176 protein-coding genes, 1 tRNA gene and 5 pseudogenes are annotated in these 197622 nt (G+C 65.0%); 104 read left to right on the forward strand and 78 right to left on the reverse strand.

The features are described 5' to 3' along the window. Nucleotides 1-384: 384 nt before the first annotated feature. From AB0L58_RS26535 to AB0L58_RS26545, 3 genes are all read right to left on the reverse strand, one after another. Nucleotides 385-2604: an MBL fold metallo-hydrolase gene (locus AB0L58_RS26535; RefSeq protein WP_364390483.1), complete on the reverse strand. Its 2220-nt coding sequence runs from the start codon at nucleotides 2602-2604 to the stop codon at nucleotides 385-387. Continuing rightward, on the reverse strand, nucleotides 2601-8636 hold the full coding sequence (locus AB0L58_RS26540; protein ID WP_364390484.1) for a hypothetical protein: 6036 nt from the start codon (nucleotides 8634-8636) through the stop codon (nucleotides 2601-2603). Before AB0L58_RS26540 ends, AB0L58_RS26535 begins: the two co-directional genes overlap by 4 nt. Before the next feature lie 1091 nt (nucleotides 8637-9727). After that, nucleotides 9728-10324, reverse strand: a complete 597-nt coding sequence (locus AB0L58_RS26545; protein WP_364390486.1) for a hypothetical protein — start codon at nucleotides 10322-10324, stop codon at nucleotides 9728-9730. A gap of 92 nt (nucleotides 10325-10416) precedes the next feature. On the opposite strand from AB0L58_RS26545, the gene AB0L58_RS26550 reads away from it, so the two are divergent. The 5 genes from AB0L58_RS26550 to AB0L58_RS26570 all read left to right on the forward strand — a co-directional run bounded on the left by AB0L58_RS26550 (nucleotide 10417) and on the right by AB0L58_RS26570 (nucleotide 13779). Next, nucleotides 10417-11022, forward strand: a complete 606-nt coding sequence (locus AB0L58_RS26550) for a hypothetical protein (protein WP_364390488.1) — start codon at nucleotides 10417-10419, stop codon at nucleotides 11020-11022. 290 nt (nucleotides 11023-11312) lie between these two features. Then, on the forward strand, nucleotides 11313-11942 hold the full coding sequence (locus tag AB0L58_RS26555; protein ID WP_364390489.1) for a hypothetical protein: 630 nt from the start codon (nucleotides 11313-11315) through the stop codon (nucleotides 11940-11942). A gap of 44 nt (nucleotides 11943-11986) precedes the next feature. Then, complete coding sequence (locus tag AB0L58_RS26560) at nucleotides 11987-12250, forward strand: TauD/TfdA family dioxygenase (RefSeq protein WP_364390491.1); 264 nt, start codon at nucleotides 11987-11989, stop codon at nucleotides 12248-12250. 48 nt (nucleotides 12251-12298) lie between these two features. Beyond that, nucleotides 12299-12547 carry a DUF2332 family protein gene (locus AB0L58_RS26565; RefSeq protein WP_364390492.1) on the forward strand — a complete coding sequence of 83 codons (249 nt, stop codon included), beginning with the start codon at nucleotides 12299-12301 and terminating at the stop codon, nucleotides 12545-12547. A gap of 617 nt (nucleotides 12548-13164) precedes the next feature. Then, nucleotides 13165-13779 carry a hypothetical protein gene (locus AB0L58_RS26570; protein ID WP_364390493.1) on the forward strand — a complete coding sequence of 205 codons (615 nt, stop codon included), beginning with the start codon at nucleotides 13165-13167 and terminating at the stop codon, nucleotides 13777-13779. Here AB0L58_RS26570 and AB0L58_RS26575 read toward each other — a convergent pair. Both AB0L58_RS26575 and AB0L58_RS26580 read right to left on the reverse strand, forming a co-directional pair. Beyond that, nucleotides 13757-14047, reverse strand: coding sequence for a hypothetical protein (locus tag AB0L58_RS26575; RefSeq protein ID WP_364390494.1), 291 nt, complete (start codon nucleotides 14045-14047; stop codon nucleotides 13757-13759). The genes AB0L58_RS26570 and AB0L58_RS26575 overlap by 23 nt on opposite strands. Continuing rightward, nucleotides 14044-14370, reverse strand: coding sequence for a hypothetical protein (locus AB0L58_RS26580; protein WP_364390496.1), 327 nt, complete (start codon nucleotides 14368-14370; stop codon nucleotides 14044-14046). The genes AB0L58_RS26575 and AB0L58_RS26580 overlap by 4 nt, the downstream gene beginning before the upstream one ends. 383 nt (nucleotides 14371-14753) lie before the next feature. Here AB0L58_RS26580 and AB0L58_RS26585 point away from each other — a divergent pair, with 383 nt between their 5' ends. Beyond that, on the forward strand, nucleotides 14754-15731 hold the full coding sequence (locus AB0L58_RS26585; RefSeq protein WP_364390497.1) for a hypothetical protein: 978 nt from the start codon (nucleotides 14754-14756) through the stop codon (nucleotides 15729-15731). A gap of 95 nt (nucleotides 15732-15826) precedes the next feature. Here AB0L58_RS26585 and AB0L58_RS26590 read toward each other — a convergent pair whose 3' ends face one another. Next, nucleotides 15827-16570 (reverse strand): hypothetical protein, encoded by a 744-nt coding sequence (locus AB0L58_RS26590; protein WP_364390498.1) that lies wholly within the window; start codon nucleotides 16568-16570, stop codon nucleotides 15827-15829. Between the two features lie 136 nt (nucleotides 16571-16706). Between AB0L58_RS26590 and AB0L58_RS26595 the strand changes: the two genes are divergently transcribed. The 3 genes from AB0L58_RS26595 to AB0L58_RS26605 are packed head-to-tail and all read left to right on the forward strand — an operon-like array spanning nucleotide 16707 to nucleotide 17918. Then, on the forward strand, nucleotides 16707-17024 hold the full coding sequence (locus AB0L58_RS26595; protein WP_364390500.1) for a TerD family protein: 318 nt from the start codon (nucleotides 16707-16709) through the stop codon (nucleotides 17022-17024). A 16-nt stretch (nucleotides 17025-17040) separates the two neighbouring features. Beyond that, the gene (locus tag AB0L58_RS26600) at nucleotides 17041-17664 is read left to right on the forward strand and encodes a TerD family protein (RefSeq protein WP_364390501.1); all 624 of its coding nucleotides are present in this window, start codon (nucleotides 17041-17043) and stop codon (nucleotides 17662-17664) included. Nucleotides 17665-17723: 59 nt separating this feature from the next. Then, nucleotides 17724-17918, forward strand: coding sequence for a hypothetical protein (locus tag AB0L58_RS26605; RefSeq protein WP_364390502.1), 195 nt, complete (start codon nucleotides 17724-17726; stop codon nucleotides 17916-17918). A gap of 10 nt (nucleotides 17919-17928) precedes the next feature. Here the strand turns inward: AB0L58_RS26605 and AB0L58_RS26610 are convergent, their stop codons facing one another. From AB0L58_RS26610 to AB0L58_RS26625, 4 genes are all read right to left on the reverse strand, one after another. Further along, the gene (locus AB0L58_RS26610) at nucleotides 17929-18177 is read right to left on the reverse strand and encodes a hypothetical protein (protein ID WP_364390504.1); all 249 of its coding nucleotides are present in this window, start codon (nucleotides 18175-18177) and stop codon (nucleotides 17929-17931) included. A 235-nt stretch (nucleotides 18178-18412) separates the two neighbouring features. Continuing rightward, a complete protein-coding gene (locus tag AB0L58_RS26615; RefSeq protein ID WP_364390505.1) occupies nucleotides 18413-18976 on the reverse strand; it encodes a transposase in 564 nt (187 codons plus the stop codon). A 112-nt stretch (nucleotides 18977-19088) separates the two neighbouring features. Next, nucleotides 19089-20648 (reverse strand): AMP-binding protein, encoded by a 1560-nt coding sequence (locus tag AB0L58_RS26620; RefSeq protein WP_364390507.1) that lies wholly within the window; start codon nucleotides 20646-20648, stop codon nucleotides 19089-19091. 53 nt (nucleotides 20649-20701) lie between these two features. Beyond that, entirely contained in the window at nucleotides 20702-21568 is an 867-nt protein-coding gene (locus AB0L58_RS26625) for a PHB depolymerase family esterase (protein WP_364390509.1), read from the reverse strand. Between the two features lie 206 nt (nucleotides 21569-21774). Here AB0L58_RS26625 and AB0L58_RS26630 point away from each other — a divergent pair, with 206 nt between their 5' ends. From AB0L58_RS26630 to AB0L58_RS26680, 11 genes and pseudogenes are all read left to right on the forward strand, one after another. After that, on the forward strand, nucleotides 21775-22830 hold the full coding sequence (locus AB0L58_RS26630) for a GAF domain-containing protein (protein ID WP_364390511.1): 1056 nt from the start codon (nucleotides 21775-21777) through the stop codon (nucleotides 22828-22830). Between the two features lie 1669 nt (nucleotides 22831-24499). Further along, the gene (locus AB0L58_RS26635) at nucleotides 24500-25456 is read left to right on the forward strand and encodes an S-adenosylmethionine decarboxylase (protein WP_364390512.1); all 957 of its coding nucleotides are present in this window, start codon (nucleotides 24500-24502) and stop codon (nucleotides 25454-25456) included. 40 nt (nucleotides 25457-25496) lie between these two features. Next, on the forward strand, nucleotides 25497-26591 hold the full coding sequence (locus AB0L58_RS26640) for a radical SAM protein (RefSeq protein WP_364390513.1): 1095 nt from the start codon (nucleotides 25497-25499) through the stop codon (nucleotides 26589-26591). A gap of 30 nt (nucleotides 26592-26621) precedes the next feature. Beyond that, complete coding sequence (locus AB0L58_RS26645) at nucleotides 26622-27713, forward strand: hypothetical protein (protein WP_364390515.1); 1092 nt, start codon at nucleotides 26622-26624, stop codon at nucleotides 27711-27713. Between the two features lie 28 nt (nucleotides 27714-27741). Continuing rightward, entirely contained in the window at nucleotides 27742-29001 is a 1260-nt protein-coding gene (locus tag AB0L58_RS26650; protein WP_364390517.1) for an ATP-grasp domain-containing protein, read from the forward strand. Further along, nucleotides 28998-30344: an ATP-grasp domain-containing protein gene (locus AB0L58_RS26655; RefSeq protein ID WP_364390519.1), complete on the forward strand. Its 1347-nt coding sequence runs from the start codon at nucleotides 28998-29000 to the stop codon at nucleotides 30342-30344. The genes AB0L58_RS26650 and AB0L58_RS26655 overlap by 4 nt, the downstream gene beginning before the upstream one ends. Next, on the forward strand, nucleotides 30341-31609 hold the full coding sequence (locus AB0L58_RS26660; protein WP_364390521.1) for an MFS transporter: 1269 nt from the start codon (nucleotides 30341-30343) through the stop codon (nucleotides 31607-31609). The genes AB0L58_RS26655 and AB0L58_RS26660 overlap by 4 nt, the downstream gene beginning before the upstream one ends. 36 nt (nucleotides 31610-31645) lie before the next feature. Continuing rightward, nucleotides 31646-32413: a YqcI/YcgG family protein gene (locus tag AB0L58_RS26665; protein ID WP_364390522.1), complete on the forward strand. Its 768-nt coding sequence runs from the start codon at nucleotides 31646-31648 to the stop codon at nucleotides 32411-32413. A 175-nt stretch (nucleotides 32414-32588) separates the two neighbouring features. Continuing rightward, nucleotides 32589-33020: an alpha/beta hydrolase gene (locus AB0L58_RS26670; protein WP_364390523.1), complete on the forward strand. Its 432-nt coding sequence runs from the start codon at nucleotides 32589-32591 to the stop codon at nucleotides 33018-33020. Between the two features lie 379 nt (nucleotides 33021-33399). Beyond that, nucleotides 33400-34605: a glycoside hydrolase family 76 protein gene (locus AB0L58_RS26675; protein WP_364390524.1), complete on the forward strand. Its 1206-nt coding sequence runs from the start codon at nucleotides 33400-33402 to the stop codon at nucleotides 34603-34605. 336 nt (nucleotides 34606-34941) lie between these two features. Continuing rightward, a pseudogene (locus AB0L58_RS26680) lies at nucleotides 34942-35280 on the forward strand (transglycosylase family protein); the annotation flags it as partial. 45 nt (nucleotides 35281-35325) lie between these two features. Here the strand turns inward: AB0L58_RS26680 and AB0L58_RS26685 are convergent. Both AB0L58_RS26685 and AB0L58_RS26690 read right to left on the reverse strand, forming a co-directional pair. Further along, nucleotides 35326-35763 carry a GtrA family protein gene (locus AB0L58_RS26685; RefSeq protein ID WP_364390727.1) on the reverse strand — a complete coding sequence of 146 codons (438 nt, stop codon included), beginning with the start codon at nucleotides 35761-35763 and terminating at the stop codon, nucleotides 35326-35328. A gap of 462 nt (nucleotides 35764-36225) precedes the next feature. Next, on the reverse strand, nucleotides 36226-36501 hold the full coding sequence (locus AB0L58_RS26690) for a hypothetical protein (protein WP_364390526.1): 276 nt from the start codon (nucleotides 36499-36501) through the stop codon (nucleotides 36226-36228). Between the two features lie 566 nt (nucleotides 36502-37067). Between AB0L58_RS26690 and AB0L58_RS26695 the strand changes: the two genes are divergently transcribed. Together AB0L58_RS26695 and AB0L58_RS26700 are read left to right on the forward strand one after the other, a co-directional pair. Further along, on the forward strand, nucleotides 37068-37475 hold the full coding sequence (locus tag AB0L58_RS26695) for a hypothetical protein (RefSeq protein ID WP_364390528.1): 408 nt from the start codon (nucleotides 37068-37070) through the stop codon (nucleotides 37473-37475). Further along, nucleotides 37472-37672, forward strand: a complete 201-nt coding sequence (locus AB0L58_RS26700; RefSeq protein ID WP_364390529.1) for a DUF6186 family protein — start codon at nucleotides 37472-37474, stop codon at nucleotides 37670-37672. The genes AB0L58_RS26695 and AB0L58_RS26700 overlap by 4 nt, the downstream gene beginning before the upstream one ends. Here AB0L58_RS26700 and AB0L58_RS26705 read toward each other — a convergent pair. After that, on the reverse strand, nucleotides 37596-38240 hold the full coding sequence (locus tag AB0L58_RS26705; protein ID WP_364390531.1) for a GNAT family N-acetyltransferase: 645 nt from the start codon (nucleotides 38238-38240) through the stop codon (nucleotides 37596-37598). The genes AB0L58_RS26700 and AB0L58_RS26705 overlap by 77 nt on opposite strands. 86 nt (nucleotides 38241-38326) lie before the next feature. Here AB0L58_RS26705 and AB0L58_RS26710 point away from each other — a divergent pair, with 86 nt between their 5' ends. Both AB0L58_RS26710 and AB0L58_RS26715 read left to right on the forward strand, forming a co-directional pair. Then, nucleotides 38327-38839 carry a GNAT family N-acetyltransferase gene (locus tag AB0L58_RS26710; protein WP_364390532.1) on the forward strand — a complete coding sequence of 171 codons (513 nt, stop codon included), beginning with the start codon at nucleotides 38327-38329 and terminating at the stop codon, nucleotides 38837-38839. A gap of 287 nt (nucleotides 38840-39126) precedes the next feature. Beyond that, nucleotides 39127-39843: an SGNH/GDSL hydrolase family protein gene (locus tag AB0L58_RS26715; RefSeq protein ID WP_364390534.1), complete on the forward strand. Its 717-nt coding sequence runs from the start codon at nucleotides 39127-39129 to the stop codon at nucleotides 39841-39843. Here the strand turns inward: AB0L58_RS26715 and AB0L58_RS26720 are convergent. Then, nucleotides 39829-41214 (reverse strand): FAD-dependent oxidoreductase, encoded by a 1386-nt coding sequence (locus AB0L58_RS26720; protein WP_364390535.1) that lies wholly within the window; start codon nucleotides 41212-41214, stop codon nucleotides 39829-39831. The genes AB0L58_RS26715 and AB0L58_RS26720 overlap by 15 nt on opposite strands. Before the next feature lie 706 nt (nucleotides 41215-41920). Here AB0L58_RS26720 and AB0L58_RS26725 point away from each other — a divergent pair. From AB0L58_RS26725 to AB0L58_RS26740, 4 genes are all read left to right on the forward strand, one after another. Next, the gene (locus AB0L58_RS26725) at nucleotides 41921-42835 is read left to right on the forward strand and encodes a hypothetical protein (RefSeq protein ID WP_364390536.1); all 915 of its coding nucleotides are present in this window, start codon (nucleotides 41921-41923) and stop codon (nucleotides 42833-42835) included. Between the two features lie 54 nt (nucleotides 42836-42889). Continuing rightward, nucleotides 42890-43207, forward strand: a complete 318-nt coding sequence (locus tag AB0L58_RS26730; protein WP_364390537.1) for a hypothetical protein — start codon at nucleotides 42890-42892, stop codon at nucleotides 43205-43207. A 237-nt stretch (nucleotides 43208-43444) separates the two neighbouring features. Continuing rightward, nucleotides 43445-43642, forward strand: coding sequence for a hypothetical protein (locus tag AB0L58_RS26735; protein ID WP_364390538.1), 198 nt, complete (start codon nucleotides 43445-43447; stop codon nucleotides 43640-43642). A 100-nt stretch (nucleotides 43643-43742) separates the two neighbouring features. Further along, nucleotides 43743-45062 carry a deoxyribodipyrimidine photo-lyase gene (locus tag AB0L58_RS26740; RefSeq protein ID WP_364390540.1) on the forward strand — a complete coding sequence of 440 codons (1320 nt, stop codon included), beginning with the start codon at nucleotides 43743-43745 and terminating at the stop codon, nucleotides 45060-45062. 61 nt (nucleotides 45063-45123) lie between these two features. Here AB0L58_RS26740 and AB0L58_RS26745 read toward each other — a convergent pair whose 3' ends face one another. Beyond that, nucleotides 45124-45981 (reverse strand): MerR family transcriptional regulator, encoded by an 858-nt coding sequence (locus AB0L58_RS26745; protein WP_364390541.1) that lies wholly within the window; start codon nucleotides 45979-45981, stop codon nucleotides 45124-45126. Between the two features lie 46 nt (nucleotides 45982-46027). Further along, nucleotides 46028-46222: a hypothetical protein gene (locus AB0L58_RS26750; RefSeq protein ID WP_364390542.1), complete on the reverse strand. Its 195-nt coding sequence runs from the start codon at nucleotides 46220-46222 to the stop codon at nucleotides 46028-46030. A gap of 451 nt (nucleotides 46223-46673) precedes the next feature. Between AB0L58_RS26750 and AB0L58_RS26755 the strand changes: the two genes are divergently transcribed. Together AB0L58_RS26755 and AB0L58_RS26760 are read left to right on the forward strand one after the other, a co-directional pair. Next, nucleotides 46674-47378: a hypothetical protein gene (locus tag AB0L58_RS26755; RefSeq protein WP_364390543.1), complete on the forward strand. Its 705-nt coding sequence runs from the start codon at nucleotides 46674-46676 to the stop codon at nucleotides 47376-47378. Nucleotides 47379-47674: 296 nt separating this feature from the next. Then, the gene (locus AB0L58_RS26760) at nucleotides 47675-49420 is read left to right on the forward strand and encodes an EAL domain-containing protein (protein ID WP_364390545.1); all 1746 of its coding nucleotides are present in this window, start codon (nucleotides 47675-47677) and stop codon (nucleotides 49418-49420) included. A 213-nt stretch (nucleotides 49421-49633) separates the two neighbouring features. Here AB0L58_RS26760 and AB0L58_RS26765 read toward each other — a convergent pair whose 3' ends face one another. The 3 genes from AB0L58_RS26765 to AB0L58_RS26775 all read right to left on the reverse strand — a co-directional run bounded on the left by AB0L58_RS26765 (nucleotide 49634) and on the right by AB0L58_RS26775 (nucleotide 54977). Beyond that, on the reverse strand, nucleotides 49634-51991 hold the full coding sequence (locus AB0L58_RS26765; protein WP_364390547.1) for an arylsulfatase: 2358 nt from the start codon (nucleotides 51989-51991) through the stop codon (nucleotides 49634-49636). 158 nt (nucleotides 51992-52149) lie between these two features. After that, entirely contained in the window at nucleotides 52150-53187 is a 1038-nt protein-coding gene (locus tag AB0L58_RS26770; protein ID WP_364390549.1) for an alpha/beta hydrolase family protein, read from the reverse strand. A 446-nt stretch (nucleotides 53188-53633) separates the two neighbouring features. Further along, nucleotides 53634-54977, reverse strand: a complete 1344-nt coding sequence (locus AB0L58_RS26775) for a family 1 glycosylhydrolase (RefSeq protein ID WP_364390550.1) — start codon at nucleotides 54975-54977, stop codon at nucleotides 53634-53636. Between the two features lie 177 nt (nucleotides 54978-55154). Between AB0L58_RS26775 and AB0L58_RS26780 the strand changes: the two genes are divergently transcribed. Beyond that, nucleotides 55155-55787 (forward strand): glyoxalase, encoded by a 633-nt coding sequence (locus tag AB0L58_RS26780; RefSeq protein WP_364390552.1) that lies wholly within the window; start codon nucleotides 55155-55157, stop codon nucleotides 55785-55787. A 13-nt stretch (nucleotides 55788-55800) separates the two neighbouring features. Here the strand turns inward: AB0L58_RS26780 and AB0L58_RS26785 are convergent, their stop codons facing one another. From AB0L58_RS26785 to AB0L58_RS26810, 6 genes are all read right to left on the reverse strand, one after another. Continuing rightward, nucleotides 55801-57534 (reverse strand): bifunctional 3'-5' exonuclease/DNA polymerase, encoded by a 1734-nt coding sequence (locus AB0L58_RS26785; protein ID WP_364390553.1) that lies wholly within the window; start codon nucleotides 57532-57534, stop codon nucleotides 55801-55803. A gap of 48 nt (nucleotides 57535-57582) precedes the next feature. Beyond that, nucleotides 57583-58362: a glucose 1-dehydrogenase gene (locus AB0L58_RS26790; protein WP_364390554.1), complete on the reverse strand. Its 780-nt coding sequence runs from the start codon at nucleotides 58360-58362 to the stop codon at nucleotides 57583-57585. Between the two features lie 82 nt (nucleotides 58363-58444). Next, nucleotides 58445-59311, reverse strand: a complete 867-nt coding sequence (locus tag AB0L58_RS26795; RefSeq protein WP_364390555.1) for a class II glutamine amidotransferase — start codon at nucleotides 59309-59311, stop codon at nucleotides 58445-58447. Nucleotides 59312-59447: 136 nt separating this feature from the next. After that, complete coding sequence (locus AB0L58_RS26800) at nucleotides 59448-60143, reverse strand: NAD(P)H-binding protein (protein WP_364390556.1); 696 nt, start codon at nucleotides 60141-60143, stop codon at nucleotides 59448-59450. A gap of 2 nt (nucleotides 60144-60145) precedes the next feature. Next, nucleotides 60146-60727 (reverse strand): NAD(P)H-dependent oxidoreductase, encoded by a 582-nt coding sequence (locus AB0L58_RS26805; protein ID WP_364390558.1) that lies wholly within the window; start codon nucleotides 60725-60727, stop codon nucleotides 60146-60148. A 27-nt stretch (nucleotides 60728-60754) separates the two neighbouring features. Then, the gene (locus AB0L58_RS26810) at nucleotides 60755-61834 is read right to left on the reverse strand and encodes an FAD-dependent oxidoreductase (RefSeq protein ID WP_364390559.1); all 1080 of its coding nucleotides are present in this window, start codon (nucleotides 61832-61834) and stop codon (nucleotides 60755-60757) included. Between the two features lie 159 nt (nucleotides 61835-61993). On the opposite strand from AB0L58_RS26810, the gene AB0L58_RS26815 reads away from it, so the two are divergent. Then, nucleotides 61994-62911: an RNA polymerase sigma-70 factor gene (locus AB0L58_RS26815; protein ID WP_364390560.1), complete on the forward strand. Its 918-nt coding sequence runs from the start codon at nucleotides 61994-61996 to the stop codon at nucleotides 62909-62911. 154 nt (nucleotides 62912-63065) lie between these two features. After that, the gene (locus AB0L58_RS26820) at nucleotides 63066-63266 is read left to right on the forward strand and encodes a hypothetical protein (protein WP_364390562.1); all 201 of its coding nucleotides are present in this window, start codon (nucleotides 63066-63068) and stop codon (nucleotides 63264-63266) included. A gap of 75 nt (nucleotides 63267-63341) precedes the next feature. Here the strand turns inward: AB0L58_RS26820 and AB0L58_RS26825 are convergent, their stop codons facing one another. Continuing rightward, the gene (locus tag AB0L58_RS26825) at nucleotides 63342-63581 is read right to left on the reverse strand and encodes a hypothetical protein (protein WP_364390563.1); all 240 of its coding nucleotides are present in this window, start codon (nucleotides 63579-63581) and stop codon (nucleotides 63342-63344) included. 209 nt (nucleotides 63582-63790) lie between these two features. Here AB0L58_RS26825 and AB0L58_RS26830 point away from each other — a divergent pair, with 209 nt between their 5' ends. The 3 genes from AB0L58_RS26830 (at nucleotide 63791) to AB0L58_RS26840 (ending at nucleotide 69144) form a co-directional block, all read left to right on the forward strand. Then, nucleotides 63791-66847: a glycoside hydrolase family 38 C-terminal domain-containing protein gene (locus tag AB0L58_RS26830; protein ID WP_364390728.1), complete on the forward strand. Its 3057-nt coding sequence runs from the start codon at nucleotides 63791-63793 to the stop codon at nucleotides 66845-66847. A gap of 140 nt (nucleotides 66848-66987) precedes the next feature. Then, nucleotides 66988-68229, forward strand: coding sequence for a cytochrome P450 (locus tag AB0L58_RS26835; protein WP_364390565.1), 1242 nt, complete (start codon nucleotides 66988-66990; stop codon nucleotides 68227-68229). Nucleotides 68230-68277: 48 nt separating this feature from the next. Then, on the forward strand, nucleotides 68278-69144 hold the full coding sequence (locus AB0L58_RS26840; protein ID WP_364390567.1) for an LLM class F420-dependent oxidoreductase: 867 nt from the start codon (nucleotides 68278-68280) through the stop codon (nucleotides 69142-69144). Between the two features lie 467 nt (nucleotides 69145-69611). Here the strand turns inward: AB0L58_RS26840 and AB0L58_RS26845 are convergent, their stop codons facing one another. The 4 genes and pseudogenes from AB0L58_RS26845 to AB0L58_RS26860 all read right to left on the reverse strand — a co-directional run bounded on the left by AB0L58_RS26845 (nucleotide 69612) and on the right by AB0L58_RS26860 (nucleotide 75381). Next, on the reverse strand, nucleotides 69612-71861 hold the full coding sequence (locus tag AB0L58_RS26845; RefSeq protein ID WP_364390568.1) for a serine/threonine-protein kinase: 2250 nt from the start codon (nucleotides 71859-71861) through the stop codon (nucleotides 69612-69614). Between the two features lie 221 nt (nucleotides 71862-72082). Continuing rightward, nucleotides 72083-73684 carry an alpha/beta hydrolase gene (locus AB0L58_RS26850; RefSeq protein WP_364390570.1) on the reverse strand — a complete coding sequence of 534 codons (1602 nt, stop codon included), beginning with the start codon at nucleotides 73682-73684 and terminating at the stop codon, nucleotides 72083-72085. 197 nt (nucleotides 73685-73881) lie between these two features. Next, nucleotides 73882-74100, reverse strand: a pseudogene (locus AB0L58_RS26855) (carbohydrate ABC transporter permease); the annotation flags it as partial. Between the two features lie 48 nt (nucleotides 74101-74148). Beyond that, nucleotides 74149-75381, reverse strand: a complete 1233-nt coding sequence (locus AB0L58_RS26860) for an ROK family protein (protein WP_364390572.1) — start codon at nucleotides 75379-75381, stop codon at nucleotides 74149-74151. A 147-nt stretch (nucleotides 75382-75528) separates the two neighbouring features. On the opposite strand from AB0L58_RS26860, the gene AB0L58_RS26865 reads away from it, so the two are divergent. From AB0L58_RS26865 to AB0L58_RS26905, 9 genes are all read left to right on the forward strand, one after another. Further along, nucleotides 75529-76575: a substrate-binding domain-containing protein gene (locus AB0L58_RS26865; protein ID WP_364390573.1), complete on the forward strand. Its 1047-nt coding sequence runs from the start codon at nucleotides 75529-75531 to the stop codon at nucleotides 76573-76575. Then, complete coding sequence (locus tag AB0L58_RS26870) at nucleotides 76566-78086, forward strand: sugar ABC transporter ATP-binding protein (protein WP_364390574.1); 1521 nt, start codon at nucleotides 76566-76568, stop codon at nucleotides 78084-78086. Before AB0L58_RS26865 ends, AB0L58_RS26870 begins: the two co-directional genes overlap by 10 nt. Further along, nucleotides 78083-79141, forward strand: coding sequence for an ABC transporter permease (locus AB0L58_RS26875; protein ID WP_364390576.1), 1059 nt, complete (start codon nucleotides 78083-78085; stop codon nucleotides 79139-79141). Before AB0L58_RS26870 ends, AB0L58_RS26875 begins: the two co-directional genes overlap by 4 nt. A 16-nt stretch (nucleotides 79142-79157) precedes the next feature. Next, entirely contained in the window at nucleotides 79158-80045 is an 888-nt protein-coding gene (locus AB0L58_RS26880; protein ID WP_364390578.1) for an SMP-30/gluconolactonase/LRE family protein, read from the forward strand. Then, nucleotides 80042-80656, forward strand: coding sequence for a bifunctional 4-hydroxy-2-oxoglutarate aldolase/2-dehydro-3-deoxy-phosphogluconate aldolase (locus AB0L58_RS26885; RefSeq protein WP_364390579.1), 615 nt, complete (start codon nucleotides 80042-80044; stop codon nucleotides 80654-80656). Before AB0L58_RS26880 ends, AB0L58_RS26885 begins: the two co-directional genes overlap by 4 nt. Then, nucleotides 80653-81597: a sugar kinase gene (locus AB0L58_RS26890; RefSeq protein WP_364390580.1), complete on the forward strand. Its 945-nt coding sequence runs from the start codon at nucleotides 80653-80655 to the stop codon at nucleotides 81595-81597. The genes AB0L58_RS26885 and AB0L58_RS26890 overlap by 4 nt, the downstream gene beginning before the upstream one ends. 10 nt (nucleotides 81598-81607) lie before the next feature. Beyond that, a complete protein-coding gene (locus tag AB0L58_RS26895) occupies nucleotides 81608-82363 on the forward strand; it encodes an SDR family oxidoreductase (protein ID WP_364390581.1) in 756 nt (251 codons plus the stop codon). Beyond that, complete coding sequence (gene dgoD / locus AB0L58_RS26900; protein ID WP_364390582.1) at nucleotides 82360-83505, forward strand: galactonate dehydratase; 1146 nt, start codon at nucleotides 82360-82362, stop codon at nucleotides 83503-83505. Before AB0L58_RS26895 ends, dgoD begins: the two co-directional genes overlap by 4 nt. Nucleotides 83506-83735: 230 nt before the next feature. Next, nucleotides 83736-85598 (forward strand): amino acid transporter, encoded by a 1863-nt coding sequence (locus AB0L58_RS26905; RefSeq protein WP_364390729.1) that lies wholly within the window; start codon nucleotides 83736-83738, stop codon nucleotides 85596-85598. Between the two features lie 54 nt (nucleotides 85599-85652). Here AB0L58_RS26905 and AB0L58_RS26910 read toward each other — a convergent pair whose 3' ends face one another. Further along, on the reverse strand, nucleotides 85653-86183 hold the full coding sequence (locus AB0L58_RS26910) for a CGNR zinc finger domain-containing protein (protein ID WP_364390583.1): 531 nt from the start codon (nucleotides 86181-86183) through the stop codon (nucleotides 85653-85655). Between the two features lie 38 nt (nucleotides 86184-86221). On the opposite strand from AB0L58_RS26910, the gene AB0L58_RS26915 reads away from it, so the two are divergent. After that, the gene (locus AB0L58_RS26915; protein WP_364390584.1) at nucleotides 86222-87205 is read left to right on the forward strand and encodes a DMT family transporter; all 984 of its coding nucleotides are present in this window, start codon (nucleotides 86222-86224) and stop codon (nucleotides 87203-87205) included. A gap of 197 nt (nucleotides 87206-87402) precedes the next feature. Here AB0L58_RS26915 and AB0L58_RS26920 read toward each other — a convergent pair whose 3' ends face one another. After that, on the reverse strand, nucleotides 87403-88290 hold the full coding sequence (locus tag AB0L58_RS26920; protein ID WP_364390585.1) for a LysR family transcriptional regulator ArgP: 888 nt from the start codon (nucleotides 88288-88290) through the stop codon (nucleotides 87403-87405). 65 nt (nucleotides 88291-88355) lie between these two features. On the opposite strand from AB0L58_RS26920, the gene AB0L58_RS26925 reads away from it, so the two are divergent. The 5 genes from AB0L58_RS26925 (at nucleotide 88356) to AB0L58_RS26945 (ending at nucleotide 93789) form a co-directional block, all read left to right on the forward strand. Next, nucleotides 88356-88985: a LysE/ArgO family amino acid transporter gene (locus tag AB0L58_RS26925; RefSeq protein ID WP_364390586.1), complete on the forward strand. Its 630-nt coding sequence runs from the start codon at nucleotides 88356-88358 to the stop codon at nucleotides 88983-88985. A 104-nt stretch (nucleotides 88986-89089) separates the two neighbouring features. Next, entirely contained in the window at nucleotides 89090-89899 is an 810-nt protein-coding gene (locus AB0L58_RS26930; protein WP_364390587.1) for a hypothetical protein, read from the forward strand. A gap of 50 nt (nucleotides 89900-89949) precedes the next feature. Then, nucleotides 89950-90747: an N-acetylmuramoyl-L-alanine amidase gene (locus AB0L58_RS26935; protein ID WP_364390588.1), complete on the forward strand. Its 798-nt coding sequence runs from the start codon at nucleotides 89950-89952 to the stop codon at nucleotides 90745-90747. 100 nt (nucleotides 90748-90847) lie between these two features. Next, nucleotides 90848-93112, forward strand: a complete 2265-nt coding sequence (locus AB0L58_RS26940; RefSeq protein ID WP_364390589.1) for an MMPL family transporter — start codon at nucleotides 90848-90850, stop codon at nucleotides 93110-93112. Continuing rightward, nucleotides 93109-93789 (forward strand): TetR/AcrR family transcriptional regulator, encoded by a 681-nt coding sequence (locus tag AB0L58_RS26945; RefSeq protein ID WP_364390591.1) that lies wholly within the window; start codon nucleotides 93109-93111, stop codon nucleotides 93787-93789. Before AB0L58_RS26940 ends, AB0L58_RS26945 begins: the two co-directional genes overlap by 4 nt. Nucleotides 93790-93815: 26 nt before the next feature. Here the strand turns inward: AB0L58_RS26945 and AB0L58_RS26950 are convergent. From AB0L58_RS26950 to AB0L58_RS26960, 3 genes and pseudogenes are all read right to left on the reverse strand, one after another. Continuing rightward, nucleotides 93816-94229: pseudogene (locus AB0L58_RS26950) on the reverse strand (DUF1772 domain-containing protein); the annotation flags it as partial. A gap of 9 nt (nucleotides 94230-94238) precedes the next feature. Further along, on the reverse strand, nucleotides 94239-95093 hold the full coding sequence (locus AB0L58_RS26955; protein ID WP_364390592.1) for an NAD(P)H-binding protein: 855 nt from the start codon (nucleotides 95091-95093) through the stop codon (nucleotides 94239-94241). Nucleotides 95094-95312: 219 nt separating this feature from the next. Next, nucleotides 95313-96056, reverse strand: coding sequence for a glucose 1-dehydrogenase (locus AB0L58_RS26960; protein WP_364390594.1), 744 nt, complete (start codon nucleotides 96054-96056; stop codon nucleotides 95313-95315). A 109-nt stretch (nucleotides 96057-96165) separates the two neighbouring features. Between AB0L58_RS26960 and AB0L58_RS26965 the strand changes: the two genes are divergently transcribed. Both AB0L58_RS26965 and AB0L58_RS26970 read left to right on the forward strand, forming a co-directional pair. After that, nucleotides 96166-96405, forward strand: coding sequence for a hypothetical protein (locus AB0L58_RS26965; protein WP_364390595.1), 240 nt, complete (start codon nucleotides 96166-96168; stop codon nucleotides 96403-96405). A gap of 74 nt (nucleotides 96406-96479) precedes the next feature. Then, nucleotides 96480-97379: an alpha/beta hydrolase gene (locus AB0L58_RS26970; protein WP_364390596.1), complete on the forward strand. Its 900-nt coding sequence runs from the start codon at nucleotides 96480-96482 to the stop codon at nucleotides 97377-97379. A gap of 56 nt (nucleotides 97380-97435) precedes the next feature. Here the strand turns inward: AB0L58_RS26970 and AB0L58_RS26975 are convergent, their stop codons facing one another. Beyond that, a complete protein-coding gene (locus AB0L58_RS26975; protein WP_364390597.1) occupies nucleotides 97436-98833 on the reverse strand; it encodes a wax ester/triacylglycerol synthase family O-acyltransferase in 1398 nt (465 codons plus the stop codon). 239 nt (nucleotides 98834-99072) lie between these two features. Here AB0L58_RS26975 and AB0L58_RS26980 point away from each other — a divergent pair, with 239 nt between their 5' ends. From AB0L58_RS26980 to AB0L58_RS26990, 3 genes are read left to right on the forward strand one after another with little or no spacing between them, the layout of a single operon-like run. Beyond that, nucleotides 99073-99975: a metal-dependent hydrolase gene (locus AB0L58_RS26980; RefSeq protein WP_364390598.1), complete on the forward strand. Its 903-nt coding sequence runs from the start codon at nucleotides 99073-99075 to the stop codon at nucleotides 99973-99975. Then, a complete protein-coding gene (locus AB0L58_RS26985; RefSeq protein ID WP_364390599.1) occupies nucleotides 99972-101078 on the forward strand; it encodes a PDR/VanB family oxidoreductase in 1107 nt (368 codons plus the stop codon). The genes AB0L58_RS26980 and AB0L58_RS26985 overlap by 4 nt, the downstream gene beginning before the upstream one ends. Nucleotides 101079-101103: 25 nt before the next feature. Beyond that, nucleotides 101104-102876, forward strand: coding sequence for an SDR family oxidoreductase (locus tag AB0L58_RS26990; protein WP_364390600.1), 1773 nt, complete (start codon nucleotides 101104-101106; stop codon nucleotides 102874-102876). Between the two features lie 6 nt (nucleotides 102877-102882). Here the strand turns inward: AB0L58_RS26990 and AB0L58_RS26995 are convergent, their stop codons facing one another. Next, nucleotides 102883-103389 carry a hypothetical protein gene (locus AB0L58_RS26995; protein WP_364390730.1) on the reverse strand — a complete coding sequence of 169 codons (507 nt, stop codon included), beginning with the start codon at nucleotides 103387-103389 and terminating at the stop codon, nucleotides 102883-102885. A 996-nt stretch (nucleotides 103390-104385) separates the two neighbouring features. Between AB0L58_RS26995 and AB0L58_RS27000 the strand changes: the two genes are divergently transcribed. Together AB0L58_RS27000 and AB0L58_RS27005 are read left to right on the forward strand one after the other, a co-directional pair. Next, a complete protein-coding gene (locus AB0L58_RS27000) occupies nucleotides 104386-105384 on the forward strand; it encodes a zinc-binding dehydrogenase (protein WP_364390601.1) in 999 nt (332 codons plus the stop codon). 66 nt (nucleotides 105385-105450) lie between these two features. Beyond that, nucleotides 105451-105600, forward strand: coding sequence for a hypothetical protein (locus AB0L58_RS27005; protein WP_364390602.1), 150 nt, complete (start codon nucleotides 105451-105453; stop codon nucleotides 105598-105600). Between the two features lies 1 nt (nucleotide 105601). On the opposite strand, the gene AB0L58_RS27010 is transcribed toward AB0L58_RS27005, so the two are convergent. Next, complete coding sequence (locus AB0L58_RS27010) at nucleotides 105602-106033, reverse strand: nitroreductase family deazaflavin-dependent oxidoreductase (RefSeq protein ID WP_364390603.1); 432 nt, start codon at nucleotides 106031-106033, stop codon at nucleotides 105602-105604. Nucleotides 106034-106179: 146 nt separating this feature from the next. Here AB0L58_RS27010 and AB0L58_RS27015 point away from each other — a divergent pair. Next, nucleotides 106180-106253, forward strand: a tRNA-Ile gene (locus AB0L58_RS27015). 201 nt (nucleotides 106254-106454) lie between these two features. Here the strand turns inward: AB0L58_RS27015 and AB0L58_RS27020 are convergent. Both AB0L58_RS27020 and AB0L58_RS27025 read right to left on the reverse strand, forming a co-directional pair. Continuing rightward, the gene (locus AB0L58_RS27020) at nucleotides 106455-107216 is read right to left on the reverse strand and encodes a tyrosine-type recombinase/integrase (RefSeq protein WP_364390604.1); all 762 of its coding nucleotides are present in this window, start codon (nucleotides 107214-107216) and stop codon (nucleotides 106455-106457) included. Between the two features lie 15 nt (nucleotides 107217-107231). Then, nucleotides 107232-107669, reverse strand: coding sequence for a hypothetical protein (locus AB0L58_RS27025; RefSeq protein WP_364390605.1), 438 nt, complete (start codon nucleotides 107667-107669; stop codon nucleotides 107232-107234). 761 nt (nucleotides 107670-108430) lie between these two features. Here AB0L58_RS27025 and AB0L58_RS27030 point away from each other — a divergent pair. The 6 genes from AB0L58_RS27030 (at nucleotide 108431) to AB0L58_RS27055 (ending at nucleotide 115398) form a co-directional block, all read left to right on the forward strand. After that, on the forward strand, nucleotides 108431-108775 hold the full coding sequence (locus tag AB0L58_RS27030) for a WXG100 family type VII secretion target (RefSeq protein ID WP_364390606.1): 345 nt from the start codon (nucleotides 108431-108433) through the stop codon (nucleotides 108773-108775). Beyond that, entirely contained in the window at nucleotides 108775-109080 is a 306-nt protein-coding gene (locus tag AB0L58_RS27035; RefSeq protein ID WP_364390607.1) for a WXG100 family type VII secretion target, read from the forward strand. The genes AB0L58_RS27030 and AB0L58_RS27035 overlap by 1 nt, the downstream gene beginning before the upstream one ends. A gap of 15 nt (nucleotides 109081-109095) precedes the next feature. After that, on the forward strand, nucleotides 109096-110373 hold the full coding sequence (locus AB0L58_RS27040; RefSeq protein ID WP_364390608.1) for a hypothetical protein: 1278 nt from the start codon (nucleotides 109096-109098) through the stop codon (nucleotides 110371-110373). Between the two features lie 420 nt (nucleotides 110374-110793). Continuing rightward, entirely contained in the window at nucleotides 110794-111267 is a 474-nt protein-coding gene (locus AB0L58_RS27045; protein ID WP_364390610.1) for a hypothetical protein, read from the forward strand. Nucleotides 111268-111791: 524 nt separating this feature from the next. After that, the gene (locus AB0L58_RS27050; protein ID WP_364390611.1) at nucleotides 111792-114491 is read left to right on the forward strand and encodes a hypothetical protein; all 2700 of its coding nucleotides are present in this window, start codon (nucleotides 111792-111794) and stop codon (nucleotides 114489-114491) included. A gap of 10 nt (nucleotides 114492-114501) precedes the next feature. Then, nucleotides 114502-115398: an aminoglycoside phosphotransferase family protein gene (locus AB0L58_RS27055; RefSeq protein WP_364390612.1), complete on the forward strand. Its 897-nt coding sequence runs from the start codon at nucleotides 114502-114504 to the stop codon at nucleotides 115396-115398. A 387-nt stretch (nucleotides 115399-115785) separates the two neighbouring features. Here the strand turns inward: AB0L58_RS27055 and AB0L58_RS27060 are convergent, their stop codons facing one another. From AB0L58_RS27060 to AB0L58_RS27075, 4 genes are all read right to left on the reverse strand, one after another. Then, nucleotides 115786-116127, reverse strand: coding sequence for a hypothetical protein (locus AB0L58_RS27060; protein ID WP_364390613.1), 342 nt, complete (start codon nucleotides 116125-116127; stop codon nucleotides 115786-115788). 220 nt (nucleotides 116128-116347) lie between these two features. Further along, the gene (locus tag AB0L58_RS27065) at nucleotides 116348-117565 is read right to left on the reverse strand and encodes a hypothetical protein (protein ID WP_364390614.1); all 1218 of its coding nucleotides are present in this window, start codon (nucleotides 117563-117565) and stop codon (nucleotides 116348-116350) included. Between the two features lie 2 nt (nucleotides 117566-117567). Next, the gene (locus AB0L58_RS27070; RefSeq protein ID WP_364390615.1) at nucleotides 117568-117861 is read right to left on the reverse strand and encodes a type VII secretion target; all 294 of its coding nucleotides are present in this window, start codon (nucleotides 117859-117861) and stop codon (nucleotides 117568-117570) included. After that, nucleotides 117858-118115: a YbaB/EbfC family nucleoid-associated protein gene (locus AB0L58_RS27075; protein ID WP_364390616.1), complete on the reverse strand. Its 258-nt coding sequence runs from the start codon at nucleotides 118113-118115 to the stop codon at nucleotides 117858-117860. The genes AB0L58_RS27070 and AB0L58_RS27075 overlap by 4 nt, the downstream gene beginning before the upstream one ends. 532 nt (nucleotides 118116-118647) lie before the next feature. Between AB0L58_RS27075 and AB0L58_RS27080 the strand changes: the two genes are divergently transcribed. The 6 genes from AB0L58_RS27080 to AB0L58_RS27105 all read left to right on the forward strand — a co-directional run bounded on the left by AB0L58_RS27080 (nucleotide 118648) and on the right by AB0L58_RS27105 (nucleotide 124479). Continuing rightward, nucleotides 118648-120198, forward strand: a complete 1551-nt coding sequence (locus AB0L58_RS27080) for a hypothetical protein (protein WP_364390617.1) — start codon at nucleotides 118648-118650, stop codon at nucleotides 120196-120198. Nucleotides 120199-120239: 41 nt separating this feature from the next. Continuing rightward, on the forward strand, nucleotides 120240-121883 hold the full coding sequence (locus tag AB0L58_RS27085) for a tetratricopeptide repeat protein (RefSeq protein WP_364390731.1): 1644 nt from the start codon (nucleotides 120240-120242) through the stop codon (nucleotides 121881-121883). 629 nt (nucleotides 121884-122512) lie between these two features. After that, nucleotides 122513-122680 carry a hypothetical protein gene (locus AB0L58_RS27090; RefSeq protein WP_364390619.1) on the forward strand — a complete coding sequence of 56 codons (168 nt, stop codon included), beginning with the start codon at nucleotides 122513-122515 and terminating at the stop codon, nucleotides 122678-122680. Nucleotides 122681-123009: 329 nt separating this feature from the next. Next, on the forward strand, nucleotides 123010-123543 hold the full coding sequence (locus tag AB0L58_RS27095; RefSeq protein WP_364390620.1) for an AAA family ATPase: 534 nt from the start codon (nucleotides 123010-123012) through the stop codon (nucleotides 123541-123543). A 454-nt stretch (nucleotides 123544-123997) separates the two neighbouring features. Further along, a complete protein-coding gene (locus AB0L58_RS27100; protein WP_364390621.1) occupies nucleotides 123998-124123 on the forward strand; it encodes a hypothetical protein in 126 nt (41 codons plus the stop codon). A gap of 68 nt (nucleotides 124124-124191) precedes the next feature. After that, complete coding sequence (locus AB0L58_RS27105) at nucleotides 124192-124479, forward strand: hypothetical protein (RefSeq protein WP_364390623.1); 288 nt, start codon at nucleotides 124192-124194, stop codon at nucleotides 124477-124479. Nucleotides 124480-124560: 81 nt separating this feature from the next. Here AB0L58_RS27105 and AB0L58_RS27110 read toward each other — a convergent pair whose 3' ends face one another. Next, complete coding sequence (locus AB0L58_RS27110) at nucleotides 124561-125730, reverse strand: cytochrome P450 (protein WP_364390624.1); 1170 nt, start codon at nucleotides 125728-125730, stop codon at nucleotides 124561-124563. 226 nt (nucleotides 125731-125956) lie between these two features. Beyond that, a complete protein-coding gene (locus AB0L58_RS27115) occupies nucleotides 125957-126550 on the reverse strand; it encodes a GNAT family N-acetyltransferase (RefSeq protein ID WP_364390625.1) in 594 nt (197 codons plus the stop codon). Between the two features lie 69 nt (nucleotides 126551-126619). On the opposite strand from AB0L58_RS27115, the pseudogene AB0L58_RS27120 reads away from it, so the two are divergent. Continuing rightward, nucleotides 126620-127863 (forward strand): annotated as a pseudogene (locus AB0L58_RS27120) (solute carrier family 23 protein). A gap of 206 nt (nucleotides 127864-128069) precedes the next feature. Here the strand turns inward: AB0L58_RS27120 and AB0L58_RS27125 are convergent. Together AB0L58_RS27125 and AB0L58_RS27130 are read right to left on the reverse strand one after the other, a co-directional pair. After that, entirely contained in the window at nucleotides 128070-129269 is a 1200-nt protein-coding gene (locus AB0L58_RS27125) for a cytochrome P450 (RefSeq protein WP_364390626.1), read from the reverse strand. 441 nt (nucleotides 129270-129710) lie between these two features. Further along, on the reverse strand, nucleotides 129711-130604 hold the full coding sequence (locus AB0L58_RS27130) for a hypothetical protein (RefSeq protein WP_364390628.1): 894 nt from the start codon (nucleotides 130602-130604) through the stop codon (nucleotides 129711-129713). Between the two features lie 876 nt (nucleotides 130605-131480). Between AB0L58_RS27130 and AB0L58_RS27135 the strand changes: the two genes are divergently transcribed. Beyond that, the gene (locus AB0L58_RS27135) at nucleotides 131481-132716 is read left to right on the forward strand and encodes a lipase family protein (protein ID WP_364390630.1); all 1236 of its coding nucleotides are present in this window, start codon (nucleotides 131481-131483) and stop codon (nucleotides 132714-132716) included. 113 nt (nucleotides 132717-132829) lie between these two features. Here the strand turns inward: AB0L58_RS27135 and AB0L58_RS27140 are convergent, their stop codons facing one another. From AB0L58_RS27140 to AB0L58_RS27160, 5 genes are all read right to left on the reverse strand, one after another. Continuing rightward, nucleotides 132830-133114, reverse strand: coding sequence for a hypothetical protein (locus tag AB0L58_RS27140; RefSeq protein WP_364390632.1), 285 nt, complete (start codon nucleotides 133112-133114; stop codon nucleotides 132830-132832). A 363-nt stretch (nucleotides 133115-133477) separates the two neighbouring features. Further along, nucleotides 133478-133804: an antibiotic biosynthesis monooxygenase gene (locus tag AB0L58_RS27145; RefSeq protein WP_364390633.1), complete on the reverse strand. Its 327-nt coding sequence runs from the start codon at nucleotides 133802-133804 to the stop codon at nucleotides 133478-133480. A 178-nt stretch (nucleotides 133805-133982) separates the two neighbouring features. Beyond that, nucleotides 133983-135623: an AMP-binding protein gene (locus tag AB0L58_RS27150; protein WP_364390634.1), complete on the reverse strand. Its 1641-nt coding sequence runs from the start codon at nucleotides 135621-135623 to the stop codon at nucleotides 133983-133985. Next, nucleotides 135613-136554: an SDR family NAD(P)-dependent oxidoreductase gene (locus tag AB0L58_RS27155; RefSeq protein ID WP_364390635.1), complete on the reverse strand. Its 942-nt coding sequence runs from the start codon at nucleotides 136552-136554 to the stop codon at nucleotides 135613-135615. Before AB0L58_RS27155 ends, AB0L58_RS27150 begins: the two co-directional genes overlap by 11 nt. Continuing rightward, a complete protein-coding gene (locus AB0L58_RS27160) occupies nucleotides 136551-137852 on the reverse strand; it encodes a TetR family transcriptional regulator (protein ID WP_364390636.1) in 1302 nt (433 codons plus the stop codon). Before AB0L58_RS27160 ends, AB0L58_RS27155 begins: the two co-directional genes overlap by 4 nt. 477 nt (nucleotides 137853-138329) lie before the next feature. Between AB0L58_RS27160 and AB0L58_RS27165 the strand changes: the two genes are divergently transcribed. Together AB0L58_RS27165 and AB0L58_RS27170 are read left to right on the forward strand one after the other, a co-directional pair. Continuing rightward, complete coding sequence (locus tag AB0L58_RS27165) at nucleotides 138330-138773, forward strand: phage tail protein (protein ID WP_364390638.1); 444 nt, start codon at nucleotides 138330-138332, stop codon at nucleotides 138771-138773. A 316-nt stretch (nucleotides 138774-139089) separates the two neighbouring features. After that, a pseudogene (locus tag AB0L58_RS27170) lies at nucleotides 139090-139281 on the forward strand (ferritin-like domain-containing protein); the annotation flags it as partial. Between the two features lie 238 nt (nucleotides 139282-139519). Here AB0L58_RS27170 and AB0L58_RS27175 read toward each other — a convergent pair. Next, nucleotides 139520-140749 (reverse strand): helix-turn-helix transcriptional regulator, encoded by a 1230-nt coding sequence (locus tag AB0L58_RS27175; RefSeq protein ID WP_364390639.1) that lies wholly within the window; start codon nucleotides 140747-140749, stop codon nucleotides 139520-139522. A 118-nt stretch (nucleotides 140750-140867) separates the two neighbouring features. Between AB0L58_RS27175 and AB0L58_RS27180 the strand changes: the two genes are divergently transcribed. Beyond that, on the forward strand, nucleotides 140868-141176 hold the full coding sequence (locus AB0L58_RS27180) for a hypothetical protein (RefSeq protein ID WP_364390640.1): 309 nt from the start codon (nucleotides 140868-140870) through the stop codon (nucleotides 141174-141176). 461 nt (nucleotides 141177-141637) lie between these two features. On the opposite strand, the gene AB0L58_RS27185 is transcribed toward AB0L58_RS27180, so the two are convergent. From AB0L58_RS27185 to AB0L58_RS27195, 3 genes are read right to left on the reverse strand one after another with little or no spacing between them, the layout of a single operon-like run. Continuing rightward, on the reverse strand, nucleotides 141638-142318 hold the full coding sequence (locus AB0L58_RS27185) for a GntR family transcriptional regulator (protein ID WP_364390642.1): 681 nt from the start codon (nucleotides 142316-142318) through the stop codon (nucleotides 141638-141640). Then, the gene (locus AB0L58_RS27190; RefSeq protein WP_364390644.1) at nucleotides 142305-143036 is read right to left on the reverse strand and encodes a maleate cis-trans isomerase; all 732 of its coding nucleotides are present in this window, start codon (nucleotides 143034-143036) and stop codon (nucleotides 142305-142307) included. Before AB0L58_RS27190 ends, AB0L58_RS27185 begins: the two co-directional genes overlap by 14 nt. Nucleotides 143037-143050: 14 nt before the next feature. Beyond that, nucleotides 143051-143791 (reverse strand): Asp/Glu/hydantoin racemase, encoded by a 741-nt coding sequence (locus AB0L58_RS27195; protein ID WP_364390645.1) that lies wholly within the window; start codon nucleotides 143789-143791, stop codon nucleotides 143051-143053. Nucleotides 143792-143876: 85 nt separating this feature from the next. On the opposite strand from AB0L58_RS27195, the gene AB0L58_RS27200 reads away from it, so the two are divergent. Continuing rightward, a complete protein-coding gene (locus AB0L58_RS27200; RefSeq protein WP_364390646.1) occupies nucleotides 143877-144842 on the forward strand; it encodes a D-2-hydroxyacid dehydrogenase in 966 nt (321 codons plus the stop codon). Nucleotides 144843-144854: 12 nt separating this feature from the next. Continuing rightward, the gene (locus tag AB0L58_RS27205; protein ID WP_364390647.1) at nucleotides 144855-146243 is read left to right on the forward strand and encodes an amidase; all 1389 of its coding nucleotides are present in this window, start codon (nucleotides 144855-144857) and stop codon (nucleotides 146241-146243) included. A gap of 164 nt (nucleotides 146244-146407) precedes the next feature. On the opposite strand, the gene AB0L58_RS27210 is transcribed toward AB0L58_RS27205, so the two are convergent. Continuing rightward, nucleotides 146408-146908, reverse strand: coding sequence for a DUF3830 family protein (locus AB0L58_RS27210; RefSeq protein ID WP_364390648.1), 501 nt, complete (start codon nucleotides 146906-146908; stop codon nucleotides 146408-146410). Between the two features lie 16 nt (nucleotides 146909-146924). Further along, entirely contained in the window at nucleotides 146925-148172 is a 1248-nt protein-coding gene (locus AB0L58_RS27215) for an aminotransferase class III-fold pyridoxal phosphate-dependent enzyme (protein ID WP_364390649.1), read from the reverse strand. A gap of 124 nt (nucleotides 148173-148296) precedes the next feature. On the opposite strand from AB0L58_RS27215, the gene AB0L58_RS27220 reads away from it, so the two are divergent. From AB0L58_RS27220 to AB0L58_RS27250, 7 genes are all read left to right on the forward strand, one after another. After that, nucleotides 148297-149769: an NAD-dependent succinate-semialdehyde dehydrogenase gene (locus tag AB0L58_RS27220; protein ID WP_364390650.1), complete on the forward strand. Its 1473-nt coding sequence runs from the start codon at nucleotides 148297-148299 to the stop codon at nucleotides 149767-149769. Further along, nucleotides 149766-150887 (forward strand): tartrate dehydrogenase, encoded by a 1122-nt coding sequence (locus tag AB0L58_RS27225; protein ID WP_364390652.1) that lies wholly within the window; start codon nucleotides 149766-149768, stop codon nucleotides 150885-150887. Before AB0L58_RS27220 ends, AB0L58_RS27225 begins: the two co-directional genes overlap by 4 nt. 97 nt (nucleotides 150888-150984) lie before the next feature. Then, the gene (gene ehuB, locus AB0L58_RS27230) at nucleotides 150985-151872 is read left to right on the forward strand and encodes an ectoine/hydroxyectoine ABC transporter substrate-binding protein EhuB (RefSeq protein ID WP_364390653.1); all 888 of its coding nucleotides are present in this window, start codon (nucleotides 150985-150987) and stop codon (nucleotides 151870-151872) included. Nucleotides 151873-151876: 4 nt separating this feature from the next. Continuing rightward, entirely contained in the window at nucleotides 151877-152602 is a 726-nt protein-coding gene (locus AB0L58_RS27235) for an amino acid ABC transporter permease (protein WP_364390654.1), read from the forward strand. Then, complete coding sequence (gene ehuD / locus AB0L58_RS27240; RefSeq protein ID WP_364390655.1) at nucleotides 152602-153270, forward strand: ectoine/hydroxyectoine ABC transporter permease subunit EhuD; 669 nt, start codon at nucleotides 152602-152604, stop codon at nucleotides 153268-153270. The genes AB0L58_RS27235 and ehuD overlap by 1 nt, the downstream gene beginning before the upstream one ends. 4 nt (nucleotides 153271-153274) lie before the next feature. Next, nucleotides 153275-154039, forward strand: coding sequence for an ectoine/hydroxyectoine ABC transporter ATP-binding protein EhuA (ehuA, locus tag AB0L58_RS27245; protein ID WP_364390732.1), 765 nt, complete (start codon nucleotides 153275-153277; stop codon nucleotides 154037-154039). Nucleotides 154040-154064: 25 nt separating this feature from the next. Next, the gene (locus AB0L58_RS27250; protein WP_364390656.1) at nucleotides 154065-154802 is read left to right on the forward strand and encodes a glutamine amidotransferase; all 738 of its coding nucleotides are present in this window, start codon (nucleotides 154065-154067) and stop codon (nucleotides 154800-154802) included. A 6-nt stretch (nucleotides 154803-154808) separates the two neighbouring features. Here the strand turns inward: AB0L58_RS27250 and AB0L58_RS27255 are convergent, their stop codons facing one another. Together AB0L58_RS27255 and AB0L58_RS27260 are read right to left on the reverse strand one after the other, a co-directional pair. Next, complete coding sequence (locus AB0L58_RS27255; protein ID WP_364390658.1) at nucleotides 154809-155696, reverse strand: MHYT domain-containing protein; 888 nt, start codon at nucleotides 155694-155696, stop codon at nucleotides 154809-154811. A gap of 693 nt (nucleotides 155697-156389) precedes the next feature. Beyond that, nucleotides 156390-157586, reverse strand: a complete 1197-nt coding sequence (locus tag AB0L58_RS27260; RefSeq protein WP_364390659.1) for a glycosyltransferase — start codon at nucleotides 157584-157586, stop codon at nucleotides 156390-156392. 665 nt (nucleotides 157587-158251) lie between these two features. On the opposite strand from AB0L58_RS27260, the gene AB0L58_RS27265 reads away from it, so the two are divergent. Next, nucleotides 158252-159514: a cytochrome P450 gene (locus tag AB0L58_RS27265; RefSeq protein ID WP_364390660.1), complete on the forward strand. Its 1263-nt coding sequence runs from the start codon at nucleotides 158252-158254 to the stop codon at nucleotides 159512-159514. An 11-nt stretch (nucleotides 159515-159525) separates the two neighbouring features. Further along, complete coding sequence (locus tag AB0L58_RS27270) at nucleotides 159526-160749, forward strand: cytochrome P450 (protein WP_364390661.1); 1224 nt, start codon at nucleotides 159526-159528, stop codon at nucleotides 160747-160749. 137 nt (nucleotides 160750-160886) lie between these two features. Here AB0L58_RS27270 and AB0L58_RS27275 read toward each other — a convergent pair whose 3' ends face one another. The 4 genes from AB0L58_RS27275 to glpK (AB0L58_RS27290) form a co-directional block, all read right to left on the reverse strand. Next, nucleotides 160887-161873 (reverse strand): potassium channel protein, encoded by a 987-nt coding sequence (locus AB0L58_RS27275; RefSeq protein WP_364390663.1) that lies wholly within the window; start codon nucleotides 161871-161873, stop codon nucleotides 160887-160889. Between the two features lie 57 nt (nucleotides 161874-161930). Next, nucleotides 161931-162701, reverse strand: coding sequence for a hypothetical protein (locus AB0L58_RS27280; protein ID WP_364390664.1), 771 nt, complete (start codon nucleotides 162699-162701; stop codon nucleotides 161931-161933). 209 nt (nucleotides 162702-162910) lie between these two features. Further along, entirely contained in the window at nucleotides 162911-164590 is a 1680-nt protein-coding gene (glpD, locus tag AB0L58_RS27285) for a glycerol-3-phosphate dehydrogenase (RefSeq protein WP_364390665.1), read from the reverse strand. A gap of 46 nt (nucleotides 164591-164636) precedes the next feature. Continuing rightward, on the reverse strand, nucleotides 164637-166157 hold the full coding sequence (glpK, locus tag AB0L58_RS27290; protein ID WP_364390666.1) for a glycerol kinase GlpK: 1521 nt from the start codon (nucleotides 166155-166157) through the stop codon (nucleotides 164637-164639). A gap of 387 nt (nucleotides 166158-166544) precedes the next feature. Between glpK (AB0L58_RS27290) and AB0L58_RS27295 the strand changes: the two genes are divergently transcribed. Genes AB0L58_RS27295 through AB0L58_RS27315 form a run of 5 tightly spaced genes read left to right on the forward strand, consistent with a single transcriptional unit; the run spans nucleotide 166545 to nucleotide 171835 of the window. Next, a complete protein-coding gene (locus AB0L58_RS27295; RefSeq protein WP_364390668.1) occupies nucleotides 166545-167309 on the forward strand; it encodes an IclR family transcriptional regulator in 765 nt (254 codons plus the stop codon). 57 nt (nucleotides 167310-167366) lie between these two features. Then, nucleotides 167367-168872 (forward strand): glycerol kinase GlpK, encoded by a 1506-nt coding sequence (gene glpK / locus AB0L58_RS27300; protein ID WP_364390669.1) that lies wholly within the window; start codon nucleotides 167367-167369, stop codon nucleotides 168870-168872. Nucleotides 168873-168918: 46 nt separating this feature from the next. After that, entirely contained in the window at nucleotides 168919-169593 is a 675-nt protein-coding gene (locus AB0L58_RS27305; protein WP_364390670.1) for a hypothetical protein, read from the forward strand. Between the two features lie 46 nt (nucleotides 169594-169639). After that, a complete protein-coding gene (locus AB0L58_RS27310) occupies nucleotides 169640-170533 on the forward strand; it encodes a DUF5995 family protein (protein ID WP_364390671.1) in 894 nt (297 codons plus the stop codon). A 45-nt stretch (nucleotides 170534-170578) separates the two neighbouring features. Continuing rightward, nucleotides 170579-171835, forward strand: a complete 1257-nt coding sequence (locus AB0L58_RS27315) for a VWA domain-containing protein (protein WP_364390672.1) — start codon at nucleotides 170579-170581, stop codon at nucleotides 171833-171835. 76 nt (nucleotides 171836-171911) lie between these two features. Here the strand turns inward: AB0L58_RS27315 and AB0L58_RS27320 are convergent, their stop codons facing one another. Beyond that, the gene (locus AB0L58_RS27320) at nucleotides 171912-172190 is read right to left on the reverse strand and encodes a hypothetical protein (RefSeq protein WP_364390673.1); all 279 of its coding nucleotides are present in this window, start codon (nucleotides 172188-172190) and stop codon (nucleotides 171912-171914) included. A gap of 263 nt (nucleotides 172191-172453) precedes the next feature. Here AB0L58_RS27320 and AB0L58_RS27325 point away from each other — a divergent pair, with 263 nt between their 5' ends. Genes AB0L58_RS27325 through AB0L58_RS27335 form a run of 3 tightly spaced genes read left to right on the forward strand, consistent with a single transcriptional unit; the run spans nucleotide 172454 to nucleotide 175985 of the window. Beyond that, a complete protein-coding gene (locus AB0L58_RS27325) occupies nucleotides 172454-173851 on the forward strand; it encodes a DUF1254 domain-containing protein (RefSeq protein ID WP_364390674.1) in 1398 nt (465 codons plus the stop codon). A 9-nt stretch (nucleotides 173852-173860) separates the two neighbouring features. After that, nucleotides 173861-175252 carry a DUF1254 domain-containing protein gene (locus tag AB0L58_RS27330; protein WP_364390675.1) on the forward strand — a complete coding sequence of 464 codons (1392 nt, stop codon included), beginning with the start codon at nucleotides 173861-173863 and terminating at the stop codon, nucleotides 175250-175252. A 13-nt stretch (nucleotides 175253-175265) separates the two neighbouring features. Continuing rightward, on the forward strand, nucleotides 175266-175985 hold the full coding sequence (locus AB0L58_RS27335) for a hypothetical protein (RefSeq protein ID WP_364390676.1): 720 nt from the start codon (nucleotides 175266-175268) through the stop codon (nucleotides 175983-175985). 7 nt (nucleotides 175986-175992) lie between these two features. On the opposite strand, the gene AB0L58_RS27340 is transcribed toward AB0L58_RS27335, so the two are convergent. Beyond that, nucleotides 175993-176436: a group II truncated hemoglobin gene (locus tag AB0L58_RS27340; protein ID WP_364390677.1), complete on the reverse strand. Its 444-nt coding sequence runs from the start codon at nucleotides 176434-176436 to the stop codon at nucleotides 175993-175995. Nucleotides 176437-176741: 305 nt separating this feature from the next. Here AB0L58_RS27340 and AB0L58_RS27345 point away from each other — a divergent pair, with 305 nt between their 5' ends. Both AB0L58_RS27345 and AB0L58_RS27350 read left to right on the forward strand, forming a co-directional pair. Continuing rightward, nucleotides 176742-177971 carry a cytochrome P450 gene (locus tag AB0L58_RS27345; RefSeq protein WP_364390733.1) on the forward strand — a complete coding sequence of 410 codons (1230 nt, stop codon included), beginning with the start codon at nucleotides 176742-176744 and terminating at the stop codon, nucleotides 177969-177971. An 8-nt stretch (nucleotides 177972-177979) separates the two neighbouring features. Further along, nucleotides 177980-178705 (forward strand): TetR/AcrR family transcriptional regulator, encoded by a 726-nt coding sequence (locus tag AB0L58_RS27350; RefSeq protein WP_364390678.1) that lies wholly within the window; start codon nucleotides 177980-177982, stop codon nucleotides 178703-178705. Here the strand turns inward: AB0L58_RS27350 and AB0L58_RS27355 are convergent. Next, entirely contained in the window at nucleotides 178695-179459 is a 765-nt protein-coding gene (locus AB0L58_RS27355) for an NAD(P)H-binding protein (RefSeq protein ID WP_364390679.1), read from the reverse strand. The genes AB0L58_RS27350 and AB0L58_RS27355 overlap by 11 nt on opposite strands. A 137-nt stretch (nucleotides 179460-179596) precedes the next feature. Next, a complete protein-coding gene (locus tag AB0L58_RS27360) occupies nucleotides 179597-181525 on the reverse strand; it encodes a TerD family protein (RefSeq protein ID WP_364390680.1) in 1929 nt (642 codons plus the stop codon). 263 nt (nucleotides 181526-181788) lie between these two features. Between AB0L58_RS27360 and AB0L58_RS27365 the strand changes: the two genes are divergently transcribed. Then, the gene (locus tag AB0L58_RS27365) at nucleotides 181789-182277 is read left to right on the forward strand and encodes a hypothetical protein (protein ID WP_364390681.1); all 489 of its coding nucleotides are present in this window, start codon (nucleotides 181789-181791) and stop codon (nucleotides 182275-182277) included. A 6-nt stretch (nucleotides 182278-182283) separates the two neighbouring features. Here the strand turns inward: AB0L58_RS27365 and pabB are convergent, their stop codons facing one another. After that, nucleotides 182284-184368 (reverse strand): aminodeoxychorismate synthase component I, encoded by a 2085-nt coding sequence (gene pabB / locus AB0L58_RS27370; RefSeq protein ID WP_364390682.1) that lies wholly within the window; start codon nucleotides 184366-184368, stop codon nucleotides 182284-182286. A gap of 309 nt (nucleotides 184369-184677) precedes the next feature. On the opposite strand from pabB, the gene AB0L58_RS27375 reads away from it, so the two are divergent. The 3 genes from AB0L58_RS27375 to AB0L58_RS27385 all read left to right on the forward strand — a co-directional run bounded on the left by AB0L58_RS27375 (nucleotide 184678) and on the right by AB0L58_RS27385 (nucleotide 187626). Then, the gene (locus AB0L58_RS27375) at nucleotides 184678-185667 is read left to right on the forward strand and encodes a phosphotransferase family protein (RefSeq protein ID WP_364390683.1); all 990 of its coding nucleotides are present in this window, start codon (nucleotides 184678-184680) and stop codon (nucleotides 185665-185667) included. Nucleotides 185668-185745: 78 nt separating this feature from the next. After that, nucleotides 185746-186321, forward strand: coding sequence for a DinB family protein (locus AB0L58_RS27380; protein WP_364390685.1), 576 nt, complete (start codon nucleotides 185746-185748; stop codon nucleotides 186319-186321). A gap of 174 nt (nucleotides 186322-186495) precedes the next feature. Next, entirely contained in the window at nucleotides 186496-187626 is a 1131-nt protein-coding gene (locus AB0L58_RS27385; RefSeq protein ID WP_364390686.1) for an NDMA-dependent alcohol dehydrogenase, read from the forward strand. A gap of 9 nt (nucleotides 187627-187635) precedes the next feature. Here AB0L58_RS27385 and AB0L58_RS27390 read toward each other — a convergent pair whose 3' ends face one another. Both AB0L58_RS27390 and AB0L58_RS27395 read right to left on the reverse strand, forming a co-directional pair. After that, nucleotides 187636-187980, reverse strand: a complete 345-nt coding sequence (locus tag AB0L58_RS27390; protein ID WP_364390687.1) for a DUF1801 domain-containing protein — start codon at nucleotides 187978-187980, stop codon at nucleotides 187636-187638. Nucleotides 187981-188142: 162 nt separating this feature from the next. Continuing rightward, nucleotides 188143-189330 (reverse strand): serine hydrolase domain-containing protein, encoded by a 1188-nt coding sequence (locus tag AB0L58_RS27395; RefSeq protein WP_364390688.1) that lies wholly within the window; start codon nucleotides 189328-189330, stop codon nucleotides 188143-188145. 85 nt (nucleotides 189331-189415) lie between these two features. Between AB0L58_RS27395 and AB0L58_RS27400 the strand changes: the two genes are divergently transcribed. Together AB0L58_RS27400 and AB0L58_RS27405 are read left to right on the forward strand one after the other, a co-directional pair. Continuing rightward, entirely contained in the window at nucleotides 189416-190246 is an 831-nt protein-coding gene (locus AB0L58_RS27400; protein ID WP_364390690.1) for a serine hydrolase domain-containing protein, read from the forward strand. Between the two features lie 120 nt (nucleotides 190247-190366). Then, nucleotides 190367-190900: a DUF3145 domain-containing protein gene (locus AB0L58_RS27405; RefSeq protein ID WP_364390691.1), complete on the forward strand. Its 534-nt coding sequence runs from the start codon at nucleotides 190367-190369 to the stop codon at nucleotides 190898-190900. Nucleotides 190901-190991: 91 nt separating this feature from the next. On the opposite strand, the gene xylA is transcribed toward AB0L58_RS27405, so the two are convergent. From xylA to AB0L58_RS27420, 3 genes are read right to left on the reverse strand one after another with little or no spacing between them, the layout of a single operon-like run. Next, nucleotides 190992-192170 (reverse strand): xylose isomerase, encoded by a 1179-nt coding sequence (gene xylA / locus AB0L58_RS27410; protein ID WP_364390692.1) that lies wholly within the window; start codon nucleotides 192168-192170, stop codon nucleotides 190992-190994. A 17-nt stretch (nucleotides 192171-192187) separates the two neighbouring features. Next, nucleotides 192188-193363, reverse strand: coding sequence for a 4-hydroxybenzoate 3-monooxygenase (locus AB0L58_RS27415; RefSeq protein ID WP_364390693.1), 1176 nt, complete (start codon nucleotides 193361-193363; stop codon nucleotides 192188-192190). Next, the gene (locus tag AB0L58_RS27420; protein ID WP_364390694.1) at nucleotides 193360-194619 is read right to left on the reverse strand and encodes an aromatic acid/H+ symport family MFS transporter; all 1260 of its coding nucleotides are present in this window, start codon (nucleotides 194617-194619) and stop codon (nucleotides 193360-193362) included. Before AB0L58_RS27420 ends, AB0L58_RS27415 begins: the two co-directional genes overlap by 4 nt. 91 nt (nucleotides 194620-194710) lie before the next feature. Here AB0L58_RS27420 and AB0L58_RS27425 point away from each other — a divergent pair, with 91 nt between their 5' ends. Then, nucleotides 194711-195631: a LysR family transcriptional regulator gene (locus AB0L58_RS27425; RefSeq protein WP_364390696.1), complete on the forward strand. Its 921-nt coding sequence runs from the start codon at nucleotides 194711-194713 to the stop codon at nucleotides 195629-195631. On the opposite strand, the gene AB0L58_RS27430 is transcribed toward AB0L58_RS27425, so the two are convergent. The 3 genes from AB0L58_RS27430 to pcaD all read right to left on the reverse strand — a co-directional run. Then, the gene (locus AB0L58_RS27430; RefSeq protein ID WP_364390697.1) at nucleotides 195615-196421 is read right to left on the reverse strand and encodes an IclR family transcriptional regulator C-terminal domain-containing protein; all 807 of its coding nucleotides are present in this window, start codon (nucleotides 196419-196421) and stop codon (nucleotides 195615-195617) included. The genes AB0L58_RS27425 and AB0L58_RS27430 overlap by 17 nt on opposite strands. 22 nt (nucleotides 196422-196443) lie before the next feature. Beyond that, nucleotides 196444-196854 (reverse strand): 4-carboxymuconolactone decarboxylase, encoded by a 411-nt coding sequence (gene pcaC / locus AB0L58_RS27435; protein ID WP_364390699.1) that lies wholly within the window; start codon nucleotides 196852-196854, stop codon nucleotides 196444-196446. Beyond that, a partial coding sequence (gene pcaD / locus AB0L58_RS27440) for a 3-oxoadipate enol-lactonase (protein ID WP_364390701.1) occupies nucleotides 196851-197622 on the reverse strand: 772 nt, incomplete at its 5' end. The genes pcaD and pcaC, both read right to left, overlap by 4 nt.

Here is a 197622-nt window from a genome sequence, read left to right on the forward strand (position 1 = left end):
AGCATCGGAGGAGGCCCGCCCTTCACGGCGGAGCCACACGGGACAAATGGGGAATTTCGGTGAGCGTCAGTGGGGAAGTTCAGTGAGCGCCGTCAATGACGACTGAACGCAACCAGCAACTGGTCGACCGGGGATACAGGTACAGGAACCCCGCTGTCGACAAAGGTGCTGAATGCAAGGCCATCCAACCCTGGATCCGTTGTCCCGGGCAACAATACGCTGATCAGGGATGCATCTTCGGTCATCCGGGAGCCTTTCATGCCGAGAAGAAAATCAGTGTTTGTCTGACCTTCGTCGACCGAGATCTCGATAGCGTGACTGGCGGCACGTCGGTATTGATCCCCCCACCTCACCTCCCGTGCAGTACGGATCGGTGGGAACTCCTCAACCGGTGAGCTGCCAGTGCCGGGTGGGGGCAACATGGAATCCACGGCGGGTGAGGTTGTCTGCGAAGTCTCGTTGTTTGGACGCAACCCCATGCACCAACATCACCTCTCGCGCACCGACTTCGGTGATGATGGAGGACAGACCGCGCCGGTCGGCGTGCGCCGACAGACCGAACTTCGCGACTCGCGCGTTCACCGCGAGTTCCTCCCGGTCAAGTACGAACATGGCCCGTCTGTTGGCCTTCGCCAGTTCGAGCAGCTCGAACCCAGGGGATTCCTCATCCTGATAGCCCGCGAGCAGCAGCGCCGCCTCCGGGTCTGGAAGGATCGAGCGTGCCCAAGTGACGGCTGGACCTGCCGTCAACATCCCCGACGTGGTTACAACGACCCCACGCCGGAATGCGCGCAAAAGCTGATCACGCTCGCCCGGCTGCACCGCGGACACCTGTTCGCCGTATATCTTCAGCGGTCGTGCGGTTCCGGCGGTCTGCTCCTCGTAGATCTTCGCTATGTCCTTGGCCATCCCATCGATGAGAACCGGCACATCCGGCAGTCGGTGGCGCAGCGTCAACGCGACCTCCTGTGCCCTCCCGAGTGCGAAGGCGGGAACGAGCACCCGCCCACCATTTGCGGGGTCACCGACGGTCTCGGACACAATCCGGACGAACCTTTCTACTTCGGCCTCGCGGTTGGAACTCTGCGGCCCGCAATACGTCGACTCGATGACCAGGAGATCCGACCCACGTGCCACATCCGGTACGACCAGGCCAGGAACACTGATCTGCGCCAGGTCGGACACGTCCCCGGTAACCGTGACCCGGTTCTGGCCGGCAGACACCACCACACCGGCCGCGCCAAGAATATGACCGGCCGGGAATAGCGCGACCGTGACTCCGGCAGCGATCTCGACAACCCGGCCGCACTGCACCTCCCGGATGCGGCGCTGCGCGGCATAGACCTGCGCATCCCCGTACGGTGGCTCCGCCAGCGATTCGTCACTCCCCACATGACTGCCACGGGTGCGGTCGAAGACCCGCACCGAATCGCTCCACATCGTCGGAAGGATCGCCGCGGTCTCCGGGGTGCAGATCACCGGCACAGTCGGGTAATTCGCTATCAGTGCCGGTACGTACCCGGCGTGGTCGTTATGTGCGTGCGTGATGACGATCGCGGCGATTGGCCCGGCAAGGGCCACGTCGATGTGTTCCGGTCCGGCCTGGTCGATGCGCTTGTTGGCATGCATCCCGGCATCGATGAGAATCCGGACGTCGCCGACGGTCACCAGCATGCAGGAGTCACCGATATCGGTCCCCCCGCCGAGCGGCGTCAACGCTATCTCGCGTGGCTCACCGACCCACACCGATTCCACCGGTGCGGGCGGTTCAAGCAGGGCGTTCAGCACTGACAACAGCACGTCCGGCGATACATCGGCCCGCGTCAGTGCTGCGGCAACTATCGGGTCGGCCACGGGCGCTTCCTCCGATGTCCGAGTATCGACGGCAGCTTCACGCTCACGAGGATCGACGTCGATGTCTTCCACCACCGGAAGCTCCGTCGGGGGCGGGAGGATCGCAGCCTTCAGTACTGCCGCCGCCGCCAGCACGTCCGTTGCCAGTTCCGCCACGTGGGCGCGTTCGGCAGCCAGTTTGGCTCGCAGTCCCTCGATGACTGCCAGCGACTCGTCTCGATCCTCTCTGGCGGTTTCGAGCTCCCGGCGCAATTGGTCCGTCTCGGCACGGGCGTAGTCGCGCTGTACTCTCGCTCGGTCGCGGGCCGTACGGATCTCGGTCAGGCGTCGTTCGTAACGTTCCAGCCGACGCGCCGTCGCCGAGTCGAGTATGGCCGGACTGCGCTCGTCTGCAACCGCCGACTGCTCGCCATTGCTCCCGGCCTTCGCGGAAGGCCGGGACCGCCCACGACGTGACCGGATCGCCCGCGGATCACGTAGCACTGCCGCTGCGGCTGCACTATCCGTGGCACTATCGCTCAGCAGCGCCACCACATGCGGGTGCGTTTCACTCAACTCGTTGCGATAGGTCTGCGCAAGCTGGGCTCGCAACGTGGGCACCCTCGCTACGAGTTCTAGCAGGCTGTCCCGATTGACCTGGGCAAACGCCCGAGGCTCGATCTGCTGCCCGGCATAGACTGGCGACTTCAGGGCGGCATGGGCCGCGTCGAGAACAATCGCTTCGAGCAGCTGCGGTGCGGTCCGGCTCATTCGTGTGCACGCTTGGTCGCGGCCACCATGACGGGTTCGAGCCTGAACCGTCCATCCTCGCCTAGGCCGATGAGGACACCCAGCACACGTAGCACCTCGATGACGTCGGCTGTGCTTCTGTATCCGGCAGTGGCTATCGCGGCCGGGGTGAGCGCATTGGATTCGTCGTCCTCGCCGCGAAGCGCGAGGTATTCCGCGAGCGTATCGAGATCGGTCGGGTCGTCCGCGCAATTCTGCACGAGGAAATCCCATGCCTGGCTCAGCGTGGTGTCGCTGCGTACTCCGGATGCCTCGACCAGCTCCCGGCAACGCACGGAGTCCCGCAAGTGACTCCGGATCTCGCGCAGTGGGTCCGAACGCAGTCCTGCGCCATGCTTGGTCAGATCCTCGGCGATCTTGTTCAGCAGGATCGGCCAGCCGCCCGTCACCGCCAGCAATTCGTCGCGGGCCGCATTGTCCTGGAATGGCAAGGGCGTTTCGGTCAGCCACAGCCGCAGGTCGGTTCGGTCGTACCGGCGCAGCTCGGTCAACCCTGAGGAGATATCCGCCTCCCGAGCTGCGACCGGCCACATCGGTGCCTGCGCCGGTCCGGACACCAGCACGATCCCGAGGGTGCCACCGGAGTGGGTAGCGATCAGTTCTCGCGCCTGCTTCCACGTCGACGATGCGACATCCAAGGAAGCGGTCCTCAAGTTTACGAGCACAATCACATGTCGCCCGGCGGCCCTGAACATTCCCTGCTGACATGTCTTGGCCATGGTCGCCGGGTTCGCTTCCCGCATGTGGCTCTCGCGATGGCCTGAAACCGCGCGATTGTTCTCGTCCTGTAGCGCCCTCAGACAGCGTTCGACGGTCAGAGCCGACGAACCGATGATGTAGCGGACCTGGTTTCGGGTCGCGAGCAGATCAGCGATCTGTTGTGAGGTCAACGGCCCTCGGGTCGGGCCGCCGCTGAACTCCGGCCGCATCATGCTGCCGTCGAAGCTTTCGGGAAGTTCGATCGACTCGGCCTGATCGAGGACCGCTTCGACCTCCTCCCTGGCGCCTAGCAGATCGAGTACGTTCGGGGTCCGCAGCCGGTATCCATTGGTCGCGTAGGACAGCACACCGAGATCGACACATTCATCCAGCAGCGCCCGAAATTCACCGGCGCGAACGTCTTCGGCGGAAAACCCGGTCGGCCACCAAGTCTCGCATTCGTTGCGCAGCTCACTCGGTGTCATTGTCGCGTCGATGCCGCTGGCGTGAGCGTGGAGTGCAACGCTGTAGGCGATGATCTTGTAACGCGGATCGAGGTCGAGCGTCCAATCGAACCTCTTGCGGAACGATCTACGCAGACCTGCGTCGGCCCACACCTGTTCGATATCGTCGGTGTAGACGGTTTGCGGCGGCGCGTCGTCGGGCATCACCGCAGCCTGCAGACTACGCAGCAAGTGCGCGGCGAATAGCTGGATAAGGGCGGGCTGGTTGTTCGCGAGCGAGAGAACCCGCGCGGCGTGGTCGGTGTCATCGAAGTGATAGCCCAGCGCACGCAAAGGAGTGGTGAGCAGGTCGTAGGCAGCTTGCGGGGCGAGGGGGCCGACGCAGACGGGTTCCCCGAAGTGCGCTAGCGGATGATTCGCGAGGCGATCGAATCGGGCCGTTTGGTGTAGACCGGCGAATACCACCTTCACTGCGCGCCCGGTCCGCTCCATCAATTCCTTGAAGTGGGTCACATGTGTGAACCGTCCGTTCACCGCTTCCGCATCGCCGTCCAGGAATTTGTCGGACTCGTCCAGCAGCAGGAGTAGCTGCCGTCCCGGACGAGCCGAGATCCACTCCGTAATGTGCTTGGTGAGTGCACTGGCAACATCACCCGCCGGAATATCCGGTGGCACGATATCCCGCCTGGCCAGCAGCGGCCACAGTGTTGTCCACACCGCCTCGACCGACACCGCTCGGCCGATCTTGAAGATCGATTCGTAGATCGCGATCCGGTCGTACTCGTCATCGAACTGGCGAGCTGCCTGCAACAGCAACGCCGACTTACCGAGCTGCCGACCGCCGTACACGATGCAGGGGCCCATCATGTCGATGATCTTGGCGCGTTCCTCATTTCGGCCGTAGAACATCTCCTGTCGAATACTCGCACCGGGGATGTCGGGGGCGAACGGCGAGGATACGGTGAATGGCAATAGGACCGACATGGTGATCTCACGACTCGGTTCCGGCTGGCACGAGAGGTACGCGAACGCGGCGTCATCGATCACGATCGTCGTTGGCAGCCGCCGGTCGCTACGGAACAGACCAGCCAGCTCGCGACGTGCGCCGGAATCGAGCGTGCCGAAGTAGAACACCACGACGGAATGATCATTCGGTTCGTCGCGCAGCATCTCCACGAGTTCACCGGGTGTCGGACCGCGCCAGATCCCCAGCAGACGCAACGAGTCGCCTGACGGACTCATCGCAGACCCGAATGCTGGCAGCAGGGCTTTGCCAGATGTGGGCCGCACACTATGTAAGTCGAGCCACCGGCCACGGCGGCCGGAGTGCCCACGCCGCGTAGGCGGGGTGGTCGCCTTGTCGAATTCGAACCCGACCTGCCCGAGGATCGACTTCACGTTACCGATCCGCGCCTCGAACGACCGGGCCTGCGCAAGTTGTAACCACTGGTCGATCCGGACTGCGGCGGTCGTTCCGCGACCGACCTGACCCAGCTCGATCTCGGCACAGGTCAGCATTTCGGCTAGCTCACCGGCAGGCAGGTCGCCGGTCGATATGCCCGCGCTTAGTGCACTGCTCAGTTGTGTGAGTATTGGGTGGCCGCCAGCCTCGTTCCTGGGGCGGGTGGCGGCGAATCTGTCCGGGAACGCCCCGAGGAAAAGGGACAGGTGGTCAGTGGCGTCGTGTTGGGTGGGCAGCTGACCGCCGGAGCGGATCGTGACCTCATACTCTGCCGCAGTGGTCAAGTCACCTTTGTCTATACACTGCTGGATTCGGTCGGCCGTATCGATGGGCATCCCGGCGGTATCCAGCGCATTGCGGGCCGCGGCGATCGCGGACTTCACGGCCTCGGCTCGATCGATCTCGATCTTGCCGAGGCTGTCGAGCACGACATTGAAGTCGCTGCGAGTGCCGCGGTGCGGCGCCTGACAGGCGTGTGCACGGGTTGTTAGGTCGGTCCACGTGTCTGCGCTCAACCGCCCGAACAACCGGTCGGAGTCGATACGAGCCGCGAGCGCGGCGGCGTTCTGGTCGACCTCGGCGATGGAAGCGTCGATTGCCTCCTCGCGCGCCGCCGACAAACTCTGTGCAAGCCGCGGATTGTGCGGCCGCAGCGTTTCGATGAGCAGCTGGGTACCCAGTTGGTCGTGTCGTTCGGCGCGCGCGTTGAATGCCGCGATCCAGCCGTTGTCTCCGGCATGCAGAGCGTCGAACGCCGTCTGTATGTCTGTCACCTCGGGCGGACGGCGCGGCGCGATCGATGGGAGGAGTTCGACAGCCGGGGCCAGAGTCAGCAGCCCGCTAAGGGTCCGAGCGGATGAGGTCTCGGGACCGTGGACCACCTCGGTGCCCATGAGTAGATCCAGGGCATTGTTCAGCAGTTTCAGCCCGGCGTCGGTCGCAGCATCACGGGCGACGTCCCCACTGTCGCGCAGCTCTGCTAGTTCGGCCAGCGCTGGTTCCCGGACCGCGGCCACCTTGGCCTTCAATTCCGCTATCGGATCAGTCATCCACGCCCCACTGCCGGATGCCAGCATGCTCTCTGTTGCGGTAACCCATCGGGCCAGTAGTTCAGTGACGTCACTCGCCCAGTCGAGCAGCTTGGTCCGTGCGTGGGCTTCGATCCTTTTCGCGTTCCGCTTGCGGCCTCGAGTATGCGCGGCCGCCCAGTCCAGAGCTTGCTCGAGACTGCGAGGTGTGCGTAGCTCGGCAACCCGAGTTCGGACGAATTGCAGGTCCTCCGGCGACGGCGCTTGGGAAGCAACAATATTGAGAGGTTTGCCCAGGTAGCCGTCTTCCGGTGCCATCCAGGTTTGCCACAGTTCTGTTGCCGGGCCGTACTTGATAGTGCGATTCGGCGCATTCCTGAGCTTGGCGGCTGCCTCCTGGGCGAAGGCGTCGTACTCCGACGCGGCTTCGGACGCTTCGATCACTGCGTTGGCGTTACGAGGAGTCAGATACACCCCGGCGTAGATGGCGGCTTGCAGCAGTTCTGTCAGCTTGCCGACGGCGTCGCCGGAACGCACGACGCTTGTGGCGGACTCACGCAGCGGATCGGATGCACCCGCGATAGGGGAGAGCAAGCCCGCGCGTACCGACGCCCCATACACGAGCATCTGCAAACCGGGATTGTCTCTGAGGTCGCTTGGTTGGAGGTCCGCGATTGTCGAGGCGAATTCGGCAGCATTGGATCCGGCGGAAGTATTCATTGCGGCGGCGAGCGCGGCGAGCCGGTGCGCGGCTCGGATCGAGGTATCGGCATTTTCCGCGACCGTGAGCCAATACGCCAGCGCCAGTTCACCTGACCGAAGCAGCGCGCAGTACAGCGAGATCGAGTTCGGTGTCTCCGGGCCGACTGTGGCAAGGTCCGGGGGCGGAACCGTTCGGGCCCGCGGCGCGCGCTGGGGCGAACTCGATACCGGGACAACGAGGTTCAGCTCAGCGAGAATATCCTCGAGCGGCGGCTCAGCCTGCTGTCCATAGTCGGCCCCAGCGGTGTCGTCTGCTGCGGTGCTGTCGTCACTGGCAGCCTCGTTGTCGGCCCCAGCGGTGTCGTTACCCGCGGCATTGTCGTCGTGCGGGGCCGCATTGGTGTCGGATCGTAGCGTGTACGCATCGGGCGACTCGGCGGAAGCCCTGGGCGCCGTCGTATCACCCAGGACGAACGCGTCGGGGACATTCACGAACGAAAGCAATGGAATCGCGGCAGGTAGCGCGGCTCGGACCACACGGTCGAGTTCGTGGGCACGCTCGAGGTCTCGGCCGGCTAGTTCGATGAGCTCCAACAACGCCAGGAGAGCGCGGATTGTCTCCGCATCGCTGTCGATGGTCAATTCACCAGCCAGAGCCCGAATCTGCGCGATGTCATCGGCAAGAAACTCTTGCCCGGCCAATGCCATAAGACGCCGAACCTGTACGACCCGAGCCGCGGCAGCGTCCGCCTCGGCTACAGCGTGCTGCGCATGCTGCAGGGCCGCCTGCGCCGTGCCCAGGTCTGCGACCGGTTCGTCGGCAACAGCTGTGGCGGCGGTCAGCACCACGCGCAGATTCCCGGAAAACTCTGCGATTCTGGCTATGTCCTTCGTGTCGGCCGGGACCCCGTCCGCGATCGCACTAGCCAGGGCGGGCAGGACAACAGAGGCGATCGCCTGCCACTCATGCTCCAATCGGTCACCTGCAGCAATGCACTCTGCCAGCAGTGTCGGGTTCTTCCCGGCACGAAGTTCTCGGGCCGTTTCGGTCGACAGACGTTTGGTCAGCTCGGCCACCGTGGACTCGTAGGTACCTGCCGTAGCTCCACTGAGTATCCCGCCTGTCTCCGGTACACCTGTTTCTTCGTCGCTTATGTCGAGAGTCTTCGGATCATCCGTATCGTCGAAATCGCCAATCTCGGAGAGGATCTCGACAAGCGTCTCCAGGCGGGTGGGCACTTCCGGCAATAATGGATACCGCTCCCGAACCGTTTGCCATACCTGCTGGACTGCATCGGTTTGCGCAGAGCCCCAGAACGGAGGCGGGTCTGCGAGTAGCCAGGCGAGGGCGGCTGTATCGCCGACGTGCCCGATCACCACCATCGACGACCACGCCGCCGCCCGCACCGCCGGTGTGGATCCGAAGTCCTCGATATCGAACATGTCGGCGTTGCGCCAATTCTGGTTCAGCGAGCCGAATGCCTCTGTCAGCTCGTCGGGGTCGGCCCTGAGGATGGTGGCGAGCTGATGTTCGGTCAGTGCGCTGATCGTGGCGGTTGCCTTGACCGATCCGTGGAAGCAGTCGTGCAGGATATGCGCCGCCAGCTCGTCGTCAGCACGAGCAAGTCTGGTCTGCACGGCCACGGCCATCGCGGCCGGCGGCGCGCCGGTGCGAAGCTTAAGAGTCCTATGCAGGAAGCCGGCGTAGGGATGATCAAGCTTCGGGAATTCTGCAATGAGATCGGCTCGGCCGAGGGCGCCGGCTGCCGATTTCGCGATCCTTGCTCGCCGTAGAATCTGGCACTCGTCCGCGGTAAGCCTTATGCGATCGGTGGAATGATACTTGTCGGTGTGGGATTCGGTGTACTGGCTCAAGATGCCCCCTCGTTCGCAATATGACCCACAACCCCTGCCCTCGGGCGCGTGTCGTGCTGGCTCCGTCGAGCCGGACGACGTGATTCCAATGGCCTAATCTCTATCATGTCGCAGGGAGACTCTCCGGTGTTGCGAGTCGAAAGAAATCTGAGGGTAACTGCAGGTAGAACCATGTGACCGCACTGTCGCTGAGCCAGACGGCACCTTGGGGTAAGCGCCGCTGACCGATGCGGATCAGCACCTGAATCGTCGACAGCGCCAGAGCGCGGCCTGCTGCGGATCCTGAGCTGTGTCCCCGTCGACGATTACTGGTGACATCCCGAAGACTGGCTCGCTTTCGGTAACGCTCCGCCGGTCTCCCCTCTCGTCGACCTAGGCGTACACCCGTTTGTCATCCATGCCAGGAATTTAGCAAATCGAAACGGGCACTGTCGATTTCGTGCGTTTCGAAGCAAATGGTCGGTTCGCAGCCCGCGTCGGTCACTGGATGCTGGCCCATCCCGCCATCCACATTCCAGTCCGGCCTACGCGGCACCGATATGCCCTCGCCAGGCGTCGATCATGTCGGCGATTCGTTCTCCGTCAGAGCTTGCGCCCCGCAATGCATCCGATACCTCCTCGACCGTCAACGGATACGACTGAGCTGCGGCAACCTTCTGGCGGTCATACGCGTCTCCGAAATATTCGCGGTCGCTCGTAGCGTTAATACCTATACTGCCCAGGGGAATTCATAGTTTGGGTCGTGGACTGTTCGTCGTAGGCCGAGCCAGCAGAATCTGGCTGCGGTCAGGTCGTAGGTCGTCCAGCGGCCGTGCTGGTACCAGAGCGCCTGGTTGGAATACCCAGAGGGATCGTCAGGGCAGTAGCCCAAACCGCCGTCTCATGAGTTGGCGTTCGACCATGAAGGTCGGATGCACTCCGGTGCCATGCAGTGAGCTGTTGCCGGTGCGGCACGCCCGCGCGATTCGCTCGCCTTCCGCTCCCGCCGGAAACCGTCTTTTCGCCAACGGCGCGAGCAGCGGGTCGGTGAGGGCGTCCAACGCCCGTAGCCCGGTCATGGCCCGCGCGATACGCAGGGCGGTGCTTTCCGAATCCGATCGTGCCATACCGGGAATGCGCGAAAGAGCCCGCAGACGCTCGGTGGGTGATTTCGCACGATCGTACCAGTTCGGCCTGGCCACGTTGTGGTGGGCGGCCGTGGTCACCACGTTCTTGCCGGACTCCAACAGGGCGATGACATCGTCATCGAGGCCCTCGAAGAGCACCTGCGGTGACGGGGCCACGATGACGCAGTCGGCGTCCATGGCAAGGATCTCGTCCTTCGGCAGGGTCGCGCGGACGCCGATCGGTCCGATACCGACCAGCTCGCCGGCATCGCGGCCGTTCTTGTGCGGGCTGAAGACCTTGACACCGACGATCTCGAAATCCTCGCTGGCGTGCGCGGCGCGCAACGTCGCACCAGGCGGCAACGATCAACGCGGTCGCGGCCGATTGCGGTGTCAGCCGCACGGTTATCTATCAGCAGTTCGGTGGATTGCTCGAGATGCACATTGCCATGCTCGACCGCGAACTTGCCCGCGCCACAAAGGGATTCGCTGATGCAGTCGAATCGCCCGACGCGTCGTCCATCCGGTCGCGGGTGGAGAGAGTGTTCGCCGTAGTCGACAACGACCCCGCAACGTGGCGGATGTTCATGATGCCGTCCGAGGGTGGACCGCCGGAACTGTACGAACGCCTGAGCTGGGCACGCACCATGGCCCTCGACTGCCTCGTCGGTCTCGTCCGCGCCAACACCGCCCCCTCCGACCGGGCCGATACCGAACTCACCGCGCGCACCCTGCACGCCGCTTACGACGAGTTCGTGCGGTTGCGACTGCGTGACCCCGACACCTACTCCATCGAAAGGCTCGCGGCGCATGCCGAACGGATCACCGAAGCGATTCTCGGTGTCGGACCCGTTGGTGCAACAACGAAACGCGAGCGCGAATCCCGCACTATCGCTACGGTTTCCACGCCGGGCGTGGAGCTGACGTTGCCACAGTGTGCCACCATCCGATCTGGGGGAGGGCGAGGCGGACAGAAAGTAGCAAGAGTGGCGATAGCTGCAAAGTTACTAACCACGAAAACGGGTCGGCATGTTGCAGTCTGACACGCCGTCGGCGGCAGCTCGAAGAGTCTAGCAGGGTTCCGGTAAAGTCCGCGCATGGGCGCTGATCTGCGGTTATGTGTTCGAATTGTCCGACACGCCAGGAAAGAAACGAGGGGCACGGCAGCACTCGAGAAGATCGCCTCTTCCACAAGTGCGTCACATCCGGAGTTCTGCCGAGGTACTCGAAAATGGCTCGCAGTGAACGCGTTCGGAAACCCTCGGAGGCATGGACCTATATTTCGTGCCGAAAGCGTCGAGCGGAGGCCCCGCCGATACTGACCGAATTAGCATTGTCGGCCGGCGATCGTACGGCGCTGGCAGAGCAGGCGGCGACCTTCGGGTTCGACGCGCTGTTGGAGCCGATCGAATTCGCACGGCAGGCGCACCTCCTGTCGAGACAGCTGCCCCCGGTAATCACCACCGCGGCACATGATTTCGACGTCGCGGGCGGGGGCCTACTGCTGATTTCGGGAGCTGCACTCGGACCATTACCGAACACCCCGGACAATCCGCTGACCCTGATCACCCACAAGACGCTGATCGCTCGTCAAGCTGCCATCGTAGCGGCTGGAATCGGGCACCTCGTCGGTTTCCGCTGTGAATCTGCCGGCCGACTCTGCCAGACTATCGTGCCGGTCTGCACACACCGCAAATTACAGCTGTCCGCCGGTTCGGTGAGCCTGGAAAGTCACACCGAGCAGTGCTTCAACCTCACCGCACGGCCCGACTTCATCGCGCTCGCCTGCTTGCGCGGTGATCCCGCCGCCGCTACCTATGCGCTGTCCGCGCGTCAGATCGAAAGTGAGCTGTCGGTGAAAAGCGTTGAGCTACTGCGCGAACGACAGTTCTACACGCGAGTCGATCCGAGCTTCGTCGCGGGGGCCTCGACGACCAGCTTCGTGGACCGCTGGCTGTCCTGACCGATCCGCCCGACGACCCGGTCGTGTGTTACGACGAGGACCTGATGATCGGCCGCACCATCGAACACACCGCCGCGCTCGGGGCGGTGCGTGATCTGTGGCGGCAGGCGCGAACCTCGGTCGTCCTGCATCCGGGCGACATACTGTTGATGGACAACTCTCGTATCGTGCATGGCCGGTCCGAATTCTATCCGCAATATGACGGTGGTGATCGTTGGCTGGCTCGCTGGCAGATCGCAAAATCATTGGCGCACACCCGGTTCGCCCGGGACGGCGAGTCGGCGGTGATCGAGATCGCTGGCTGCTGATACGCCCCGAGGCAGGGAATCGGGATCCGGAAGTAGGTGTGGGTCATCGTGATCGAGCTCGAATGTGCCAAGCAACGCCTGCGGCACTTCGCCGAGACCGTGCTGACCAGATCGCCCTTGTGCGCCGTGCTTTCGGCGCGGGCGGCAGATGACGACGAGGTCGCCGGACTGCTCACCGTCGGCCGCGACGAGGACGCCGATGCGCCGCTACTGTTTGCCGCCGCGAACTACCTGCTGGCCACGATGCCGCAGCATCGTCTCGCTCGGTACTACCCAAACCTCCACTCTCACTCGTAGAAAAGCCGCAGGTCAGAGACCTGCGGCTTTTCGTCCTTCTACCCAGTGTGGCGGACTGTGGGATTGGCCTGGGCGGATGGTTGTGGATTGAGTTCGAGTCGCGTCTGGTGTGTTGGTATCCGGATGAACATGGCGACTGGTCGGTTTTCAAGCAAGGTGAGGATCTCGCCATCATCGATCTGGGCATGAGTAGCTGAGGTAGGCAGGGCCAGTGTGCGAACCGAGGCCGAATTACGGCTGTCGCTGTTCTGCTTCGGGCGACGGTTGCCTGCCCTTGCTTGGGGAAACCCGACACTTCTCTGAAAGTCGGGTGGCGCCACCGGACGTGACTCTCTGCGACATCGAATCCTCTTCTCGTCGAGTGGAATACATCGCGATCCGGCACTCTAGCGTTTTCACTCCCGTTCCCCCTCCTTTGCCCAGCAGGGGCGCTGCGGTACGTGTGCTGGTTCCGCAGCTGGTCGCCGGCTATCGGTTTGCTCGCCCTCCCCCGATCACGCGGACACCGGAACCAGCAAGCTGGACGACCTCACGAAGTCGGAGGGCGAAAAGCGCTCGGTTCTTGAGGCGCGGCGGCTTACCGTGGGGACATGCCAGCCGACGATATGGGCGGACCGATGGGCGAATTGGTCCTCTGTGATGCATCGCCGAGCGTACTGCTCGCTGAGATGCGTGAGGCTGTCACTCGCTACGGGCCCGTCGTGAAGCAATCCACCCTGTCGACGACCGGGCATCTCGCCAACGATCTGCTGGGCGTAGACAAACGACATCGAGCACTGTTTCCCACTGAAATGCGCGCGTGGCTGCTGCGGGTCAAGGCTGCAGCTGAACAGCACAATTCCCTTGTTCATGTGATCGGGCGTGATCGCTGTTTCGAATGTGGCGCCAGCTCGATCTTCGAACACAAGAACAACCCGGTCGACAGATCCGCGCCCCGAATCCGGGCTCTGATCAGCGAGATCGGGGATCTGATCCACGAGGGTGTGGAGCTGGCAATGCAACTGTCCACCACGCTGAACAAGATGCTGGTGGAGCAGGCCCGCCACCGTGCGGCGGCAACAGGACAAGCGCAGTGCCCTGACCAGATCCGGATCGCTGCAGCGTGGCATCGGTGCGCGCAGTGCAATGACTGCGGGAGTCCCGAAACTGCTATCAGCACACCCGCTGCGGTGATGGTGCTACCGCCTGGCACCGATATCAGTGAGTTGTTCACGGGATCAACTGGTACTTAACGCTGATCTGACGCCCTCTTTTGATCTCGTAGACCAGCGCTTCGAACTGTAGGCGGGCTTGCCCGGGATATGTTGTGTCCCAGGCGGATCGCAGTACTTCAGATCGATCCTCGGCCAACGCCGGAAGGGGGAAGCCGTCGACAGCGGCGGTGAGCTCGACGCCCGACCGGGTCAAAACCACCCACGCCGAACAGGACGTGCCGGGCCACCACGAGGCTGTTGCTTCGCCGATCAGCGTGTGGTCCGATTTGCGCTTGGCCAATGTCACGCCTGCTGCTCGGTCGAGGGCGAAAACAGCGGCACGGTCGGGTCGATCGTGTTGGCCGGCACCAACATGTCTGCGTCGTCGGGCAGGTGCAACTTGACGTGCGCGCCGGGGTGCCCTTCGGCGTCGATCAGGACGATCCCGCTCGACTCGACCGCGCAGCCAACCTGCGCAAGCACAGGCGCGAACCGGCCGCAGTCCACCGCGCCCAGAACTCCCACACGCGTAGTACCGATCGTCACTTCGACGTCGCCGTCGGCCAGCCACACGAGAACATCGTCGACGCGCAGCGATTTCGGTCCGGTGCGACCACGCGCCGCGATCACTGTGTCTAGCCCAAGCCGGTCCGGTCCGGTGGTGCACACCTCGATCCAGTAGCTTCCGAAGCTCGTCCCCGGAACGACCCTTGTCGGAGTATTCCCTCGCATGACTGTAGATCGCCGGACCGCGGATCGCTGATACGTGTTCGTCGACTGTCTTGCCCTGAGAGTGCTCCAAATGCTTTGTGCTGCAACCGAAATAATAAATTTCCGTCAGTGTAGCGACTCTGGTCCTGGCCACCGAGGAATCTGTATTCGATCGAGGGCGTCGTGAGGACTGGGCCGTTGTCTGGAGCCATGTTAGCGTTGAGGTACCCGCTATGGGGTCGCCGGACGAACCGCGACTACCAGTGAGGCCCCCGGAAATTGTCCGTGATCGGACGCTGTCGTTGACGCTGCGAGGCGTCTATTCGGCGTGCCATATCGACGGTCAACTCTGGCCACCACACGACATGGAGTTGAAAGGCGACATTGCCATGAGTCATGACCAGCCCTACCTGCTGTTCCTTCCCCAGTCCACGCCTGCGAAGCATCGAGTGTTCGCTGTTGTGGACGAACCGGGTTGGGACGAATTACGTGCCGTCGCTACGTTCAACCACCGCTGGGAAGCGGTACGACTGGCCGACGCTTTGAACGAACTCCTCGCTGGAGGTGGACTTGCTTCGGAGTTCGTTGCCGAAGCGGTAACGGGTGCTCCAGGGCCGGTTCGGGCAGAGGTTGAACGGATCGTGGCCACCATCACCGCGGACACCGCCGATAAGACTGGCGGTAGCAAGCGCGGGCGGTCTTGGTCACGGTACGGGGACGCACTGATCCGTCCGTCCATTTGCGGTGTGATGCGCTTTCCTCTCGGCCCAACCGATTCCGGCGAGGATGAATACGAGCCCTGGGGCGACATCACCCCCCGAACGGCGGGCGCGCTTCAGTGGGCAGGGGAGTGTCTGGCCGATGAAGTGTCCGAGATGGGGGACGAGGCTCTTCCTCCTCGTCTGCAAGGGCAGGGCAGCGTCTTCCGGCGAAAGTTCGCCAAATCCGTTGAAACGCTGGTAGATGACCTGAGCCGAGGCGAACGTCCGGAGCCGCGCTGCACGGCTGAGGAGATCGCTTTGTGGTTGATGATCGGTGACGCTGAGGCGCTGGTGGAGGATATGCGCCCGGCAGCGCTCGAAGACCTGCCGCCAACAGAATTCGATTACGCCTTCGATGATCTCCGGGAGTCGCTTTACCAGGATCTCGATTTCCACGACTACTTCGAGCCTGTCGGGAAGGAGACTATCTTCGCGGAGAGTCTCGATCGACTGTTCGAACCCTTCAACTACCCTCGGCCGCGTCCACGTCGTCGTCCGTCCGCATCCGGCCTGCGTTGAACCGGAGGAAGTACCTCCGAGCTGGCAAGCCGCGGGCTCGGAGGTCTTCGAGTGTGCTTGGCCAGTGCGGTGGCCTCGACTTCGTCGCAAAGTCCTCAGGTGGGTTGTCGCGGTGGCTGGTACTCGTTGTTTGGCCTGGCTGGTTCGTTTCGGGCGGCCGTGGGTATCTCGGCGAGGGATACCGCGGCGTCGAAGGGCAGCACGGATTGTTTCGGCCACAACGCCGAGGTGGCGATCCGAGCCAATGATTCGCCGCCTTGGTAGCGGGTGACGGCATGGTCGGCTTCGCTGTCGGTGAGGCGGCGCGGTTGGCGGATCTTGACACCGCCGGCGCGGAGGATTCGCAGGATGCTGCCTTTGGCGAGCCGATATCGGATGGTGAGTTGGTTTGTGGAGGAACCGTTTTGATAGGCCGTACAGATCGCAGTGCGTTGGTTATCGGTGAGGCGCAGGAGTGGGGCGCGGTTTGGTGGCGGTGTGGGGTTGGCTGGGTCGGTGGGGTTTTCGGCGAGTCGTTTACGGAGCCGGTCGAGCGTCGCGATGAGATGGGCCTCGGTGGAGTGGCCGCGCATGAGTTCGATGGCCGCCGCTGTTCTCTGTTGTGCGGAGCATGCGGGTATGCCGTAGATGTCTGCGAGAGAGGAATATCCGGTGGCTGGAGTTGTGCGACCGCCGTCGGACGGGTCGGATCCGCGCTGGTCGAGGTTCGAGTTGTCGTGTCGCGCATGGAGTTCGGCGGCACGGTGGATGTCGTCGAAGAGCGGGGTGAGAGTGTGAGTGACCTCGATGCCGGTGCGAAAGTCGAGATAAATTGCACAACAAAGGGTGTGGTTGATCATGCAACGGGTCCCTTCGGTCGAGGTCTGGTAGAGGGTGTGGGGATCGGTGAGCAGCTCGACTGCGTTGCGCAGGCAGTCGGCACCGGTCGCGAGTTCGGTGCCGGCGGACGGACGTCACCGACGATAGAACCTTCCGTTGCCGGAAGACGTCGTCGATATCGACGTCGTGATCGGTTGGGGGAGAGCGGAAATCGAGGTCGATGCCTCCGCGTTGCTCCTAGGCGCTGATGGAAAGGACGGTGCCGATAGCGATTTCGTCTTCTACAACCAGCCCGAGTCGCCGAACGGTTCGGTGCGGTTCGTGGGTGTCCAGGCGGCCGATGGCTGTGCTCAGGCGCGGATCGCTATCGACTTGTCTGCGCTTCCGGTCACTGTGGAGACTGTGGCGTTGGTCGGTAGCGTTGGGACCGGAAGTTTTGGGGGAGCTTGGCGAACTCACGCTTTCGATCGTTGACCGAGCTGGGCAGTCGTTGGCCGAGTACGCCACCAGCGATGCCACAACGGAATCGGCGTTTCTGTTCGGCGAGGTCTATCGACGCGGCGGCAAGTGGATTCGCGCGGTTGGGCAAGGGTGGGCATCCGGCCTTGCTAGTCTGGCAACGGATTTCGGTGTTGATGTCGTAGATGAAGCGGAACTCGAGCGGGTCGATGGGGAATCCGAGGTGGAGCCGTCGAGCGAGTGTAGAGCGACCAGCATTACTGCTGGTGCAGGTGACTCTACTGATCACAAAGTTGGCTGGTCGTATCGGTTGTGGAGCCAGGCACGGAAGTGGTGCGACTATGAGGTCACTGTCGAAAATGAGCACCTGCCAGCGATTCGAAGCCTGTGGTCACAAGACTTTCTGGACGGGAGCGCCGCCGTGACACAGGATGTCGAGTTGGTTCCAGAACCGGGCGGAACGCGAGGTCCTTGGGCGATATCGGTTCGGGTGCAAGGTCGAACGATCCGCTACATCGGTGCATCGGAGGAACAGAAGTGGGCGGGAGTCGTCAGGCGCATCGTCGCGTCGGGATTCGTCCCCACGATAGCCGAATTTGGGCTCGATAATACGACGGCTGGGACGGCGTCGAATTCAGCACATACGTGCATATAGCACTCGGTGAACCCCGCGACGCGCTTCCTCTGAACGAGCCGCCCACGGTTCCGTACACAATGCTGCCGCGGTCAGGGATTGTGCAGGTCACCAAGGAAGACGAACACTTCGATGCCCTGCTCAGCTTTGTGCCCGAAGGTGGATATGGTCTGTTGTTCGTCACCCTGCACGAGAAGTCTCCCGACACTGGGCGAGGAAAGCCTCACGTCGAGGTGCGTATCGACGGTCAGCGGGTAGGCCAGCTCACCCTGTAGACGATCTTCGTCAGCGGCACACCGACAGGCCTGCCGTCCGCACGACGACCGAGATTCTTTGTTCTGTTTGCTGGCGTATTGCTGAACTGCTGAGGCCTCCGGCGTGTCGTTTGGCGACATGCCGGAGACCTGCTTTTCGAAGAACGACGAGGGCGCTCGGCTTCCAGGTGAGTTCGACGATACGAGCTTCGAGTTCTTGCAGCTCAATGGCTTTGATGGTGACGATCTGGATGGGCTCGGCCAACTCGACCAACGACACGCAAACGTCACGCTTTCAGTGGGAATTGACCGGATTCAACGGGATTCGTTGGGATCTTGATTTTCGGTATCCATGCAGCTCACGGGCACTATTGGGAACTGTCGAGAACTCAGAAACATCGCCGACTCAGAAACGGCAGGTTTCTGGTTCGAGTCCAGATGGGGGAGCTTTGACCAGGGCGAACGTATCAGTTCGACCCTGGTTTTGTCCGTTTCAGGGGTCGGACGACACGCTTTCAGCCCGCGAGGCGTCCCAAGGCTGCGGTGAAGTCGGGCGCTTCGCTGGGATGGCCGATGTAATGGCGTTTGGGAACCGAGTCGTTAGCATGGTCGAGGTGCTGGGCTGTGTACTGATCGGCGACCAGGGAGGCCACAGCTTGCGGAAGGTCTTCCGAGTGACCCACGCGAACTTCTGGCCCCGAGCTTGGCGCCACAGCCGGCTGAAGTTGTGTGGATCCCAGATGTCGCCGTCGCGATTGCGCCACCGGCAGCCGCCGATACGTGGCACGGTGCAGCCCAACCACCTTGCAGGCGAACCGCTCCGACAAGCCCTGCACCTGTTTGAGCATGTCCACGGCCCGCCGCTTCGTGGCTGGGCTCAGAATTTCTCTTCGCGATCTCCCGCAGCGCGTCCTTCTCAGCTCGGCATCGGCCAGCAACCACGTCAACCGAGCATTCTGGTCCCGCAGCTCCCTGAGCTCCTTGGCCGCATCAGTGTCCATGCCGCCGTACTGGCGGCGCCAGTTGTACTGCGTGGCCACCGAGACTTCGAGCTCGGCGGCGGTCTCCTCTCCTTCCACGAAATCGTGACCCAGAAGTCAACCGAACCGACTCCGCGAAACCCGGGCAACATCAGGTCGCGACGGGCGGTGAGGGCGCTGAGTGGCCCAAAGCGCCTGTCATCGGGCTTGGTCATCTCTGGTATTGGGCTTGCAGTTGCCGTTTGTAGATCTTGCCCGAGTCGTCACGCGGCAGAATGCTGACGATGCGGATAGCGGCCGGAATTTTGTAGTTGGCGATCTGTCCTGCCAGGCTGGCCCGGATGTGTTCTTCGGTCAGCTGGGTGCCAGGTTGTGGGACGATATGGGCGGCAACGGATTCGCCGAGGTCTCCGTGGTGGGGGATGGCGAAGACAGCGACGTCCTCGACACCGTTGACCGCGGCGATGGCTGCTTCGATTTCGGCGGGGTAGATGTTGACGCCACCGGAGATGATGATCTCGCTCGAGCGGCCGGTGAGATACAGGTAGCCGTCGTGGTCGAGGTATCCGGTGTCGCCGACGGTGATGAATCCGGGGACCGAGCCCGCGGGTGCGGTGTCCTGGTTGAGGTAGGTGAAACTCGGCCAGTAGTCGGCTCCTCGGACGAATACTTGCCCGATTTCTCCTGGGGGACAGGGGGTTCGGTCGTCATTGACGACCACGGCGGTTGAGCCGTCGGCGCCGCGGCCGACACTGCCGGGGTGTGCGAGCCATTCGGAGGCGGTGATCCAGGTGATGGTGCCCGCTTCGGTGCAGCCGTAGAACTCGATGAGTGCATCGCCGAACCATTCGATCGCGGCGCGTTTGACCGTCGGCGGGCAGGGGGCGGCGGAGTGGATCACATGCGTGAGGCTGGAAACGTCATAGCGGCCACGGATTTCGGGAGGAAGCGACAGGAGCCTGGAGAGCATCGTTGGGACGACTTTGGCCTGGGTGATGCGGCGTTCGTCGACGAGTTGGAGAAATCGCTCGCTGTCCCAACGCGGCATGATTGTGATGTTGGTGCCCATCCGCAGCGCGAGTACCGCGACCGCGTTCGGGCTGGTGTGATACAGGGGACCGGCGACGAGCATCTGCCCGCCGGGTGTGAGTCCCATGCGGTTGGCGGTGCCGCCCGCGATGGATAGCAGTTGATGCGGTGTCATGCGTTCGCGGAGAACGCCTTTGGGTGTGCCGGTGGTTCCGGAGGTGTAGATCAGTCCCATGGAATCCGCGATGGCTCCCTCGAGGTAGCCCAGAGGTTCGAGGTGATCGCTGATCCGCTCCTCGAGGGTGCAGTGGCGGTGCGTCGGCTGCGCGAGCGCCCGGTCGAGGCCGGCCTCGTCAAGGAGTTCGACCGGCATGGCGACTTCGATGATGTGTGCGTCGACGCCGGATCGGGCGATTGCTCGTTCGATCGTGTCGATGAATTCGGTGTGGGCGATGATGACTCGCGCGCGGCTATCGGTAAGGACGTGGGCGACCTCTGGTCCCTGCCACCGGGTGTTGATCGGGACGGGATTTGCTCCGCATGCGGCGATCGCGAGAGAAGTCTCCAGGAACTCGATGTCGTTGCGCAGCATGACCGCGACGCGGTCGCCGCGGTTGGTACCTTCGGCGACGAGGGCGGCGGCGAGTCGGCCGGCTCGATTGTGGGCGTCGTGCTGATTGCGGGTCCGGGTTCCGCAGGCGATGGTGGGGTTCGTCGGGTCGTTGGGCGAGACGTCATCCATGAGCCGCAGTGTGCCACTACCGGCGGCAAGTTGCGGCTTGCACTGCTGCCGACTCAGCCGGGAGTGAGGTCGAAGAAGTCAGCGATCGCGCCGGTAGCGTCGAAGCCCGAGACAGGATTGCCGCAAACCCATCGCATCCCGGTCGAGGCACCAGGAATCTGATGTCCGCCACCGACGACGGTGTAGAGGGTGACTGGTGCGAGACCGGATTCTCGATAGTCGGTCCGACACACCTGCCCCTCGCCCGCGGTCGTGCCGTCGGCGTTCACCCAGTGAAATGACGGCGGCACGGTGATCCCGTTACGGTGGGCGAAGTACGCTGCCGATAAGTGTGGCCCCTTGGGAAACCATCCCCGGAAGTTGACGTAGCCACCGCTGTAGGGCGCGAGAGGGTCGTCGGTGCCATGGATAAGGACCACTCGCACTGCCATCGGTGGTCGAGATGATGTCGTGAGATTTTCCGCAGCAGGCTGGTTACTTGCGATAAGTGCCGCTCCCGCGAGCAGTTCGGGCGCGTCGTGCAGCAGCCGAATCGTCATCTGCCCGCCGAGTGAGAATCCGACTGCGTACACCCGGTGCCGATCGATCGACCAGGCCGACGAGACCTTGTCGACCAGAGCGCCGAGGAAACCGACGTCATCGATGTTCTTCACATTGCGGGCGAGCATGGTTGCTTTGCGCGCCCCGTTCCATTCCCGCTGAACAGCGTCGGGGTAGGCCACGATTGCGCCACCCGACTCCACTAGAGAGTCGAAGGCTCCGGAAGCAAACTCGCGGATGGAATGACCGGTTTGGAGGGTGCCGTGCAGAACCATCACCAGTGCGGCGTCGGCACGTAGGTGCCGGGATCGAACGAGGGTATAGGTACGCCGTCGTTGCGAATGGGTCAGCGTGTGGTGGCTAACGATAACGCCTGGCATGTTCTGCGTTCGAGTCCCCACAACTGATGAGTGTGACCCACAGCGCGACCCAATGACCAGCCAACACCGTAGCGCTGAGCGGACCAACGCGGTTCAACCGGAAACAAAATTGCTGGTAGTAGACTCCGAATTCGACTTCCGCGGACAACGAGCCGGATAGTTGCGAGGTGTGGCCACAGCAGGCGACGAAGGACCGCCACAGTCGAATGAACGGGGAAGAGCGAAGCGTGTGGTATCTGATCGATGCCGCGGCACCGGGGATGGTCATTCGTCACGTGCCCGAGGAAGGCATGCCCCGCGAGCGGACCCTGCATCGCGCGATCCGTCCCAACTCCTTGGCTGGTGTTGCCTCTTCGGCCATCACGGACGCCATCGCATCGAACCAGATGTGCGCCCGCGAAATCCGGATCCGCGGCGAGGGATACAAGGTCTTCGCGCTACCGGTTCCGGGACCCGACGGAGGGCCTCTGGCGGTTCAGATGTGGGTCGGTCCACAGGCCGATACCCCTGCGGACCCTCCCGCGATCGATGTCCTGGTGTGGGACGGCAAACAATGGACCGTGCGCAACAATGGGCGGGGTGGGGCGGTGCTGCCCGAGGGGTTTCCACTGCTGCACGGGGCGTGGTTTCTGTCGCGGATCATCGAGTGCGAAGAACGCGACCGGCTGATCACCGCAGCGCTCGACGCGCAACCAGGAACGCACTGGCAGGGACCGATGCGGGTCCTGACCGCCAATGACGAGAAGACAACTCGTGTCTACGGACTCTTCCGCTACCACTCACCGCATTCATTGCGCGGGCTGCTGCTCCAAGTGGAGCAGGATCGCCAACCCGGCATCGTGCTACCGACCTATCACGGCGACGCGGCCGTCGGGCTGCTCGGCGGAACCATCGCATTGATCGACACCGAAACCCTCCAGATTGTCGAGTGGCTGACGCCGCCGCTGACCAGCATCGCCTGGCGGCATCACCCAGCATCCCGTGGCACCGACCCGTCGGCGGATCGCAAAGAATTCAACTTGACCACAACGCATCTCATCCACCCCGACGATCTTGGTTACTACCTCACACCGCTCTTGGACCTAGTGAAAGACCGCATCAAATCGGCCCGATCGGTCGTTCGGCTGCTCACCCTTGAACATGATTGGCAACTCGTTGAGCTTTACTGCATACGACTACCCCACGGGCTACCCAGGTTCCTGACATGCCTGATCCGACCAGTGGGAGACGACATGCGGCCAGGGCTCGTTTCCGAAAACTGACCCCACCGAGACGCCGCCGAGATCGACCTCCTGGTCGCGACGCAGGCCGCCAATGAATGAGTGCAGGCGCAGTCATCAGCCGCGTGCAACCCACTCAGCACATACCCGGACACCAGGTAACAGGTGCGCTCAGCTTTCAACAACGCTCAGCGTATCCCAGGCCGGTCGACCTGCGGCCGTTCCGAGTTCCGGGCCATCGGCGCTACATGAGGTGCAAAAGTACGGTGAGATTCACCCGCCACCGACATCAGGGCCGTCGCGACCGGTGCGTGGCGAGAAGCGGTGGCTCATTTGTGGTCTGGCATCGGCGAATCCTGAAAGAGTTCGCCCACCGCAAGGGCCCTCACACCAGTGGCTATCCAAGCAGCAGCTCCGGCGGGTTCTTGCAGGGTGTTGGCGCGCAGGGCGCTGTCCTCGGAGGCAGCCATGAGCTCGAGGGCCGAATCGTGCGCGTCGGCGCGGCCGAGTGTGTGGAACTGCTCGCCGGCCCATGCGATCGGGATGCCTGGCAACTCGGCCGCTGAGACGATTTCGGCCTTGCCGCGTTTGTGGAGTTCTGAAGACAGAGTGCCTATGGGGCAGCCTGGGTGCTTACGATCTGTTCGAGAGAGAGTATCGGCCGCAGTCGAGGCCGACTGTCCGTTCGTGGTCAGCGAATCATGTTGCCGGCGCCATTCACATCCGCGCCAGTAGTCCCGGTCGCATGCCCCACAACAGCTTTCCGGTGGCCGTATGCGATCAGCTCGGAACCCGTGATTCCCGGGACAACGACCACCGCCTTGTCGATGACTCGATCGGCAGCAGACGAAGTCGCCGCGACGGGCAGCTCTCGGACCGGCGACCGCCCCGAATTGGAAGCAGCCGTGGGAAACTCGAAAGCTGGCGACACGGCCCGTATTCCTCCCACTGCGGCCCCGAAATACACCCGGCAGCCCGATTCGACCGCCCACCGTGGTGGCTTACGCACCATACAGCGCTGTGTAAACGCCGACAACCAGATTCGGGCTGTCCGGGCCTAGCGTTGGAGGACACCCTCACCGCGATCCTGGCCCGACACGGGATCGCCCCTGCCGCACCAAGGTTACTCGGATCATCGACCATGACCAGACATCATGCGGCGCAACCAGTTACGCAAAGGTCGAGCGAATTGCGACGACCTGAGACACGGTCTACTGCGAGCCGTGTTCGCTGGCGGGGACTCAGCGAAAGTCCTTCTGCCGCGATCATTGTTGTCACAGAGCAGTAGCCGCACCCCGCATCTGGATCACCATCTCCCGACCGGTGATCGCGGTACCGGATAGTCGCCGGTAGCGACTGTGGACCCGCCGCGACGACGACCCGCACCTCGGACCGCCGCTGGCTCATCTCGGGTGCTGGCACCGATGCGCACCAAAGTGCCTGTCGCACTCAGGGTATCGATCAGTTGCGACATCGGGTGTGGGAGCAGGACGGCGGACGGTCCAAGATCAGAACATCATCGACATGGTGAACTTTCAAGCGCCCATTAGCATTTCGAGAGGGGATCACGCAATCGGCGCCGGATCCAGGATCGGCGTGCCGTCGACACTGCTGTCCTTTTCGCCTTCCCGCCAATGGGAGCACGTCGAATCCGCCGTGCGCCTACCGTGTATACGGTTATTAAAGACAAAGGCGCACTGTGAGATTCGACATGATCGCAGCAGGATGTTCTCCACTCCACATCGGTGATGCCGGACGGATCGCGTCGGCCTTCGACTTCGATCTCACCTCGCGGGGAGAAGCCGGCTTTCGCGACCTCGCCCAGCTCGCTCCAGCTCCGTTGTCCCTGTCGCACTGCACTCGATCGCGGGCCGAGGTCGTGATGAACGGCCCCCCGGATGCCTATGCCGCGTGGTGGCGTCTTCCCCCGAACTCCGGGATGAATATCGTTGCTGCCCTGGACTTCTGCTCGGGAACCGTTTTCGCAGTCGATATGGCCGCGCGCATCGGCTGGCACCACGGCCGGGCGCCGGCGCACCGGCGCCGACTTCACCATCGCGCCATGCGGGCGCGGCGTGACTATTGCTCGACCCATGGCGCGGTATCGGCACGGGGCTCTGCCCGGCTGTCGGTGACCAGGCTGCCCGCAAGGACTTTCAGAACAAGGATATTCGCCGAAAGGAGCCACTGTGCCAAGCGATCGCCAGCTGCGAAGTCGGTCGAAGACGGGGCTATGACCTCCATCGACGCGCAGGCGCGCAGTTACGGGCAGCATCTGATGCTCAGGCTGTGCGACATAGAACGGGTGGATGCGCTCGATGACGCGACTCGTCTCTCCGATTTCCTGGTCGCCCTGGTAAACGCGATCGAGATGCGGATCCTGGAAGGCCCGCACGCCGCAGCGGAAAGCGGAGACGACGATCACTACGGTTATTCGGCGGTGGTAATCCTCTACGAGTCGCACGCGGCCGTACACACCTATCCGAATCGCCGCGAACTCTTCCTCGACATTTTCTCTTGCCGGGCTTTCGAAGCCCAGCAGGTATACAACACCTGCACGCGCTTTTTCGGCGGGTTCACCGTCAGCGAGTACGCGGTGCTCGATCGCGGCTTGCACTGGACGGCGCCGGCAGCGGAGCGCCTATCCGACTGGATGGAAAGCCGCTGACACGCGGCTTCGGACGAACTCGTTCGGGAGGTATCACACGATGCAAAACCAAGTCACCGACTATCGATTCACATCCCATGGCCCCGACGCCTCGACCACCCCGGTGAAGACCGGCCGTGTTCGAACGTACAAGGGGGCCTACATCTCCATCACCTCACTATGCAACACCGACGTCTGCACGTACTGCTACGCGCGTGACCAGAAGACCGAGTCGCACACCATGCCCATCGAGTTGTTCCGCGAGATCCTCGACCGGCTCCAGGAGGTATCGGACTTCCCCGAGGTGTACCTGGTCGGCGGGGAGCCGACCGTGATTTCGCAGCTCGACCAGTACCTGGCCGAGATCGAGCGCCGGAACTGGACCACCACGATCTACACCAACGGCGGTTTCAACGCCAAGCGCCGCGACATGATGCTGGCCAGCCCCGCTGTGCGGAGAATCGTCTTCCATTACGACGAGTTGCTCTTCGACAAGTTCAAGTGGCTGCGCTCGCGCTGGGAGGACAACCTGCGGACGATGGGCACCAAGTGCGAGACCTCCATCAATGGGGTGATCGACGGGCCCGACTTCCCGCTCATCGAACTCGTCGATCTGGCGGCCGACCACGGCGCGGCACTGACCTGGATCTTCGCCACCCCGACCTCGGGAGGCACCCCGTTCCTCGGACTGGGGCAGATGCGGGAGTTGGGCCCGGTCGTGCAGCGGATGCTGCTGCACGCCGTGGAACGCGGTGTCAAGACTTCGCCCGACCTGCCGATCCCACTGTGCATCTTCGAACCGGACTTCTTGAAGGAATACGGCGAGCGGTTCGCGTTGATCCGCCGCTGCCAGCCGTTCGCCTATTTCCACGTGGACGGCCGGGTCAGCTACTGCACCGCGATGCCGGTCTACACCGCGCCGCGGCCGGCCGACGCCGAGCAACTGGCGCAGACCATCGAGCGGCATCGCGAACACGACCGACAGCTCAAACAGCAGCCGTCCTTCCCCGAATGTGTCACATGTGAGGCGCACATCAAGCAGGTCTGCCAGGGCGGCTGCATGACCTACAAGGTCTACGGGAAGACGCCGGCCCCCAAAGACAATCGCGTGTTCATCGACCTGTCCGTGCCGCCCTCGCCGAATCGGGATGCTTAGGAGCACGAGGTGAACACTCCGCGAAACACGATGACTTCGTTCGCGTTCGGCGACGTGATCCGGTGCTCGCTGGCGGCCGCGCCGGCGCCCAGTAATTACACCGAAGACTGCTTCGTGACCTCTGAGCTCGGTTACAGCGACGTCATCGCCAAGTGCATGCCGGCTCAGGCCGAGACGACGAGCGGCGCGTTCATCGGTGTGGGGCCGTGCCAGAACCTGACCTACGTCGGCGCGCTCCGGCCCCGGCTGTCGCTCATCTGCGACAGCCGCCCGGACAACCTGCTGGAACACCTGATCTTCAAGATGCTCATCGAACGAGCGGCGGATCCCCTCGGCTATCTGCTGCTGCTGTTCTCCCGCACTTGCCCGGACCGGCCCCCCGCCGAGGAACTGCGCACGCCGCAGGACCTGGTCGACGCGTTCGAGAAGGGAGTGGTCTCCCCGGCGCTCTACGAAGAGAACCTGGCCCTGCTGCGGTCGACGGCGGCCCGCCGCTGGGGGCTCGATCCGGCGCACATCGATCGGTTCGACCATCTGTACGGCGAGTTCTTCAGGCGGCAGCTCGACATCTTCGTATTCAATGAGAAGAGCGATATCGCCGACGAGTGCCCGAGGATGCGCGACATCCTGGTCGCGACGACCTCCACCGGATGGAACTTCCATTTTCTGACGGATCGGTCCAGGTTCGATTACGTACGGCAGATGCACCTGCGCGACCGCATCATCCCGGTGCTGGGGAACCTGTGCGAGCCGGACAGCATTGCGTTGCTCAACGACCTGCTCGAGCACTTCGGTGAGACGGCGGACACGGTCTACCTGTCCAACATCGAGGACCACATCCTGAGCCGGTACTTGCTGTGGCCCGACGGCTCGGTCACCGACCCCAACCCCGATGCGCTCATCACGGACGAGTACCGCCCCGACTATGCACGTCTGGTGGACGCGCTCGCGGCGCTCCGCGTGAATCCGGAGGCGATGCTCATCCGGTTCTTTCATCCGGGACGGTCCAGGGGCCGGCACATCGGGGTGCTGCCGTACCTGGACTCGACCGTCTGCCGCTTGACGACTTTCTTCGCCGCTTGGCGGGCGGGGCCCGCCTCGCTGTTCGACACCTACCTGTAGTGGCATTAGCAGAACGGAGAAGTTCGTCTTGAGGGCGCACGTCCTTGTCATCGAGCCGCTGAGCGCCGGCGCCCGGCTACCGATGGCTGCGCACGCGCTGGGCGCCGAGGTGACCGCCATGGCGCTCGACCGGGGCGCGGTCCGGCTCGGCGAAGCGTGCCGCTCCCATATCGACCGGCTGATCCACATCAACGTCAGCGACGAGGCGGCGGTGCTGGGCGAGGTCGAACGCCTGCATGCGGCCCGGCCCATCACCGCCGTCATCCCCGGGTTCGAGTTGTTCGTCCCGCTGGCGCATCGCCTCGCCGCCCGGCTCGGCCTGCCGACCAACGAGCCGTCCCTCGTGGACGCCACTCGCCTCAAGGACCTGATGATGGCCCGTGCCCTGGCCCGCGGCCTGCGGGTGCCCCGCACCCACCTGGTCCGTGATCGGAGGCAGGCCATGGAGGCCGCCGCCGAGGTCGGCTACCCGGCGGTCGTGAAGGCACCGGACAGCACGGCCAGCACTGACGTCTACAAGGTGCACGATGAGGCGGCGCTGCTGGATCGGTGCGCGAGAATCTGGCGGCGCCCGCCGGACGAGGATTGGGATTTCCCGCTCGAGCCCTCGGCCCTGGTGCAGGAGTTCGTGGCCGGGCCGGAGCTGAGCGTGGAGACAGTGAGCTTCGGCCGGGGACCCGCCCTGGTCAACGTCACCGACAAGCTGGTGACCGATGGTCCGCACTTCGTCGAACTCGGGCACTGCGTGCCGAGTTCGCTGCCTGAGTCGGCACTGGAGGCCGTCGGCGCGGTCGCGGCTGCCGTGCACGAGGCGTTCGGGATCAGGGTGGGCGCCGCCCACCTGGAACTGCGGCTGCGCTCGAACGGCGAACCCGTGCTGATCGAAGTAGCCGCCCGGCTCGCGGGAGACCGCATCATCGATCTCGTCGAGGAGGCCACCGGAGTCGACATGTGCCGGGAAACGGTACGCGCCTTCCTGGGCGCCGCGGGGCCGGAGCGGCCGCTGCGCTATGGCGGGGCCGCGTGTGTGCGGTTCGTCACCGCGCCGGGGGCGGGGTCGTTCCAGGTCGACGCCGCTCAGGCCCGGTCCCTGCCCGGCGTGTACGACCTGCAGGTGCCCGATGCCATCAACGCATCCGGGGCGATGCGCGACTACCGGGACCGGCACGGGAACCTGGTCGTACGCGCCGGGACGGCAGCCGAGGCACGCCGCCGGGCGGACCGGGCCCTGCGCCTGATCTCCTTCACACCTGTGACCACCGACGCCATCGCCCAGGAAGCGCCATGATCGAAGCGAAGAAGCCAGCGATCGTCATCTTCGGGCTCAACCTCTCCGATGGACTGCGGACGTTCGTACAGGCCGGTCACGACCTCGGCGTCGAGGTGGTCTTGATCCATGAGCCGTTCAGTGGCGACCTCACGTCGGCCGGCGGGCTGGCCGAGTTGTACCGGCGGCGGCAGGCGATGGTGGACGCGGCCGTCGAGGTCGCCTCGCTCGATGTGATCCGCGCCCTGGCCACGGTGCAGACTCTCGCGCAGCGCTATGAGATCCGGGGCGTCTACGCGGGCGGAGAGAGATACGTCGAGGTGACGGCCGGTGTGGCGGCGGTGTACGACCTGCCGGGTCCCGGACTGCGGGCCGCCTCGATCTCGCGCAACAAGCTGATGCAGCGGGTGCTCTGCGAGCGGGGCGGGCTGCCGGTTCCCGCGTTCGCCGTGATCAACTCCGCCGAGCAGGGGCACACATTCATGGCCGGCCGGGGGCCGGTCGTCGCCAAGCCGTGTACGCGCTGGGGCAGCGCCGGGGTCCGGCGGCTGGACAGCCCGGCTGATCTGGACCGCTACCTCGCCGACCACGCGACTGAGCAGCACGGCTGCACGCTGCTGCTGGAGGAGTATCTGCCCGGGATCGAGGTCAGTGTGGAATGCCTGGTGCTCGACGGCACGGCGATGGTCACCAGCATCACCCACAAGGGCAAGGGCACCGAACCGTACTTCGTCGAGACCCTACAGGTCGTACCGGCCGAGCTCGCCGACCACCAGCGCGCCGCCTACCAGGAACTGGCCTGGCGCGTCATCGAGTTGACCGGGATGAAGACCGGGATCCTTCATCTGGAGGCGATCGAAGAGTCGCAGACCTCTCGCGTGTACCCGGTCGAATGGGCGGTCCGGGAACCCGGGCACGCCATCATGGACCTCGTCGACTGGCGGTTCAACGGGCGCGCGACACCTTATCTGGTCGCAACGCATCTCGGCCGCACCGCACCACAGCCGCCGGTGGAGAACCCGGATCGGATCGCCGTCACGGCGTTCATCGAACTCCCACCCGGCGTGATCGTGGAGGTACGGCAGGACCGTGACCCGGAGGCGATTCCCGGCGTGGTCGAGTTCGACTTCTTCGCGGCGGCGGGCGACCGCATCACCGTCGCCCGCGACAACTGGAGCACCTCGGGCGGCTACAGCGTGTTCGCCGACGACCTGGCCGACCTGCGCCGGATTCTGGACGACCTCGACGAGGCCTTCGCCGTGCTGATCCGCGGAGAGGGCGGCGGACAGGAGTGGATACGGGTATCGCGCCAGGTGCGCGCCGAAGTGCTCGATGAGCGCAGCCGGACGGTCGAGCGGACATGACCGCGAGGCTGGAATCGCTGCGCGGACTGCCTCGATCGGTGTGGGTGCTGCTCGCGGTAACGGCTCTGACGGTAACGGCCGACTTCATGGTCATCCCCTACTATTCGGTCCACTTCACCCACACCCTGCACCTGGGCGTGACCTTCGGGGCCGCCGTCATGACCGCGTTCGTGCTCACCTCCAGGGGCGCGCAATTCGTCGGCGGATTTCTCACCGACCGGTTCCAGCCGGAGCGGATCATCACCGCCGGATTCTTCGGCATGGTGGCCGGGTTCCTGATCCTGTCGGTGGCGGGATCTGCCGCGCCGGTGACAGTCGCGATGCTGCTGTTGGGCCTCGGGGACGGCTGCCTGGTGATCGCCATGCGGTACAAGCTGATCGCCAACACCGATCCCGGCCTGCGCCCGCGGCTGTTCGCCCTCACCTCGGTCTGCTTCAACGCGGGAACCGTCGCCGGTCCGCTGATCGGGGCGCTGCTCCTGGGCCTGTCGTATCGGCTTGCCTTCGCTACCGTCGCGGCCGTCTTCATCGCCACTTACGCGGCGCAACGGCTGCTGACCGCTCGATCGGCGCCGGGGACCGCTCATCCGAACGATCTGCGCACCGATCTGCGCGGGCTGGTCCGGCACCGCGAACTGCGCCAGGCCGTCACCCTCATCACCGGCTTCTGGGTGTTGTTCTCTCAGTTCCAGTTCTCCATGCCCGTCGTCGTCGCGACCCTGTACCCGGCCGGCTGGCAGGCGGTGATCGGCACGCTCTACACCCTCAACGGAGTGCTGATCGTCCTGTTCAACCTGCCGATCACCCGCGCCCTGGAGAAGCGACCGCCCCGACGCGTCATGGTGGCCGGCTTTGTCGTCGTTCAATTGAGCTTTCTCGCGCTGGCCGTTGTGCAGCAATCCCGATTCCCGCTGTTCCTCACCTACGCGGCGGTCGCGGCCTTCACCCTGGGCGAGATCATTTTCAACACGTTCGCCAACACTCACATGGCCGCGATCGCGCCCGACGGTCGGCTGGCCACCTACATCGGCATCCTCGGCCTCGCCACCGGGGTCGGCGCCGCCATCGGCAACGTCCTGTCCGGATTCCTGATCGAGCCGCTGCTGGCCACCCAGCGCGTGCATTTGGTGTGGGCGATCTTCGTTGTGGTGTCCGTGCCGTTCCTGGCTGTCGCGGCCGGGTGGTGTCGGCCGCTCTTCCGGCCTTCGGGCGAGACGCCGCATCGGAACGAGCAAGCGCTGTCGCAATCAGCGACCGAAAAGTAGACGCCTGAGTTTGGGAGATCGAGACGGATGGTTGGTATGTGGGGGTCGACGAATATTGCGCCGGACGCTCCCGAGTGGCTCCGCGAAGCCCAGCAGGCTTTCGGGGAGGTGCTGCTGGACGGTGATGCCGACTACCCCTGCCACTTCGGCGTCCGCGGCCAGCAGGACGGCGAGAATTGGTTCACCGCAGTAGAATCCGACTCGGAGGGGCCGTATAGCGTAGGCGGCTTGGCCGAGACCCTGGTCGCCTTCCAGCAGCAGGCGTGGACGGGCCCCAAACGGCAGACGCTGATCGCGTTCGTCGGTCCTCCTGATCCGGCACCACGACTCGCCACACACGCCGAACAGTTCTGGTGGTTGCTGGGTCGGCTCACCGCCGCCGACTCTCGACCTTGGCCGGAGAACCGCACGCAGGAAGTAACGGATCCAGCCTGGCAGTGGTGTTTCGCCGGCGAGCCCTGGTTCGTCTTCGGCGCGAGCCCGGCCTACCACGCTCGTCGCAGCCGCAATGTGGGCCCATGCCTGGCACTGATCTTCCAGGTCCTGCGCGTCTTCGAGGGGCTGGACGCGATGTCGGTCGCCGGCGACCGGGCCAAGCACAAGGTCCGCGAACGGCTGCGTGCCTACGATGACGTCGGTCCGCACCCGCATCTGGGCGACACGCTGCACATCCCGGATTTCAAATGGCGCCAGTACATGCTGCCCGACGACCAGCAGCTGCTCGAGCCGAAGAGCTGCCCATTCCAGGTGCCCGCGCCGGCATCGTCACCGACCGGACACCACCTGCCGAATTCGCCCGCCTGACTCCAGAACATAGGTGCGGCCCGGCTCTTTCGGCAGCCTAGCTCGGTCGCACGCCACGAGAATGTGTCGCGATGAACGTCCGATCAGCGGCGCATTGCACAGCTGCGTGTGTTTCGGCTACCGCGGCCGGAAGGGGGTTGACCTTGACCCTGCGTCAGGGTTGGAGCTTTGTCGCATGACGAACAACAGCACTTCCTCGGCCCGGCTCGCTGCGCCGGTCGGAGGGTTCCAGGAGATCGACGGCCGCCGCGTTTTCGTGCACAGGTCGGGCAGCGGCGGACCGGCCGTCGTGTTCCTGCCGGGCGCAAGCGCGGTCGGCTTGGACTATTTCGTTGTCCAGCAACGGGTTTCGCGGTTCACCACCGCTGTGGTGTACGACCGCGGGGGCACAGGCTTCAGCGACCCCCTCCCGCTGCCGCGCACCGCCACCGCGGTCGCCACGGAGCTGCGTGAGGTGCTGCGCGCCCAGAACATCGCCGCCCCTTATGTTCTCGAGATCAATCCGTCGATTGCGACCCCAACGATCCCCGCCTGGACCAGCTCATCGACGACCTGGACGCCTGGGAGATCGCCCACGAACGAGACAGCAGCGAACCAGGCAACCTGAAGCTGATCTCCGCCCGGATCTCCGAAGCGTCACCGGCCTGGCAACGCATCCTCGACGCCCTCGCCCACCGCGCCAAGCAGCGCCGAACCGCTGGGCACGACAGCTGAAGCCAGCCCTGCCGATTTCATCGTCAAGTCGCTGTCCGTGCGGAATCGGTTCGGAGATCAGAGATTTCAGGGTCGCCGATAACGACGGCCTCGACGGGGCCACCGGCGAAACGTATTCCTCGATTCGGAGCGGCAGGAGCCACGCTCGGCGGTTGACTCCGGCGCCGCGGGCGGTCGGTCGGCGCCGCGCCGTGGCGGTCGCTGCGAGATAGGATGTAGCCGCACGGTTCCCGGCTCCGGTGATCGTTCTTCAGTAAAGGGAGTCCGAGCGAATGGATCGCCGGAACAAGGGGATCAGCCGGCGCAGTGTGCTTTTGGCGGCCGGAGCCTCGATCGCGCTCACCGCAACGGTGCAGCCGCCGCGGGCAGGGATTATCACGCAGCAGGTGTCAGCCGACCCCGACGAGCCCAGGAAGCGGGCTGACCTGGCGGAACAAGCGATCGTGCAGCGACACGTGCGCACACTCTGGGGCCAGCCGGGGATACGGCTCGGCACGCTCGTCTGGCCGGCATCCTTGCTGGACCAGTCGTTCATGCGATGGTGCTACTGGTGGCAAGCCCACCTTCTGGACTGTGCGGTGGACGCCGCGCACCGCGCCCGCACCCCCGAACGCATCGACCGGGTCGTGGCCCTCGCACGCGGTATCCGGACCCGCAATCTCACCGGCTGGACCAACCGGTACTACGACGATATGTCGTGGCTGGTGCTGGCGCTCGAACGGACCGACCGGCTGCTCGGTGTCCGGGTCAGCGACGCTATCGGGGACCTGCGGGGCGCCTTGATCGATGGCTGGAATCCGGTCGTCGGTGCGGTGCGCTGGCGGTCCGGCGACGATTTCTACAACACCCCTGCGATCGGTCCGACCGGTATCGCCATGGCGCGTTTGGGCGAATTGTCCCGCGCCCGACAGCTTGCCGATTTCTTGCACACCCGATTACGCGACACCGACACCGGCCTGATCCTCGACGGTGTCCATGAACCCGGTGGACGAGTAGACCGGACTGTCCACACTTACAGCCAAGGCGTGACCATCGGGCTGGAAACCGAGTTGGCAGTGCGCACAGGCGAATCGAGCCATCACAGCCGCGTCGCAGCGCTCGTTGCCGCAACCGAGGACCGGCTCACGGACGCGGGGGTGATCGCCGCGGCCTCGGGGAACGACTCCGGGCTGTTCATGGGTATCCTCGCCAGGTATCTCGCCGAAGCCGCACTGGCCTTGGACGACACCACCGCCGCGAATATCGTGCATGCTTCCGCGCGTGCGGCCTGGGAACACCGCGCCGAGGTGGATGGGCTGCCCCTGTTCGGTCCGGACTGGACCCGCGCGGCCACGCTGCCGGAGCACCCGGGAATCTTTCCCCCGCTCACGCACTCGTCCGCGGCTTCGTCGGCGAACCTGAGCCGCGATCTGTCGGTACAGCTGAGCGGGTGGATGCTGCTCGAGGCGGATTACCAGCTCACTGCCGCGGGACGCTGAGCCAACGGCGCGAACTCACGAGATGGCTTGCCTCCCGACAGGAATGGGTGGCTGGGCCTGCCGGCCGCGAATTTCGCATCCTGCGCGCGGAAATCGGCATTACTGCGTGTGCACACCGCCATTTATCCGGTCGGTCGCCGCAGCTTTTCGAACGACCTACGGCTGCTAATAGGTTCGTGCACGACATGGGTCTGTATTTCGATGTGGACACGATATCGAGGACTGTCACTTCAGCTCACCGCGCCCAGCACACACTCGAACGGGCTCGAAGATCCAGTGATCACCTTTCATGCTTGTACACCTTTACAGGTTTGCTGACTCGAAAGGAACTGCGATATGAGCGCTCTGGGCACCCCACTCAAGAAGATCGTCGCCACCAGCGCGATAATTGGCGGGGCCGGCATGGCATACGTTGGCCAAGCGTCCGCCGCTACCGATCAGGAATGGGACAGCCTCGCCGCGTGTGAGTCGGGTGGTAATTGGAGTATCAACACCGGCAATGGGTATCAGGGTGGCCTGCAATTCTCGCCGGGCACATGGGCTGCCTATGGCGGTGCCGCGTATGCGCAGACTGCCGACAAAGCCACCCGTGAACAGCAGATCGCCGTCGCCGAACGGGTACTCGCCGTTCAGGGCTGGGGCCCTTGGGCTGGTTGTTCGGCAGCGCTCGGCCTTTATCGGTGAGACCGCAGAGCTGTCCGCCCACCCTTTGGAGATCTTTCAGAAGACGAAGCCGCGCAGTACCAGGAAGCGCATACCGCCGACCGCCGCCATGATGGCGATCATGGCACTCGCCTGTGTGATCTCGCCGAGGCCGGGTGCGCAGAACTCGAGACCGGCCAGCGCCGCTGTGCTGATCAGCAAGCCGATCAGCGCCAGCCCGCCGCCTTCCCATTGTGCGGTGAACCAGCCGACCCGCTCGACCGCGTGGAAGGTGAGCTGCCGGTGCAGTTCGTTTGCGATCCCCGTGCTGACGATCGAGCCGGCGATATTGGCGACCAGCGGGCCGGTCTCGTTCATGGCCATGAACGCCAGGACGTAGGCGACGTTGCTGAAGCCGCCGACCAGGGCAAAGCGGATCAGCTGGGCGAAGGCGTGATCACCGCCCAGATACCGCAGCGCGCGGGCGAGTCGGTCGGGCCATTCCGTGCGCAGCATCGGGTAGGGCCCAGCACCGATAGTCGGATCGATGCGATCGAGGATCGGCTTGTCCCCGTAGGGCTTGCGCAGCCCGGCGGCGGCAATTGCTGTGCTGTTCACACGAGTACTGTCGCCGGCCCGGCTGACACCGACCTTACGCCGACCTGACGCCGACCTGACACGCCGACGGAGGTGAGCACTCGGCCTGGTCACGCCGGATAAAGGGTGACTGACAGGCGCCGACCTGTGTGTTACACGGGATCATCGGCAACGATGCGGGCCCCGACAGGACGCCCGACGCCAGCGAGGTCCCGCATCGCATGGAGACCAACTGTTTTCGAGCGCGTTCAACGCACGATGCCGCTTGGCGCGGTCGGCGAACGTCCGCGTCCAGCCGATGTGCGGGCGGTGTCCGGGTGGACGAAATCGGCTGTGTTGCAGAGGACTCGGCGCGCCGATGCCCACACGAGTGGCGGTCGGCTACCCGCAGTGCACTCCGAATTCCTGCCAGAGGTCGTCCTTGATGCGGCCGCCCCAGTCGATGCACTTGCCTTCCGCCTCGACCTTCGCATAAGCGAACTCGGTGAAGACGCGGTCATCGTTTATGACGACCTGGGAGTGGTCTTTCGACTGCCGCACGGCGGCGCCCATCGAGATCGGTTCGCCCGGCTTGTCCCGAACGGTGACCACGCAGTTGGTTCTACCGTTGTAGGTGAGAAAGACCGTGCCGCCCTTCAGGTCGTGCGAGTCGATCACCTTGAAGCCTTCACCGCACTGGCCGGCATATGTTGCCGCGGATGCGGTGGTCGGGAGGAATACGGCTATCCCGGCAGTTATTCCGATTGCGGCCGCGCACACGGCGATTGGCTTCCTGGCGTTGATCAATGTAGAACCTTCTCCTCTTTCGTGTGACGTCCAGCGTTCGGATTCGTACCCCGCATGCTCGGCACCCGAACTCGGGCCCATTGCCGCTGCCGCGTCGAACCTATGGCATCGGATGACGATCGCGTCATTTGCGACCTCCCATATCAGGGAACCTCGCAGCGCATCAGGAGCCGATAGTGCTGGGGCTCAGCCTGAATTCGCCGATGTGGTTTCGGGCCAACGCGTTCGGGCCCGAGCCTCTCACCAACTCGCTGCACCAGCTGGTCGAGCTTGCCGCACTGACGTCCCAGGCCTGGACGCCCCAGCGGATAGGCATGTGTACTCGAACGGCGATGTGGGCATCGGTCAGGGATCGATAGGTGGCCGCGCCTGACCAGCGGCGGGCTGGGAAGCTGCGGTTCCATCGAATCGCTGCAGGCGGTCGTACGCTGCGTACTGTGACCGAGGAGTCCGCACACTCGCATATCCGGCCGCATCCCGTATGGATTGTGGTCTATATCGCGGTGGCCATCGCTGGGGCAGCTACACGTTCTCTCAGCTGGCAGGCGATGATCATGGTGCTGGTGCCGGTCGCCGTCGCGCTGATCCTGGCGATTCGTCGGGCGCCGACGCAAGCGCGGGCCGGCGCCGCGGTGCGGCGGGGAGTCATCGTATGGTCGGCGCTGTTGGCCGCGGTGTCGGCATGGGAGATATACGCGTTCGTGCGGCAGCCGGAGTGGGCTCACCCGAGCTATCGGCATCCGACGCTGTCCACGTTGCTGGATCCGGCGCTCGAGCATTGGCCGCTGCGCGTGGTGGGCTGGCTGGTGTGGCTAGGCGTCGGGTGGTGGCTGGTGGCGCGATGAGCGATCGGGCGATCGTCATTCTCGGGTTCACTCTGCTGCTGGCGGCGGCGGGTGGCGCGCTGCTTGTTGCGTGCCTGCGCCCGAATCTGTTTGCCGCGCTGGGGGACACGATCACCCACCTCACTCGGACCCGGGTGGGAAGGGTTGTCGCCGTACTCGTCTGGGCGTGGCTGGGCTGGCATTTTCTCGCGAGGTAGATACCAAAGCAGGCGTCCGTGTTTCAACTCGGCTTGGTCGCAACGCCTTCGTCATCATGCGTTGCGGCCGCCCAGCGACTCGGGGCCCACCTGACCATCTGGCATCGTCGAATCCGTTGCGCCGGTACAACGCAACAGCGTGTTCGTTGTCGGACGCGACCGTGAGCAGCAGGACGCTGGCACGCAACTGGACCGCCCAGTGCGCAACCGTCTGGACTAGGAGATCCCCAACCCCCTGACCACGCACTGCCCGACTGACCCACAGCGTTCCCAACTCGACGACGCCGTCTCGCGGGCCCGGGAAGCCGCTGACCATTCCGACAGCTCGCCTATCCAGCGCGGCTATCACATTGCATGATCCCGGGATGCTCAGGCGAGCGCGCCAGCGCTCCGCTCGGTCACCGTCCCCTTGCCAATCCTCGAGCCGGGACGCGAACGCATATGGGGCATCCGCTAGCGCTTCGAGCCGAAGCTTTCGCCAGACCTGCCAATCGCCCGAACCCGCCAACCGCACATCGATCACGATGCGAGAGTGCCTGCGGCAAAGCCGAAACCGCAATCTGGGCACGCAACCTGCAGACTCGAGTCCGAGTCCATCATCGAGGCACTGGAAATAGTGTCGGCTACGGCAGACGAATGCGAGAGCATGTCGGGGTGAACGATGGATGGCCCGACCGCTTGGTAGTACGCCGTTTCACCATCAGCGACGCCCGTCAGGTAGCTGGTTGGCGGTACGCCGGTCCGTGGCGGATCTACAACCTGACTGCTGCCGATGAGCTGCCGAGTGCGGCCGATGGATACATGGCGGTGGCGGATGCTGCCGACACGGACCGCATCGTTGGGTTCTTCTGCACCGGATCTGCGGCGCGGGTGCCAGACCTCGATGAAGACCCCGATGTGATCGATCTCGGTGTCGGTATGGATCCGCGATGGGTCGGTGGCGGTCACGGTATGCACTTCGGCAATGCTGTGCTCACTCAGCTGCGCCGGGACTACCCGGCGACTCCGGTTCGCGTGGTCGTGCAGGCGTGGAACACCAGGAGCAGGCGGTTGGTCCGTAGGCTCGGATTCGTCGAGTGCACCGAGCATCGGTGCGTCCAGCACGGTCGATCGGTCGCCTATACCGTGGCGGTGTTGTCCGCCGCCTTCGGTATCGACGCCGACTGAGAGCGCAAATCACAGCCGCATTCCGCTGCGAGTCACCGAGTTCTCCCTGGTCGCCGCACGCCGCGAGTATCTGAAACGTGTCGAAAACCATTGGTGCCCAACAATTCTTGTCCGGACCAAGGGGCTCGTGTGCCCGGTGCGGGATCGCCCACTGACGCACCGTCTCGAATGCTGTGCGGCACAACTGGATATCGCCGACCCCGGTGGCGGCCATCTTGTCGACGCAGAGCCTGCCGCCGAAAGATCATCGGTTGAGAAAGCATACGTACGACCGTATGCTATTTGCGATGGAACAACCCACGTTCACCGAGACGACCGACCCGTTTTGCCTGGACCAGGCGGATGCCGCGGCATTGCTGACCGAGGCCCCGTGGGGCAGGTATGCCGTTATCGGAGACAGTCTTTCGGCGGGGACCGGTGATTGCTCCCCGGGCTACCGGGATCAGGGCTGGTCGGACCGGGTCGCTGGGGTCTTGCGGTCTGTCCGGCCGGATCTGGATTACCTCAATCTCTCCGAGATCGGGGCAACAACCGCCCAGACACTCGAGAACCAGGCGGCCCGCGTGGTCGAGTTCTCCCCGGACCTACTCCACGTGCCATGCGGGGCCAACGACATCGTGCGGCGCCAGCCGGACTTCGGTGAGATAGCGCGAACGCTTCGGCGGATGTACACCCTGGCGAAGGGGACCGGCGCCTTGCCGACCACTTTCACGCTCGGCAAGGCGTATGTCGTCCCGGTCTTCCCCGACTGGCCGGAGCGGATTGCCACGGTCAACGCGATCGTGCGCGGGCTGGCGTCCGAATACGACGCCATCGTGGTGGGGCGGGCACTGTCGTCTTCCTGCTGCCGAAGCAGACAGCGGGCCAGGCCTGAGTGTGCGGATCACCGATCCATGGCCAGGCCCGGGATGAACCGGGCCCAGCCGTGGCGACGTCCGGACATGTCGTCGCACGGGAGCAGTGGCCGAATAGTGCCGTCGCACAGGGCTTCAATGATCAGTTGACCTTCCTCCGGCGACGGTCACGGTTTCGTGTTCGATTGCTTCGCTCGCCGCTCGCTCACCCGAGCGAATGGCTCCATCGACCCAGCCGCACATGACAGCAGAGCTCTCGGTTCCCGCCCAGTGGACGCGGCCGCAAGGTTTGCGTAGGGCACGGCCGAACTGTGTCAGCACACCGGTCGGTGCGTGACTGAGCATCCCGCCACCGGAGTAGCGCTCGACGCTCCAGTTCTGCTCGATGTAGTCGACGGGGGAGCCGGCCCTGTCGCCGAACCGCTCGACCAGTGCACGGAGCATCGCCGTCCTCCGCTCGGTCGCATCGAGTTGTCCGATCCGCCGCGCGATGGGCCCCTCGGTGATGACACACATGATCCCGGGCCGCCCGGTGTCGGTGCAGGCATCGATGGTGATGGTTGCCGGCGACCCCGGGGCGGCCGACTGTCCCGACAAACCGTCACTACGCCAGAACGGTTCGTCGTACACGACAGCAATCTTGATGATCGAGCCGCTCGGCATCCGCTGATGCAGGAACGATCGATCGACCGGCAACATCGGCTCATAGAGAATCTGACTTGCGATCGCCAGGGGAACCGCCACGATCACCCGGCGTGCCCGCACGGTCAATTCATCGGAGCGGACCGTCACTCCGTCGGCGTCCTGTTGGATGCGCCGGACCGGCTGCGACAGGTGGATCGAATCGGCGATCTCGGCCGCCATCGGACGGGAGATCGCACCCATGCCCCCGACCGGTCGAGCATCCTGGGCGCTGTCCTTGACTCCCAAGACGAAGCCGGGCCCGCCGCCGGACGCCATCTGGTACAGCACAAAGAGCAACGACACCTCCGAGGCGTCGGAGGTGTAGCAGCCGGCTATCGCGGTCTCGAGGAGCTCATGGGCCGGCTTGGACACGGTGTTGTTGTCCAGCCAATGCGCCAGGCTGATCCGATCCCACTTCTCGGCGTTCTTCGCTGTCCACGGAGCGTCGAGGGGAATCGATGTGCACATATGCCCCAGCTCGAGCAGCACCGCACCGAGGTTCATCGCCGCCCAGGGGCTCATCGTCCACGGGATCGTGCCGGTGTAGCGGTGTTGCTTGCCGTCGACCATCATCATGGCCTCGCCGTCGGTGTACTGCTGGTAGCTCGATACCCCGAACTCGTTCATCAATGCGTAGATCCGGTCCTGCCCCGGCCCTATCCAAGCGCCACCACGATCGATCCAGGACCCGTCCGCGCGCATTTCGGTGAACGTGCGCCCGCCGAGCCGGTCCCGAGCTTCCAGCAGCGCCACCGATCGACCCGCCTGTTTCAGCCGCAGTGCGGCCGTCAATCCGGCGAATCCCCCACCAACTACGCAATAGTCGACGTCTGTCATGGAACGCCGCCCTCGTGTTGAAGTTCCGCGCAAGGCCGCCGTGCGGCCACACGCACTGCTTACCGCACCCTCGACACAACGGGTGCAAACCAATCAGGTCTAACGTCGAATTATTCAGCAATTCTATAGCAATTCGGGAGCCGAGTCTGTCCGGCGCCGTTTCGCCGGATTCGCGGTCACCACCGGGCCCGCGGCATCTGGCGTCACGCCGATCAGCTCACCGCCGGATCCGGTTGGCCGATGACCCTGGCGTCGACATCGTGGCCGGGCCCCGCGGCGCGACCCGAGTGAACCGGCCCCGATCCTGCTCATCAGCGAATTCAGTTCGGCCACAGCATGATCCGACGCCGTCGGACCGGCCCACCAGCACTGGACCATGCGGGTGAAGTCGCAGTGCTCGGCGCGTGCTTCGAGGGTGTACCGGCGCGACCATTCCTCCCAGCCCCACGGCACCGGGAGGTCGAACTGCTCCGGGTGGATCGGATCGGGCTCGACCAGCCAGGGTGTCGGGGGAATTTTTGTTTCGAGGATCCGAAGTTGCAGTGCGGGGCAGAGAGCCCTGGTTCCGGCGTTCCGGTGAGATTCCGCAATTTACGCTGAGTATTCCTGTGTTCCGCAGCTTCCCGTCCGAAATGTTTCCGCCGCCGAGGTCGGCGAACTTGAATTCCCTGGTGCGATCCGAGGTCGAGATCGGAGTGATCCTGCATTGGCAAATGAATTGAACCGCATAATTTCTGGAATACTTCATCGGCTGAACCGTGGGATAGACGATGCAAGTGGCATTCTTCGCCGTGATCTGGAGGAATTGGCCGCGGGTGCTCGCGGCACTACAAGAGCGCTCACGCATACCGACGCGGTGAACTCGCGCGCACTCGAGGAGGTTCGGTTCGGCAATGAGAAGAGCGCGTCAGACAACGGAAAGTTCGACAGAACCGAATATCGGTGGCCGGATCCGCCGGAGCGGGTATCAACGCCGGAGAATGCTCCGCAGCTGATCGCGGATGAATTTGAAAGAATGTGGCGAGAGGGTGGGTTAGCGAGGTGGGCGAACTATGATCCCGGGGCATATCAGCATGACCTGAGAACGTTCGAAAGATGGCTGAAAACCGAGGGGCCGCTTGCCCCGCTTGGCCGGCACTACGGTCTGAACTGTTGGGAGATGACCTGCTACGCCGCAGCCCGGAAGGGGGTGCTGGATAAAGCTACGCTCCGTGAGTTGCTCGATCCGCCGAGAGATCCCAATGGGAAATTCGGGAGGGGTGTGCTGGATTCTTGGCTGAAGCGGATGGGGGATCGGCTCATTCCAGGGGAGCGCAATACCTACACCGGAGAGCCGGGAGGACCCCAGCCGCAACGTGGTGATCTCGTCATGTGGGGCCAGGACGCCCAGCACGTCGCTATGGCGACGGGACGCAGGGGCATCGATGGGTCTCCCGAGGTGTATTCGTTTTGGCCTCCACCGAAGGATGAAGTGGTGCTGGACCCGGCCACCAATACATATTCCAGGGTGACGGATACGGTTCAGGTGACGACCGTCGACGAGTTGTCGCGGGCTACCTACTACTCCGAACTCATCATTCCGCCCGGAACCGAGGTCATATTCGGCAGGGGGCCCTGGTAGCCGCTCGGTCGGTGCCACACAACATGCGGTTGGCGTCAGTGATAGCGGACGGGGATGGCCGTGGAGCCCGCCGTCTCCGGCCAGCCGGGTGCCGTCATCCGATGTGCGGAGGCCTGGTTCGCGGAAGGCGATGAGCTCGTTGTCGAAAGCGAATGCCCGCCGTCGTACCGGGCGGTGCTGGTTTCCGCGATCGGGACGTTGTCACTGCGCTGGCGGTCGGGAGAACGACAGCAGTGGGCACAGACTCCGCTGCGTGCTGACCGTGCTCGGCTCGACGGGCTACGCGTTACCACGATCTGCTGGATCTCGCCGAACTCGGCGACCGGTCCCTTGACGATGACGGACCGCAGGGGCAATCCGGTCGATGATTGATGATTACGGGTGCCGGGTTCTCACTTACCAATCCTTAAGGTTCCGGCAAGGCGCGCTGGGCAGGATTGTGCCCAAACCGGCGATCTGTCAAAGGATTTCATACGATCTCCTCGCCGACGCGCGCACCGCTCAGGCAGACCGTCGCCGAGATCACCGACGAGGACCGGCCTGCACGTAATCACCGAAATCGGAGAAACCCCAATGCATAACACCCGATTTCGCGCCACCCTGATCACCGTGGCAATCGCAGTCGCGGCCGGACTCGGCCTCACCGCGTGCGGCAAGACGGAACGCTGGTGCGAACGAGATCAAGGCGATGTCGTAGTCGAAAACTGGCACTGCGAGCAGAATCTGGCGGGCTATGAGTGGGAGCCCGACCATGACAAGCCGAAGACGAAGAAGAAGCCGATCAAGTCGAAGAAGCAGAGCAGATGACCGACCATGACGCTGATCGCCGAAGGGCGTGCGGTGTCGCACGCCGACCCCGGACCACCAATGCATCGTTTATGCATCAATTTGGATCTACAGTGAGGGCATGGCCGCCTCCGTCGTGTTGTTCACCCGGGATCTGCGTGTTCACGACAACCCGGCGCTGACCGCCGCGTGCCGAGCAGGCGCGCCGGTGGTGCCGCTGTTCGTAGTGGATGCCGACATCCTGGCCAGAGTACGAAACGCGCCCAATCGGCTGCGGTTTCTGGCGGCCGCGCTGCGTGAGCTCGACGAGCAACTCCGGGCCCGAGGCGCCGCGCTGATCATCCGTCGTGGCCGAGTAGTCGACGAGGTCGAGCGGGTCGCGATCGATGTCGGTTCGAAGCGCCTGCACCTTGCCACAGACGTCACCCGCTACAGCCGTGTCCGGGAGCACGCGCTGCGGGAGCGGCTTTCGCGCATCGGTTGCGGCTTGCACAGCCACGCGGCTTCGATCACCGCCGTGGATCCGGGTGCGATTCGGCCCGATACCGGGCGCGGCCATTACGCGGTGTTCACGCCGTATTTCCGCCGGTGGCTCGATACGCCGATCCGGCGACCGCTCCCGGCGCCCGACATGGTCACTATGGCGCGGATATCCAGTGAGCCGATACCGGACCCCGCCGACATCGGTGCCGGTTCACCTGAACTAGTGGTGGGCGGCGAGACGACCGGCCGGAAAATGTTGGAGCAATGGCTGTCCGGGCCGGTGCATCGCTACGCCGAGGACAAGGATGTGCCCGCCGCCGATGGAACCTCGGGACTGTCGCCCTTCTTGCATTTCGGCTGTTTGTCCGCGGCCGAGGTGGTGACGTGCACCGATACCGCTGATCCGGGCGGATATGCCTTCGTACGGCAACTGGCCTGGCGCGACTTCTATCACCAGGTGCTTGCCGACCGGCGCGATGTGGGCGTGTCCGACTACAAGCCGGCGCTCGAACCATGGCGTTCGGATTCCCGGGCCGAGGCGGCCTGGCGGGCCGGACGCACCGGATATCCGATGGTCGACGCCGGGATGCGACAGCTGCTCACCCAGGGGTGGATGCCGGGACGTGCCCGGTTGATTGCCGCGAGTTTCCTGGTCAAGACGCTGCGTGTGGATTGGCGGGCGGGGGCCGAACACTTCGAACGGTGGCTGGTCGACGCCGATATCGCGAACAACAGGCTGAATTGGCAGTGGATGGCGGGTACGGGCACCGATACCCGGTCCAGTCGCGTGCTCAACCCACTGCGCCAGGCCGAGCGGTTCGATCCCGAAGGCGATTATGTGCGGCGCTGGCTGCCGGAACTGGCGATGTTGCCCGGCGCGCAGATCCATCGACCGTGGCGGGCCGGCGTCCTTGCCGCCGACTACCCGCCACCGATCGTCGAATTCAACGGAATGTGAATATGATTCAGCGCCTTGCGCGGCATTGCCGAGGGCGCTCGGACCAGTGGTGCGTACCCGGCTACACCGGAGTCCGGCCGAGCCGTTCGACCGCCTCGGCCAGGCTGCCGATCCGAATGGCCGCATCGGGCAGGATCGCATGGTCCCAGCCAGGTCCTCCGAGATAGACCTGGGCGCCGACATCGATGCAAGCGAGTACGGCCGGAGTCAGAGCCGTAGCCTCTCGCTGGGACCAGAGCATGACGGCCGCGGGGGCGGCGACCCTGGTGAGCGTGTCGTGCAGCGCGGTGGTGGGTACGTCAGGGCCGAGCATCCGCGCACCCGAGCCGCGCTCTGCCAGCGCGGCGCGCGTTACCTCGAGCGGCAGGGCATGGGACTCACCGCTGGTGCACGCGAGGATCGTCCGCGCCGGATCATGGGTGCGGGTCGGCGGTATGGTCCGGTGCAAAGCCGCGATGATGCACCAGGACAGCAGATGCTCGACATCCACGCAGCCCTCGCCGCCGAGCTGGCGGGCGACGATATCGGCGAAAGCCGGGCGGCACAGGCGATCCCACGTGTCGACGACCCCGTAGGTGCGCACATGCTTGTCCACCAATTCGCACACCATCGGTGTATCGAGGCCGAATGCGGCGGATAGCAAGGCTTGTCGGTCGCCGAAGGCCAGTGCGGGTCCGCGCGCCGTGGCGGCCGCACCGGCCGGTGTCGCTCCGGCACGAATGAGTTCGAGCATCCGGGTCAGCACTCCGATATCGGCTTCGGTATACAGCCGGTGCCGCCCAGGGCGCTCCGGCTGCGGGCCGATGCCATAGCGGCGGTTCCAGCTACGCAGCGTGGCGGTCGGGATGCCGAGCCGCTCGGCAGCCGTGCGGACCGAATAACCGGCCTGGTCCGTGGCAGGCATCGAACGGTGCGGCATGACCTGATTGTGCCTGTGACCGTTGTGCCGCGCCGCCAGGACTTTGTCATTGCCGGTTTCCGGTCGTGTGTCCGCGCCAGGTCCGGTAGCAGAGCGCGGTGGTTGCGCCGGCGGCAGCGAGGGCGGAGGTGGTGTCGTTGCTCAGGACCACGAGCACGACGACAGCTAACAGGATCAATGCCAGTGCCGCCAGGTCGAACGCGACGTCGCGATTGGGACGGGGTGTGGGGGAGGTCGGCATCAACGAGTCCTTCCGGTTTGTGCTCTCACCCCGATCTAGTAGTGCTGTGGGTTGTGAAATCCCCCCGAGAACGGTGTTTTCACAGAATTTTTCGAGTTTCGGGGGGATTGAGCCCATAGGCCCCTACAACTCTTGTGTCGGTGCGCGACCGCGTGCCGTGACGAACACCTGTCGGCGGCCGTTGCAGGGGATGGCGCGTGCGCGGAGGAGGAAACGCATGGGGACATCAGATGTGGAGGCCGTACCCCCGGACCGAAATGATCCGGACGGCCATCTCGGAGGCCAGCGAGGTGCCTATGCCAAGGACCGCGCCGAGTGGGCTCGCGAGGTTGTGAAACATGCAGGTAAGCATGGAAAGACGTCGTCGGAGCAGACCGCGTCACCGTGCTCGATCTGTCCAGTGTGCACGGCTCCTCCGCCCCCGGCTCCTGTTGAGCAGCAGGCTCGCGAAGTGCTGGATCAAGCAGTTGCCGAACGTGGGTTGTTCGAACGGTTGCGCGCCGAGAACGTCCAGGGCCTCGCGTGGGACATGGTGGCCACCACATTGATCGAGTACGGCACCCAGGTTCTGGACGCGTGGATCGGCACTGGCGAGATCTACCGAAGGCTCGCCGAGAAGAGGATCGGTCTCGAGGCCGGTGCCGCCGAGCGCAGAGCATTGTTCGTAGATCGGGACCACCGAATCGAGATCATCGATCGGACCGTGGTCGATGCGCTGACGAAGTTCCAAAGTGATATCCGTGCCGGAAAGGGCTGGGATCCGTGTCGGGGGGCGATGGTGCGGACGTTCTTCCTCGGGGCCTGCCTTTACCAGTTCCGACGCGTCTTCGAGGAAGACCTCCGGTGGCGGCGCACCAATCAACCTGTCTCCTATGGGGTCAATGGCTTCGAAGCGTTGATGGATGCCCGCGGCTGCTCGGGATCTCAGTCCGGCACCGATCCGATGTCGGTGGTGACCAAACGGATGGCGATCTTGGAGTTCTTTGCGACGCTGTCGCCGACCGACAAGATCATCGTGTGGAAAGTCGCGCATGGCTACACCCAGCGCGAAATCGCAGATCTGTTCCCGGATGCGAATCTGACTACCAGGGTGATCGAACACCGACTACGGAAGATTCGCGAGCACGCTCGACTCAACCTGAGGACCCACGAATGAAAGAACACGACCTCACCACTGCGGCGGGACTGGCCGCCCACACTCGGGACCTCATCGAGCGGTCGTCACTCGGGGAAGAAGGTCCTCGTCGGCTGCGGAACCGGGCATCTCGTAACCAAGTCAATCGAATCCGCGCGCAGCTCGGTCTGGGCTACGACACCTCTGAGCACGCCGTACCGGAGCGGTACAACAGGCAGATATCATCCGCTGGCCGCAACGACCGCCCTTCCTCAGGGCTACTGGAATCATTGGTCACACAAATCGCTTCCGAACTCACGACCGTCGATGAGGTCACCATGCCAGCGACGATCGAGCGTGTGCTCGCGGATTTGATCGCACACTTCGATGTCGACTTCGGTTACCTGCGGCGCATCGACCGCGAGCGCAAAGCGACCATTTTGGTGGCCGAGTGGCCGCGCAGGTCGGCACCGGATCCGGACCCGCTCAACGTCGTGTACTTCGATCAGGCGTACTCCCCCTTCCACGCGGTGGAGAAGGTGACCGAGCCGATGATCACCCACGCAGAGTCCTACTTCGACCAGCACGTGACCTCTGCCGTGGTCCCGCTGGTGCTGCATGGTGCCTCGATCGGGCTGCTGGGTTTCGTCAAGCACGGCGACTGGGCATGGAGTCGCCAGGAGTTGGCGGTCCTGACAGTGATCGCCGCACTGCTGGCTCAATTGCAGGCACGAGTCGATACGGAGACCAGGCTTCGGCATCTCTCGACGCATGACGAACTGACCGAATTGCCCAACCATCACTCGCTATTCGGCTACCTCGGTCAACGGCTTCGCCCCGGCCGCCCCGGACCGGTAGCGGCGCTGTGTGTCGGTCTGAACGGATTGAAGCTTGTCAACAGCTACCTCGGGCGCACCGCTGGCGATGATGTCCTGCGCGACGTCGCCTTGCGACTGCGCGAGCAACTGGAACTCAACGACATGATCGCCCGGTTCGGCGGCGACGAGTTCGTGGTCGTCCCGAACAGGCCGATGGACAACTACTCCGCCGAACTCCTCGCTTCCCGGATCAAACACGGACTGGGAAGCGGCGTCACCATCGACGGCGAAACCGTCAGCTGCCGTGTCGACATCGGCGTTGCGGTAGGCATCCCCGGCGATGCCGCGGCCGATGTATTGCGTCGGGCAGATCTGGCGCTGCGCGCGGCGAAAACGCAAGACAGCAACGGGGTTGCCGTGTTCACCGACACGCTCTACGAGCAATTCGAGCTCGAAGACCACATCACACTCAACCTACGCCGCGCGGTCTCCGACAACTCTCTGGTGCTGCACTATCAACCCGAGATCGACCTGCGCAGCGGTCGCGTACTCGCGGTGGAGGCACTGGTCAGGTGGCAGCACCCCACCAGAGGCCTACTGCTACCGGACACCTTTGTCGGCGTAGCCGAGACCACCAAACTCGCCGACGAACTCGGCGACTGGGTTATGCGCAATGCATGCGCACAATTCGCCGACTGGCGCCGCCGCGGGTTCGCCTCGGACGTCGTACTTCGGGTCAACGCATCCCCCAAGCAGTTGACCAACCCCAATTTCGTGGAGCGCGTTGAGCGGGCTCTGCGCGAACACGGACTCGACGGGAATTCGGTGTGCTTGGAGATCACCGAAAACGTATCCGTAGAGGACTTGAGCCGTGCCCATATGACCCTGCACGCCCTCAAACGCCTGAATGTGCAGATCGCCATCGATGACTTCGGTACCGGCTATAACACCCTGTCGCACCTGAAGGCGCTTCCCGTCGACACTGTCAAGATCGACCGCAGCTTCGTCAAGCGCCTCGACAACAGCCCGGAGGACCGCGCCATCGTCGAATCCATCATCGGACTGGCCCACGAATTCGGTCTCGAAATCATCGGGGAAGGAGTCGAAACCGCTGAAGCCGCACGGACCTTGCTCGATCTGGGCTGTCACCGTGCCCAAGGATTCCTGATCACGCGACCCCTGCCCGCTGAGGATATCGAAGTTCACCTGAACAGCATGCAAATCCCGTTCAGCCTCGAACACCGTAACAGTGGTCGATCCGAATGACGGTCGATGGCGGCACCGTGCACGTCGAGCGCCTGCACTGGTGAATGTCGTTGTAGTACACGGCATCACGATGTCTCGACGGAACCGGCCTACCGGGTGGATGCCAGAATTATGGGTCCGGTGATGCCGGTCCTGGAAGTTTCCCGCACCCGTGAGACGTTGCGGGTGCCTCCCGCCACCTGGCGTGGGAACCGGGTGGCGGGGGCGGTTGGGCTATTCGCGGGAAAGCATCGCGGCGGCTTCGCGTTCGAGGTCGACGTATGGTTCACCGCTGACGTCGACGGCGACCCGGTACAGGGTGGCGCCGGTGAATGTCCACGGCGCGGTGCCGAGGTAGTCGTCGGTGACGGGTTCTCCGGTGTCGCGACCGGCGCTGAGACCCTCGCCCGCGAGGGTGAATTTGCCGGGCTGAGTTCGGATCCGGCCCTCGCCGACCTTTCGGTCCCCGTAGAACAGGCTCAAGGTGCCGTGGGCGGTGCCGGGCGGGTCCTCACCGTCCTTGTCGAAAGAGGCGGCGAGGATGACGTTCTCGCCGGTCGGCAGGTCCTCGGTGGCGGCGATGCGCTGTTCCTCGCTGCCGAGGAAGTTGTACGCGTAGTGCAGCCGATTGTCCTTGACGTACAGCGCATGTCCGCCGAACCGACCGCCGTGCGCGAACAGCACACCGGTCGCATCCGGTCCGGGAATGTCGACGAGCGCCCCGATCGAATAGGAGCGGTTGCGGATGTTGACCGCCACCGACTCGGGAACCTCGGCCCCACCCGGCCGGTAGACGTACCGGTTGCGCGGCGGCGCGAGCTGTGGGCGCGGGGTGGTCAGCACCTCGACGGCGGACCGGTCGTCGAGCGGGAACGCCTGGTTGGCGCCGGCCTCGTGGAACCACAGCCCGACCAGTTCCGCGAGCCTTCCTGGCTCCTCGGCGGCGAGGTCGCGCAACTCCGACCGGTCGACCTGGGCGTGGTAGAGCTCCCAGGTGTCTTCTGAAAAGTGGCTCCAGCCGCTGACGGCGGGGTGCGTGGTGACGGCCTTCCAGCCGTCGTGCCAGATGCCGCGGGTGCCGAGCATCGAGTAGAACTGGGTGTGCTTGGCCGTCGGGATGGTCGCCGCGTCGAAGCTGTATCGCATGCTCACGCCCTGCAGCGGGAGCTGGGTGTACCCCTTGACCGTGGCCGGGAGTTCGATTCCGAGGCAGTCGAGCACAGTCGGGACCAGATCCACCGCATGGTGGTACTGGTCGCGGGTCTCGCCGCGGGCGGCGATCCCGGCAGGCCACGAGATGATGCACGGATCGCAGGTGCCGCCGTTGAACGAATACCGTTTCCACATCTTGAACGGGGTGTTGAACGCCATCGCCCACCCGTTCGGATAGTGGTTGTAGGTCTTGGTGCTGCCCAGATCGTCGAGCATCCGCAGGTTCTCGGCCATATCGTCGGCGATGCCATTGAAGAACTTGTTCTCGTTGACCGAGCCGTCGGGGCCGCCTTCGCCGCTGGCACCGTTGTCGGAGACCAGCATGACGATCGTGTTGTCGAGTTGTCCGATGTCGTCGAGGTAGTCCAGTAATCGGCCGATCTGGTCGTCGCAGTGCGACAGGAACCCCGCGTACACCTCCGCCATGCGGGCGAAGAGCCGCTTCTCGTCGGCGGAGAGGGTGTCCCAGGGGCGGGTGTAGTCCAGCGGTGGGAAGGGCTGGCCGTCGGGTCCGCTGCGCGTTTCGGGGGTGCCGATCGGATTCAGTGGCGGCAGTTCGGTGTCCTGAGGGACGAGTCCGAGCTTCTGCTGCCGCGCCAGGGTCTGCACACGCATGGCCTCGTAGCCGTCGTCGAACCGGCCTCGATACCGGTCGGCCCATTCCCGAGGCACCTGGTGTGGCGCGTGCGCGCAGCCCGGTGCGTAGTAGAGGAAGACCGGCCGGTCGGGAGCGATCGCTTTGACGTCGTCGATGTACTGGATGGCTTTGTCGGTGATGTCGACGCTGAAGTGGTAGCCCTGCTCCGGAGTGGTTGTTTGCTGTGTGGGGTGATTGTCGTGGACGAGATCGGGATACCACTGGTTGGTCTCGGCGCCCAGGAAGCCGTAGAAGCGTTCGAAGCCGCGGCCGACGGGCCAATTGCGCTTGGTCGAGGCGAGATTCATCTCGTCCTCCGGGCACAGGTGCCACTTGCCGACCATCGCCGTGCTGAAACCGTGTTCGACCAGAACCTCGGCGAGGGTGGCGCACTCGGGCGGGATGTGCCCGTTCGCACCCGGGAACCCGACGGCCGCTTCGCTGATGCAGGCCATCCCGTTGGTGGTGTGGTTGCGTCCGGTCATCAGGCAGGACCGGGTCGGCGAGCACAGGGCGGTGGTGTGCCACTGGCCGTAGCGCAGACCGTTCGCGGCGATCCTGTCGATGTTCGGCGTATCGATCGGCCCGCCGTAACAGCCGAGGGCGCCGAATCCGACGTCGTCGAGGACGATGTACAGCACATTCGGTGCGCCGGGCGGTGCTTTCGGTTGCGCGTACGGACCCCAGTCCGGGACGGAGTCGCGGATGTCGAGGTTGACTACACCCCTGAACGGTTTGGCCATGGCACGTCTCCTCTGTGATGCGTCCCCTTTCTCAGCCAAGCACTGGTCGTCAGTGATTGCCAGGGGGTTGCACGGGAGATCCGAACAGCGGGGTGTTGTCCGGCCCCGGCCTGGGTGCGGGCCAGGTCGGGGTGCGGATTACGGCTGCGCGAGGTTGGTCAGTAGAGGTCTTTGGACAGGACCGGCCAGGAGTTCTTGAGGTCGTCCTGCCAGTAGCCCCAGGTGTGGGTGCCGGTGGGTGGCAAGTCGAATGTCGCTGGAATTCCCAACTCGTTCAACCGGTTCTGGAGATTGTGCGAGCAGGCGCTCATCGCGGCCTCGATGATGCCGCCGACGACGACGTGGTTGGCCACGCTGATCGGGTTGTTCTTGTCGTCGCCCATGATGAACGGGTTGCCGGGGGCGTCATGTTCGCCGGGCAGACCGCCGCCTGCCGCGACCCAGAGGTTCGTGCCGCGCAGTTTGTCTGCGTGCAGGACCGGATCATTCGTTTGCCAGAGCGGGTTGTCGGCGGGTCCCCACATATTGTCCGGGTTACCGCCGCCCCACGTTTCCACCGTGGTCTGCACGAACTTCTGTCCGACCGGATCGCTGGTCTGCGCGCAGCCGCTGTAGGCGCCGACATTCTGGAACAGGCCGGGCTTGGTGATCGCCAGCATCAGGACCGATGTCCCGGCCATCGAGTAGCCGGCGATCGAATTCTTGCCGTTGGTGCCCAGTGCCGCATTGATGATCGGTGGCAGCTCCTCGGTGTAGAAGGTCTGCCATTTGTTGACGCCGAGTACCGGATCGGGTGCGCGCCAGTCGGCGAAGTAGCTCCACCGGCCACCGATCAGCTCGACGACGTTGATGTTCTTGTCGCCGAGGAATTCCTTGGCGTCGGTCTTCTCGTCCCATGAGGCATTGCCGTCGACCCCACCGCCGCCGCCGTTGACCAGATACAGCGTCGGGCGCGGGACCGAGTTGTCCGCGGGCAGATCCACCAGGAGCGGGAACGTCCGGTCCATGGCCTTCGAGTAGACCTCCAGCTGCAGCTTGCGGTCGCCACGGGTCTGCACGCTCTTGATGTAGGACCCGTCCGGTGCCTTGGCCGCGCTGTTGATCGGTGCGGCCGAGGCCACAGGCGCCCCCAGGCCCATTCCCGTGCCGACGACCGTCACAGCGGCGGCCGCCGCAACGAGATTTCTGAATCGCATACCGCGTCTCTCCTGAATATCGCACTCGCGCAATGCTTAAACCCGCTTGCTTATCCACCAAGCGGGCAAAACGTTACTCAGGGTAGATCGAATCGGACGCCGGATGCCCTCGGAAGCCCCCAGTCCCGGGGGGTTGCAGAATGGAGTGGTCGCCACCCCGGGCGACTGATGTTTTTCGGACACCCTCCCAGGGGCGGATCTGCATTCGCCGGAATTGTCTGGATTCGACGTGATTCGTCGGGATAATTCGCCGCCGAGTCATATCGCGTCCCGGCGCGAGGTGATCTTGGTTATCTCGATGACAGTCGTCGCGCAGCGTGCAGGCATTGCCGGGCCGCGCACCGTTTGTGCCGAACTTCACCCTCGGGCCGGCAATGTATCGACGATCGACCTCAACGGTGCCAGACAACGATCAGCTATCGCGTTTCGGCCGACCATCGGCCTGCCTAGGGGTTTGCGACCGGACTCAGGCAGCTGGCCGGTGGGTCGACGAACACACAGAACGCCGGGCCGCGGGTGGGCCGGTAATCGGCGGGCAGACCGCCTTCGGCGACGATCCGGGTGTAGGTGCCGACGGCGTCGGTCGGGCGGCGGGTGAGGGTCGGGTCGGTCCGCACGTCGACGGTGTAGAGACCGAATCGTGGCGTGTAGCTGCCCCATTCGTAGTTGTCGGTGAGGCTCCAGTAGTTGTAGCCGATGACGTTCATGCCGTCGGCCTTGGCGCGCTGTATCCAGTAGACGGTGTCGCGAAGGTGATCGCTGCGGGTGTAACCGTCGGCGCGGGGTATGCCGTTTTCGGTGGGCAGGCCGTTCTCCACGATGTAGAGCGGTTTGTTCGGAAGGCGGCGCGAATAGTATTGCAGCGCATAGTAAATGCCCTCGGTGCGTACCGGCAGCTCCCAGATGTGCTGGCCGGGCAGCTCCGGCATCGCCGATCCGATGGCCCTGGTGATGGAACTCAGCAGCGACCGCAGCGGATCGTAGGCGAAGTAGTAATCGACGCCGACGTAGTCGAGCCGGTCCGCGACGCGATCGACGAACGCGCCGTTGACCTGTGCCTCCGACCCGGCCACGTAGCCGACGTTGCTGGTCACCTGGGCGCCGGGCTGGACCTGGTGGATGTAGTCGTAGATGGCATTGTGGGCCTGCGCGACCCGGTCGAGCATCTCCGGCGCGCTCGCGGCACCCCGGCTGGTTTCGTGCACGATATAGGCGACCGGCTCGTTCACGGTGACCCACAGCGGATTTCGGGATGCGTAGCGGTCGACGACCGTGCGCATATTGGCCAGCCAATCCCCGACCATGCCCGGGTTGCGCCAGCCGCCGCGGTCGGCGGCCCAGCCGGGATAGACCCAGTGGTCCAGGGTGATCATCGGTCGCATTCCGGCCTGCGCGATCTTGGCGATCACCGCGTCGTAGAAACCGAACGCGGCGGCATCCCAGGTGCCCGGCGCGGGCTGCACACGGGCCCATTCGATCCCGATCCGGAACACCTTCACACCCAGCGCGGCCGCCAGATCGATATCGGAGGCGTATCGGTCGTAGAAGTCGACCGAATCGCGCAATTCCTCGGCTCCGGAGTTCGCGATGTAGCGCGTCCAGTTGCTGTCGGGCGCATGGCCCTCGGACTGGAATCCGGAAGACGCGACACCCCAGAGGAAATCCGAGTCCAGCGCCGGTAGGGCGGTCGCCCGGATCGGCGGGACAGCCGAGGAGTGTGCGCACAGCAGCAACGTCGACACCGCGGCGGCGAGCGCGGCCAGGATGCACCGATGGACCCGAGATCGCATCACCTCAGGGTAACTCGATCGCCGTCGGCGATGGACGGATCAGGAATGTTGGGGGGCAATCTGTTTCGCGTTCGGTCCGGCTCGGTTCACCGCGCCGTGGTGCGATGCCGAGCGGGGACCGAAAGCGATCAGGAATCGAGAAGCGCTGGTCACCGGATAGAAAATAGCGTTATCGCCATGAACATCACCGTTAACCAAGCCGCCATCGAATCCGTCATCCTCGAGGTGCCCGACACCGCGGCCGCAGCGGCCTTCTACGCCGCCGCGTTCGGTCTCGGCGACACGCTGCGCGTGCGGGCCTCGGACGCGCCGACGACCGGCTTCCGTGGCTACATCCTGTCGCTCGTGGTGTCGCAACCGAGTACCGTCGACAGCCTCATCGGCACCGCTGTCGCAGCGGGCGCGACGACACTGAAGCCCGCCAAGAAGAGCTTCTGGGGTTACGGCGGCGTGGTCCAGGCTCCGGACGGGGCGATCTGGAAGATCGCGACGTCGGCGAAGAAGGACACCGGTCCGGCGACCCGCGAGATCGATGATCTCGTGGTCCTGCTCGGGGTCGACAACGTGAAGGCGACCAAACAGTTCTACGTCGATCGCGGCTTGACCGTGGCGAAGAGTTTCGGCAGCAAATACGTCGAGTTCGATGCCGCGCCGTCCTCGGTCAAGCTGGCGCTCTACGGGCGCCGGGCCGCCGCCAAGGATGCGGGCGTGCCCGCGGAGGGCACCGGGTCGCACCGGATCGTCATCGGCGGCGGTATCGGGACGTGCACCGATCCGGACGGGTTCGCGTGGGAGGTTGCCTCGGCCTGAGTCGAGCGCCTGCCTACTTGGCGTCCCAGTAGCACTCCACCACCGCAGTCGTGAATGCGAATCGCACCGGTGTCGGACCGAAGGTGATCCGACCCGCGTTCTCCGCCGCGGTCGCGATCATTTCGGCGACCGTCGCGGCTTCCTCGGCGGGGCAGTGCACGATCACCTCGTCGTGCTGGAAGAAGACGAGTTCGGCGCGGAGCCCGGCGTGCGTCATCGCATGACGCACGCCCGCCAGTAGCAGCAGGGCCCAGTCGGCGGCGCTGCCCTGCACTACGAAGTTCCGGGTGAAGCGGCCGCGAGCGCGCGTCGCGGAGGTATTGGCATACCCGCCGGCAGGCTCCTCCTCGGCGGATAGGTCGGGCGAGGCGACGGAGGCCGGTGGACAGGTGCGCCCCAGCCAAGTGCGCACCAAGCGGCCCTCCTCGCCGGCGTGCGCCGCATCGTCGACGTAGGCCACCGCGGCCGGATAGCGTCGGCGGAGTTCGGCCATATGGGTCAGGGCATCGCCGGAGGTCTGGCCGTAAATGGCGCCGAGCAGGGCGATTTTGGCCTGGGCGCGGTCGCCGCCGAAGACACTTTCCGCCAGCGCCGCGTACAGGTCTTCGCCGCGACCGGCCGCTTCCATCAATCCCGGGTCGCGGGAGACCGCGGCAAGTACGCGCGGCTCCATCTGGTCGGCGTCGGCGACGACCAGACGCCATCCCGGATCCGCGCGTATCGCTTGACGGATCACCTTGGGGATCTGCAGGGCACCACCGCCGTTGGTGGTCCAGCGGCCGGAAACCGTGCCGCCGGGCAGGTATTCGGGACGAAAGCGGCCACCGTGTACCCACTGCTCGAGCCAGGACCAGCCGTGGGCGGTGTACAAGCGGTACAGCGATTTGTAGGCCAGCAGTGGTGCCACCGCGGGGTGGTCGATGCGTTGGAGTTCCCATTTTCGGGTGGAGGACAACGAGATTCCGACGCGGGCGAAGGCTCTGATGATGTCGTTGGGCAGGTCCGGCCGGACCCGCACACCTGCGCCGAAGGCCCGCGACACTTCGTCGGCCAACTCCGCCATCCGGCGCGGTTCCAGCCCGCCGGGAAAGCGTTCACCGAGCAGGTTGTCCAGCAATTCGCGGTGGACATCGGCGCGCCAAGGGATGCCGGTTCGCGACATTTCGGTGGCGACCAGCATGCCCGCCGATTCGGCGGCGAGGAGCAGTCGCATTCGCTCCGGATGTTCGGTCTTCGCCGTGCGGGCCAGCTGGCCCGCGTAGACCTCCAGTAGGGCGCTGAACTCGTCGGTACCGGGTGGCAGCGGTACCGGACCCGATTCGAACAGCGACGGCTGGGTCTCGGCGGCGCGTGCCGGCGCGTCCGGCGGGACGGGCAGGTTGTGCAGTCGCGCCCAGGCCGCCGCCAGCGAGCGGGCCTGGCCCGACTGGCCCTGTTCGTGACCGATCAGCAGCGCCTCCGCGGCCTGCACGTCGTAACAGCGCTCGACCCGCACGCCGGCCGCCAGCAACGGTCGGTAGATCTCGGCCGTGGATCGCCAGACCCACCGCTCGACCTCGGGACGCGTGCGCACGGCCTCGGCGAGCGATGGCTCGTGCAGCACCGGTCCGGCGGGCCGACCGTCCTGATCGAGCGGACACAGGCGTGCACCTCCGTCGTCTGTTTCCGCCACGGCCCATCGCACGTACCCGAGTCTCGCACCGGCATCCGACATCCCCTCGACCAACTGGAGTGTCCGTTCGGTCACCGTGGACCGACCGGCGCGAACATCGACCGAGGGATCAGTCGGCCACGGTCAGGCGCATCCGGTGATTCCGCCGTCGAGCGGGATGACGGTGCCGGTGAGGAAGCTGCCCGCGCGCGAGGCGAGGAAGGTGACCAGTCCGGCGATATCGTCGGGCCTGCCGATGCGACCCAAGGGGACCGTCTGCGCGATGTGCGCGCGGGCGGCGTCGGTATCGAGCAGGAAGGCGGTCATCTTGCTCTCGAACGGGCCGGGCGCGATGGCATTGACGGTAATCGCCTCGGCGGCAAGGCGTTTGGCGAGGTGGCGGGTAAGCATGTGGACTGCGGCCTTGCTCGCGCTGTAGCTGTAATTCTCCAGCTCGGGGGTGCGGATGCCGTCCACCGAGCCGATGTTGACGACACGGGCCGGGTCGTCCGTTTCGGCGGCGGCGCGCAGCAGTGGCAGCAGTGCGACGGTCAGGTGGAAGACGCCTTCGACATTGGTGTGGATCACCCGATCCCATGCGGCGGGCGGGAATTCGTCCAGCGGTGCGCCCCAGGTCGCGCCCGCGTTATTGACCAGGATGTCCAGCCGGTCGAACCGGGTGGCGACCGCCTCGGCCAGAGCGTGCGCTCCCGACGGGGCGGACAGGTCGGCGGTGAGCGCCACACAGTCGCCGTGCGTGGCCAATTCGCTTGCCGCCGCGGTGATATCGGCGCTCTTGCGGGAGGCGATGATCACCCGTGCGCCCCCGGTGAGCAGGCCGTGCGCGATCATGAATCCGATGCCGCGGGACCCGCCTGTCACCAGTGCGGTCTTGCCCTCGATGTCGAACAGTCCTGTGGTCATTCGAGTCCACCTCTCTCAACTCGCCGTGGCGACCTGACTATCGACACAGCGTCGTCGAGTTGTGTCAACTCCGGATCGAGGGTCAGCGCCCCGACTGCGCCGCCGCCGCACGGCTGTCGAGCTGTGCCAGCGATAGCGGATGGCGCGGTGCGGAATCCAGCAGGGTGCTGGATCGGACGTACAGCTGGTCGTCGACGTGTATCAGTTCACCGGGTGCGATTGCGCGCCAGCGTGGGTCCTCATCGGTGCGCTCGCTGGCCACGACGACCGCGGGGAATTTGCTGAGGTGTCCGCTGCGGGTTCGGATGCCGGCCCGTCCGGCCTGGTCCAGATGCCGATCGCCCTGCGGGCCGCCTGCCGCGCGTTCGAGGACGAACAGGCTGTGCGTATCCGGATATCGAAGTGCCCACAGGTCCGTCGACGTGGTGAGCACCAGGTTGAGTGCGTAGACCGGCAGCCGGTCCGCGATCCACCGGACCGCGTCGATGATGCCCGCGGCAACGTCGCCGCCGTGCCGGTCGGTGCGCTGGGTGATCAGGGCGAAGAATCGTTCGGAATCGGTGTCGCCGTGCACCAGATCGAGGTAGTCGCCGAGTTCGGAATCCAGTTCGTCGAGGCCCTGCAGCACGCCGTTGTGGGCGAACAGGCGGCCACGCTGTTCGAACGGGTGGGTGTTGCGGGGCTGCAGGGCGCCGGTGGTGGCGTAGCGGATGTGCGCGACGAATGTCATCGATTCTCGTTCGCGCGCCTCCCGGGCGAATTGGACGTCCTCGTATGCGGCGATCGGCTGCTTCTCCACCAGTGGTGCTCCGTCGGCGGCGAAGGTGCCGAGGCCGACGCCGTCGGGTTCGCGTCTGCTCTGTATCGACAGACTGTCCGGCGCATCCAGTAACCAGAACGTGGCCCGCACTCGCCGCGGTGCGGCTGACAATCCGAACAAACGACACATGGGGACTCCTGCCTGAGCGTTGTCCGCGTGTGATGCGTGTCCTGCGATCGTAGTCCCCCGGGTCGTTCGGTCGGGTTCGGCGTCGCAGTGGGCGGTTTCGACGCCGAACCCGAGCGGTTGCGCGACCTTCGTCGGCTCAGTTCCTGGCGAGTGCTTCGCCACGGATCCACTGGAGCAACGTGGGGTTGTCGACGGTGGTGATGACGCCGATGGTGGTGCGGCGGTAGCGGTCGTCGTCCACTAGGGCGAGCAGGCTCGCGGCCAGGTCGGCTCGGGCGGTGAATCTGCCGTCGGCGTGGCCCTCGACGACGGTGTAGTCGGTGGCCGACGGCAGATGGTAGAGCCCGCTCGGGCGCACGATCGTCCACTCCAGATCGGTGGCGCGGATCAGCGTTTCCATCCGTCGCATGTCGTCGTAGAGCGTTTTGCCCGCCACCCGTGTCACGTATGGCAGTAGTACGCGGTTGAACAGGAATCCGCCGTCGGAGTACGGGTGCGGGTCGACTCCGCTCGAGCTGACGACGGCGAGCCGACGCACCCCGTGCCGTTCCATCGCGGCGACGATATTGGCCACACCGCGCGAATAGGTACTGATGGGTTCCTTTCCGGCGGGCACTCCGAGTGTCGACAGCACCGCATCCCGATCCGCGACGGCGGCGTCGACGGCGGCCGGATCGAGCACGTCGGCACCGACCACCTCGAGCCGATCATGGTGCAGCGGAAAGGAATCCGGTTGTCGGGTGACCGCGGTGAGGTGATGTCCGGCGGCGAGTGCCTGTCCGGTGAGCAGGCGGCCGGTGGGGCCATTTGCGCCGAAGACGGTGATCCGCATGGCTAGGACACCTGCTGGTAGACCGACCGCAGCGGGGCGAGCGCCGCTGCCCAGGCCAGGAGCTCGTCGACCAGCCCGTATGTCGCCGCAATGTGCAGCTCACGCGGCTGGAAGTCGGTGAAGTTCACGAAGTCATCGCTCAGTGTGAGCGCCAGCTGCGGCCCGATATCGGCCATGCGCAGCACACCCGCCTGCGCGCGCAGCTTCTGCACCGCCATGACCGCGCCGTAGATGCCGTAACCGACGTAGGCGACCGGCTTACCGCCCCACTCCCGGTGGAGGTAGTCGACGGCGTTGGTCAGGGAGGCGGGCGGGGCGGTGTTGTACTCGGGCGTCACGAAGATGAAGGCGTCGTAGGAGTCGATCCGCTCGGACCATCGCCGGGTGTGCGGCTGTTGGCCCCCCGGCGCCCGGAGCGCGGGGATGGGCTCGTCGAGCAGCGGCAGCCGGTATTCCTGCACGTCCACGAGCTCGAAGTCCACGGTGTCGCCCGCATGTTCGGCGGCCCGGTCCCGTACCCATCGGGCCACGCGCTCGCCATTGCGGCCGGGCCGGGTGCTGCCGATGATGATGCCGATCTTCATAGTCCATTCTCCTGTGGTGGGTGTTGATCAGAAGCTGGAAACGCCTGCGCGGGCCGAGGCGAACGCGCTGTGGGTGGCCATTTCCTTGAGTGCGACGGCGGTGCGTCCGGCGAAGTAGGCGCGCCGGACCGTGTCGTCGGTGTGGGTGAACTGGGCTACCGCGTCCTTCCTGCCCAGCGACAGGCCGCGGCTGAAGTACGGGAAGGAGTGCGGTTTGGGCTTGCGGCCCGCGAGCAGGCGCGCGAAGTTGTCGGCCGCGTGAATGGCCTGTGGCAGTGCGGTGTAGCAGGCGAAACGTGCTCCCGGCACAGCGGCGCAGTCACCGACGGCGAAGATCCGCTCATCGCTGACGCTGCGCAGGAACTCGTCGACGACCGCCCGTCCGCGCGCGTCGACTTCGAGACCGCTGCGCGCCGCGAGGTCGGGAACGCTCGAGACGATCGCCCACAGGGTCAGCTCCGATGCCATATCGCGACCGGAGCGCAGCCGCACGACGCCGTCGAATTGTCCTGTGCCCGAACCGACTTCGGCCACCTCGTCGTCGACGATCTCGACGGTCAGCCGCTCCAGACCGGCGCGGACCCGCCGGTAGGCCCCATCGGAAAGGCCCCCGGCCACCGCGGAACCGACCACCCGTACTCGCAGATCCGGTCTGGCCTCGGCGATTTCGGCCGCGGTCTCGATGCCGGTCGGACCACCTCCGACGACGGTGACCTGGTCACCCGAGGTGAGCGCCGCCAGCGCCGCGCGAGCCCGCTGCGCGCCTTCCCAGATGCCGACGGGCACGGTTCCCGGCAGCGGCGCCACCGTGCTGCCAACGGCAAGAAAGGCGTAATCGAAATCGATCCGCTCGCCGTCGGTGCGGGTGACGGTGCCGTCGCCGATCTTGTCGACGGTGCCGACCTGCGCCGTGATCCCATCCCGCAGTACCTCCGCGAGAGGTGTTGCCGCCGAGTATGTTCCCGCGATCTGCTGGTGCAGCCGGACCCGCTCCACGAAGTCCGGGCGCGGGTTGATCACCGTGACCTGGGCATCCTTGACCTTTCGTGCCACCCGGTTCGCCACGAGCGTGCCCGAGTAGCCGCTGCCGACTACGACGACTTGCATGTCAGCCTCCTGCTTTGGTGAGTGGACGAACACAAGACGCTCGCGGTCGCGGCCTTGTGACGGCCGCGGTGATGTGATGTGCGTCACTGGCCGTGGATGTCACAAAGTGGGCGGGATCGGCGTCTCGTGGGTATGGCACAGTCGACAGCGAGGTCCGCAATGAGCGAACGAACGACCGACGCGGGCGAACCCGGCCGCCCGGACCCCGCCACCGAGGCCTTCCTCGCCCACCGCAAGCTGCTGTTCACCGTCGCCTACGAGATGCTCGGCTCGGCCGCCGACGCCGAAGACGTCCTGCAGGAAACCTGGCTGCGCTGGGCGGATGTCGACCGGGCCACCGTGCAGGACCAGCGTGCCTACCTGGTCCGGATCACCACCCGCAAAGCACTCGACCGATTGCGCGCCCTCGACCGGCGCAAGGAGTCCTATGTCGGCCCCTGGTTGCCCGAGCCGCTGCTCACCGCCCCCGATGTGGCCGACGATGTCGAGTTGGCCGACAGCGTCTCGATGGCCATGCTGCTCGTGCTCGAGACGCTCACTCCGACCGAGCGCGCGGTGTTCGTACTGCGCGAGGTCTTCGATCTGGCCTACGACGAAATCGCCGAAGCCGTCGACAAAAGCCCGGCCGCGGTCCGCCAGATCGCCCACCGCGCACGGGCGCACGTCGCCGCGCGTCGACCGCGCGGCGTCGTTTCCTCGGCCCAGACCCGTGACGCGCTTGTGGCCTTTCAACACGCGGTCGAAACCGGCGATATCCAGAGCCTGCTCGAAATACTCGCGCCCGACGTGGTCGCCCTCAACGACGGTGGCGGAATCAAACGCGCCCTCTTATACCCGGTCGTCGGGGCCGACCGAGTCGCTCGGCGGTTCGCCGCCTACTGGAATACGATCGGCGCCGCCGCGACACTGCAACCGACCCAGGTCAACGGCTACCCGGCGCTGATCATCCGGCTCAACGGGGAACTCGACAGCGTAATGGCGGTACGCATCGACGACGGCCGCATCAGCGGCATCTACACCGTGCGCAACCCGCACAAGCTGTCACATATGCAACACGAAACCCCGCTGCACCGCTGAAAGATCAACTGGTGGAGACGATCTCGGCCCGCCGATCGCGCGCCGCGCAGTCCGGGCTCCGATCGATAATCTGAGCCTGCGGGGGGCGCGCGGCTACGACTGGCTCATCGCACGTCTACTGATCGATGGCGGTGTCACCCTCCGTCGCGCGATTGTGGGTGAGCTGGGTCCCGACGCACTGACCGCGCCGGCGCGTCTGCTGTCCGCGCTGGCAGATAGTGGCGATATCGCGGGTGCCGTCGCAGGAGGTGGACAGTTGTTGCGTGACATGTACCAGGTCTGTGGACGCGATCGTCCGATGACGAAACAGCTCCGCGATGATCTGGCCCGGTGGGGCAGGCAGATGAGTGGCTGACGTGCATCCCACCAGCCCCTTATCAAGGGGGCGGTGGTGCCCGCTGGCGGGCTCGTCCAGCACCCGTATGGCTGATTACCCGAAATCGCGCGCCAGCACGGCACGGGCGCGCGCACCGGCCAAGAGCAGTCCGGCTTCCCGACGGAGCTTGCCGAGTTGACGACGCTGCTCGGCGTCGGGGGCCGTCGTCGCGAGTTCTCGGTCCAAGGAACCGAGGGCCGATTGCAGCCCACCTACCGTCTCGACAGTTGCCCCGCTTTCTAGATTTCTCGTTTCCTTGATGAGCTGGGTCAGTCGACCTTCCAGACTGAGCATTTCGCCTCCTGAGCGCGCACAGCTGCATGTCCGTCGGCGCCGCCGAAGTTGGTCCGCCGATTCGACAAACCACATCTATTGAGCCGTTAAATAACGGTACATCAAATGATGGAATGGTGGAAGAGGTTGGTACCGCTCCGAATTCATCGCGCTATCGGACAATGGGGGCGGTTGGTGATCACTCCTCCGGTCCGATGGGAGCCAGCGCCGTGCACGATGATCGTCGGTTGATCGAAGACCGTCTCGGGCGGGTTCTCACGGAGCGGATCGTTCCGGCGATCTATCCGGAGTCGGTGCCCTTGCGGGCATCGATCTGGGTCGCGCCGGATGAACCGGTGCCGGTCGCCGAGGGCTTGGCCGCGCCTCGGACACCCATCGCATCCGGTGCCAGGTGGGGCGCACCGTGGGGGACCAGTTGGCTCACGGTCGAGGGCGCGGTGCCTGCCGAGTGGGCGGGTAGCACCGTCGAGGCGATCATCGATCTCGGATTCGACCGGAACATGACAGGTTTCCAGTGCGAGGGTCTGGTCTATCGGGCGGACGGAGCGCCGGTGAAGGGGCTGCACCCGCGGAACCAGTGGGTGCGGGTGGCGTCCCCGGCGATCGGTGGCGAGCAGGTGCTGTTGCACGTCGAGGCGGCTTCGAACCCGATCATTCCCTTCTTTCCGCCGACCGCTCTCGGTGCCGAGTCCACCGCCGGTAACGAGCCGCAATACCGGCTCGGCCGACTGGATCTCGCGATTTTCGACGACGAAGTCTGGCAGCTGGTACAGGATTTGGAGGTACTCGGCGAGCTGATGCACGAGATGCCCGAGGAACCCGCCCGCCGCTACGACATCGTGCGTGCGATCGAGCGTGCGCTCGACGCCGTCGATCTGCAGAACGTGAACGCCACCGCCGCGGCGGCACGCGCCTGTCTGGTCGACGTGCTCGCCAAGCCCGCGGCGCCTTCCGCGCACACCATTTCCGCTGTGGGGCATGCGCATATCGACACGGCGTGGCTGTGGCCGCTGCGCGAGACGGTGCGCAAGGTCGCGCGCACGACCTCGAATATGACCGCGTTGCTGGCCGACGAGCCCGAGTTCGTCTATGCGATGTCCCAGGCCGCGCAGTACGACTTCATCAAGCGGCACCGTCCCGAGGTTTACGAGCGGGTCAAACAGGCCGTATCGGCGGGACGGTTCGTGCCGACCGGCGGTATGTGGGTCGAGTCGGATACGAATATGCCCGGCTCGGAGGCGATGGCGCGGCAGTTCGTGCACGGTAAGCGGTTCTTTCTCGCGGAGTTCGGTGTCGAGAACGAAGAGGCATGGCTGCCCGACACGTTCGGATTCGCTGCCGGACTGCCGCAGATCATCAAGGCTTCCGGCTCGAAATGGCTACTGACACAGAAAATTTCGTGGAGCCAGCGCAACAAGTTTCCGCACCATACCTTCCTGTGGGAGGGGATCGACGGAACCCGGATCTTCACCCACTTTCCGCCGGTCGACACCTACAACTGCTCGATGCACGGACGTGAGATCGCCCATGCCGCAAGGAATTTCAAGGACAAGGGTCGTGCGTCGATCTCGCTCGCGCCGACCGGCTGGGGTGACGGTGGCGGCGGCACGACACGGGAGATGATCGCGAAGGCCGCCAGGATGGCCGACCTGGAGGGCTCGCCGAAGGTGTTGTGGGACTCCCCATCCGGCTTCTTCACCAAGGCCGAAGCCGAGTACGAGAACCCGCCGGTGTGGGTCGGGGAGCTGTATCTGGAGTTGCACCGTGGCACATTGACGAGCCAGGCGAAGACCAAGCAGGGCAACCGGCGCAGTGAGCATCTGCTGCGGGAGGCCGAGTTGTGGGCTGCCACCGCGGCGGTGCGGAAGCGGCTCGAGTACCCGTACGCGGCATTGGACCGGATCTGGAAGACGGTGCTGCTGAACCAGTTTCACGACATTCTGCCCGGCTCGTCGATCGCATGGGTGCACCGGGAGGCGGAGCAGACGTACGCGGCGGTGGCCGAGGAGTTGACGGCCATCGTCGAAAGGGCGCAATGGGTGCTCGGCGGTGAGGGGGTGGGACCGAATGTGTTCAACCCGACGCCGCACACCTGGCGATCGGTTCCGGCCGGCGCGGCGGCCGCGGTGGCTTCGGGCGGTCCGTGCTCGGTGGGCGAGCGCGCGAGTGGTGGGTTCGTCCTCGACAATGGTCTGGTGCGGGTCGAAGTGGACGCGCGCGGTCTCGTCGTATCGGTGTTCGACCTGGCGCATCGGCGCGAGACGCTGCCACCGGGTTCGGCGGCGAATCTGTTGCAGTTGCACCCGGATCTCCCGAACGCTTGGGACGCGTGGGATGTCGACCTGTTCTATCGAAACCGGGTGACCGAGCTGACCGAAGCGGAATTCGTTGTGGCAGAAATGGATTCGCAGAACTCGGCAGTGGTGCGGGTCGGCCGCTCGTTCGGGTCTTCCACGGTCGAGCAGGCCCTGACATTGCGGGCGGGCGCCCACGGTCTGGATATCGACACGACCGTCGACTGGCATGAGACCGAGAAATTCCTCAAGCTCGCCTTCCCCCTCGACATCCACGCCGACCGCTACGCATCCGAGACGCAGTTCGGGCACGTCTTCCGGCCTACCCACACCAACACCAGCTGGGAGTACGCGAAGTTCGAGGCCTGCAATCACCGGTTCGTCCATTTCGCCGAGCCCGGCTGGGGTGTGGCGCTCGTCAACGACTCGACCTATGGCCACGACGTCACCCGCACCGTTCGAGCCGATGGCGCAACGACGACGACACTACGGTTCTCGCTCTTGCGGGCACCACGGTTTCCCGATCCGGACACCGATCACGGCACACACCACTTCCGGCACGCACTGATCCCCGGCGCTTCGATCGGGGATGCGGTATGTGCCGGCTATCGCATCAACCTCACAACCTCGCGCCCCGGTGTCGCCGAACCCGTTGAGCCACTGTTCATTATCGACAACGAGGCCGTAGTGACCAGCGCGGTAAAACTCGCAGACGACGGCAGCGGCGATGTCGTACTCCGCGTGTACGAGGCCCACGGTGGCCGAGCCTCGGCCCTGGTAACCCCAGGCTTCGATACCGCCGGATTCCAGTTCTGCGATCTGCTGGAACGACCGCTGCAAGCCGACCCCTCCGCTGTCCCCGAGGGCACGGGAGTTCGCTTACGGCTACGACCTTTCCAACTCGTCACCCTCCGCTTCGCCACCGAGTCGACGGCACCCGGCAGGAAGCCCGAACCGACTGGCCTCGGATAGATCTGGACAGATGAGCTGGCTGCGGTGCGCACGTGCTCATCTGACCAGGCTGTGGGCCTGTTATTCGGATTCGGGGTGCGGTGGGGCGGGGTGGGTGCTTAGGCTCACTGAGCTTATTTATTCGAATGCTGGAGTTTTCGATGACGATGCCGTCTTCGGCGCACGGCGGTGCACCGTTCACTTCGCCGATTGATACGGATGGGCCGCGGGTGGCGTTGTACACGTCGGAGTTCGCGGCGGATCCGCATCGTGCGTATCGGGATATGCGGGAGCGGTACGGGGCGTTGGTGCCAGTGGATCTGGCGCCGGGCGTGCCCGCCACCTTGGTGGTCGGCTATTACACGGCATTGCGGATCTTCAATGATCCGGATCATTTTCCGGCCGATCCGCGCACATGGCAGCGCGGTGTCGCCGCCGACTGCCCGGTGCTGCCGATGATGCAGTGGCGGCCGAATGCCCTGCGCAATGCCGGTGAAGCGCATGCCAGGTATCGGCAGACCAATGTCGCGGGTCTGGAGAAGGTCGATCAATACGACCTACACGATACGGTGGCGAAACTCGCACTTCCGCTGATCAATTCGTTCTGCGCCGACGGGACGGCGGATCTGGTGCGCCAATACGCGTTTCCACTCGCCTTCGCGGTGTTGAACGCGATGCTCGGATGTCCGGCCGATATCGCGCAGCAGGCCGCCACCGGTATGGCCGCGATCTTCGAGGGTGTGGACGCCGAGCACGGCAACCAGTTGCTCGTGGGGGCGATGCTGCAATTGACCCAGCTCAAGCGCGCCGAGCCCGGCGATGACGTCACCACCCGGATGCTGCGGCATCCGGCGGCGCTGAGCGATACCGAGATGGTGCACCAGCTGGGCACGCTGTACGGCGCGGGCATCGAACCGCAGCAAAATCTGATCGTCAATACCCTGCTGCTGATCCTCACCGACGAGCGGTTCGGCGGCAGCGTGCTCGGCGGGAGCCTCTCGACCAGGGACGCACTCGACGAAGTGCTGTTCAACAATCCGCCGATGGCTAACTTCTGCATCACATTTCCGCGCCAGCCGATCCTGATCGACGATGTCTGGCTACCCGCTCATCAGCCGGTCGTCGTCAGCATTGCCGCCTGCAATACCGATCCCGCGATTATCGCGGATAAATACGCGGGCAATCGCTCCCATCTGGCCTGGGGCGCCGGACCGCACGTATGCCCCGCGAATTCGATGGCCTACCTGATCGCACAGGACGCCATCGACCAACTACTCGACGCGCTGCCCGAGATCCGCCTGGCCGTGCCGCCCGATGAGCTGACGTGGCGGCCGGGACCGTTCCACCGGGCACTCACCGCACTTCCGGTCGCCTTCCCGAAATCCCCGCCACTGCGCTCCTAGGACCGTTGGTGCCTTCCCGGCGCGCGCTGGTCGTGCCAGGCTCGGCATATGCGATTGAGTATTTGCCTTGCCGATTTCACCTGGCCGGACTCGCCGGATGGGATCGGGCCGCGGGTCGACCGTATCGTGCGCGCCGCCGATCAGTCCGGGGTCGACTCGGTATTCGTCATGGATCATCTGTTCCAGATCGGTTCGAACGGTCCGGCGGAGCACGACATGCTCGAGGCGTACGCCGCCCTGGGATATATCGCGGCGCGGACCGAGCGCGTTCGGTTCGGCGCCTTGGTCACCGCCGTCAGCTACCGGGATCCGGGTCTGCTGGTCAAGAGCGTCACGACCCTCGATGTGCTCTCCGGTGGCCGCGCTTGGCTCGGCATCGGTGCGGCCTGGAATGGCGATGAAGCCGCGGGGCTCGGGCTGTTCTTCCCGCCGACCTCCGAGCGGTACGAGCGACTGGAGGAGACCCTGCGGATCGCGAAGCAGATGTGGACGGGCTCGGAAAAGCCGTTCCACGGCCGGCATTACACGCTCGAACGTCCGCTCAACGTCCCCAACGCGCTGTCCCGCCCGCATCCGCCCATCATGATCGGCGGCCAAGGCGAACGGAAGACCTTGCGCCTGGTCGCGCAATACGCCGACGCCTGCAACCTCTTCGGTGAATCCGTCGATACCGTCACGGCCAAACTCGAGGTCCTGCGAGGACACTGCGAAGCCGTCGGCCGTCCGTACCAGGACATCGAAAAGACCATGGTGGGGTACTGGTATCCGGAGAAATCGGTTGCGGAGCAAGCGGATTCATTCGCCAGCTTCGCCGAGGCGGGCATCCAGCACATCGTACTCGGCCGCCGGGGTCCTTTCGTGGACGAGGACTTCGAGCAGATTCCCGAACTGGTGCGCGCGGTCGCCGACCTCTGATTTCGATCAGCCGATCGAAGCTGGGAATGGTAGAGCTCGCGGTTGTGGATGAAGGTGGCCCGGTCCACGGTGTCGTCCACCGGGAAATGCCGGTGGTAGACATCGAAGTAGCCGGGCAGATGGTCCTCGACGAGGGTGATGAACTGCACCGCCGAGCGCTGGCCCTCGGTGAGCCGGTCCGCATCGGCGAGCGACCAGTCGAAGGCGGTCTCCACATCCCAGGCCCGCGTGGCCGGGGATGCGGCGAGGAAGCCGCCGACCGCGGCCGCCACTCATCGACCGGAATCAGAGCCGATTCCACATTCATCTGCGTCTCCTCCCGGGCATTGCGACAGGTCAGCGCGTAATGCTTGGTCGTGTAACCCCATCCGGCATTGGCGATCTCCAGGTAGGCAATCACCACGGTCGCGGTGTATTCCGAGTCCGACGCCGACGGCACCGATATCACCGAGTGCGACCGGCGGATATCAGGAGTGCGGATGGGGATCCACGATGTGATCGAGGGCCTCCAGATCCCGTTGCAGGGCGTAGAAGGTGGCCAGGGCGACAATGAAGGCGAAAAACCCACCGACGCACAGGGCTACGATCGAGCCGATCACCGTGTGCTGCTGCTGCGGAGTCAGGAACATCAGCCCTACCGGCACGCCGATCAGCGGAACCGAGGCCGCCACACCGAGATACAGGCGGCTGCGCCGGATCAGCCGGTGTAGCCGGGCCGAGTCGTCGGGGGAGGCGTGTCCGGCCGCGACCAAACCCGGGTAGTACCAGCGCAAGACGAAGAATGTGGCAGGAAAGTACGTATATACGACCGCCGCCGCGGCCGCGATCAGGCTCGAGGCGATGAGATTCGCCAGCAATCCGGCCGGTACCGGCCCGAGCGTCAGCAGCTTCACCAGGAAGATGCCCATGGCCAGGATCCATCCGATGAATGCGACGGCGGCGATCCGGTCACCGCAGGCGAGGGTGTCGGCGCGCGCCTTGGCGAGGGTGGCCTCGTCGAAGCGTCTGCCCCGGCGCAGGCCGTCGGGCACCAGGAAGACATTGCGGCACCAGTACAGCAGCCCGGCGATCGCGACCGGGAAGGCGATCGCGATCACCGCGTACCCCAGGTGGGTCATCCGCCCGGCGGCCTCGGATCCCAGTTGGAGTTGGATCAGCCGGACATTGTGTGCCGACAGGTACAGTCCCGCCACGACCTGGCCGAACACGCCCGCCGGAATCACCACCGGTATCGGCCGCATGCGCAGCCGTGCCCGCAGGCTGTGTGCCGGCGGGACGACCAGGTCGCGTGCGGCCCGATCCAGACTCAATTCCAGCCGCAGGGCCAGTTCGGCACCGCTGGAGTAGCGGTCGGCGGGATCGGACGCGAGGCAGGTGAGCAGTGCATCGCGCAACACCGCGGGGCACTCGGCGGGTAGCTCGGCCTCCAGGCGTGCGTCCATTGGCCTGTGGCGTCGATCGATCATCGCCTGCAGCGATTGCTCCGATTCACCGGCGCCGGGTCCGTCGTCGAACGGTCGCCGTCCGGTGAGCAGTTCCCACAGGACCACCGCCAGCGCGTAGAGGTCGCTGCGGGTATCCAGGTCCGCGGCGGTGACGGCGAGGCCGGGGTCGCAGGCCTCGAGCTGTTCGGGCGACATGTAGGACAGCGAGCCACCGAAATAGGCAACCGGATTCGCACCGGGCAGATGTCGGCTGAAGCTGATGTTGAAGTCGGCCAGTTTGGGCTGACCGTCGGCGGTGAGCAGCACATTCGCCGGTTTGACGTCGCGGTGCAGCACACCGTGGCGGTTGGCGTAATCCAGGGCGGTCGCGAGGCGACTGCCGAGCCAGGCGACGGTCTCCGGCCAGGTGAGCCGTTCGAGTTCCGCACGCGCGGCCGAGGGCTGCGGCTCCATCACGCCGCCGCTCCTGGTGGCGGCGTCGATGGCCGCCAGCAGGAGCTTGCCGTTGCGTTCGGCCGGCGGGGTGCTGTGCAGCATTCGCAGTACGCCCAGCAGCGTGCCGCCCGGAACGTACTGCATGTACATGAGTTTCAGATGCTGTTCGGCGATCTGGCGCTGATCGAAGACACGGACGATGTGGTCGTGGTCGAGCTGGGCCAGAGTTTGTGGTTCGGCGCCGCGGTCGTGGGAGATCTTCACCGCGACCAACCGGCCCATCGATCGCTGCCGAGCCAGGAATACGCACGCGAAGGCGCCGCGGCCCAGGGGCAGCAGCAGGTCGAAGTCGTCGACGGTGGCGCCAACGGCAATGGTCTCGATGGCGTCGAGCGCGGTGGGGTCGGCAAGCAGCGTGGTACGCGCGCCGCTGAGGTCGACACCCTCGGTGATGTGTGCCATCTGGGTCGGATAGTCGTGCTGGTATTCGGTCAGGTCGACATCGTCGCAGCGGCTGCGGGCACTGATCTCCTCGTAGATGAGATCCGGCGGCAGCGGTGCGGTGCCCAGTTCCGGGAACTGTTCGCGATAGTCGGCGAGGCGCAGCGGGTGGTCGGTGCGCTGCCAGCGTTCGTGCATATCCACCTTGATCAGCTCGATCAGCACGGTGCGCCGCAGCGCGGGTTCGATCGGCAGGTGAACCGACAGATTGGGGGGTTCGCTCGATGAGTGCCAGCGTTCGGCGAACTGGGCAACCAGGGTCGTCAACGCGGTCTGCGTTGCCGTCGCGCGGACGCCACCGAGGTTGGAGGTGCTCGCGCCGAGATTCTCACCCATCGTCGCTCGCCTCGAAGTCGATCCCGGCTCTCGTCGTTCAGACCAGGTGGTCGGCACTTCATCAACAGCATTACGCCCTTGCCATGCTCTTGTCCATCCCCGTCCTCGGCCGGATATCAGGGACCGCCCAGGAGGCCGATGCACCGTCCACTGTTCGATCTGGCCGCAACGCCCCGGTTCCGGCGATCGCGGTTCGATACCTGCCCGCAAATGGCGACGACTCAGCTCGGCGGGGCGGACGCCGGTGCGGATTCGTCGGAGACGGGCTCGGTGAATGGTGGGGTGTCCTGCTGACAAACGGTATGAGGTGGAGGTAGCACGCCTCGCACGACGTAGTCGCTTTCGTGGGCATTCGCACAACTGCTCGGGTTGTTCAGGGTGGTGTGCCCGTATCCGGCGACGGTGAGCAGTCGAGCGTTGCCGAGTTGGGCGGTCGTGGCGAGGGCGGCTCGATACGGGGTAGCGGGATCGAAGACGGTGTTGACCGTGAGGATCGGTGTCTTGGACCGGTTCCATGGGCCGGTGTAGCGGTGGGCCGCCTTTCCCGGCCAGGTGGAACACGCCTCGGTCACCCATGACCAGAAGGGTCCGACCGTCCCGGCGCGCAAGGTGGCGAATTTCGCCAGCGGGCCGTACGAGTGTGGATCGCGTGGGTTGGGACTCTCGCTGCACACCAGCGCGTAGACCTGCTCGATGCCCGAATAGCTCTGCTGCTGGACGGAGGCAGCCGCAGCGGATGGCAGGTCCCCACTCGGCATCGTCGGGACCGAGGCCGTCGAAGCGGTGCTCTGCGGCGTCTGGCCCAGCCAGAGGTCCTGCAGCAACTCGGCCAGCGACGACCAGTTCGGGGCAGCGTCCACGGGATGGACCAGTTGCAGGGCTGTGCGAACGGTGGAGGCGGTGACAGCGTAGGTGAATATGCCCTGCGGGTGGATGAGCAAGCGGTGCAGCAGTAGCTCGTACTTGACTCGGGTCGCCCAGGGGTTGTCGGCCGCGAAGGGGCAGGCGCTGCGGCCGGCTCGGCTGCACAGATCGAGGAACTGCTTCAGCGTCTCGGCCGTCCCCAGGTCGGACCCTTCGCGCAGGAAGGTCGGCAGCGCCGGGTTGTCGTGGTACCAGGCGGTGGGATCGACATTGCCGTCGAGCACCATCGCCCGCACCCGGTCGGGGAATAGGTTGGCGTAAGTGGCGCCGAGCAGCGTTCCGTAGGAGGCCCCGAGGTAGGTCAACCGCTCGTCGCCCAGGACCGCGCGTAGCAAATCCAAGTCGTGTGCCGAGTCTGTGGTCGAGACGAACCGCAGCAAGACCGGGTCACGTTGTTCGCAACGCCGACCCAGTTCGGCGTTGAGGTCGATCCACCGCCGCTGTTCCTCGTGGCCGACGGGAAACCCTGCCGGCAACTGCGCGGACCAGGCCGCGTACTCCGCGGCAGTGGCGAAACATTGGACGGCGGTCGAGCGACCGAACCCGCGCGGGTCCCAACTGACTATGTCGAACCGTTCCCGCATCTCTTGGGGAAAGAACGGATACTCCCTGATGAACAGGTCGATAGCCGGTGCCGGCCCACCGGGGTTGAACAGCAGGCTGCCGATCCGATGCGCCGGATCGGTTGCCAGGTGCCGGATGACCGCCAGCTCGATCGTGCGCACTTCCGGATGCTGATAGTCCAACGGTGCGGTCACGGTGGCGCATTCGAAACCGGCGGCGTCCGGGCACGGGGTCCAGACCGGAGGGGGCGGCACCGCGGGTGTCGGGGCCGGCGGCTCGGCCGCGCTGGGCGTACCGCCGCAGGCCACGACCGCGGCCACCATTATGGATGTCACCAAACGACGGGGGAGATGAGGGCGGTGCGACACGGATCCTCGCTATCGTCACGGGAAAGTGCGTGGCTTGTGCTGCAAGGAAACTTCGCCCACCGTAGTCGACCATCGAGCAAATGCCGGGTTGCGCCGATCGCATCGGCGTGGTGGTTCCTCGGCAGGCGGCAGGACATCACTGCTGCGGGTCACATGCCTTCGTATTACTTCAACCCCGACCGCACCAACGCATTGACGATGTGCCGCTGTAGCACCAGATACATCAGCAGCACCGGCAGACAAGCCAGACTGGCCAGCGCCATCATCGGTCCCCACTGATCACCTTCGGTGCCCATGAAACTGCGCAGGCCCAGCTGTAGCACGCTGTTGGACTGGCGCAGCACGACTGCGGGCCAGAAGTATTCGTTCCAGGCGTTGATGAACCCAAGCGAGAGAGTGCCGCCACCATTTCCCCGTGAGCACTTGTCCAGTTAGGGGGTTGTGGTGCGGATGGCGCGGCGGGCGGCTATGGAGCCGAAGGTTTCTCGGTCGGCTAGGAAGCCTTCCAGGGCGAAGGTGGCGGCGCCTAGGCTGGATGGGTTGTGGGGGAGGGTGCACAGCTGCAAGGTGACGGCGGCGAATGGGTCGGACATGGCGTGGTGGGCGGCTACTCGGCGGGTCACCTCGAGTAGGCGTTCGCCGAGGAGGTTTGCGACCAGGTCGCCGAAGACCATGGTTCGGGGGTTGAAGAGGTTGACCAGGTTCGCGATAGCGACGCCGAGGTATTGGCCGGTTTTTTCGACCACCTCCGAAGCGGTGGCGTCCTCGCGCGCCGCGGCCGCGGCGACGGCGGCAATCGTCGTGGCGTCGTCGGCGCCGAAAAGTGTACTGGTGGGGTCGATTTCGCGCAGGGTTTGCACGATGCCGGGGGCGCTGACGTATGCCTCGACGCAGCCCTGACGTCCGCAGCGGCACAAGCGTCCGTCGAGGACGAGGTTGGTGTGGCCCCATTCGCCCGCGCTGTTGGTGACGCCGCGGTAGAGGGTGCCATCGATGACGACGCCGATGCCGACACCGGCACGCAGCGTCACGACGATCAGATCGTCCACATCGCGTCCGGCTCCGAACCAAAGATGCGCCGCCGTACTGGCTTTCAGCGGGTTATCCAAGTACAGCGGATGCGGCAATCGCGTCGCGAGCAGTGCCTTGAGCGAAACGTCGCGCCAGTGCCAGTACGGGGAGAACACCGAGACCCCGCCCTCGGGTTCGACCAGACCCGGCACGCTCAGGCCGACACCGAGCACCTTGTCCGAATCGTCCGCGGTCAGTTCGTGAATGCCACGGATGATCAGCTCGGCGACATCGTCGGGCTGGGTGGCCTCGGGGTCGACGGGGATTTCGACGGATCGCAGCACCGACATGGCCAGGTCGAAAAGGTCGAAATGGATACTCGTTTCGGCGATATCGACGCCGACGAGCATGCCGCGCGCCGGATTGACCGCCAGCTGCGCACGCGGCCGCCCGATGCCCGGCGCGTCGTAGCCGAGTTCGGCGAGCACGCCCACATCGAGTAGTTCGGCGATCATATTGCCCACCGTCGCGAACGAGAGCCCGGTGGCGCGGGCGATCTCCTGACGGCTGGTGTGGCCCTCGGCGGCATAGACCGCCTGCAGTACATAGAACCGATTCCGCCGTCGGATATCGCGCGCGGTCAGCTGGTACACGGTGGGGCCATCTCCTTCCGATCGACATTCGCAGACGCTACCCGAGCAGTTATCACAACACTATTTACAACAGTTATCCGAAGTCCTACTGTAACCCAGGTCACTACCAGACGCCGAGTGCCCGGCGCAGCATCAGAGGAGCACCCCATGTCCTGGACCCACCGAAGCCGTTGGACCAGAGCCGTTTTCTGCGGGGTATCGCTCGCGCTAGCGGTATCGGCCTGCTCATCGGGTAAGGACGATGCGCAGGCGACCGGTCCACAGCACCACACCGGCGCGATCACTCTGGTCTACGCGCAGAAGCAGGGTGATCAGGAGTACTTCATCGGCGAGGCCGAGGGCGCGAAGGCCAAGGCCAACGAACTGGGCATCGATCTGAAGGTGGTGAATCTCGGCAATGACGCGAACAAGGCGGTCACCGAGGTGCAGAACGCGGTGAACCAGAAGGCCAGCGGTGTGATCGTGGTGGTGCCCGATCCATCGGTCGGTCCGCAGGTCGTTCAGCTCGCGAAGGCCGGTGGTGTCGCCCTGCTGACCTCCGATGATCAGGTCTGTACGAACGGCCCGGATCCGTCGTCGTGTGCCAAGGACAATCTGGTGCCACGGGTCGGCTTCAGCGGCACCCAGATGGGTACCGAGGTCGGCACCCGAGCCGGTCAGGACTTCAAGAAGGCCGGGTGGAAGCCGGAGGAGACCGCGATCATCGACGCCTGGAAACAGGATGTGACCGTCTGCACCGACCGGGTCAAGGCGAATCAGAAGGCCTTCAAGGAGGCCGCCGGAGTGGACGTCAAGGTGATCGAGGTCGGCACCGACAACACTCCGTCGGATGCGCAGAACAAGATCTCGGCGACGGTGTCGGGCAATCGGTCGGTGAAGAACTGGATTGTCATGGGCTGCAACGACGAGAACGTCAGCGGTGGCGTCGCGGCGATCCAGAACGCCGGATACTCCGCCGACAATGTGCTCGGCGTCGGCCTCGGCGCCTACCTGGCCTGCAAGGAATGGCGCGGCGGCAAGCCGACCGGATTCAAGGCGGCGCTGTTCATCAACGGCAAAGACGTTGGCGCACTGTCGGTTCAGACGATCTACGACTACCTGAAGAACGGCAAGCAGATGCCGCCCGAGGCCTACGCGCCGACCAAGATGGTCGACGCGAGCAACTGGCAGCAGGCGGGCGTCACATGCAGCTGACCGGACTGCGGGTATCCGGGCTGAGCAAGAGCTTCGCCGGGGTGCCGGCCCTGCGCGATGTCAGCCTGGACTTTCCCGCTGGTGCGGTGACCGCCCTGATGGGTGAGAACGGGGCGGGCAAATCCACCCTGATCCGCATCCTCGGCGGCGATCACCGCCCGGACGGTGGCCGGCTCGAGTTGAATGGTGTGCGGCTCGAGCTGGCCACCCCGGCCGACGCGCGGTCGGCCGGTATCCGGGTGATCGGCCAGGAGCCGGAGATCGTGCCGCATGTCTCGGTTGCCGAGAACGTCTATCTCGGATCGCTGCCGCGGCGCTCCGGTCGACTGCTCGACCGGGCCGCCCTGCGCGAACGGATGCACGCCGACCTCGCCCGACTCGGCTTCGACCGCGATCTCGATCCGGACACCATCGGGTCGAAACTCACTGCGGCACAACGTCAACTGGTGGAGATCATGCGGGCGTCGACCACCGACGCCAAGGTGATCGCCTTCGACGAGCCGACCTCGTCGCTGTCGGACCACGAGACCGAATCGCTGTTCGCGCTGATCGGTCGCTTGCGTGCGCAGGGCTTGGCGGTGATCTATGTGTCGCATCGGATGCGGGAGATCTTCCGGCTCGCCGATCGGGTCGCGGTGCTGCGCGATGGCGCACTCGTCGGCGCGCGGGCCACCGCCGACACCACCGATCGTGAGATCGTGCGGATGATGGTCGGCCGGGACATGTCGACCTTGTTCGCGCGCAAGCACAATACGCCGGGCCGGGTGGTGCTCGAAGCGGATGCGGTGAGCACCGACGATGTCCAGGATGTGAGTCTGCGGGTGCACGCCGGTGAGGTGGTCGCGCTGGCCGGGCTGGTCGGGGCGGGTCGCTCGGAACTGGCCGGGGCGCTGGCCGGTGATCTGCCGATCCGCTCCGGTGAGGTGCGGGTGGACGGCAGGAAATTGCGTCTGCGCCAGCCGCGGGACGCGGTGCGGGCCGGGATCGGATACGCGCCCGAGGAGCGCAAGGCGCAAGCCCTGCTGCTGCATCGCGGTGTACGCGACAATATCTCGCTCGCGATGCTCGATCGCCTACGGCGGCTGCGGTTCGTCCGCGGTGGCGAGGAGCGGCAGCTCGCGCGCCGGTACGTCGAATCACTCAGAGTGCGGACACCTTCCATCGAGCAAGAGGTGCGCAAGCTCTCCGGCGGCAATCAGCAGAAGGTGGTACTGGCTCGCTGGCTGGCCCGAAAACCCAAGGTGCTCATCTTGGATGAGCCCACCCGTGGCGTCGATGTCGGCGCCAAAGTCGAGATCTACCACATCATCGAGGAGCTGGCCCAATCCGGTGTCGCGGTGCTGGTGATCTCCTCGGAGCTACCCGAAGTGCTCGGCCTGGCCGACCGCGTTGTGGTCATGCAGCACGGCCGGGTCACCGGTGAACTGGACCGCGCGCAGGCCAGCGAGGAGGCGATTCTCGCGCTCGCCATGGCCGCCGACCTATCGCCTACATCGCGAGGAAACCCATGACAGACCAACAACTTTCGATTCCGGTGGAGGCCGCCGTTGCCCCGCCGTCCTCGGTGCTGGCCCGCGGTGCGGCCGCGCTCAGGCCGCGTCGGCTGGTGCAGGCGATCGGCACCGGCAATCTGAGCCTCATCGGCGCTCTGGTGGTGATCGTCGCGATCTTCGGCTGGCTCAACGACGGCTATCTGGATCCGGCGAATCTGGCCGGAATCGGTGAAGCGGTAACGGTTTTCGGTCTGCTCGCCGTGGTCCAGACGGTCGTGATCATCTGTGGTGCGCTCGATATCTCGGTCGGCTCGCAGGCCGGTGTCGCATCGGTGATCAGCGCGATGGCCTTCACCGCGACCGCCTCCAATGCCTGGGTGGGCATTCTGGCCGCGATCGGTGTCGGGCTGGTGCTCGGGGCGATCAACGGGCTGATCATCGTCTACGGTCGCGTCAATCCGGTGATCGCGACACTGGCCACCCTGGCCGCGTTCAAGGGCGTCGCGCAGTTGATATCCGGTGGTAAGGCCCAGGGTTTCGTACTGGGCGACGATGTGTTCATCTTCATCGCGCGCGGCAAGATCCTGGGTCTGCCGGTTCCGGTGGTCATTCTCGCGGTGGTCGCGATCGGTATGCATGTGCTGCTGAAATACACCGATATCGGCCGCAATATCTATGCCATCGGCGGAAATGACACGGCCGCAAGACTTTCCGGCATCAATATCAACAAGTACCTGATCGCGGTATTCGTGCTCGCGGGCGCGGTGGCGGCGATCGCCGGGATCATTCTGACCGCGCGCACCGGCTCCGGGCAGCCGGTCTCGGGCAGTGAGGGCCTCGAGCTGAAGGCGATTACCGCGGCCGCGTTGGGCGGGTGTGCGCTGAAAGGCGGCAAAGGCACGATCGGCGGCACGCTGCTGGCCGTTGTGCTGCTCGGTGCGCTGGACAACGGGCTGAACGTGGTCGGTGTGAATACGTTCTGGCAGAACGTCGCTCAGGGTTCACTGCTGGTGGCCGCGGTAGTCATTCAGCAGCGGCGCAGTGGGGAACGTGCGGTCGGATTGCCGACCTAGCACCCGTCAGGAGCGAATGATGATCGAACTGAAAGCCCACCGGTGCTCGCCGCGGCCGGGCCGGTTGTGCGAGGGACCGGTCTGGGACGACCGCACCGATGAGGTGCTGTGGGTGGACATTCCGGCCGGACGCATCCACCGCGCGACACTGCGCGACGGCGACCTGGTACGGCGGTCCACCGTCTCGGTGGGCAAGCGGGTCAGCGCGGTGGTGCCGTGCGCATCGGGCGGGCTGATCGCGACCGCCGTCGATACCTTCCTGCATATCGATAACGACACGATGACCGAGGTTGCGGCATTATCGCTGCCCGCTGACGGGATTCGGCGGCGCATGAACGATGCCAAGGCCGACCCGTGGGGGCGACTGTTCGCCGGGACCATGTCCGAGGACGAGATCCTCGGTACCGCGGCGCTGTATCGACTCGATCCCGATGGGGAGTTGAGTACGGTGCGGCAGCAGGTGACGATTTCCAACGGTCTCGGCTGGAGCCCCGACGGTGCCACCGTGTATTACGCGGACAGCCCGACCCGTCGAGTCGACGCCTTCGACTACGACTCGACCACCGGCACCTTCAGCGGTGGGCGCACCTTCGCGCAATTCCCGGACGGTCTGCCCGATGGATTGACCGTGGACGCGAACGGTTTCGTCTGGGTCGCGGTGTGGGGTGCCGGACAAGTTCGGGCATTCGATCCATCGGGTCGGCCGCATGCGGTGATCGATGTCGGACCGGCGCAGGTCTCCAGTTGCGCTTTCGCCGGACCGGACCTGGACATCTTGGTAATCACCACGGCCGCGGAAGGTTCCGCAGATATCGATGCCGGGCGATTGTTCACCTGTAGGCCGGGTGTGACCGGTCTTCCGACGAATCCCTACTCCGATGCGAGGTTGGTGCACAACCCATGACCGCTGATCACGGATTGCCCCTGGACCCACCGGTGATCGCGATTCTGCGCGCACCGACGGCCGCCCGATTCGCCGAGGTGACCGCCGTACTGCACGAGTCGGGTATCACCGCGGTGGAGTTCACCCTCAACTCCGCGGGGGCACTGGACGCATTGCGCGACTGCGCCGGATCAGCCCATCCGGTCGGTGCGGGCACGGTGCTCACCGCCAACGATGCCACGCGAGCCGTGGACGCGGGTGCGGCATATCTGATCACCCCGACGGTATGCCCGGAGGTGATCGCGGAGGGCCGCCGCATGGGTATCCCGGTGATATGCGGCGCGTTCACGCCGACCGAGATCCACAGTGCGTGGCAGGCGGGCGCGACCATGGTCAAGGTCTTTCCGGCATCGGTCGGCGGTCCCGGCTATCTGAAGGCGATCAGGGGTCCGCTGAACGAGATTCCGCTGGTGCCGACGGGTGGGGTCGCGCTCGCCGATGCCAGAGCGTATTTGGATGCCGGCGCCACGGCGCTCGGCATGGGCTCGCCGCTCGTCGGCGACGCGTGCACGGGCGGCGATTTGGATGCGCTGCGCGAGCGCGCGTCTGCGGTGCGGAAGGCGTTGCTATGACGGGCGGATTGGTGACTTTGGGCGAAGCACTGGGTGTGGTCGCCGCCACCGCGCCCGGTCCATTGGCTTCCGGTGCGACGATGCGGATGGATTTCGCGGGCGCCGAAGCGACGGTCGCCATCGGTGTCCGCAGATTGGGTCATGAGAGCGCATGGGTGGGCAGCGTCGGTGCCGACGCCATCGGCACCATGGTGCTCGATCGGCTCCGCGCCGAACAGGTCGATATCTCGCGATGCCGAATCGATCCGGAACTGCCGAGCGGGCTGATGCTGCGCGAGCGGCGAACCGCGGATCACATGCGAGTCACGTACTACCGCAAGGGTTTTGCGGGCTCTCGATTGTCGGCCGCCGATATCGATTCCGCTCAGATCGCCGCCGCGCGGGTTCTGCATCTCACGGGCATCACCCCGGCGCTGAGTCCGTCCGCCCGTGATGCCGTCCACACCGCACTCGATGCCGCCGTCGATGCCGGGGCCGTCATCTCCCTCGATCTCAACTATCGCCGCGCATTGTGGTCGGAATCGGATGCGGCCGTGGAACTTTCGAAGCTGGTATCCCGCGCCGACATCGTCTTCGCCGGCACCGATGAAGCTGCCATCGTCGTACCCGCGGCGACCCCGGCCGAGATGGCGAAATCCCTTGCCGCACTGGGGCCATCGCAGGTCGTGATCAAACTCGGAGCCGAAGGCGCACTCGCACTGCACAACGGCGAGCTGATCCCGCAGCCCGCGGTGGATATCCGCAGTGTCGACCCGGTCGGAGCGGGCGACGCGTTCGTCGCCGGTTACCTCGCCGGTGTGCTAGACGACGGCTCCGTAAGACACAGCCTGCGATTGGCCGCCACCTGCGGCGCATTCGCCGTATCCGTACCCGGTGATTGGGCCGGTCTGCCGTTGCGGCACGAACTCGCCCTGCTCACCGGCGCCGACATCAACCGATGAAGGGAACAGCATGAGTCGTCTTGCAGACCGGGTCGCGGTCGTCACCGGGGGCGCATCCGGCATCGGTGCGGCCACTGCTCACCGGCTCGCGGCCGATGGCGCCGCGGTCGTCATCGCCGATATCGCCGAACCGGCGGGACGCGAGGTCGCCGCCAAAATCCGAGCGGCCGGTCACCGAGCCGAATTCGTCCGGTGCGACGTATCGTCGGAGGATTCCTGGACAGCGCTGCGCGAACGCGTCAACGAGCTGTTCGGACCGCTGGACTTCCTGTGCAGCAACGCCTCCCGGCAGGCCATCGTCCCGGCACACGAATTGACCAGGCAGGCCTGGGATGACGGCCTGGCGGTCAACCTGACCCCGCTGTTCCTCGGCCTGCACACCTTCATCGACGATCTGCGCAGTCGCGCCGGCAATGTGGTCGCGGTATCCAGTGTGCATGCCCAATTCGGACTGCCCGGATATCCCGTCTATGCCGCCGCCAAGGGCGGGCTGACCGCATTGGTACGGCAGCTGGCCGTGGAGTACGGGCGCTCTCGCGTGCGGGTCAATGCTGTGCTGCCAGGCCCGATCCTCACCCCGGTATGGGATGACGTGGACGAGGCGGGTCGACGGCTATCCGCCCAGGCCACCGCCCTGGACCGGATGGGTGCGCCCGAGGAGGTGGCCGCCGCGGTCGCCTTCCTCGCCTCCGACGACGCATCCTTCATCACCGGTGCCAACCTGGTCGTCGACGGCGGCTGGAGTGTGCGAAAGGAGTCCCGGTGAAGATCACCGCACTTACCACCTACCTGGTGGCGCCGCGCTGGTGCTTCCTGAAGGTCGAGACCGACGAGGGCATCACCGGCTGGGGTGAGCCGGTGCTGGAGGGCCGCGCGCACACCGTCGCCGCCGCGGTCGACGAGCTGGCCGACTACCTCATCGGCAAAGACCCGATGAGCATCGAAGCGCACTGGCAGGTGCTCACCAAGGGTGGTTTCTATCGGGGCGGACCGATTCTGTCGAGTGCGGTCGCGGGTATCGACCAGGCGCTGTGGGATATCACCGGAAAGGCATTGGGCGTACCGGTGTGGCAGTTGCTCGGCGGTGCGGTGCGCGATCGGATCCGGGTATACAGCTGGATCGGTGGCGATCGCCCCGACGATGTCGCGCGCACCGCCGTGGAGCGAAAAGAGCAGGGCTTCACCGCCATCAAGATGAACGGCTCCGCCGAATTGGAGCTGATCGACACGCCGCGCGCGACCCGGGGCATCGTCGATCGAGTCGCGGCCGTCCGCGAGGCAACCGGCGACGATTTCGATATCGCCGTCGATTTCCATGGCCGCCTGTCCATTCCGATGGCCCGGCGGGTGCTGCCGCTACTCGAACCGTATCTGCCGTTCTTCGTCGAGGAACCGCTCGTCCCGGAATGCAGCGATCAGATCGGCGAGATCACCCGCGCGACAAGCATTCCCATCGCGACCGGCGAACGGCTCTATTCGCGTTGGGATTTCAACGCCGTCCTCGATCAGGGCATTGCCGTTGTCCAACCCGATCTCTCGCACGCGGGTGGGATCTCCGAGGTCCGCCGCATCGCCGCCCTCGCCGAGGCCCGCGATATCGCCCTCGCCCCGCACTGTCCCCTCGGCCCCATCGCTCTCGCCGCCAGCCTCCAGGTCGGCTTCGCCACCCCCAACCTGCTCATCCAGGAGCAAAGCCTCGGTATCCACTACAACACCGGCTCGGACTTGCTCGACTACCTGGCCGATCCGACGGTTTTCGCCTACCGTGACGGCTACGTCGACCTGCTCCAAGCCCCCGGCCTCGGCATTCAGATCGATGAAGCGGCGGTGGCGCGCGCCGCCGAACAGGGCCACCGCTGGCGAAATCCGATCTGGCACCGCAAGGACGGTTCCTTTGCCGAGTGGTGAGGTCTGCCAGCTCGGCCCTGGGCATCGGGATCGATGAGCCACCGGGTCGGGCTTCGTTATCTGTCTTACGTTTCCCGTAGATTTGCCCGAGTCGGCGACAATCCGGCAGCACCGGACAAATCTCGCAAGGGAATATCGTGACCACAACCGACGAGCGCACGCGCTCCCCCTTCTCGTCCTGGCTATTACAGGGCGCGACCGATGAGCGCTACGCGCAGCATGCGGGTCCCATGCGCAAGCCGGGCGATGCCGAACACGAGCGGTCTTGGTGGCAGGTGATGTGCCTGACCGGTGTCGACTACTTCTCCACCCTCGGCTATCAGCCGGGTATCGCGGCGATCGCGGCGGGCGTGCTGTCGCCGTTGGCCACGCTGGTGCTCGTCGCGCTGACGCTGCTCGGTGCGCTACCGGTCTATCGACGGGTGGCGCGGGAGAGCCCGCACGGCGGCGGCTCGCTGGCCATGTTCGCCGAGCACCTGCCGCGCTGGACCGGCAAGATCTTCATCCTGGTGCTGCTCGGGTTCGCGGCGACCGATTTCGTCATCACCATGACACTGTCGGCCGCCGACGGTGCGGCGCATATCGTCGAAAACCCTTATGTGCCTGCGGCTCTGCACAATCACAACCTGCTCATCACGCTGGCGCTGCTGGCATTGCTCGCGGCGATCTTCCTGAAGGGTTTCGCCGAGGCCATCAAGATCGCGGTCGCGCTGGTCGGTGTGTACCTGTCGCTGAATGTCGTTGTCGCCGTTGTCGGTTTGTATCACGTGCTCATCGCCGGTGAACTGGTCGTCGACTGGACGCATGCGTTGACCGTCGAGCACGGCAATGTCGCCACGATGATCGGCGTCTCGCTGCTGGTATTCCCGAAGCTGGCACTCGGGTTGTCCGGATTCGAGACCGGTGTCGCCGTGATGCCGCAAATCAAGGGTGCGCCAGGCGATTCCGAGGAGAACCCGGTCGCCCGCATTGCCGGGGCGCGCAAGCTGCTGACCACTTCGGCCCTGATCATGAGCACTTTCCTCATCGTGACCAGTTTCATTACGGTCGTGCTGATTCCGGAGCAGGAGTTCCAAGCGGGTGGGTCCGCGAACGGTCGAGCGCTCGCCTATCTGGCCCACAAATATCTCGGCGATATGTTCGGCACCGTGTACGACGTGAGTACCATCGCGATCCTTTGGTTCGCGGGCGCGTCGGCCATGGCCGGGCTGTTGAATCTGGTGCCGCGCTACCTGCCTCGATACGGCATGGCCCCCGAGTGGGCGCGTTCGGTGCGGCCACTGGTGTTGGTATGCGCGGTCATCGCCTTCGGTATCACGTGGTACTTCGACGCCGATGTCGACGCGCAGGGCGGTGCGTATGCGACCGGCGTGCTCGTACTCATCACCTCCGCCGCGGTCGCGGTGACCTTGTCGGCCGCGCGGAAGGGCGAGCGCAACAAGGTATTCGGCTTCGGTGCGATATCGGTGGTCTTCGTCTACACGACCATCACCAATATCTTCGAACGCCCCGAGGGTGTGCAGCTGGCATCGCTGTTCATCGTCGCGATCATCGTCGTATCGTTCGCCTCGCGCGTCCGCCGCTCCTTCGAATTGCGTGCCATCGAGGTGACTTTCGACGAAACCGCAGCCCGCATGATCGACCAGGCCGCTGCCGAGGGCATGATCCGCATCGTCACCCACGACATCGACCAGCGCAAGCCCGAGGAGTACCGGGAGAAGGAAGCGGAGCAACGCCTGGAGAGTCACATTCCAGCCGACGCCCCGATCCTGTTCCTCGAGGTCATCGTCCGCGACGCCTCCGACTTCAGCACCGACCTAAGCGTCACCGGCCTCGAGCTCGACCGCTATCGCATCCTCAGCGTCGAAGCCACCGCCGTCCCCAACTCCATTGCCGCCATCCTGCTCGCCGTCCGCGATCGCACCGGCCTGGAACCGCACGTGTATTTCGAATGGACAGAAGGCAATCCGGTGGTGAACCTGCTGAAGTTCCTCTTCGTCGGCGAGGGCGAGGTCGCCCCCGTGACCCGCGAAATCATCCGCCGTGCCGTCCCGAACCCCGCCGACCGCCCCCACGTACACGTCGACAGCTAGAAACCCGCCGAGAATGCCGACCGGTCCGGGTATCTGCCGTAGTCCGACCGGGATTCACTTCTTCCTCGCCCGGTAGGCGGCGACAGCGTTGCGATTTCCGCACGCGGTGCTGCAGTAGCGACGAGATCTGTTGCGGGACAGATCGAGAACCAGGCCCGCGCAGCCCTCGTCGGCGCACAGCGATAGACGGCTCAGCTCGTCGGAGCGGATCAGATCGATCATCGCCATCGCGGTCTCGACGGCGATGCGGACGGGGAGCGGGGCCTGCGCGGGCACCGCGTGGATGTGGTAGTCGACATCACCGTGCCGGACCAGTTGCGGCAGCGCCCGGTGCTTCGCCAGCGTCTCGTTGATCAGCCGCACCGTCGTATCGCGGTCGCTGGTCAGCATGCGGCGAAGCGGCGTGCGTAATGCACGCACCGCCGCGAGTTCGGCGGCGTCGCCGGAGTGCGCGCCGGTATAGCGGTGTTTGACGAAAAACTCGTCGAGCTGGGCCACCTCGGTCAAGGTATCCGGCTCCTCCGCTGAATTCACCAGCTCCACCGCGGCAACCAGCGACGCCTCGGTGTCATGGGCAAAGGCCATGTTGACATATTACCCGACCGACCTTAGCGTCATCAGCCATGGCTACGATGACTCATGACAACACTGCGCAGCGGCTGCGGATGGGACTGCTCTGCGCGGTGGTGTCCGCGTCCTCGTTCGGGCTGTCCGGTTCGCTGGCTCGCGGGTTGATGAGTGCGGGCTGGAGCTCCGCGTCCGTGGTGGCGGTCCGTGTGCTGGTCGCCGCCGCGGTACTGGTGCCGATTGCGGTACTGCAGCTGCGCGGCAACTGGGATCTGTTGCGCCGCAACGCATCCTTGATCGCCGCGTACGGCCTGCTCGCGGTGGCCGGTACCCAACTCGCCTACTTCAATGCCGTCGCCCACATGCAGGTCGGCGTGGCGCTGCTCATCGAATACACCGCACCGGTCGCCGTGGTCGGCTGGCTGTGGCTGCGTCATCGCCAACGGCCAGGCGCCGCAACGGTTCTCGGTGCCGCACTCGGGATGACCGGCCTGGTCCTTGTCATCGACCTGCGTTCCGGCCTGGCCGCCAGTGGCGTCGGCATCGCATGGGCCCTTGCCGCCATGATCGGAGCGGCCGCCTACTTCCTGCTCTCCGCCCACGGCGATGGCACCCTGCCGGGCACCGTACTCGCCGCCGGAGGCCTCCTCTTCGGCGGACTCGCCCTCCTCGCCGCAGGCGCGATCGGCATCGTCGGCTTGCATGCCACTACCGATCCCGTGGCCTTCCAGCACATCACGGTCTCGTGGTGGGTTCCCGTCCTCGCGCTCGGCACGATAACCGCCGCCCTGGCCTACGTCTCCGGCATTGCCGCCACCCGTCTCCTCGGCTCCCGCCTCGCCTCTTTCGTGGCCCTGTTCGAAGTCCTGGCCGCCCTGGCCTTCGCCTGGGCACTCCTCGGCGAATCCCCGCGCCCCGTCCAACTCCTCGGCGGTGCCCTGATCCTCACCGGAGTAATCACCGTCCGCCAGGGCGAAACCCGCGCGGTGGACAGTAGCCGCACGCTTTCTTCGAGCCGGGAGCTTCGTCGGCAGTCGTGATACGGACGAATGCTGTAGACAACGGCCGGACTACGCGCGGGCGACGCCTTCGAGCGCCGGACCGATCACCACCGTCCGACACCCGCGCTGAGCCGAAAGGTATTGCCATGAGTGCTGATCGAACGTGGCCTGGCTCCGCGGAGGAGAATGCGGCCATCGCCATGTTGGAGCAGCTCCTGCGGCAGCACCGTGGAGCATCAGCGCAGCGCCTCAGCCGCAGCAGCCGCAATCGCGCCCGCGACCGCACTGAGCGCGGGCGAATCGACCTTCCACTGCTGCCAATAGAGCGGCACATCGATGGAGGAATCGCCATCGATGGGCACGAGGTCCCGCCGCGCCCGACCACCCCGAGTCTGTAGATCCGGCAACATCCCCCAGCCGAGTCCGATGCGCACCGCCTCCGCATACCCCGCAGATGACGGCACATAGTGTCGCGGCGGATCCACCGGCTGCCCACACCGCCGCCGCAGATGCCGATCCTGCAGATCATCCTTGCGATCGAAAAGCACCACCGGCGCAACGGAATACGCTTCGGCAGTCGGCCCAGCCGCGAACCAGGTCCGCGCGAACCGCGGATTCGCCATGGGTCGGTAGCGCATGGCACCGAGCCGCTGCACCCGGCAGCCCTGCACCGCCGCCGCGGTGGCCGTGATTGCCGCCATCACCGTCCCATCGCGCAGCAACCGCGTCGTATGCTCCTCGTCCTCGCGATGTATCTCGAAACACACACCGGCGGGTACCTGCCGCAACGCGGGCATCACCCACGTTTCCAGTGAGTCGGCATTGACCGCGATCGGCACCCGGATCGGCCGATCCGCGGGTCGACCGGCATCGCCGAGTTCGCGTGCGGTGTCGCCTGCGAGCAGTTCGATCTGTCGTGCCAACCGCAGCACCGCGAGTCCGGATTCGGTGGGCTGCACCGGTTTTGTACGTTGCAGCAGGACTCGACCGGCCGCGTCTTCGAGCGCCTTGATGCGTTGACTGACCGCCGACGGCGTCACGCGCAGACTGCGCGCGGCCGCATCGAAGGTGCCCTCGGTAACAGCCGCATTGAGCGCGCGGAGCTGATCGAGCTGCAGATCCATTAAGAAATCGTAAAGGTACTTCAGAATCTTTAGCTGGTCTGGTTGGAATTCCGGATCTAGCGTCGATGCGTGTGACGGCATCATCGGCGGCCCTGGCGGCCATCTCGGGACTCGGCTTCGGACTCTCCCTGATCGTGGCGATCGGCGCGCAGAACGCCTTCGTGCTGCGACAAGGTCTGCGCGGCCAGCATGTGCTCGCCGTGGTCACGGTCTGCGCCGCGTCGGATATCGTGCTGATCGCCGCGGGCGTCGGCGGCTTGGGCGTCGTTGTCGAATCGGCACCCGTGCTGCTGACGGTGATCCGCTACGCCGGGGCCGCATTTCTGGTCGGCTACGGCATGCTCGCCGCCCGCCGTGCCTTCGCGGCGGCGAGCCTGACCACCGATTCCACCGGTGCCACCGTCGCACTCGGCGCGACCGTCCTCACCTGCCTCGCCCTCACCTGGCTCAATCCGCACGTCTACCTGGATACGGTGCTGTTGCTCGGCTCCTTCGCCAATACCTACACCGGTCCGGACCGCTGGTTCCTCGGCGCGGGCGCGATGGTCGCGAGCATCGTCTGGTTCGCCTCGCTCGGCTACGGCGCCCGCAAACTCGGCCCGCTGTTCGCCCGCCCGATCGCGTGGCGTGTGCTCGATTCGGTGATCGCGGCCGTGATGTTCGGCCTCGCACTGGGCCTGTTGCTCACCAGCTAGACTGGCTCGACCTGCAACGCCGGGGGACCGGATCGCGATCAGTACCTGACTGGTTCGGCAGCAACAGGTGGGGTCGCCGCACCGGCGGGAGAGGTGGGCAGGCAGTGAGCTATCCGTACGGCTTCGGGGATCAGCCGCGGCAGGACCCGGCGCCGTGGGGGCAGCCGGTGGACCATCCGGTACACCAGGGTTGGGGTCCGACCGGCTATCCGATGGCGCATTCCAGCGCGCCGCCGCCCGGCCCGCCGCCGAAATCGAAGTCCGGTGTGATCGCCGCGGTGGTGCTCGGGCTGGTCGCGGTGCTCGCCGTGGTCGGTGTCGGCCTGGTTGTCGGCACCGGGCGTGCCAGGGACCGACCGCAAGCCTCGGATGCGCTCGCCACCGTCGCCCCGGCGACGAGCGCGCCGCATACGAACACCCCGCGCACGACCGCGCCGCCGCCGGGTCCGGGCCAGCCGTCTTCGGGCAAGCTCACCTACGGCGACTTCGCCGGGGACTGGAATTTCAAATTCGACAGCGTGGAACTGCACGCCGACTGGGTCGAGGGCCGCGATCACGCCAACTGCCGCGATTTCGAGGTGGACGGCAAGCTCACCGGCCTGGGCTGCGAGTACGCCGCCGAAATGGTGTACCGGGCCGAGGGCGGCGGGCTGAGGATCACCCAATTCGTCCTCGCCATGTCGACCGAGGGCCAGGCCACCGCCGCGCTCGGCAAGTTCACCGACGCGGACCTGCACCTGCGACCGGGGACCTACATCGACAATTTCGTCACCGGCAAATGGCGCGACGGGACCGAGAAGGAATTCGTGGTGGTCACGGTGGCCACCGCCAATGCGGCCGTCGCCACGGACACGGTCAAGAGATATCTGCAGTACCGGCACGCGGATACCCTCGGCACGCTGGCGTTCCGATAGCGATCATCGGCTCGATGAACCGGAGGTAAGCCTGTGGCAGTGTCGAAACTATGCGATTGCGAGGCTGGCAGACGACCGCCGCGATCTGTGCGTGGGGCCTGCTGCTCTTCGGATGCGCGCACGACGCACCCGGTTCAGCGCCGCCCACCACAGCGTCGCAACTCGGTGCCGAACCGGTGACGAACCCGCCGCGCTTCAGCGCCGACGACCGGGTCGTCGTCATCGATCCCGGCCACAATGGCGGCAATGCCGCACAGCCCGGCGAGATCGACCGTCAGGTGCCGGACGGTCGCGGAAAAACCAAGGCGTGCAATACAACCGGCACATCGGCCACCGATGGCTACACCGAACACGAATTCACCTGGGATGTCGCCACCCGGGTCCGGGATGCCTTGGCCGCCCGCGGCATGCACGTCGTGCTGACCCGCGACGACGATGCGGGCGTCGGGCCGTGCGTGGACGAACGCGCGGCCATCGGAAATCGCAGTGGCGCAGCGGCTGTTGTCTCGATCCATGCCGACGGCGCCGCCGCGGGTGCGCACGGCTTCCACGTCGCCTACTCGTCGCCGCCACTGAATCCGGCACAGGAGGAGCCGTCGCGGCGACTGGCGACGACATTGCGCGACACCATGATCGGGTCCGGCTTCGTCCCGTCGACCTACGTCGGCTCCGATGGTATGAACCCGCGGGCCGATCTGGCGGGTCTCAACCTGTCCGAACGTCCGGTCGCGCTCGTGGAATGCGGAAATATGCGCGATCCGGGTGACGCCGCGTTGATCGAATCGCCCGACGGCCGGGCGCGGTACGCGAACGCCATCGTCGATGCGATCGTCGCATTCCTGGGGTGATCGGGATCACCAATTGGTCGCAGAGCGCCCCTACCCATACTGAGTTAACGGCGTTACGCTAACGCTGTTACCCGAGAGCAGCCGAACAGGGGAGTCGCCCATGCTCGTGCGGATCGCACATCTGGCCACCAGGCATCCACGGACGATCCTGCTCGCCGCGGCACTGTTGGCCGTGCTCTGCGGCGCGTTCGGCGTCTCGGTGACCTCGCATACCAAAACCGGTGGGTTCACCCCGGACGATGCCGAGTCGTCGCAGGTCGCCAAGCTGATCGCCGATAACTTCGGCGGCGCGGAACCCAACCTCATCCTGCTCGTCCACGATGATGCCGGTGCGGACAGTCCGGCGGCCGAGGCCGCTGGCGCGAAGTTGGTCGACACCTTGCGTTCGCGCGGCGATGTGATCGGCATCCAGTCCTATTGGGACGCTGCGCAGTCACTGTCGTCCGCGTTGCGCAGCAAGGACGGTAAGAGTGCGCTGGTGCTCGGCTACATCACCGGCGAGGAGTCCGTGGCCCAGCAGACCGCCGGTGCGATCGCCGAAGAGGTGACCGGAACCACCGACGGCGTCAGCATCTATCAGGGCGGGCTCAGTTCCATCTACCACGACGTGAACGGGCAGATCACCCATGATCTGGCGATCGCCGAGGGCGTGGCCATCCCGCTGTCGTTCATCGTGCTGATCCTGGTGTTCGGCAGCCTGGTCGCGGCCTTCCTACCGTTGGCCGTCGGTATCTTCGCGATCTTGACCACCCTGGCGATCCTGCGCACCCTCACCGTCTTCACCGATGTGTCGATCTATGCGCTGAATTTGACCACGGCACTCGGTCTCGCGCTCGCGATCGACTACAGCCTGTTCATTGTCAGCCGCTACCGCGAGGAACTCGGCAATGGACTGGATATCGAGGCGGCCGTGGTGCGCGCGGTGCAGACGGCCGGACGCACGGTGCTGTATTCCGCGCTGACCGTTGCGCTGTCGGTGGCCGCGCTCGGCGTCTTCAATCTGTACTTCCTGAAATCCTTCGCCTACGCGGGCGTCGCGGTCGTTGCCGCGGCCGCCGCCGCGTCGATCCTGATCCTGCCGGCGGCGCTGATGCTGCTCGGACACCGGGTGAATGCGGCGGATCTGCGAAAGCCGTTGGGGCGCTTGCTCGGCCGGGACCTGGGTGGGCAGCGCGCACCGGAGCAGACCTTCTGGTATCGCACGGTGCAGTGGGTGATGCGTCATGCCGCGCCGGTCGCCATCGCGATCATCGTGCTCATGTTGGCGATCGGATCCCCGTTCCTCGGCGTGAAGTTCGGCTATCCAGACGATCGAGTGCTCAATGCGGGCACATCCGCCACCAGTCGCACGGTCGGCGACGCGCTACGCGCGGACTTCCAATCCAATGCCGCTACCAATGTCACCGTGGTGCTCGACGGCTACCGCGGAAGCACTACCGCCATCGGCGATTACGCCGCCGCGCTCTCGAAGGTGGATGGCGTGTCCGGAGTGCTCTCGGGTTCCGGTCTGTACACCGGCGGCCTGAAGGTGTCCGCCGGATCGCCACAGATGATCAACGACACCGGTGCCCTGCTCACGGTCGCGACGACGGTCGATCCCTTCGGCACCGAGGGAAAGACACAACTGGACCGGCTCCGCGATATCCCTAGCCCGGGACCGGCGCTCTTCGGCGGCGGCGCCGCGATCAACCGCGACTCCCTCGACGCGCTGGGTGCGCGACTGCCGCTGGCCGCCGCCCTCATCGCGCTCGCCGCATTCGTGGTGCTGTTCCTGTTCACCGGAAGCGTCCTGCTGCCGCTGAAAGCCCTCGCCCTCAATACACTTTCGTTGACCGCGGCCTTCGGTGCGATGGTCTGGATCTTCCAGGACGGGCACCTGTCCAGCCTATTCGGCAACGAGGCGATCGGGTATCTGGTCCCGACCATGCCCATCCTGATGTTCTGCCTCGCCTTCGGAATGTCCATGGACTACGAGGTATTCCTGCTCTCGCGCATTCGCGAGGCGTGGCTGGCCTCGGGACGCACCGCCGCGGACAACACACGCGCGGTGGCGCTGGGCGTTGCGCGTACCGGCCGGATCTTCACCGCGGCCGCACTATTGATGGCCATTGTGATGGCCGCCATGGTCACCTCGAAGGTATCGTTCATCCAGATGACGGGCCTGGGACTGACTTTGACCGTGCTCGCGGACGCAACGCTGATCCGCGGTCTCCTCGCGCCCGCACTCATGCGGATGCTCGGCGCCGCGAATTGGTGGGCGCCAGCGCCACTCGCCAAGCTGCACGCCAAGATCGGGCTGCGCGAGGACGAAACCACGACGGGCACAACCGAATCCGACAAAAACCTACTAGCCGGACGAACGTGAATCCAACTTCGAGGCAGCGTTCGGCACGTGGCTCCGGTGCTGAGCTGCGTGCCGAAATCCTCGATGCCACAAAGCAACTGCTGGCGCGTACCGGTCATGTCGACGCGGTATCGATCCGGCAGATCGCCAAGATCGTGGGTGTCACCCCGCCGTCGATCTACCGCCATTTCGCGGACAAGGATCAGCTGATCGAATCGGTGGTGGCCCAGGTATTCGAGGATCTGGATGCGGAAATGCTGGCCGCATCCGACCCGAACGACTCGCCGATGGAGCGTTTGCGTCAGCAGGGGCTGGCGTATGTCCGGTTCGCCAGGGAGCATCCGGAGCAGTACCGCCTGGCCATGACGCCCGGCGAGACGGCTGGCGCGGTCGATCAGGTGCTGACCAGTAGTGCCTTCGCCCATCTCGCGGCGACCGTCACCGAGTGCATGGATCTCGGTGTGATCACATCCGGCGACCCGTTGCCGCTCGTCTTGGAGCTGTGGTCGAGCGCGCACGGCATCGCCTCGCTGCTGATCGCGAAACCCTATCTGCCGTGGGGTGATGTGGAGACGTTCGCCGATCGCGTACTGCGCTCGACCTGCGTCGGCCGGGTTGTCATCGATAATGTGCTCGGCGAGGACGTGTCCCCCGACGCCGTCGTCCAGTGGGCGGCAGCGAACCGTCCGGTGTCCTGAGCGACGGTCAGCGCCGCGAAGGCCAACGCGGCGGCCACCGTGCGCACCGCATGCGAGAGCTGCCAACGGTCACGGATGGTCGCCCAGTCGTCGGGTGGCGCGGTGACGATCCAGTCGCGTTGGTCGGCATTGATCGGCAGGTTGACGATGATCGTCAGGATCAGAACGCCCGCGAGCAGAGTGAACGCGATGATCGGCAGCCAGCGGGTCGGGCCGCGGTCGCGGAAACGGGCCGCGATGACGAGGGCGGTGGCGATGAGTGCGGGTAGCAGGGTGACGGTGGCGAGAACATCGAGCCATTCCAGTTCGATCTGTCGCACCTGGGTATAGACCGCCGCCGTGGCGTCACGCATCGATAGTTCGAGGACAAGAACGGCGATCAGGAATCCGGCGAAGACGCCGCTGAATATCCGGGCCGTGAAATAGGCGACTGTGTGCATCGTTCGCACTCAATTCCGAAACGCGGCGGCGTGATCGGCGGCCCACTCGGCAAAAGTTCTTGCCCGGCCCAGGATTTTCTCGACCCAGTCGGTGACGGGTGCGGGTTGGCCGATGCCATCGGCGTAGCGGGTCAGCAGGGAGTCGACGAAATCCTCGGGAAAGCCGCGCGCCACCATGCCCTGCCGCACCATGGCGGCCGGAATTTCCGCGTAGTGCAATGGCCTGCCGATGACTTCGCCGATGATGCGAACCATATCCGCATGGGTCAGTGATTCGGGCCCGGTCAGCTCGACTCGTTCGCCCAGCAGATCCTCGGTCAGGAAGGCATGCGCCGCGACCGCCGCGATATCGCGTTCGTGCAGTGGACTCTCGGCGAATTCGGCATAGGGCCCGCGCACCACGTCACCCGCTCGGATCTGGGCATTCCAGCCGCTCTGCAGGACATTGATGGCAAAGCTGCTGGCGCGCAGGCTCACCCACTCGAGTCCGCTGTCGACCACCGCGTGCTCGGCCTCCCTGTTCCGATCACCGCGGAAGCGGGAGGGCTGTGCGGTGAGCGGGTCGTCGATATTGATGGCGGACAGGGCGACGAGTCGGCGCACGCCATGCCCATCTGCCAGTTTCGCGAATTCGAAGGCCGCATCGCCCACGGCACGTGGGTGCAGGAATGCCGCGGACGCACCGTCGAGGGCCTCGGCGATGGTGTCCGGTCGGGCCGGGTCGCCGACCACCACCTCGACGCCGGCGGGCAGTGCGGCAGTTTCGGTGGACCGGGTCACCGCTCGTAGTCGAACCCCTTGTGCGGCAAGCAGTTCGACGAGCGGGCGACCAACGGTTCCGGTGGCTCCGGTGACAACAATCATGACATTCCAATCTATTCGAGAATCATATCATATGAGTCTCATACTAGATTACCTGGATTGTCGTGAAGTATGACTTCCATAACATCGGAATGGCGGCAGGGGGTCATTGCCGCCGCATCGACCTGAGGGCCGGACGCCGACAGGCGCCCCGAGCGTGACGGGACCACCGGTTATCCGTAGGCCGCGGCCTGATGCGCCCTGGTCGGCATGCGATAACGATCAGGAGAACGTCTTGTGCGGAACTCCTACGGTCAGGCCGCCATCGACAACGAATTCGGCGCCCGTCGAATAGGACGATTCGTCGCTGGCCAGATAGGTCACCAGTGCCGATACCTCGGCGGGGTCGGCGCCGCGTCCGAGCGGGATCTGCAGGAAGTCCTCCGGGATGCCCTCGGTCATCGGCGTGCGGATCAGTCCGGGATGGATCGAATTCACCCGGATTCCGTACTGCGCCAACTCGAGTGCGGTCGATTTGGTGAGCCCGCGGACCGCGAATTTGGTGGCGGTGTACCCGTGCAGGCCGGGGCTGCCGCGCATGCCCTCGACCGAGGAAATATTGATGACCGAACCGCCGCCCGCCTCGATCATCGCGGGTGTGGCTGCCTGCATGCCGAGGAAGGTGCCGGTCAGATTGATATCGATGATCTTGCGCCACTCGGACAATTCGAAGTCGACGAGCAGATTGCCGTTGACGATTCCGGCATTGTTCACCAGGACATGCAGCGCACCGAAGCGCTGCACGGCTTCGGCGACCGCATTCTGCCACTGTTGCTTTTCGCGCACGTCGAGATGGATGTAGGCGGCGCGGTCGCCGATTTCTTCAGCCAGCGCGGCGCCCTCCTCGTCGAGGATGTCGCCGAGCACCACTCGCGCGTCCTCGGCCACCAACGCCCGCGCGTGCGCCGCGCCCATGCCCCGCGCCCCGCCGCTGATCAGTGCCACCTTACCGGTCAACCGCCCCATCGCGGCCTCCTCTCGCTCCCGTCGACTTACTGAAACACGTTACAGAGGATTTGCCGATCCGCTCTCGCCTCGGTACCGCCCAGTGGAACTCGGGGCTGCTGTGCGATCTATGGATGCGGCATCGCGTGGCGATTCGATGATGGGTGGCGCCTCGGCGCGAATCAATTACGGCCTGAACAAGGTGCGCTTCCCCGCGCCCGCCGGTTCCCGCATCCGCGGCCGCGCCCGGATCGTGAGTGTCGACGAGGTCTCCGGCGGCCTGCAGATCGTCATCCGGGCGACCATCGAGCGCGAGGGCGGCGATAAGCCCGCGTGCATCGCCGAATACATCGTCCGCGCCCTCGCCTGAGCGGCGGCGGCTCGTATGGCATCATCGATATAGAACGCGTTCTAGTATTGCCGCGGACCGCGAGGAGGCCGACGATGACGAATCCCGCGGTGGTGGCCATGCGGCGGTTCGCTCGGCGTTCGGGCGTGCCGGATATCGCCGAGGTGCCCGGTGGACGGCTCGTCGAACTGCCGGGGCGCGGGCGCACCTACGTCGTCGATATTCCGGGTCCCGAGGGTGCACCGGCATTGATTCTGCTGCACGCCACCGCCTGCACGGGCTACCTGACCTGGTTTCCGGCACTCGAAGCGCTGGCCGAGCGATATCGGGTGATCGTCTTCGATCAGCGCTGGCACGGCCGTGGCATCCGCTCGGAGCGGTTCTCGGTGCGCGATTGTGCCGATGACGTGGTCGCGGTCGCCGACGCACTCGGCGTCGAGCGCGCGATCCTGGCCGGATACTCTCTCGGCGGCGTCGTGGCATTGCTTGCCGCACGCCGACATTCGGATCGGGTGCGCGGTCTGGTGCTGTGCGCGACACCGTATCGGTTCCAGGAGAAGTTGCGCGAGCGCGCTTTTCATCAGGCCTTCGGCGCATTCGCCGACGCCATCGGCCCCTATTCGTACCGCCGTGCGGCCGAGTACGTCGGCCGACTACCCGAGTTGCCGGAGCATACGTGGGCGCCGGGAAAACTGAATCGCTGGGCTCTCGACGAATTTCGCAGCAGCAGTGGTTGGGCCATGGCGCAGGTCATCGCCGAGGTCGGCCGATTCGATGCGACCGCATGGCTTTCCACACTGAGTATGCCGACCGCCGTCGTGATCACGACGCGGGACCGTGCGATTCCGGTCTATCGGCAATTGGAGATGGCGACCATGATTCCCGGTGCGAGCATTCATCTGGTCAAGGCCGGTCACGCATCCTGCGTGCTCGAGGCCGACCGCTTCGTGCCGGTACTGCTGCAGGCCTGTGCCGCCGTTGCCGCAAGGCAATAGGAAACTTCGAATGCGGCCCTGTTCGGCGGCAGTGGCGAACAGGGCAGCGGTGGGCGTCAGCCCAGATCGCGTGCCGCGGTCAGCAATTCATCGACGACGCCGGGGACCTCATCGGCGATTGCCTGCAGATCGGGCACCAGTTCCCGGCAGGCGATGAACCCGAAGTCCAGATCGCCGTTATTGGACAGTACGGTCACCGTCAGTCCCGCGCCATGGAAAACCGGCCCGAACGGATACATGGCCTCGACCCGATGCCCCAGGAAATACAACGGCATCGGCGGGCCCGGCACATTCGATACCACCAGGTTGTGCACCACCGGATGGCGTTCGGCCAATTTCAGCGACGAGTAGACGCGCGCCGCTAGCTGAAAGGTGTTCGGCGGAGCGTACTTCGACCAGTCCATCAGGAAATCCGCGCCGACGAATTCGTGTTCGTCCTTGGCGTCGCGGTTGGCCTCGGCCACCTGCCGCAGGCGCTCCACCGGATCGGCGATATCGGTCCCGAGTCTGGAGAACAGCGAGGAAACCTTGTTGATGCCCGCGGTGTGCCGGCAGGTGTCGTGCACCGATACCGGCACCGAGGCGATCAGGGATTTGTCGGGCAGCTCGCCGTGCTTGTCCAGATAGGTGCGCAGTAGGCCCGCGACAATGGTCAGGACGACATCGTTGACCTTCACATCGAAGGCGGTCTTGATCTCTTTGATCGCGCCGAGATCGGTCTCGGCGCAGGCCACCACGCGATCCGGACTTATCGCTCCGTTGAACGGGGTTCGCGGCGCGGTCAACGGTAAGGCCATGCCCCCCTGGTTGTTTCGGCGCCGCTGCGCGAAACCGGCAACCATGCCGAGGGTTTTCGGCACCATGCCGACCAGCCCGAGCCTGTTCGGCAGGTTGAGCACTGCCTCGGCCGCCAGCTTCACATCGCTGGGCTGGGGTTCCGGGTGCCACTCCGCGGCCGGTTCGGACTCGGCGAGCCCGGGTTCCAGATCGCACAGATGCATCATCATGTTGGTGCCGGTGATGCCGTCCACGGCGGCGTGGTGGTACTTGCAGATCACCGCCAGTGTGCCGTCCGCCAGGTGTTCCACCACGCTCATTTCCCACAGCGGACGGCTGCGATCCATGGGCACACTGGCGATCTCGCCGACCAGGTCGGCGAGTTCCCGCCGTTCCAACGGGCGCGACGTTTCGATGCGTCGGACATGGTGGTCCAGATCGAAATCCGGGTCTTCCACCCAGACCGGATGGTCGAGATTGAACGGCACCTCGTGGATCCGCCGCCGCATCTGTGGGATCAGCGGCAGCCTGCGGCCGAGTTCTGCTTTGAATATGTCGAAGGTGTAGGGCACGCCCCCTGCGGCGGGATCCAGGATCAGCAACGCGCATACGTGCAGGTGCTGAGTCCCGGTCTCGAGGTACAGGAAGCTGGCATCCAATCCGGTTAGTCGCTCCATAGCCAAAGACTACTAGAACGTGTTCTAGTTTACTGCTCGATCGCGGGGATATCGGTCACAGTGGATCACTCTATTGTCAAGCGGGCTTTTCGGTCGCACTCCTCGCGGCCGGCCATGTGTGTAACCGAGGGTTTCATATACGTGTATGATCATTGCTACGGGCATGAAGGAAGGCCCGCAATGTCGCGGTCGTGGCTCTTTTCGAGCTGTGGCGCGGCGGGTGAGATCGAGGAGTATCGATGAAGCTACTTCGTAGGGCGCGGCAGCGGGTGGACATCGATCCCGGTGCGGTCGTCCTCAACGCGCGCAATGTGCGGTTCGACTGGGCGGATACCCCCTTGCACTGGATGCCTGCCGAACCCATCGCCTCGCATCTGATCAATGCGTTGAACCTGTTGCTGCCCGAGGGTGAGCGGATGTTCTGCGCTGCGTATTCCGAGGCGCTGCCGTATGTGAAGGACGAGAAGCTGCGCGAGGCCATGCTCGGCTTCATCGGTCAGGAATCCATGCACGCCGAGACGCACGACAGGGTGCTGCACGAGGTGCTGGCCGCGAACGGCATCGACCCGCAACCGTATGTGCGACAGGCGGAATACCTGTTCCGCAAATCGCTCGGGCCCAAGGATATCGATGGCATCGCCCGGCGGCAGGTCATGGTGGAGCGACTGGCAATCATCGCCTGTCTGGAACATTTCTTCGCCTACCTCGGCGATTGGGTGCTCAATGCCGATCTGGAAAAGTTCGGCGCCGACCCGAGAGTGGCCGACCTGTTCCGCTGGCACGGAGCCGAGGAGGTCGAGCATCGGCACGTCGCCCACGATGTGGCCGTCTACTTCGGCGCCGGATACGTGCGGCGGGCCGCGATCATGACGATCGTCTTCCCGATCTTCATCACGCTGGTGGTGCGCGGCACCAAATTCATGGTGCACCAGGACCCTGCGCTGCCCGACCTCGGATATCCGCGTCTCATCATGCAGGTCTTCGGTTCGATGTGGCGCGGTGCGCTGCCCGGTGTGCCCTCACTGCTGTGGAGTGCGCTGACGACATTCAAGCCCGGATACAACCCGGAGTCCGTCGGTTCGACAGCACAGGCGGTCGCGTATCTGGCCAAATCGCCCGCGGCCCAGGCGGTTGCGTCTTGAACTGGCGGCCGATACCGGAGCAGTTGCCGGCCGATCTGTTCGGCAAGCGCGACCAGGATCGGGCCGTGCGGGTCCTCGACGCGGTCGCCTCGGCGCGGCTGCGGTGGACCACGATCGTCAACCGCCGCGAGCTGTCACCGCGCGCCGATGATCACCGACTTTCGTTGGTGGTGACCGGTCGACGCATCGAGGCGCACGACCAGGATGTGGTGAGCTTGCGGCTGGAATCGCCGGATGCGCGCGAACTTCCGCCGTGGCGGCCGGGTGCGCATCTGGATCTGGAGTTGCCGTCGGGTCGGTTGCGACAGTACTCGCTGTGTGGCGATCCGGCCGATACCCGGGCGTATCGCATTGCGGTGCGTCGCATTCCGGATGGCGGCGGTGGTTCGGTGGAGGTGCACGACGCACTACGGGTCGGATCGCGCACCGTGGTTCGTGGTCCGCGCAACGCTTTTCCGTTCGCCGTACCTGGTCACGGATCACCCGCCGCGCGTTTGCATTTCGTCGCGGGCGGGATCGGGATAACGCCGATTCTGCCGATGGCGCGGTTGGCGATGCGGCTCGGTGTCGATTGGTCGATGGTGTACACCGGGCGCAGTCGCGACGCGATTCCGTTTCTCGACGAGATCGCGGGATTCGGTGCGCGCGTCACCGTGCGCACCGATGACGAACACGGATTGCCCGACGCCGCAACGCTGCTCGCCGGAGTCACCTCCGATACCGCGGTTTACTGCTGCGGTCCGGTTCCGATGACTACCGCCGTCGCGGAAGCAGTGCGCGAAATGCCTGGTATCGAACTGCATTCCGAGCGATTTTCACCGCCACCGATCGTCGATGGTCTCCCCTTCGAGATCGAATTCGCTTCCACCGGTGAAGTTGTCGAGGTGCCCGCGGACGAGTCGGCACTGGCGACGATTCTGCGGAGCCGCCCGGATCGACCGTATTCGTGCCGCCAGGGCTTCTGCCGGACCTGCACAGTGCGGGTGCTCTCCGGTGCGCCGGAGCATCGCGAGAGCGTGCTCACAGCCGCAGATCACGAGGCGGGGGAGATGCTCGTCTGCGTCTCGCGGGCGCGGGGCGGGCGATTGGTATTGGACCTGTGAGTAGGAACCTCGAGGAGTGACGTCAATGAAGACGACCGACCTGGACTCGGCCGCGACGCGGCGGATCGTGCGCAGCGGCGAATTCGATATCGCCGTTTTCGAATCCGGCGATCCTGGTGCGGAAACCATTGTGCTGGTGCATGGTTGGCCGGACACTCATCATCTCTGGAATGCGGTGGTACCGCTGTTGACCGAGCGCTTCCACGTCGTCACCTACGACACCCGCGGCCACGGGGAGTCCACCCGCACCCGGCGCGCCCAGGACTTCCGCCTGGATGCGCTGGCCGGTGACTTCTTCGCTGTCGCCGACGCGGTCAGTCCCGATCGGCCGGTGCACGTCCTCGCGCACGACTGGGGTTCGGTACAGGTGTGGGAGGCGGTGTGTGAACCGCGGGCTGCGGCGCGGGTCGCCTCGTTCACCTCGGTGTCCGGACCGAATCTGGATCATCTCGCGAAGTGGGTGCGCGCCAGACTGTCCCGGCCGACGCCGCGTAATCTGTGGCAGCCACTCACCCAGGCGTTGTCGTCGGGATACACGATCTTCTCCATGACACCGGGCCTCAATCGGGTATTCCGGGTGGTCGCGCACGAAAAGCGTTGGCAGCGCATTGTTTCGATCATGAACGACACCGCGCCGTCGAATATCGTGCTCGGTCCGACGTTCCGTCGCGACGCGGTCGAGGGCTTGCTCATCTACCGTGCCAATATCCTGCCGCGAATGCTCGCCCCGCGTGAGCGCCACACCGAGGTGCCGGTGCAGTTGATCGTCGCCGGTCGCGATGTCGCGGTGCGGCCCGCGGGCTATGACGATCAGCGCAAATGGGTTTCGCGGCTGTGGCGACGCGATGTGCCCGCCGGACATTGGATGCCGTTCTCGCATCCCGAATTGCTCGCAACCGCAACCACCGAGCTCATCGACGCGGTCAATGGCGGTGTGGCGGCGCGGGGGCTGCGTCGTGCCGAAATGGGGCGCAGCCGAAGGCTGTTCGAGGATCAGCTGGTGGTGATCACCGGCGGCGGCAGCGGTATCGGTCGCGAGACGGGCTTGGCGTTCGCGCGGTTGGGTGCCGAAATCGTGCTGTCGGATATCAATCTGGACGCCGCCAAGGAAACGATGGAGCTGATCGCCGCCGAAGGCGGTGCGGCGCATGCCTATCAGCTCGATGTCTCCGATGAGGAAGCGGTGCACGTGCACGCGGCCGAGGTGCTCGCCGTGCACGGCGAGCCCGACATTCTGATCAACAATGCCGGAATCGGGCAGGCCGGTCGATTCTTCGATACGCCGTCGGCGGAGTTCGATCGCGTCATGCGGATCAATCTCGGCGGTGTGGTCAACGGGTGTCGTGCCTTCGGATCAGCGATGGCCGAACGTGGGCTCGGCGGGCATATCGTCAACCTGTCCAGCATGGCGGCCTACAGTCCGCAGCAGGGGTTCAGCGCATACTCCACCAGTAAGTCGGCGGTATTCATGTTCTCCGACTGTCTGCGTGCGGAACTGGCCGGGCGCGGCATTTCCGTGCACACCATCTGCCCCGGCATCGTGCATACCAATATCGTTGCCACCACCAGGTTTTCGGGTGTCAGCGCGGACGAGGAGCAGCGCAAGCAGGAGCGCTACGACAAGTTGTATCGGGCGCGGCGCTACGGTCCGGAGAAGGTGGCGGCGCAGATCGTGCGTGCGGTCGAACGCGATCGCAGCATAGTGCCGGTCACCCCGGAGGCGCGGCTGCAGTACCAGTTCAACAAGTTCGCCCCGTCGGTGGTGCGGTTCGTCGCCGCGCGGGTGAAGCTCACCTGAGCTGAATCAAGAAGGTGTGTCGGCGAGTTCGGCCTCGATGGCCGCGACTCGCTCCGCGCCGATGCCCCACGGGTGCTCGACGCCCACCTTGCTGTCGAGATCCCAGAGCACACACGTTTCACCGGGCTTTGCGACCATCGACCACGCGACCACCGTGCGGCCGAGCTGTTCGCCCATGGATCCGTGCGAATTGCCTTTCGTGGCCACGCCTTCCGGAAAATGATGGAGGAACCGGCCGTATGCCGTGGCGCAGAATGCGGCATACATTTCGGTGCACAGAATGAATCCGTGCCAGGCCTCGTCGACCGCATGGGAGGGCATGCCGATGACCTGGCCGTCGCGCATGGCCGCGCCACAACAGCGCAGCCACTGCCGCAGCCCGGTTTCCACCAGTTCCCGTGGCTGGGGGATGGCAGCCGGCGGGGTGGGTAAACGCTGCCACGGGCTGGTTTTGAAGACCGCGTCGGGAAATTCGAGCGCGGCCACCGCCCGGTCGACAGCACGCAAGTCGATTCGGCGTTGGGTACGGTTTCCGAGACGTAAGAAGGCCACGATTCACTGTACGGCGAATGGGCGTTTGTTCGGCGAGCCGTTGCTTTTCGTGGGTTCAGTGCGGGGGAGTGGGCCTATACGATTTCGGAATGGCGGCTTTCTTGGTTCTACTGCTGGTGATTCTCGTGATCGGCGGTGGCGTAGCGGCATTGGTCGTGTATCTGATCGTGCGGGCGACCAGCAGGCCGTTGCCGCCCGGACAGGGGTATGGGGGTTCCGGTGACTCGCCGTGGACTTACGGCGCTGCCGGGTTCGATTCGGGGGTGGGCTTCGACCCGGGCAGTGGCGGTGGTCATGGGCATGGCCACGGACATCACGGCCACGACGGTGGCAGCGGCAGCAGTTGTGGTGGGGGAAGTAGCTGTGGTGGTGGCAGTAGTTGTGGTGGTGGGGGAAGTAGTTGTGGTGGTGGGGGAAGTAGCTGTGGCGGTGGCGGGTCATGATGGTGCGTCTGCTGCTGGTCTTACTGATTACGGTCGTCCTCATGGGCGGGATCGCCGGTTTCGTGCTGGTGATGTCCAACCTGCCCAGTCGGTCGCCCCGACGTGGATTCGGGTGGATCGGGGGAACCAGCTCGTCGTCGTGGGATGCCGGAGATTCCGGCGGCGGTGACTCCGGGAGTTCGGGCGGTTGTGGCGGAGGCAGTGGCGGTTGTGGCGGGGGCGGTGGTAGTGGCGGTGGATGTGGTGGTGGCGGGAGTAGCTGCGGCGGAGGCGGTTCCTGACCCAGTTGTTCCATCGCAGCCCGGTGTCGGCACCTTCTGGTTGGCAGTCCAGCACCGGTGCGAATCGCGACAACAGGTGCGGCTCGTCGGGCCAGGCGGGGTTGGCTGTCGACTCGGGTTCGATTCTCGAGTTCCGCGCTCAGCGTAATCGGCGCGCTCGGCTTGACCTCAACAGTGCTTCAGGTTCCAGGCTGGTCCCTGTCGGATCGAGTCAGGAAATGATGGAGGTTGTCATGCGCGCTGTGCACGCTACGGAATTCGGTGGGCCCGAGGTACTTTCGGTACATGAGGTGCCCGAGCCCGTTGCCGGGCCGGGACAGGTGGTCGTCGATGTCGCGGCCGCCGATGTCATGTTCCTCGATGTCCAACTCCGAAGTGGTTGGGGCGCCGAGTTCTTCCAGATCGAACCACCGTATGTGCCGGGTGGTGCGGTCGCCGGGGTGGTTGCTTCGGTCGGTCCGGACGTCGACCCGAGTTGGGTCGGCAAGCGCGTTGTCACCGATACCGCCGCGAGCGGCATCGGGGGTGGCCAGCCGATCGGTGGCTACGCGGAGCAGGCACTCGCCAAGGCGGAAACCCTGGTCGCCGTGCCCGAGGCGCTGAGCCTGTCGGCGGCAGTGGCACTCGCCCACGACGGCAGGACCGCGCTCGCCATCTTCGATCGAGCCGCGATCCGACCCGGTGAGTGGGTGATCATTACCGCGGCGGGCGGGGGATTGGGCACCCTGCTGATTCAGCTCGCCCGCGCGGCCGGCGCGAATGTGGTTGCCGCGGCACGTGGTAGCGCAAAACTGGAACTCGCGGCACGACTCGGCGCGAATGCGGTCGTCGACTACTCCGAATCCGACTGGTCGGCGAAGGCGCGTGCCGCGACCGGTGGGGCCGGTGCCGAGGTCGTATTGGACGGCGCGGGTGGCGCATTGGGTGCGGGCGCGATCGAAGCCGCGGTCGACGGCGGACGCTTCATCGGATATGGCGCTGCCGCAGGACAATTCGCAGATATTGATCGAGAAGCATTGGTGGCGAGGGGGATCGGCGTACTCGGGTTGTTCGATCTGACCGGGCAGGGCGATATCGATTGGCTCGCCTTGGTCGAACGTGCGCTGGCCGATGCGGCGGCCGGACGGCTGGAAGTCGTTATCGGACAATCCTTCCCGCTCGAGCAGGCCGATCGCGCACATCTGACAATTGAATCGCGAGCGGCCCTGGGACGCACACTTCTTACGGTCTGAACGGCCTTCCGTGGCAACTTGTCTCAGGTACCTGCGAGTACCACGGCTGGGCGCTAGGGTGCCCGCGTGGAAACACTGATTGTCGTTGTCGTCGTCCTCGCCGTGCTCGGTCTCGTCGCTCTCATCGTGCAGTGGGCCAGCCGCCCGCCGCGGAGCGAGTCTCGTTGGGACCGTGGTGATGTCGAGGACGACTACGAAGCTTGGGAAGCCGACTGACTCAGCCGACCGGAGACAGCACCACCACCGCGATCGGCCGTTTGGTCATCTTCTGGTACGCGCTGTAGCGCCCCTGATTGACCTTGTCGACGATCGCCCAGCGCCGCGCGTAATCCGGATCGTCGGGCAGCGTTGCCCGCGCGACCACCGATACCTTGCGTCGCCCGACCTGAATCTCACACTCCGGCGCAGCCTTGACATTCGCCAACCACCCCGGTGGCCGCGGCGACCCACCATTCGACGCGGTCACCAAGTAATCCGCCCCATCGCGCCCATAGGTCAGCGCGGACGTCCGTGGCTGCCCCGTCTTGCGCCCCACCGTCCGCAACAACAACGTCGGATTCCCGAACAGCAGCCGATGCCCCACCACCCCGCCGCTGTTCTCATAAACCCACTGATGCACCTTCAGCACATTCGCAAACACACTCGCCACAGCCCACCCTCCAGCCTGTTTCCGGATTACACCCCCACCCTAGCCACCCGCACCCCCACCTTCCGGCACCACGCCACCCCATCCGAGTGGTGCCCGCCCCACCCAACCCGGTACCATCCCCAACGCTGTCGGTATCCACCGAACACGGGGCGGTAGCTCAGTCGGTTAGAGCCGTGGACTCATAATCCATTGGTCGCGGGTTCGAGCCCCGCCCGCCCCACAAATCCCCAGGTCAGGGGCTTGCGGACGGTGTTTGGGTAGTGCTTTAACCGCCCAGGTCACCACTTACTCACCTTTTTCAAATTGCGGGTACATCTTGCTCGCTCCCCCTCCCGACACCCTGGCTGACCAGGGCATCGGGAGCTGGCTGTTTGCTAACCAGTGATGACCGATGTCAGGCGTCGCCGGTCACTCACAATGGTCATGTTCGGCTCGTCGTGGCAATCCCGTCTTGCTCATCCGGCAGAGCGAAGGCCGCGAAACGATTCCTGGCGTCCGGACCTTGATGGGTGCGTTCGACGTAGTGCCGTCGTGTCACCGCTTCGGTGTTGCCGAGTTGGGCGGCCGCGACACCGATATCGGATTGCCCGCCGTCGGCGTCTTCGGCCAGATGCGTGCCGACGGTCTTGCGCGCCGCATGGGGGTTCTGGGGTATCCCCGTGACTCCGATGCGGTCGAGTGCCCGCTGTAGTTGCTTGCGGGCATTGCGAGGGTCGCGCAGGGTCCCTTGTTGGGAGGGGAACACGAGATCTTCGGGCTCATGCGGTATGAAGTCGCGGCGGGCGGTCAGTCTCTCTACGGCCCATTCAGCCAGCAGCAGTCGGCGTTTGCCATTCGGGCCGCCCTTGGGGTGCGGTTGGATGATCATCCCGCCGCCGCGTATACGGACGACGGTCCCCTCAACGAGCACCGTGGGCTTGTTGGCGTCGAGATCGAGGTGCTTCCACTTCAGTACCATCGTCTCGCCGATTCGGCATCCAGTGGCCAACAGTAGATCGACCAGATCGGCGATACCGTTCGCGACGGCGAGCTTGTCACCGCGTAGCCCGCTTCGGATGCGTTGCACCTCGTTCAGCGACCACGCCACAACCGGTTTGTCTTCGACCTGAATCGGTGCGAGCAGTTTGACGATATTTCCGGTACTGGCGCCGTATCGGCTTGCGAGCGTCCACAGTCCGGACAAGCAGGTCTTCGCGAGTTACGCGGTCGGCCTGCCCACTTCGTCGGCGATGTCTTCGAGTAACCCTTCCAGCACCTGAGTGGTGCACTCGGCGATGGTCAGCTTGCCGATTCTGGGGACGATGTGGAGGTCCAGTATCTCCCCGTATCGGCGTTTGGTGTTCGCCGACAGCTTGGAGCGCTCGACTTTTATCCGCCATCGCTCGGCAAGGCGGTGCACGAGCGTATCCGCCGTGATTTCGGACTTCGAGGGCGCGACCCGCCGGGCCAACTTTTCCTCGAGCGCTGCTATGGCCTTGCTCTTGGATTTCCCGGTCGCTTCCACCTTCCGCAGGGCGCCGTCGAGGTCGCGAAGCCTGGTCTTTGCTATGTGCCGGATCGGTTTTCCAGCTGCATCCCGAACGACAGTGACTGCGATCTTCCCGTGCCGTCCGGGCTTGATTCGTTCGCGCGGCATCAGGCATCCTCGCCGTCCGCGCGCGCGACAGCGCGATTATTCATTTGTACTCCCGTGGATATCAATTCCGGGTGCTAGCCCGACGTGTGCACTCCAATTCTACTGGGAGGCAGATAATTACGCGGTTTGTGACGCGCTCATACAGTGGAATAGATTGTTATTGCTTGCAATCTGTGGATGTTGCGAGCTCATCTGAATCTTTAATGGGGGCCGGGGATGTCGGTTCGTCGCAGCCAACGCGCAGATGGGATCGAACACGAGCTTGCGCTGTTCGCGGCCGAGGAGGGCGGCCTCTGGTGGTGCGACGAACGGCTCATCGAGCTCGAGTGTGATACCGGACCAGTGCGCGACATCGCGCATGTCCAATGATGCAGTTCGCGCGCCGTCGTCATGTGTGACCACGCGCTGATCAGCTGAGCCGAAAGCTGAGGTGACTGGCACAGAATCAGTCATAATCACCATAGCCGCAATAAGATTCAGCTATCGATAGCAAGCTGTGGGGGGCCGGAAACCGTGAAGTCATTCACAATCGCACTACTCGGTATCGCCGCGACGCTAACAGTGATGGCGGGGGATCTAGGGTCTTGTGGTTGGATACCACGATTTGCATCGAACCCGAACGCCACTCCGACATGTGACGACAAGACTGCCCATTTCTACACCGTCCATAGCGTGACCGAAGGCACATCCCGAACCAGGGAACCGACCAATACCCACTCGCGTCTAACCTGTTGATCCGCACCAACGTTCGAGGAGGCTGCATGACAGGCCAACCCGGCTCGACCCCCAACGATTTCGCGCTGGTCCCCGACGAAGTCGCCGACGCCGGCCGGTACGTCCAGCAGGTCGCCGAATCGCTCGTCAATGGCCTGAACTCGATCGATGCGGACATCACAGCACTGCTGTCCAATTGGCGCGGCACCTCCGCAGATTCGTTCAGCGCGGGGTGGACAGAAACCAAGCAGGGCGCCGACACCATCCTCGACGCGCTGGCCGAAATGGCCGAACTGCTCGGTGTCACAAGCAAGACCCTGGACGATCAGGACAGAGTGCGGGCAGACACCACCCGCGCGTTCACCGGGTCGCTGGACCTTCCGGAGTTGTGATGGTCGAGAACGCACAGCCTTTCCGTGTCGATCTCGACGAGCTCGAACAAATGGTTGCCCGGGTGTCGGGGTTTATCGGTTTCCTCAACGACAGTCTCGACGGGTTGCAGCAGCGAATCTCGACGGTGCAGCAGAACTGGAACGGTGCCGCCGCGAATGCGCAGGCCGAGGCTTTTCGCGAGTGGCACACCGGGGCGACCGATGTTTCCGAGGGTATCGATACGATGCGCCAAGCCGTCCGGGATGCGCACGACCGGTACACGGCCGCTATCGCCGCGAATCTTGCGATGCTGGGCAGGTCGTAGGAGCCGATGACAACGTTGGTAGTCGATCCCGCGGTGTATTCCTCGGCTGGTAAGACACTGTATTCGTATGCCACCGCGTGCCAGCGGATCTTCTCCACACAGATCGCCGCGCTGAGCGAAACCGCCCATATGGGCGGCAATGTGGGCGAATCGAAAGCGTGGGCCACGTCCTATGATTCGACCGTTACCACGGCGAGGAGTATGACCGAGCTGCTCGTCACCGCGATGGGCAACTACGCCGGCATACTGAATCAGCTCGGCTACAACCACGCTCTCGCGGATTACGTTGCGGGAACCGGCCGACCAGAACCGACGAAACCAGCGGATTTGCTGCCTGCATGGTCGGTATGCGTGACACCGCCGCCCTCGGCAGGCGGACCCGGTAGTGGCCTGTTCGACGATGTCGGGTTCGCGGTGTCGGCGCTCGAGGATTTCGGCGTGTCGATGCCCGACGGGGAACCGAACGACTTGCAGACCGCCGCCGATGCCTGGGACAAGCTCGCCTCCTCCGAATCGGGGGTGGGCAACCTGCCGACGCTGCTGGACCAGCTGGCGAAGACATTCGAGAGCGAAACCGCTCCCGATGCCTCCCATGTCGACGAAGACATCCGGGAACTGAAAGCATCCGCCGAGGGCGTGCTCACCCTCTACAAGGACCTCGCCAAATCCTGCCGCGACCATCGCTCCGCGATTCTGGAGTTCCGGACACAATTGGGCCAACTGCTGGTCGATCTCGCCAAAGATCTCGCGCAGGAAGTCGCCGAGACCGTCGTCCTCAGTGTGATAGCGGGTGCGTTGACGGCCGGGTTCGGTGCCGCGGCGATCGCCGCAGCCAAAGCGGGCAAGCTCGCACTGAAGATGAAAAAGTATGTCGACCGGGTGCTCGCCGCCAAACGCTTAGCGAAATTCGTCGACAAAGTCACCGAAACCGGCGAGGATCTCGCAGCGAGACGGGCAGCGCTCCAGCGCATCGCCGACCTCATGGCACAGCGCACGGCCGATATCGCCAGGATCGCGCGCGACAAGTTGAAGAGTTCGCTTGACTACGCGCTCAAGGACGAACCGATGAAACATGTATTCGACTATTCGAAGCATAATCTAGACGAATTTGTCCAGCAATCCGGTAGCCGGGAACAAGCCATGACAAAATTGATTGAGAGTGTTCAGGGGGTTCCCGAGGGGGTCTACGGGCCGGGCAACGCTTTGGTGCGAACAATAGATGGGCATACGATACATATACGCGGCGCGATGATTGACGGTGTATTCAAGATCAGTACGGCATACATTCCCTAACGCTTTGGAAGGTGAGGAAATATGAATGGAACACCGACAATGCCACGCCCACTCTCTTCGTTGGAAGAGTCAATCATTCGGAAATTATTGTCGGTCGACTTTCCCGGTGCGAGTGAGTTCGTATCACAAATCGCGCACACTCGAGTGGCTGCCAAGTGGAGCGACGGGTCGCCGAGTCTCTATCTGCATGTCTCTTCCGATGCGCCGAAGTCGAGCTTTGAAGATGGCGAGTTGCCGGTATCCGGTGAAGTGACCGACCCGCGCGGGACTGTCACTGGATTCATCACCCTTTGGGCGGAGGATGGGTTTCTACACGGGCTCGAGTACGCGTGGCACACAGACCAGTGCCCAGTGTCGCTACCGAACCCGGCCGATGTCTTGATCAAGCGGTTCAAGTAACACCACCTACGAGGAGGGCTGATGAGTGCCACGCCGATTCAGCCGCGGGCGCTGACCGAGCTCGAGTCCGGTGTCGTCACCAAGCTGCTGTCCTCCGGTGCCGCCAGTGTGGGTGAGTTCCTGTCGCAGATCCCGTTCGTGCAGGTCGTCGCGACCTGGGGTGTCGGTTCGCCCAGCGTTGACCTGGCGGTGCTGCCCGGTGCGGTGTCGGCGTCCGGATCGACGGACGGGATCTGCGCCAGCGCCATTGGGTCCACAAGCGCTTTCACGACGCAATCGCTGCCGCCGACCATGGGGCTGGCCTTACCTGCTGAAGCACCGGCCAGTAGACCGGTTTCCCGTACTCGACCTGTTCGAACGCCCGTCAGGGACATGAGCTTTACTCGCTGCCACACTCACCCGCTACGAGAAGGTCGCGAAGGCGAAATCGGCGACATGAGACACCGTCTTAGTGCCTCCGGCATATCGAGTCAGGTACTCCATGGCGCCAGGTAGGCGTATGGTCAGCACGTGAGTCTGGGCAGGTAGATGTAGGAAACCGAAGCCACCCGAAGGTGCCTGTATCGCTGTCCGCCATAACCCAGAGATCGCAGGTCCAGATTGCCTCGACGATCGAAGCCACTGTGCCCTGCCCACATGAGACGAGGATTCCGTCCAGAACTCTGTACTTACTCCTTATTCGCGCCGAATTCGCCCTAATCTGTTGCGGTGCAGCATGATTCGAAAGAGGGCGGTCGGTGTCACTGAAATCTGGTGTATGTTAATCGAATTAGGATCATGAGCGGCCAAAAGCGGACGGCAGCAGGTGAATCGTGAGTTCATCGTGAAGGCTTGCCGCGGCCGATGGGGTCGGTGGAAGTGGAAGGCGAAGCCACTGCCAACCAGGGCAGGTGCATGCAACGGTGCCGCTAAAATTGTTTGTACACTATAGGATTCGCCGTCCAGCGATGGATGTGCATCTTAGAATGCAGTGAGGCCGCCCAGGCGGTCCTGTAAGCACTGGTGTCAGGGGGTTCACGGTGTCACCGCGATCGGATCTGCGTTCGCTGTTCAGCCCGGGACGCGACGGCGTGGACGCGCAGGACGTTTTCGCCAATCGCCATGATGAGTGGCGGGCGACGACCGACAGTCTGCTGGCGCACTGGGCCGCGGTGCGAGCGCAGGGCTTCAGTGTGGAGGATTTCGCCACTCCGCGCCGCAATGTGCTCGTCTTCTACGGTGTCGGCGGCATCGGGAAAACCACTCTGTCCAAGCGGCTGGAAACGCACCTGAGGACTGGTTCGGAGTCCGTGGGCTCGGAATGGGGGCCGGTACCTGCGGAGGTCGGCCGCGTGCTGCCGATCCGGATCGATCTGTCGCGGCCGGGCGGAGTCCAGTTCGAAGATGTCATCCTGGCCATGCGGTTGGCGGTGGCACGGGTTGGGCATCCTATGCGGGCGTTCGATCTTGCGTTGCGGCGGTATTGGGAGGTCAATCATCCTGGTGAGCCGTTGGAGGGATATCTGCGCCGCAACGGATTTCTGCGCCGGGCAGGTGATGTGACCGATCTTCGGGAGCAGATGCGTTCGGTCGCTGAGGATGTCGTCCAGGCGTTGACATTGCCGACCGTGGCCGGGGTGGCCGCGACCACCGCGGTGCGCGAAATCGTGCGGGCGTTGCGGCAGCGACGCAGTGCCGTGCGGGCCTTGGCGCGCTGCACCAGGTTGGCCGACCTGTTGGAAGCCGATCAGGATGCCGAGACTCTGAGCTATTTCCCGCATCTGCTCGCCTGGGATCTGGCACAGGTGCCGGTCGATCGCTCTGCTGTGCTGGTGGTCCTGTTGGACACGTTCGAAGAGGTCGGGGACCGCAGTCACCGAGACCTCGAGCGGCTGTTCCAACGGATGGTGTGGCTTATGCCCAACGCCCTGTTCATCGTCACCGGCCGCAACCGGCTGCAGTGGGACGACCCCTCGCTGGAGGGGCAACTCGACCAGGCCGGGCCGTTCCCGTGGCCGCAGCTCGCACCGGCGGCGTCAGCGGATCCCCGCCAGCATCTGGTCGGTTTCTTGTCCGACGACGACCGGGAGCTCTATCTGCGCACCCGGCTGACCCGCAACGACGAACCGGTTATCCCGCCACAGGTGCGGTCCGAGATCGCGTCTCGCTCTTATGGTCTGCCGCTGTTCCTCGACCTGGCCGTGATGCGGTTCCTCGACATCCTCAACCGCACCGGCACCCTGCCGGGACCAGGTGAATTCGATCATGACTTTCCGGCATTGGTTGCCCGGATCGTGCGGGACCTGACCCCGGGAGAACGCACGGTCCTGCGGACGGTCACCCTGCTGGACTCGTTCACCGTCGACCTGGCCACCGCCGCGGCCGGACTGGACAGCGACGCCTCTGCGCTCAACCTCGTCGAAAGACCGTTCGTCGGTAACGATCCCGCCGCGCCGTGGCCGTATCGGCTGCACGATCTGATCAGGTCCGCGGTCCGCGAAGCCGACGCAACCAGCGAAGACCGCTGGTCGCCGAGCGACTGGCGTCGCGCGGCGCAACGCACCCTCGATGCGGTAGGCACCCAGATGCCCGCGCCGGGCGGCTACCAACATCGACGCCAGCTGATGGCCTGTCTGACACAAGGACTACGGATCGCCTGCGACTTCCGACTCGAACCAGGCTGGATCGTCGACGCCGCGTGGAGGTACGTGATCGAGTCGGTCTGGGAGCCCATCGACATCCCAGATTCCCGCACTCGAACCGACGACGAGCCCGACACTGCTTGCGCCGCAGTCGCGTTGGCTCGGGTCCTGCATTCGGTGTCCCGGGGGCAACGCGCACACCGGCAAGACACTGCCGACGAACTCGAAGCCGTTCTGAGCCTGGGTGTCTTGCCGGAATCTGCCGAACATATCGCGCACTATTTCCTGGGTGAAAGCCTGCGCCATCTCGGACGCTACGAAGCCTCAGCGGAGCACATGGGCCATGTCGCGGCCGGGCGCAGTCCGATGGCAGGCGAAGCGCGCCGCGGACTCGCCCACATCGCCCGACACCTCGGCGACTTCCCGACCGCCCTGAACACCATCGAGGCACTCGACCACGACACGCATTACTACCGGGCACTCGGCCACCTGTGGTGGACACAAGGCGATCTCGCGCTGTCATGCTCCACCTACGGCACCGCACGCGAACTGGCGCTCGCCGACCACAATCCTGGGCATGCTGCGCTCGCCCAGGCCGGGCTCGCGTTCGCCGCGGCCCTCGGTGACCGCACTCGTGCCGACCAGCAGATCGAGCTGGCCCGCAGTCTGCTCGAGAACGTCAAGCAGAACTGGTCGGAAACGCAGGTCCGTACCGCCCGCCTGCTGCGAGACGCGGGCTCGGACGCGCACGTGCCCGCCCGCGCCAGAGAGCTCGAACGCGACGCCGCCGAGGCCGGTCTCGGGTCCGCGCTCGCATACATCCGGTTCGCCCGCTGCTTCCACCACGCTCTCCGCGCAGAAAACGACCAACTCCACGAAGCCCGCGATCAGCTCCAACTCAGTGTCGATCACGGCGAATACGCATACCTCGTCGAAATCACCCACTTCTTCGACGGCACCGAACCCGACCCGGACCTGCGGCGCGCGAACTGGATCGACGGACCCGACACCGTCGTAGCCCGATGGCAGAGACTGATCGCCGAACGACGCGCCGCACTCGGCTACGAACCCAATACCCAACCACCCCAACCGAGTTAGACTCGCGCAGATGACCGTCGACCTCGACGCCCCCTTCTCCGATACCACAGCCCGCCGCGCCCTCGAACTAGCCGGTACCCGCCTCGGTGTAACCACCGACAACGCACGGCTGATCCGGATGGGCGAGAACGCCATCTACGCGCTCCCGCACGCCGATGTCGTCGCCCGCATCGCCCGCAGCGAGCAACGCCGGGCGCGCGTGGAGAAGGAACTGGCCGTTGCACGGTGGCTCGCCCGACACGACTTCCCAGCCGTCCGGGTCGCCGAACAATTCGAACAGCTCATCCCCGCCGACGGCCGCCTGATCACGTTCTGGCAGCTGGCCGACATCGTCGGCGAACCGACCGAGGTCGAGCTGGCTGCCCTGCTTCGTGACTTCCACACCCTGCCCGAACCCGGGTTTGCGCTACCGACATTCGACCCGTTCAGCGCCGTGCCGACTCGGTTGGCCAATCCTGGGAACGCTGATCCCGCCGCGATCGAGTTCCTCACCGAGCTCTACTCCACACTCCGAACCCGTTATGCGGAACTGAAACTCACCACCCCGCACACGGTGATCCACGGAGACGCACACATAAACAACGTCATTCCCACTCCTTCGGGCCCGATTCTGTCGGACTTCGAAGCCGTCGCCCGTGGTCCCCGCGAGTGGGACCTGACCACCGTCGCCATGACCGTCGACCGATTCGGTCTGCCCCGCACCACCTATCAAGCATTCGCCGACACCTACGGCTACGACGTCACCGACATCCCCGGGTATCCCGTCCTATGCGCTGTCCGAGAACTCACCATGGTCACCTGGCTCATGCAGATCATCGACGTCAGCCCGCGACACGCTCAGGAGTTCGCCCACCGCGTCGACTCCCTGCGCAGCGGCGACCAACAACAGCGATGGCACATCTTCTAAGCCCCGGCTTCGGATTGGGAACTCGGAAGACTCAATCGATAGCTACTTCAAGATCGCGGCCTTCAATTCCCGTCGAGCGCAACTTGTTTCAAGAAGCGCTCCTGGCGAGAGTGAGTCGCTTGCCAGGTTTCTGCTCGCGGATTGTAATGCCGCACTACGGGCCAGGAGGCCCCGATGAACGCAACAAATGGCGTGATCCGAGCAGTGCAGGCACACGCCCCTCGAACGCCGATTTTGCAGAGTCCGCCCCCGGCCGTCCCGGTTCTGCCGCTCGGTCATCCTGCTCTTCCGATCGTTCAGGCTGCCATACCGGACATGCGGGCGCTCCAAGCTGCGCCTGATCAGGAACTTTCGGATTGCGCTGCGGACGCTATCGGCGGATTCGGCTTAATTCGCGGGAGTCACGCGGAGTTTGGGATCGGCGCCGGGTGAGTGCAGCGGGGTGAGTACGGTGTCCGGGTGCACGACTTTCGTGCTGGTCCAGCGGAAGTCCAGTTCGTCATCGGTGGGGAACCACCAGGTCGCAGCCCGCACGGGGTTCTCGCCACGAAGGAACAGGTAGTAGGCCGTTGTCGGTTTGTCGTCGTTGTATGGACCGGGCAAGTTCTGCCAGCACATTCCGGGGGTATTCGCGAGTTCGTTCACCTTGTCGGCTTTCATGCCCGGGGTAACGACCACCATGGTGTCCCATTCGTCCTGCAGACCTGCGGCTCGGGTGATTTCCACCATTTTGACCGGCACGTCACCGGAAGCCGCCTGCCTCGCGGCGGTCAGAAGAGTGAATCCGCCACTCGGCGATGATCCCCCCGACCGCACGTCGAACGAGGCACGACAGTCGGTACTCCCTGCGTCCCGATTACCAGTGGACCGGTCCGGCCCACATCCGGCAGCCAACAGCACCGGTACCAAACCGGCGACGAGGGCCAGGGCTGCGACTCTCATCAGATGATCACTCGCTCCCAGGTAGCGGAATACCGACGCCAGCTGGCGATCCGGTCATCGCCTCGGTCACCCGATTGCTCCAGGTGATCTGCGGGGCGGGCAGTTGACTGCCATCGGCATTCGACGTCTGAATGACGACTGCTTTGCCATCTTTGATCTGCTGTCCGACCAGCGCGGCCAATTCTTCGGGAGTGGCTTTGGGGTTGGCTGCCCCGATCGCGCGCCCGATTTCATTGTTGTAGAGGTCCATTGCTTCACGTTGGGGCGTATTGCCGCCGGTCTTCTCGTGGGACGTGGCGTAGGTTTGCGCCCAGTCCTCACCGAATTGTTGCGACATGAGGGCATTCCAGTACATGTGCCGATAGGCATCACCTTGGCCATCGGCGACGGAGTCCGGATACTCCGCCAAGGCGGCGTTCCTGGCCAGGTCGGGCAGGGTGAGGGCTTTTGCGACCGCGTCGACGCCCTGGTTCTGCAGCAGGTTCTCCATGGCCGAGATCTCTTCGGAGGTCATCAGCGAAGGGCTCACGTTTATGCCGTTGTCCTTGAGGATGTCGGCTGGCCACCCGACCGGCCAGAGTCTCGGTAGCCCGGTGGAGACATCGGTTTGATAGTCCTCGAGGATTTTCGCGAGCTCCGGATCGTCCGGCTTGACAACCAGACCCTGCTGCACCCGGTCGGACAGCTTCTCGATTTCCTTGATGTAGATCTCCGCGCCTTCCTGATCCGCTCTTTGCACGAGCGTGAAGGCAGCGGAGATGAAGTTGTCCAGACGCCGGGTGACGATTTCCTTCGCAACGACGGCGACATCACCGAACGGGAAGTAGTCGCTGTAGGTTTCGGCGTTCGATGTGCGGGACTTGACGTGGCCGTCCTCGGTGACGAACAGATCCCATCTCGAATCCTCGGCTTCGGCTTTGCGGGTTCGGATCGCCGAAATATTGGTTTCCAGGGTCGAGACCAGGGAGCTGAGCTTCGACGCCATCTGTTCGATGACGTCGGAGGTCTGAATCGTGTCGGTGCGGTCCTCCTGGCCGCGCCGTCGTGCCGCGTCACCTGCCGAACTGTCGAAGTAGTCGTCGGACTGCTCGATCGCATTTCCCGCGGCGGTGGCCTCGGTCTCGATGAACTTGTAGGTCTCGTTCATCATGTCGACAACCTGACCGAGGTACCGGAGGTCCCACCCGAGCACCTTGGATATGGTCAGCGACTGCCCATCTGCCACCGCTAGCCCCCAAGCTGCTTGAGTTGGGTAGCCCAGTCGGCATCTGTCTGCTCATAGACACCCGCGGCGGTCTCCACACTGTCGCAAAAGCTGCTCAGGCGGCGATTGTGGTATGCCAGCACCGTATCCATCGCCTTCAGTGATTCTTCGACTTTGACGGCGAGGTTCGAATCCGCCATCCGCTCGCGGGCCAGATCACGGCTCACCTTCGCGATCGGGGTCTTCGTCGTGATCCTGCCCGCGTTCGTGCGGACGGATGTGGCGAGTGCGCGCATCTTCACAGGGTCGACGTTCACCTGGACTCCTCGAACAGTTGCACGGCTGCGGCTTCGGCGTTGCCCAGTGCGGCACGGTGACGATCGATAATGAGGTTGGCCAGGTGCTGAGGGCCGTTGTCCATCGCATAGTCGGCGATATACAGGTCGGTGATCCGACCACCGGCGTCCGTCTCGATGCTCACACTGCCGTCGCTGGAACGCGCGGAGCCGCGCACCGCCGCGAGTCGCTCATTGATCCGCTGGATCTCGAGCATTCGCTCATCGCTAGTCATCGCTGTTCCCCCGTCGAGTGGCGCTCCCGAGAGCGTACCCAGATCGAGCCTCTGCTACTGCCCGAGGGCCTTCGGGGTGCCTCGCAAGGTCGCAGCATGGACGGTGCGGAACTCCACTTTTACTCCATATTTTCAGCCGAATCCGGCCGAATCTGATGCGACGCAGCTTGATTCGACAGAAGATAGCCATGAGCTATTCATGCTGGTAGAAGCATGTATGCGAAGATGATCGCAGAGAGCCGAATCCTGTTGTGCCAGAAGCAGAAGTTCTAACATGGAAGTGGCGCTTGGGATGCGTCTCAGCGGGTAAGTTCAGTCTGAAAGCCGTTCGACCCTCCGCATCGACGCGTGCAGGAATCTCGTCGAGGAACGAGCATGTCAGGCTTCCGACCACGCCAAAGCAGACCCCGCCGTGATCGACATGCGGAATGCTGCATAGCGGATGCGGCCTCGTCTAGAGAGTGCGATCTACCGAGCCTGGCCGTCATGGAATCTAGGCTCCGTTGCGTGGTCGTGGAGTAGGCTCGTCGGTGTGGGAGGGCGGCTGGCGCTTGTGGTGGGGTCGGAATGTGATGCGTTGCCGCGGCTTGGGTTCGTCGAGGGGTTGGCCGGTGAGCTGTATTCGCGGTTGAGCGCGTTCGGCGGTTGGAAGTCGGCGTGGGGTGCGGCGGGACCGCTGCTGAGTCCTTCTGCGGCTGAGCTGGTTTCGGCGGTTGAAGCCGCGTTTTCTGCGGCGGTTGAGCAGCAGGCGACGCTATTGATTAGTTTTGTCGGTCATGGGGTGGCCACTGGAGCCGAGAACTTCTTTCTCATGGCCCGCGATTCGCTACTGCCGCCAGCTTCCAGGCATGCATTGCATCTGGTTCAGATTCTCAGTGAACAACTCGATCAGCATCGCGTGGACGGGCTGATCGTGCTGGTCGACGCGTGCGAGGCGCAAGACAGCGTTGTTGGTGCTGCCCGCAGGTTGACTGATCGGGTCGATTTAGCTGCTCAACGGATGGAACTGCTGGTCGCTTCCGGCCGACACAGCGCCTATGACGGGTGCTTCACCCGGACTATGTTGGCGGTGTTCGAGCGCGGTCTGCCGACTCGCGGCGAGAACCTGCTGCCGGTGTATCTGCTAGATCCGCTACAGGCGGGATGCCCGTTGCAGGTGCCGGGGCATTTCGGAGTGGCTTACGGTGGTGATCCCGGTTTGTGGCTCGTGCCCAATATTTCGCGCCGTGATGATGCGGTGTGGAATCGCCCGGCGGCGGGTTTGGTGGATGCGCTGACCAATGGGGTCATTCTGACCGATACGTTGCGGCGGCGGGTGGTGGAGGTATTCAATACCAATCACTTGCGGTTGCGTGGGGTGATCGGTTCGGCTGGGTCCGGCAAGTCCACGTTGATGTCGTTGCTGATCCGTCCGAATCTGTTGGGCCGCAGTCAGTTCACTGCAGACTATGTCGCTGCGGCAGCGTTCGTCTCGGTAGCGACATCAATCGAGTCGCTGAGTGAGGAACTCTCGCAGCAGTTGTCGCGCCGTGTCGACGGGTTCGCCGCCGCTGCGGCTTGTGCGTTGGCGGAGAGTTCACACAACCACGAGATCGACGTGTTCGACGTGGCGGTCATTGAGCCTTTGGTGCGGATCGATACTTTCGGGCTGCCGGTGACGATCGTCGTTGACGGGCTTGATCAGGCCGAGCCAGGTACACGTGCGTTGATCGAGTCCGCGATCGAGAAACTGGTGAGTTGTGCCGATTTGGCACATGTCAGAGTGATCGTCGGCATTCGTGCGAGCCTTGGAATCGAGGACCGTCCCGTCTTCACTGGGATGCATCGAATCCACATTCCACCTCCGACCCTTGAGGAGGTATCCCAGGCTGTGGCGGCCGCTCACACGAACATCGCTGATGGTCCCGATGCGGCTGAGTGGATACAACGAATCGAGCGGTTGTTGAAGGGCTCCGATGTCGGAGGGTGGATACTTGCCAGGTTGTTGACCGAGCTCGACACCGAAACGCTGCTCCGGCTCGATGACGGCATGAGTGTGGGAGAGTTGGTCACACATCGCATTCGTCAGGCGATTCAAACGTGACACGGCCCGCGATACAACAATCGGTTCCCGCGCTCTTGGCGGTGTTGGCGGCGGCGGGGTCCGGGCCTGTTCTACCGATCGAGTTGGCCGCCGCTGCGTTGTCCGAGCTCGGCTATCCACTATCGGTCGCTGAAATACGTGACCAGACCGTCAGATTGGGTGCGCTGATCAGCCGAGGCCATCCCGGAACTGCCGAGGAGACGCTCGGATTAGCCCACACTGAATTCCTCACACCGACCACGGAGGAGATCGAACGGCTCAATCTGTCTATCGCCGAGGCGCATCGCGCGATCGCCACCGCTATCGAGACCGTCGCGAGTGAACGGATCGACTCCTACGCCCGCGGTTCCGGCGTGCGTCACCACCTCGCGTATCGCAACCCGGCTGCTGCCCTGGAACTGCTCATCAGGCTGGAAACGGCACGCGCCGCCGACAACCGAGATACCTGGGCATCATGGCTGCCCCTCTTCGCTGAAACCCTCGGTACGGACGATCCAGCCACCATGGCCGTCCGCAGCGCCCTGGCGCGCTGGCGTGGCATGAGTGGGGATGTGAGCGGCGCGATCCGTGAACTCGAACAGCTGGTTATCGACCGGTTGCGGGTGTCGGGCGCCGATCATCCACATACCCTGGCAGTCCGCGGTGACCTGGCGCGCTGGCGGGGGGAGAGTGGCGATTTGAACCGTGCGATCAGCGAAGCAAAGCTACTACTCGCCGATCAGTCGAGGGTGCTAGATGCCGATCATCCGGATACCCTCACTACCCGAAGCATTTTGGCCCGCTTGGGCGCTGAGATGGGGGATGTCGCGGGTGCGATTGGTGAATTCGAGCAGCTACTCGCCGACCGGTTACGGGTGTCAGATGTAGGCGATCCCAGCACTTTCACCACCCGCAACAATCTAGCGGCTTTACGCGGGGAGAGCGGGGATGTAGCGGGTGCGATCGGTGAATTCGAGCAGTTGCTAGCCGACCAGTCGCGGGTAATGGGTGCCGATCACCCCTCTACTCTCGCCACGCGCAACAATCTAGCTGGCTGGCGTGGGACGAGTGGGGATACTGCCGGTGCGATCCGCGAATTCGAGCAGTTGCTCGCCGACCAGTTACGGGTATCGGGTGCAGACGATCCCAGCACTCTTACCACTCGCAACAACCTGGCACGCTTGCGTGCGGAGAGTGGGGATTTAGCGGGTGCGATTCGTGAGTTCGAGCAGCTGCTTACCGACCGGTTGCGGGTATCGCCCGATCATCCCCACATTTTTACAGTGCGCGGCAACCTGGCCTACTGGCATAGGGAGAGTGGAGATTTGGCCACTGCGATCGATGAAGCGGAGCTGCTGGTCGCCGATCAGTTGAGAGTGTTAGGCGCCGATCATCGGGATACCATCGCCACCCGCAGCATGTTGGCCAACTGGCGTGGAGAGAGTGGGGATGTCGCGGGTGCGATCGGTGAGTTCGAGCAGCTGCTCGCCGACCATTTACGGGTGATGGGTGCTGACCATCCCTACACCCTCAATACCCGCAGCAACCTAGCGGGCTGGCGCGCGGCGAGTGGAGATTTGGGTGCGATCGGTGAGTTCGAGCAGCTGCTCGCTGACCGGTTACGGGTGTTGGGTGCAGATCATCCAGATACCCTCCGTACCCGCGACCACCTGGCTTACGTGCAGAGCCGGCTCCTTGAGTCCTGAACCTGGCTCGTTCCCGAACAGGACGTACCCGTCGATTTGGCTAGAACTAGCGGTGTGCAGAGCGCCTGGCGCTGCTTCGTTGACCAGACTGAACCCGACACCACTACACGATCACCCGAATTCCGGTTGGTAGCGCCGTCGAGGAGGGCACACGTCAGCGGGTAGAGACGAAGTGTACCTTCCGAATTCGCGGCAGACGTTGTGCTCGGCGAGGTAGTGGCGCTTAGGGTTGGCGGGGCGGCCTGCCTGAAACAGATTCTCCTGCTGGATCTTTTGGTCCGAATACACCCGAATACGACGCCAGGTAGGCGCATAGACAGGACTTGAGTCTGTGCAGGTAGATGCAGGAAACCGAAGCCATTCGAAGGAACCAGTATCGGTGTCCGTCATAACCCAGAGATCTCAGGTCCAGATTGCCCAGAGGAACGGCAGACTCACCGGTTATTATCCTGCCCGATGGTCATCGATTGGAGTGTGAGGGAAGGGGTTTCGGAAATATTTTAAGGTTGTTGCACGCCGCTGCCCCGGGACTGATTGGATAGCACAGTGATTGCTGCGTCTGTGCAGAGTTTGACCGAGGCGACGGTGGATTGAGCCTGCGAGCCAGCGTATGGCTGTAGCATCGGGGGATGGGGAGCACTTCGCTGGACGATATCCGCGAGCTGGCCGACGACTTCGCGACCGAGCTGCGACGCAAGAACCGGTGCCACGAGAACTTCCGAGCCGGCCGCACCGCAGCCAACGGCAACGCCGACAACGCCCGAACCGGCGCAGTCACCTCACCTGATCGGCGGTAACAGGTCGCCGTCCACCGAGCCGGCCAATCACCGTCCAGGGCAAGTCGATTGGCCACCACATCGGAAACCGCTGCCATCGTGGCAAGTTCGACCCAGCCGCACGAGTGCGACCAGATCGGCGTCAAGATCACGTTCACCTGCGACATCCAAGACCACACGCCAGCACGACATGCGGAAAATCACCGATAAGCCAGGGCGAGCAGAAGCAGAAATTGTGTGTTCGGACGAACAGGCGCGTCCAGATGCTTTTAGTCGTGTCTTGCCTGAGAAGTTCGGGGATCAATACCGCAGCCCACCAGGACGAAGAGTAGTTCCGTCATGATGTCTCGGTGGACAAACTTCTCGTGCTGGTCAACGGCTTGCCGGGCTCAGGCAAATCAACGTTGGGCCGGTCATTGGCCCAAACATTAGGAGCCCAGTTCCTGTCCAAGGACATCGTGAAAGAGGCTCTGGCCACCTGCGTCGACGACGCACTCGCGATCCCCGCAATCGGCGGGATCGCGATGGACGCGCTATGGGCGCTGGCGCGGGCGACACCGGAAACCGTTGTCATCGACTCGTGGTGGTTCAAACCACGTGACCTGCAATTCGCCAAGGTCGGCATCGCGCAGACCGGGGCCGAGCTTGCAGTCGAAGTCTGGTGCGATGCCCCGGCCGAGGTAGCAAAAGCCCGCTATGCGAACAGACGCCGTGCCGCGCTATATCAGGACGAACAGCGTCTGGCCAATGACTGGACGCTGTGGGCTGAGCAAGCCGAGCCACTCGGACTCACGCCCACCATCGTCATCGACACAACCCTGCCGGTCGACTGCATCGACCTTGTCGAGCAAATCAAGCTCGCAGCAAGCCCACTTCAGTTCTGATCCAGTCCCCACAAACGGTGATAGTTGGCCGTTCGAGGACCGAGGGCGCTCGAAGAGTTCGCCCAGTAGGGTTCAACCTCGCTGAGCTCGGCTGAGGATTTCCTCGACGACATCACTCTTGGCGTTGGCGTAGTGCTGTACGAACTTCCAATCGTGCTGGGCCAGTTCCCGTTTGATCCAATTCGAGGTCCTCGAGCTGGACGGCAACCGTGTCGTCGTGGAATCCGTCGACAAAACCGCGCCCGGCTGCTACCCGTTCAGCACCGAGACCGCCCTACTCGTTCCATCGACCCCGACTGACCCCCACGGAGCACGCCATAGCCCTGGAAGAAGTGCTTGCTGACTGGGACCGGCTGGCCTACTCGTCGCTGACTGTCGATGACGCAAAATCTGACGGTGCAATCGCAAGATCGCGCTGCTGCGCGCCGACGGCTACGAGGTCTCGACTTCGACGGTGCAGCGGGCACTACGGCGGCGCGGACTGTTGCTGCCGCAGGGCTATCGGGCGGACCGTAAGTCGTGGGCGATGCTGCGGCGCAAGATGTTCCACGATCCACCGACACAACGCAATCGAGTCTGACAAACCGATTTCAGCGAATTCGAAACAGCGGTGGCGGCATCTGGCGGATCTGCGCGGTCATCCACTACGTGACGAAATACTGCCTGGCCATCACCGTGACACCGACGGCCCGCGGTGCCGACGTGCTGGCCTGCCTGCGGCTCGCTGTCACCGAGGCCGAGTGGATCCTCGACTTGGACGACCCGCGTGCCGATCGTGGGCTGACCGAGGTCCTCGGGCCGTGCGGGGAGGTGCCCGGCATGGCGCGCCATGCGCGGTGGTGTCGGACAACGGCCCCCGGTGGGAACGCGATGTCATCGGGGGCGCCACTGATGACCGAGAGCTGGTTGGCGTTGGTCGAGCCATCCAGCCGGTAGCAGAATCATCCGTATTGAGCGGGGTCCCAGACACGGGTCGGCTTGTTGGTGATGATGAACCGCAATGCCTTGATCATGATGTCACCTCCTTCCTGGGGCTCGGTCGGTCGCGGAGCGGGCTTGTGGGGTACGCCGCAGGGTGAACGGCCTGGGGATCGCGGCATTGGTCACGATCGGGCGGGTGTCACCGCCGCCGATGACGCGCAGCGAGGTGTTCTCGATGAGGGTGGTGGCCGCATCGGTGATCAGATCGTGGGCGATCGCGGCGCCGGCGCAGGTGAAGGGGCCGGAACTGAAGGGCACAAAGGGGCCGTGTTCGCTCGGTCGAATCCAGCGGTCGGGTTGGAATGCCCCTGGTCTGGTCCAGTGTTTGTTGTCGTGATGGAGCAGATAGGGGCTGACCGACAGCAGGTCGCCGGTCTGGAAGGCGATCCCCCCGAACTCGGCGGGATAGGGGACGGGACGGCTGACCATCCAGGAGACCGGCCGGTGCCGCAGGGCCTCGCGTACCACCCAGTCGATGGGCCAAGGCCATGGTGCGCCGGGCGAGTGGAGACTGCCCAGCAGCACCGACCACGCGAGCGAGTAGCCCAGCGGTCCCACAATGGACCGGAACATCAGCACATACAGCTGCGCCACCGTTGTATCGGCGACGTCGTCGGGACAGGCACCGATCACGGCATCGAGCAGATCCCGTGGTTCGGCTTCCGCGGTGCGGCCGGTGGCGCTGCGCCGGTCCCGGATCTGCTCGTTCAGCGCGGTGGACAGCTTGGCGCGCAGCAGCTGCGCCCGCGCCCGCTGCGCCATTCGGGCCGGGCGAAGCGCGCCCACGCGTGCATTTCGCTCCAGTAACCGCCGCAACTCGGGAGAACCATCGGGGTGCAGCAACATGTCCGCGGTGCACCGATATACCAGCTCGACCCCCGCCGCGGGCCAGCGGGTGACGGAGGGCATTTCGAGTACCGCCGTCGCCAGGGACTCGCGATACTCGGGCGTATGCGTCCGCAGAAACGCGCGCACCGCGCGGCCGAAATCGACCTGAGCAGGCCGCGAAGGCAGCATAGAACCGAAGAACCCGGACTTCCCCGCATTGAAAGCGCGGTCACTCAACACCGTCAGCGCCAGACCTGTATCGCCGACACACCACCCGCCCCACGGCAGCCCGAACACCTCTACCGGGCTGGTCCGGCGCAGATTCTCGAGGAAACCCAACGGATCACGCCGGAACCGGCGCATCTCTGCAAAACCCATCGGACGGTCCTCTCAGAGAGAGGGTGAGCGATTCATCAGATGTTTTCGAGCGGATTTATCCACCGGCTGTGCGTACAAACGCAGATCAAGCATAGTCTCGACTAATTTTGCAAGCGAGGCCGTGGAGGTCGACCACGAGGCGAGTACCCCGGCACCGCCGGGGCCTATCGAACACTGTGCCGGCAGCGATATCGGTGCACGATCACCCGCGACCGCCGGCAACCGGTCATTGAGGTCTAACCGGTGCAACCCGATCCGCCTCGGCGAAGGTTCCCGTTGCCAGGCGCGCGTACATGAACATGTCGCGGCGTCGATTGCCGACCTTCTGCCACGATCTGAGGAGCCCTTCGCATTCGAAACCGGCTCTCTCCGCAGTGCGGATCGAAGCGCGGTTCCAAGGTTCCACATAGAGCTGGAGCCGTGGGATATGCAGCTCTTCCAGCGCCCAGGTAGCCACTGCCGCCAGAGCATGCGCGGCGACGCCATGGCCGCGGGCCGAGCGGACCACCCAGTAGCCGAGCGATGCGCGGCCTTCGTCGATGTCCTTCAACCACAGGTCGATACTTCCCAGTGGTGTGTTGTCCCGTCGCCGGACGATCACCATCGGGTATCCGGTTCGATCGGTCGCTCGTTGCCACTGGCGTTCGACAAACCGCGTTGCGGCCTCGCGCGAGAAGGTCGCCGGGACCGTGGTTATAGGAATCAGGTCGTCGGCAGAGGCTTCCCTGACAAGCTCGAGGTCTGCCGCGGACAACGTCCACGGGCGGAGTTCCAAGTCTGCGGTGGCTCTCAGATGCGGTACTTGCAGAGCATCGTCCATGGTCAGCCTCCCACAATATGCACGGGATATCGGCCCGGTGTCACCATTACCTTCGCAGGCGTCTCGACCATGGTGGCGATTGCCACCACCGGCGGGTTACGTCCGGTATTCGGCTCCATCATCGTCGCGGGGGTGATCGGCCTCGTACTGTCATCGTTCTTCGCGCAGCTGGTGCGATTGTTCCCCGCGGTGGTAACGGGCACGATCATCACCGTGATCGGCCTTTCACTGATGCCGGTCGCCTTCAACTGGGCAATGGGCAACAACTCCACCGCACCTGACTACGGTTCCCTGGCCAACATCGGATTCGCCGGCCTCACCCTGCTGATCATCCTGGTGATCAGTCGCCTGTTCCAGGGCGCGCTGTCGCGACTGTCGATTCTTATCGGGCTGGTGCTCGGTACCGTGATCGCGGCGTGCGCAGGCAAGGCCGATTTCTCCGACGTGGGCGACGCCCGCTTGGTCGCGCCCCCACAGCTGCTGCATTTCGGGTCGCCGACCTTCGAAGTCGGGGCCATCGTCGCGATGACAATCGTGATCCTGGTGACCCTGATCGAAACCACGGCCGACATCCGCACGATCGGTGAAATCGTCGGAACCGACGTCGATGCCAGACGCGTGGCGGACGGTTTGCGAGCCGATATGCTTTCGACGACGGTTGCGCCGGTCTTCGGATCCTTCACCTGCAGCGCATTCGCACAAAACGTCGGTCTGGTAAAAGCAGGCTCGTAGTGGCAACCGGCGGCCTGATCCTCCTGCTGCTCGGCCTGCTCCCGGTGGTCGGCGCGATAGTCGCCGGAATTCCGTACCCGGTGCTCGGCGGCGCCGGACTCGTGCTCTTCGGATCGGTTGCGGCGAGCGGGATTCGCACCTTGTCCCGGGTGGACTACCAGGACAACCTCAACATGATCATCGTCGCGGTCGGGATCGGCTTCGGCCTCAGACCCGTTGCGGCACCGGAATTCTGGGACGCCCTCCCCGAAAAGATCGCAGTGGTCCTGAACTCCGGAATCAGCGCCGCCGCCGTCGCAGCCGTCCTGCTCAACCTGGCCTTCAACGAATGGAAATTCGGCAAACGACCGGGTTCCTCTGTCCTCGCCGCAGCCGTCGACGAGCGCGACCGGCTCGACAACGACGCCATGCCATATGCGCCCCAATCCCTACACGGTGACGCGATGGGAACTGTTGACCCGATATTCAGCGCTCCCCGAGCGAACAGGCGATCAGGCCGAAAATCCGCCCAGGCAAGGGAGTTCGAAATCTCTCTGGCCTGGGTGCCGGTCACCACCAAAGATCACTTTGGCGCCCGGTAGTTTGCTTCGGTGCGAACAGCATCGCTTACAGGATGGTCTGTTTGCATCTGAGCAAAGGCCGCGCAATGAAGTTCGAGAAGCAGGGTGGTGTCGCGCCGCCGGTGCGCGGGTGTCCTCGCTACCGACGAAATGGGGCGATTCTTCGATCGGGTGCCGATCGTAGTCGCGGATCTCGACTCGGACTTCGGTGATCATCACCGAGACCTTTATGCGGCCACATATAGACTGCTGATCCCCCGGAAGAAGATATCGGGGATGTAATCAGGCTGCTCGGTGGGCCTGGTCAGTCGGAGCGACGGCAGATCGCTGAGCAGTGTGCCGATCGCAATACGTCCTTCTTGACGTGCGAGGTGCATGCCGATGCAGGCATGGATTCCGGTGCCGAAGGCCAGGTGCTCACGTGAATTGGAACGATCGGGATCGAATTTGTCGGCGGCGGTGAACTGATTCTCGTCGAGATTTGCGGACCCGAGCAGTGGAATCAGCATCGTTCCGGCGGGGAACGTTGTGCTGTCCAGCACGACTTCGCGGGTTGTCACGCGCATCAGGCCTCGGTGCGGCGCTACGAGTCGCATTCCTTCCTCCAGCGCACGCGCTGCGTACTCCTGTGGAAGATTTACGGCGTGCTCCCATAGGCTGCGATCACGGAGCAGCTGGTGGGTTGTGGTGAGGATCGCATTGCGGGTCGTCATGGTGCCGGCGACGAAATGGGTGAGCAGGCAGTTCATGACATCGTGCTCGAGCATCGGTGCGGCATCGGCGTCTCCGCGAATATAGACGCTGATCACGTCGTCTCGGGTTCCCACGCGCTTGGATTCGATGAAAGTGTCCGCCCACTCCTCGTACTTCTGGAGCCGACGGGCTGCGGCGATCTTGTCGTCGACCGGGACGGTAGGTGCGATGAGCGAAGCCATGTCGAGCCCCCACGCAGCTACCGCATCTACGTCCTCGGACGGGATTCCCATCACCAAGCCCATGGCGTGCTGGACGAAGGGCATGACATAGCGCGTGGCCAGATCTATTTCGCCGACATTTTCTTCGAGCCGAGCCGCCAACTCCTGCGCCAATCGCTGGATATCAGGCTTCCATTTGTTGATTCGATGGCCCGCATATGCGCGGTGGAGATTGTCGCGAAACCGGGTGTGGTGGGGTGGGTCGGAGTCCACTACGCCGGTTACGTTCGCCTTCAGGAATTCGGGAATTTCCGCGACCACCTCGGGTGGGTTGATCTGATCGACAGGTCCACCGAGCGCATACAGTGAAGAGTAGGTGTCGTGGTCCTGCAAAATCTCCACCACGTCCCGATACCCGAGTACCAACCATGCGTTACCCGTGCGAGGACTGTGGACAATTCGATAGCCCGCAGCGCGAAGTTCGGCAAGGTCGGCGTCGGAATTACTCGACACGAGATCGAGGTTGTCGATGATATGATCGTATTTTCCTGTAGTGCTCACTGCGAACCTTCAGTGTAGAAATTGCAATCCCCTCCGGGATTCTTTTCAGCAATAGATTCTGGGCACTCGATACTCCCGGTGTGTGGGGGAGTTCGTCGAAGCGATCCCGCATTACTACTGCTCGACCCAACCGGAACCCGGTATTCGTGGCCGTCACTCACGGTCGTCATTCTGGCATTTCTTCGGCGTTGGTGATCGCTGCGACCTCCCAACAAGAGTAAGACTTGCTATGAGACCGGCTGTCCGCCCATTACGCGGTGCCTTCGACCGGTTGTCAGCCGAGTCGCGGCCGGCGAGGCCCTCGGCATCGGCACGAGATGGCGAGCTGGGGATCGGGGAGCCCATGATCGGCACGCTGGTCGTCTGGGGTCCGATTGCGCCGACTATTGGTGCTCAAGATGGACTATCGGAGGGCTCTGCGTCTTGTCTGACAGCTCGTAGCAGGCGATGCCGTCGTTCGTTCGCCTCTTCATCGGAAATCGAATGAATGCGAGTACGTCTGGCGATATCAGGTGATACGTCCAAGATCGCCTCGAGTGCGCGGCGAGCGGCTGCGGCCTCTGTCGAGGTTCGGATCATCTCCAACAGCGCCTCGTTCTGGTGGATGGACGCTTCCGCTTCCAGAGCTGCGATCCGGGCCGCTCGCTCCGACTTGATCGTGGTTGCCCGCACGATGACATCGAGAATCGCCGGTACGTTGCGCAACGCGACCCACCCCGCGCGTGCCGCCGCGGCCATCAATGCACCCGTTGTGACGGCAGGAACGGTAACTTGAACGATCTCCTGCCACGGGTTGACGGTCACACTGCTGGAGATCGATAACGACGCTTCGATCCGTGCGGGCAGCCGCCCCGCGAGACCGGAGACGACCGTGGCCAATACATCGGCGTCCTGGGTTTTCAGGATTTCGCGGACCAAGTCGCCGACTTCGGTGTGATCGTGGGCGGCCTCGTCGATGATCTGCATCAGTTTTTCCGCGGTCTCCGAGTCCGGATCCGGCCGTCGCTCGGGAAGTTTCGATACCTCGTAGTCGACCAGCGCGAGCAGTAGCGCCCGAACGACCCGCTGTGTCTCGGATACTTCTCGCAGGTCGGGAAACTCGCCGAAGTCGACTTCGATCAGCAGCGCATGCCCCACGTCCGGTCCGACAGCCCGCACCACCATATTCGCGCCGGAATCGACGTATGCGACATCGCGCGGCCACGAGAAGGTGACCGGCACATCGACCGGTTGTCCCGCCGGGGAGTTCCCGGGGACGTCGACTCGGCTCGGCTCCCGATCAGTCATCGGTGCATCTTAAATGCCGACCTGCTAGGCGACGAAGTTTCGCAGCCAAGCCGGGCCCGAGTGCCGATCTCTGGAATCGGCTAGGCCACACAGAGTCCCACGCAGTACGCCCTACAGCAGGATCGCCACTTCCGTATGGCACATCACGATCACCAACAGGGTGATCACCGGACTTGCCGGCCGTGACTGCACCGTCGAAGTCGAGATGACCGCACACCCGATCGACGTGCTCGCCGACTCGTGCCTCTGGACGGTGACAGGGCTGGGAGACAGGGCTGGGAGCTGACACCGCAAACACCCGCGGCAAGACAGTCGATGCTCTCGGAGGAGGCTGCCGATCCCTTGCGAGGACCGTCATTCTCCTGATGTGACCACGGCGCCGAAGTTTCGATTTTCGCTGCGGGGTCGCCGCATCTATAGGCGACGCCATGGGCAGAATCGGCCTCGTCGAGACCGACGATATCCCGTTTGCGAGCGATTGATCTGAACGGCGCATTCGGCAATGGGCGCGATTGCCCCGGATTCGCTTGTTGCGGCACAAAGGCCCGCGGATCGCCCGTGGGGCATGCGCGCGGTGACGCCGGCGGCCCGGTGTCGGCGCGTATCCGGACTCGCGTCCCTCAGGGAGGCGGGGGTCTGGACGGCCTGGTCTATCAGGGTGAACGGCTTAATATCGTGCTGAGGCGCGTTCGACGAACCCGGTGCCTCTAGCCAGGAGCGGAGGGTGCCCTCGACCGACACGATCCCGCCTGAAGTGTCATTTTCAACTTATTCGATTCTTTCCACGGCATGTCGCTGTAGATTTGCCAGCGGTGAGATTTGGATTCAGCCTGGCTTGTCGACTAATGCCGCGAACAATCCGTGGAGGTCAAGGTCGTGACTCGTCCGTTTCATCTTCTTTTCCTCGGCAGCAAGTGCAGCGGTTGGGCCGGTGCCCTCGGTGCATTGGGCGTTGTACTCGCGCTGATACTGGCGCCGACGGCAACTGCGGAACCGCTGTATCCGCAGCCCGATCCGGACCCGTTCTATGCCGCCCCAGCGGATCTGGGCGCGCACCAACCCGGTGACATCCTCGAGGTACGGGCAATGCCGCCGGCGCTGCTCTTCCCCGGTGCCACCGTCACATTGGTCAAATTCCGGTCGACCGACTCGCACGGTGGGCCGATCGCGGCGACCACCACAGTCCTGACCCCCTTCGGCCATCAGCCCGACGGGCCGTTGCTGTCGTACCAGCACTTCATCAATTCGTTGGGCACCGGCTGCGCGATATCGCACCGGCTGTACAGCGGCGATGTGAATCTGGTGACGACGGCGTCGATGTTGAACGTCCTGCTGCAGCAGGGGTGGAGTATCGCGATGCCGGATCATCTCGGACCGGAGTTCGCGCTCGGAGCGGCGCGTTTGGGTGGCCACATCGTATTGGACGGCATCCGGGCGGCGAAACGTCTGCCCGAACTCGCTGTGCAGCACAGCCCGGTCGCAATGGCGGGCTACTCCGGCGGGGCCCTGGCCACCTCGTGGGCGGCAGTGTTGCAGCCGTCATACGCAAGTGAGTTGCAGATCGCGGGCGCGGCCGTCGGCGGCAACCCGGTGAATTTGGTGACGATGGCGGAGACGCTGGGCCTCGACCCGCACCCGGCCTTCGGGCTGGCCATGGCGGCGGCAATCGGTCTGGAGCGGGAGTACCCGAACCAAGTGCCGATCAGCTCGTATCTCAACGCGCGTGGTATTGCGCTACGTGACGCCATGGCCAACACCTGCACCAATGAAATCCTCGCCATCGGTGCCAACGGCAGCGCCCGCGAGTTCGTCACCACCACCTCGATCTTCTACCGGCCCGAGGCTCGGTCGGTAGTCGAGGAGAACAGCCTGGAGCTCTACCCGGGGGTGCCGCAAATTCCCATGTTCGAATGGCATTCGCCCAGCGACCCGCTGATTCCGGTCGATGACATCAACACAACCAACAGCCGCTGGTGCAATGCCGGGGTCCAATTGCAGACCGAGCTGGTGCAGGTGCCCGAGCATTTGTCCGCGGCGGTGGCGGGCGCCCCTGACGTGCTGCGGTGGCTCGAAGGCCGCGTTCGCGGCGAGCCCGCGCCTGTCGCCTGCTGACATCCGACGCCGGTGGCGGTTCGGTGACGTGGTCGGCAATCGGCCGTATGTGATCGGTCGGAACGCCGTAGTCTTCCACGTCACCGATCCTGCGCCGGTGCGGCGCGCGAATGTCAGGCTTGGTGGCCGATGATGAGGGGGCGGTCGTCGCCGACCGGCGTCGTATCCACCGGCGGGTGCGAGCGTTCACCGAAATACAACAGCTCCCACACGGTCTTCGCGCTCAGCACTTCGGTGTGACCGTCGCGGGTTCCGATGAGTTCGACATCGCCCAGGAACCGGTGGTATGCGCCGTGTCGGCCGAAATCGATCCGGAAGATGTCCGCGTTGTAGCCGAAGGCGACGGTGTAGATGGTGCCGGTCCTCGACGCGAAACACGTTGGGGCCGATACGCACATCGCAGGCGCCGGTCGCGGCGGAGAACTCCGTCGGATCGCCCAGGTAGGTCTTCTCCAGCCGATTGCCGTCGGCGCTGGTCAATGTCGCCAGCACGAATGGGGTCAGGGGCGCCTTCGGCGACACATACGGCGGTTTGGTGTGGAACTCGATGGTCAGGACCGAACCATCATCGAGGTGGCCGTCGAAGTACCACCACTCGAAGGTCCCATCGGCCGCGCCGGTCCGCAGACCGTCTTCCCAGCCGTGGATCACTCCAGGGGTTTCGTCGGCTCGTTGATAATGGCTTTCGGTCCGGCCGACAACGGTTTTCATCCCGCGCTCCTCATCTCGGGCGGCCGCGGCCGCTACTGTGACGGCGTCGATCACGCCGACTCGTTCTTGACGGCGATCACCGACAGTGGTGACACGAACGGAGGTTCGGCGAGCAGTTCGGAGCCCTCGCCGAGGATCAACTTCGCGGCCCGGCCGGTCAGGTGGGCCTGCTGCGCCTCGGGTGATACGAAGACGTCGACCAGATAGCACGTCGACGGCTCCGTCACCGACCGGCTCGCCAGCCAGACCGGTGTCCCGTCTTCGGCTCGGATATGCGGCAGGGCATGTTCGAGGACTTCGGCGAGCGCCTCGGCCTTACCGTCAGCGGCGGTGAAACTGACCTGGCGATCAACCTCGTAGCCAGGGTCAGTTCGCACCTGGCCGAGTTCACGGCCGCGACACTGCTGATAGACCAGCGTCCGGCCCGCAGCGTCGAGTCCGCGCTGGGCTACCTCTCGACCGTCGATCGGCTGATCACCGACTTCGAAAACTGGGCGCGGCTACACCTGGCCGAACCGATCTCGGTTGCCGACGGTGCGGCGGCCGTTAGTCGTGCTACCCAGCGATGGTTCTTTTGTGACTTTCCAGCTCGCGGCGCAGGATCTTGCCGCTCGGATTGCGTGGAATCTTTTCGAGCGCGATGAATTCCTTGGGCACCTTGTACCGTTCGAGGCGTTCGCGGATATGCGTCCTGAGCTCGTCGGCGGTCGGCGCGGTCCGGCCGGCCGCGGTGACGAAGTAGGCGCACAGCACGTGCCCGAATTCGGCATGTGGAATGCCGATTACGACGACGTCGCCGACGGCGGGGTGCTCGGCGATGACATCCTCGACCTCCTTGGGGTAGATGTTCTCGCCGCCCGAGACGATCATGTCGTCGTCGCGACCGTCGATGTAGATCCGGCCATGCGTGTCGAGATGTCCCATGTCCCCGGTGTTCACGTGGCCGTCGATCACTTCCTTGGTGGGAGTTGTCGACTTTCCGTCCGAGACATAGCCGTGGTATCCGAGTCCGCCGCGCACGAAAATGCTGCCGCTCTCACCGACCGCGGCGGGTGTGCGGTCCGCGCGCAGGATGCGCACCGAGACGCCGATGGCGGGACGTCCCGCGGTCTTCGGTGCATCGGCCAGATCCTCGGTGGTGGCGATCGAGACCACACCGGCCTCGGTGGATCCGTAACCGTTCACCAGGATGGGGCCGAAGGCATCGATGAACCGGCCGATCGTCGCGGGCGCGATCGGCGCCGCTCCCGTAACCGCCAAACGCAATGAGCCGGTGTGGAATTCGCGACGCCGCTGTTCCGGTATCGCCACCAGGCGCTGCACCATCACCGGAACCCCGACGAACACCGTGGCGCGATGGCGTTGTACGTCGGCGAGCGCCTGCTCGGGGTCGAAGCGCCTGCGCGTGATCACCGTCGTGCCGAGGGCCAGGGCGCCGAACATGATGGCCAGTCCGAATCCGTGGAAGAACGGTGGGGCCATCACTATCACATCGCGGGACTCGAGTCGGGTCGCCGCCATCGCGGTGGCCACCATCTCCAGCACCGTGCGCTGGCGCAGCGGCCGGGAGACACCTTTGGCGAGTCCGGTGGTGCCCGAGGTGAGCAGGGTGATCCGCACCGGGTGACGCACCGGCGGTGGTGCCGGATGTGATTGCCGGGCAAGGGTATCCAGCGAGAGCGGGGCTTCGGTGTCCTGCCAGGCCCGGACCCGGGTACCCGGAAATTCGGCGGCGTCGATCGCTTCGTCGTATTCCTGGTCGTGCACCAGGATGGCCGGACGGTGTCGCTCGAGTATCTGCGCGAGCTGTGCCCGCGGCAAGTCGGTGTTGAGAAAGACCAATTCGCAACCGAGTTGGGCGCCGACCACCGACGCCTCGATGAAACCGCGGTGGTTGCGGCACAGAATGGCCATCGTCCCCGCGCCGGGGTGGCGGGCGTGCAATGCCGCGGCGATCGCTTCGGTACGACGCTGCAACTGCCGGTAGGTGATCACACCGCGGTCGTCGACAACGGCGGGGCGATCGCCGTAGCGGGCCGCCGATATCGCCATGACGGTGGCGATCGATGGCCCGAATCGCCGGACCGCATCGGTGATCCGGACCGCCGTGGTGATGCCGACCGGGCGCAACGCACCCGAAGTGACAAGTGGGACAACCGCATTCCGCCACTGGAAGCCGGTCTGGTTACGCGACATCGTCGGTTCCCTTCTCCACACCGGCCAGCGAGGCCGCGGTGTCGCCGAGGAAGCGGTAGATGAACGTGGTCAGCAGTTCGATCGGGGTGCGCAGCAACGGCACCAGGACCGCGACGGGCCAACCATAGGCCGGGGTCAGTGTGCGTGGCTTCTTGACGATCGCCTTCGCGATGACATACCCCGCCGTGCGGGCGGACTGCCCTGGCAGTGCCGAAATCCAGCCGCTGGGTGCGCTCATCCGGGTGAACATCGAACCGGCGTAAAAGGTCGTCAGTGTGACGCCGTCCGCGCGGGCCTCCATCCCGACCGCACGCATCCAGATATCGAAGGCCGCCTTCGACGACACATAGAAACCCCACTTCGGGGCGACCGGAAACATGACCCCAACGGTCGAGACATTGACGATATGGCCGGATCCGCGGGCCCGCATGCTCGGCAGCAGCGCCAGCGTCAGCCGCATCGGTCCCAGATAGTTGGCCGAGGACGTGCTGTTCAGGTCCTTGGGGCGGTCGTAGGACAGGTGGATCGACCGCCGCAGCGACTTGCCCGCGTTGTGCACGAGGTAGTCGACCTGGCCGAATTGAGTCAGCACCTCCTCGGCGAAGGATTTGATGGAATCCTCGGATGCGAGGTCGAGTGGGATGGCGACGGCGCTACCGCCCGCGGCCTTGATCTCGGTGACGATGGTCTGCAACTGCTCCGCCGACCGCGCGCCGAGGACGACGGTGGCGCCCGCGGCGCCCAGCATTCGAGCGGTGGCTTCGCCGAGACCGTAGGACGCGCCGGTCACCACCGCGATCTTGCCCGCGACCTCACCGCGCAGCCGGTCCGGGTTGCGCAGACCGCGCGGGCCGATCAACCAGGCGACGCCGCGCCCTATCGGTCCGGCCGCCAGCCAGTTGTTCGGTCCATTGTCGAGAGATGTGGTCACTCGGAGGGCTCCGTTTTCTTCGAGGGTTGTGCGTGCTCCAGCAGGGCATTGATCGCGCGGGAGGACAGCGGGGTGCCGGGGTCGAGCGCCAGGATCGACTGTCCGGTGGTGTACAGGCTCGCAACCAGTAGCTCGCGCAATTGCACGCGGCTGATGTCGCGGGTTCGCAGCCAATCCGCAACGGCTCCTTCGACGAAAGCCATCCAACCTGCCACGGCGGTACGCGCGAGTGGGGTGCCGGCGCCGCCGGTGAGCTCCTGCATCATCGCCGTGACGAAGCGATCGATGTGCCGATGGTGCATCGCGCGCAGCTCTTCGTCGGTCACCTGCGTCGACAGCGCGAGTGGTGAGCCTTCCCGTGTTTCGGCTTGGTCGATGTACAGGTTGAGACCGCGGATGAGCCGGGGAACGGCCGGGCCGCGCAGCGCTTGGAGTTCGTCCCAGAAGTCGCTGTAGACGGCGTCGGCCGCGGCGAGGTAGAGGCCGCGTTTGCCACCGAAGTGGTAGTTGATCAAGCCGATTGCGGTACCTGCCCGTTGCGCGATCTCGGTGGTCGAGACCTCGTCGAAGCGCTTCGAGCCGAATACCTCGATGGCGGCGGCGAGCAGTGCGGTGCGTGATTCGTCGCTGCGTGCGGTTCCGCCGCGGCGATTTGAACGCTTTTCAATGTTTCTAGACGGACGTTCGCTTGGTTGAGCATTTTTCAATTCCGTAGCGGCGGCCGCGTCGAGCAGAGCGGGCAACAGCCTCGCCACCGGACCGGTCGAGATCGTCGGATCGATCGTCCGTTGGATGCTCAGCCCCAGACCCATGCTGAACACCGCCTGTGCGGTATCGGCCAGGAAGGCGGCTGAGCCGCTACCGGCCACACCGGCCAGCAGATCGCCGATCGCGGATCGCACCGCGGCCAGGTTCGCCGCGATCTGGTCGCGCAGTGGGGGGTCATCACGGCCGGTCAGCGTCAATTCGAACTCGAGTTGGGTGAACCCGACATCGTCGATGCGCTTGCGCGCCCATTCCGTCAATGCGGCGATGCGGTCCTCGGCCGAACCCCGCAGTTCGGCCACGGCGGTGATCTCCGCGAGTGCCTCGGTATGGATCAGTTCGAGAACTTCCAGGCAGAGCTCGTTCTTATTGCGGAAGTTGGAGTAGACCGCGCCCTTGGAGTAGCCCGCCGCCTCGGCGACCCGCGCCAGCGAGGTATTCGCCATACCGTCGGCGATGAACAGATCGCGGGCGGTCCGGGCCAGGTCGGCGCGCGTTCGCGCCTGGCTCTCCGGTCGTGTCATCCTTGACATGGATTCAAGATACCACTGGTATCTGAATTCCGTCAGCCTGCTCGAGTAGGAGGTCAAGGAGGGGCGCCAGGGCGCGAGCAGGATGCCGCCGACCAGCTGGGCGCTCTGATCCAGATGACCTGGCGGCCTCGGTGACGTGGGCGCGGCGGTGGACTTCCGGTTCGCGTGCCACCACCCCTGCTGCGACGACTACCCCGACGCGGTAGCTGAATCGTCGCAGCAGATCCATCGCCGGACGGGTGAGGGTGCGGATGGCTTTCCGGACCGAGGCCGTGACCACCGGGACCATAGACGGGGAAATGTCGGTTCTGCTGCGGGACGCCGTTTGCCGCCGGATCATTGGAGACGTGGGTATGGCACCCACAGTCCCAGCCGAGTTCGTTGTGTTCTCCATGACGTAGACGAAGGCGCGAAATCATGCACAGGTCCTGCGGGTGGATAGGTCTGTGCCGCGCCCCGACAGACAAGGAGATTGCCATGGCTATCGGCGAAACAATCAGTTGCTCCACCTTCGTTGTCGATCTGGGAAAGTTCGAGGTGGAAACTGTTCAACAGGTCAGTGGGCCGTCGTTCGGGATGGATACGATCGAGGTCAAACAGGTGACTCCCGACGGCGAGGTGTTCATCACGAAACAACCGGGCGCTGGCCGCGGGGGTGAGATCACGGTCATTCGCGGGCTGGATCGGAGCAAGGTATTCACCGACTGGATCCATATGACCATGACCAAGCGGGATGTCGATGATGTTCGCCAAGACATCACGTTGACGGTGCTGGACCCGAATAACAAGCCGGTCAAACGGGTTCATCTGGCGCGCGCCTGGGCGTCGGGCTGGCACCGGGATTCGCTGGAGGCCGCGGACGGTCCGGTGAATGAAGAGGTGACAATCGCCTATGAAGACATCGAGGTCGAGAACGCTTGAATGTCGTCGCGGACCGCGCGGAAGATGGTCCATGATCGACTGCTTCGAGCCGACTCGATGATGCGCCACGGGACCGGAGCTTCGCCCAGAACCTGTTGGCGCGCTGATCGCGAAACCGCTGACGAGGGCCGCCGTGACGCCGGATGCCCTCGTCAGCTGCGTTCGGGGGATCACGCGGGATCTACGCCGCGTCGTGGCGCGTATGCCGTCGATACGTTGGACGATCTTCGCCACCCCCGCAGTGGGCGATCGAACTCGAGTGTGCGGCCATCCCGGCGAATCTGCGTGAGTTGTACTCGCTGAATCCGGGCGCAATTCCGAAGCGGCACAGGTGATCGGCAGCGTATTCGTGGAAGAGATGCTGCATCTGGTGCTCGCGGCGAATCTGTGGAACGCCGTCGGCGAGCAGCCCGAGCTCGACTCACAGGAGCTGCTGCCCGAGTACCCGCATCCGCTACCGCACGGTGATCGTTCTGTACACCTACCCGTTCCGGCCGGCAGCGGTTGAGGGATTCCATGGCTCCTCGGCCAGTGATTCGCGCAGGCGAGTGAGCAGTTGCTCGGCGACCTGGCCGGCGGTGCCGCCGGGAAGTGGTGGGCCCGCCGCCTCGATGGCGCGCGAACAGTTGTTCCTTGCTGGTCGTCCAGGGTGGCTCGGTGCGCGTACGTGCGTACTGGATCGACGAAAACGCAACGGCTACAGGTGGTCTGGGTCGACTATGTGCCATCCGCGTCGGTCGAACGACTCACGCGGGCACCACACCTACCCGCCGAGCCAGTCGACCGAGGTCGCCGGTAGTAAGTTCGCGGCGTGCCGAGCGCATCATGTGCCCGACGAGTTCGCGGACGTGGACCATATTGCGGACATGCTGCGGGGCGGCGTGCTCGGCCCGCAAAAGCGCGTACAACGAGTCGCGGTAGTTGCGTTGCATGGCGTGAGCGCGGCCGATCTCGACGAAGTATTGCGCTCGGCGGCCCTCGTTCGGCAGATCGGCCGGAGAAAGTTGCGGGGCGAGCGCGAGCACCTGGCCCGGTTCGCGCTTCTCCATCGCCGCCGACATTCGCCACAGCGCCACATTCGCCGGGCCGAAGGTCTCGTTACGTGCCACGGACGTGTTCGGCTTGGCATCGGCGAGTCTGCCCGCTTGTTCGGTCGCCTCGGCGAGGTGTGGTTCTGGGTCCCTGCCCATCGTGGCGGCGACGAGCGACGCCTGTAGGTGCAGCATCCCGAACGTCTCGATATCACCGACCGTGCGGACGTCGGCGGCGATCTTTTCGGCGGTTCCCATGGTCCTCGCCAGTGCGGAGGGAAGTGCGCCGGTGCGCGACAGCATTATCTGACCTTGACTGAACGCGGCGGCGGCGAGTGGGGCAGCCTGTCCGACATGCGCGGCGGCGCGCTCGGCTTCCTGTGCGGCGGTCCAGGCAAGGGCGTGGTAGCCGCGTGCTCGTAGCGCGGAAGCGACACCGTAGGCGACATTGCCGAACACGTCCCACGCTTGCTCGGCGCACGCGCTGTTGGCGTCGCGTATGTGGCGGTAGCCGTCGGTCAGCATCGGGACGAGCATCGGGCCGAGTGTCGCGTAATCGCAGTTGTTACGAATTTCGGTCGCTGTATGTGCGAGCGCGGCCAACTCGTCGAGGCTGCGCGGCGGCCGGGTGTCGGTCACGTTGCCCCGCGACCACAACACCGTCTCGATCTCCGGTACCGCCATGTGGAATCCGGCGGTCGCGGGGTCGAACTTTTCTTGCTCGTGGCCCGTGAGGTCACCGACCATGACCCCGAGTGCCGATGCGAGTGCGAGCAGTGTCCGGCGCGAGTCGATCGGCCGTTCGCCGTTCTCGTACTTGGCAATAGCGCCGCGCGACAACCCGGCCCGGTCGGCGAGTACCTGCTGCGATATCCCGCGCCGGGCGCGGATGGCGCGAACCCGACGGCCTACATAACGGCTGTCGTCTGGCTGGAAGTCGCTCATGTCTCCACTGTCCCATGGCGGGACGTGTTGCGGCGGTTGCGCTGTCAAGGTTCCTGTTCAGCCCCGCCGCTGGGTCGATGCGATGTCCCCGGCGGCGGGAGCTCGCCAACGACAGGGGATGAAGGGCAGGGGAATGGACGCGCTCGGCTGGATAGACCCGTGTTCGCCGACACCGGATTGGGATGCGGCGCAGGTGCGCCGCTTGGCGCGGCGATTGGGGTACGCGCTGTGCTGGGCTGATCCGGGTTCGGTGCTGGGTCTGGTCGAACAGGTCACCGCGTCGGGCGTCGATATGGTGCTGTTGCCGTCGTCGGCGCATGTGGATGCGGTGACGCTGGTTCGGGTGATGGCGGTCGCCGATGTCGAATGCGCCTGCCCGCGAACGTCGTTCGGCCGCTGGTCCACGCTCGGCGGGGTGCATCGGTGAGCGCGGCTCAGATGGGGCTCGTATTCGTGATCGGTTTACCGCTGGCGGTGGTCGTCGCAATGATCTTCTGGCCGTCCGACTACGACTGAGATGCCAGCGGTACCCATCACCCGCGCAAGCGGACTGGCCGCTCGATTGCGCCACGAGTGGCTGCGGATTTGGCGGCGGGTCGCCGCCCCGACGCCCCGATCGTGACCCGCGCCAGAGATTTGAAACTCAGTCGACAAGTGCGCCGCCCGACAGATTGCGATTGCTCCCGTCATGGTTCCAGCTCGATTCGAAGCCAGGAACGCGGCCGTCTCTGCTATTTCAGACAATGTGGGCAGCCTTTTCAGAAGCGTCCCCTGCGCCATCGCCTCGGCCTGTGCGGCAAAGGGGACAGGCGAAGATATAGCTGGCTGAGTGGTTCGTTGCTCACAAGGAAGTGCGAAAGAGTATGGGGCCATGGGGCGGCCGGATGTTCAGGTCGCCTGCTCACCGAGTGTGTATTGGTGACGGAGGCGGTGGACCGCGTCGTCCATGTGCTCGACCAGCAGGTTTCGCGCTCGGCGCACCGGGCCCGAGCCGATGGCTGCGCGCAGTTCGACGTGCTCTCGAGCTTGTTCGCGCAGGTCGGGATACGTTGTTTGTAAGGCGCCCAGGCACATTCGGGTTTCGATGAGCAGAGTGCGGGCCGCTCGGACCAGACGGGGGCTGCCCGCGCTTTCGACGAGGGCTTCATGGAAGGCTTGGTCGGCGTCGGAAACGCCTGCGGCGTCACTATTTTCGGCGCATGCGCACATGGCGGTGACGCTGGGTTCGAGGGCGGTGTGGGCGATGGCGCGGCGGCCGTCCAGGACGAGGGCGAGAGCACCGCCTTCGATGGCGGTTCGGGCGCGGTAGATGTCGACGACGTCGTCGATGGTCAGTTCGATGACGAAGATGCCGCGATTTCGGATGCTGTACAGCAGGCCCTCGGTGAGCAGGCGCTGCAGTGCCTCTCGGACCGGGCCGCGCGATACCCCGAATCGGGTTGCGAGGTCGGCTTCGCCGAGTTGGGCGCCGGGGGCGAGATTGCCGCGCATGATCGCCTCGCGGAGCCGATCTGCGATCATTTCCGCCGTCGACTGCCGGTTCACCGGCTCGAAATCAACGACCGACATGGATATGCCTTTCCGCGAAGAGGGAGCCGAGCACAGCGGATGCCACCGCATTGCCGGTCAGCCGCAGGCCCTCCCAGATGGTGACCTGATTGGCCGTCAGCACAATCTTGCCCAAGCGCGCCTCGAGCTCCGGCAACACCCTGAGGGTGTGCATGGCGGTATCCGGAATCAGCAGCGCCTGCGCGTCGGGATGGTCATTGGCGACCGCTAGTTCACGCACCTGCGTGGCGGTCAGGGTGCCGACCTCCGCGGCGGTATCGATACCTGCGCTGGAGAATGCGACCACCTCGATTCCGGCATCGGCCAGGAACTCGATGAACAGCCGCGCGACCTCGTCCGGATAGCTCGCGGCGACCGCGACGCGGCGCACGTCGAGTGCCTGCGCGGCCGCGACGAAGGCGAGGCTGGTGCTCGAGGCCGCAACCCCGGCGGCCGCGGCGAGCGCGCGCACCTGCTCGCGCGCACCCTGTGGTCCGTACACGAAACTGCCTGAGGTGCAGGCCCAGACGACCGCGTCGGGCCGGTCCGGTGCGAGCAAGGTGGCACCGTGGCGCAGCTTGTCCGGGCTGCCCAGATCCAGCAGCTCCGGAATGGCGTGCAGATCGGTTCCGTAGATATGGGCGACCGGCAATCGCACGCCGAGCAGCGACGCGGCGAACGGGTAGTCGTCCTCGGCCGCGTGGTCCGGGTAGATGAAACCGACGGTGGTTTCCTGCATGCCTTTTCTTCCAATCAGAAAACGTTGAGTAGCCACTTTCCCGGACCCGTCATCGGCAGCTTCATCCGGCCCAGGCAGGCCCACATGGTGAGCTGATTCGCGGTGAGTACGGGTTTGCCGAGGGCCTGTTCGAGCGGCTCGATGACGTCGTAGGTGGGCAGGTTGGTACAGCTGACGAAGATGGCCTGGGCCTGTGGGTCGTCCGCGCCGACAATGCGTTCGGCGATGGTGCGGTAGTTGACCTTCCAGATACCGCCGCCCAGACCCAGGTGGTCCGAACGGATTACGGTGCAGCCCGCCTCGGCGAGGAAGTCGTGCAGCTTGTGGGTGAGGATTTCGTCGTACGGGGTGATCACCGAAAGTCTGCTGATGTCCAGATGTCGGATCGCCTCCACGAGTGCTCCGGAGGTGGTGACGGCTTCCAGCGCGCCGGCCCGGCAGATGGTGTCGCGCAGTGCCTTCTCGTAGGCGAGCCCCCTGATGAAGCTGCCCGAAGTGCACAGGTAGGCAACGACTTCCGGCTCGACGTGCATCACATCGCGCGTCGCCGCGGTCAGATGTACCGGATTGGAGACCAGCTCGGCCATCGCCATCGAAACCGGGACCGGTTCATAAGGTGTGCGGGCCAGGTGCAGGCTGACATCCAGCGGCGCCCAGCGCCAGAGTTCGCGTTCGAGCGCGAGGTCGAACGGTGCGATGATCCCGATACCCCGTTGTGCAACGGGCCCTTCGATATCGGGAAAGCCGAGTTCCAATGCGGCCCCTCTCGCGCTCAGCCGTTAGACCTCCGAGAACGATCGGATTGTTGACAATCATACGATGCGATTTTAGTGTGTCAATGTGGAACAGGGCCCGATTGTCACCGTCCTGCACAGTGACAGTGTGCCCGACTCGGACCTCATGGCCCCGGTGGCCGATCGAGCCGAAGTGCGGTACACGGAAGCGCCCGGACTCGCCGACGCATTGCGCGGCGCCGACGCGCTATTCGTGTACGACTTCCTGACTCGCGCGATCCCCGGCGCCTGGCACGCGGCCGATCACCTGCGCTGGCTGCATATGGGTTCGACCGGGGTGGATCCGGTGATGTTCCCCGAATTGCGGGAAAGCGAGGTCGTGGTCACCAATACACGTGGCGTATTCGATACGGCCATCGCGGAATACGTTCTGGGTCAGATCCTCGGTTTCGCCAAGGATCTGCCTGGATCGCTGCGTCTGCAGCAACGGCACGAATGGCGGCACCGCGAATCCGAACGCATTGCGGGCGCCTCCGTTCTGATAGTCGGAACCGGCTCGATCGGTCGCGCTGTCGCGCGATTGTTGCGCGCCGCCGGTATGACCGTGCGGGCGGTGGGCCGCCGCGCACGGACAGTCGATCCGGATTTCGGCACCGTGACGACCGACCTGCACGCCGAACTTCCCATTGCCGATTACGTCGTCGCGGTCGCACCGCTGACGCCGCAGACCCGGGAAATGTTCGATGCCAAGGCATTCGCCGCGATGAAACCACATGCCAGGTTTGTCAATGTCGGCCGTGGGGAACTCGTGGTAACCGACGACCTTCTCGCCGCGCTCAGCACCGGATCGATAGCCGGGGCGGCACTCGACGTGGTGGATCCGGAACCGCTACCGGCGCGGCATCCGCTGTGGGATCTGCCGAATGTGCTTATCACTCCGCATAATTCGGGTGACTTCAGCGGCTGGCGAACCGAGGTCGTCACGGCGTTCACCCGCAATTTCCACAATTGGATCGCCGGCCGGCCTTTGGACAACGTGGTCGATAAAGAGCTGGGGTACGTGCCCGGCTGAAGGAGCCCTGCCATGAACCCGGACATCAATACGCAACCGGCCGCGATGACCGCCGTCGAATTGGTCTCGGCCTACGCGGCCGGCACTCTTTCCCCGGTCGAGGCGACCGAGGCGATTCTGCAAGCCATCACGGCACGCGACGGCGAGGTGAACGCCTATTGTCTGGTCGATCCGGATCGCGCACTGGTGCAGGCCAAGGATTCGGAGGCGCGCTGGAATTCGGGCTATGCCCGCGGACTGCTCGACGGTGTGCCGATCTCGATCAAGGACATCTTCCTGACCGAGGGCTGGCCCACCCGACGCGGCAGCACCTCGGTCGATCCGAGTGGTCCCTGGCAGGTGGACAGCCCGGTCGTGGCCCGGCTGCGCGAGGACGGCATGGTATTCCTCGGGAAGACGACCACGCCGGAAATCGCTTGGAAGGCGGTCACCGACAGTCCGCTGACCGGCATCACCCGCAATCCGGTCGATCCGACGACGACCTCGGGCGGGTCCTCCGGCGGTAGTGCGGCCGCGGTGGCGGCGGGGATGGGTCCGGTGTCGGTCGGCACGGACGGCGGTGGGAGCATTCGCATTCCGGCCGCGTTCTGCGGCATCGTCGGCTTCAAGCCGACGCACGGTCGGGTTCCGCTGTACCCGGCGAGCCCGTTCGGTCCACTGGCCCACGCCGGGCCGATGACCAGGACCGTGGAGGATGCCGCGCTGCTCATGGACATTCTCTCGCTGCCCGATCCACGTGATCCGACCGCGCTGCCGCCCACGGTGACAACCTTCCGTGGCCAGATGTCGCGTGAGGTGCGCGGGCTCACCGTCGCCTATTCGCCGACGCTCGGTTACGCGAACGTCGATCCGGAGGTCGCCGCGATCGTGGATGCGGCGGTGCAGCGGCTGGCCGAGGCCGAACTGCGGATCATCGCGACCGATCCGGGCTTCGAGGATCCGCGCGACGCATTCGAACTGCTGTGGGCCGCGGGTGCGGCGACCATGTTGGCGAAATTCCCGGACGGTGCGCGCGAAAAGGTGGACCAGGGACTGCGCGCGGTGTGGGAATACGGCGAAACCGTCAGTGCTGTGGACTATCTCGACGCCCGCGCGGTGGCCGCGCAACTCGGTATCACCATGGGCGCCTTCCACACCACTTACGACCTGCTGATCACCCCGACGATGCCGATCGCCGCATTCGAAGCGGGTCACGATGTACCGCCCGGCAGCGGGCTCGACGGCTGGCCGCAGTGGACGCCGTTCACCTATCCGTTCAATATGACCCAGCAACCCGCGATCAGCATCCCCGCGGGCACCACCGCCGCCGGGCTCCCGGTCGGCCTGCAGATCATCGGGCCGCGCCACTCCGATGATCTGGTCCTCGCGGTCGCCCGCTACGCCGAATACGTCCTGGGTTAGCCACTCGCCCCGTTCAAGCCTCTCCCAGCCCAAACGGAGCGAGTCCTACGAGGGTCCCGTCTCGCGTCCGAGTCGTCGAAGCGCATACGACGAAGTCGCGAGACTCGACTGTTCGGACGCGAGACTGAAGGGGCCGCGAACACGCAGCGCCGAAGGCGCTGCCATTAGACACTGCCACGGGCGAAGGCCAGGGTCTCGCCCTGGACGCCGTGCAGCCAGAGTGTGTTGCAGGCCGCCGCGATATCGGTGAGTCCTTCTTCGATGGTGGCGAAGACATTGCCGGGCACCCAGCCCAGATCGCCATTGATGAGCAAGTTGTTGCGGCCGTAGAACAAGGCCAGGTCGGTGGCGCCCTGCTCGTGGTGCGCCGCCGTACCGGGCTCGTAGCCGTAGGCCGGGTTGCCGATCTCCCAGGCTTCGAAATCGAACAGGCAGACATCGCCGGGAATGGGGGTGACGGTCGGGTTCTCCCGATGCGGTGCCGCCACGATCCGGGGCAGCAGGGTGTACACCTCGTTGCGGGCGTATTTGGCGTGGAATGCGTCGCCCTCCTGCGGCAGCGCATTCCACACCGCCGCGCAGGTCCGCGGTGCTTCCGCATCGAGCAGTCGGGCTCGGCAGGTCACGCCCGCCTTGGTCAGTGTGATCGAGATGTAGCGGGCCATCGGCTGTGCCTCCTGGTCACACGGCGAGTTCGGCGAGCACGGTCGACCAGATCGCGAGCGCGTCGTCGACCTGGGTCTCGGTCACGATCAGCGGCGGGATCATCCGCACCACATTCATGTACGCACCGCAGGTGAGCAGCAGCAGCCCCTTCTCGACCGCGAGCCGCTGGACCGCGCCGGCCGTCGCGGTATCGGGTTCGCCGGTGGCGGTAGTGAATTCGGCACCGCACAGCAGTCCCAGACCGCGCACATCGCCGATCGCCTTGGTCGCGCCGTCGCGCAGTCCGGTCAGCAGTTGCGCGCCGCGGGCGGCGGCATTGGCCACCAACCCCTCCGATTCGATCACCTCGAGTGTGGCGATCGCCGCCGCACAGGACACCGCATTGCCGCCGTACGTGCCGCCCTGCGAGCCCGGCCAGGCCTTGGCCATCAGCGCACGCGGCGCCGCGATTCCGGACAGCGGGAACCCACTGGCCAGGCCCTTCGCGATGGTGATGACATCGGGTCGGACGTCGAAGTGCTGATGTCCGAAGAACTTTCCGGTCCGGCCGAAGCCGGTCTGGATCTCGTCGAAGACGAGCAGAATGCCGTGCCGGTCCGCGCGTTCGCGCAGCCCGCGGAAGAACGCCGTGTTACCGGGGATGTAGCCGCCCTCGCCGAGCATCGGTTCGACCACGAATGCGGCGGTCTCGGCGGGGGAGGTGACGGTGGCGAAGAGGTAGTCGAGTTCGCGCAGTGCGAAGTCGGTGGCCTCGGCCTCGGTCCAGCCGTAGCGGAATGCGGTGGGAAACGGTGCCACGTGCACACCGGACATCAGCGGGCTGAACCCGGCGGAGAAGCGGGTGCCCGAGGTCGTCATGGTCGCGGCCGCGACGGTGCGACCATGGAATCCGCCCTGGAAGACAACGATATTCGGCCGTCCGGTGGCTTGGCGGGCCAGGCGCAGCGCGGCCTCGACCGCCTCGCTGCCGGAGTTCGCGAAGAACAGCGTGTCCAGACCTTCGGGCAGCACGGCGCCGAGTCGCTCGGTGAGTTCGAGCAGCGGCCGGTGCATGACGGTGGTGTATTGGCCGTGGATCAGCTCGGCGACCTGGGCCTGGGCCGCCGCGACCACATGCGGGTGGCAGTGACCGGTGCTGGTCACGCCGATGCCCGCGGTGAAGTCGAGATAGCGCCGACCGTCGGTGCCGTAGAGGTAGCAGCCCGATCCGTGGTCGACGGTTACCGGGGTGGCTTGTTTGAGAACGGGGGATAGCTCGGTCATGATCCGCCTCCCGGGCGCGCATCCGCTGGGTCATCTATTGTCGGATTGTTGACAATATGCATAACATGGGCACCGGGTTCGCAGCAATGGCCGAAGGCCGCGTCGGGAATGAAAAGGAGCCCACATGCTCACCGAAACCGCCCTGACCGCAGCCGAACGCGCCGCGATCGACACAGTTCCGACGGGACTGTTCATCGACGGCGGATGGCGCGAAACAACCGCGAAGCTCCCCGTCACCGATCCGGCGACCGGTGCGGTGCTGTGCGAGGTGGCCGACGCCGCCGCGACCGACGGACTGGATGCGCTGGCCGCGGCCGACCGGGCACAGGCGCAGTGGGCGCGAACCACGCCGAGACACCGCAGCGACATCCTCATGGACGCGCACCGCGCGCTGCTCGCCGATGCCGAACGACTCGCGCTGATCATGACGCTGGAAATGGGTAAGCCACTGGCCGAGGCGCGCGGTGAAATCGCCTATGCGGCAGAGTTTTTCCGGTGGTTCGCCGAGGAGGCGGTGCGCCTGGACGGCGGATATATGCCGGCCCCGGCCGGCGGTTCGCGCTTCCTGGTGACCAGGCAGCCGGTCGGTCCGAGCCTGCTCATCACACCGTGGAACTTCCCGATGGCCATGGGGACCCGCAAGATCGGTCCGGCACTGGCCGCCGGATGCACCTGTGTCGTGAAACCTGCTGAGCAGACACCACTTTCGATGCTGGCACTGGTGGATGTGCTGGATCGGGTCGGCGTTCCGGCGGGTGTGGTCAATGTGATCACCACATCCGACCCCGGGGCCGTCATGACGCCGCTGATTCTGGACAGCCGGTCGCGCAAGCTGTCGTTCACCGGTTCGACCGCCGTCGGGAAGCTACTGCTCGAACAGTGCGCGCGGACCGTGATGCGCACCTCGATGGAGCTCGGTGGCAATGCGCCGTTCATCGTATTCGCCGATGCGGATCTCGATGCGGCCGTCGAGGGTGCGCTCGCGGCGAAGATGCGCAATATCGGGCAGGCGTGCACCGCCGCGAACCGAATCTTCGTGCAGCGCAGTGCCGTTGAAGAATTCGCCACCCGGCTCGCGTTCCGGCTGGCGGCGCTGCCGATGGGGCGCGGCACCGAGCCGGGCGTAGTCGTCGGTCCGCTCATCGACGCGGATGCCGTGACGAAGGTGACCGGTCTGGTCGCCGATGCCGTCCAGCGCGGCGCCACCGTGCGAACCGGTGGCACTGCCCTGGACGGGCTCGGGAACTTTTATCCCGCAACCGTATTGACCGATGTACCCGATGACGCCGAGATGTGCCACACCGAAATCTTCGGACCGGTGGCGGCGATCGCCGCATTCGATACCGAAGCCGAGGTCGTCGGGCGCGCGAACAACACGCCCTACGGATTGGTGGGCTACGTCTTCACCGAAAATCTGCGGCGTGGATTACGAGTGTGTGAAGCATTGGAAACCGGCATGGTCGGGCTGAATCAGGGAGTAGTGTCCAATCCCGCCGCGCCATTCGGCGGCGTCAAGGAATCCGGGCTCGGCCGGGAGGGCGGACGCCTCGGCATCGATGAATTCCTGGAGACCAAGTACATCGGAGTGCAATTGTGAACGCATCGCTAGGCGATTCCGTCCGGGGTGGCGGTCGGGCGAACTATCGGATCGCGACCATTCCCGGCGACGGCATCGGCGTCGATGTCACCGCCGAGGCCGTCGCGGTACTCGACGCGGTGCTGCCCGGCATCGAATGGACCGAATTCGACTGGTCCTGTGAGAACTACCTGCGCACCGGCGCGATGATGCCCGCCGACGCGCCCGGTCAACTGGCCGGATTCGATGCGATCCTGCTCGGTGCGGTCGGCTTTCCCGGTGTGCCGGACCATATCTCGCTGTGGGGACTGCTGATTCCGCTGCGCCGCGCATTCGGTCAATACGTGAATCTGCGTCCGGTCCGGCTGCTGCCCGGCACCGAATCGGCCCTGCGCGACCGCACCGCCGAGGAGCTGGACATCCTGATCGTGCGGGAGAATTCCGAGGGCGAATACTCCGCGATCGGCGGCATGCACCATCCGGGCCGGAGCGACGAATTCGTCCGGCAGGAATCGATTTTCACGCGGGTCGGTTGCGAACGGATCATCCGCTACGCCTTCGAACGGGCCCTCGAACGCGACGGTCGCCTGTGCTCGGCCACCAAATCGAACGGGCTGCTGCACTCCATGCCGTACTGGGACAGCATCTTCGAGCGCATCGCCACGGAATATCCGCAGGTGGCCACCCGACAATTGCATGTCGACGCACTGGCCGCCGAAATCGTGCTGCATCCGGATCGGCTCGATGTGATCGTCGCGTCGAATCTGTTCGGCGATATCCTGTCCGATCTGGCCGCGGCGGTGACCGGCGGCCTCGGCCTCGCACCGTCGGGCAATATCAATCCCGAGCGCACGGCACCGTCGATGTTCGAGGCGGTACACGGCAGCGCGCCCGATATCGCCGGACAGGGCATCGCGAATCCGGTCGCGCAGATCCTCGCCGGTGCAATGCTGCTGGAGCACTTGGGCGAATATGCCGCCGCCACGGCGGTGGATCGCGCGGTCTGCGATGTGCTGCGCGAAGGCCGAATTCGCACACCGGATCTCGGGGGCACCGCGACTACCGGTGAGCTCGGCGGTGCCATTGCCCGCCGTGCGGCCGAATTGGTCGAGACCGGTTCGGTATTCGCGCAGCCTTAGCCGACATCGTCATGTGACCGCAAAGAATTCGGCGGGACGATCGCAAAGTTCATCCGCGAATATGGGGCGACTTGCGTGTCTGCGGAAGGACTGGGTCATGAAGTTCGAATTCGGAGGTGCGCGCAGGCGATTGCGTCGCGCCATGGCCGCCGCGGTGGCCGCGGCCGGTCTCGTGGTGGTAGCGGGCTGTGGGTTGGGCGGTGACGATGCGGCGGCGGTGACCTACGAGGATGCGAAAGCCTCGGGCAAGATCAAGGTCGGTTTCGCCAATGAGGCGCCGTGGGCATTCCTCGGCGCGGACGGCCAGTTGACCGGATATGCGCCGACCGTTGCCCGCGCCGTGTTGAAACGACTCGGCATCAATGAAATCGAAGGTGTGGTCACCGATTTCGACGGACTGATCGACGGCGTTCGGGCCAAGAACTACGCATTCGTCGCGGCGGGCATGTTCATCAATCCGAAGCGGTGTGCGAGCTCGGCATTCGCCACTCCCGACTACCAAGTCGGATCGGCATTCCTGGTGCCGGACGGTAATCCACGCAATATCAATCGCTTCGAGGACATCACCCGGGAGAACGTCCGGATAGCCACCTTGGGTGGTGCGGTCGAGAACGGCTACGCACAATCCTCCGGCGTGCCATCCCAACTCATCGAACCGATGGCCAAACAAGACGACATCCTGCGCGCGGTGCGCAACAAGGACGTCTACGGCGCGGCCATGCTCGACGTCACCGCCGCATGGCTGGTGAAGAACAATCCGGACGCCGAGCTGGCGGTCGGCCCGTCCTTCCGCTTCGGCAACAAGCCGGACGTCGGCACCTTCAACTTCCGCATCGGCGACGACAAGTTCCGCGAGGACTTCAACCGCGAGCTGCGCGCACTGCACGAAAGCGGTGAATGGTTGAAGCTGGTGGAGCCGTTCGGCCTCACCAAGGCGAACGAGGCCGATCCGGCGGCCACGGCCGAGCAGTACTGCACGGCTTGACCTCGTGTCGTCGCATTTCTCGACCTACCTCGAGCGGGTACTCCAGGGGCTTCCCTTCACACTGTGGGCGGCGGTCGGCGGCATCGCGCTGACCATCGTGCTGTCCTTCGTCGCCGGGATCGCCATGCTGTCGCCGTATCTGCCGGTGCGGTTCGTCACCCGCATCTATGTGGAGGGGTTCCGGGGCAGCTCGGAGGTGGTGCAGCTGTTCTTCTTCGCGGTGGCGATACCGATCTTCTTCGGCGTATCGCTGGGGGCGACGGCGAAGGGGCTGTTGGTCATCGGCATTATCGTGCTCGGTCTCAACCACGGTGCCTATGGCGCCGAAATCGTCAGGGGCGCCATCGGATCCGTGCCGCCGGCGCAGGTCGAGGCGGCGATCGCACTGAATTTGTCGCCGGCACAACGCATGTGGCGAGTTGTTCTGCCGCAGGCCGTGGTGGAGATGCTGCCGTCGTTCAACAATCTGTTCATCCAACTCGTGAAGGCCACTGCGCTGCTGAGTTTTATCGCGGTGCCGGAGGTCTTCAAGAAGGCCGATGAACTGCGCGCGGTGCCCGCATTCTCTCGCGAACTCGGTCTCATCTATGCGATCCAGCTGGTCGTGTACCTGCTCATCGCGGTGGTCGTCACGGTGATCATGCGGGTGCTCGAGCTGTTGGCGGCCCGGCGGGTCGGGCGGCGGCCGAAGCGATCGAGCATTCGACTCTCGGCACATGTGGGGGTCTGATGGAGAAATGGCGGTGGGACCGCTTCTTCGACGCCTTTCCCTTCATCTGGGACGGGCTGCTCGTCACGATCCAGTACACCCTGCTCGGATCCCTGGTCGCGTATGTGCTCGGTCTGATCTTCGCGGTGATCCGGCGGTTGCGGATTCCGGTGGTGGATCAGCTGCTGTGGGCATTCATCGAATTCATTCGCAGCACACCGCTTTTGGTGCAGATCTTCTTTCTCTACTGGGTGGTGCGTCCGGATCTGCTCGATGGGCTGGCCGTCGACACCCAACGTCTGGTGGTCGGTGTGACGGCACTCGGCGTCCACTATGCCTGTTACACCTCGGAGGTGTTCCGCGCGGGCATCGACGCGGTGCCCGCGGCGCAATGGGAGGCGGCCACGGCGCTGAATCTGCCGCGCACGCGCACCTGGGTCGATGTGATTCTGCCGCAGGCGGTGCCCCGGGTGCTGCCCGCGCTGGGCAATTACACGATCGCCATGTTCAAGGAGGTGCCGCTGCTGTCCTCGATCGTCATCCTCGACATGGTCTATCAGGTCAAAACCGAGTACGCGGCCGATACCGGCGGCGCGGGACCCGAGGCCTGGTTCGCGGCCGGTCTGACCTTCCTCGCGCTGAGCTATCCATGCTCGATTCTGGTACGAAAGTTGGAACGACGTGTCTGAACCGATGATCCGGTTCACCGGTGTGGAAAAGCGCTACGGCGCCACGGTGTGCCTGGACAAACTCGATTTCGCCATTGCGCCAGGCGAATTCGTCACCTTGATCGGGCCGTCCGGTTCCGGCAAGACCACCATTCTGCGTCTGCTCATGGGACTCGAACGGATAGACGCGGGCACGATCGAGGTCGGCGGCGAGTTGCTCAGTCATCAGCGGCGCGGCGATAAACTGGTGCCCGCCGGTGCCGCGCACTTGCGGCGGATGCGCCGCAAGATCGGCATGGTCTTCCAGCAGTTCAATCTGTTCCCGAATATGACCGTGTTGCGCAATGTCACCGAAGGCCCGATCCGCGGTCTGGGCCAGTCCAAGGACGCCGCCGAGGAGCGGGCGCGAAAATTGCTCGAACTGGTCGGGCTCACCGATAAGATCGACGCCCGTCCGGCCCACCTCTCCGGTGGTCAGCAGCAGCGAGTCGCCATTGCCAGGGCGCTGGCCATGGAGCCGGAAGTGCTGCTGCTCGACGAGGTGACCTCGGCGCTGGACCCGGAGCTGGTGACCGGAGTACTGCATCTGCTGGCGGATATCGCGGCCGATACCGAGATCACGTTTCTCTGCGTCACCCACGAAATGCATTTCGCCCGAAAGGTGTCCGATCGGGTGATGATGTTCGACTCCGGACGGGTGCTCGAGGACGGTGACCCGGAGGAGATCTTCACCGCTCCCGGCCACGATCGGACGCGCGAATTCTTACAGGCGGTATTGGATGAAAACTGACGGCCGATCTTCCACAATCTGAATCATGACCAAGCCGTGTCTAGTCCTGCAGTTGCGGCCGGAGCGTCCCGCCGCGGATGACGAATACCGCGCCGTGCTGCGGATGGCCGACCTGGCGGTGGGTGACACGGTGCGGGTGCAGATGGACCAGGAATTCCCGCATATCGATCTCGACGATTACTCGGCGGTAATCGTCGGTGGCGGTCCGAGCAATGTCAGCAGCCCGGACGCCGAGAAATACGGATACCAGAGGACATTCGAACCCAAGCTGAAGAAGCTGATGACCGAGATCGTCGGGCGCGATTTCCCGTATCTGGGCGCCTGCTACGGCTTGGGCATCCTCGCGGACGTGCTCGGCGGCGAGGTGAGCGACCGGCGATACAGCGAGGCCGTCGGCGCGCAGACGATCGATCTGACCGAGCACGCCCGCGCGGACCCGCTGCTAGCGGGTGTTCCGCGCGCCTTCAGGGCCTTCGTCGGACATAAGGAGGCCTGTCAGGAGGTGCCGCCCGGTGCGGTGCTGCTGGCCGGATCGGCCGATTGCCCGGTACAGATGATCCGCGTCGGACAGAACGTGTACGCCACCCAATTCCATCCCGAATTGGACAGCGATGGACTGGCATTGCGCATAGCGGTCTACCGCCACGCGGGCTATTTCGAACCGCATGAGGCCGAGGACTTGATCGAGCTCGGGCACCGGGAATCGATCACGGTGCCGAGTGTGATCCTGAGCCGATTCATCGCGCGGTACTGCCGCGGGTAGGGCCGATTACCGGTCGGAGTCGAACTCGCGATGGCGCGCTCGATTCTCGGTGCGCGAATTGGTACGCAGTGTCCAGCCGGGTGAGTCGGCGCGGCGCACGTCGGTTACCACCGGCCAGGCTCCGGTAATCGTCGCCGACGGTTCGCGCCGGACCGGCAATTGTTCGCGGGTGCTGCGTTCGTCGATCTCGGCGAGTCCGACGACCACCATCAGCATCATGATGACCAGCGTGACGGTCACGATCAGGGGTGTCACCAGTTGCAGGGGATCGATACCGCCGTTGTCGGCCTGGTGCTCGGCATGGCTGGCGTGCATGGACGTCATGCCCGTGTAGTGCATGCCGCACACCGCCACGCCCATGATCAGCGCGGCGCCGATGGTGGCGAACAGACCGCGGACATGCTGCATGAACCACAGCGCCGCGGTGGCCGCGACCACCGCGATCACGACCGATGCCGCGACCGTTTTGCGGTCGTATTCGATGTGGGCGGAGGTTTTCATCGCGAACATGCCCAGGTAGTGCATGGCGGCCACACCGAGCCCGGTGACCGTGCCGCCGATCGGCAGTGCCACGAATTCGTTTCGACCGCGCACAACGATCGAGAGTCCGAGCCATACGACGACGATCGCGATGACCGCGCTGAGCAACGTCATCGGTACGTCGTAACGAATGGTGGCGCCGCGGATGGCGAAGCCGAGCATGGCGGTGAAATGCATGACCCAAATGCCCGCGCCACCGAGGGACACGGCGGCGGTGGCGAGCCACCCACCCGGCGATTCGGAAGTCCGGGCGTGGGTCACACATCGCAGGGCGAGGATGGATCCGATGAAGGACATGAGGTAGGCCATGACCGGGGTCAGCCAGCCATGGCTGAAATGATCGAGTTCTAGCATGTGTACTCCGCGGTCACCACTCGTGTCGAGGCAGTCGGACGCTGGTTGGAAGTGGCAACAGGCCACCCGTGGAAGGCAACCAACTGTCCGTCCGGAGCAGCGGCAATAAACCAGTGAACATCGGGTGGAACCTCTCGATCTGCGGAAATTTACACCGTAGTTTCCGCCAGCCGCTGACGATAGCCAGGTTGGTCGCTCATGGCCAACTCGGGTGCGAGATTCACAGCTGATGCATAGCTCCGCTGGCGCTGGGTGCGCCGGCCGACCACCGGCGCCGGCGTCATGACGAACGAATACAGCAGATAGCGCAGGCCCACAGGCATATCTGCCGACGGGGGTGCCATCGCGCACGGTTTCGGACGCCGTGCGATCAGGTACAGAGCCTCCGAGGAGTGCGTAACCGAGACGGCACCCCCGGCACCCGAGCCAGCTCGTCGCGTCGCAGTCCGGTGACTCGGCGCACGCCGCCGTGGTCGCGCGGCCCGGCGTCCTGCGAGCGCAGGCGAGCTCGGCGCGATTCGAGGAACCTGCTGAGCCCGGTCCGATCGTCTACTCGATCACCCTTTGCGGTTGCGCGTATGTCGCGAGCGACACTTCCGGCGCGCACCGACCGGACGCCGTCCATTACGTCGAGCGCGGATGTCCTTGTGGCACATGGCTGTTCGAGTTCGCTGCTGCGGGCCTGCGGGAGGGCTACCTGATCGCGTCGATCAGCAACTTCGCAGCCACCGTTGCCCCGTCAGCGCGGATCATGCCGGCCACTACGCTCGCCCGCGCTCGGGTGGTGGACGTCAATGCCGTGTCGAGGGCGGCGGACAATGACATCGGATCGGGATCAGCGTCCGCACACGCCGTGCCGATGCCGAGATCGGCCACTCGGCGCGCCCAGTACGCCTGGTCCGCCATCTGGGGCACCACCACTTGAGGCACGCCAGCTCGGGCGGCGGTCGTTGTCGTGCCCGCGCCGCCGTGGTGGACGACGGCAGCGACCCGGGGGAAAAGCGCCTGATGGTTGACCTCGCCGACGGCCATGCAGTCGGCGACGTCGTCGATCAAGGCCAACTCGGCCCAGCCACGAGAGAGGAGCACACGGCGGTTCTGCGCGCGGATTGCTTCGATCGCGACCTGGGCGATGTCGTTGCGCACCCGCATGCTGCCGAAGCCGATATACACCGGGGGTGTACCCGCCTCCAAGAACGCCGCCAACTCGGCGGGCAGTGGGCGTTCGTCGGGCACGATCCAGGCGCCGGTCTGTACGACATCCAGACCGGGTGATTCCGGCCATGGCCCCAGAACCGGGTCCGCTGCCAGCCACGGACGGTCGGTGACGACATGGTCGCGCACATTGCCCACCGGTGGCAGCCCGAGCGCCGCCCGGTGGGTATCCAGCGCCGCCCCGAACTGCGCGTTCCAACCCTCGGCGTCGATCTCCCACAGCAGTCGGTTGCCGATCGCCTCCGGCGCGGGCCGCTCGCCTGGCATCCGCGGCATCGGCGGATGATGCGGCGAGGGCAGGCTGGTCGGCTGGTAGCTCGCGTACTGGTAGTGGATTCCCAGCTTCTCGGCGGCCGACCGGGCGGCGATCTCCGTAATGCCGGTCGCTACTACCGCATCGCATCTTGCGGCTGCTGTCGGGATCGTGTCGAACTGAACTGCGGGCCACTGGTCTACGTAGTTCAGCAGATCCGCCATCGAGGCTTGCGCACCATCCGAACCTGGCATCGGCGGCCCCATCGGCACCAGCGGTACGCCCAGCTCGGCGAAGCGCCTCGCGAAGTTCGGTGGTGCGCACACCCGCACGTGGGCTCCGAACTCCTGCAGGCGCAGCGCGAGCCCCAGGGCCGGCTCGATATCGCCGCGCGTCCCGCTCGCCGACAAAAGCACCTGCACGCCGTCACTCCTTGTTCGCGAGTTCCGGCGTGGACCGTAGTCGGCCATAGGAAGTCCGGGGATCAAAGGGTCCCCACTGGTGACGATGGCTTCGGCATCCCGGGTCTCCGCATGCCAACTCACCGAACTCATCGAATCCGCGGTCCGCGTGCCCGCGGGCGAAGCCGAACTACGCGGTGCCGACTGAGCGCCCCTGGGGCAGCGCGCCGAAGTCCGATCGTCGTTCCGCCGAGACTCGACAGCAGCCATTCGCCCCGGTGCAACCGCGGGCAATTTCCGAGAGCGTTGTGATCGATAGCAGCTCAACATATTTCCCGGTTGCGGTGGGTTCGCGGGCCGCTTACATCGATGCGTGGCGGATCGAGCGAGCGTTCCGCGCCGATGCTGATAACGTGGGCGTGTCGTCGAGTTCTGGGCGGCTGGTAGGGCGTCCGGTGATTGTGCGTCGAAATCGCCTGTCCTGCAGGGACTGTGGAGCGACCGCAGTCGGCTGCGGTCGCCTCGCCAGGGTCCGAGTTCTCGACGCGGACCCCAGGGCCGGGGTCGGATACGGTCGGCGTCGCGAGGAGGGCTGAACTGAGTGCTGTGGCCGCAGGCTGCGTTATCGCCGCGGTGCTTCCCATGATCCCGGCCTCCTTGCTGATCCAACGTCTGGAGTCACCCCTTTGACAACGCGAGCGTCAACCCACACCACCGCGACCGGAGTCTGCCCCGCCCTGCACGGCTCCCCCCTCGATGCGGGCGAACCCCGAGTGCTGTTGCACACTCCGGAGTTCGCGGCCGATCCGCATCGGGCCTACCGGGAGGCGCGGAGCCAGTACGGGTCACTGGTGCCGATGGAGTTGGCGCCCGGCGTGCCCGCCACCCTGGTGGTCGGCTATCAGACCGCGGTGCGCATCCTCAATGATCCGGAGCACTTTCCGGCGGATCCACGGCATTGGGAGCAAACGATTCCCGACGACTCACCGGTCAAGCCGATGATGATGTGGTACCCGAATGCCCTACGCAATGCCGGTGCGGCACACGCCCGTTACCGGCAGGCTTACACCGGCAGCATCGACGGAATCGATCTGCACCAACTGCATTCGACGGTCGAGAAGATCGCCATCCCGGTGATCAACACCTTTTGTGAGACCGGCGAAGTCGACCTGGTCACCCAGTACGCGCTGCCGGTCGTCTTCGAGGTCATCAACCAGTTGGTCGGCTGCTCACCGGAACTGGGGCAGCGGGTCGCGACCGGTATGGCGATGCTCTTCGACACCGTTGAGGCCGCTGCGGGGATGGCGATGCTCAGCGAGGCGCTGATGGAGCTGGTGCAGCTGCGCCGGGCCGAGCCCGGTGACGATGTCACCTCGCGGATGGCACACCACTCATCCAAGCTCGACGATACCGAAATGCTATGCCAGCTGATCAGTTTCTACGGCGCGGGCATCGAACCGATGCAGAATCTGATCACGAACACCCTGCTGCTGATGCTCACCGACGACCGGTTCGGCGGCGACATGCTCGGCGGTACCCTCCCGACCCGCGACGCACTCGACGAGGTGTTGTTCAACGACCCGCCGATGGCCAACTTCAGCATCACCTACCCGCGCCAGCCGATTCTCATCGACAACACGTGGTTGCCCGCCCATCAGCCGGTCGTGGTCAGCCTTTCGGGCTGTAATAACGATCCGGCCATCCGCGGCGGCGATCGCACCGGCAACCGCTCGCATCTGGCCTGGGGCGCCGGGCCGCACGCCTGCCCCGCGAAATCCGTTGCCTACCTGGTCGTTCAGGACGCCATCGATCAGCTGCTCGACGCGCTGCCCGAGATGGAACTCGCCGTGCCCGCGGACGAATTGGCTTGGCGGCCCGGACCGTTCCACCGTGCCCTCGCGGCGCTGCCGGTCGTCTTCCCCAAGTCCCCTCCGCTGCCCGTGTTCTGAAGGAGATAACGATGGAGCAGGAACCGATAGTCCTGGATCTGACCGGCGCCGATATCCAGGGCGAGAACGAGCGGATCCGGGAGCGCGGGCCGGTCACACTGGTCGCTCTGCCCGGCGGCGTGCCCGCGTGGTCGGTGACCGATGCCGCCGTGCTCAAGAGTCTGCTCGCCGATCCACGGGTGTCGAAAGATGCTCGGCAGCACTGGATGTCATTCATCAATGGCGAGATCACCGAGGAATGGCCGCTGCTCCCGTGGATCGCGGTCGAGAATATGTTCACCGCGTACGGCACGGATCACCGCCGCTTGCGGCGGCTGGTCTCGCCCGCATTCACGCACCGCCGCACCACGGCGCTGCGGCCGCGGATCGAGGCGATCACCGAGGGGCTGCTGAACAAGCTCGCGGCCACCCCGAAGGGTGAAGCGGCGGATCTGCGTGAGGGTTACGCCTATCCGGTGCCGATCGAGATCATCACCGAAATGATGGGTGTGCCCGAACATCTCGGCCCCGGTATGCGCACCTGCGTCGACGGGTTCTTCGACACCTCGTTCGGGCCCGAGCAGGCACAGGCCAACTACCTCGAGATGCACCGCCTCGTCGGCGAACTCGTGGCCTACCGGCGCGAGACCCCGGGCGACGATGTCACCAGTGTCCTCATCGCCACTCGCGACGAGGACGACGGCTCGCAGCTGAGCGAGCAGGAACTCGTCCACACGCTGATGCTGGTCATCAATGCCGGTCACGAAACCACGGTCAATCTGCTCGATCAGGCGATCTTCATCCTGCTCACCCATCCCGAGCAGCGCGCCGATCTGATCGAGGGCCGGGTGCCGTGGTCGGATCTGGTCGAGGAGACGCTGCGCTACGAGGCGCCGGTCGCGCACCTGCCACTGCGCTACGCGGTCGACGATATCGAGCTCGGCGAGATCCGAATTCCCAAGGGCGAGGCGATTCTGGCGTCCTATGCCGCCGCGGGCCGCGATCCGAATCTGCACGGTGCCAGTGCCGCGACATTCGACCTGCATCGGGTCAATAAGGAACACCTGTCCTTCGGGCACGGCGCGCACCACTGCATCGGTGCCCCGCTGGCTCGGCTGGAGGCCACGATCGCCCTCCCGGCCATATTCGAGCGTTTCCCGAATATGCGGCTGGCCGTGGATCCGGCGGAATTGGCGCCGGTCGGCAGTTTCATCTCGAACGGCCACCGCACGCTGCCGGTTTTCCTGGACGCGTAGCAGCGCGAAGGGGGTGCCGTCGTATCGGCACCCCCGGGTGACTGGATCACCGCTCGGTCGAGGCGATTTCGAGTTCTCGGCGCTGCGGCAGCAGTAGCGCGAGGACGGACTCGAGGGCACCGAATCGGAGCCACCGGCTAGTTGTCGCCGAGGCCGCGTATCGAATCGAGTTGGGTGGGTGTGCCGAGCACGATCAGAATCGTCTCGGCGGCGAGGATGGTTTCGCCGGTGGGGTTGGCGATGAACTGGCCGTCGGATGTGCGAATGGCGAGCACCAGCGCGCCGGTCGTCTCGCGCACCGCGATATCGGCGAGGGTGCGGCCGATCAGCGGCGAGCCCGCGACGATATCGACTTCCTCGATCCGGTAGTCGAGTGTGTCGTCGTGCATGACCACGTCCAGGAATTCGGCGACATTGGGTTGCAGCGCGAAGGCCGCCATCCGGCGCCCGCCGATCAGCTGCGGGTTCACCGCCCGATTCGCCCCGGCCCTGAGCAGTTTCGACTTCGAACTCTCGGTGCGCGCCCTGGCGATAATGATCAGATCCTGCCGCAGCGCCCGGCTCGACAAGGTCACGTAGACATTGTCGGCATCGGCGTCCAGCGCGGCGATCAAGGCGTGGGCACGTCGGACACCGGCGGCTTCGAGCACACTGTCATCGGTGACATCGCCGACCACATTCGGATATTCGAGGTCCTTCAGCCGCGCCGGATCGCGATCGATGACGACGATCTGTTTGCCGAGTCCGACCAGGTACTGCACGCACGAGCGGCCGACGCGGCCCCAGCCGCACACAATGACATGACCGGACATCCGATCGATCCGGCGGTCCATCCGTCGCCTCTCCATATATTCGCGGAGGTGTCCCTCGATGAGGGCCTCGAGCAGTACACCGAACATATACAGCGCAGTGCCCGCACCGACGACGATGAGCAGCATCGTGAACAGTTGACCCGCACCGGTGAGCGGGTGGACCTCGCGAAAGCCGACGGTGGAGATGGTCGTCACCGTCTGGTAGAGCGCATCGAGCAACCCGAACCCGAGTATCAGGTAGCCGAGGGTGCCGGCCAGCACTACCAGCAGGAAGGCCAGCACCGCTCGGCTGATTCGGCGTAACGGGCTCACGCGAGGATTGTCCACCCGCGGCACCGGTCACATCCGGCAATTGCCGCGCAACGTGCGTTACGCGGTTGCCAGTTGCTCCTGGGGCGGTATCGGGGAAACGGCACCGTCGATCGCGCCGACCGCCGCACCGACGGCCGCGCCGGCCGCCGCGGCCGGTGCGGCGATCACCCCGTAGCCGATGGCGGCGCCGATGACGGGGACGACGATCAGTCCTGCGGGGAGGAAGGGGATTCCGGCGATCAGACCCGCTGCCGCGCCGACGACCGCACTGGTGGCGGCGAGCGGGGACGCTACGGTGCTGCCCACGCTCGCGCCGATGATGGCATCACCGATTATCGTATCGGCCATGTGGTCGGAGCGGGTGCGTTCGACACCGAACGACTGAATGCCTTGGGACAGTGCGGCTTTGGTACCCGCGGACGCATCGTTGATCTGCGCGGCCTGTTCGGGCGCCAGCCAGTCCGGGCGATCGATCTGGAGATTGCCGATGCGAATGCGATTGACGGGGGCGACGAACGGCTGTGGGCCCTGCTCGGGCTGTGTCGCGTCCACGCCGTCGGTGGGGGTGGTCTCGGCGGAGTCCGGGTCGGCTATCAGTGCGGCGGCGCTCCGCAGCGCCGAGGGAGCGAATGCGATGTCGCCGTCGACCGGAGCCGAAGGCTCGACGACGAATCCATAGGGCGTGGGATTGCCCAATGGTTGCGAGTCGGCGGTCGCGGGTGCGGCGCTGATCAGGATGGCGGACAGCGGAACCGCACCGGCCAAGGCGAGTGCGGCGGTTCGCCGACATATCGGGCGAGTCCGCGGTGTCGCTTGATGTATGCCCATAAGTCTCCTCATTCCGAACGTCGATGCTTACTTACCTACATTCGGAACAGCGGATCTTTCGGATGAATGCGCGTTGGGGCAATTTTCGGAGTCCGCTGCTGATGCGAGCGGGCGGCCCGATGCCAGAGACCGGGCCAACCGCCCCGCGGATCCACACAACCGACTTGCACCGGTCCGCGTTCGGCTACGGTTCGGTAGCGCGCCGGGACTCAGGCGACGGCGACCAAGCGTGCGGCGTTGGCCGATTCGTCGTCGGCGGCCTTGTTCGCGGCCAATTCCGCCGCCACCCGTTCGCGGTAGCGGGTGATCTCGCGATCCGTGGTCGCGGCATCCCAGCCGAGGCGGGCGCCCATGCGGAACGCCACGGCGGGTGCCGCGGTCAGGCCGCGGTCGGCGGTCTCGATCGAGATGCGGGTGCGGCGGGTCAGGACATCGTCGAGATGCAGTGCGCCCTCATGGGTCACCGCGTAGACGACCTCCGCGCCGAGGTACGCACCGGCACCGGGGAGCGGTGCGGCCAACTCCGGTTCGGCCGCGATGAGATCGAATAGCTCCGAGACGCCCGAACCATAGCGACCGAGCAGGTGTTCGACGGTCGCGACGGGCAGACCGGCCCGCTGCGCGACGCTGTGCACATCGGCGGCCAGTTCCTGGTAGCCGACGGCGCCGAGCAGCGGCAGGTGTGCGGTCACCGAGGGCGCGGCCGCGCGACCGAGCCCCTCGACCGCCGCGTCCACCACATCGGCGGCCATCACCCGGTAGGTGGTGTACTTTCCGCCCGCGATCACGAACAGACCCGGAACCGGTTCCGCGACAGCGTGTTCCCGCGAGAGCGTCGCGGTATCGGCGGATGCGCCCGACAGCAGCGGCCGCAGACCCGCATAGGTGCCGACGATATCGTTGCGGGTCAACGGCTCTCGCAACACCGCGTTCATACGGTCGAGGATGTACTGGACGTCGGCATCGCTGGCCACCGGATGGTTCTTGTCCAGCGCCCAATCGGTATCGGTGGTGCCGATGATCCAGTGCCGGGCCCACGGGATCACGAACAGCACACTCTTCTCGGTCCGCATGATCAGACCGGTGTCCAGGTCCAGCCGCTCGCGCGGGACCAGGATGTGCACGCCCTTCGACATGCGCACGTGGAATGGGAAATCCACGCCGGTCATCTTGTTCATCTCGTCGGTCCAGACACCGGTCGCGCTGATCACCCGGCGGGCGCGCACGGTGTATTCGCGACCGGTCTCCACATCGGTGACATGTGCGCCGATCACCCGCTCGCCCGCGCGCAGCAACCCGGTGACCTTCGTGCGGGTGAGCACCGTCGCGCCGTGCTGGGCGGCGGTGCGGGCAATGGTCATGGTGTGGCGGGCATCATCGACCTGCGCGTCGAAGTAGCGGATCGCGCCGATCATCGCGTCATCGCGCAGCGCGGGCGCCAATTCCATTGCGCGCGTGTGCGACAGATGCCGGTGCATGGGCAGCGCCCTGGCCCCGCCGATGGTGTCGTACAGGGCGACGCCCGCGCCGATGTAGGCGCGCTCCCAGACCCGGTGCTGCAGCGGCAGCAGGAACGACACCGGGCGCACCAGATGCGGGGCCAGCCGGTGCAGCAACAGGCCGCGCTCCTTCAAGGCCTCACGCACCAGCCAGAAGTCGAGCTGCTCCAGGTAGCGCAGGCCGCCGTGGATGAGCTTGCTGGACCGGCTCGAGGTGCCCGCCGCGAAATCCCGTGCCTCGACCAGGGTGACGGTCAGGCCGCGGGCGGCGGCATCGAGGGCGGCACCGGCGCCGACCACGCCGCCGCCGATAACGAGTACGTCGATTTCATTGTCGCCCATTGTGTTCAACGCATTGGTGCGGTACTTCGAGTCCAGACGTGCGGACACGGGATGTCTCCTTGCTTCGGTGCTACTGAGTCTTCGAGCGATTCGCTCAGTCGTCGACGTCGATCCAATCGAGCGTGCGTGCGACCGCCTTTTTCCAACGGGCGTAACCGCGTTCGCGCTGTTCCTCGGTCCAGCTGGGGGTCCAGCGCTTGTCCTCGCGCCAGTTCTGTACGAGTTCATCGGTGTCGCTCCAGAATCCGACCGCCAACCCGGCCGCATAGGCCGCGCCGAGTGCGGTGGTCTCCGCGACCACCGGCCGTGAGACCGGCACATCGAGGAAGTCGGCTTGCAACTGCATGCACAGTTCGTTGCCCGTGACGCCACCGTCTACGCGCAAGGTGTCCAGGCGCACACCGGAATCGGCCTCCATGGCCTCGACGACATCGCGGGTCTGGTAGCAGATCGACTCCAGCGTCGCCCGCGCCAGATGGGCATTGGTGCTGTAGCGCGACAGCCCGACGATCGCACCGCGCGCATCCGAACGCCAATACGGTGCGAACAGGCCGGAGAACGCGGGCACGAAGTACACCCCGCCGTTGTCCTCGGCCTGCCTGGCCAGCGATTCGCTTTGTGCCGCACCGGAAATGACGCCGAGCTGATCGCGTAACCACTGCACGGCGGAGCCGGTGACCGCGATCGAACCTTCCAGCGCGTACACCGGCTTCTCCGCGCCGAACTGATAGGCGACGGTGGTGAGCAGTCCGTGCCGGGAGCGCACGAGTTCGGTTCCGGTATTGAGCAGCAGGAAATTTCCGGTGCCGTAGGTGTTCTTGGCCTCGCCGGGACGAAAGCACACCTGACCGACGGTGGCCGCCTGCTGATCACCGAGCACACCCGCCAGCGGCACCGCGGCGCCGAACGGCCCGTCGGCGCGGGTCCAGCCGAACAGTTCCGGATTCGACGAAGGCGCGATGGTCGGCAGCATGTCGCGCGGAATTCCGAAGAGGGACAGCAGGTCGTCGTCCCAGGTGCAGGTCTCCAGATCCATCAGCATGGTGCGGCTGGCATTGGTCGGATCGGTCGCGTGCACGCCGCCGTCGGTACCGCCGGTCAGATGCCACAGTAACCAGGTGTCGGTGGTGCCGAATATGGCCTCGCCCTTATCCGCGTCGGCGGCGACGCCGGGCACATTGTCGAGGATCCAGCGCAACTTGCCACCGGAGAAGTAGGTCGCGGGCGGCAGGCCCGCCTTGCGGCGGATGGTTTCGCCATGCCCCGCGCGTTCGAGCTCGGCGGCGATCTTGTCGGTGCGGGTGTCCTGCCAGACGATGGCATTGCAATATGGCCGCCCGGTTCGGCGATTCCACACCACGGTCGTTTCACGCTGATTGGTCACGCCGATCGCGGCCAGATCGCCTGCGGCGAGGTTCGCCTTGTGCAGAGTGGACGCGATGACCGAACGGGTGCGCTCCCAGATCTCGGTCGGATTGTGCTCCACCCACCCCGCGCGCGGCAGGATCTGCTCGTGTTCGAGCTGGTGGCGTGCGATCTCATTGCCGCCGTGGTCGAACACCATGAAGCGGGTGCTCGTGGTGCCCTGATCGATGGCGCCGACGTACCGGTTCATCGCCGTCCTTTCGGAAAAATGCATCAGAAGACTTGGTCAGCAACACATTCGCGACCATGCCGACACCGAGTGGCACCAGGATCCCCGTGTCGATTGCCTCGCTTATGGATACCGAGCCGAAGTTCACCGTTTGAGCCTCCGTCTGCACAAGCCGACCGCGGTTGCGGCCGCCGGAGGCGACGTTACGACCGGATTGCCGAAGCGGACATAGCACGCGTTCGACAATGCCGAACGGTTGTGATGGCCATCGCCAGGTGGCGTCACTACTGTCCAGCGGCAGTGGAGGTCGCTATGGGAGCAGGTCACATCGCGTTGCGCGAGTATTGCTCGCCGGTCGTCGCGTGTTCGACATTGTCGAATGCGAAGGTTGCGGCTAGATTTCCGCATATGCCCGGCCCGATCCAGTCGATCGAACGAGCGGCGGCCGTCCTGCAGTTGCTCGCTCGGGGTTCCGGCCGGCTCGGGGTCGGCGAAATCGCGGGTGCCCTCGGGTTGGCCAAACCGACCGCGCACGGGATCTTGCGCACACTGCAGGGTGTCGGCTTCGTCGCACAGGATCAGGCCAGCGGCAAGTACCAGCTCGGCGCGGCCGTACTGCATCTCGGGACACGTTATCTCGACAACAACGAACTGCGCTCGCGGGCGATCAACTGGGCCGATGCCCTGGCGGCCCGGACCGGGGAGTCGGTGCGGATCGGCGCCGCGGCGGACGATGGCGTGGTGGTCGTCCACCACGTTTTCCGGCCGGACAACACCGAGCAGGCGCTCGAGGTGGGCGAACTGCTCCCGGCGCACGCGACCGCGCTCGGCAAAGTACTGCTCGCCTACGACGCCGAGCTGGCCACCGCTGTTCGCGGTGGTGAGTTGGCGCCGCTCACGCGGCGCACCATTGCCGACCGGGCCGCGCTCACCAGGGCGCTTGCCGCGGTCCGGCAGGCCGGATGGGCCGGGGAGACCGAGGAATTCCGGTCCGGGGTGGCCGCAATAGCCGCGCCGATCCGGACACACGGCGGACTCGTGGTCGGTGCGATCGGGATCAGCGGTCCGGTCGACCGGCTCTGCGATTCGCAATTGCGGCACCGGCCGACGCTGGTCGGGCATGTCCGCGACGCCGCGCACGCGGTGTCGCGGGATCTCGGTGCCGGACACTGATTTTCGGCCGCCAGCCCGCACCACCGAACCGAATCCTCCTCCGACAGGAAGTAGCCGATGGCGCAACGCTATGTGCTGGCGATCGATCAGGGCACCACATCCACCCGGTGCATCCTGTTCGATCAGCGCGCCCGCTTGGTCGGCGTCGCCCAGCGCGAACACCAGCAGCACTATCCCCGGCCCGGCTGGGTCGAGCAGGATGCGCAGGAGATCTGGCGCAATGTCGAGCGGATCGTGCCGCAGGCGCTGCGGGATTCCGGAATCGCCGCGGAACAGGTGGTGGCCCTGGGCATCGCGAATCAGCGGGAGACCACGGTGGTGTGGGATCGCCACACCGGTGTGCCGATCCGCCGGGCCATCGTCTGGCAGGACGTGCGCACCGATGATTTGGTGCGCGAATTCGAGCGCAAACCCGGTGCGGAACGGATTCGCGAACTGTGCGGGCTGCCTTTGGCCGGATACTTCGCCGCACCGCGGCTGCGCTGGCTGCTGGATACCATTCCGGGACTGCGGGATCGGGCCGAGCGCGGGGAAGTGCTGTTCGGCACCATGGAGACCTGGCTGATCTGGAATCTGACCGGTGGGCCGGACGGCGGCGTGCATCGCACCGATGTCACCAATGCCAGCCGCACGCTACTGATGAATATCGCCGCGCTCGCCTGGGATCGAGAACTGCTGGAGTTTTTCGGAATTCCGGCCGCGATGCTGCCGGGTATTCAACCGTCGACCGCGTCCTATGGGACGACCGGCCGGGTGGTGCCCGGCATCCGGATCGCCGCCGCGCTCGGCGACCAGCATGCCGCGCTGTTCGGCCAAACCTGTTTCGCCCGTGGGGAAACCAAATGCACCTATGGCACCGGTGGGTTCCTGATGATGAATACCGGGCGGGAGTTGGTGCAGTCCTCGCACGGTCTGCTCACCACCATCGGCTATCAGATCGAACCCGAACCGGTGTACGCGCTGGAGGGACCGATCGCGGTGACCGGCTCGCTGGTGCAGTGGGTGCGCGACAATATCGGCCTGGTTTCGAGTGCGCCCGAGATCGAAACCCTCGCTCGCACCGTCGATGACAACGGCGGCTGCTACATAGTGCCCGCCTTCTCCGGCCTCTACGCGCCGCATTGGCGCAGTGACGCACGGGGTCTCATCATCGGCCTGACCTCCTATATCAATAAGGGCCACCTCGCCCGTGCCGTGCTGGAGGCGACCGCCTGGCAGACCCGTGATGTCGTCGAGGCCATGAACGCCGACTCCGGACTCCACGCCCGCACCCTGCGCGTGGATGGTGGCATGACCTCCGACAACCTGCTCATGCAGATCGTCGCCGATGTCCTCGATATCCCCGTCATGCGCCCCTTCGTAGCCGAAACCGTCTCGCTCGGTGCCGCTTACGCCGCCGGCCTGGCCGTCGGCTACTGGCCGGATCTCGAAGGCCTACGCAGCAATTGGCGCCTGGCCGGACAATGGGTCCCGCACATGGACCCCACCCACCGCGAAAACGAATACGACAACTGGAAACGCGCCGTCGCCCTGACCTTCGGCTGGTCCCGCTCGAAGCGATAAGGTGTGGTGATCTTGCGGGGGCGCATCTGGATGGAGATGATCGGAGATGATCGTGTCACGCGTGGTCGGTGTTGTGGTCGCCTTGCTCGTTGGCACGGTGCTGGTCGGGGGACCGGCGGAAGCGGCGCCGAATGCTTGTGCGGTGGGAAATCCGTTGCAGCCCACCGCGGAACTGTTCGCGACCGATAACACCGCGACGATTACCGATCCCGATGATCAGCGGCTGCGCAATGGGCTGGCGGCGTTCGAGCTCCAGGTCGACGGGATCGCGCTCGGGAACGTGGCCCTGCCGGTGGGGTCCACCTTGGTCAGCGGGGTCTTCTGGTCGGATGAGCGGCAGCAGGCGACCTATGAGCGTTCCCGCGATTTCCATCTCGCCTGTGTCGATGCCGCCGATCTGCACCGCATCGGTGACCAGGTGCGGACCCGATTCCACCAGGAATCGGTGCTGACCTTCCGGCACCTGCCGAATTCCGCGCCGGAGGTCGACGCCTTCACCGTCGAAGTCGCGGACATCGATGTGCACCGGTTCCGTGACGCGCTCGTCGCCGATCAAGAGGCACGTGCGCATCTGGTCGGCGGATCCGTCACCGAATCCGGCAGTCTCATCCTGGTTGCCGATCTCGCGGATTTCCCCCTGACCCAGCGCTTCGTCGCCGGCATCGGCGGCACCTGGAATCCGGATACCGTCCACTACGGTGACCGCGAATTCGTGGGCTGACGTGTCCCTTTCGGCAAAAACCTGAATCGCACTTTAGACTTCGGCGGTGCGAGCTTCCTTGCGAACGGCCGTCCTGTCACTGATCACCGCGATTACCGCTACGGCCGTCGGGCTGACGCCGGTGGCCGTCGCGGAGCCGGTTGATCCGGCGTTCTGTGGCACGCCGCTGTCCGCGGCGGAACTGGACACCATCGCGCACCTCTCCGATACCAGCACACTGACCGGAGATGCGTTGCAGCGCTTGACGACCGCGGTGGCGCGTCACCATGAGATCACCGAAATACTGGTCGCGCATCGGGATCGGCGCGGGCTGTTTCCGCTCGGGCTCGACGGTGTGGAACAGTCGGCGGTGCTGCCGTTGCAGCGTGATCCCGGCGCGTTCCAGGATCGGGAGTACGCGCATGCGATCAGTCTCGAATTGTTGCGGCGGTTCCTGGCCAATGTGCATGCGGCATTCACCGGCGGGTCGGTCGAGCCGCACTGGGCGCGGTATTTCGAGCTCGCTCGCCGGTGCGACGTATCACCTGCCCGCGTCGCAATGGCGGGATACGACGCGCATTTGACGGTGGATCTCGCGTATTCGGTGGCGACGGTTGCGAGCAAGCCGGACAACGCACCCGATTACTTCAAGATTGTCGATGCCATCGCCGCCTCCGGTCAGGTGATCGTCGACCGGACCAAAGAGATCTACCACGGCGATCTCGGTCCGCTGTGGCGGTTCTACTTCGCCGGCGAGGGTCTGGACCTGCTGCTCGGCGCGGGTGTGGCGACCGGTCCGCTGCTGCGTGCCGCCGATCTCGGATACAACGTGGTGATCTACGGCAATGGCCTGGCACTGGAGGATTCCGCACTGCACGACCCGACCGCGGCGGAGATCCGGCTGCTCAGCGATTCCGTCGAAGCGGCCTTGGATGTGTTGACACTGCTCAGGGGTCTGTGAGACGCCTAGTCTTTACGTGTCGGTCGGGTACGGCAAGGAGTCGCGGTGGGCATATCACTTGTCAAGGGGCAGAACGGTCCACTGGCGGCGTCGAATGTCGTTGTCTCGGTGCGATCCACCGCCGCGGCCGATGTCTCGGCATTATTGGTGACCGAAGCGGGCCGCGTTCGCAGCGACGCCGATTTCGTCTTTTTCAATCAGCCGCAGGCACCCGGCGTCGAGTTGCGCTCGGGAACGCCTGCGGCGCTGGTTGTTTCCGCGGCCCAGGTGCCCGCCGACATTGCCCAGATACGGGTCGTCATCACTTTGGACGAATCCGGGGCAACCTTCGGGCAATTCGCGCCGCCGGTCGCGACCGTTGCCGACGGATCCGGAACTGCGCTCTACGAGTATGTGATCGGGGGACTCGACAGCGAGTCCGTCGTCATCGCACTGGAACTGTATCGGCGTAATTCCGAGTGGAAGGTGCGCGCGGTCGGACAGGGCTATGCGGGCGGATTCGCCGCGCTGGTCACCGACCACGGGGTCAGCGTCGACGACGAATCCGCGTCGACGCGGGTGTCGGAGTCTCCGGCGGTCCGCACCGTCCCCGGCGAAGCCAAACTCTCTTTCGAGAAGCGCGCCAAACTCGACCTGCGCAAACGCGAAGTAGCCAAGGTGCTGATCGATAAGAACGCCTTCGGAATTCGCGCCCGCGTCATCCTGGTCATCGACAAAACCCTCAGCATGAGTAGGCAATACAGCAAACAGGTCGTGCACCGCGTCGTGCAGCGCATGATCCCGGTGGCGACCCAGCTCGACGAGGACGGCACGCTGGAGGCCTACCTCTACGCCCTGTCCTTCGCCAAAATGCCTGATATCACCGTCGAGCACGGCGAGGCATGGGCTCAGACCTTTCTGCACCTCACCGGAACTCATCAGGGCATCGACTACGCCAGGATCGGCGGCCGCAATGACGAACTGCCGATCATGCGTGACATCATCGCCTCGCTACGACCCGGCGATGCGCCGACCCTGGTGCTGTTCTTCACCGACGGCGGCTTCGCCAAGAAGCGTGAGATCGCCGCGCTCATGCGCGAAGCGTCCCGACTGCCCGCCTTCTGGCAATTCGTCGGCCTCGGCAGGGCCAACTACGGCCTGCTGCGCACCCTCGACGAAATGTCGGATCGGGTCGTGGACAATGCGGGCTTCTTCGCCCTCGACGACATAGACCAGGTGGACGACGCCCAACTGTATGCTCGGTTGCTGGGCGAATTCCCGGACTGGCTACGGGCGGCCCGGCAGGCGGGCATCCTGCGCTGAATCACCACCGTGCCCCTGCGGCCTCGAAATCCGCTGACGCCGAGTCCGATTGGTGCCGCCGCCGGGTCCGATCAGGTCAGGTGCCGATGACGGCGTTCATGATCGTGCCCGCACTGGTGGCGACGACACCGCCGATCATGGCTCCGGCCACCATCTTCGGGGATTCCAGACCGCCGCCGGTCCACTTCTCCCAGGCGAAGCGGCCACCTGCGTAAATGATGGCGCAGATGCCGGCGAGCAGCACGAACCAGGTGAAGTAGCGGACCAGTTGGAGAATCTTGTCGGACACCGGTGGGGCCTCGGGGGTGGGATTGCCGATCTGCGCCCAAGTGTCGAAAACGGTGGCCAGGATCATCTCGTGTTGCTCATTCTGGATGCGGGACAGGAAGTTAACTCACTCTCCGAGGATGGTATCGGTTTCTCGGCGACCATGCAGTCACGATGTCCGCGATCTTGCGAGACCACTCGTCGCGCGGATGATGGGTAGGGCGTGATGGTCGAGGGATGCCCCTCGAACCCGGCCGCGTCGCCGCTTGCCCGGTTTATGGCAAATATGTGGCTATACTCCGGCTGATCTCTCTCGAAGTTGTCCGACCTGTCGGGAAGTAGGGAGAAGGCATGAGTATGTCGCGGCGATCCATGCTGATGGCCGGTGCCGTTACGGGCGCGGGTCTGGTCGCGTGCGGCAAAGCGACGGATTCCGACAGCGCGGTGAGTTCCAGTACTGTGCCGCCCAGCGATCCGCGTTCGGTCGCGACCGACGCCTATATCTATGGATATCCGCTGGTGCTGATGGATATCACACTGCAGTCGAATACGGCCGCCGTACCCGCCAATCGGATCTGGGCCGTCAGCCCGGTGAATCCCGGGATGAATACGGTGGTCATGCCGAATATCGACACCCTTTATGCCACAGCCTGGCTCGACGTGGCCGCCGAGCCGGTAGTCCTGCAGGTGCCGCCGATGGACGGCGACCGGTACTGGCTCATGCAGATCATGGACGCCTGGACCAATACCACCCACAATCCCAGCAGTGTCGCACCACAGGTGCGCGCCGGCCAGGACCCGCCGTACGGCTACGTGATCACCGGCCCCAATTGGTCTGGCGCACTGCCGGATAACCTGACCAGATTGGCGATGCCCACCGCGACCGCATGGCTGATCGGTCGCATCGAACTGCGCGGTCAGGCCGATTTCGCCGCCGCCGAGAGCGTGCAGCAGCAGGTGCTGCTCGCATCGCTGAGCGCCTGGTTGCGTGGTGAACGGCCGGCCCCGGTGATCAATCCCGCGCTGACCGCCCCGATCGCACCTCCGCAGCAGGTTGCGCGGATGGACGGGCGCACGTTCTTCGACCGGCTCGGCACGCTGATGCTCACCAACCCGCCCGCTCGCGACGATGCCCCCGCGCTGCAGCGGTTTTCGAAGATCGCCATCCGGCCGGGCGGCACGCCGAGCGCCTCGGACGCCGATCTGGACGCGGCGGTGGCGGCGGGCCAACTGCAGATCCCGGACTACGCCAACCCCAAGGCCAAGCGGGTGAACGGCTGGGACTTCGAGACCAACCTGGGCGCTTACGGCACCGACTACCTGCTGCGTGCCTCCACCGCGTGGACCGCGCTCGGTGCGAACCTGCCCAGCGATCTCGTCTATCCGGAGATCAGTGCGAATGCGGGGGAGCAGGGTGCGCCGCGGTCGTATCGGCTGCATTTCCCCGTGGGCCAGACGCCGCCCGCGCGGGCCTTCTGGTCGCTGACCGCCTACACCGCGGAACGCTTTCTGGTGCCGAACCCGGCGGGCATCTTCTCGGTCGGTCATCAGCGTCCCGTCGTGCCGCTGCCGGACGGCTCACTGGAACTCGCCGTCCAGGCCGCGGACCCGGGAAGTGATGTGCCGAACGGCAATTGGTTGCCGATCCCGGAAACCGGCACCTTCCGGCTCGCACTTCGTCTGTATGTGCCCGAAGAGCGGGCGCTCGACGGTCACTGGAAGCCGCCGAGTCTGATCCGAGTCGGATGAAGGAGAGGCATGAACGTCTCGCGCAGAACCGCGCTCGGGCTGGCCGTGACCGGTGTCGGACTCGCCGCCTGCGGACGGTCGTCCGACAAAACGCCATCGAGCTCGACCGTGGCATCCGATGTGGCGCGTGACATCGCCACAGATGCCTACGTCTTCGGGTATCCGCTGGTGCTGATGGATGTCACCCGGGCCGCGGCCGAGACGATTGCCCCGGTCAACACCTTCCAGCACGCCGGGGCGTTGCCGACACCGCAGCGCCGCGATGTGGTGCGGCTGAATCTGGACACCCTGTATTCGGCCGCATGGCTCGATGTTTCGGCCGAGCCGATCGTCTTGCAGGTGCCCGCCGTGGATCCGGGCCGCTTCTGGCTGATGCAGTTGCTCGATGCCTGGACGAATACCGTGCACAATCCCAGCAGCATTCGGCCACAGGTGAATTCGGGTGGTCCGCCGTTCACCTATCTCGTCACCGGGCCGAGCTGGTCGGGCACCGTGCCCGATGACATGACCCAGCTGTCGGTACCGACGCCGACGGTGTGGTTGGCCGGCCGCATGCAGGTCAACGGACCCGACGATATCCCGGCCGTGACCGCGCTCCAGGAGCAGTTGAAACTCCTGCCGCTCAGCGCATGGGCGGCGGACCGCCAGACACCATCGGTTCCGACACCGACGGGCACCACCGAGGTGCCGCCGCCGAAGCAGGTGCTCGATATGACTGCCGCCACCTTCTTCGAGCGAATGTGCGCGGTGCTGGCGGTGAATCCGCCGCGTCCGGAGGACGAACCGGCCATGAAACGCTTCGCCACCATCGGGATTCGACCCGGAGGCAAAGCCGAGGGCATTTCCGACAGCGATCTGGCCGCGGCGGCCGATGCCGCGAAGAAGGCGATTCCGGCCTACGCCGCCGCGAATATGGTGAACGAGAACGGATGGCGCTTCAATCCGAAGGTCGGCACTTACGGCACCGACTATCAGCTGCGGGCCAATGTCGCGTGGGTCGGTTTGGGCGCCAACGTGGCTCAGGACGCGATCTACCCGACCATGTTCGGCAATGCCGACCTCGGCGGCGCATCCGCCAAGTTCCGCCTGCGCTTCCCACCCGGCCAACTGCCACCGGTCGATGCCTTCTGGTCGTTGACCGCCTATGACGCGGACAGCTATCTGGTGCCGAATGCCGCGAATATCTATGCGATCGGACATCAAGTGCCGGTGGTCGCCAATCCGGACGGTTCGGTCGATCTCGCTGTGCAGCACGAGGATCCCGGCGCGAGAGTGCCGGTGGGCAACTGGTTGCCCATCCCCGAATCCGGTCAGTTCTCGTTGACCATGCGGCTGTACGCGCCGAAAGACATTGCCATCGACGGGCGTTGGCGGCCGCCCGTCCTGACGGTAGTGCCATAGGAGGCGAGAAGCCATGGGCCGCTTGAGTTTTCCGATCTCGGTCGCTGCGGCGGCGATGCTGATGTTCGCTGCGCCCGTTGCCGCCGCGGACACGATCGATGAGGATGGTGTGCCATCGCGGACCGCGTTCTCGTTTCGGTCGGTGGTGCCCGGCGTCCAGTGGGGCACCAGCAACGAATACGAGATGCGCACCGGATTGTCGCTGGTCAAGCTCTATATGGTCGACTACGCGCTGCGGCGTGGCGACGGGTCGGCGACGGATCTGGCATTGGCGGAGCGAATGATTCGCGATTCCGACGACTCCGCGGCCGACGCGCTCGGCGCGAAGTATCCGCAGGCGATCGACGCCATCGCCGCGGAGTTCCGCCTGACCAGCACCAGATCGGGTCCGGCGTGGGGTATGTCGTACACCAGCACCGCGGATGTGGCCACCTTCCTGGCGACCAAGAAGCGCACCGACCCCGGTTCGCCGATCTTCCGGTGGATGGCCGAGGCGAGTGAGCGGGCGGCCGACGGCACCTCACAGAATTGGGGGACCGCGCGGCTGCCCGGCGTCGAGGGCACCAAATGGGGCTGGTCCGACAGCGGACCGATGGATGTGGCCTCGGCATCGTTCGGTGCGAATTTCGCGGTCGCGGCGCATACCCACGGCACACCCGAGGAGCAGACGGCCGATGTCACCGCCACCTTGCCGTATCTGGTGCTGGCGCTGGTCGCGCGCGTGCTGGGGTAGGTGCGCTTCAGTCGTCGCCGTCCCAGCTCCAGCGCGGCACGGCGCGGATCGGATGCAGTTCGTCGTCGGTCTTGGCATGCGAATTCTGTTGTGCCACTTGGGCGCCGAATTCGGCATGCGCACGCACCGCGGTGCGGAAGGCGGGATCGTCGAATAGTCCCGCCTCCTCGAACGCTTGCAGATACAGCTGGGCGAAGCGCTCGCGCTGTTCGTCGGTGATTTCGAGGCCGCGGTGCACGGCGATGATGTAGTCGAAGCCGAGGTTGCGGGTGAAACGGTCGGGGCCGCCGAATGATTCGGCGGTGAACCAGGTGAGATGGTCGACGTGCGTCGGGCGGCGTTCGGTGAACTGGGTTTTCAGTACCGGATCGGCGAGTACCTTGTCGTAGAAGGCTGCTTCGACGCGATGCAATGGCTCGTCGCCACCGGCGTGCTCGTACAGGCTGGGCATGGGAGACCTCCGAACAGTGACCTGTTGTGTCCCATTACAGACTTGTCCGCTCGCCCGCGTCCACTGTTTCGCGATAAGCGATCAAGAAGCAATTGATAGCAGACAGCTATTTTGAATTGGCGAATTCGCCGCTCCCGAAACTTCAGTTAACGGGGTTTACTAAACACTATTCACAAAACGGAGGTTGTGTGGTTCTATCGACATCAGAACGTGTCCCCGCAGTGTTTACCCACCCCGCCGGCTGCCATCCCCGAGCGTTGTGAGGTCTGCGGCCCAAGTCAGACCGGTAGGAGATAGCCGTGACCGTGACCACGCCATCGATTCCCGTGGGATTCGACTTCACCGACCCAGATCTGCTGTCCACCCGGCTGCCCATCCAGGAATTCGCCGAGCTGCGCCGCACCGCCCCGGTCTGGTGGTGCGCCCAGTCCGGGCGGGCCAGCGGCTTCGATGACGGTGGCTACTGGGTCATCTCCAAGCTCGACCACATCAAGGAGATCTCGAAGAATCCGGAGGTGTTCTCCTCACACGAGAACACCGCGATCATCCGGTTCAATGCGGAAACCACGCGCGAGCAGATCGACATGCTCGGCAATATGCTGATGCTGAACCAGGATCCGCCGCAGCACACCAAGACCCGCCGCATCATCTCCAAGGGCTTCACCCCGCGCGCGGTGGAGAGCCTGCGCGCGGCGCTCACCGAGCGTGCGGCCCGAATCGTGCACGAGGCCAAGCAGACCGGCCGCGGCGACTTCGTCGAACAGGTCGCCTGCGAATTGCCGCTGCAGGCCATCGCCGAACTGCTCGGGGTGCCGCAGCACGACCGCAAGAAACTGTTCGACTGGACCAACCAGATGATCTCCTATGACGATCCGGAGTTCGACGGCAATCACCACGCCGCCACCGCCGAGGTCATGGGCTACGCCTGGAATATGGCCGAGGAGCGGCGCAAATGTCCAGCCGATGACATCGTCACCCAGCTGATCAATGCCGATATCAACGGTGAGAACCTGGGCTCGGACGAGTTCGCGTTCTTCGTGATCCTGCTGTCGGTCGCGGGCAATGAGACCACCCGCAATTCGATCACCCACGGTATGAAGGCCTTTGTCGACAATCCGGACCAATGGGAGCTCTACAAGCAGCAGCGCCCGCGCACCGCGCCCGACGAGATCGTGCGCTGGGCCACCCCGGTGACCGCCTTCCAGCGCACCGCCACCCAGGACACCGAGGTCGGCGGCCAGGAGATCAAGAAGGGGCAGCGCCTCGGGCTGTTCTACAGCTCGGCCAATTTCGACGAGGACGGATTCGCGGATCCGTTCACCTTCGATGTGCTGCGCAACCCCAACCCGCACGTCGGCTTCGGCGGCACCGGAACGCACTACTGCGTCGGCGCCAATCTGGCCCGGCTGCAGATCGATCTGATGTTCAACGCCATCGCTGATGTGATGCCGAATCTGCGTCAGGTCTCCGATCCGGTGCGGCTGCGCTCGGGTTGGTTGAACGGAATCAAGCGCTGGGAGGTCGAATACGCTTGAATTCCCTCATGAACAGCGCCAAGCCGCGGGGGCGGGCACCGGTGGTTTCGGATGCGGATATCCGCCGGGTGGCCCGCGCACTGCTGGTCGAGCACGGTCCGGACGCGGTCACCCTGCGGGCCATCGCGCGCGAACTCGGCATTACCGCGCCAGCGCTGTATCGGTATTACAACTCGCGCGAGGACCTGTTGGAGAGTCTGCGCCTGGAATTCTGCGAGGACCTCGCCGCCGAGTTGTCGGCGCAGATCGCCACGCTGCCCGATGACGGCGCGGTGCAGTTCTTCGCCATCTGTCAGGGATTCCGACGCTGGGCGCTGGCGCACACGAGGGAATTCACCCTGGTGTTCGCCTCGCCGGGCGCGGGCCGTGCGCGCATGCTGCGCCGGTTCGATGAACCGTTCGGGCGGATCTTCCTGGCCGCCGCCGGTCGGCTGCTGGCCACCTACGATGTCGTGGCGCCGCCGACCGATGTGATTCCGGCGGAGCTGCGCGATGACCTGGTGCTGTTCCAAACCGAGCTGCTGGCCGCGCTTTCGGAGTCCGGGCAGAAGTTTCCGGCCGAAAAACTCGATCTCGGCGTGACCTATCTGATGATCCAGATCTGGGCCCGGCTCTACGGCCACGTCACACTCGAGGTGTTCGGGAACTACCCGATCCCGCTGTCGAATCCGGAGATCCTGTTCGATGCGATGCTCGCCGATCTGGGGCGCACGGCCGGGTTGATCAGCGAGTGAATCGGCGCGACAGCCATTCGGCGTAGCCGATGCCGATGGCTTCGCCGCTTCCGTCCAGGCAGAGGGCACCGGACCGCAGGGCACGTCCGGTGCGGCCCAGAAGGGGCACCGGGAGCGGAATCAGCTTGCGGCCGGTGTGTTCGCGGTAGATATCGACCAGTTCGGTAAGGCTGTGGACCGTTGGTCCGGCGATATCGGGGATGCGCCCGGACGGGCCGTTGTCCACCGCGTCGGCGAGTCTGGTCGCGACCGCGTCGACGTCGATCGGCTGCACCTTCGCCGTCGAGCGCGGTGCGAGCCGCCAGCGCGCCGCCGCGGTGAGGATTTCGGTCACGAGTTCGTGGAATTGGCTGGCGCGCAACAGCGTCCAGGGAACTTCGCCGGTGGTGACCACCTGTTCCTGGTCCGCCTTCGCGCGGTAGTAGGCGAAGGGCACGAGATCGCAACCGACGATGGAGATTTCGACATGGTGGCCGATGCCCGCCTGCTTCTCGGCCGCCAGTAGTCGGCGCACGCCGTCCACCATGACCGATCGGGTCCGGCTGCGGGCGCTCACCGCGTCGACGACGGTGTCGCAGCCGTCGAGTGCGGATTCCAGACCGGAGCCGGTGGCGAGATCGGCGGACCGGTGCTCCTGTGTTCGATCCGCAGGGGCGGTTCGGCTCACTACGCGGACCTGATGTCCGCGTGCGCTCAGCTCTCGTACCACCGCGGCCCCCAGCACCCCGGTTCCGCCGATCACCGCTACGTGCATTGATCCTCCCAAACGACGCTGTTCGGTATCGCACGCTACGGCGCCACATCAGGCCGCTCAACGTGCTTCTTCGCATATGCATTCTTCGCCACATCGGTATTTCGGTGCGCAGGCACGTGCGGTATCGGCGAGTCGGATCAGATCCGGGCCCCCTTGGCGCGGTTGCAGGCGCGGCAGAGGATCTGCAGATTGGTCGCACTCGTCGCGCCACCGCGGCTCAGCGGGATGATGTGGTCGAATTCGAGGTAGTGGCCGTCACCGCATTCGACGCATTTCCCGCCATCGCGTTGCCACACCTCGGCCTTGACCTCCTGCGGAATGCTGCGGGTATCGCGCTGGCCGGGCGTGAGGACCAAGCGTTTGGCGACCCGCAGCGCACCTTCCAGCGCGGCCGCGACGTAATCCGGATCGTCCACATCGAAGGTGGCGCCGCCCCGGGCCGAGGTCGCGGCGACGACCACCGAACGTTGCTCGACATGCACCGAAACCACTCGGTTCCACGGCAATTCGGTGCCGGTATCGGTACCGACGAACCGCAGCTTCTTATTGCTGGCGATCAGCCTGCCGTCGGTGAGTTTCGGCCCCCTGGCGAGCTGGCGGACGTGCACGGCGGGCAGATCGACATGCACCTTCTCCTCCGGATCCAGGTGCAGACCGGGCGTCCGCACCAGCGGCAGATCCCCGCCGCGCAGCCGCGACAGGGTGCGGCCGCGATACATCCGCCTGCGCAGATCCTCGACCAGCGGTCCGCTGAGCGCCAACTCCTCGATCGCGTACTCGAACGCCTCGAACTCGGTCTGCTCGATCTCGCCATCCGCGAATGCGAAGGCGACCAGGCGCTCGACGTAGGTGAGCGCCACCTCTCGCAGTGCCGCCCGGCCCAGACCCTCGTCGATTCGCTGATACCGCAACGATGCCCACAGCGCATCCCACTCCGGACCGCGCGGACCGGCCGCGGTCAGCGCTCGCCAGGCCTGGGTATGCCAGTGCGTGAGGAATTCCTCGATCTGATGCTCGCAGCTCTGACACGGCGCCAGTCCACCGAACAGCTTGCGGCGCCGGGGATTTCCGCATCGCGCACAGCTGCGCGGGCCAGGCGGCCGCCGATCGTATGTGGCACCGGTCCATTCGGCCCCATCCCACCAACGCATCCGCGATGGGTCCTCGGGGTCCGAATGCCAGTCCGCGCGTACGGGATTCGGCGGTGCTGGTATCGGCGGTCCGGCCTCGTGCCGCTGGCGGTGCAGGTCGATCGGCCTGCCTGGTCGCGGCCGGACGGGGGTTTCGCCGGCCGAATCGGTGCGTCGCGCCGATGGGTCTGTGCGCCCGGCGGTGTGCTGCTCAGCCTGATCCCCGCGGGTTGCCTCGAGTGCCGTCGGTCCGGCAGCTGCCGCGGCGGGGTGATACTGCCGCTCGTTTCGGTCGGCGGGGGTGGGTCGTGTGTCGGCCTGGTTCCAGGGGGCGGGGGCGAGCTGCGGTGGTCCGGTCAGTGCTGTGCCGGTCGAGTTTGCCGAGATACGTTGTCGCACTGTGGAAGTCGGTATCGGTGCCGGTTCGCGCGGGTTGTCGTCGATGGTGACACCGAATTCGGTGACCAGGCCGGGGAGCCCACTGGCCCAACCCTGGCCGATCGCACGAAAGCGCCACTGGCCCTCGCGGCGGTAGAACTCGCCGAACATCATTGCCGACACCGCGTCGGGATCGGTGATCTCGTACTGGGCGATCGGCCCGTGTGCGGCCTCGATAGTGAGGGTCAGGCCCGTGATATCGCCGAAGGTACCGTCGTCGACCGAGCCCGCGACCACGATCCGCGCCACATCCGATTCGGTGCGCGGCAGCGACACACTCAGTCGCGCGGTTCCCGGCGCGGGCTCCTGATCGAGCGTCACCGCCTGCGACATATGTCGGGGCGCATTGAAGAACACCAGATCGCGATCGGTGCGCACCGTCCCCGCCGCCGCCAGCAACAGTGCATGCGCATCCACCGCATGCCCCGACCGCCATGAAACAACCACGGCAAGAAGGGAAGTCGGCACCGCCGCATTGGCCCCTTTACTGAGTTTCATCGTGCTCGAACTATGCCACGAACCACCGACACGCCGACTCCGGCGGTCCATATCTTCGGCGATGCGAGCGAGGAACCCCGGGGCCGGTCTCACCTCCCGCGGTCGCCCAGCCACAAGGAGGAGTCGGGTCACCTGCTGACGAATGCACAAGCCCACTGTGCGTGCCGCATCGTGCGGCATGTGTCGCCTCGGTCGGTGGCGACACAAACCGGTCGGTTCGGGATATCCGTTCGGAAGGCGTATGGGTGCGGCAGAGTGAAGGGATGACTACCCCGAAGGGAGCGGGCCGGAAGGCCTCGACTCCGAAGGTGCCGGGTGGGCGGATGCCGAGTCCCGGCGATATTCTGGCGGCCGCGCAATCGGCGGTCGACGCGGCACAGTCGGCGGCGAGTCAGGCATTGGAGGCCGCACAACTTACCGCTGGTCAGGCCTTCGATGCGGCGGTGCGCCTGCCACCGGCCTCGGCGCAGCTGGCGGCGCAACTCCCGGATCTGATCGAGAGCCTCTCGATCGCCATCGACCGGCTCAACTCCACCATCGATCGGCTGGACCGCACGTTGGCGTTGGCGGATCCGGCCTTCGCCGCCTACGACCGACTACTGCCCCGCCTCGAGGCAATGATCGGGCTCGGCGAAGACCTCTTCAGCGCCCTCGCCAAACTCCCGGGCGTCTCCCTGCTCGGCCGCATCACCGGCAAACCCGCCGAACCTCCCGCGCCCCCCGAACCCCCGAAACGCGGCAGGCGCAAATAGCCGGGCTCAGTGGGGTGCGGCGCGGTGGGTGGCGGCGGCCTTGAGGAGGGTTTCGTGGTATTCGTCCTCGGGGTCCGAGTCGAGGACGATGGCGCCGCCCGCGCCGATGCGCCAGTGGCCGTCGTGGCGGACCGCGGTGCGAATGACGATATTGAGATCGGCGGTGCCCGCCAAGCCGAGGAAGCCGATGGTGCCCGAATAGATGCCGCGCGCTTCGGTTTCCAGTTCGTCGATGATCTCCATGGTCCGCAACTTGGGCGCCCCGGTCATCGAGCCGCCCGGGAAACACGCACGCAGACAATCGATCACATCGACATTGGGCCGCAGCGTGCCGCGCACGGTGGAAACCAATTGGTGCATGGTCGTATACGTCTCGGTGGCCATCAATTTCGGCACGTGCACGCTGCCGATCTGACAGACCCGACCCAGGTCGTTGCGCAACAGATCGACGATCATCAGGTTCTCGGCCCTGGTCTTCGGACTGTCGGCCAGTTCGCGCCGTAGCCGTTCGTCCTCGGCGGCCGTGGTCCCGCGCGGCGCGGTGCCCTTGATCGGCTTGCTCTCGACCATGCGCGCGCGGTCCACCTTGAGGAAGCGTTCCGGTGACGAGCAGGCGATTTCGAGATCGTCGAAGCGCAGATATGCCGCATACGGCGCGGGATTGCAGCGGCGCAGCGTGCGATAGAAATCGAGCCCGTCCGATTCGGCGGCCGCCATGGACGCGGAATCGGTCAGGCAGATCTCGTAGGACTCGCCCGCATGCAGCCGCTCCTGACAGACGACGATATCGGCGAGATACCGTGCCCGCCCGCGGGTGAACAGCGGCGCGACGGCGGCGGTATCGGAGCGCACCTCGAGCGTCGGCGGATTCGCCCACGTAGGTAGGGATTCCAGGATCTCGCGGGTATCGCGCAACCAATCCGCACCCGCCCGAAGGGCTTCCGGCGCGGGGTCGGTGAGTGCGAGCAGATGGGTGCGCCCACCGACGTGGTCCACGACCACGATCCGATCGGCGAAGATCCACTGCGCGTCCGGTGTGGCGGCGCGATGCGCGGCATTCGCACCGCAATCGGCCTTCACCTCATAGCCCAGGTATCCGACGTACCCACAGGCGAAATCGAAAGGCAGATCAGGTAGTTCGGTATGTCTCAGGTGCAGCTGCCCGGCGAGGTAGTCGAGAATTCCGCCGGTTACGGTGCGCCGATTTCCGTCCGAGGATTCCACCGTCACCTTGTTCTCCCCGACCCGGTACCGGATCACCTCGGCCAGTGGCCCGCTCGCATCGCCGAGGAAGGAGAACCGATCCAGTCCCGGTTCGATATGTTCGCTGTCGAGCCAGAATGCGGTGGAGGAGTTGCCGTATAGCCGCAGGAACGCGGCCTCGGTATCGATCGGCCGCTCGATCACCGAATGCCGCAGCTGCCAGTAGCGCCGGGATTCGCGGAACTCGTGTCTACCCGTCAGCGGCTCGGCATCTTCGAACGGCGCGCTAATGCTCGACCGAATCCGCTGGCCCGCAGTGAGTTTCGCGAAATTGCCGAGCAATGCCGCACCGTACTCGCTGGCAATCGATTCGGGATGGAATTGCACCCCCCACTGCGGTCTGCTCCGATGCCGCACACCCATGATCACCCCGTCGGCCGCGACGGCGGTGATCTCGAGGCTGTCCGGCAATGGCCGCTGGGCGCAGAGCGAGTGGTATCGCACCGCGGTGAAACCCTCGGGCAGCCCGGCGAACAGCTCGTCGCCGTCGTGTTCGATGTGATCGAGATAGCCGTGCCGCGCGGCGGGCGCGGTGGTCACGATGCCGCCCGCCGCGACGACGATGGCCTGATGTCCGAGACAGACACCGAGCAGCGGCAGTTCCGTCTCGCGGATCACCGCGGCCGAGATGCCGATATCCCGGCCGACGTCCGGGCGGCCGGGCCCGGGGGAGATGACGACATTGTCGAAGCGCTCCAGCCGCAGGCGCGCGATATCGTCGACCTCGTCATTGCGCACGACCGTGGGTTCTTCCCCGTTCACCTCGCTGATCAGCTGATACAGGTTGTAGGTGAACGAGTCGTAATTGTCGATCAGGAGCGTGCGCATCGTGCCCCGAACCCTACGCCGCGCCGGTCGGCACCAACTGTTGTCATGCGCCTTCAGTTAGATTCGGCGCGTGGTTCCGCCCTAGTATGGCCGGAGTAGAGCGCCGAAGTGAGATTGTGAAAGCTGTAGGTCTTCATGCTCTCAGGCGATAACTGATTTGGAGAGAACATGGGTAACTCATCGGGTACGCCCAGCACCCAGCCACCCGCTGAACCGCCGGCCCGCGATGCGACTGGTGGGGCGCTTCCCGATCGGCCAGAGGTTCGGGGAGGCGGGGGAGCTGTCGACTTTGCTGTCGTCGGCAAATGGATGGATGAGCAGGGGCTGCCGGTCGGTGAGTTCGAGGCGGTGGCCGCGCTCGGCGGTGGCACGCAGAACATCATGCTGCGCTTCACGCGCGGCGGTCAGGACTATGTGCTGCGCCGCGGCCCGAAACATCTGCGCGCCAAGAGCAACGACGTCATCCGTCGCGAGGCCCGGCTGCTCGGCGCGCTCGACGGAACCGGCGTGCGTGCGCCGAAGGTGATCGCCGCCTGCCCGGACGAATCCGTCCTCGGCGCGGTGTTCTACCTGATGGAGCCCATCACCGGATTCAACCCGCAGAACGAACTGCCGGAGCTGCACGCGGGTGATCCGGAGATCCGACGGCAGATGGGCCTGTCCGCGGTGGAGGCCATCGCCCGCCTCGGTTCGCTCGACTATCAGGCGCTCGGCCTGCAGGACTACGGCAAACCGGACGGGTTCCTGGAACGTCAGGTGCCGCGCTGGCTCGGCGAACTCGAGTCCTATTCGGCCAATGCGGGTTATCCGGGTCCGGAGATTCCCGGTGTGCGGCAGGTCGGAGCGTGGCTGGATCGGAATCGGCCCGCGCAGTGGACACCCGGAATCCTGCACGGCGACTGCCACCTGGCCAACATGATGTTCTCCTACGACGGCCCGGAGGTGGCCGCGATGGTCGACTGGGAGATGTCGACCATCGGCGACCCGCTGCTCGACCTCGGCTGGCAGATCGCGACCCGTCCGGAGCCCGGTACCACGGGCGCGGCGCTGATCGGCAAGCTCGGTGGCGCCGGCGGTCTGCCGACGCCGGGGGAGATGATCGAGCACTACGGCAAGTTCTCCGATCGCGACCTGAGCAATGTCACCTGGTACACCGTGCTCGCCTGCTTCAAGCTGGGAATTGTGCTGGAGGGCACGCATGCTCGCGCATTCGCGGGGAAGGCGCCCAAGCAGGTCGGTGACTTCCTGCATGCCATCACACTCGAACTCTTCGAGCGGGCGCATCGCCTGATGGATTGAACGGTGTCTGTCGGGATCTTGCCGATAGCTGGCTGAATGTGTATCGCTGAAGATATTCGGCCAATCTAGGGTATCCGCATGTCAATCGTTCCCGACGTCAAGAACTGGACCTGGGTCCTCGAACGCTCCTGTCCCGAATGCGGATTCGACCCGGAGTCGATCGTCTACGCGGCGGTACCCGCGCTGGCTCGCGAATACGCGGGCCGTTTGTCGGCGACGCTCGGCCGTCCCGACGCCACCGCCCGCCCGGACGACTCCACCTGGTCGGTGCTCGAATATGCCGCCCATGTGCGCGATGTCTGCCGAATCTTCACCTATCGCGCGGCGATCGCGGCCCGCACCGAGGCGGTCGATCCGAAGGTTCCCGGGTTCGACGCGAAAGGCTCCGAGTCCGCCGACGGTGTTCCGGTGTTCTCGAACTGGGATCAGGATGTCACCGCCACCGTCGATCGATACGAGAAGCAGGATCCGCGCACGGTCGCCGGGGAGTTGACCGACGCGGCCGAGGCCGTCGCGCGCGCCTTCGCATCGATTCCGGAAGCCGCGCTCGGCAATCGGGCGCGGCGCAGTGACGGCTCGGTCTTCACGGTGGAATCCCTGGCCGCCTACTTCCTGCACGACCTAATCCACCATGTGCATGACGTACGCGGCTGAAGTCGGGCAATATCGGACCGTGGCGGGTTCGCGGCCGGGCAGAACTGGAACTCGTTCGGGTGCTCTGTCAATCCTTGTCGACGAATTTTCAATCGAGTACTAGAACGCGTTACAGTTTTCTCGTACTGTGGGTGCAGTCACATAGAAGCCCGTGCTTGCGAGAGGTCGACAGGAATGAAGACGAAAGGCGCGATCCTGTGGGGGATCGACCAGCCGTGGTCGGTCGAGGAGATCGAGGTCGGCGATCCGGTATCCGGTGAGGTCCAGATCCGGATGGAAACCGCCGGTATGTGCCACTCGGACCACCACATCGTGACCGGTGCGACACCGATGCCGGCCTTCCCGGTCATGGGCGGCCACGAGGGCGCGGGCGTGATCACCAAGCTCGGACCGAACTGCCCCGCCGACCTGCAGGTCGGCGACCATGTGATCCTGTCGTTCATCCCGGCCTGCGGTCGCTGTCCGGCGTGTGTGAGCGGCAATATGGCACTGTGCGATCTGGGCGCCGGCCTGCTGATGGGGCAGGCCATCAGCGACGGCACCTACCGCATCCAGGCCCGCGGTGAGAATGTCATCCCGATGTGCCTGCTCGGCACCTTCGCGCCGTATATGACGGTGCACCACACCTCGGTGGTCAAGATCGACCCGAGCATTCCGTTCGAGGTCGCCTGCCTGGTCGGCTGCGGCGTCCCCACCGGCTTCGGATCCTCCACCCACGTCGCCAAGGTCGCGCCCGGTGAGACCGTGGTGATCGCGGGCATCGGCGGTGTCGGCATGAGCGCGCTGCAGGGTGCGGTGCTCTCCGGCGCGTCCAAAGTCGTTGCCATCGACCCGAACCCGTGGAAGCGCGAGCAGGCGGAGAAGTTCGGCGCGACGCACACCTACGAGAGCATGGCCGCCGCCATCATGCCGCTGCTGGAGGCCACCGAGGGCCGGATGGCGCAGAAGGTCATCCTGACCATGGGTGAGATGCACGGCGAATACATCGAAGAGGGCCTGATCCTCACCGCCAAGGCGGGCACCCTGGTCGTCACCTCCATGGGCCGCATGGACGAGAGCGATGTCAAGCTGAACAGCTTCCTGCTGTCCATGCTGCAGAAGACCGTCAAGGGCTGCATCTTCGGCGGTGGCAACGCCCGCCAGGATGCCCCGCATCTGCTTTCGCTGTACAAGTCGGGCCAGCTGAACCTGGACGATATGGTGACCCGTCAGTACACCCTGGAGCAGATCAACGAGGGCTATCAGGACATGCTGGACGGCAAGAACATTCGCGGCATCATCAAGTACACCGAAGCCGACTGGTAATCCGTCGGATCACCGCTCGGCGAGCCTGGTCGCGACCTGCGTGATCAGCTCGTACGGAACCGGCTTGCCGAGCGGAAATTTCAGCGTCCCCCGGCCCGCCCGGTACGGCTCGACGGCTCGCTCGAATGCGGCATCGCCGTCCGGGATCGGGTAGACGCTGACGTGCTGTTTCCACCCAGCGAAATGCACGATATTGCGGCCGTTGAGCCGGAAGGTCGGAATGTCGTAGGCAATCGCCTCGGTCGCCTCGGGTAACGCGCGGTGCACCGTATGGCGAATCTCTTGCAGTACATCGCGCACGTCCTCGGGAAATCCGGCGATATACGCGTCGACCGATGCCGCCCTATCTGCCATCTGTCACCCCTCGATTTCAGGTGCGTCCGCACCGTCCGAAGAAACACCAGGCAATCCGGAGCCTACTCCCGCACTCCGGCTCTTCGATGCCGCGCACGAATTCGCGCAACGCGCACGAATGGCGGGCAAATCGGGGCGCGGCGCGCGAATTTGTGCGCGGTGTCAGGTGCAGCGGAGGAGGGCGTCGCGGAGGTTGCGGGTGCGGGCGTCGTCGAGGACGGCTAGGCCTAGGCGGTTCATGGCGTAGCCGAAGCCGAGGCCGGTTGTGGGGTCGGCGAATCCGAAGGAGCCGCCCAGGCCGGTGGTGCCGTACGCGTGGGTGTCGGAGCCGAAGCGGAACGAGCCGCGGGATTTGCGGAAGCCCAGGTGGTAGCGGGACTTGGTATGCAGCACCAGATCGTCGGCGGGCACATCGTCGGCGGCGGTGGCGGCGAGCCGATCGAGCACCGCATCGTCGATCGGCAGCGCACCGGTGCGACCAGCCGCAGCGCCGTAGGCCCTGGCCAGTGACCTGGCGTTGCCGACACCATTGGAACCCGGCATCTCCAACTCCAGTAGTTCGCGCCGGCTCGCCCGCGCCGGCGCGCCGATGCGCGGATTGGTCAGTGCCGCATGGGAAAGTCCGCGTTTGGCGAAGATCTCCGCGCCGATGCGCACCGGGATATCGCGCTCGTAGCGCAGGATGTCGGTACCCTCGGTGGCGGCCGGGGTGGCGATGCGGTCCATGCTCTGCTCGGCGGGCAGACCGATGAAGAAGTCCAGGTCGAGCGGCTTCGCGATGTCCTCGGCGAAGATCCGGCCGAGCGTGCGGTGTTCGGTATCCACGCGGCGCACGAGCTCGCCCTGGTACAGGCCGAGAGTGATGGCGTGATAACCGTGTCGGGTGCCCGGCCGCCACGCGGGCCGCTGCGCCGCGAGAATCGTTGCGAGACCGTCGAGATCGGCGATCTGCGGCAGGCGCACCACGGTATCCAGTCCGGACAGTCCGGCCTGATGATCGATCAGCTGACGCACCGTGACCGCGTCCTTGCCCTGCGCGGCGAACTCCGGCCAGAACTTCGCCACCGGCGCTTCGTAGTCGAGCAGTCCCCTCGACACCATGGTGGCGACCACGAACGCGGCCATGCCCTTGGTCGAGGAGAAGACCGGGACGATGGTGTCGCGTTCCCACGGCAGCGTCCGGTGGCGGTCACGATGGCCCGCCCACAGATCCACCACCGGGCGATCGCCCGCGTAAACGGCCACGGCGGCGCCGATTTCGCCGTGCTGGGCGAAGTTGCGGCGGAAGGCGTCGGCGACGGGGCCGAATCCGGCCGCTACATCGCCGTGGATGGCGGGCTGTGTGCTCATGGTCGGTTGATGGTACCGGCGGTACCGAATTAAATGTGCGGACGGTGCGGGCGGGCCGGGAACAGCCGTCTCGTACGCTCATTTCGTGCGTGCATTCGAGCAGATCAAGGACTGGCCGGTTCGGCATGCGGCGGTGGGTGTCGTCACCCGGGACGGGGTGCGGACGGCGGGTGCTACCGAGCGGGTATTCCCGCTTGCCTCGGTGACCAAGCCGCTGGTCGCCTATGCGGTGCTCGTCGCGGTGGAGGAGGGCGCGATCGAACTCGATCAGCCCGCCGGTCCGCCGGGGGCTACCGTTCGGCATCTGCTCGCGCACACTTCCGGCATCGCCTTCGATACCACCGAGGTGATCGCCGCGCCCGGTACGCGACGCGTTTATTCCAGCGCCGGATTCGAAATCCTCGCGGCCTTCGTCGCGGAGCAGACCGGCATCGCGTTCCCGGAGTACTTGCGCGAGGCCGTATTCGAGCCACTCGGCATGACGGCCTCGGTGCTGGCCGGTCCGGCCGGACATGCGGCCCGCTCCACCGCAGCGGATCTGGTGCGCTTCGGTGCGGAACTGCTGGATCCCCAGCTGATTTCGGCGCAGACGCACGCCGAGGCGACCACCGTCGCGTTCCCCGGACTCAACGGTGTGCTGCCGGGTTACGGATCGCAGCGTCCCAACGACTGGGGACTCGGATTCGAGATTCGCGACGCGAAATCGCCGCACTGGACCGGCGGATCGAATTCCGCAGGTACCTATGGCCATTTCGGGCAGTCCGGCACATTTTTGTGGATCGATCCCGAATTAGGGGTGGCGAGTATCGCTTTGAGCGACGAGAATTTCGGCGACTGGGCACGGGAGGCATGGCCCGTCTTTTCCGACACGGTGATCGCCGAGGTGATCCTCGCTCGGAACTCGGTTCCGAAGTAACAGGTCGGACACGCCTCCGAAGTAACATGTGTAACTCGGGGCACTCCAGTAAACTCGGGCAACGCCAGCACGACGGATCGTTGGGGAAGACGTTTCTCGTCGAAGCTGGAGGTGTCAGTGGTGCGCGCATCGAGTCAGTTCGCGGACGCGACGGCGGGTGTGGTCTATATCCACTCATCGCCGGCTGCGCTGTGCCCGCATATCGAATGGGCACTGACCTCGGCACTCGGCTCGCCCGCGAAATTGCGCTGGACCGCACAACCCGTCGACGGTCAGCTGCGTGCGACCACCGACTGGATCGGTCCGGTCGGCACCGCATCGCGAATTGCCCAATCCTTGCGGTCGTGGCCCGTGCTGCGCTTCGAGGTCACCGAGGACCCCAGCGACGGCGTCGACGGCGAACGCTACAGCTTCGTGCCGACCCTCGGCCTCTGGCACGGCTCCACCTCCGCCAACGGCGATGTCACCATCGGCGAGATGCGGCTGCGCGCCATGCTGCAGACCAACCGGGAACTCGGCAACTACACCGGCTATGACCTGGCTACCGAACTCGACCGCGTCCTGGGTACCGCCTGGGACGAGGATCTCGAGATCTACCGCTATGGCACCGAATCCGGCGCCGAGGTGACCTGGCTGCGCCGCGACGTCGGCTGATCGCGGTGGTCGTCGGGGCTTGCTCCGCAGTCGGTCGGGCGAAAGCCGCGGCGAAGTGCGCGCCGCGGCCGACGCGATAGCGCTGCGTGCCTCAGCCGATCAGGTGCTCGAGCGCGAGTTGCTGCAGTCGGACGAAACCGTAGTCCCGTTCGGCGGCCTTATCCGGGGCGAAACCGTCGTCGGCACGCAGGAACGCCTCGATCGATTCCCCGTCGTCGAGGGTGGGGCGCGCCAGGTCGAGGACGCCGGAGTAGGCCATCGCCTCCTGCACTCGGGAATCGGCGCGGTAGGCACGGGCCTTGTCGGCGAGCATCAGATAGGTCGCCATACAAGCCTTGGCCGATTCCCATACGCCGGTGAGGTGTTCGGTGCGCGAGGGCTTGTAGTCGAAATGCCGTGGTCCGGTGTAGCGCGGGCCGTCCGGATCGCCCGGGAAACCGTTTTCGAGCAGGTCGACGGTGAAGAATGCGGAGACCAGATCGCCGTGTCCGAAGACCAGATCCTGGTCGTATTTGAGACCACGCTGGCCATTGAGGTCGATATGGAACAGCTTGCCGCTCCACAAGGCCTGGGCGAGGGCATGGGTGTAGTTGAGGTTGGCCATCTGTTCGTGGCCGGTTTCCGGATTGAGTCCTACGATATCGCCGTGCTCCAATTCGGCGATGAGGGCGAGCGCATGCCCGACGGTGGGCAGGAAGATATCGCCGCGCGGCTCATTGGGCTTGGGCTCCAAGGCGATTCGCAGGTCGTATCCCTGTGACTTGATGTAGCCCGCGACCGTATCCAGGCCCTCCTTGTAGCGTTCGAACGCGGCGAAGATGTCCTTGGATCCGTCGTACTCACTGCCCTCGCGGCCGCCCCACATCACGAAGGTGGTGGCGCCGAGCTGTGCGGCCAGATCCACCGCGCGCAGGATTTTGCGCAGGCCGAAGCGGCGGATCGAGCGGTCGTTGGCGGTCAGTCCGCCGTCCTTGAAGACCGGGTGGGTGAATGTATTGGTCGTGACCATCTCGATGGTCAGACCACAGCGATCGGTCGTTTCCCGTAGGCGTGCGAGGTTGCGCTTCTTGGTCGCCTCATCGGCATCGAAGGGGAATATATCGTTGTCGTGGCAGGTGATACCCCAGACGCCGAGTTCGGCCAGGCGTTCGGCGTACTCCCACGGTGCCAGTGTCGGTCGGGTCGGCAGGCCGAACGGGTCGGTACCCGTCCAACCGACCGTCCACAGGCCGAAGGAGAACTTGTCGTCGGTGGTGGGTTCGCGGGTCACATTGCCTCCAAATGTGTCTACGACGGACCTCGACTTCCGGTGTACCCCTCGGCAAAGTACGCCGCGCCACGCCGGGATCGGGTGAGCATCGCCAGTTCGCCCCGTTGCCGTTCGAGATCGAAGGGGGACGCACCGTCGATCGAGTGCAGCAGGGTCGTCGCCCAGTAGGAGAAATGCTGTGCCTGCCACACTCGATCGAGTGCGCGGTCGGTATAGCGCCGCAACGATTCTTCCGAGCCCCTGGCGAAGTATTCGTCGATGACCTCGTGCAGTACCCGCACATCCGCGAGCGCGAGATTCAGCCCCTTCGCACCGGTCGGCGGAACGGTGTGGGCGGCATCGCCGGCCAGCAGGAGTCTGCCGTGGCGCATCGGCGCGGTGACGAACGAGCGGAACGGCAGTACCGTCTTCCCGCTGATCGGCCCCTCTTGCAGCTCGAAACCGTTGCCGTTGACGCGTTTTCGCATTTCGGCCCAGATCCGCTCGTCGTCCCAGTCTGCGGGGCGCTCGGTGGGCGCGCATTGGAAATACATGCGCTGCATCGTCGACGTGCGCTGGCTGACCAGGGCGAAGCCGTGTTCGGAGTGCGCGTAGATCAGCTCCGGATGCGACTGCGGCGCCTCGGTGAGGAAGCCGAACCAGGCAAAGGGGTATTCGCGAAACCATTCGGTGCGCAGGCCATCCGGAAAGGCGTGGCGGCAGATCGAACGGGAACCGTCCGCCCCGACGATGAGATCGGCCTCCAGCCGGGCCGGGCGGCCGTCCGCGTCGGTGAACGTGACCACCGGAGGATCGGTGCAGACCGTAGTATCCCGGACGCCATAGCGAATATCGCCGCCATCGGTCCTGCGGCGGTCGGCGAGGTCGATGAACACCTCGGTCTGCGGATACAGCCACACCGATTCGCCGACCAGTTCCCGGAAATCGATCCGATGGTTGTCACCGTCGAAGCGCAGCACCACACCGTCGTGTCGGTCGCCTTCGGTGAGCACGCGATCGGAGACGCCGGAATCCACCAGCATGCGCACCGAACCCGCCTCGAGGATGCCCGCGCGAATGGTGGTCGCGATCTGCTCATAGGTGCGGATATCGATGACGACCGATTCGATTCCGCGGCGGTGCAACAGATGCGACAGCAGCAGACCCGCCGGCCCGGCTCCGACAATGGCGACCTGTGTGCGGGTGGTCGTCATAGTGCCAAACCCTTCGAATCGCCTAGATCGGCGACGGCCGGTTCCACCGACCGCGTGTTCAGCCGGGACACCGTCGCCATCGCGAGCATGCCGATCCCCGCCACCGCGGCGAAGAAGTAGAAGCCCCACGGATACGCGGATCCGGCGACCACGAGCCAGCCGGTGATGGTCGGACCGAAGATCGCGCCCAGCCGCCCTACACCCGCGGTCAGGCCGAGCGCGGTGGCCCGCACCTCGGCCGGATATGCCTGCGTGACATAGGCATAGATGAGTACCTGGGCCGAGAACACGAAGATGCCGGTGACCAGTACCAGCGCATCGAGCAGCAGGGTGCTCGACACCTTGATGCTCAGGAGGGCCAGCAGTACGGCGGCGGCCGCGAACCATACGAGGGCAGTCGGCTTGGTGCCGCGGCGGTCCGCGAGGGTCCCGGCGATGAGCAGCCCGATGACCGCCCCGACATTCAGTACCAGCAGCAATGTCAACGAGGTCGACATGTTGTAGCCGGCGTCGCGCATCAGCTTCGGCAACCAGGTGTTGAGTCCGTAGACCAGCAGCAGACCCATGAAAGAGCCGACCCACACCCCGAGCGTCGTGCGCAGATAGCGCGGTGCGAGGACCACGGTAGGCCGGTTCCGTTCGGGCGTGGCCTGGGCGGCCAGATACGCCTGCGATTCGGGCAGTTTGGCCCAGATCAGCGGCAGCAGCAGGAATCCGCCGATGCCGCCGAGGTAGAACAGCGGCTGCCAGTGCGGCACGAGCTGCAGCGCGAGGAGCGAGCTGATCACCGCGCCGGTGTGATAGCCGGTCATGGTGATGGTGCTGGCGAAGGCCCGGCGGGTGGCTGGTACCTGTTCGGCCATGAAGGTCAGCGCCGTCGGCAGACACGCACCGAGCCCGATCCCGGCCAACAGGCGGAATACGCCGAAAACGGTGACGGATCCGGCCGCCGGGACGGCCGCGGTGAACGCCGAGAACAAGGCAATCGAGACGAGCAGCACTTTGCGACGTCCGTAGCGGTCGGCCAGCGGCGCACCCGCCGCGCCGATGGCGACACCGACCAGCGAGATCGTCGCGGCGAAAGTCGCACCGGCGGCGGTGAATCCGATGTGGTGGTGCTCGATGAGGGTGGGAATGACGGCACCGAGCACGACCAGGTCGTAGCCCTCGAGCAGGACGATGAGCCAGCACAGTACGGCCGACCACGACGACAGCTTGTTCATGATGATTCGTTTCTGCAGATTCGGGCCGGTCATAGCGGGCCCTGATTGTGATGGCTCTCACGCTAGGATGACCGGTAATCAGAAATCCAATTGATATTTTTCTCGATCCACATAGGGGAGATCTATGGCCGCCGAGTTCGATCTGAACCTGGTGCGCACATTCGTGCTGCTGTACGAGACCAGGAGTGTCACCGCCGCCGCCGATCTGCTCGGGGTAACCCAGCCGACGGTCAGCTACGGGCTCGGCAAGTTGCGGCGGCGGCTGCGCGATGAACTTTTCGTGCGCGGCCCGGGTGGTCTGGTGCCGAGTGCGGAGGCCGAGCGGCTGTATCCACCGCTGCGTGCGGCCATCGCCGGTGTCGAGGAGACACTCGGCGCCACAACCGAATTCGACCCGAGCCGACCGGCCCGCTTCGCACTCGGACTCTCCGATCTCGGCGAGGTTACGGTGCTGCCGCTGGTGCTCGCGGAACTGGCCGTCCGGGCACCGCAGGTAACCCTGCAGGTCGAGGCCTTCGATGTCGATACCGCGACCGATCGACTGGCCCGCGGCGAGGTCGACGCGATCGTGGCCAGTCCGGTCCTCGACTCACCCCGGCTGACGCGGACGCCACTGTTCACCGAGGGCTATGCGGGGCTGGTCGCGGCGCGGCACCCCCGGCTCCGCGGTGCCGCGCCCACCCACGCCGAACTGGACGGTGAGCGGCATATCGTCGTCGAGGGGGTGACGGGCCACCCCGGGCCACGCAAGGCGCTGCGCGCACACCAGCTCGAGGAGCGGGTTGCCGTGCGCGTCACCCGCTTCGCCACCCTGCCCTATGTGGTGCAGGACAGTGAGCTGGTCGCCATCGTGCCCGAACGGGTGGCGCACGCATTGGCGCGTACCCATCCGGTGCGCGTATTCACCCTGCCGTGGTCGATCGAGCCGGTGGAGGTTGCGGCGTATACCCGGCGCGCACCCGGTCGGGCGGCGGCTCAGCGGTGGTTTCTGGACGTGCTTCGGGCGGCGCTGGAGAAGCTGCCGACGGTCAGCCCAGTCGGGTGATCGGCTTGGCGGCGGTGAGATCCGCTTCGATCCGGTGGGCGGCGGTTTGCAGGCGCGGAATCAGTTCGGCCCGAATGGATTCGATGCTGCGGCGGGAGGCATGGGTCGAGATGTTGATCGCGGCGATCACACCCGACCGATCGCGGATGGGCGCCGCGACCGACCGCAGACCTTCCTCCAATTCCTGGTCGACGATGGAATAGCCCTGTGCGCGAACCTTTTCCAGGGCGGCGCGCAAGGCGTCCCGATCGGTGATGGTGTTGCCGGTCAGCCGGGCCAGTGGCGTGCGTGTCAGATAGGCGTCGAGTTCGGTCGCCGAGAGTCCGGCCAACAGGACATGGCCCATGGAGGTGGCGTAGGCCGGAAAACGGGTGCCGATATTGATGCTGACGGTCATGATCCGGGATGCGGCCACCCGGGCGACGTAGACGACATCCGGACCGTCGAGCACCGATACCGAACTGGATTCGCGCACATCGGCGCAGAGCTGTTCGAGGTGCGGCTGCGCCACCTCGGACAGGCTCATGCTGGACAGATACGAATAGCCCAGTTCGAGCACCTTGGCGGTGAGCGAGAAGCGTTTGCCGTCGGTGCGGACATAGCCGAGATCGGCGAGGGTCAACAGAAACCGGCGCGCCGCGGCGCGGGTGAGTCCGGTCAGGCGCGCGACATCGGAGAGCGTCAGCTGCTGGTTCTCGGCGTCGAATGCCTTGATGACCGCGAGGCCGCGTTCGAGCGACTGCACGTAATGGGTGCCGCGCTGGTCGTCGTCGGTACCGCCGGTCGTCATCGTCGTCCTCCTCGACAGGGTGCTACAGGGCGGTGTCGTCCCCGAGTTCGGCCAGTACCTGCTGCCCGATCGCGAAGGCCGCATTGGCCGCCGGAACGCCCGCATAGGCACCAGTGTGCAGCAGGACTTCGGCGATCTCGGCGGCGGTGAGACCGTTGGTGATCGCGGCGCGCACATGCATCGCAATCTCCTCGTGCCGCCCGAGGGCGGTGAGCACCGCAAGGGTAACGCAGCTGCGGGTGCGCCGGTCCAGGCCCTCGCGGGTCCAGATCGAGCCCCACACCGACTCGGTGATGTATTCCTGGAACGGCCTGGTGAACTCGGTGGTCCTGGCGACGGCGCGATCGACGTGATCGTCGCCCAGCACTTCGCGCCGGACGGCCATGCCGCGCTCCGCTCGTTCGGCTGTTGTTCGCTCGCTACGCTCGTTCATGAGTTCTCCTTCAAGTGCGCGAGAATCAGATCGTTGACCGCCTCCGGTGCTTCGGCGCTGGCCAGATGGGCGCCGGGGCCGACGACTTCGAGGCGGGCGTGCGGGACCGTGCGCGCAATGCGCTGTCCGTGCTCGGGTGGGGTGGCCGGATCCTGGGCACCGGCGATCACGAGTGTGCTTGCGGTGATCGATGACAGCCGGTCGGCGATATTCATCGTTTCGATTGCCGCGCAACAGGATGCGTAGCCATCGGGGGCGGTGGCCGCGACCATGTCCTCGTAGTAGCGGATGCGGTCGGGATGGTCCGCGCGCCACTGCGGGGTGAACCAGCGCTGTACGACGGCATGGGAAACCGCCTGTGTCCCTTCGGCTCTGACCAGCGCGGCCCGCTCGGCCCAGCCGCTGGGCGGGCCGAGTTCGGCGGAGGTGCAGCACAGCGTGAGTGTGCGCAGCCGGTCCGGTGCGTGCGCACCGAGCCACATGCCGACCATGCCGCCGAGCGACAGCCCGACGAAATGGGCGCGCCCGATGCCGAATCGGTCGAGCAGCGCGATCACATCGGAGCCGAGGTCCGTCAGTGTGTAAGGGCCAGGGGGAACCGGGGATGTGCCGTGACCACGGTGGTCATACCGCAGCACTCGGTACCCGGCGGCGGTCAAAGCGGTGACCTGCGGATCCCACATCCGCACGTCACTGCCCAGTGATCCGCTCAGCACGACAGGTTCGCCGTCGTCCGGACCGGTCACGAGGCAGTTCACGTCGATGGCG

The sequence above is a fragment of the Nocardia sp. NPDC052112 genome (assembly GCF_040680135.1).
Lineage (GTDB): Bacteria > Actinomycetota > Actinomycetes > Mycobacteriales > Mycobacteriaceae > Nocardia.

Bases quoted from the DNA above. Each gene is read 5' to 3' on its own strand.
- AB0L58_RS26920 (WP_364390585.1), bottom strand. From the start codon at position 88,290: ATGGATCTGCAGCTCGATCAGCTCCGCGCGCTCAATGCGGCTGTTACC.
- pabB (WP_364390682.1), bottom strand. From the start codon at position 184,368: ATGCGCACGCTCCTGATCGACAATTACGACTCGTTCACCTACAACCTG.
- AB0L58_RS27075 (WP_364390616.1), bottom strand. From the start codon at position 118,115: ATGACTAGCGATGAGCGAATGCTCGAGATCCAGCGGATCAATGAGCGA.
- AB0L58_RS27130 (WP_364390628.1), bottom strand. From the start codon at position 130,604: ATGACTGATCGGGAGCCGAGCCGAGTCGACGTCCCCGGGAACTCCCCG.
- AB0L58_RS26925 (WP_364390586.1), top strand. From the start codon at position 88,356: ATGCGTGTGACGGCATCATCGGCGGCCCTGGCGGCCATCTCGGGACTC.
- AB0L58_RS27060 (WP_364390613.1), bottom strand. From the start codon at position 116,127: ATGGTGGAAATCACCCGAGCCGCAGGTCTGCAGGACGAATGGGACACC.
- AB0L58_RS26635 (WP_364390512.1), top strand. From the start codon at position 24,500: ATGATCGCAGCAGGATGTTCTCCACTCCACATCGGTGATGCCGGACGG.
- AB0L58_RS26825 (WP_364390563.1), bottom strand. From the start codon at position 63,581: ATGCTCAGTCTGGAAGGTCGACTGACCCAGCTCATCAAGGAAACGAGA.
- AB0L58_RS26750 (WP_364390542.1), bottom strand. From the start codon at position 46,222: ATGCCGACCTCCCCCACACCCCGTCCCAATCGCGACGTCGCGTTCGAC.
- AB0L58_RS26800 (WP_364390556.1), bottom strand. From the start codon at position 60,143: ATGCGGATCACCGTCTTCGGCGCAAATGGCCCCACCGGCCGCCTGCTC.
- AB0L58_RS27305 (WP_364390670.1), top strand. From the start codon at position 168,919: ATGATCGTGTCACGCGTGGTCGGTGTTGTGGTCGCCTTGCTCGTTGGC.
- AB0L58_RS27110 (WP_364390624.1), bottom strand. From the start codon at position 125,730: ATGGGTTTTGCAGAGATGCGCCGGTTCCGGCGTGATCCGTTGGGTTTC.
- AB0L58_RS27295 (WP_364390668.1), top strand. From the start codon at position 166,545: ATGCCCGGCCCGATCCAGTCGATCGAACGAGCGGCGGCCGTCCTGCAG.
- AB0L58_RS27055 (WP_364390612.1), top strand. From the start codon at position 114,502: ATGACCGTCGACCTCGACGCCCCCTTCTCCGATACCACAGCCCGCCGC.
- AB0L58_RS27185 (WP_364390642.1), bottom strand. From the start codon at position 142,318: ATGTCGGTCGTTGATTTCGAGCCGGTGAACCGGCAGTCGACGGCGGAA.
- AB0L58_RS27335 (WP_364390676.1), top strand. From the start codon at position 175,266: ATGGGCCGCTTGAGTTTTCCGATCTCGGTCGCTGCGGCGGCGATGCTG.
- AB0L58_RS26975 (WP_364390597.1), bottom strand. From the start codon at position 98,833: ATGGAGCGACTAACCGGATTGGATGCCAGCTTCCTGTACCTCGAGACC.
- AB0L58_RS26625 (WP_364390509.1), bottom strand. From the start codon at position 21,568: ATGCCAGGCGTTATCGTTAGCCACCACACGCTGACCCATTCGCAACGA.
- glpK (WP_364390669.1), top strand. From the start codon at position 167,367: ATGGCGCAACGCTATGTGCTGGCGATCGATCAGGGCACCACATCCACC.
- AB0L58_RS26935 (WP_364390588.1), top strand. From the start codon at position 89,950: ATGCGATTGCGAGGCTGGCAGACGACCGCCGCGATCTGTGCGTGGGGC.
- AB0L58_RS27340 (WP_364390677.1), bottom strand. From the start codon at position 176,436: ATGCCCAGCCTGTACGAGCACGCCGGTGGCGACGAGCCATTGCATCGC.
- AB0L58_RS26685 (WP_364390727.1), bottom strand. From the start codon at position 35,763: ATGCTGCGCACGGAATGGCCCGACCGACTCGCCCGCGCGCTGCGGTAT.
- AB0L58_RS27030 (WP_364390606.1), top strand. From the start codon at position 108,431: ATGACAGGCCAACCCGGCTCGACCCCCAACGATTTCGCGCTGGTCCCC.
- AB0L58_RS27280 (WP_364390664.1), bottom strand. From the start codon at position 162,701: ATGGGCATACATCAAGCGACACCGCGGACTCGCCCGATATGTCGGCGA.
- AB0L58_RS27385 (WP_364390686.1), top strand. From the start codon at position 186,496: ATGAAGACGAAAGGCGCGATCCTGTGGGGGATCGACCAGCCGTGGTCG.
- AB0L58_RS26665 (WP_364390522.1), top strand. From the start codon at position 31,646: ATGTGGGGGTCGACGAATATTGCGCCGGACGCTCCCGAGTGGCTCCGC.
- AB0L58_RS26770 (WP_364390549.1), bottom strand. From the start codon at position 53,187: ATGCGATTCAGAAATCTCGTTGCGGCGGCCGCCGCTGTGACGGTCGTC.
- AB0L58_RS26780 (WP_364390552.1), top strand. From the start codon at position 55,155: ATGAACATCACCGTTAACCAAGCCGCCATCGAATCCGTCATCCTCGAG.
- AB0L58_RS26955 (WP_364390592.1), bottom strand. From the start codon at position 95,093: ATGATTGTTGTCACCGGAGCCACCGGAACCGTTGGTCGCCCGCTCGTC.
- AB0L58_RS26915 (WP_364390584.1), top strand. From the start codon at position 86,222: ATGGCTACGATGACTCATGACAACACTGCGCAGCGGCTGCGGATGGGA.
- AB0L58_RS27190 (WP_364390644.1), bottom strand. From the start codon at position 143,036: ATGCAGGAAACCACCGTCGGTTTCATCTACCCGGACCACGCGGCCGAG.
- AB0L58_RS26630 (WP_364390511.1), top strand. From the start codon at position 21,775: ATGAACGGGGAAGAGCGAAGCGTGTGGTATCTGATCGATGCCGCGGCA.
- AB0L58_RS26910 (WP_364390583.1), bottom strand. From the start codon at position 86,183: ATGGCCTTTGCCCATGACACCGAGGCGTCGCTGGTTGCCGCGGTGGAG.
- AB0L58_RS26845 (WP_364390568.1), bottom strand. From the start codon at position 71,861: ATGGGTGAGAATCTCGGCGCGAGCACCTCCAACCTCGGTGGCGTCCGC.
- AB0L58_RS26640 (WP_364390513.1), top strand. From the start codon at position 25,497: ATGCAAAACCAAGTCACCGACTATCGATTCACATCCCATGGCCCCGAC.
- AB0L58_RS27210 (WP_364390648.1), bottom strand. From the start codon at position 146,908: ATGGCCCGCTACATCTCGATCACACTGACCAAGGCGGGCGTGACCTGC.
- ehuB (WP_364390653.1), top strand. From the start codon at position 150,985: ATGAAGTTCGAATTCGGAGGTGCGCGCAGGCGATTGCGTCGCGCCATG.
- AB0L58_RS27390 (WP_364390687.1), bottom strand. From the start codon at position 187,980: ATGGCAGATAGGGCGGCATCGGTCGACGCGTATATCGCCGGATTTCCC.
- AB0L58_RS26560 (WP_364390491.1), top strand. From the start codon at position 11,987: ATGATCGGCCGCACCATCGAACACACCGCCGCGCTCGGGGCGGTGCGT.
- AB0L58_RS27205 (WP_364390647.1), top strand. From the start codon at position 144,855: ATGAACCCGGACATCAATACGCAACCGGCCGCGATGACCGCCGTCGAA.
- AB0L58_RS26550 (WP_364390488.1), top strand. From the start codon at position 10,417: ATGCACATTGCCATGCTCGACCGCGAACTTGCCCGCGCCACAAAGGGA.
- AB0L58_RS27165 (WP_364390638.1), top strand. From the start codon at position 138,330: ATGGCTATCGGCGAAACAATCAGTTGCTCCACCTTCGTTGTCGATCTG.
- AB0L58_RS27025 (WP_364390605.1), bottom strand. From the start codon at position 107,669: ATGCCGCGCGAACGAATCAAGCCCGGACGGCACGGGAAGATCGCAGTC.
- AB0L58_RS27000 (WP_364390601.1), top strand. From the start codon at position 104,386: ATGCGCGCTGTGCACGCTACGGAATTCGGTGGGCCCGAGGTACTTTCG.
- AB0L58_RS26810 (WP_364390559.1), bottom strand. From the start codon at position 61,834: ATGCAAGTCGTCGTAGTCGGCAGCGGCTACTCGGGCACGCTCGTGGCG.
- AB0L58_RS27180 (WP_364390640.1), top strand. From the start codon at position 140,868: ATGAAGGGCAGGGGAATGGACGCGCTCGGCTGGATAGACCCGTGTTCG.
- AB0L58_RS27355 (WP_364390679.1), bottom strand. From the start codon at position 179,459: ATGCACGTAGCGGTGATCGGCGGAACCGGGGTGCTGGGGGCCGCGGTG.
- AB0L58_RS26815 (WP_364390560.1), top strand. From the start codon at position 61,994: ATGAGCGAACGAACGACCGACGCGGGCGAACCCGGCCGCCCGGACCCC.
- AB0L58_RS27375 (WP_364390683.1), top strand. From the start codon at position 184,678: ATGGATGAGCAGGGGCTGCCGGTCGGTGAGTTCGAGGCGGTGGCCGCG.
- AB0L58_RS27360 (WP_364390680.1), bottom strand. From the start codon at position 181,525: ATGAAACTCAGTAAAGGGGCCAATGCGGCGGTGCCGACTTCCCTTCTT.
- AB0L58_RS27350 (WP_364390678.1), top strand. From the start codon at position 177,980: ATGAACAGCGCCAAGCCGCGGGGGCGGGCACCGGTGGTTTCGGATGCG.
- AB0L58_RS26790 (WP_364390554.1), bottom strand. From the start codon at position 58,362: ATGACCACAGGACTGTTCGACATCGAGGGCAAGACCGCACTGGTGACA.
- AB0L58_RS26745 (WP_364390541.1), bottom strand. From the start codon at position 45,981: ATGCCGCACCGTTCGATGCCTGCCACGGACCAGGCCGGTTATTCGGTC.
- glpK (WP_364390666.1), bottom strand. From the start codon at position 166,157: ATGAACCGGTACGTCGGCGCCATCGATCAGGGCACCACGAGCACCCGC.
- AB0L58_RS26895 (WP_364390581.1), top strand. From the start codon at position 81,608: ATGAGTCGTCTTGCAGACCGGGTCGCGGTCGTCACCGGGGGCGCATCC.
- ehuD (WP_364390655.1), top strand. From the start codon at position 152,602: ATGGAGAAATGGCGGTGGGACCGCTTCTTCGACGCCTTTCCCTTCATC.
- AB0L58_RS27115 (WP_364390625.1), bottom strand. From the start codon at position 126,550: ATGGACGATGCTCTGCAAGTACCGCATCTGAGAGCCACCGCAGACTTG.
- AB0L58_RS26675 (WP_364390524.1), top strand. From the start codon at position 33,400: ATGGATCGCCGGAACAAGGGGATCAGCCGGCGCAGTGTGCTTTTGGCG.
- AB0L58_RS26660 (WP_364390521.1), top strand. From the start codon at position 30,341: ATGACCGCGAGGCTGGAATCGCTGCGCGGACTGCCTCGATCGGTGTGG.
- AB0L58_RS26590 (WP_364390498.1), bottom strand. From the start codon at position 16,570: ATGATCAACCACACCCTTTGTTGTGCAATTTATCTCGACTTTCGCACC.
- AB0L58_RS27330 (WP_364390675.1), top strand. From the start codon at position 173,861: ATGAACGTCTCGCGCAGAACCGCGCTCGGGCTGGCCGTGACCGGTGTC.
- AB0L58_RS27270 (WP_364390661.1), top strand. From the start codon at position 159,526: ATGGAGCAGGAACCGATAGTCCTGGATCTGACCGGCGCCGATATCCAG.
- AB0L58_RS27420 (WP_364390694.1), bottom strand. From the start codon at position 194,619: ATGACCGGCCCGAATCTGCAGAAACGAATCATCATGAACAAGCTGTCG.
- AB0L58_RS26840 (WP_364390567.1), top strand. From the start codon at position 68,278: ATGCGATTGAGTATTTGCCTTGCCGATTTCACCTGGCCGGACTCGCCG.
- AB0L58_RS27430 (WP_364390697.1), bottom strand. From the start codon at position 196,421: ATGACGACCGGCGGTACCGACGACGACCAGCGCGGCACCCATTACGTG.
- AB0L58_RS27255 (WP_364390658.1), bottom strand. From the start codon at position 155,696: ATGCTAGAACTCGATCATTTCAGCCATGGCTGGCTGACCCCGGTCATG.
- AB0L58_RS27150 (WP_364390634.1), bottom strand. From the start codon at position 135,623: ATGTCGCGTAACCAGACCGGCTTCCAGTGGCGGAATGCGGTTGTCCCA.
- pcaC (WP_364390699.1), bottom strand. From the start codon at position 196,854: ATGAACGAGCGTAGCGAGCGAACAACAGCCGAACGAGCGGAGCGCGGC.
- AB0L58_RS26970 (WP_364390596.1), top strand. From the start codon at position 96,480: ATGACGAATCCCGCGGTGGTGGCCATGCGGCGGTTCGCTCGGCGTTCG.
- AB0L58_RS26535 (WP_364390483.1), bottom strand. From the start codon at position 2,604: ATGAGCCGGACCGCACCGCAGCTGCTCGAAGCGATTGTTCTCGACGCG.
- AB0L58_RS27215 (WP_364390649.1), bottom strand. From the start codon at position 148,172: ATGACCGAGCTATCCCCCGTTCTCAAACAAGCCACCCCGGTAACCGTC.
- AB0L58_RS26720 (WP_364390535.1), bottom strand. From the start codon at position 41,214: ATGACAGACGTCGACTATTGCGTAGTTGGTGGGGGATTCGCCGGATTG.
- AB0L58_RS27090 (WP_364390619.1), top strand. From the start codon at position 122,513: ATGGGGAGCACTTCGCTGGACGATATCCGCGAGCTGGCCGACGACTTC.
- AB0L58_RS26795 (WP_364390555.1), bottom strand. From the start codon at position 59,311: ATGTGTCGTTTGTTCGGATTGTCAGCCGCACCGCGGCGAGTGCGGGCC.
- ehuA (WP_364390732.1), top strand. From the start codon at position 153,275: ATGATCCGGTTCACCGGTGTGGAAAAGCGCTACGGCGCCACGGTGTGC.
- AB0L58_RS26670 (WP_364390523.1), top strand. From the start codon at position 32,589: ATGACGAACAACAGCACTTCCTCGGCCCGGCTCGCTGCGCCGGTCGGA.
- AB0L58_RS26715 (WP_364390534.1), top strand. From the start codon at position 39,127: ATGGAACAACCCACGTTCACCGAGACGACCGACCCGTTTTGCCTGGAC.
- AB0L58_RS26740 (WP_364390540.1), top strand. From the start codon at position 43,743: ATGGCCGCCTCCGTCGTGTTGTTCACCCGGGATCTGCGTGTTCACGAC.
- AB0L58_RS26700 (WP_364390529.1), top strand. From the start codon at position 37,472: ATGAGCGATCGGGCGATCGTCATTCTCGGGTTCACTCTGCTGCTGGCG.
- AB0L58_RS26835 (WP_364390565.1), top strand. From the start codon at position 66,988: ATGACGATGCCGTCTTCGGCGCACGGCGGTGCACCGTTCACTTCGCCG.
- AB0L58_RS26865 (WP_364390573.1), top strand. From the start codon at position 75,529: ATGTCCTGGACCCACCGAAGCCGTTGGACCAGAGCCGTTTTCTGCGGG.
- AB0L58_RS26570 (WP_364390493.1), top strand. From the start codon at position 13,165: ATGGGCGAATTGGTCCTCTGTGATGCATCGCCGAGCGTACTGCTCGCT.
- AB0L58_RS26965 (WP_364390595.1), top strand. From the start codon at position 96,166: ATGGATGCGGCATCGCGTGGCGATTCGATGATGGGTGGCGCCTCGGCG.
- AB0L58_RS27380 (WP_364390685.1), top strand. From the start codon at position 185,746: ATGTCAATCGTTCCCGACGTCAAGAACTGGACCTGGGTCCTCGAACGC.
- AB0L58_RS26605 (WP_364390502.1), top strand. From the start codon at position 17,724: ATGCTGCCGCGGTCAGGGATTGTGCAGGTCACCAAGGAAGACGAACAC.
- AB0L58_RS26775 (WP_364390550.1), bottom strand. From the start codon at position 54,977: ATGCGATCTCGGGTCCATCGGTGCATCCTGGCCGCGCTCGCCGCCGCG.
- AB0L58_RS26760 (WP_364390545.1), top strand. From the start codon at position 47,675: ATGCCAGCGACGATCGAGCGTGTGCTCGCGGATTTGATCGCACACTTC.
- AB0L58_RS26940 (WP_364390589.1), top strand. From the start codon at position 90,848: ATGCTCGTGCGGATCGCACATCTGGCCACCAGGCATCCACGGACGATC.
- AB0L58_RS26990 (WP_364390600.1), top strand. From the start codon at position 101,104: ATGAAGACGACCGACCTGGACTCGGCCGCGACGCGGCGGATCGTGCGC.
- AB0L58_RS26880 (WP_364390578.1), top strand. From the start codon at position 79,158: ATGATGATCGAACTGAAAGCCCACCGGTGCTCGCCGCGGCCGGGCCGG.
- AB0L58_RS26885 (WP_364390579.1), top strand. From the start codon at position 80,042: ATGACCGCTGATCACGGATTGCCCCTGGACCCACCGGTGATCGCGATT.
- AB0L58_RS26805 (WP_364390558.1), bottom strand. From the start codon at position 60,727: ATGAAGATCGGCATCATCATCGGCAGCACCCGGCCCGGCCGCAATGGC.
- AB0L58_RS26870 (WP_364390574.1), top strand. From the start codon at position 76,566: ATGCAGCTGACCGGACTGCGGGTATCCGGGCTGAGCAAGAGCTTCGCC.
- AB0L58_RS27395 (WP_364390688.1), bottom strand. From the start codon at position 189,330: ATGAGCACACAGCCCGCCATCCACGGCGATGTAGCGGCCGGATTCGGC.
- AB0L58_RS27035 (WP_364390607.1), top strand. From the start codon at position 108,775: ATGGTCGAGAACGCACAGCCTTTCCGTGTCGATCTCGACGAGCTCGAA.
- AB0L58_RS27425 (WP_364390696.1), top strand. From the start codon at position 194,711: ATGGCCGCCGAGTTCGATCTGAACCTGGTGCGCACATTCGTGCTGCTG.
- AB0L58_RS26890 (WP_364390580.1), top strand. From the start codon at position 80,653: ATGACGGGCGGATTGGTGACTTTGGGCGAAGCACTGGGTGTGGTCGCC.
- AB0L58_RS27325 (WP_364390674.1), top strand. From the start codon at position 172,454: ATGAGTATGTCGCGGCGATCCATGCTGATGGCCGGTGCCGTTACGGGC.
- AB0L58_RS26960 (WP_364390594.1), bottom strand. From the start codon at position 96,056: ATGGGGCGGTTGACCGGTAAGGTGGCACTGATCAGCGGCGGGGCGCGG.
- AB0L58_RS26905 (WP_364390729.1), top strand. From the start codon at position 83,736: ATGCGCAAGCCGGGCGATGCCGAACACGAGCGGTCTTGGTGGCAGGTG.
- AB0L58_RS26620 (WP_364390507.1), bottom strand. From the start codon at position 20,648: ATGGATGACGTCTCGCCCAACGACCCGACGAACCCCACCATCGCCTGC.
- AB0L58_RS26730 (WP_364390537.1), top strand. From the start codon at position 42,890: ATGGCCGTGGAGCCCGCCGTCTCCGGCCAGCCGGGTGCCGTCATCCGA.
- AB0L58_RS26765 (WP_364390547.1), bottom strand. From the start codon at position 51,991: ATGGCCAAACCGTTCAGGGGTGTAGTCAACCTCGACATCCGCGACTCC.
- AB0L58_RS27415 (WP_364390693.1), bottom strand. From the start codon at position 193,363: ATGACGACCACCCGCACACAGGTCGCCATTGTCGGAGCCGGGCCGGCG.
- AB0L58_RS27045 (WP_364390610.1), top strand. From the start codon at position 110,794: ATGAGTGCCACGCCGATTCAGCCGCGGGCGCTGACCGAGCTCGAGTCC.
- AB0L58_RS26875 (WP_364390576.1), top strand. From the start codon at position 78,083: ATGACAGACCAACAACTTTCGATTCCGGTGGAGGCCGCCGTTGCCCCG.
- AB0L58_RS27365 (WP_364390681.1), top strand. From the start codon at position 181,789: ATGACTACCCCGAAGGGAGCGGGCCGGAAGGCCTCGACTCCGAAGGTG.
- AB0L58_RS27220 (WP_364390650.1), top strand. From the start codon at position 148,297: ATGCTCACCGAAACCGCCCTGACCGCAGCCGAACGCGCCGCGATCGAC.
- AB0L58_RS27140 (WP_364390632.1), bottom strand. From the start codon at position 133,114: ATGTGCGTATCGGCCCCAACGTGTTTCGCGTCGAGGACCGGCACCATC.
- AB0L58_RS26645 (WP_364390515.1), top strand. From the start codon at position 26,622: ATGACTTCGTTCGCGTTCGGCGACGTGATCCGGTGCTCGCTGGCGGCC.
- AB0L58_RS27175 (WP_364390639.1), bottom strand. From the start codon at position 140,749: ATGAGCGACTTCCAGCCAGACGACAGCCGTTATGTAGGCCGTCGGGTT.
- AB0L58_RS27320 (WP_364390673.1), bottom strand. From the start codon at position 172,190: ATGATCCTGGCCACCGTTTTCGACACTTGGGCGCAGATCGGCAATCCC.
- AB0L58_RS27160 (WP_364390636.1), bottom strand. From the start codon at position 137,852: ATGTCAAGGATGACACGACCGGAGAGCCAGGCGCGAACGCGCGCCGAC.
- AB0L58_RS26980 (WP_364390598.1), top strand. From the start codon at position 99,073: ATGAAGCTACTTCGTAGGGCGCGGCAGCGGGTGGACATCGATCCCGGT.
- AB0L58_RS26655 (WP_364390519.1), top strand. From the start codon at position 28,998: ATGATCGAAGCGAAGAAGCCAGCGATCGTCATCTTCGGGCTCAACCTC.
- AB0L58_RS27250 (WP_364390656.1), top strand. From the start codon at position 154,065: ATGACCAAGCCGTGTCTAGTCCTGCAGTTGCGGCCGGAGCGTCCCGCC.